The organism is Teichococcus oryzae (assembly GCF_008386565.1).
GTDB classification, from domain to species: domain Bacteria; phylum Pseudomonadota; class Alphaproteobacteria; order Acetobacterales; family Acetobacteraceae; genus Pseudoroseomonas; species Pseudoroseomonas oryzae.
In genome coordinates, this window is record NZ_VUKA01000007.1 from 11369 (window position 1) to 211192 (window position 199824).

The window sequence follows — 199824 nt, forward strand, 5'->3', positions numbered from 1 at the left end:
AAACTGATACCGCCTTTCTCTGATCAGGCCCGCGAGCCTAGCTAGAGGGTGTTACGCACTGGCGGTGAGTTCTGCGGCGCGCCTGAGCAAGAGGATGATGAAGGCGACCAAGTGCGGGCCCGCCAGCGTTTCAGGCAGCCGCTCGTAACCGCGTGCTAGGCGCCGGAAACGGGCGAACCAGCCGAAGGAACGCTCGACGACCTAGCTCCTGGGCAGGAGCACGAAGCCACGCTTGGCCTTGGGCGATTTGGCCCCTTCAAGGGTGATGCGGTGGTCGGCCGTAGCCTGGGCGCCGCTCTACCTGCGGGGCCTGCCCGGACCCGGCGAGCGCAAGAGCCTGCAGCCAATGGTAGCCTGCCTGGGGCTGGGTGGCCATGACCAGCTGCAGCACTTCATCGCCAGCCTCGCTTGGGACGATGCGCCGCTCTGGCCGGCGGTCCGCAGGCCAGGCTGGTGATCGATGACACGACGCTGCCCAAGAAGGGCACGATGCCGGTCGGCGTGTTGCCGCAGTAATGTGATTAACTCGGCAAAAAGGCCAACTACCAATCGCTGGTGTCGCTCACCCTGGCGCAGGGCGAGGTGCCCGTCCCGGTCGGCCTGCGGCTTTTCCTGCCGGACAAGTGGACCAGCGCTCCGTTGTGCTGTGCCAAGGTAGGCGTACCGGAGACAACCATGGCACCACGAGCAAAGGGCGAGATCGCGCTTGGCGAGCTAGATCGGCTGACAGTGGCAGGCGTACGGTTCGGCACGGTGCTGGCGGACGTGGGCTATGGCGCGAATGCCGCGTTCTGCCAGGGCCTGAATGCCTGGGGGCTGCGCGGGGTGGTCGGCATTCTGCGCAACCAGAAGGTCTACAGCGCCGCCGTGCAGCTGGTGCCGCCGGCGGGGCAGGCCTGCAAGCTGGTGTCGAACGAGGCGCCCGCGAAAGCGGAGAAGATCCTGGCCGGGCTACCGTGGCGCCGCATCACTTGGCGGCAGGGTACCAGGGGTGCACTCGCTGCCCGGTTCGCCGCGGCACACATCCAGGCGGGCGATGGCGCTGTCTGGGGCAACAACCGGCACCTGCCGGGCGACGAGGCCTGGCTGGCGGGCGAGTGGCTCGCAGGCGGTGAGCGGAAGTATTATCTAAGCAACCTGCCTGCGGACACGCCGCTCCGCTTTGTCAGGCGATGCTGAATGTCATGCTCGTCGCAGACCCGATCGAAGATGTGCTGGATGTCCCAGGCATCCTGCTTGAGCGCGATGAACTGGACGCCGTTGTCGATCAGCACGGTGTGGCTGCGGTAGGGAACGGCCTTGACGAGGTCGCGCAGGACGTCCGCCGCCTCCATCTCTTCAGCGCTCTCGACGAGACGGACGGAGGCGAACTTGCTGATGCGGTCGATAGCGGCGAAAAAGCGCAGTTTGTCTTACTCGATGCTGCCCTCGGCCAGGTCAATGTGGAAGTAGCCGATCGCATAGGTGACGAAGCGCTACTTGGGCGGCTTGCCGCCTCCCACCTGGGGCAAGCGGCTGATTCCGTGTCGCTCTAGGCAACGATGGAGCGTTGAGCGGGTCAGATGCGGGTTAGGGCTATAGAGGAAGTTATCCAGCGGCAGCAGCGTGTGCCGGCGGAAGGCAACAATGATGGCCTCCTCCTCCGGCGCCAGGATGGTCGAGCAGCCTCCTTCAGCCCCATACAAGCGGCCGTTATGGTAGGCCACCTGCGCCACTCTTCGATGGTGGTGGGGCTGACGCCGAAGCACTGGGCCAGGCCCCTTAAGCTCTTGCTGTAGCTGGATCGTGCGACGAACTACCTTCGCCGTACTGGCGCAGCTGTGGAGAACCTGGCCCATAGCGCATCCTTCGCAACATGGGCGGTCAAGCGTACCACCACCCCTTAGGACTAAACACTCAGCCGATCCGGAGCGCCCAGCGCCATTGCTGATACTAAGCAAGACCCAACATCAAAAACCAGTCATATTCGCCGCCAGCAGTGTAGCTCCGCGATTAGCAGAGCAGTCCTGAAGCCATGCTCAATCAATCAGATGACTGGTCACACCTGACCCCATTCCAGCTTGATCAATAGATTCCTGGGGACAGTTTCCACCACGGATAGCAGATCCCTGCGGATCTGGCGATCTACCCGCCCCCAACCACACAAGCACAAATGCCGCTAAGAACGCACAAGATGGTGCCAGATCTTCAAGCCCCCGCCCTATAGTTGAACCTTCCCTATCTCTGATGGGCGTGCCTGGAGAAGCCCTAGCCGTCATCAACAGCCTCTTGGCCTTCTAACTTCAGCTTTAATGGTTCCCCCACCGCCTCGTTGACAGCTGTCAATGATCCTCATTCAATCCTCTGGCCAGCGAAGTGGTTATATACTAACGCTTAAAGTCCTCATTGCTGGAGAAATCCGTCGATCATGCCGAACCTTTCAGCTACGGATCTGCCCCGTTTCCATACCATTGATGCCATGATTGGAGCGGATGCCAAAGCTCTGAGTGCCCAGCTCGCACTCCTCCGAAACCGTGTTTTCCCACCAGCCGCTCAAAAGACCCTGCGGCGCTTCTCCAGCGGTGAAACTGCCTCCCTGGTTCAGATCAGCGATTCCTATCTCAGGCAATTGGCTCTGGCTGGAGAAGGCCCCACCCCCGAAAAGGGAAGCGGAGGGCGCCGCTCCTATACCCTTGAACAAATCCATGAACTGCGAGCATATCTAGGAACAAAGAAGAAGTCGGGGCCACCCCATCGCCGGACTGGAGAGCATCTTCAGGTCCTTGCCGTTGCCAATTTCAAAGGGGGCTCGGGAAAAACAACAACAACCGTCCACTTAGCCCAATACCTCGCTTTCCGAGGCTTCCGGGTGCTGGCACTGGACCTGGACCCTCAGGCCAGCCTTTCAGCCATGTTTGGCTATCAGCCGGAGTTGGATATCGGAGAGAATGAAACACTCTACGCGGCATTGCGCTATGACAGCCAAAGGCGTGCCCTACGAGAGGTTATCCGACCAAGCTATATCTCGGGGCTCGATGTGGTTCCGGCCAATCTGGAACTCCATGAGTTCGAGCACGATACGCCGCGCTTGCTCGCACAAGCGGACCGTCGCAAGGAAGCATTGTTCTTCACCCGCCTGAGCGAAGCTCTTGCCACAGTCCAGGCCGATTACGACGTCGTTGTGATCGATTGCCCGCCACAACTTGGCTTCCTGACCTTGGCGGCCCTTTGTGCAGCGACGGGCGTGTTGATCACAGTGCATCCCCAGATGCTCGATATCGCCAGCATGTGCCAATTCCTGCTCATGACCTCCGATCTGTTGTCGGTGGTTCGTGAGGCCGGCGGCACCTTGGATTACGACTTCCTGCGCTATCTCGTTACACGCTACGAGCCGCAAGACGGGCCGCAAACACAGGTTGTCGGCTTCCTGCGGAGTCTTTTCGGCGATCGTGTCTTGACCAATCCGATGGTCAAATCCACCGCCATCTCCGATGCCGGTCTGACGAAGCAGACCCTTTATGAGGTCGGGCCACAGAATTTCAGTCGTGAAACCTACAACCGTGCCAGCGAAGCGCTTGATGCCGTGAATGGCGAAGTCGCGCAGCTGATGGCCGCAGCCTGGGGACGAACCAGCCGATGAAACGCAAGGACACCCTCCGCAACCTCCTCGGCGGCGGCGCAACAACAGAACCGGCACCCTCCAGCCCGACGGCACGTGTACCTTCAGGGGCCGTACGGGCCATGGGCCTCAATCTGGGCCATCTTCGTGACGAAGCGGAGAGCCTTCGGGCGCAGCTAGAGGCCGGGGCCGCCGTTGTTGACCTGGACCCAGCCGATATCGACAGCTCCTTTATTCAGGATCGTATTGCCGCCGACAATGATGTCGAACTCCAGGCCCTGGTGCAGAGCATCCAGGAGGCCGGGCAACAAGTTCCGGTTCTGGTGCGCCCGCACCCTGACATTCCCGGGCGGTACCAGATGGCCTACGGCCATCGCCGGCTGATCGCGGTCCGGCGGCTTGGTTTCAAGCTCAAGGCGGTTATCCGACCCCTGACCGATGCTGAGTTGGTGGTGGCTCAGGGCAAGGAGAACATCGAACGCCGCAACCTCACCTTCATCGAACGCGCGCTTTTCGCAGCCCATCTGGAACAGCACGGTTTTGATCGTCCAACTTTGCACGCTGCTCTGGCAGTTCAATCTGCGGAAATGACCCGCTATTTGCAGGTGGTCCGGGCAATTCCGCGAACGGTGATCCTGGCCATTGGCGCCGCGCCTCGCACCGGCCGGCCACGCTGGCTGGAATTGCAGCGGCTCTTCACCCATCCTCAGGCCGAAAGCTTGGCGCGCCGCGCCATGGACGCGCCAGGCTTTCGGGCCTTGAACAGCGATGCCCGCTTTCAACGCATCCATGATGCTTTGCGCCAAAGCACTTCGGAAGAAGATGCCGAACGGTACTGGCGCAACCCCAAAGGCGACCCGGTGGTGCGGATCGAGGCCAGTGGACTTACCACCCGGCTGACCATCAATGAGAAGCTGGAGCCCCATTTCGCGCGCTTCCTTGTGAACCGCCTGGATGCGTTGCACCGGGAATTCCAGGCAGACCAGGAAGGTTAGGTGTGGACTTTGGCGACCATGCCCCACAGCACAGCCGCGTTGCGCTTCTTTCCAGCCCTGTGGACTTTCGCGACCAGGCATCGGGATCGGAAGAGGCTGCCGGAACCCGTTGGAGAAAAAGGCATCTTCCGCCGCTGGATCGGCTCCGGAGTCGCGATGCAAGCAGGATCCAGGATCCCCAGGCGGCTTCGTGGACCTTGCCGGCCATACCGTGGACTCTGCCGTCCTGCCTCTGCGGAGAATCAATACCTTAGAGAGGTTTTCCCGTGGACTTTGGCGTCCCAGAGCAAATAGTAGTTCCAATTAGTCTCAATTGGCTTTGGTCGGCAAAGTCCACGGCGACAGCGGCGGCGACCTCGGTCAGGTTGCCACACCAGCAGCAGCCAGGAGCGGAACGGCCATGGCGACGGTCCACAGCCTCATTGAAGCCTTTGGGCGGCAGGCAAGTCGCGACTTGGTGGAAGGGCGGCGTGGCCCCCGCATTGTGGAGGCAGCAGCGTCCTGGGCTGCGGATGAGGATATCGGCACCGGTTACATTCATTCGGGCTGGTGCCAAACGGCGTTGCCGCATCGCCGCCCTGAGGATGACGCGGCGATCTGGAAGCTGGAAACTGACAGCCTCACCCTCCTGGTGGAACCAGGCATCCGCTTGAGGCCCGACGGCAGCACGGCCCATGTGGGCGTGCCATTCGGCTCCATTGCCCGGCTGATCCTGATTTATCTTCAGTCAGAGGCGCTTCGCACCGGCTCCCGAGACGTGGCCCTGGGACGTTCGCTTCGGGACTTCCTGGGCCGCCTGGGCATTTCCGTTGGCGGCAAAACCACAAAGCTGGTCCGGGAACAGGCCGACAGGATCAGCCGCTGCCGCCTGTCTTTCCACTTCACCCGCAATGGCACGTCGATCCTGGTCAACCAGAACATCGTCGATATCGCAATGTTCGTGGATGACCCGGCAACGGGCAGAGACCGCCGCCAAACTGATCTGTTCGTCGAAACGGCGCGGCTATCCGAGAGCTTCTTCCAGCAATTGCGTCAGCACGCCGTGCCCTTGGACGAAGCCGCAATCCGCCATATCCGCAATTCCTCCATGGCCCTCGACGTGTATTGCTGGCTTGCCTACAGGCTCCATGCCCTGCCTGACATCAAGCTGATCAGCTGGACGGCGCTTGCCACGCAATTCGGGGCCGGCATCAAGCTGCGGAAGCATTTCAAGGCCGCCTTCACCGAGAATCTTCAGCTCGCCCAGGCCGTCTATCGTGACGCGAAGGTGGAGCTGACACCCGATGGTTTGATTCTGCACCCATCCCCGCCGCCAGTGCGGAAACTGCCTTCACTGAGGGCGGAAAGATAGCCGGCAGAGTCCACAGCCAAGCTGTCGGCCAGTGGCTTCTCAGGACCAGGAAGGCAAGATCGAGCGAGGGCAGGACCCTCGCTCGGGTGTTCTCAGCCGAGGCGTTCCTTCAGGTCCTTGGCGGGCTTGAACTTCACCGACTTGCTGGCCGCGATCTGCACCACTTCGCCAGTCGCCGGGTTGCGGCCCTGACGCGCGGCACGCTCACTGATCGCGAAGCTGCCGAAACCAGCCAGCCGAACTTCGCGGCCGGCACCCAGGGCATCGCCGAGCGACGTCAGGATAGCCTTCAGCACGGCGTCAGCCTGATTCTTCGGCAGGCTGGTGGCGGCCGCGGCAGCGTCGACCAGTTCCTGGCGGCTCATCGGGCGGGTTTGGTCAGACAAAGGCGTACTCCGGATTTGATGTAGAGACCTGATAGGAGGAACACGCCCACCATTCCACGGTCAAGCCGTAGGCTGTAGAGACGGCAGTCAGAGCGGAGTTTTTCCACCGCAAAGCGACTGAAGCCCTGAGAGCGTGCTCCCCAGGCCACAGAAATGCTTATCTCCAGGCTTTAAGAACCTCGGGGGTCCGGACGGCTTCGACCTGCTGCCCGAAACGCTCCCGGTACAGGGCCAGCAAAGCATCGTGGGTGTGGTCGGAGGACGAGCAGATCGCGTCCACCGGCACCACGACCCGGTAGCCTAGATCCACCGCGCCCAGCACCGCCGCCAGTACGCAGACATCGGTTTCCGCCCCGGTGATGATCAAGGTATCGATGCTTCGCTGTTGCAGGCGCCGGTGCAGATCCGGCTCCGTCCAGGGGGAATAAACCGCCTTGTCCAGCACCTCTGCCGGGGGCACCAGCCGGGCCAGCTCGGGAAGCAGATCGGTCTGGCCGGGAGGTAGGGCTTCCAACGTCATCTGCGACCAGTGCTGATAATACTGGCGCCAGGCTCCTCGCATTTCCTCGGGCCGGGCAGGGGGGATGAAGCGGGTGAACAAGGTTCGGTCCAGCCTGGCACAGGCCAGTTCCTCCACCACCGGGAGGACCCGTTTCAGCCAGGGTGTTTCCCAGGGTCCTTCCGCGAAGAGCCGCTGCATGTCGATACAAAGATGCAGCACATTCGGGCCGAGTGGCCCATGACGCAGCCCTTCACGATCCGCCATGATCGGAATTCTCCCTTGCTAACGCCCGGGAGAACGAGTTCCGCCGCCAATGGGATGCAGCGTCAGGCCATTATTCCATTGGCACGTTGCGGCGGAGTTCCTCGATCCAGGCTGTCGCATTGCCATCCGACGGCGCCCGCCAGTCACCCCGTGGCGACAGGGAGCCACCGGCCGCAACCTTTGGCCCGTTCGGCATGGCGGAGCGCTTGAACTGCGCGAAGCCGAAGAAGCGCCACAGGAACACCTCCAGCCATTTGTGGATGACAGGCAGGTCGTAATGGCCACGCTTGCCTTCAGGAAAACCCGGCGGCCAGGAGCCGCGCGCCGCATCTTCCCAGGCCTGCAAAGCGAGAAAAGCGATCTTCGATGGGCGGAACCCGTAGCGCAGCGTGTAGAACAGGTTGAAATCCTGCAGCGCGTAAGGGCCGATCTTGGCCTCGGTGCTCTGAAGCTGCTGGGTTTGCGCATCCGCGGGGATCAGTTCCGGAGAAATCTCCGTGTCGAGGATGGATTGCAGGGTGGCACCCACCTCGTCGGAAAAGTCGCCCGAGGCGATGGCGAAACGGATGAGGTGCTGGATCAGCGTCTTCGGCACGCCGGCATTGACATTGTAATGCGACATCTGGTCGCCGACACCATAGGTGCACCAGCCCAGCGCCAGCTCGGACAGGTCGCCCGTGCCCAGAACCATGCCGCCTTCATGATTGGCCGCGCGGAACAGGTAGTCCGTGCGCAGCCCCGCCTGAACATTCTCGAAGGTGACGTCATAGACCGGCTCGCCACGGCCGAAGGGATGGCCGAGGTCGCTCAGCATCTGCTTCGCGGCGGGGCGGATATCCAGTTCCCGCGCGGTGATTCCCAGCGCTTCCATCAGGGCATGCGCATTGGTCTTGGTGCCGGTCGAGGTGCCGAAGCCGGGCAGGGTGTAGCCGATGATGTCGGTGCGCGGGCGGCCCATCCGGTCCATCGCCTTGGCGGCAACGATCAGCGCCTGGGTGGAATCGAGGCCACCCGAAACGCCGATCACCAGCTTGCCGCTGGTGGAGCCAAGACGTTGCACCAGTCCCGAGATCTGGATGTTGTAGGCCTCGTAGCAATCCTGCCGCAGCCGCGCCGCATCGGCCGGCACGAAGGGGAAGCGTTCAATAGCCCGTTCGAAGCCGATATCGCCATCCGGAGGGTCCACCCGGAAGGCGATCCGCCGGAACGGTGCCGAATGCAGGCGGCGGTTGTCGTCGAACGTACCTTGCCGCGCCCGTTCCTGCCGCAGCAAATCGAGATCGGTGTCGGCGATGACGATCTGGTCCTCATCCGGGAAGCGGTCACTTTCGCGAAGAATGGCGCCGTTCTCGAAGATCGAGACCTGTCCATCCCAGGCCAGGTCGGTGGTGGATTCGCCCACGCCCGCCGCGGCGTAAAGATAGGCGGCCAGGCATCGCGCGGACTGGCCCTGTGCCAGGAGGCGGCGCGTGTCCGCCTTGCCCACGGTGATGTTGCTGGCCGACAGATTGGCCAGAACCAGGGCGCCATTGGCCGCCGCGATGGAGGAGGGCGGGACCGGCACCCAAACATCCTCGCAGATCTCGGCATGGATGATCAGGTCTGGCACATCTTCCGCGGCGAAGAGCAGGTCCGGGCCGAAAGGCGCGTCCATTCCAGCGATCCGGGCCGTGCTGCCTTCTGTGCCGGCGCCGGAGGCGAACCAGCGCCGCTCGTAGAATTCACGGTAGTTCGGCAGGTGAACCTTGGGCACGATGCCGAGCAACCTGCCGCCCTGGATCGCCAGGGCGGTGTTGTAGACCCGGCCAGCATGGCGCACCGGCGCGCCGACCAGCATGAGCACCCGCATGTCACGGGAAGCCGTCACCAGCGAGAAAACGGCGTCTTCCACCGCATCCAGCAAGGTGTCCTGCAGGTGCAGATCATCGATCGCATAGCCGGACAGACCCAGTTCCGGGAACACCGCCAAGGCCGCGCCTTCGGCGTCGCAGCGGCGGGCGGCGGCCAGAACAGCCTCGGCATTGCGGGCAGGGTCGGCCAGGGTGCACCGTGTGGTGCAGGCGGCGATACGGGCGAAGCCGTGACGGTAAACCGAGCGAAAATCCATGTCAGGAGATTGGGGGCTCATGCGCGCATCGTCCAGAGACGGGATGGGGTGTTGACGTCGGCTTGTAGCCTTGGCACCCCCATGTCCTCCCTTGCAGTGACGGAGGCGTAGCCATGCTGGGCCTGATCTCGGCCGCGCGGGGCGGCCGCCTGTTTGTCGCCGATGCGGCACCGCTTGTGCTTGTTGGCAATCGTTGCAGCGTCCCAGCGCGTGATATCGCCAATCCTCAGCCGGGGCGGTTCAACCGCTGGCGGCAGAATTCCTGGCACCGCATCACCGAGCCTTGCAGCGAGTTGGAGATCCGCTGGAACAACATCACCGGCGGCCGCACCCTGCGCCCGGGTGCATCGGAGATCACATTGCGCGCGGCGGCGCCGAAGCCGCGCTTCGATCAACCGTCCAGAGCCCTGGCCTTTTCCGGAGGGCGGGGGCTTCTGGCCCCGGACGGGCAGGCGCGTGCCTTCGTGCCGATGGCTTACCCGGCGGGCGACATGCAACTAGCAGTGGAGATTGTCTGGGCGGAGCCGCCCGGACGCTTCCCGGGCTCCGATTTTCCGGCCTTCGGGCCGGACGAGGTCAGCGCCTGCGACGAGGCGGGGCAGGGGGGAAGCGCGGTCACCGCGCAGGGCTTCGCCCCCTATGGCCGGGCAGCCAATTATCTTGTCCTGCCGCCCACAGCGATCCTCGGGCGGCCTTTGCCGGGCGCCGCGCCGCGGGCACGCATCGCCGTTCTGGGGGACAGCATCTCCTCCACCGGAGCGGCCGGCGCATCGGCGCGCATCGGGGCCTGTCTTCATCCCGGCTTCCTGTTGTCGGCGCTGGCCGATGCCGACCTTCCCTACATCAATCTTGGCGCGGCGGGCCTGTCCCTGGCCGAGGTGATGGCGGCGCCGGCCGAACAGCGCATACGGCGATTCGGGATGCTGTGCGACATCGGCATCACCCACATGGTGTGTCTGCTGGGCCAGAACGACCAGGCGGCGCGACGCAACGCTGAACAATTCCTGGGGGATCTGGAGCGTTTGAAGCGGCAGCTTGATCCACTCGGGATCCGGCTCATTCCCGGCACGTCCTGGCCCCGCACCGATCCAGGAAATTCAGCGCCGTCGCAACAGGCTCCGGAGGATTCCTGGCTTCAGTTGGACAGGATCACGCGCGCGCTGCGCGAGCGGAACGGCGTCGGCTACGGGTTCTTCGACGTGGAGGCGGTCTTCGGCGATCCGGACCGGCCAAGACTGTGGCGGAGCGACAAGGGTGGAGTACCGAAAGACGGCATCCATCCTGGCGATGGGCTGCACCAATGGGCACGGAAGCGGTTCGGGGAGGTGCTGCCGGTGCTGCTGGCCCCGCCCACCCTGCCATAGGCAGGAGGGCGGGGCCGATACGGCGCCTCAGCGTGCCGGCCGGGCTTCGGCAGAAGAAAGCCCCGTCTCCGCCGCATGCTGCGGCGCAGGGCGATGGCCACGGCGCAGCATGTTGCGGCCGGGGATCTCAATCAGGTGGTAAAGCGCCGCAGCCGCCAGCAGCGACAGGATGGTCCCCGCCAGCACCGGGAGATGGGCCGTCGGCTCGATGCCGGGAGCGACAATGCGCAGCAGGTTCTTGAAGGCCGACCAGACCACGGCATGCACCATGTAGAGCGCGAAGCTGATCTCGCCCAGGTAGACAAGCGGCTTCCGTGCGGCGAGGCCGGCCAGCCAGTCACCCGGATTGCAGAGTGCCAGGATCAGGATTGCGAAGCCCAGCGTGTAGGGTAGCAGCGATTCTTCCGGCAGCAGCCAGCATCCGGCGAGCAGAAGGGCCAGGACCCCCACCCCCGTGAAGCGGCCCAGATGCCGGGCAAGGCCAAGCCGGCCCTCGCATTCCCGCAACACCATGCCGATCACGAAGCCTGTGGCGATGCGCCCGAGCGGGTGGGTGGTGAACTCCGTTCCCGTCAGCAGCAGGGCGGCAATACCGAGGACAATCCATCCGAGCAAAGGCAGCCGCATCAGCAGCCAGCACAGGAAGGGAAAGGCCAGATAGGCGGCCCATTCCGCGGAGATCGACCAGGCCGGCACGTTCGGCGATCCAATTCCGAACCATGACTGAACCATCAGCGTGTTGGCCAGGATGCTCAGCGGGGAATAGGAATCCACATCCCCGGGCACCCGGTTGAACACCAGCACAGCCACAGCATAGAGCAGAAGAGCGCCAACCATGGTGACGATATGCAGCGGCCATATGCGCGCGAAGCGATAGAGCACAAACCGCTTGACGTCATTGCTGTTCAGCGACGAAGCGAAGACGTTGCGGTACACATGATGGATGATGAAGCCACTGAGGATGAAGAAAAAGGCCACTCCCAGATGGCCGCGCATGAAAATAGGCTCCAGGCCAAACCACGATGTTGTTCCTGGTGTTGTGGGATCTACCGGAAGGTGATATGCCACAACAGCGAGAGCAGCCGGCCCGCGTGCTCCAGTCAAAGCTGGGATATCTTGGCGTGGGCGCAGAGCCATATCAGGCGAACTGGGCAAGAAGGTTTCTCCTTCTGGGGCAGGACTGCTCCATGCGCTGCAAGCACATAATCTGCGGCCCCTTAGGGTTGTAACTCGATGTTACAAAAGCGGTCGTGGCAAGCCAGGAACCTGGCGTCTTGTTCCGCCACTCACATCATCGGCACCGGCCGTTGCACGAAAGCCGTGTAGCACCACTCAGGGTGAAAGCAAAAGAGCGTCATCCTTTCAGATGACGCTTGTTTCAGGCTAAGGCGCAGTTCTCAGACAAAGGTGTAGTCGGCGCTTGTCAGAGAGGTGATTCCGATCAAGGTCACGTACTGGCTTGTTCCGTCAGCAGTCCGGATCTCCCAGACTTCGCCATTATTTGTCAAGCTCGCGCCTGAGCCGAAACCTTGCAGCTTCAAAAGGTCTCCGCTGGGGGAACTGGCGGACCGAGCCTCGAAGTCGGTGATCGTGTCGTTCCCTTCGCCCTTCACGATCAAGAAGGTATCGTTGCCCTTGCCGCCAGTCAGGATGTCGTTGCCACCGCCGCCATTGAGCGTGTTCGGGCTGTCATTGCCGGTGATGATGTTGGCCAATGCGTTGCCGGTGCCGTTCGACCAGCCCGTGCCGGTGAAGGTCAGGTTCTCCACATGGTCGGGCAGGGTGTAGTTGCCGATCCAGGTGGACACCGTGTCGATGCCGCCGCCCGCGAACTCGACCACCTTGTCGTTGACCTCGAAGACGATGTAGGTGTCGTCGCCGAGGCCACCTGCCATGACGTCGCCGCCGCCATTTGACTGGCGCCAGTCATTGCCATCGGTGCCGGTCCAGTTTTCCTTGGCGCTGGTGCCCCAGGACTTGGTGACCCAGGTGCCGCTGGCCATGGCCGTGCTGGTTGTCACAGGTGGCGGCTGGGGCGTGGCGATGGAAGGCTTGAAGGCCACATCGTCCGCGGTCAGTGCGTCGAGCCTGACATTCTCCAGCGTCAGCACCTGGCCGTTGCCGAGCTTGAAAACGGTGTTGGCGCCCGACTGCGTGCCCGCCGCCTTCAGCGCGCTGAAGCTGTTGATCCCGCTGAGATCCTCGAAGCTCAGCATGTCCTCGCCGGCTGTGAAGTCGGTGATGATGTCGCTGCCTTCGCCGCGGGCGATGACAAAGGTGTCGCGGCCCTTGCCGCCGGTCAGGATGTCGTTGCCACCCTTGCCGTTCAGGATGTTGTTGCCGTCATTGCCGGTGATGATGTTGGCCAATGCGTTGCCGGTGCCGTTCGACCAGCCATAGCCGAAGAAGCTCAGATTCTCGACATTGTCGGGCAGGGTGTAGCTGCCAATCCAGGTGGACACGGTGTCCACTCCCTCGCCGGCGGCCTCAACGACCTTGTCGGTCGCGCTGGAGATGACATAGGTGTCGTCACCCCTTCCGCCTTTCATGACATCGGCACCGGCGCCGCCAGATTGATGCCAGTCATTTCCTTCGCTGCCCACCCAATTCGTGCCGCCCCAGGACTGGGTTGTCCACAGCGCGCTCGTCATCGGCTTGGTGGTGCTGTTGCCGCTATAGACAGGAAGGTAATTGGTCGAGATGGCACTGGCGGTCAGATCGGCCAAGGCGAAGCCTTCCAGCGTCAGGATCTGGCCACCGCCCAGGTTGAGAACGGTGCTGGCGCCTTGCTGGACCGCACCAGCCTTCAGCGCGGTGAAGCTGGCGAAGGTAAACCCTTCAAGCCTGATGAGATCCTGACCAGCCGTGAAATCGGTGATGACGTCATTGCCGTCGCCCTTGGCCACAACGAAGGTGTCCTTGCCGCCGCCACCCGTCAGCACATCGTTGCCGGACTTCCCGTTCAGGACGTTGTTGCTGTTGTTCCCGATGATGATGTTGGCCAGTGCGTTCCCGGTCCCGTTCGACCAGCTATTGCCGGTGAAGGTCAGGTTTTCCACATGGTCGGGCAGGGTGTAGCTGGCGAGCCAGGTCGAAACGGTATCGGTGCCTTCTCCGGCGGCCTCTACGATCCGGTCGTTGAGGTTCATCACCACATAGGTGTCGTCGCCGAGCCCTCCCTTCATGATGTCGTCGCCCTTGCCACTGGACTGGTGCCAGTCATTGGCGGCTGTGCCGTTCCAGTTAGTGCCGCCCCAGGTCTGGAACATCCAGGCACCGCTTGCCTTCGCCACGTTGCTGTCCGCAGGCGCGGTAGAGGAGGGGGGGGAAAGATCCCCGGGCAGTTCGACAACGGTCGGGCCGGAGAAATTCTCCCGGTAGGCGTCACCCGTCAGCGGATCGCTGTTGTCAGAAAGCTTGCCAGGATACTGGGCATTCGAATCCCACAGGGATTGCAGCACGACATCATGGCTATCGAACCACTCCTTCACGAGCCTGACGTATTCTGCCGAATAGTCGCCCTGAACGCCCCATTCGGAATAGGAGGTCGGCTTGTTGTGAGCGGCCGCGAAATCCTCCAGCCACTTCAGGCCGTAGGTATCGTCACGGATGAAGTTGAAGGCCTTGACGGGATCATGGCCGTGGAATTCGGGCTTGTAGTAGAAGTCCATCCCGATGATGTCGACATAGTCATCACCCGGATAGATGGAGGCGGGATCAAGACCGCCACTGGTTTGGGAGATGTTCCATTCGAAGATGAAGCGATCGGAAACCTCGCGAAAGGTCTCGACGAACTGCCGGAAGGCGCCCTTGAAGGCTTCTTCTTTTCCGACGGCGCTCCAGAAGAACCAGCTGCCATTCGCCTCCCAGCCGGTCCGGACATAGATCTTGTCGCTGCCAGGGGTGCCAGCCAGAATGACTTCGGCGACCTGCTTGTAATACTCGTTGTAGGCGCCAGTCGCGGCGCTGCCGAGATTGCCTTCCCTGGAAATGATCGGAACGGACCAGAAGATGTCCCGGTCCAGTCCATTCCAAAGCGTGCTGATGCTCCATTTGGCGCTGCTGAGGTAATCTGCCCAGTTGCCGTAGCCGACAACCGCATGGACGAAGTCGACTTCGCGCCCCAGCCAGGCCTCGAAGTCATAGACGAGCTGCTTGCTGTTATCGATGTAAACGCCAAGAGCGGTCATCGGCCTTCTATCCCGTCGGTCATGTCAGACCTCACGGTTTTATGAAGGCTATCACCAAAATTTGGTTAAGGACGCTCTTGCAAATTTAGATTCTAGCGAGGAGCCAAACCTAAAGAATTCTCATAATGTTAATTATGTAAAGCCACGCTGAGTTTGACCCTCAACGTGGCTTCCTGTTTCTATTTCAGATGTTGGGCAAGATGCTTGTTCATCTCGAACATCGTCACCTTGTCCTTGCCAAAGACCTTGCGCAGCTTGTCGTCGGCAATGATCTCGCGCCTGTTCTCGGCGTTCTGCAGGTTATGCTCCTTGATATAGGCCCAAACCTTGCTGACCACTTCGCCGCGCGGCAGCGGCGCTTCGCCCACCACGCTGGCCAACTCGGCCGATGGCTTCAGGGGCTGCTGCAACGCATTGGGCTTCTTTCCCTCGGGGGCCTTGGTGGCGCTGCTCTTTGCCTTGGTGGCCATCCCATCACTCCTTTGCTTTCGGTTCAGCCTCGCTGAAACGCCTCCGGGCGGCAGGGGATGCAGTATAATGCGGCTTGCCGGCCCAGGAGCGACCCCCGAGAATGGGAACATCTTACCCCTTCCCGCAGGCGCCATGCCAATCCGCCCTGAACTGCGCTGGTTTTATCCTATTGATTGGGCACAACTCAGCCGGGCGATCCGCTTCGGCCGTGCCGCCGGGCGCTGTGAAACCTGCGGCAGGTCCCATGGCGCTGAAATTCTGTGCCTTCCGGATGGGCGGTGGTATGACGAAAGCCTCCCTGGCTGGCGTGACGGGCGCGGCCGGCGAATCGCGCCGCCAAAGGCCGAGGAAACCGCCAGGGCCCGCCACACCCGAGTGGTCCTGGCGGCAGCGCATCTTGACCATAACCCGGCCAACAATCATCCGCGGAATCTGCGCAGCCTTTGCCAGCGCTGCCATATGTTGCACGACCGGCCGCACCACTTGGCGCAGCGCCGCCTGACCTATCGCCGCCGCTGGGCGCTGGGGGACCTGTTCACTGGGCCTTACTGGCCTTGATGCGATCTTGGCTCTGGACGCGAATGCGAATGAGTGTCATTTGAACAGGATTGCCTGCCCGTTCTAGGAGCCGCCTCCATGATTTCGGAGTTCGCCCCTGCCTTCCAGGGGCCGCTCGCCTTTGCCGGCGATAGCCTTGTGCTGGGCCAAGAAGCGCGGCCCACCGTCGCGGTAAAGGACCTGTTGCAGCCGGGCATGATCGGCGAGTTGGTGGAGGCTTTCTCCCGCCGATATCCAGGCGGCGACCACCCAGCAGTGTTGTCCATGTGGAGCCAGTACTACATGTCGGTGCTGGTTTATCCCGTGCTCAGCGTCGCGCTCGCATTGCGGCGCGAACTGCCCGTGGCGCCAGAGGATGTGTCGCTGGTGATCGGTGACGATGGCGCGCCGACGGCGCTGTTGCTGCCTCATGCCGGCCGGCCTCTCCCGGATGGGCCGATCGGCGCCGCATCCTTGAACCGCCTGGTGCGCGGCCATCTGGAGCCGGTGGTGCAGGCCCTGGCCTCTGCCGGCCGGGTTTCCGCCCGTGTCTTCTGGTGCAATGCCGGCGTGCGGATCGGGGATGTGCTGCGCCTGCTGGGCGATATGGCCGGAAGCCACGAGGTCAGGGACCGCCTTCTTCACCAGGATTGCTGGGAAGATGGATGGACCAACCCTCTGGCGCGCAGCTTCCATCCTTCTGCATGCCTGACGCAGCCTTCGCCGCAGCGCCGCGTCTGCTGCATGCGCTATCGCCTTCCGGGTCTGGAGCGCGGTTGCGGCACCTGCCCCCTCCCCGAGATCCGCCAGCGGCACCTTCACTGACCTACCGGCTTGCCGTCTCCTGATCCGTCAGGATCATCGTTCGGCGCTGGTTGTGGCGGCCTGTTGAATATGGCGGGGGGGGGCGGTGTTCGATACCTGCCTCGCCGGAAATGCCTGAGCACAAGCCGATAAAGCCGCGGCCGAATAAGCTGGACCAGGGCGGTGGATTTGGTTGCCGCCCTCGCGCCTGCCATCGGCGGGAATAATGCGGTGCCGACATGCGGCATCACAGATCAGGATGTGGCGCGCATCGTGCTGATTGCCGGGAGCCCCTTCGTGGGCCGCATGAAGGAGAGTGTTGCGGAGCAAGGCAAGAAATGCCTAGGCTTGCGTTCTGCGGCGCCCCGGCGCCGCCAAAGCAGGCCGCCGCAAGGCGAAGCCGGGACAGGGAGAGAATATCCATGCGGCATGGCGCCTCCACGCCTTGCTGGCCTGTGGCGTGCGACTGAGCCATGGCCAATGTCCATATCGATAATGTACGCAAATCCTTCGGCCAGACTGCCATTCTGCATGGCGTGAGCGTCGACATCGCCGATGGTGAGTTCGTGGTGCTGGTCGGCCCTTCCGGTTGTGGCAAATCCACCTTGCTGCGCATGATCGCGGGGCTGGAGAACATCACCGCCGGCGAGATCTCGATCGGCGGGCGGGTGGTGAACAACGTGCCGCCCAAGGACCGGGACATCGCCATGGTGTTCCAGAACTACGCGCTTTATCCGCACATGACGGTGCGCGACAACATGGCCTTCTCCATGAAGCTGGCCAAGGCGCCGGCCGAGGTGATCGAAGCCGAGGTCAGCCGCGCCGCCCGCATCCTCGGCCTCGGTGCGTTGCTGGACCGCTATCCCCGGCAGCTGTCGGGCGGCCAGCGCCAGCGCGTCGCCATGGGCCGCGCCATCGTGCGCAACCCGCAGGTCTTCCTGTTCGACGAGCCGCTTTCCAACCTGGACGCCAAGCTGCGCGTTCAGGTTCGGGCCGAGATCAAGGAACTCCATCAGCGCCTCCGCACCACGACGATCTATGTCACGCATGATCAGATCGAGGCGATGACCATGGCCGACCGGATCGTGGTGATGCAGGGCGGCCATGTGGAGCAGATCGGCGCGCCGCTGGAACTGTATGACCGGCCGGCCAACATCTTTGTTGCCGGCTTTATCGGCTCCCCGGCCATGAACCTGCTGCCTGGCCGCTTGCACAACGGTGCCTTCCATGCCGACCCGGACACAGGCGCCGTGCCCGAGGGGGCGGCGCCCGCCGGGGGGGATGGCGTGCTGTGGCCGTTGCCGCCCGGCGGCCGGCCGGCCGAGGGGCAGAAGGTCACCTATGGCTTCCGCCCCGAGCATCTGCGCCTGGTCTCCGATGGCATTCCGGCCACGATCCAGCTGATCGAGCCCACCGGCTCGGAAACGCAGGTCGTTGCGCAGGCGGGAGGAAGGGTGATCAGCGGCGCCTTCCGCGAACGCATCGCCGCCAAGGTGGGCGAAACCATCCATGTGCTGCCGGATCCATCCCTGGCGCACCTCTTTGATGGCGGCAGCGGCCAGCGGATCAGCGCATAATCAACACAACGGCGCAACCAAGCGCCGAGCAGGGAGCAATCGACCATGACACGCATCACCCGCCGCGACGCGCTGGCTCTCGGTGCCGGAGGTCTGCTGGCCGCAGGCCTGCCCCGTCCCGCCGGCGCCGCCATTCCGATGGGCAATGCCACGCCGCCCCCCGCCAGGATCGAGAGTGGCGCGACGCTGCGCGTGCTCCGGCCCACCAAGTTCGTCGATGCCGATGAAACGGTGTTCCGCGCCAACACCCAGAAATTCACCGCCGAAACCGGCGTGCAGGTGCGCGTCGATTTTGCGGGATGGGAGGATCTGCGGCCGCAAACGGCGGTTGCGGCGCAGACCGGCGCCGGCCCGGACGTGGTCGTGGCCTGGGCGGATGATCCCCATATCTATGCCGACAAGGTGCTCGACCTGTCCGAACTGGCCGGGTATCTCGGCCAGAAATATGGCGGCTGGCTCGCCCTGCCGCAGCGCTTCGGCAAGAAGTGGGGCACGGAGCAGTGGGTCGCGCTGCCGATGGGCGGCTCTGGCGGGCCCTGCGTTTATCGCATCTCCTGGGCCAAGGAGGCGGGCTTCGAAACCTTTCCCACCGACCATGCGGGCTTCCTGAAGCTTTGCCAGCAACTCAAGGCGAATGGACACCCCGCCGGCTTTGCCCTGGGCAATGCGGTCGGTGACGGCAATGCCTATTGCAACTGGCTGTTGTGGTCGCATGGCGGCATGGTGGTGGACGAAGCCGGCAAGGTCGCGATCAACAGCCCGGAAACGATCAATGCGCTGAAATATGCGCGGGAGCTGTATCAAACCTTTATTCCGGGAACGCTGTCCTGGGGCGACGTCAACAACAACCGTGCCTTTGCCGCCGGCGAGATCGGCCTGACGCAGAATGGCGTGTCCATGTATTTCGCGCTCAAGAACGATCCGCGCACCGCGGCCATCGCCGAGGACACCGGGATGGCCCGGATGCCCTTCGCGCCTGGCGGCAAGATGGCCGAAAACGTGCTGCTGCTGAACGCCATGGTGTTCAAGCACACGCGCTATCCCAACGCCGCCAAGGAATATCTGCGTTTCATGATGGAGGCGGAGCAATACGACACCTGGTTGACCGGCTGCGGAGGTTACTGGTCGCATCCGCTCGGCGCCTATGCGCAAAGCGCCGTCTGGACCGGGGATCCGAAGATCGCCGTGTACCGCGATACCAATACGGTTGAGTTCTGGTCCGGCTACAAGGGGCCGATCAGCGCCGCCTCCGGCTCCGTCGCCGCGGATTACGTGGTGGTGCAGATGTTCGCCGCCGCCTCCTCCGGGCAATCGACGCCGGAAGAAGCGGTGCGGGAGGCCGAGCGCCGCGCCCGCCGTTATTATCGCTGACCGGCTGACGCTGTCCGTTCAACCTTGCGAGCCTGGCCTGTCCACCACGCCGGACAGGCCAGGCTCCAGGCTTCATCCGCGGGGCATTGCCGCCCCGCCCGCCGGAGGAGGCGCAGACCGCCATGTCCGTCAGCACCGAGCGTCACGTGACATGGAGGCGCCCAGAGGTGGCACCCTCTCTGCTCGCGCGGCTGTTCGATTCCAAGCCTTTCCTGATCGCCATCTGCCTGCTGCCGGCGGTGGGCCTGCTGCTGGTGTTTCTCACCTACCCTCTCGGGTTAGGCATCTGGCTCGCCTTTACTGACACCCATGTGGGACGCGGAGGCTATTTCGTCGGCTTCGAGAATTTCGAATCCCTCTGGTATGATCGGGTGTTCTGGGGCGCGGTGTTCTACACCGTATTCTACACCGGTGTCGCGACAGTGCTGAAATTCGGCCTGGGCCTATGGCTGGCCCTGTTGCTGAACGAGAATCTGCCGTTCAAGTCGCTGCTGCGCGCCATCATCCTGTTGCCCTGGATCGTGCCGACCGTGCTGTCCGCCATCGCCTTCTGGTGGATGTACGATGCGCAGTTCTCCATCATCTCCTATGTGCTTGTGGACGTCCTGGGCTGGCGTGAAACCTATATCGACTTCCTCGGCACGCCCTGGCATGCGCGGTGGTCGCTAATCGCCGCCAATGTGTGGCGCGGCATTCCCTTTGTCGCGATCAGCCTCCTGGCAGGGCTGCAGACCATTTCTCCCTCGCTCTACGAAGCGGCGCTGCTGGATGGCGCATCGTCATGGCAGCGCTTCACCCGCATCACGGCGCCGCTGCTGATGCCGATCCTGGCGGTGGTGCTGACCTTTTCCGTGCTGTTCACCTTTACGGACTTCCAGCTTGTTTATGCCATCACGCGCGGCGGGCCGATCAACTCCACCCATCTCATGGCGACGCTGGCCTTCCAGCGCGGCATTCCGGGCGGCCAGCTGGGCGAAGGCGCGGCCATCGCGGTATCGATGATCCCGTTCCTGATCCTGGCCACGATGTTCAGCTATTTCGCCCTGGCCCGGCGGAAGTGGCAGCAGGGAGGCGACGATGAGTGAGGCCGTGGCGCAACGCCCCCGCAAGGTGAAGGCCGACCTGCCGGAGCGCCTGTCCTGGCAGTCCAACCGCCGCCGCCTGGTGACGGTTTACCTGCCGCTGCTCTGCTTCGTCTTCGTGCTGTTATTTCCGTTCTACTGGATGACGGTGACGACGTTCAAGCCGAACGCAGAGCTGTACAACTACGCCGAGAATAACCCCTTCTGGGTGCGGTCCCCAACCCTCGCCAACATCAACAAGCTGCTGTTCGAAACAAGCTATCCAAGCTGGCTGTGGAACACGATGCTGGTGGCTGTCTGCTCAACCGTGCTGTCCCTCGTGGCCTCGGTACTGGCGGCCTATGCCATTCAGCGCTTGCGCTTCCGGGGGTCGACCTATGTCGGCCTTGCGATCTACATCGCCTATCTGGTGCCGCCCTCGATCCTGTTTATTCCGCTGGCCACGATGGTGTTCCAGCTGGGCCTGTTCGACAGCCCGCTGGCCCTGATCCTGACCTACCCGACCTTTCTGATCCCGTTCTGCACCTGGCTGCTGATCGGCTACTTCAAGTCGATTCCCTATGAGCTGGAGGAATGCGCGCTGATGGACGGCGCGAGCCGGTTGCAGATCCTTTGGCGGATCACCCTTCCGCTGGCGGTGCCAGGCCTGATCAGCGCCGGGATCTTTTCGTTCACCTTGTCCTGGAACGAATTCATCTACGCCCTCGCCTTTATCAGCAGCAGCGAGAACAAGACCGTTCCGGTCGCCATCCTGACCGAGCTGGTGCAGGGCGACGTCTATCAATGGGGCGCGCTGATGGCGGGGTCGCTGCTGGGTTCGCTTCCCGTCGCCATCTTCTATTCCTTCTTCGTGGATTATTATGTGTCTTCCCTCACGGGGGCGGTGAAGGAATGATCCCCAGCTTCAGCTGAGGAAATCCAGGAGCAGCCGGAGCGTATTCTCCGGCCGCTCCTCCTGCGGACTGTGGCCGCAATCCACCGCTTCGCCACGCACATCCACCGCTTTGTCACGCCAGGTTTGCAGCACGTCATAAAGCTGGCCGACCACGCCACGTCCGCCCCACAGGGCGAGCAAGGGCGCGGCGATTCGTTTCTCCGCATCCTCCGCGTCATGGTCGAGGTCGATGCTCGCCGCCGCGCGGTAATCCTCGCAGATGGCATGGTGCGTCGCCGGATCGCGGTAGCACCGGAGATACTCGGCGAACACAGCGTCACTGGTGGAGCCCGGGACCTTGATCTGGTTGGCGATGTGCTGGCGCAGAAAGAATTCAGGATCGGCGCCGATCATCCGTTCCGGTAGCGGTGCGGGCTGGATCAGGAAGAACCACCAGAAATAGCGAGTGGCGAATTCCTTGTTCGTCTGGGCGTACATGGTCGCCGTCGGAGCGATATCCATGACGACGATCCGTTCCACGGCTTCTGGATGGTCCAGGGCCATGCGATGGGCCACGCGGCCACCGCGGTCATGCCCGACGACGGCGAAGCGCTTAAAGCTCAGGGAGCGCATCACCTTCACCTGGTCCAGTGCCATGGCGCGCTTGCTGTAGTTGACGTGGCCGGGGCCGCCTTCCGGCTTGGAGGAATCGCCATAGCCGCGCAGATCGGCAGCCACCACGGTGAAGCTGCGGGCCAGGGCGGGGGCGATCTTTCCCCAGGTCAGATGGGTCTGAGGATGGCCATGCAGCAGCAGCAGGGGTGGCCCCTTGCCGCCCCGCGCGATCCGGATGCGGGCCTCCCCGGTCTCGATGTCGGCAAGCTCGAAGCCTGGGATGTGGCATGGGGGCAAGGCCATGATGCCGTTCCTTTCCCGCTGCGGCGAGAGGGTCCAAAAAAAAGGCGGTGCCGAAGCACCGCCGAGTTTAGGGAGGAAACGTCCAAGAAAGGCAACATAGCGGCCGAACCGCATATGCTACATGCAGGAAACTAGCCTAATCATGACCGATTGCAAGTATTTTTTTGCAACGCAACATGACCGAACAGGCAGATCGATCCAAGGAACCCCATCACCATGATGGCCTATGTTCCCTGAACCTCTGCGGATCAGAACGCATCGCCAGAACATCCGGTTGCTTCTTTTAATCGCGAATGGTGCTCATCATGGCCGGACTGACACCCTTGGCAGAACCGGCCACTGGAGATGGTTGTTAATCACTCCGGATGCGCGTCACTTCATCCCGGGACGCCGAAATTGGCAGGCTCAAGCTCTGAAGTTCAGACGGGTTCCCTGGAGCCTTCCGCGGGGCGGCCAAGCCCCTTCAACCATGAAAAGCTTCCAGCGTTATCGGAAGCGCGCCCTAGCCCGCTCGTGGCGCGTCCCAGATGGCTTCCGTGCCTATCCGCATATTCCACGAACAAGAATGGACAGGAGGACGGACATGAAGACCCTGACCAAAGGTGTGGCTTTGCTTGCCTTGCTCCTTGCCGCTCCGGCCATTGGCGTGGCCCAGGCGGCCCAGCAGGGTGGCTCCGGGCGCGGAGCCGAAGGCAATCTGCAATCCGGCGCGGCAATGGATGATGCCCAGAAGCGGTCATCCGGAACATCGGACACCGGCACCCCCGCCCAGCCAGAACAACGGACCCAGAGCCCCCGCCCGCCCGGGACAGCGGACAGCCCGGCGCGGCAGCGGCCCGAGGGCAATCTTGGTTCAGGTGCGGCCATGACCGGCTCTCAAAGGGAGTCAACCGGCGCCGGCACGACAGGCGGAGCATCGCCGCCGACGGCGTCTCCGCAATCCCCGGGGGCAGCCACGCCCGCGCGGTAGCGTGATCGGGCGGGATGGCCGCCTTGCAGGGTGAAGGCTGGGCGCGCCTCGGGGGTGTTGCCGGGTTGCGCCCGCCCTTCACCTCAAGGGTGGATCTAAGAACGTCAAAGTCCGGCGTCCCGGAGCCGGTGCGGCGGGCAGCCGCCGCACCGCAGATCGATTTTGTCCGATCATGATCCCTGATGGCGCTCAGGAGTCACGCCGCCACCACCGCCGCGTCAGCCAAAGCACAAGCAAGCCCTCACATCCCGAAAGGGCCACTGCGTAATGGGAGCCGATCAGCTCCGCCATCAGGCCAAGATGCAGGAAGCCGATCGGTCCTGCGCCAATACAGACCGACAGCAGGCCCAGCACACGGCTCCGCATTTCCGGGGGGGTGGCCAGGAACACCAGCGTGGTCTGCATGATGCTGAACCCGGAACCACCCCACCCGGCCAGCATCAGCGCCAGTCCGGCGAGAAGAGGATGCGGGGCGAGCGCGAACAGCGCCATCAGCCCGCAATAGGAAATCACCCCGCCGATATAGAAAGGCCAGTAGCGATCGGCCCTCGCGCATAATGCGATGGAGAACGCGCCGAGCAGGGCACCGATCCCATCCATGCTGGCGAGCAGTCCAACGCCTTCGGGTCCCAGCAGCAGGCGGTCCAATCCGATCACCGGGACCATGCTCGTGGCCGGCCAGGCGAAGATGTTGTAGATCAGGGTGATGATCATGATGCCGGAAAGCCGCCGGTCGCTGATCACCAGCGATATGCTTGCGGCGACGCGGCTCAGGACGCTTTCCCCGGTTGTTGCCTGAGCCTCGTTCCGGTAGGTCAGGCGAAGCGACGTGGCGATCGCCACCAAGTAAAGCAGGGCGGTGAACAGGAACACGCCCTCGATCCCGGCTGAAGCCAACAACATCCCGCCGAGTATGGGGCCGAGCATGCGGCTGGCATTGTTGGTGCCGACATCGATGGACATGGCGGTGCTCATCCGGTCCGCGCCGACCACCTGCCCCATCATCATGCGCCTTACCGGATTGTCGGCCGCCCATCCAAGGCCGTTGATGAAGCACGCGACGGCCAGATGCCAGATCTCGAGCGCGCCGGCCAGGGCCAGCAGGCCCAGCGCCAACGAGGTGGCGAAGGAACTAGACAGCACCAGTACCAAGGCGGTGCGACGCTCGATCCGTTCGGCCCAGACCCCGAGAAACGCGCCAAGCAGCGCCATGGGCAGGAGGCGCAATAGCATCATGCTGGCGACAAGAAACGCGGAGCCTTGCTGCTGATACACGAAGACGCCGATGGCGATGGTTTCGATCCAACGCACGCCGAATGTCACGAGGCCGGCTATCCAAAGGTTCAGGAAATCGGAATTGGTGAACAAGGCACGCAACGGCGCGCCGGCCGACTGCGCGACTCTGGCATCTGGCAACTTCATTTCCTTCCCTATTCCAGCCTTCTGCATCGCTGTGACCGCTTGCTCAGGCAAAATCCCAGGTGGAATCTAAGGCAGGTTGTGCGACCCTCATCAACCCGGCATCAGGCACCGCTCCTGCCGGAGCGCCTCGACACTCCGCTCCTCCTTTGGAAGGTGGTCCTGCTGCCGGGCTGAACAGCGGCCATTTCATCACCAGCTTTGTCGCGGGAATTCGCGCCGGCTTCCTTGCGGGACGCAACGCCGGTGACCATCACGGCTACCCGGAGCAAGCGGAGACATGCGGCATCTGCCTGATGGAAGCAGCGTGAAAGCGCCCACCGCTTAGCCGCTCCCTTGACCCTGTGCGGTGGCTCGCCGGTCAATGGAAGCAAACGCCGTTCGCCATGCAGTATGAGGCACCGGCCGCCGGGAGCGAAGCGCCGGATATGCTATCCGTTCCACGGAAACGCAGAAATGCCAGGGCGCCTGCCTTCCGGCATGACGGCCCGGATCGTCCCGAACTGGTTTTCCGCGCCCGAAGGGAGGGATGGAAGCATCATGGCTGATGTCGCCTATGTCCAGACCACGATGTCGGGCAGCAGCCGGCAATGGCTGCTGCATCCCTTCACATGTGTCATGACGTCCTATGGCACGGTCTTCGCGCCATCCGTCATTGCCGCGACGTTACTGGTGACGCTGTTGGCCCTCGCTCTGCCGACAGCCCTTTTGCAGGTTTATGACCGCATCCTGCCGAACGGGGCGACGGGAACATTGGCCGCCCTGGCCTGCGCGGTGGTGGTGGCGATCATCCTCGAAGCTCTGCTTCGCCATGTCCGCAGCCGCATCCTGGCCCGCATCGCCGCGGCGGCGGAAGCGCAGGCCCATCGTGCGGCCATGCAGAGCTTGCTGAACGCGCCGGTCGAGGCCCTTGAGGCGCACGGAAACGGATACTACGCCGAACGGCTCGCCGCCATCGGCACATTGCGGGAGGCATGGTCGGGCCCGGCACTGCAGGCGATGCTCGATCTGCCCTTTGCCCTGCTTTACCTGCTGGGGATCTGGTACCTGGCGGGACCGTTGGTGCTGGTGCCGCTGGCCCTTCTGGCTGCCGTTGGGCTTCTGGCCTTTGTGACCGGCGCCTGGGTGCGCCGTGCCGCGCAGAAACTGGCCCTTGCCGAGGAACGGCGTTTCAATTTCCTGTTCGATACCCTGCATGGCATCCAGGCCATGAAGCTTCTTGGTGCCGAGCCGCTTCTTGAACGCCGCTACGAGCGCTTGCAGGCCGGATCGGCGCAGGGCCGGCGCATGCTGGGCCAGATCATGGCCACCGGACAGGAGGGCGGCCTTCTGCTGACGGAGGCGGCCACCGTCGCGGTGCCCGCCCTTGGCTGCATCATGGTGCTGGAAGGCCGGCTCACGGTGGGAGGGCTTGGCGCCTGCACCATGCTGGCCGGACGGGCGATGCAGCCACTCCTTGGCGGCATCGCGGTTTGGGCAAGATTGCAGTCGCTCGCGGAAAGCCGCCAGCGCGTGGCCGAGATCGGTGCCCTTCCCGATGAGCGGCCGCGGGCGCGACCTGCCCTGGATGTGTCCCATGGGCATGTGCTGTTGAGCAATGTCGGCCTTCGGCTGAATGGCCAGCAGGACTGGCTCTTCAATGGCCTGTCGCTTGAATGCCGGCCGGGGGAGCTGATCGGCATTACCGGGGCGAATGGATCGGGCCGTTCAACGCTTCTGCGCATCATGGCGGGCGAAGTGGCGCCGGATGCCGGGCAGGTGCGGATCGACGGCCAGGATCTCGCCACAATCGATGCCGCCGGGGCGCGACGCCGGGTTGCCCTTGTGCCAGCGGACCCCGCCCTCATCCGTGGCACCTTTCTGCAGAACCTGACACTGCATCAGCCGCATCTGGAAGCGGCCGCCCTTCGTCTGGCCGGGGAACTGGGTCTGGACCAGGTGGCAGGCGGCTTGCCAGGCGGCTGGCATACATCGGTCGGCATGGCGGGAATGCCCTTGCCGCGCGGTGTCGCGCAACGGATCGGGGTGGTGCGGGCGCTGGTCGAGGGCCCCCGGATCCTGCTGTTGGACGATATCTCCGCGCAGATCGATGCGGAGGGTGACCTGCGGCTCGCGCGGCTCCTGACCGGGTTGCGCGGCAATGTCAGCGTGATCATCGTGACCCACCGGCGCTCGACCCTGAACATCGCGGACCGGGTGCTGGCCATCCGGGATGGCCGCCTGGAACCGCAAGGACGCGGCCAGCCATGAGCATGCTGGATGACGTCCGCCCTGGCGCGCCGGTGAGCATGCCACATGGCCTGCTGGCGCCCTCGGATCTCGCGCAGTGCCTTTGCGCATTCCTTTGGCTGCTGGACTGGCGCGGAGGCCCGGATGATCTTCTGACGGCCTTGCCGCATGCCAGGCCGGAGATCGATGTGACCGATTTCCGGAACACGCTGGCGATCCTTGGCTACCCGACGCAGGTGGAGCCGCTCGCCCGCGGGCATCTGGATGCGCGGCGGCTTCCAGCCGTGCTTCTGGCGCCAGGCCGGGCAGCGGCGGTTCTATACTGCAACGAATACGGCCAGCTGCTTCGCCTTGATGGCTCCACCGGCGAGGTGCGGCAATGCGGCGCCGCTGATCTGCACGGCACCCTTCTGTTGTTGTGCGACAGGCTGGCGTTGCCCGCCCGGCAGAACTGGCTCGCTTCGGTGATCAAGCGGTTTCGCGGCCATCTTCCGGGACTTCTCGGCGCCAGTGGCCTGATGGCGCTGGCCGGGCTCGGGGTGCCTGCCTTCACCATGGTGGTGTTCGACACGGTGATTGCCGGGCGCAGCCCGGACACGCTGGTGATGCTCACCATAGGTGCGGCCGGCGCAGTGCTCGCCGAGGCAGCCTTCCGCGCCATGCGGCAGCGGGCGTTGCTGTCGCTGGGGGAAAGGCTGGACCGTCTGGTGTCCGGCACCGTCTTCAGCCAGTTGATGTCACTGCCGACGGCGCTGGTGGAGCGGGCGGGCACCGCGGCGCAGGTGTCCCGCCTGCGGGACTTCGCCGCGATCCGCGAGTTCCTGACGGACAGCTTTGCCGTGGCCGTGCTGGATCTTCCCTTCACCCTTGTGGTCATGGCGCTGATGCTGGTGCTGGGGGGCTGGATCGCGATCATCCCGCTTGGCACCGCGCTGGGCCTTGCCATGCTCTACATGATTTCCCGTGCGCCGCTGCGCGATGCGATCTCCGAGGCCGCCCGCGCCGCCCAGGGACGGGAAGTGCTGGCCGTGGAGGCGCTTGAAGCGGCGCGGACCCTGAAGCTGGCCAGCGCGCAAGGGCGCTGGATCGAGCGCTACGCCGCCGCCGCCGCCGCCTCGGCTGCGGCCTCGGCCCGTGTCGGCATCCTGTCGGGCGCGGTCACGGCGGCAAGCCAGGCCTTGGTGACGCTGTCCGGCCTCGCCGCGGTGGTGGTGGGCGTGCTTTCGGTGCTGGCGGGCAGCATGACGGCAGGGGCGCTGATCGCGGGCATGATGCTGATCTGGCGCGTGCTCGGCCCCTTGCAGACCGGCTTCATGATGTTGTCCCGTTGGGAGCAGACCCAGGCTTCCATCCGCCAGGTCGACTCCCTGATGGCGCTGGAAACGGAACGCCCCCCGCCGCTGGAGGCCCGCATGGCGCCGCCGGAGAAAGGCGGCATCGTGTTCCACCGCGTCACGCTGCGTTATCTGCAGCAGGCGGAAGCCGTCATTGTCGGCGCCAGCTTTGCGATCAACCCGGGTGAAGTGGTGGCTGTGGTCGGTGCTGAAGGCTCCGGAAAATCCAGCCTCCTGAAACTCGTGGCGGGACTGTACCAGCCTCAGGGCGGCGTGGTGCGCATCGACGGGCACGACGTGCGCGCCTTTGATCCAGCCGTGCTCCGGCGCAACATCGGCTGGGTTCCGCAGGCGCCGGAGCTGCTTTACGGCACCGTGGGGCAAAATCTCCGATTGGCGCGCCCCACGGCGTCCGACGAGGATCTGCGTGTCGCGGCGGCGGAGGCCGGCGTGCTCGATGCGATCGAAGCCCTGCCGAATGGCTTCCACACCCGGGTCGGCGACAACCGAAGTGGCCGCCTGCCGCGCAGCATCCTGCTGCGCATCGCCCTGGCCGGCGCCCTGCTGCGGAATGCGCCGATCCTGTTGCTGGACGAGCCTGTCGCCGGGCTGGACGATGCCTGTGCCGAGGCCTTCACGCGCGCGATCGTGGCCCGCCGCGGACGATGCACGGTTGTCATGGCCACGCACCGCCCGAGCCATATGCGGCTGGCAGACCGTGTGCTGCGGCTGCGGGACGGGATGGTGGAGGAAGCCGCCCCCCACGCGGCGCAAGCCGCTGCGCGCATGCCCGTGTTCACCCAGAGAACGCCATGAAATCCCTGACGACGCAGCCGCAGCCCATCCCTGGCGCCATGATCCCCCTGCCCCGCGCGAGCCGCCAGCCCCGTCCCGACAGCCATGTGCTGGCCCTGGAGGAGGTTCGGGTGCATGGGCTGGAGCATCTGGTGGTGATCGGCGCCGGCCTGCTGGTGGCGGGATTGCTGGGCTGGGCATCGTTGACGCATCTGCCGGAGGTGGCCGTGGGCCTGGGAGAGGTTGTTCCTTCAACGGCGGCCGCTCCGGTGCAGCACCTCGAAGGCGGCATCGTCAGCGCCGTGATGGTGGAGGAAGGCGAGCTGGTGGTTCCGGGCCAGCCAATCCTGCAATTGAACGGCGCCACGGCCGACACGGAAATGCGACAGGCGCGCTTGAAGCTGGAATCGCTGCAACTCCAGGCCAGGCGCCTGATTGCGGCGGCGGACGGCAACATGGCCGGACTGGCGGCGCCGGTTCCGGGCCTGTTCGTCGCTCCGCAGCAGGCCGCCCTGGATGCGCGCCTGCGCCTGCTGGCAGACAAGCGCACCATCCTGGTGGAGCAGGCCGCGCAGCGGCGCAACGAACTGACGGTGCTCGCGGGCCAGATCTCGGCTCTGGAAGGGCAGATCGCCCTGTATGCGGGGGAACTGGCGACGCGGGAGGAACTGGCCCGCAGCGGCCTCGCCACACGGGTCGCGGTGCTGGAAGCCACGCGCCTGCTGCTGAGCGCGAGGGCGGAGCGGGAGCGCCTGGCGGGGCAGCGCGGCTCCACCCGGAGCGCGCTGGCCGAGGCGGAAGCGCGCATCGCCGAGCTGCAATCCACCGCCGTGGACGAGGCACGCCAGGAGGCGGCGCGGGTGGCGCTGGACATCGCCGAAACCGCCGAGGCCTTGCGCCGCCTGGAGGACCGCGCCGACCGCGTCGTGCTGCGCGCGCCGATTGGTGGCGTCCTACGGGGTCTCGCGGTGCATCGGCCGGGCGCGGTGCTGCCGCCGGGCGGCCTTGTTGCGGAGATCATGCCGCAGGACATGGCTTTGGTGGCCGATGTGCGGCTCTCCCCCCGGGATATCGGCTTCATCGCCGTGGGCCAGCCGGTGAACCTCAAGGTGCAGGCATTCGATTATGCCCGCTTCGGCACGATCGGGGGGCAGGTGGAGCGGATATCGCCAGGCACCTTCCTGGATGAGCACAAGCAGCCGCATTACCGCGCGCGCATCCGGCTCAGCCAGCAGCATGTGGGGCACGATCCGCGCCTTGCGCGCCTGACGGCCGGCATGACCCTGCAGGCGGACATCACCACGGGCGCCAAGACGGTGCTGCAATACCTGCTGAAGCCAATTTATTCGGCCATGGCAGCATCCTTCCACGAGCGGTGAGACCTTGCATGAGCGAACCAACCGGATCGGGCTCCATTCCCCTGGAAACCTCCGCCGTGGACGAGGATGCCCTGCGCGCCTTGCGGGCCGTGCAGCGGATGGTGATGCAGGCCGCGGATGGGGGAGCCAGCGCGCTGGCCGGCGGCACCGTGGCGGCGGGTGGCCTCGCGGGCGTGAAGGAGCCGGCCCGGAACATCCGGGGCGAAGCTCCCGGTGCCGAAGCGGCGGCGGAGGATGAAACAGGCCGGCGACATCCGGCGCCGATGGAGTCCGGTGCCGCCGCCGGATCTGCCGCCATGGGCTCCCGCAGCGAGCCGGATGCGATGGCTGAGCCGGCCGCCGCAGCGATGCCGCCGCCGCAGCAGAGCCCCACCGGCGGAAAGGCGGCTTTGTTTCCGGAAGATGGGCTCCCTTCCCCTGCGCCCGCCTCGCCGCCTGCCTTGCCAGGCCAGGGAGCCGGGGAAGGATCTGGCGTCCCGGCGCCTCGCCACGATGCCCTCCCGCGGAGGGCGGGCGAAGCTGAGCCTTCAGATGCCCCGCCTGCACCTCCGGCCACCCAGCCCGTTGCCCGTGCGAGGCCGAATACGCCGGCGGCTGAAGCGGATGTCCCCCCAAGCCTTCCTGCGGCCAGGGAGCCGGCGCGACCGGGGCCAGTCGTATCCCTGCCCGCAAGCGATGACCCCGAAGCGCCGCCGGTGCCAGGGTCCCCTCCTCCGGCTGAGCCGCGGCCCCCTGCCCTGGTGGAACCGGGAGATGCGGCGGAAAAGCCCGCTCCCGGCCCGCAAACGCCCCCGGGGCCGGTGGGGGAGTCGGAACGTCCTGATCCAGCTGATCCGGACGAACCGACGCCGCCGATTGAGGAACCGCCAGCCCCCGAGCCAGTCTGTCCCCCCGAAATTGCCGCCCGTTCCGTGTCGGGGAGCGAAGACACGGAGATTGCTCTCGCCCTTTCCGCGGCCCTGGCTGCCGGTCAGCAAGATGCGGGCCTTTCGGTCATCATCCTGGGCGTTCCGGCGGGTGCCAGCCTGTCCTCCGGCAGCCGGCAGGGGGATGGTTCCTGGCTTGTGGCATCGGAGAATCTGGCGGGCCTGAGCATCACGCCGTCACGGGATTTCGCCGGCACCCTGGAACTGGTGCTGCGGGCCACGGCGCAAGACTCCAGCGGCAGCGCCGCCACGGAGGAAACGCGCTTCTCCGTGCAGGTCGTCCCCGTTGTTGACGGGGCGGTGCTGGTAGGCATGGCAGCGGGCCGGGAAGACCAGTGGATCACGCTGGAAACGACCTTCGGCAGCCTTGCCGATGATTCCGAGCAATGGGGCGAGTTTGTGCTGGTGCATGGTGTCCCGCAACATGCCGCCCTGTCGCAGGGCGAGGTGCTGGAGGATGGCAACTGGGCCGTGAGGCGGGAGGAACTCGCCGCAGGGCGCGTGGCCATCCGTCCGCCCGCGGATAGCGACGCCACGATCATGCTCCGGCTTGAGGCCACCATATGGGACGGGGCTTATGCCTCAGCGGGAATATCGGCTCCGCTGAAGGTGGAGGTGGCAGCGATGGCCGATGCGCCCTTCGCCTTGGCGGCTTCCGTCATCGGCGTGGAGGATCGGCCGGTGGCCCTGGATCTGTCGGCGGCGCTGTCGGATGTCGATGGGTCCGAGAGCCTGGTGATCCGGCTCCTGGGCCTGCCGGCCGGCGCGAGCCTGTCAGCCGGCAGGCGGGGGGATGATGGTTCCTGGCTGCTCGATGGCAGCGAACTGTCCGGCCTGAGCCTGCTGGCTCCGCCCGATTATGCCGGGACGCTGGTCCTCACGCTGCATGTCCTGGCGCGGGAAGCGAATGGCGACACGGCTGTCACCAGAAGGGACTTTTCCGTGCTGGTCCAGGCGGTGGCCGATCCCGTCACGCTGCAGGCCGCGGGGGAAGGACAGGAAGATGGCTGGATCCCCCTGCGTGGCTCCCTGGCGTTGAACGACACGGATGGATCGGAGCATTTCGGGCCGACGCTGGTGGTGCGTGGCGTGCCCATGGGCGCGATGCTGTCGCATGGGCTGGAATCCGCGCCCGGGGTATGGGAAGTGCCGCTGGAGGCATTCCGCTCCGGGTTGCTCGCCGTCCTGCCGCCTGCCGACAGCGATGCCGATTTCCAGTTGGTGTTCTCGGTGGCCAGCCATGACGGCACCGACAGCAGCCGGACCAGCCAGGCCGATGTGACGGTGGTGGTGCGCGCGGGCGCAGATGCACCGACGGTCACGGTGCAGGATTTTCATGGCAGGGAGGATACGCTGCTCAGGCTTTCAGGGCTGGGCGGCGCGCTGCAGGACAGGGATGGCTCCGAAGCCCTCAGCTTCGTGCTGAGTGGTGTGCCGCAGGGCAGCAATTTCAGCTCCGGCACGCGCCAGCCGGATGGGAGCTGGCTGTTTACCTCCGCGCAACTGGCCAGCCTTTCCATGGCGCCGCCGGGCCATCTTTCAGGCAGCTTCACCATGACGCTGACAGCCCGTGCGACCGAGGCCCGCGATGACCAGCCCACCGCCTCCACCTCCGCCAGCTTCACCGTCAGGCTCGATCCGGTGCTGGATGCCGGCACCATCAAGGGAAATGCCAGCGGATCGGAAGACAACCTCGTTGTTCTCCGGCCCAGCTTCGCCACGCCTGACAATGACGGGTCCGAGCAATGGTCCGCCCTGACGCGAGTCGCGGGCCTGCCCGATGGTGCGTCGCTGACGGCGGGAACGGAGGTCTCGCCCGGTGTGTGGGACGTGTCCACAAGCGACCTTCGTACCGGCCTCATCAGCATCATCCCGCCCTACAACAGCGATGTTGACTTCAAGCTGACCCTGACCGCGACCCTGTCGGATACCGGCAACGGCATCACCGTCAGCCGCGAGGTCACCGGCACCAGCACCGTGACGATCGCCGCACGCGCCGACAAGCCGCTTATCGATGCCGCCGATGCGGCTGGGGCCGAGGACGGGACGATCCCGCTCTCCCTCGCCGCCGGGCTGACGGATCTGGACGGCTCTGAAAGGCTTTCGGTCAAGATCCTCGGCGTGCCGGCGGGCGGCCATCTGTCCCATGGCACGCGCGGAGCGGATGGCGGCTGGAGCGTGGACCCGGCCGATCTGCCGGCCCTTACCCTCATCCCGCCGAAGGATTTCTCCGGAAACCTGAAGCTGACCTTGCAGGCGACATCCCACGATAACAACAGCAGCACGGCGACGGTGAGCCGCAGTTTCACCGTGCAGGTGGCGGCGGTGGCCGATGAAGCCCTGGTCAGAACTTTCCCGGCTCTCGGAAGGGAAGATGCCGGCATCGCCCTGAGGATCTCGGCGCTCCCCACCGATATTGACGGCTCCGAGACGATCGTGGCACTGCGCCTCGCGGATGTTCCGGAAGGTGCCATTGTCAGGGCAGGCGGCGTGGCGCTGGCGCGGCAGGCCGACGGAAGCATCCTGGTGCAGCCGGGGCAGATTTCCGGCCTGACCATCACGCCGCCGCCGCACTCGGACCAGCGGTTCACCTTGCGGGTGTCGGCCATCAGCGCGGAAGCGAATGGAAGCCAGGCCGAAAGCGCGCCTGTGCCGCTCATTGTCACCGTGCAGGGTGTCGCGGATGCGCCTGTTCTGGCCAATGCCACCCTGTCCGGGCTGGAAGATCATGCCATCCCGCTGAATCTCGGCGCGATCATGCCGGATGCGGATGGGTCGGAAGCATTGAGCTTCGTGGTTTCCGGTCTGCCGGATGGCGCGGTGCTTTCGGCCGGCACCTACCGTGGGCCGGGGGTCTGGTCCCTGACCGCGGCGGAAGCCGCGGCGGCCGTGCTGCATCCGCCCGCGGATTATGCCGGCACGCTGGTCCTCACCGTCACCGCCGTGACGCAGGAGGCCGGAAGCGGGAGCCAGGCGCGCAGCACCGCCACGCTCACCGTGCGACTCGGCGCCGTGGTGGACCAGCCGGGCGTCGGCGGCATGGACGGTATCTCCGGCGATTGGGGCCGCATGCGCGGCACCGAGGACCAGCCCATCACGCTCCGGCTCGATCCTGGGCTGGCGGATCGCGACGGATCCGAGCGTCTGGTGGGCGAGATCCTCATTCATGACGTTCCGGCCGGCGCGGTTCTGCGGCTTGCCGACGGCAGTGTCGTTGCGGCGGATGCCGATGGTGTCCACCGCATCGGCGTGGCGCGGATGGAAGGCGTTTTCCTTCAGCTGCCCGCCAACAGCGATGCGGAAGCGACCTTGCGCATCGGCATGATGGTGGAGGACACCGGCGGAGTGCGCCGGGCGATCGGCGGAGTGATCGTCATTGATCCTGCCGGCGATGCCGACATCCCCCTGCTCGTGGTCCTGGATGCCACCGGGACCGGGCGCGGCGTCGCCGATCTGGGGCCTGTGGCGATTCCGCTGCATATTTCCACGAGCCTTGCCGACACGGATGGCTCCGAAACGCTGCATGTCTGGGTGCGGGATGTGCCGCAGGGTGCGGTGTTGTCAGCGGGCGTGCCCGCGGGCGGCGGCGTCTGGCGCGTGCCTGCCTCGGCGCTTGCGGATCTCGCCCTCCTGCCTCCGGCCGGCTATGGCGGCAGCTTCAGCTTGCGTGTCACCAGCCAGGCCATCGAGCGCGATGGCGATGAAGCGACCGTGACCCGAACCGTGAGGGTGACGGTTGCGCCGCCCTCCGGCAGTGGCGGCGCCTGCACGGACCCGGACCATCCGGCTACGGGCCCTGTTGCCAGCCTTCCCGCTGCGCAGGCACCGCTGCTGCGGATCTCCGATGCGGCCACGGATGAGGACAATGCCGTGACGCTGGCCATCAGCCTCGCCAATGCCGACAATGACGAAGGACGTGAAACCCTCGGGCTTCGCATTGAAGGGGTCCCGGCGGGCGCTTTCCTTTCAGCGGGGGGGCGGGATCCGCTCACCGGGCATTGGGTGCTGTCGCCGGCCGAGCTGGCGGGCCTCCGCTTCCTGCCCCCTGCCGATTTCGCGGGTACGATCATGCTCGCCGTCTATGGCATCGCCACAGAGGCCACCGGGGACCTCGCCGAGGCACGGGCCGATCTCCGCATCGAGGTAGCGGATGTCGTGGACGGGGCGGTGATCTCGGCCGCACCCATTGCCGCGGCGGAGGATCGCGCGGTTCCGCTGAATCTCCGCGTCACACCGCGCGATGCGGATCACAGCGAAACGGTGGTCAGCATCGTCGTGACCGCTTCTCCGGGCGCGAGCATCAATGGACCGGGGGTGACGGCGCTCGGCGGCATGCGCTGGGCGATTGACCCGGAGCAAATGGGCGGCATCACCGCGACGCCACCCCTGCATTCAAATGCACCCCTGCACATCACGGTGGAAGCGGTGACAAGGGAAGCGGTCAGCGGCGACACCCATCTTGCCACTCATATCCTGGTGCTGCCCGTTGCGGCCCGTGCGGATGCGCCATTGGTCAGCGTGGCGGATGCCATGGGAATGGAGGACAGGCCGGTTCCGCTGCAACTCGCGGCCGCCCTGCGCGACATGGATGGATCGGAGATCCTGTCCGTGGTGCTCCAGGGCCTGCCATCCGGCTCCCGCCTTTCCGCCGGGCTTAACAACGGCGATGGCAGCTGGACTCTGACCGGGGAACAGCTTGCCGGCCTGACCTTGATTCCGCCTGCCGACTGGGATGGCGACATGGCGCTGAAGCTGGTTGCGCATGCGCGTGAGATCTCCAACGGTTCCGTGGCGACGACCGAAGCGGAGTTCCACGTCATCATCGCCGGCGTGGCGGACATGCCGGTGCTGACCGTGTCCGATCGGTCGGGCATGGAGGACACCCGCTTGCCCCTCAACCTGCAGGCCGCCCTGCTGGACCATGACGGGTCGGAACAACTGACGGTCACGATCAGCGGGCTGCCGGAAGGCTTCACCCTGTCGCGCGGCGTTTCCCTGAGCGGGGGCCAATGGCGAGTGTCCGGCCACGAGCTGGCCGGGCTGGAACTGCTGCCCGCCGCCAACTGGAACGGCAACGTCACCCTCGTTGCCGAAGCGGTCAGCCGGGAAGCGGGTTCGGGAAGCAGCGCCAGTGTCATGGAATCCTTCAGGATCGTTCTTTCAGCGGTCAATGACGCGCCCGTGCTGGAGCTCGCAGCCGCCGTCCGTGCCGAGGCCGGAGGCACCGCTGTCCCGGCGCTGGGTGGCGCCAATGCCGCAGATGTGGACAGCGCCTATCTGTCCGGTGCCGTGGTCAGCCTGTCGGGTGCCCTCGTCGGGGACATGTTGAACATCGGCGGCTTCGAACTGACGGCACAAGGCGGGCGCCTCATGATCGGGGGCACCGGCATCGAGGTTCTGGGCGGGGGATACAATCCCGGCACGGGCATGCTGCGGCTGGGTGGCCGTGCCTCCCCCGGCATCTATGCCGCCGTGCTGCAATCCCTTGTGCTGGAAAACGCCGAGGGGGAGCTTGCCGCCGGCACGCGCACCATCGCGGTGAAGTTGACGGACCAGTCCGGCGCGGCATCGGCGCAGCAGAGCGTGGCGCTGGCGGTCGGCCCCGGCGGACCGGATGAGGCAGCGGGCCAGACCTTCACGGGCAGCGCGGCGTCGGAAGCCATGACCGGTGGTGCCGGCGCGGACCTGTTCCTGATATCCGCGAATGGCGGACATGACGTCATCGATGGCGGCTCCGGCGCCTGGACCGACCAGATCACTGTGACGGGCGCCGGTGAACCGGGGCTGGGCGGCTGGACCATTGTGGTGGAAACGCCCGGCGCCACGATGCTCAGGCAAACCAACGGCTTCGCCTTCGACCAGGCCGTATCGGGGCATATTTCCTTTTCGGACGGGACCCAGGCGGATTTCCTCCATGTGGAGCGCATCGGCTGGACATGAAGGCCGTGCCGCCGCCCGACCGGAGGCCGGAAGAACGGGGCTGATCCAGCCAGTGGGCCCGGCGTTGCCACCGCGGTCAGGCGCCGGCCAGGCTGTTCCGCAGGGCTTCGACCAGTGCCTCGGCGGCGGGAGGCAAGGAACGGTCGCTGCGGCGGATCAGGCTGACGACGCGGTGAATGCCGGGGCGGCTCACGGGACGCGCCGCCAGCTCCGGCGCCATGGTGATCTCGGCAGCCGAGGACGGGATCATGGCGATCCCAAGCCCGGTGCGGGCCATGCCGACCAGGGTTCCCATATGCACCGCCTCCTGCGCGGGCGCGACGATGTGCCCGGCGCTGGCGAAGGCATCATCCACCAGGCGGCGGATGGAACTGTCGGATTCCAGGAGCAGGAGCCGCTCCGTTGCCAGCTTCTGCAGCGGAATGGACTGCATCCGCGCCAGGGCGTGGCTTGGCGGCAGCAGGGCCAGGATCTGGTCGCGGAACAGGGGCTCCAACGACAACGCGCCACCCGGCCGGAGATCGGTGGCGATGCCGAAATCCACCTCCTCCGAGCGGACCATCTCGTAAACCTGGCCGGTCACCGCCTCATGCACGCGGACGCCCAGCTCCGGATGGCTGGCCCGCATCCGGGCAATCGCACCGGGCAGGAGGCTTGCCGCGACGGAAGGGAGGACCGCCAGCCGAACCAGCCCGCGCCTGCGCGCCGCCAGGTCCCGCAGGCTGGCGATGGCGTGATCCAGATCCTGGAGCAGAGGTTCCAGCGACCGGGCGAGTTCGCGTCCGGCGGCCGTCGGTTCCGCGCCACGCGGCGTCCGCTCCAGGAGCCGCAGCCCCACTCCGGCCTCCAGCTGGCGGATCTGCACCGTCAGGGCGGGCTGGGTGATGTTCAGCAGCGCGGCGGCCCGGGTGAAGCTGCCATAGCGTTGCACCATGGCGAAGGCGCGCAGCCCCTTCAGGGTGATTGACATAAAGAAAGCTTATGGAACACCGATATCTTTTCAATTGATTTATTGCCTGATCGCCTTTCGAATCCTTCTCAACAAAGGCGCGTGCCAGACGCGGCGGAAAGGGAGGGATCGATGTCCTCAGCGACAGCGAAACGCTATTTTGTGCGGCCGGAGGATGTTCCCGGCTACAGCCCGGCCAATCACACCGGCACGGTCAACCGCCGCCTGATCAGCCCCGAAACGGTTGGCGCGACCTCGATGGAGGTCCTGCTCGGCACCATCGAGGCCGGCCAGGGCGCCCTTCCCCACGCGCATCCGGGCATGGAGCAGGCCTGCTACATCCTGTCCGGCCGCGCCCGCGCGGAAGTCGGCGGCCAGAGCCGCGAGATCGGTCCGGGAGAGATGTGCTTCTTTCCCAAGGGCGAGGAGCATGTCTTCACCGTGATCGGCCCGGAGCCTGTCCAGGTGCTGGTGATCTATTCCCCGCCCTATGGAGAGGACCCGGCCAAGGTCGTGCGCCGCGTCGCGGAGGCCCACCCATGATCCGGCGCCGCAGCCTGCTTGGCGCCGCATCGCTGCTCGCCCTTCCGGTCGCGCGTCCCGTGGCCGCGCAACCGGGCGGGTGGAAGCCGGAACGTCCCGTCACCCTGATCGTGCCCTTCGCCGGCGGCAGCGGCACCGATGCCGTGGCCCGTATCCTCGCGGATCTGCTTGGCCAGCAACTCGGCGTGCCGGTGGTGGTGGACAACCGCGCCGGCGCCAACGGTGCCATCGCCGCCGTGCAGGCCGCGCGCTCTGCACCGGATGGAACGACGCTGTTTGTCACCACAAACACCACGCATTCCGCCAATCCCTCGCTGCTCAAGCGCATCGACTACGATCCGGTGGCCGATTTCACGCCCGTCGCGCGGGTCGGCAACCTGCCTTTCATGCTGGTGGTCGGCGAAGGGGTGAAGGCCCGCAGCCTCGGCGAATTGCTGGACATGGCGCGGCAGAAGCCCGGCAGCGTGACCTATGCCAGCGGCAACAGCACCGGCATCGTGGCCGGCGCCACCATGGCGCGCATGGGCAAGGCCGAGATGCTGCATGTTCCCTATCGCAGCACGCCGCCCGCCATGACGGACGTGATCGCCGGGCGCGTGACCTGCATGTTCGTCGACATCGCGGCGGGCCTCGCCAATGTGCAGGCCGGCAAGCTGCATGTGCTGGCGATGAGCACCAAGGAACGCTCGGCGCTGATGCCCGGCGCACCGTCCATGGCCGAGGCCGGGCTGCCGGGTTTCGACATCACCTCCTGGAATGGCGTGTTCGGCCCCGCGAAGATGCCGCCGGAGATCGTGGCGACGCTGAACGCCGCGATCCAGGGCGCCCTGGTCCGGCCGGAGGTGAAGCAGCGCTTTGCTTCCATCGGCTTCGAGGCGTTTTCCGGCCCGCCGGAAGCATTGGATGCCTTTGTTCGCGCCGAGCTGGTGAAATGGCGCGACCTGATCGAGGCCGCGGGGATCGAGAAGGAATGACCGCGCTCGCCGGTCTGCGCGTCCTTGATGCCAGCACGGTGGTGATGGGTCCCTATGCCACGCGGCTGCTGGCCGATCTCGGCGCCGATGTGCTGAAGGTCGAGCCGCCGGAAGGCGACGTGATGCGCCGCGCCGGCCAGGGCGGCGCCATTTTCGCGCATCTCAACCGCAGCAAGCGGAGCGTGGCGCTGGACCTGAAGTCGGAAGCCGGCCGCGCGGCATTCCGGGACCTCGCCGCGGGTGCCGACGTGCTGGTGCACAACATGCGCCCCGAGGCCGCGGCGCGGCTCGGGCTGCGGCAGGCGGATCTGGCGGACCTCAATCCACGTCTCATCACCGCCTGCGCTTATGGCTATGGCGAAGGAGGGCCTTATGCGGCGCGGCCGGCCTATGACGACCTGATCCAGGCCGCCAGCGGCCTTGCCGACACCATTGGCCGGGCCGGCGGCGACATGCCGCGCTATGTGCCGCTCACCCTGGCCGACCGTGTGGTGGGCGCACATCTGGCCTTCGCCATCATGGCCGCCCTTGCCTGCCGGGAGCGCACCGGCATCGCGCAGGAAGTGGCGGTGCCGATGTTCGAGACCTTCGCCGACCTGGTGGCCGGCGACCATCTCGGCGGCCTGAGCTTCGATCCGCCGGAAGGCGGCCCCTATTACGGGCGGCTGATGTCGCCCCAGCGCCGGCCCTACCGGACGCGAGATGGATGGATCGCCGTGCTGCTCTACACGGACGCGCATTGGCAGCGTTTCTTCGCGCTGATCGGGGAGCCGGAGGCGCTGCAGGATCCGCGCCTCGCCACGCATGCCGCACGGCAGGCCGGGATCGACCACGCTTATGGAAAGGTCGCCGAGGCTCTTGCCGGCCGGGGCACCGCCGAATGGATGGACCTGCTGTCCCGCGCCGACATCCCGGCTGCGCCCGTTCATGACGTCATCGGCCTGCGCCAGGACCCGCATCTCGCAGCCACCGGCTTCTGGCGCGATGTGGCCTTGCCGGATGGACGTATCCTGCACACCACGGCACCCTTCGGACGCTGGTCGGAAACCCCCCCGGAGGCACCTGGCGCGCCTCCGCCATGGCCAGCGCCCGCCGAAGCCGACTGGGAGACGCGTTGATGGATTTCGCCCTCAAACCCGAGCAGGAAGCGGTGCGCGAGGCCGTGGCCCGCATCTGCGCCGCCTTCGGCGACGAATACTGGCTGGCGCGCGACAAGGATGGGGTCTTCCCGCGCGAGTTCTGTGCCGCCCTGGCCAAGGATGGCTGGCTCGGCATCTGCATGCCGGAGGAATATGGCGGCGCCGGGCTCGGCATCACCGAGGCGGCGATCATGATGCAGGCCATTGCGCAGTCCGGCGCCGGCATGACCGGCGCTTCGGCCGTGCACATGAACATCTTCGGCCTCAATCCCGTGGTCGTGTTCGGCACGGATGCGCAGAAGCGGCGCATGCTGCCGCCGCTGATCGAAGGGCGCGAGCGCGCCTGCTTCGCCGTGACGGAGCCAAATGCTGGCCTCGACACCACCCAGCTCCGCACCCGCGCGGAGAAGCGCGGCGACCGCTACGTCGTGAACGGCCAGAAGATCTGGATCTCCACCGCCCAGGTGGCCGAGAAGGTGCTGATCCTGGCGCGGACCATGCCGCTCGATCAGGTGAAGCGCCGCACCGACGGGCTGAGCCTGTTCTACACCGATCTCGACCGCAGCCGCGTCGATGTGCGCGAGATCGAGAAGATGGGCCGCAAGGCGGTCGATTCCAACGAGGTGTTCTTCGACAACCTCGAAGTGCCGGAGGAGGACCGCATCGGCGAGGAAGGGCGTGGCTTCGAATACATCCTGCACGGGCTGAACCCGGAGCGCATCCTGATCGCCGCCGAGGCCGTGGGGCTCGGCCTCGTGGCGCTGGAACGGGCCACCAACTACGCCAAGGAGCGCCGGGTCTTCGGCCGCGCCATCGGGCAGAACCAGGCCATCCAGCATCCGCTGGCCGCCAACTGGATGGAGCTTCAGGCCGCCAGGCTGATGATCCTGCAGGCCGCCTGGCGCTATGACCAGGGCCTGTCTTGCGGCGCCGAGGCCAATGCCGCGAAGTATCTGGCCGCCGAGGCCGGCTTCAAGGCCTGCCAGCAGGCGGTGATGACACATGGCGGCTTCGGCTACGCCAAGGAATACCATGTCGAGCGCTTCCTGCGCGAGGTCATGATCCCGCGCATCGCACCGGTCAGCCCGCAGCTCATTCTCTGCTTCATCGCGGAGAAGGTGCTGGGCCTGCCCAAATCCTATTGATCGGAAAAGCCCCAATGGCCGGATTGTGGTTCGAGGAACTGAGCGAAGGGCTGGTGATCGACGCCGAATGGCGCCGCACCGTGACCGAGGCGGACAATGTCGCCTTCTGCGGTATGACAATGAATGTCGCGCGGCTGCATCTCGACGCCGACTACATGAAGAACAGCGAGTTCGGGAAGCCTTTGGTGAATTCGCTGTTCACCCTCGGCCTGATGATCGGCATGAGCGTGCACAACACCACCAATGGCACGGCCATCGCCAATCTGGGCATGAATGACGTGCGCTTCCCGGTTCCCGTCTTCGCCGGGGACACCCTCGGCGTCCGCACGACGGTGCTTTCCGCGCGCCCCAGCAAGTCGCGCTCCGATGCGGGGATTGTGACCCTGCTGCACGAGGCCTACAATCAGGCAGGCCAGGTGGTGGCGCGCTGCGAGCGGGCGGCGCTGATGCACCGGCGCCCGACGGAGGTCGCGTGATGAAACTGCGGAACCTGCTTTTCGCCCCCGCCGATTCTGAACGAAAGCGCGAGAAGGCGCTGGAAAGCGGTGCCGATGCGGTGGTCCTCGACCTGGAGGACGCGGTGGGGCCGGACAGCAAGGATGTGGCGCGCAAGGCCGTTGCCGACCTTCTTCCCGGCCGTGCCCGCCATGAGGTCATCGTGCGCATCAATGCCAGGGGCTCCCAATGGTATCTGCGCGACCTCGCGGCCGTTGTGCCCGGCGCGCCGATGGCGGTGATGCTGCCGAAATGCACCGGCCTCCCCGATATTGTCGCGCTGGACCACCATCTTGAGGTTCTGGAGGTCGCGGCCGGAATCGAGGTCGGGCGCATCGAGGTGCTGGCGCTGGTCACCGAAACCGCGGCCGCGCTGCATGGCCTTGATTATCGCGGGGCGCCGACGCGGCTGCGGGCGCTTTGCTTCGGAGCGGAGGATTTGTCCTCCGATCTCGGCATCACGCCGCGCGGGCCGGATGGGCATTACGGGGCGCCGGTGCAGCAGGCGCGAAGCGCCCTTCTCCTGGCGGCCGCCGCCGCGGGCCTGCCGGCGCTCGACACCCCCTTTCCCGATCCGCGCCAGCCCGATGCGCTTGCCCGTGAAGCGGCCGAGGCGGCGCGCGATGGCTTTGCCGGCAAGCTGTGCATCCATCCCGCGCAGATCGGCCCTGTCGCCGCCGCTTTCACCCCCGGTGCGGAGCGTGTGGCCTGGGCGCAAAGGGTGGTGAATGCCTTCAAGGCCCAGCCGGATGCCGGCGTGGTCTCGCTGGAAGGGCAGATGGTCGAGCGGCTCCATCTCCGCATCGCGCAGCGCATCATCAACGCGGCGGGGCCATCCTGATCCCGAGGCCGGCCTGATGATCGTCCCGCCTGCTCCGGATGGGCAGCTTCACGAAAAGCCGCGATGAGCGCTGACACCGTTATCCATCGCATCGTGCGCCCCGTGGTGAGGCTGATGGCGCCCACCCGCGTCACGCCGAACCACATCACGACCTTGCGGCTGCTCACCGGCATCGCCGCGGCGGTGGCACTCGGCGCCGGGAACACGGTCTGGCTGATGACCGGCGCGGCGATCTTCCTGTTGTCGATGCTGCTGGACCGCGCCGATGGCGAATTGGCGCGACAGACAGGGCAGTCCAGCGTGGGCGGCCATCGTTATGATCTCGCCAGCGACTGCTTTTCCAACATCATCGCCTTTATCGGTATCGGCATCGGCCAGATGGAGCGGCTTGGCCTGCTGGCCCTGATGCTGGGCTTCGCCGCGGGCATCGCCATTGGCGTGCTGTTCTGGCAGTTGCACGTTCTGCGCATCGGGCAGGTGCGCGGCTATCGCCTGGCGCCAGACATTCTGATTGATCCTGATGACCTCCTGGTCTTCGTCCCGTTGCTGATCTGGGCCGGCGCGACGGTGCCTATGTTGTTCGCGGCGGCGATCGTCACGCCGGTTGCCGCGCTTTGGCTCAGCTTCACCGGGCTGCGCCGGAAGGACGACGCGCCGGGCCTGTGAAACCGGGGGGTTCTCAAGGACGCAAGAAACGGAGGCTGTCCTCCATGGCGTCCAGCAGCCGCCGGAAGACGGTTTCGTCGATGGCGCCGATGCAGCCGATGCGGAAGGTGTCCGCCTCGGTGAGCTTGCCCGGATAGATCAGGAACCCGCGCGCCGCCAGCGCATCGTAAAGATCCTGGAATTTCGGGGCCGCCTTCGGCAGGTGGAAGGTGGCGATGATGGGTGCCTGCACGGCTCGATCGAGGAACAAGGGAAAGCCGAGCCGCTTCATGCCGGAGGCCAGGATTTCAAGATTGCGGCAATAGCGCCGCAACCGGGCTTCCGGGCCGCCCTCTTCTTCAAGCCTGCGCAGCGCCACGACAAGGGCGGCGACAACCTGAACAGGTGGCGTGAAGCGCCATTGCCCGTCCCGCTCGAAGCCGCGCCATTGCGCGTGCAGGTCAAGGCTGAGGGAGGAACTGTTTCCTTCCGCTGCGGCCAGGGCCGCGCGGTCGATCAAGGCGAACCCGATCCCGGGCACGCCTTCCAGGCATTTGTTGGAGGACGCCATCAAGGCCGTGATCGGGACGGAAGCCAGATCCACCGGCAGGGCCCCGAAGCTGCTCATGGCATCCAGCAGGAAGTGGCGCCCCGCGCGCGCAACAACAGCCGCGACCTCGGCCAAGGGATTCAGGATGCCGGTGGTGGTCTCGCAATGCACCATGGCGATGTGGGTCGCGGCGGCATCCGCCCGCAGCGCCTCGGCAAGCTGCGCGGGGTCCACCGGGTGGTCCTCCGGCCAGCGCAGCACGGCCACCTCGCGCCCCATGCGCCGGGCGATCGTCGCCATGCGCTCCCCATAGGCGCCATTGACCAGCACCAGGAGGCGATCAGAAGGCTTCAGCAACGTGGCGATCGCGGCCTCGACCACGAAGGTGCCGGAGCCTTGCAGCGGCACGGCGGCATGCGACGCGCCACCCTTCGCGATCCCCAGCAGGCGTGCCCGCATTTCCGCCGTCAGCGCGATGAAGCCGGCATCGCGCGAGCCCCAGTCGCGCAGCATCGCCTGGCGGGTCGCCGGGTGGGTGGTCAATGGGCCCGGGGTCAGAAGTATCTGCGGGTCGGTCATCATTGGCTCCTGGGCAGGCCTTCCACGGCCGGCTTATCCTGCCCTGCCGCAATGCTCCACCGCCAAGCGAACAACCCGGGCAGGCCCGCCAGGATGTCCCGCAGGCGCCGGACCAGTGCAAGGGCGATGGCCTGGTCGGGGGGTATGCCGAACAAGGCGCAGATCAGGACATATCCGCCTTCGTGGATGCCCAGCGCTGCTGGAACAAAGAAGCCGGCGCTGCGGATCGCCTGGCCGAGGCTTTCAATGACCAGCGCCTCGGCCAGGCTGGCCTCGATGCCCAGGGCGTGCAGTGTGGCCCAGCTTTCCAGAACGCCGATCAGCCAGGACAGGAAATGCCAGGAGCCACTGCGCCAAAGGCGCGATGGCTGGCGGTACAGGCTGACCACCGCCTCATGAAGCCCGGACAGATCGGCAAGCGATGTCCAGCCAAGCCGCTGCGCGAGCTTCGGCAGGAAGCGCTCGATCAGCCGGAACAGGCCCAGATACTGGGCGGCGACGAACAGGGCCGCGATCCCGGCGCCGAGCGCGGTGCCCAGCATCGCCCAGTGGACGGTGGCATTGCCCTGCTCATGCGGAATGGAAAGCAGCACCGCCAGCCCCAGCAGGGAGAACAGGATCTGCGACACCATCTCGGAGCCGAGATCGGCGGCGATGCTTGCCACCACACGCCGCTTGGCGACCCCCTGCCTGGCCAGAAGCTGTGCGCGCACCAGTTCCCCCGCCGCCTGCACCACCGGCAGCAGCGTGTTCACCGCATTCCGGATCCAGCGCATCGAGATCAGCCTGAGGGCCGACGGGCGGCGCTCATCGACGATCAGCGGCGCCCAGCCGAAGGCGGAGGCCGCGACCTGCATCAGATACAGGGCCACGATGAGGGGCATCCACCAGCCGGCCGCCAGCAGAAGCTGAACGACATGGCCGGGATCGTTCATTCCGATCAAGACGGCGGCGACCGAAAGCCCGATCAGGAGGCTGAGGATGGTTGACCCTGCCACCCGATCAGGCCGGGCCGGCCAGGAATTCGCGGAAGCGGCGTGCAACCTCCTCCGGCCGGATGGTGGGTCGCCCGAGCCGCGCCATGGAACCCGGCGCAATCCGCAGGTGGATCAGTGCCGGCCCTTCGCGCAGGCCTTCCCGAAAGGCCTGCGCGAACCCCTCCAGGCTGTCGCAGGTCGCCGCGTAGCAATATCCGCAGGCCAGTGCGACGGCCGCGAAGTCGACCGAGGCGGAAACGGTCGGCTGCCCGCCGGTCGAATCATGCACGCCATTGTCCAGTACGACATGCACGAGGTTCCGTGGCGCCTGCGCCCCGATGGTGGCGAAGCTGCCCAGCTTCATCAGGGCGGCGCCATCGCCATCCAGCACGATCACGGGCCTGCTGGTGTTCAGGGCGACACCCAGCGCCATGCCGCTGGCGCCACCCATGGAGCCGACCTGATAGAGATGCTGGGGCCGGTCGGCCAGGGTGAACAATTCCCTCCCGCATTTGCCGGTGGTGGCGATGACCGCCGCCTGCGGCGGAACGATCTCCAGCAGGCGCTGAAGGGCGGCCGCGCGGGACGGGCGCCCGGAAGCGGCGGCCGCGAAATCGGCGCGCCGCCCCGGGGCCGGCAAGGTGTGGCCGGCGGGCTGCAATGCCGCCTCCGCCACATCCCCCTGCCGCATCACTAGGGCGAAGGAGGAGCCGGTGGACTCCATGTGGGCCGCGGCGTGCACCAGCGTCACGCCCAACGCTTCCGCCGAGGACGGAAACGGTTCCTGCCGCAATCCGATCAGCGTCAGCAAGGACTGGGTGATCCTGCCCATGACCTCATGCTGCGGCTCGTCGGGACGGGTCGGCTCGCCGCGCCAGGTGGTGATGAGAAGGGTGGGAATCCGGAACGGGGCATTGAGGGAGGTCAGGGGATTGACCGCGTTGCCGAGGCCGGAATTCTGGCACATCACGACGGTCCGCCGCCCAGCCAGCCATGCGCCGGACGCGATGGCCACGGCCTCCCCCTCGCTCGCGGCGCCGATATAGGTGAGAGCGGGCGCCGACAGGACGCCGTTGATCAGCGGCGTCAGGTAGCTGCAGGGCACGCCGGTGTAGAAATCGAAGCCGGCCTTGTCGGCTTCGGCAATGAATGCATCCGCGGTGATCATGTCCGCCTCAGGTGAAGTTGCGCGCTTCGGCCAGATCGGCGAGCGTGTCGATATCCAGCCAATGGCCGGTGAAGTATTCAACGCGCACCGGATGCCGGCCGGCCAGCCGCGTGAGCAGGAGCGGCATGTCGCCGTGATCCAGCACGCCTTCCGCGCGCATCGCCGCCAGTTCCTCCCGCACCCAGGCCGCGCCCCGTGCGCTGAGGCGGATCAGGCCCATCCATTCACCGCAGAGTTCCTGCAGGGCCACGTCCTGCGCCACCTTTTCAAGATAAGCGGGCCGGTCATCCAGGTAGCTGCCGGAAAACGGCCGGTCGGCGCGCACCAGGTCCCGCGGGCCGGCTTTCTGCTGCGGAGCCGCCAACGCATCCACCGCGATGACGACGTCCTCCTTGCTGCCGAGCAGGTTGTCCAGGATGTAGCGCCGGAAAAGAATGTCGCCATAGGCGATCAACGTCTCGCCCTTGATCGCGTGTTCCGCGCAACTCAGGGACCAGGCCTCCCCCGTCTCGGCGTAGCGGTCATTGTCGATCATGCGCGCGCCTTGCAGGATGACCGCATCCTTCCGGTAGCCACGGACAACGTGGATGTCGTGCACGCCGCTTTCGCGCAGCGTGCCGGCAAGCCGCCGCAGGAGCGACTGGCCGCGGATGTCGACCATGCATCCCGGCTGTTCCGGCTCGCCGGCGGCACCGCCCGAGGCGGCGAGGATGATGGCTCCGACCGCCCGCTTCGCCGGCAGGTAGCGGCGCTCCGCTTCCTCCAGCTCGGCATTGCCGACCAGCCGGAAGATGTCCTGGACCGTGGCGACGCTGCCTTCGATGCGGATCAGGGATTCATCGCCGCGAATCCTGGCGGCGGTTTCGCGCATCGCGGTGATGGAGCTGCGCAGCAGGTGGTTGGCCCAGATCACCGTCGAGATGCCGGCCTGGCGGAACAGGTCGGTGGGCGTCGCGTGATACATGGTGGGCACGATGACCAGGGGCGCGCGATCGCCCCAGCGTTCCGCGAAGGCGAAGATTTCCTCGGCTGTCGATTTCTTGGAATGGATCAGGATCGCGTCCGCGCCCGCCTCGCGGTAAGCCTCCGCCCGCTGTAGCGCCTCGTCCATGCTCCGGCCGGAGATCAATGCCTCCACCCGCGCGATCAGCATGAAGTCGGAGTCGGTCTGGCTGTCCTTGCCGGCCTTGATGCGGCCGCAGAACTCCTCCAGATCGGCCAGGGGCTGTGCATCGCCGATAAAGGAGTTGGTTTTCGGAAAGACCTTGTCCTCGATGCAGACGCCGGCGATGCCGCGCTCGCACAGCTTGCGGACCAGACGGCGCACATTGTTGAAGTTGCCGTGGCCGGTATCGCCATCCACCAGGATCGGCAATGTCGTGGCGTCCGCCATGTATTCCAGGACATCCAGGACCTGGGTCCAGGAAGCCTCGTTGCTGTCCCGCAATCCGAGCGATGCGGAGATGGTGAGGCCCGAGGCCCAGATGCCGCGAAAGCCCGCTTCCTCGACGATCTTGGCCGACAGGCCGTCATGGGCTTCCATCAGAAACGAAAGCGCGGAGTTCTCGATCTCGCGCCGCAGGGCGGCAAATCTTGTTGGCGCGGGTTCAGCCCTGAAAGGGGCGGCGGCATCAGGCGAAAGGGGCGTGTCCTTCAAGGCGCGCTTCCTGCCGGATCGAAAGGGTTTCGCGGCTGCCCTGGCTTCGCTTGCCAGACCATGAGGCGTCATATTACCTTCATCTCGAATCAAGAACCAAGGCCGGAATAACCAGCTTGTCGGTTGCCCCGCAGACCACCGCCATCATTCTCGCAGCCGGCAGAGGCCGGCGCCTTGGCCGCGAGCACGAGGCGCCGAAGGTTCTGCTGGAATTCGCGGGAATGAGCCTGCTAGGGCGGCACCTCGCCGCCTTGCAGCGGCACGGCATCGACCGCATCAGCATCACTGTGGGCTACCAGGAGGCGGCGATCATCGCCGAGCTGCGGAGACTCGGCCAACTGGAACGTGTGCACCTGGTGCGCAACCCCGATTTCACCCGGGGAAGCCTGCTGTCGCTGGCCGTCCAGAACGCGGATCTGCGGAGCGGGCGGCGCATCCTGCTGATGGATGGCGATGTTCTTTATGATGACCGCATGATCACCGCCCTGCTGGAAGCGCCGGGCGAGAACATCCTGTTGCTTGACCGTGAGATCGAACCGGGCGACGAGCCCGTGAAGATCTGCTTTCGCGGCGGCGCCATCGTGGATTTCCGCAAGCTGCCCGAGCGTCCGCATGACTGGTATGGCGAGTCGGTCGGCTTTTTCCGCCTTTCGGCGGAAATGGCCGGAAGCCTCGCCGCATGCTGCGGAAAGCATGTGGGGCTGGGGCATGTGGACCTGGAATATGAGGAAGCGCTGCGCGACCTCATCCTTGCCGAGCCAGGCCGCTTCGCGGCGCAGGATGTCACTGGCCTTCCCTGGATCGAGATCGACTTCCCCGCGGATGTCGCGCGCGCCCGCGATGACGTCTTGCGGAAGCTCCTGCCGCAGGCCCATATCGGAGGGGCTGCGGCTGCGTCCTAGCGGGCATCCATCCTCCATCGCGGGCATCCGGGAGCATGAGGCGGCGCGGCGATTCTCCCCATCTCGTTCCACGATGAGGCCGGCGGGGAATGTCGCTTCCGGGGCCGCGTGGCGGAATTGGCGCCGGGTTGTGCCGATCGCCGCGCTGGCCCTGCTGCTTGGCGCCTGCGGAACCCGCCAGCCCGCCGGCCCGCCCGTTGCCGGGGACCCGCTGGAAAGCTTCAACCGCGATGTGCTTGACTTCAACATGGCGGTCGACGACGCGGCGATCCGGCCGGTCGCGATGGGCTATCGGAAGGTGGTGCCGGCAGCGGGGCGGCGGCGGGTCCGCGCCTTCCTGGACAATCTGGATGAGCCGCGGATCTTCGCCAACCAGTTGCTGCAGTTCCGGCCGCTCGACGCGGGCGAGACGGTGCTGCGCTTTGTCTTCAACTCGACCATTGGCCTTGTCGGGCTCTACGACGTCGCCGGCGAATGGGGCCTTTCCAGGCATCGCGGCGATCTGGGCCAGACCTTCCATGAATGGGGCGTCGGCGACGGCCCCTATCTGATGCTGCCAATCCTCGGCCCATCCAATGCGCGGGATCTTGTCGGGTGGATCGGCGATGGCTTCCTGAATCCGGTGAACTGGCTGTTGCCGATCGAGGCCACCCTGGCCCGTGGCACGGTAGATGGAATCGATGTGCGCGAGCAGAACATCGAGGGGCTGGATGATTTGCGATACGGCTCCCTCGATTTCTATGCCCGGCTGCGCAGCGTATGGCAGCAGCGCCGCGATGCCGAGCTTGGCCGTGGCGGCAGCTCCCCCGAGGGCTTCGATGTGTTGGAAGACCCTGGCGCGACGCCGTGAGGCGGTGAACCTGCCCGGGCGGCTGCGTTCCGCGGCCGGGTGGCTGCCGCATTCGCCGGCGGGCTTGCAAAGAAAAGGGCGGGACCGCCCAGCGGCCCCGCCCCTCCCCGCGCAACATTGGCGGCCGATTCAGCCGGCGGGCTGCATGGCCGCTTCCTGCAGCGGCTGCGGCTCGCCCCGCATGGCCGCGTTCAGCTTCTCGCGGTCCAGCTCGCCTTCCCAGCGCGCCACAACAATGGTGGCCACCGCGTTGCCGACCAGGTTGGTCAGCGCACGGCATTCGGACATGAAGCGGTCGATGCCCAGGATCAGCGCCATGCCGGCCACCGGCACCGCCGGCACCACGGACAGCGTCGCCGCCAGGGTGATAAAGCCGGCACCGGTGATGCCCGCCGCGCCCTTGGAGGACAGCATCGCCACCAGCAGCAGCAGCACCTGGTCCCACAGGCTGAGCTCGATGCCGCAGGCCTGCGCGATGAACAGCGCAGCCATGGTCATGTAGATGTTTGTGCCGTCCAGGTTGAAGGAATAGCCTGTCGGCACCACCAGACCGACCACGGACTTCTTGCAGCCGGCACGCTCCATCTTTTCCATCAGGGTTGGCAAGGCCGCCTCGGAGGAGGAGGTGCCGAGCACCAGCAGCAGCTCCTCCTTGATGTAGCGGATCAGGCTGAAGATCGAGAACCCGTTGTAGCGGGCCACGGCGCCTAGCACGACCACCACGAACAGCAGCGAGGTCAGGTAGAAGGTCCCGATCAGCAGCGCCAGCGAGGCGATGGAGCCGATGCCGTAGCGCCCGATGGTGAAGGCCATGGCGCCGAAGGCCCCGATCGGCGCCGCCTTCATCAGGATTTCCACCAGCTTGAACATGCCGGCCGAAAGCGAGTGCAGCACCGTCATGACCGGATCGGCTTTCGACCCCACCGAGGCGAGGGCAATGCCCAGCAGCACCGAGAAGAACAACACCTGCAGGATGTCGCCCGAGGCGAAGGCGCTGACCGGCGAGGTCGGGATGATGTTGAACAGGAAGCCGGTGATGGTGGTTTCGTGCGCCTTGGCGGCGTAGCCCGAGACGGCGCCGGCATCCAGCGTGGCGGGATCGATGTCAAGGTCGGCGCCGGGCTGGATGATGTTTCCCGTGATCAGCCCGACAACCAGCGCCAGGCTTGAGAAGGTGAAGAAGTACAGCATGGCCTTGGCGGCGACACGGCCCACCTTGCCGAGGTCCCGCACACCGGCGATTCCGGTGACCACCGTCAGAAAGATCACGGGGGCGATGATCATCTTCACCAGCTTGATGAAGGCGTCGCCCAGCGGCTTCATGCTGGCGCCGGTCTCGGGATAGAAGTGGCCGAGCAGGATGCCGACGGTGATCGCGATCAGCACCTGGACATACAGGTGCTGGTAGAATTTCTTGCGCTTCAGCGGCGGCCCGTTGGCCGCCACGGCCTGGTCCACGAATGCCATGGAACGTTTCTCCGAGGGGGCCGGCGGCGCTTGCAGCCGCCGGCGTCAATCTGCACGGCCGCCGGCGCGGGGTGCGGCGGCGTGCTCGGGAGTTCGCAAGGCCCGTGCCAGCCGGGATCCCTCGGGGCCGGGCGGCATTAACTCTTTGGTCTTATACAGGTTTGCGATGCAGCAAAATGATGGGCCCAGGATGGCCTGTGCGGAAAAGCGCACAAATTTCGCCGGATCGGTGCGGGTTTCCGCCAGGGCCATGGCATGAGGAGTTGGCGCCTCCCACGTCGCGCCGCGCCCATCCTGCTGGCGGTGCTCGCACTGGTGTTGCTGGACCGGGTCACGGACCGCGTGGTGGTCAGGGTGGTGCTGGCTGATCTGGATGCCACCTCCCGCTCCGCCGCGATGTTGCGCGTCGCGGTGCTGCGCGCCGAGGTGGAGAAGCAGCGCAGCCTCCCGGTCATCCTGGCGCAGGATCCGGACCTGCAACGGGCGCTTGAAACCCTGGAAGACGGAAGGCTGCGCGCCCTCGACCGGAAGCTGGAGCGCCTGGCCACGGGCACCCGGACCGCCGTGATCTATGCCCTGGACCTGTCCGGCATGGCGGTGGCCGCCAGCAACTGGCGGGAGCCGACCTCCTTTGTCGGCATCGACTATGCCTTCCGCCCTTATTTCCGGGATGCCCTGGCGGCCGGAATGGCCGAGCACTTCGCCCTGGGCACGGTGAGCAACCGGCCGGGGCTTTATCTCAGCCGCCGGCTCGATGGCCCGGCGGGGCCCGTCGGCGTGATCGTCATCAAGGCCGAGTTCGCCGAGGTGGAGGAAGCCTGGGCCCGGCTGCCGGAGCCCGTGCTGACCACGGACGCCCAGGGCATCGTCACCGTCACCAGCGTGCCGGACTGGCATTTCCGCGTGACCCGGCCCCTCCCGCCGGAAAGCCGGCGGAGCATCCGCGAAAGCCTGCAATTCGGTGACACGCCCTTGGCCGAGCTGTCGCTGGAACAGGCTTCTTCCGTGGGAGGCCGGACTGTCACCCGCATCGGCGGCGTGCCCGCTGCCCTGGCCGGGCCTTTCCTGGCGGTGACCGAGAAGGTGCCCGACATGGCGTGGCACCTCACGCTGCTTGCGCCGTTGCGCCCGGCGCTGGAACCCGTGCGGATAACGGCGCGCTTGGCCGTTCTCGCGCTGGGGGCCGCCGGCATCGGCCTCCTGGCCTGGCTTCGCGGCCGCCGCCGCCGCGCCCGGGCGGAGCGCGCGCGGGAGCAGGCCCTGCGCCTGGAGCTGGAGGCCCGCGTCGGCGCCCGCACCGCCGAGCTTCGCGCTGCCAATGAAAGCCTGCGCGCCGAGGCGGAGGAACGCCTGCGGGCCGAGGCCACGGTGCACCGCATGCGCGATGAACTGGGGCAGGCCAATCGCCTCGCCGTTCTGGGCCAGATCACCGCCAGCGTGGCGCATGAGATCAACCAGCCGCTGGCCGCGATCCGGACCTTTGCCGACAATGCCGCCGTTCTGGCCGGACGGGGCGACGTGGCGGCGGCGCGCAAGGGCCTCGAAACCATTGCCGCCCTGACCGAGCGGATCGGTGCCATCACGGGGGAGCTGCGCGGCTTCGCCCGCAAGGCCAGCGCCGGCGAAGGGCCGGTCGGGCTGCGCACCGCTATTGACGGGGCCTTGCTGCTGCTCGGCCACCGCCTGCGGCAGCAGGGCATCGCCGTGGAGGTCCTGGTGGCAGGCGATCCGCTGGTGCGGGCCGAGCGGGTGCGGCTGGAACAGGTGCTGGTGAACCTGCTCGGCAACGCCATCGAGGCGTTGCAGGACCGGCCGGATGGCCGGATCCGGCTGGAGGCTGGCGCTTCCGGCAACCGGCTGCGCCTCGCCGTCGCGGATAACGGGCCGGGCCTGGCGGAAACGGTGCGGGCCGCGTTGTTCATGCCCTTCACCACCACCAAATCGGCGGGGCTGGGGCTGGGGCTGGTGATCTCGCGCGAGATCCTGGCCGGCTTTGGCGGCACACTGGAGGCGCCGCCCTGCGAGAGCGGCGCCTGCTTCGTGCTGGAACTGGAGAAGGCGGGCTGATGGCGGACGGGCTGGACGTGCTGTTCGTGGATGACGACGCGATGCTGCGGGAGGCCAATCTGCAAAGCTTCTCGCTGGCGGGGCTGCACGGCATGGCGGTGCCTTCCGCCGAGCGCGCGCTGGAGGTGGTGGATGACAGCTTCCCCGGCGTCGTGGTCACCGATATCCGCATGCCGGGCATGGATGGCCTCGCGCTGTTCCGCCGGTTGCGGGAGATCGACGCCGACCTGCCGGTGATCCTGATCACCGGCCATGGCGACATCCCCATGGCGGTCGGCGCCATCCGCGAAGGGGCCTATGACTTCCTGCCCAAGCCCTTCCCCGCCGAAACGCTGATGGCGGCGTTGCGCCGCGCGCTGGAGAAGCGGCGCCTGGTGCTGGAGAACCGCCGCCTCGCGCAGGCGGTAGCCGAGGCCGCGGGGGACACTACGCTGCTGGGCGAAAGCCCATCCATGGAGCGCCTTCGGCAAACCCTGAAATCCATTGCCGGCACCGATGTGGACGTGCTGATCGAGGGGGAAACCGGCAGCGGCAAGGACATGGTCGCCTCCGCCCTGCATCGCTGGAGCCACCGCGCCAACCGGCCCTTCGTGGCGCTGAATTGCGGCGCGTTGCCGGAAACGGTGATCGAAAGCGAGTTGTTCGGCCACGAGGCGGGCGCCTTCACCGGCGCGCAGAAGCGCCGCGTCGGGCGGATCGAGCACGCCGATGGCGGCACCCTGTTCCTGGACGAGATCGATGCCATGTCGCCCGCCGTGCAGGTCAAGCTGCTGCGGGTGCTGGAAAGCCGGGAGGTGGCGCCGCTCGGCACCAATGAGGTGCGCCGGCTCGACCTGCGCATCGCCGCCGCCACCAAGGTGCCGCTGCTGGATCTGGTCCAGCGGGGCGTCTTCCGCGAGGACCTTTATTACCGCCTGCATGTGGTCACCCTGCGGGTGCCGCCCCTCCGCGAACGGCGCGCCGACATCCCCCTCCTGTTCGCGCATTTCCTGGAGCGGGCGGCGAAGCGCTTCGGCCGCCCGGTGCCCCAACCGAGCGAGGCGGTGCGCCAGCGCCTCGCCAGCCATGACTGGCCCGGCAATGTCCGGGAACTGACCCATTACGCCGAGCGCGTCGCGCTGGCGCTGGCGGAAGAGGACCAGGCGCCGCCCGCGCCGCAGCCTGCTGTTCCCCTGCCCGAGCGGGTGGATGCCTATGAGGCGTCGCTGATCGCCGGCGCGCTGGCGGCGCATGGAGGCGATGTGCGGGCGGCGCTGGAGGTACTGCGCATCCCCCGCAAGACCTTCTATGACAAGCTGCGCCGGCACAACATCGACCAGACGGCCTTCCGCCCGCCGCGGGGGGGCTGACGGCGCGGCGTCAGGGAACAGCCACGGGCACGGCGGTGACGCTGTTGAAGGGCGAGCCGTCGACCAGCTTGGTGCTGGTGATCAGGTAAACCAGCACCTGCTTCTCGGCATCCACGATGCGCGTCACCGTCAGGGCCTTGAACAAGGGCGAGCTGGACTGGCGGAACACCGATTCCGTTTGCGGCAGGCCGGGCGGCAGGCTCACCGCCCCGGTCGCGCGGCAGGCAATGGAAAAGCGGGACGGGTCCTCGGCCAGCCCCACCCAGCCGGACACGCCGCCCGTGTCGGCGCGGCTGACATAGCAGGACACGTTGCCCACACGGGGATCGTCATAGCGCTCCACCACCACCTTGTCGTTCGGGCCGATCATCCGGAAGGTCGTGCTGACCTCCCCGACGCGGGTCTGGGCCGCCGCCGGCAGGGCGAGGCCAGCCACCAGACCCGCCGCAAGGAATGCCGCCCGCCGCGCCGCCCGCTTTGCCGCCTTGTCCGATGCCATGTTCTGTTTTCCTGCGCTGTGTCCGGCCCATCTTGGCCCGCCCGGAGGGCGCCGCAAGTCCGCGTGAAAGGCCGTCGGAGCCACCGGGTGGCGCAAGCCCGGGCCTGGGCTTTGCGATAGGCTGGGGGAATGCAGTTCCTCAGCGATCTCGCGGATCTGGCCGTGATCCTGCCCGCCTTCCTGGCGCTGTCCCTGACCTTGCTGGCATCCGGCTGGCGGCGGGGCGCCGTTTCCTGGACCCTGGTGGTGGGGGGCACGCTGGGTGTGGTGTTCCTGGCGCAGCTGGCGGCCCGGCTCATGCCGGATGGTCCCGGAGGCGGGGGGGCGGGCAGCCCCAGCGGGCATGTCGCCTCGGCCGCGATCCTGTATGGCGGGCTCGCGGTGCTGTTGATGCGGCGGCGCCTGCTGGCGCTCGTCCTCGCCCTGGCCTGCGCGGCCGCGATGGCGACGAGCCAGCTGGTTCTGCATGTCCATTCCCTGCCTGCGGTGCTGGCGGGCGGCGCGCTGGGCCTGGCGGGGGTGGTCGCCCTGGCGCGGCTGGCGCCGGCCGCCCCGGTGCCGCCGGGCGGCCTTCGCATGGTGCTGCCCGCGGTGCTGGCCTCGGTGGTGCTGCCGATGCATGGCACGCGCCTGACAGCCGAAGGCCTGATCCTGCGCATCGCCTCGGAACTCTCGCGGCTCCTGGAAGGCTGAGCGGGAACCGGGCGCAGGACAGGGGGCATCCGGCGCGGAAGGGCGCGAAGCGCCGCCGGTTGCCACCCGGCAGGGCGGGGCGCAGGATGGGCGGCTCCGTTGACGCTCCCATGAGGCCCGCTTGCCGATGTATGACGTGATTGTTGTGGGTGCCGGGTCGGCCGGCGCGCCATTGGCGGCACGGTTGTCCGAGAACCCTTCCCGCCGCGTGCTGCTGCTGGAGGCCGGGCGCGACTGGCGCGCGGCGGAGGCGCCCCCGGCGCTGCGCTCCGCCAACATCATTCCCTTCATGCGCGATCCGGCCCATCAGGCGGAATGGCAATGGCCGGGCCTGCAAAGCCGCCGCACCCGCGTCCAGGAGCCGCGCTTCTACTGGCGGGGCAAGACCATGGGCGGTTCCTCGACGGTGAACGCGCAGATCGCCATCCGCGGCGTTCCGGCCGCCTTCGATGCCTGGGCCGAGCAGGGCTGCGAAGGCTGGTCGGCCGATGACGTGCTGCCGGTTTTCGACGCGATCGAGGATGACGCGGAAACTGGAACCGGGCCCGGGCACCGGCTTGGCGGTCCCCTGCCGGTGTTCCGGACGCCGGAGCCGGAATGGGGCGCGGTGGACCGTGCCCTGAAGGCGGCGGCCCTCGGCCTCGGCTATCCCTGGAAGCCCGACCTGAACGCGCCGCGGGGCGAAGGCGTCTCCCCTTACCCCATCAACAGCCGCGACGGCCGGCGCGTCACCACCAATGACGGCTATCTGGAGCCGGCGCGGGGCCGGCCGAACCTGGAGATCCGCGGCGGCGCCCATGTTGACCGCGTGCTGTTCGATGGCCGGCGCGCCAGCGGGGTCCGGGTCCGCTTCGAGGGCGGCGGATGGCAGGACCTTGCCGCACGGGAAGTGGTGCTCTGCGCCGGCGCCATCCACAGCCCGGCCATCCTGATGCGCTCCGGCATCGGCGCCGCGGCGCGGCTCGGCATGCTGGGCATTCCCGTGCTGCACGACCTGCCGGCGGTGGGGCGGGGATTGATGGACCATCCCATCCTGCGGGCAACGCTGCACCTGGCGGAAGGGGCCCGTGCCCGCCATCCCGATGCCCGCCACACCAATTGCTGCCTGACCTATTCGTCCCGCCTGGCCGGCGGCGGCGAGCGTGACATGATCATGATCGCCTTCAACCACAGCGGCCTGGCGCCGGAAGGGGAGATCTCGCCCCTCGGCTCCATCGGCGTGTCGGTTTATGACGCCTTCTCGCGCGGGGAGGTGCTGCTCGCCTCCGCCGATCCGGACGCCAATCCGGTGGTCGAGGAGAACATGCTGGACGACCCGCGCGACCGGGAAAGGCTGCGGGACGGGGTGCGCCGCCTGGCGGCCCTGGTGGCGCAGCCCGCCATCGCCGCCATCGCTCCCCGCATCACCTTCAACGAGGCGGCGCTGCCCTTCGCCGCCGCCGCCGCCCTGCCGGATGCCGAACTGGACGCGCTGATGCTGGCCGAGGCCGGCGACATCCAGCACGCGGCCGGCACCTGCGCGATGAGCGCGCATGAGGACCCGCGCGGCGTGGTGGACCCCGATCTGCGGGTGCGCGGCGTGGACGGGCTGCGCGTGGCCGATGCGTCCATCATGCCGAGCGATTGCCGCGCCAACCTCCACTTCACCTGCGTCATGATCGGCGAGATGCTGGCACGCCGCATGTGAAGGGCGGCCTTTCCGCGCTGGCGGCGCTGCGGCGCCGCCCGGCTACCCAAAACTGGCCACCCGGAACTGGTCACGGGGAACTGGCCTTCAGGGACCGGGTCTCAACCCTCCGGCCAACCACGCGTTTCCCCCGCGATCTCGCGCAAAAGGAACGCCGCATGAAGCTGCACGGCAAAACGGCCCTTGTCACGGGCGCCGATTCCGGAATTGGCCAGGCCATCGCCACCCTGTTCGCGGCCGAGGGGGCGGATCTTTGCGTCACCTATCGCAGCGACCGCGACGGGGCGGAGGAAACCGCCCGCCGCATCCGCTCGGCCGGGCGGCGCGCGCTTGTGGCGCAATGCGACATCGGTGACCCGGGGGCGGTGTCGGCCTTGTTCGCGAAGCTCGAGGCCGAGCTCGGCGCGCCCGACATCCTGGTCAACAATGCCGGCCGATCCATGGAGAACATGCCGGTCGCCGAGATGGATGACGCGGTGCTGGACAGCGTGCTCCGGGTCAATCTGATGGGGCCGCTGTTCTGCTGCCGCGCCTTTCTCCGACAGCGGCTGAAGCAGGGCGGCGGCGGCCGCATCGTCACCATCTCCTCCGTGGCGCAGCATCTGCCGACGCCGGAAAGCGCGCCCTATGGCATGTCCAAGGCCGGGCTGGGCTCGCTTTGCCGGTCCCTTTCGCGGGAGGTGGCGGAACACGGCATCACGGTGAACAATGTCGCCCCCGGCATGATCGAGACCGCCATGACCCAGGAGCGCATCGACGACCCTGAAGCGCGCGAGAAATCCTTCGCGGCCATCCCGCTGCACCGCGCCGGGCAGCCGGAGGAGGTGGCGAAGGTGGCGCTGTTCCTGGCATCCGACGACGCGGCCTATGTCACGGGCCAGACCTGGGTGATCGATGGCGGGCTGACCATGAACTGGGGCGGCGCCTGAACGCCCCGGCTCCTGACAGGCGCGCTTCGGGGCGCTAGTGGTTGAAGCGCGCAGCGGCGGTCGCCCTGCGCAGCCTGGTCTGCAATGTTCGCCCGCCGCCGGCGTTCTGGTCCGTGCCCTGCCGGCAGCCGGCATGGCCGCCAGGGCCGGCCGGACGCCGCCTGTCCGCCTGGAGCCCTCGCCATGCCGCCCAACCCGCCCCCGCACCGCCGGCTCGCCGCCGCCATCGCCGATCTGCACCGGGCCCTGTTGAACGCCCAGGCCTCCGGCACGCCTTTGGCCAGCAATCCCTATGCGCTGTTGCAGGCGGTGATGCATGATCCGGCCTTCACCTGGCTGCGCGCCTTCAGCACCCTTCTGCTGCATATCGACGAAGCCGCCGCCAAGGGAGCCACCCCCTCGCCCGAGGCGATGGAGGGCTTCCTGACCCGCGCCTCGCAACTGGTGGATGGCGGCGATCCCGAAACGGCGACCAGCCATGCCATGTTGCAGATGCACCAGCTGCGCCCGGAGATCGCCGGCAAGGCGGCAACCCTCCGGCAGGTGGTGGCCGAGCTGCGGCTGGGCCGCGCCTCCTGAGCCCTGCTTGAGGATATCCCCAGTTTGCGTGGAAAGCCCCGTGGGCAAGCCTGTGGAAAACCCCGCAGGATCATGCGGAGCACATCAGCGGCTGCGTTCCGCCGCCCTGCCGCTCCGGCTGAGGGGAAAAGCATGGCCATGAGGCGGAACGGAACAGGACGGCGATGCGGCTGAATGCGCGGCGGGACAGGATCATGGAACTGCTGCTGGAACAGCAGCGCATCAGCGTGGAGGAGCTGGCGCAGCGCCTGGGCGCATCGCAGGAAACCATCCGGCGGGACCTGACCGAGCTTGCGGCGCGCAACCGGCTGCGCAAGTTCCATGGCGGGGCCGCCTTGCCGGACCTGGCCGGGGACGGCGCCTTCCGCCCCCGCATGGTGGAGAACCTGGAAGCCAAGCGGGCCATCGCCCGCCGCGCCGCGTCGCTGTTCGGGCCGGCGGAGTCGCTGTTCGTCAATGGCGGCTCGACCACGATGACGCTGGCCGCCGAGCTGGCGCAGCGGGAAGGCCTGACGGTGATCACCAACTCGGTCGCCGTCGCCCAGCTTTGTTCGCGCGGCAAGTCCGGCGCCACCTTCCTGCTGGGCGGCGAGCACCGCCACGAGGCGGGCGAGAATCTGGGCTCCATGGTGCTGCAGCAGGTCGCCGGCTTCGCGCCGCGGCACGCGGTGCTCACCGTTGACGGCGTCGGCGCGGGCGGGATCGCCCTGTCCGACCTGGCAAGGGCCGAGATCGCCCGCGCCATGATGGCCCGCGCCACGCGGCTGACCGTGCTGGCCGATGCCACGAAATTCGGCCGCGAGCCGCTGTTCCACCTGGGGCCCCTGTCCCGGATCGCGCGGCTGGTGACCGACCGGCCGCCGCCGCCGAAGCTGGCGGAGGCGCTGCGGGAGGCCGGGGTGGAGGTGACCCTGGCCCCTGCCGCCCAGGCCGCGCCTGGCGCGGCCTTTGCCGCCTGGCATGGCGGAGATCCGCCCCACGCCCTACAACCCGCCCCCGACACCGACCCTGATCCCTTGCCGCATGGAAGTCCGAAGCGTTGAACTCTGCCCCTACCCCGCTCCTGGTCACGCATAGCGGCGGCTTCCATTGCGACGACGCCCTGGCCTATGCCGTGCTGCGGCTGGCCCTGGGCCTTGGCGAAGCCGGCATCGACCACACCCTGATCCGGACCCGCGACGCGGACATCATCGCCCGGGCCGACATCGCCTTCGATGTCGGGCTGGTGCATGACGCCGAGGCCGGGCGGTTCGATCACCACCAGCGCGGGGCGCCCGTGCGGGAGGATGGCCTGCCCTTTTCCGCCGCCGGGCTGGTCTGGCAGCGCTACGGCGTGGACGCGACGCGCGCCCTGCTGCGGCCGCTGGGCGAGGCGGCGGAGGCACTGGCGCCGCAGGTCGCCGCGTCGATCGACGATTCCATCATCCGCCGGGTCGATGCCATCGACAATGGCGTCGGCCCGCGCGATGACACGCTGGGCCTCGGCGCTTTGGTGGGGGATTTCAACCCGCCCTGGGACTCCCCCGCGCTGGGCGACATGGCGGCGGAGGACGCGCTGTTCCGCGAAGCCTCGGCGCTGTGCGAGGCCGTGCTGCGCCGGCGCGTCAACATGGTGCGGGCCAAGCTGGCGGGCGAGGTGGAGGTGCTGGCCGCCCATGCAGCCGGGGACGACCCGCGCCTGCTGGTGATGGACCGCAAGCTGCCCTGGCGCTCCCTGGCCTTCCGCCAGGGCTGGCCGATCCTTTACGCCATCTATCCGGTGCCCAACGGCAACTGGATGGTGGACGCCATGCCGCCCGAGCCCGGCTCCTTCGCGCAGCGCCTGCCGCTGCCGGAAGCCTGGGCGGGCCTGCAGGGGCCGCCCCTGGTGGCGGCCAGCGGAATTCCGGATGCCGTTTTCGTGCATGTGAAACGCTTCATCGGCAGCGCCGGCTCCCGCCAGGGCGCGCTGGCCATGGCGCGGGCGGCGATGGCTCTGGGCGGTGCCTGAAGCCGACGGCGGGGAGTTCCTTTCGGGGACTTTCTTCCCCTGCCGCTTCGCGTCAGCATGGGGCGGCAGCGGGTCCGCCCGCCGGCAGACGGCCTGGCCGCCCGCCGGCGGGCGGATCAAGTGACGGAGAATGATGATGAGCGTGACCCAGCAGGCCTTCCGCGCGGCGATGTCGCATCTGGCGGCGGCGGTGAACGTCATCACCACCGATGGCGAGGCCGGGCGCGGCGGCATGACCGCCTCCGCCGTGTGCAGCGTCACCGACACGCCGCCCACGCTGCTGACCTGCATCAACCATTCGGCGCGGCTGAACGGCATGATCAAGCGCAATGGCGTGTTCTGCGTCAATGTGCTGGCGGCCGCGCATCAGGACATCTCCAGCCTGTTCGCCAACAGCCGGGAAAACATGGCCGCCCGCTTCGCCCGTGGTTCCTGGTCGCGGCTGGCCACCGGCTCCCCCGTGCTGGAGGAAGCGCCGGTGTCGTTCGACTGCCGCGTCGTCCAGGCGGTGGAGGCAGGCACCCACACCGTGTTCCTGGGCGAGGTGGCCGGCCTGCGCGTCACGGAGGGCGAGCCCGATGGGCTGGTGTATTTCCGCCGCGGCTATCGCCAGATCGTGACCCTGCCGGTCGCGGTGCTTCCCGGCGCCTGATCATCGCCCCCTGTTGTTGTGGCTTCCCATGACGCCCGAAGCGCCGGGCGAACCTTGCAACGGGGCAGGGCCGCCACCATTCTTCCCTCCAGTCCGCAACAACCGAAAGGAGGTGATCCAGTGTCTCATTGTTTGAAGTCGGTGCCTGCTGCCTCCTGGATCGCCCTGACGACCAAGACCGTCTAGGCCTGAGGCTGCGGGTTCACCCGCAAGCAATGCTGGAGGCCCCGGGGCATGATCCCCGGGGCCTTTTTTCATGTTCGGCGCCATCTTGCCGCCATGGCGCCCCGTCGATATAGCCAAGCGGGAACAACGCCCGGAGCCGTGGGCCGCATGCACCGCCGTTTCATCCTGGCCGGTCTGGCTGCGGCCGGCCTGCTCGCCGGCCGTTCCGGCCCCTCGCGGGCGCAGGACACGCTTCTCGTATTCGCCGCCGCCAGCCTGGCCGATGCCATGCGGGCCTTGGGCGAAAGCTGGGCCGCCAAGGGCCATGGCGCCCCGCGCTTCTCCTTCGCCGCGTCTTCCGCGCTGGCGCGGCAGATCGAGCAGGGTGCGCCGGCCGACCTGTTCGCCTCCGCCGACGAGCCCTGGATGGATTACGTCCAGCAGCGGCAGCTGATCGTGAACGAAACCAGGACAAGCCCGCTCGCCAATGCCCTGGTGCTGGTGGCGCCGGCGGATTCGCCGCTGCCGCCGCTGCGCCTGGGGCGCGACACCGACCTGCTCGCCCTCGCGGGCCCGGATGGCCGCATCGCGACCGGCGATCCGTCCAACGTGCCGGCCGGCAGATATGCCCGGGCGGCACTGGAATGGATGCGGCAATGGGAGCGCGTCTCGCCACGCCTGGCACGGGCCGACAATGTGCGATCCGCCCTGCTGCTGGTGGAGCGGGGGGAGGCCCCCCTCGGAATCGTGTATGCGACGGATGCGGCGGCTTCCAGGGCGGTGAAGCTGGTCGGGACGTTTCCGGCCGAAAGCCATCCGCCGGTGACCTATCCTTTCGCGCTGACCCGCCGGGCCGCCGCGAACCCCGCCGCGCGCGGCTTCCTGGCTTTCGCCGCGGGCGCCGAGGCCGCAGCCATCTTCCGCCGCTTCGGCTTTGCCGTGCGGGAGCCCTGACCCTTCCGATGGGCTGGCTGTCCCTTGAGGAATGGCAGGCCGTCCGCCTGAGCCTTTCCGTGGCGTTGCGCGCGGTGCTGTTCGGCCTGCCGCCGGGCATCCTGGTGGCCTGGCTGCTGGCGCGTGGCCGCTTCCCTGGGCGCGGCGTGCTCGACGCCCTTGTTCACCTGCCCCTGGTCATGCCACCGGTGGTGATCGGCTGGCTGCTGCTCGTCACCTTCGGCGTGCGCGGCCCGGTCGGCGCTTGGCTGAATGACTGGTTCGGCATCCGGCTGGTGTTCACCACCGGCGGCGCCGCGCTGGCTACCGCGGTGATGTCCTTTCCGCTGATCGTCCGCTCAGTGCGGCTGAGCCTGGATGCGGTGGACCCTGGGCTGGAGGAGGCGGCGCGCACCCTCGGCGCCGGGCCGGTTGACCGGTTCCTCACCATCACCCTGCCGCTGATGGCGCCGGGCGTCCTGTCCGGCGCCATCATCGCCTTCGCGGCAGGCCTGGGCGAGTTCGGGGCGGTCATCACCTTCGCCTCCAACATCCCCGGTGAAACCCAGACCCTGCCCCTGGCCATCTATGCCGCCACGCAGACGCCCGGCGGCGAGGCCATGGCGGCCCGGCTGGCGGCGATCTCCTTCGCCATGGCGGTGGCCGGGTTGGTTCTGGCCGATTTCGCCGGCCGCCGCCTGCGGGCGTTGCTGGGCCGGGGCGGCCGCTGATGCTGGAGGTTTCCTTGCGGCACCGCTTCCCGGGCTTCGCCCTGGATGCCGCCTTCGCCGCGCCGACACCCGGCGTGACGGCCTTGTTCGGCCCCTCGGGCTGCGGCAAGTCAACGGTTCTGGCAGCGGTGGCCGGGCTGCTGCGGCCGGAAGCGGGCCGGGTGGCGCTCGGCGGCCAGGTCCTGCTCGACACCGGGCGGGGGATCATGCTGCCGCCGGAGCGCCGCCGCTGCGGCGTCGTGTTCCAGGATGCGCGGCTGTTTCCGCATCTCTCGGTGGAAACCAATCTCCGCTACGGCCAGCGCCGGGCGCCGCCCGGGACCGCTGGCCTGCCCTTCGCGGAGGTCGTGGACCTGCTGGGCATCGGGCATCTGCTGGGCCGCCGCCCGGCGGCGCTGTCGGGCGGCGAGAAGCAGCGCGTGGCGCTGGGCCGCGCCCTGCTGTCGCGGCCGGCCCTGCTGCTGATGGATGAGCCGCTGGCGGCGCTGGACGCCGCGCGCAAGCTGGAATTGCTGCCCTTCCTGGCGCGGCTGCGGGACCGGCTGAGCATCCCCATGCTCTACGTCACCCATGCCCTGGACGAGGTTGACCAGCTGGCCGACACGCTGGTCCTGATGCAGCAGGGCCGCGTCCTGGCCTGCGACACGCTGGAAGCGCTGTCGGCCCGCACCGACCTGTCATTGCTGGCCGGCCGGCGCGATGCGGGGGTGGTGCTGCACTGCACCGTTCTGGCGCATGCGCCGGAGCGTGGGCTGACGCGGCTCGGCTTCCCCGGCGGCGAGCTTCTGGTGCCGCTCGATCCGGCGCCGCCAGGGATGCGGCTGCGCGTGCGGGTGCGGGCGCGGGACGTTTCGGTGGCCATGGCCGCGCCGCCCGCCCTGTCGATGCAGAACGTGCTGCCCGCCATTGTCGAGGCCGTCGATCCCGGCGCTCCGCATGAGGCATTGCTGCGGCTGCGGGTGGGTGGCGCCGTGTTGTTGTCGCGGGTGACGCTGGATGCGGTGCGCCGCCTCGGGCTCGCACCGGGCCAGGCCGTCTGGGCAATGGTGAAGTCGGTGGCTTTCAGCCGGGGCGGCGAGGTGCCGGTTGCGCCCCCGCCGCCGGCGTGATGGCCTGCGCCATGCCGCGCGCCAGACCCTCCTCCCCCGCCGCACCGGAGCCGAGCCCCGCGGGTGCGGCACCCAGCCTCAGCATCCGGCTGGACCTCGGCGGCGGCTGCCGCATTGGGCCCGGCAAGGTGCGGCTGCTGGAGGAGATCGGCCGCGTCGGCTCCATTTCCGCCGCGGGCCGCTCCCTGGGCATGAGCTATCGCCGCGCCTGGGAGCTGGTGGAGGCGGTGAACCGGGGGCTCGGCCGCCCGGTGGTGGAGGCCGTGGCCGGCGGGGCCGGCGGCGGCGGCGCCCGGCTGACCGAGGTGGGGCATGCGGTGATTGCGACCTATCGCGGCATCGAGGCGGAGGCCAACCTCCTGGCCGCGGGGCGGCTCGTGGCGCTGCTTGGGCCGGAGCCCCGCTGAGCCGGCCGAATTGCCCCGGCGATGGAGTTGCCATAAGGTTCGCTGTCCGCCCGACCAGCCTCCCGGGTATTCCGGAGGAGCGGGCAACCGGGTGCATGGCCTGATCGCCCGCGCGGACGGGCCGGCATCGGACCGGAGCGGCGGAGGGCACCATTCTCGACACGGGCAGGATCGGCCGCCACGGGGCCATGGAACGGCCGCGATGACGGGCTTCGCGCTTTCTCCGGGCGATCCGGTGCTGGTGACGGGCGCCTCCGGCTTCCTGGGCTCGGCCGTGGCGCGGGCATTGCTGGCACGGGGCGTCGCGCTGCGCGTCCTGGTGCGGCCGGCCAGCCCGCCCGGCAATCTGCAGGGTCTCGGCGCCGAGCCGGTGCGGGGCGACCTGACCGATCCCACCTCCCTCGTGGCGGCGATGCGGGGCATCCGGTACCTGTTCCATGTTGCCGCCGATTACCGGCTCTGGGCGCCCGATCCTTCGGTGATCCTGCGCGTCAATGTGGATGGCACCCGGGCATTGATGCGGGCGGCGCTGGAGGCCGGGGTGGAGCGTGTCGTCCATACCAGCAGCGTCGCCACGCTGAAGGTGGCCGGTGCCACGGCCCCGGTGGACGAAACCGCGCCGCTTGGTCCGGATGAGGCGATCGGCACCTACAAGCGCAGCAAGACCCTGGCCGAGCGGGCGATCGAGGAGATGGCGGCACGGGACGCTCTGCCGGCGGTGATCGTCAACCCTTCCACCCCGATCGGCCCGCGCGACATCCGCCCGACGCCGACGGGCCGCGTGATCCTGGACGCGGCGCTGGGCCGGATCCCTGCCTTTGTCGACACCGGGCTGAACTTCGCCCATGTGGACGACATCGCGGAAGGCCACATCCTGGCCTTCGAGCGGGGCCGCATCGGGGAGCGCTACATCCTCGGCGGCGAGAACCTGTCGCTGCAAACCCTGCTGGCCGAGATCGCGCGACGCAGCGACCGGCGCCCGCCGCGCGTGAAGCTGCCGCGCGCGCCATTGTTCCCCCTCGCGGCTGGGGCGGAGCTTTACGCGCGCCTTTCCGGCAAGGAACCCCTGCTGACCCTCGATGGGCTGCGCATGTCGCGCTACCGCATGTATTTCTCCTCGGCCAGGGCGGAACGCGAGCTGGGCTACCGCGCGCGCCCCTGGCAGGAGGGGGTGGCGGATGCGCTGGCCTGGTTCCGCGCCGAGGGGCGCCTGCCGTGACGGCGGTGGCCCTCGCGTCGCTGGCCATCTGGCTCGTGCTGGTGTTTGGGCGCGGCTTCTTCTGGCTGATGCGGGAGCGCGACGACCGCGGCCCCGCGCCGCCCGAGCCCGCGGAATGGCCCGCCGTGGTCGCCGTGGTGCCGGCGCGGGACGAGGCGGATGTGATCGCCCGCTCGGTCGGCAGCCTGTTGCAGCAGGATTATCCCGGGCCGTTCCGCGTGGTGCTGGTGGATGACAACAGCGCCGACGGCACCGCCGACCGCGCCCGGCAGGCCGCCGCCGGTGCCCGCATCCCGCTCGAGATTCTCTCCGGCTCGGCCCTGCCCCCCGGCTGGACCGGCAAGCTCTGGGCGCTGCACCAAGGGGTGGCACGCGCCAGCGAGACGGCGCCGGACTTCATCCTCCTGACCGATGCCGATATCGGCCACGCGCCGGACAACCTGCGCGCCCTGGTGCGCCGGGCGCAGGCGGGGCGCCACGCGCTGGTGTCGCTGATGGCGGAACTGTCCTGCGCCACCCGGGCGGAGCGGTTCCTGATCCCCGCCTTCGTGTTCTTCTTCGCCATGCTCTATCCCTTCGCCGCCGTGGCCCGACCCGGCAGCCGCGTCGCCGCCGGGGCGGGCGGCTGCATGCTGGTGCGCCGCGCGGCGCTGGAACGGGCCGGCGGCATCGCCTCCATCCGCGCCGCGATCATCGATGACTGCGCCCTGGCGCAGCGGCTGAAGGGGGAAGGGCCGATCTGGCTGGGCCTGACGCGACGGGCCCGCAGCCTGCGCCCCTATGGCAGCGTGGCGGAGATCGGCCGGATGGTGTCGCGTTCGGCCTATGCGCAGCTGGGATATTCGCCGCTGTTGCTGGCGGGCACGGTGCTGGGGATGGTGGTGACCTATCTGGCGCCGCCCGTGCTGGCGCTGTTCGGGACGGGGGCGGGCCGGATGGCGGGCGCCGCCGCCTGGCTGTTGATGGCGGTCGCTTTCCAGCCGATGCTGCGCTTTTATCGCGTTTCGCCGCTCTGGGGCGTGGCGCTGCCGGTGATCGCCGCCGCCTATGCTTGGTTCACTCTGCGATCCGCATGGCAGGTCTGGCGCGGCAGGGGCGGGCAATGGAAAGGCCGGTCGCAGGCCATGGCGGAGGGTGCATGAGCGGCGCGGCGGAACTGGCTTCCGGCAAGGGGCACAAGGACGAGAATTTTCCTGTCGCTTCCCGCCTGGTGCGGCCGGAACTGCGCCCGGCCATCCTGGCCTTCTACCGCTTCGCCCGCGCCGCCGATGATGTGGCGGATCACGCCACGGCTGCGCCCGAAAGAAAGCTGGCGCAGCTCGATGGCCTGGAAGCCGGCCTGCGTGGGGAGCGCGGCGCCAGCCCGGAAGCCGAGGCGCTGCACGCGGTGCTGCGCGCGCGGGGCCTTCCGGACCGGCACCCGCTGGACCTGCTGGAAGCGTTCCGCCGCGACGTCACGCAGCGCCGCTACGCCGACTGGGCGGAACTGATGGATTATTGCCGCTATTCCGCCGCGCCGGTGGGACGCTTCGTGCTGGACCTGCATGGCGAGGACCGGCATTGCTGGCCCGCCAATGACGCACTCTGCGCCGCGCTGCAGGTGATCAACCATCTGCAGGATTGCGGCAAGGACCGGCGCGCGCTGGATCGCGTCTACCTGCCGCTCGACGCGCTGGCGGCGGAGGGCATCGGGGTGGAGGCGCTGGATGCGCCGCGCGCCGAGCCGCCCTTGCGGAAGGCGATCGCCGGCCTCGCCGGCCGCACGGAAGAACTGCTGGCGCGGTCCCGCCCCCTGGCCGGGCAGATCGCCGACCGGCGCCTGTCGCTGGAGGTGGGCGTCATCCAGTCCCTGGCGGAAAGCCTGGTGGTGCGGCTGCAACGGCGCGACCCTCTCTCGGAGCGCGTCCATCACCGCGCGCCGGAAGCGCTGGCTCTGGCCCTGCGTGGCGGCGCGGCGGCGCTGCTGGCCCGGCTGCGCCCGGCGCGGAGCCTGGAGGCATGAGCACGACAACCCTCGCGGCCGACCCCGCGGCGCTGCGGGCCCAGCTTTCCGGCAGTTCCTTCTACGCCGCCATGCGTCTGATGCCGCCGGCCGAGCGCGCCGCCATGTTCGCGGTCTATGCCTTCTGCCGCGCCGTGGACGACATCGCCGATGACGGCACCCGCCCCCGTCCCGCCCGCGCGGCGGAGCTGGAGGCATGGCGTGCCGATCTGGCCGCCCTTTACGCGGGCGGGCCGCCGGGCCGCGCCGCCTTTCTGGCCGGCCCGCTGCGCGATTTCGGCCTCCGGCAAGCGGATTTCCAGGCGGTGGTCGATGGCATGGCGATGGATGTTGCGGCGGACATCCGGGGGCCGGACCTCGCCACGCTGGACCTTTACTGCGACCGCGTGGCCAGCGCGGTGGGCCGCCTGTCCACCCGGATCTTCGGCATGCAGGAGGCGCCCGGCCTCGCCCTGGCGCATGAGCTGGGCCGGGCGTTGCAACTCACCAATATCCTGCGCGACCTCGACGAGGATGCCGCCATTGGCCGGCTGTACCTGCCGCGCGAGCTGCTGCGCGCGGCCGGCATCGAAGCGCATGACCCCGCCGCGGTGCTGGCCGATCCGCGCATCGACGCCGCCTGCCGGGCCTTGGCGGAACGCGCCCTGGGCCATTTCGCCGCCGCGAACCGCATCCTGCGCGCCCGGCCGCGCGGCCGGTTGCTGGCGCCGCGGCTGATGGAGGCGGTGTACCGCGCCATCCTGCGCGACATGCAGGCCGAGGGCTGGGCGCCGCCGCGCCGCCGCATCCGCATCGGCAAGGCGCGGCTGCTTTGGATCATCGCGTGCTGCAGCCTGCGGCGATGAGCGCCGCCATGGTTCATGTGGTCGGCGCCGGGCTGGCCGGGCTGTCGGCGGCGGTGTCGCTGGCCGGGCGGGGGATGGCGGTCACGCTGTGGGAAGCGGCGCCGCAAGCGGGGGGACGATGCCGCTCCTACCACGATCCGCAGCTCGGCATGGTGATCGACAATGGCAACCATCTGGTGCTGTCGGGCAACCAGGCCGTGGCGCGCTATCTTTCGGCCATTGGCGCGGAGGAGCGGCTGGAAGGGCCGGACGAGGCCGCCTTTCCCTTTCTGGACCTGCGCGACGGCACGCGCTGGGTGCTGCGGCCCAACAATGGCCGCCTGCCCTGGTGGGTGTTGCAGTCCGGGCGGCGCGTGCCGGGCACCCGGCCGCAGGATTACCTGGCGCTCGCCCGGCTGCTGCGGCGGCAGCCCGGCCGCCGCATCGATGCCCTGCTGCCCTGCCGGGGCGCGCTGTGGGAGCGGTTGCTGCGTCCCGTGCTGCTGTCGGCGCTGAACACGGCGCCGGAGGAAGGCGCGGCCGATCTGGCCGGGGCGGTGCTGCGGGAAAGCCTTGGCCGGGGCGGACGGGCGGCCTGGCCGCGTATCGCCAGCCCAACCCTGGCGGCGGCCTTTGTCGATCCGGCGATCGCCTTCCTGAGCCGGCGGGGCGCCGCCATCCGGTTCGGGCAGCGGCTGCGTGGCCTGTCGCTGGAGGATGGGCGGGTGTCCGGCCTCGCCTTTGGCGGGCCCATGGTGACGCTGGGCCCGCGGGACCGGGTGGTGCTGGCCGTGCCACCATGGACCGCGGCGGAGCTGCTGCCCGGCCTTTCCGTGCCGGAGGATTTTCGCCCGATCCTCAACGCGCATTTCCGCGCCACTCCGCCGCCAGGGGCGCCGGCCCTGGCCGGGCTTGTGGGCGGGCTGGTGGATTGGGTGTTCGCCTTTCCCGACCGGCTTTCTGTCACGATCAGCGATGCGCGCCACCTGATGGAGGAACCGTCCGACGCGCTGGCGGCGCGGCTATGGGCGGAGGTGGCGCGGCTGCACGGCCTTTCCGCCGAGGCGCCGCAGAACGGCATTCCACCCTGGCGCATCGTCAAGGAACGCCGCGCCACCTTCGCCGCGACACCCGAGCAGGAGGCGCGCCGCCCCTCCCCGCGCACCGGATGGACCAATCTGGTCCTGGCCGGCGACTGGGTGCGCACCGGCCTGCCCGCCACGATCGAGGGCGCCTTGCGTTCGGGGGAGGCCGCCGCGGCGCTCTCCCTCTCCCCAAGCGAGGCCAAGTCTGAGATGGTCGCCCCATGAACATGATGCAGGGCAACATCCGTCAGGCGCCCGCGGCATCCCCGCTGGAGGAGGTCGAGGCCGCGCTGCGGCGGGCCGCGGAGGCGCTGCGCCGCCAGCAACGCCCCGATGGCCACTGGGTGTTCGAGCTGGAGGCCGATGCCACCATTCCCGCCGAATACGTGCTGCTGCGCCATTACCTAGCCGAGCCGGAGGATTCGGCGCTGGAGGCGAAGATCGGCGCCTATCTGCGCCGCATCCAGGGCGCGCATGGCGGCTGGCCGCTGTTTCATGGCGGCGCCTTCGACCTCAGCGCGTCGGTGAAGGCTTACTTCTGCCTGAAGATGATCGGCGACGATCCGCAGGCGCCGCACATGGCGCGCGCCCGGGCGGCGATCCTGGCGGCGGGCGGCGCGCGGCGGGCCAATGTGTTCACCCGCATCCTGCTGGCGCAGTTCGGCGAGTTGTCCTGGCGGTATGTGCCCACCATTCCGGTGGAGATGATCCTGGCGCCGCGCTGGCTGCCGGTCCACCTGTCGAAGATGTCCTATTGGGCGCGCACTGTGCTGGTGCCGCTGCTGGTGTTGCAGGCCCTGCGGGTGCGGGCACGCAATCCGCGCGGCGTGCGCATCCCCGAATTGTTCTGTGCCGCCGCCAGGCCGCCGCGCCGCCATGGCCACCAGCATCCCGGCTGGGCGATGTTCTTCAACGGTCTGGACCGCGTGCTGAAGCTGGGCGAGCCTTTCTGGCCCCGCGCCCTGCGCCGCCGGGCCATCGCGCGCTGCGTCGATTTCGTGACGGAACGGCTGAACGGGGAGGATGGCCTCGGCGCCATCTATCCCGCCATGGCCAACAGCGTGATGATGTTCGACGCGCTGGGCTACCCGCCGGACCACCCCGACCGCGCCATCGCCCGCCGCTCGATCGAGAAGCTGCTGGTGGTGGCGGATGACGAGGCTTATTGCCAGCCCTGTGTCTCCCCGGTCTGGGACACGGCGCTGGTCAGCCATGCCCTGATGGAAGCCGGCGGCCAGGCCGACATGGCGGCGGCGCGGCGTGGCCTGGAATGGCTGAGGCCCCTCCAGGAACTGGAGGTGAAGGGCGACTGGGCGGAATGGCGCCCGGATGTGCGCCCCGGCGGCTGGGCCTTTCAGTACCGCAACGCGCATTATCCCGACCTCGACGACACCGCGGTGGTGGTGATGGCGATGGACCGCGCCCGCGACGCCTGCGATGCCGGCTATGACGCCGCCATCGACCGCGCGGTGGAATGGACAACAGGGCTGCAAAGCCGCGATGGCGGCTGGGGCGCCTTCGATGCGGACAACCACCACCAATACCTGAACAACATCCCGTTCGCCGATCACGGCGCGCTGCTCGACCCACCCACCGCCGATGTCAGCGCCCGCTGCATCAGCATGCTGGCGCAACTGGGAGAGGCGCCGGACAGTTCCCGCATGCGCGCCGCCCTCGGCTTCCTGCTGCGGGAACAGCTGGCTGACGGCAGCTGGTTCGGCCGGTGGGGCGTCAACTACATCTATGGCACCTGGTCGGCGCTATGCGCGCTCAACGCCGTCGGCACCGAGGAGGTGGCGCCGGCGATCCGCCGTGGCGCCGAATGGCTGCTGGCCATCCAGAACGCCGATGGCGGCTGGGGCGAGGCATGCGACAGCTACAAGCTCGATTACCGTAGCTATGAGGCGGCGGCGTCCACCGCATCGCAGACCGCCTGGGCGTTGCTGGGGTTGATGGCGGCCGGGGAGGTGGACCATCCGGCGGTCGCACGCGGCATCGCCTGGCTGCAGGCGCAGCAGGACGATGATGGATTGTGGTCGCAGGAGGCGCATACCGGCGGCGGCTTTCCGCGGGTCTTCTATCTGCGCTACCACGGCTATCCCAAATTCTTCCCGCTCTGGGCGCTGGCGCGCTACCGCAACCTGAAGCGCAGCAACGCGCGGCGGGTGCCGCATGGGATGTAGGCCCGCCGCATGACGGTGCTGGCCGTCACCGGGCTGCGGCGGGAAGCGCGCATCCTCGCCTCGCCCGGCGTCACGGTGCTGCCCGGGGGCGGGGATGCCGCCCGGCTCGCCACCCTGCTGGAGCAGGCCGCCGCCGATGTGTCGGGCATCATCAGCATCGGCATCGCCGGCGCGCTGGCGCCCGGCCTGCATCCCGGGGAGTGGGTGGTGGCGGACGCCATCCATGACGATGGCGGCGCTGTTCTGGCGACGGATGCCGGATGGTCCGCGCGGCTGCTCGCGAAACTGCCCGGCGCGCGGTTCGGGCCGATGCTCGGGCGGGACGGCATGGTGGCCGAAGCCGCCGAGAAGGGCGCCTTGCATCGCCGCACGGCAGCGCTGACGGTGGACATGGAATCGCATCTCGCCGCCCGGGTGGCAGCACGGAAGGGCCTGGCCTTCGCCGCGGCGCGCGTGGTGTCGGATGGCGCGGCGCGCAGCCTGCCTCCCGCCGCGCGGGTCGGCATGCGGCCCGATGGCGGCATGGACCTGCGCGCCGTGCTGCGCGCCCTGTGCGTCCGGCCCGGCCAGCTTCCCGCCCTGGTCCGCACAGGGTGGGAAGCGGAGCGGGCCTTTCGGGCCTTATTCCGCGGCCAGCGTTTCCTCGGCGCCGGGCTTGCCGGCCCCTGCCTTGCGCCCGCGGATCTCGGCCAGCTTCCGCGAAACATGGCTTGAAAACACGTATTCGGCCGGGCGCTGGTTGTCGAGCGGGATGTCGGCGGCCATCGGCCCTTCCGTGCGGATGCCACGGACCGAGACGGCCAGCGCCTTCAGCGGGTTCTGCACCATGTGCCTGACGGCCGAGGCCTCGAAGCCGGAATGCACCATGCAGTCGGCGCATTTCTCATAATTGCCGACGCCGTACTTGTCCCATTCGGTGTCGTCCATCAGCTCCCGGAAGGTTTTGGCATAGCCTTCGCCCAGCAGGTAGCAGGGCTTCTGCCAGCCGAACACGGTGCGCGTCGGGTTGCCCCAGGGGGTGCACTTGTAGGCCTCGTTGCCGGCCAGGAAGTTCAGGAACATGCGCGACTGGGTGAAGGGCCAGGCCCGCCCGCCGCGCCCGCGCGCCAGGATGCCGCGGAACAGCTCCTTGGTCTTGGTGCGGTTCAGGAAGTGCTGCTGGTCCGGCGCCCGCTCATAGGCATAGCCGGGGGAAACAGTGATGCCATCCAGCCCCAGCGCCTTCATGTCGTCGAAGAAGGCGGCCGTCTCGGCCGGGTCGGCGTCGTTGAACAGGGTGCAGTTGATGCTGACCTGGAAGCCCCTGGACTTGGCGAGCTTGATGGCCTCCACCGCCTTGTCATAGACCCCGCGCTGGCAGACCGACTTGTCGTGCATCGCCTGGTTGCCATCCAGGTGGATGGACCAGGTGAAGGACGGATCGGGCTTGTAGTCGTCGATCTTCTTGGCCAGCAGCAGCGCGTTGGTGCACAGGATGACGAACTTCTTCTTCGCCAGGAAGCCGCGCACGATCTGCGGCATCTCCTTGTGCAGCAACGGCTCGCCGCCGGCGATCGAGACGACGGGGGCGCCGCATTCCTCGATCGCCTCCATGCACTCGTCATAGGACAGGCGCTGGTTCAGGATCTCGTTCGGGTAGTCGATCTTGCCGCAGCCGGCGCAGGCCAGGTTGCAGCGGAACAGCGGCTCCAGCATCAGCACCAGCGGATAGCGTTCGCGGCCGCTGAGGTGCTGCTTCAGCAGGTAGGCGCCGATTCGGGCGGTCTGCAGCAGGGGAATGCCCAAGGCTGCGCTCCTCATCCTGGGTGCCGGGCGCCCGGCCCGGCCGAACCGGGCCGATGGCTGGGCGTGGAGCGCCGTTCTTCGCGGATTTCACGCCGCGGCGCCAGCCCGGTGGGCTGGCGCCGCATCACATCATCAGCGATGCGGACGCGCCGTCAAGGGCGAGGCTGTGGCGGTAGCCAGCATCGCCGGCGCGCCCTAGAAATCCGCACCATTCCGCAAGCATGCCCGAGGCGCCGCATTGGCCAGACCTTCTTCGTTGACCGGCCGCATGGTCGCCTTCAGCACACGGCGCCCGTGGCTGGTCTGCCTGCTCGGCCTGCTGCTGAGCCTGCTGGCCGGCGTCTACGCGGCGCGGAATTTCGCCATGACCACCGACACGGCGGAGCTGATCTCCCCCGACCAGCCCTGGCGGCAGCGCGAACTGGCCAGCAGCCGCGACTTCCCGCAGCGGCAGGGACTGATCGTGACGGTGATCGACGGCGCCACGCCGGAACTGGCGGAGGCCGGCGCCAGCCGGCTGGCCGCGGCGCTGTCCCGGCGGCCCGAACTGTTTCGCAGCGTGCGCCGTCCGGATGGCGGCGAATTCTTCGATCGCAATGGATTGCTGCTGCTGCCGCTGGAACAGGTCCGGGCCACCACCGAAAGGCTGGTGCAGGCGCAGCCCCTTCTCGGCCCGCTGGCGGCCGATCCCAGCCTGCGGGGCATCTTCACGACCTTCACCACCGCGTTACAGGGCGTCATCCAGGGCCGCGCGGAACTGGCTGATCTGCGCCCCGCGCTGGAAGCGTTGGCCGCGCCGCTGGAGGCGGCCGCCGCCGGCCGCGCCGCCTTCTTCTCCTGGCAGGCCCTGATGGGCGCCGGGCCGGCGGAACTGCAACAAACCCGGCGCATCGTGCTGGTGCAGCCGGTGCTGGATTACTCCGCCCTGCAACCCGGCGCCGCGGCCAGCGCCGCCCTGCGCGCCACGGCCCGCGAATTGGGGCTGACGCCCGGGCACGGCGTCACCGTCCGGCTGACCGGCCCCGTTCCGCTGGCCGATGAGGAGTTCGCCACCCTAGCCGAGGATGCGGGGCTGGTGACGGGGGCCATGCTGCTGGCGCTGGTGGGCATCCTGTGGCTCGCGGTGCGCTCCGGCCGCTTCATGCTGGCGATCCTGGCCACCACTCTGCTGGGGCTGGTGATGACGGCCGGGCTCGGCCTGCTGGCGATCGGGCGCTTCAACCTGATCTCCGTGGCCTTCATCCCGCTGTTCGTGGGCCTCGGGATCGATTTCGGCATCCAGTTCAGTGTCCGGGCCCGCGCCGAGCGGCTGCGCCATCCGCCGATCGAGGAGGCGCTGGTGGCGGCCGGGCGCAGCGTCGGCCGTTCCCTGGCGCTGGCCGCCGCCGCCATCGCCGCCGGCTTCTTCGCCTTCCTGCCGACCCATTTCATCGGCGTGGCGGAGCTGGGGGCGATCGCCGGCCTCGGCATGGTGATCGCCTTCCTGCTCAGCGTCACCCTGCTGCCGGCGATGCTGGTTCTGGTCCGGCCGCCGGCGCGCGGCCAGGCGGAGATCGGCTTCCCCCTCCTGGCCCCGGTGGAAGCGATGCTGGCGCGCCGTCGCCGCCCGGTGCTGGCGACGGCGGCGCTGGCGTCCCTCGCCTGCCTGGCGCTGCTGCCGCTGCTGCGCTTCGACTTCAACCCGTTGCACCTGCGCAGCCCGGATGTCGAATCCATGGCCACGCTGCGGGACCTGATGGATGATCCCGCCCGTTCGCCCAATGGCGTCAGCGTCCTGGCCCCGTCCCTCGCCGAGGCGCCGGCCCTGGCGCGCCGGCTGGAAGCCCTGCCCGAGGTGTGGCGCACCTTGTCGCTGCAAAGCTTCATCCCGGCCGACCAGGAGGAGAAGCTGGCGCTGATCGCCGATGCCGCCATGTTCCTCGGCCCGGCGCTGGAGGGGGTGCAGCCCGCTCCTTCTCCTGCCGATGCGGAGGTGCTGGCGGCCATGGCGCCGCTCGCGGCGGCGCTGCGGCAGGCCCCTGGGGATGGCGAGGCCGCCGCACGACGCCTCGCCGCCGCGCTGGACCGGCTGGCCAAGGCACCCGAGGCAGCAAGGGCCGCGGCGGCGGCGATGCTGGTGCCGCCGTTGCGGCTGCTGCTGTTCCAGGTGGAGGCGCTGCTGGGCGCGGAGCCGGTGACGCGCGACTCCCTGCCCCCGGAACTTGTCGCCGACTGGGTGACCGCCGATGGGCGCGCGCGGGTGGAGGCACTGCCACGGCCGGACGCGCAGGACGACGCGGCCCTGACCCGTTTCGCCGCCGCCATCCAGGCCATCGAGCCGGAAGCCACGGGCGTGCCGATCTCGGTGCGGGCGGCCGGCGGTTCCATCGTCACCGCCTTCATTCAGGCCGGCCTGCTGTCGGGCCTGGCCATCACAGCGCTGCTGGCGCTGGTGCTGCGGCGCGCGCGGGACGTGGCGCTGACCATGCAGCCGGTGCTGCTGAGCGGCCTGCTGACCCTGGCCAGCTGCGCTGCGCTGGACCTGCCGCTGAACTTCGCCAACATCATCGCCCTGCCGCTGCTGTTCGGCATCGGCGTCGCCTTCAACATCTACTTCGTCATGGCCTGGCGTGCGGGCGAGCAGGACCTGCTGCAATCCAGCCTGACCCGCGCCGTGGTGTTCAGCGCCCTGACCACGGCCACCGCCTTCGGCGCGCTCTGGCTGTCCAGCCATCCCGGCACGGCCAGCATGGGGCGGCTGCTGATGATCTCGCTGGGCTGGGAATTGCTGGTGACGCTGCTGGTCCGCCCGGCGCTGCTGGCCCGCCTGGCCGATGCGTGACGCGGGCCGTTCTTCTAGCCGGCCAGCAACCGAGCCGTGCGCTGCCGCAACTCCGCGATCAGCCGGTCCGCGCCGCCTTCCGCCAGCACCCTGGCGAAATCGGCGCGGCGCGAGGCCAGTTCGCTGATGGAGCCTGTCAGGTAGATGTCCACGATGCGCCACGCGCCACCGGACTGCCGCAGCAGGTAGTTCAGCTGCACCGGGTCGTTCCCCGGCCGGTCGAGCGCGGTCTGCACCATCCGGTCGTTGTTGCGGAGGGTGGATTGCCCGGTGGTGCGGAAGCTTTCGCCGCTGAAGCCGTCGAAGCGGCTGGCATAGGTCGCGACCGACCAGTCGGAGAAGGCCTGCACCAGCGCCTGCTGTTGAGCCGCCTCCATGCGGCTCCAGGGCGGGCCGATGGCGATGCGGGTCATGGCGGGCAGGTCGAAGGCAGCCTGCATCGCCGGCTGCAGCCGCTCGAACCGGCCGCGCGGGCCGAGCTGGCGGGCCTGCCGCATGATGCCGAGCAGCGCCTCGTGGAAGCGTTCCACCACCGCCTCGGGGCTGGCCTGGGCGGGAGCGGGCTGCGCCGTGGCGGCCAGGATGGCGCCAGCCAGCAGCAGGCGGCGCGTGGGGCGGGGATGGGTCCGGAAACGATGCATGGCGGTTCAACCTAGCACCGCCGCATCTGTTGCGCGAAAGCCGGCAGGAGGCCGCCCGCCTTCGGCTCATCCGGCCGGCGGCACCGCCATCATGCCTTGCCGCCCGCCTCATGCTCTGGTCTCCTGCGGGGCCGACATGCCGGGCGGCCTGCGCCCGTCGAAACTGGAATGGGCTGCGACATGAAACGACGCGATGCTTTCACCCTTTCAGCGGCCATGGGCATGGCCGCCGCCCTGCCGCGCTTCGCCATCGGTCAGCCGGCGTCGAGCCGCGTGCTGCGCTTTGTGCCGCAATCCAACCTGGGTTCGCTGGACCCGATCTGGACCACGGCCAACGTCACCCGCAACCACGCCTTCATGATCTACGACACGCTGTACGGGCTCGACGAGCAGTTCCGCCCGCAGCCGCAGATGGCCGAGGGCCACACGGTCGAGGATGACGGCAAGCTGTGGACCATCACCCTGCGCTCCGGGCTGAAGTTCCACGATGGCGAGCCGGTGCGGGCGCTGGACTGCGTCGCCAGCATCGACCGCTGGATGAAGCGCAGCCCGTCCGGCCAAGCCCTCGCCGCGGCGCTGGAGGAGATGACGGCCGCCGACGACCGGCGCATCCGCTTCCGCCTGAAGCGCCCCTTCCCGCGCCTGGTGCAGTCGCTCGCGGCGGCCACCAACCCGATCGCCTTCATCATGCCGGAGCGGGTGGCGCGCACCGACCCCTTCAAGCAGATCACCGAGAACATCGGCAGCGGCCCGTTCCGCTTCAAAGCCGACGAATACAATTCCGGCAGCCGCGTGGTGTATGAGCGCAACCCGGATTACAGCCCGACGCCGGTGGCCGCGAAGGGCCTGACAGCCGGGCCGAAGCAGGTGTTCTTCGACCGGGTCGAGTGGAACATCATCAGCGACGCCGCCACCTCCGCCGCCGCGCTGCAATCGGGCGAGATCGACTGGTTCGAGCAGCCGCCGCCGGAAATCCAGATGCTGTTCGCGCGGGACCGCAACATCAGCGTCACCGGCATGGACCCGCTGCCCATGCCGGCGCTGATGCGGCTGAACCACCTGCACCCGCCCTTCAACAACAAGAAGCTGCGGCAGGCGCTGCTGCCGGCGATCAACCAGGGCGACTTCATGGCCTCGGTGGTGGGCGACAACCCCGATCACTTCGTCACCAATGTCGGGGTGTTCACCCCCGGCACGCCGCTCGCCAGCCAGGCCGGGCTGGAGCCGCTGATGGGCGAGCGCAGCATCGACCGCGCCAAGGCCCTGATGAAGGAGGCCGGCTACACCGACCAGCCGATGCGGCTGATCGGCCCGACCGACATCCTGGCGCCCGCCGCCATCACCCAGGTGGGTGCCGACCTGTGCCGCCGCCTCGGCTTCAACATGGACCTGGTGATCACCGACTGGGGGACCGTGGTGCAGCGCCGCGCCAGCCGCGAGCCGCTGGAGAAGGGCGGCTGGAGCGCCTTCCTGACCAGCTTCTCCTCCTTCGACTGGGTTGATCCGGCGGCGCATGCGGCGCTGCGCGCCAACGGGGCCGGCGCCTGGCCCGGCTGGCCCGAGGTGCCGCGCATCGAGGAGTTGCGCATGCAATGGTTCGACGCGCCGGACCTCGCCTCGCAGAAGGCCATCGCCGAGCAGATCCAGCGCGTCGCCATCGAGGAGGTGCTGTTCATCCCGGTCGGCGCCTACAGGTCGATCACCGCCCTGCGCTCCAACCTGCGCGACCGGGTGCCCGGCTTCGCCATCTTCTGGAACATGCGGCGGGTCTAACAGCTCACTCAGTCCGAGATGCGGTCGCGCAGCCGCATCTCGGGCAGCCCGAGCACCAGGAGGAAGGCCGCCGTCATCACCAGGCCGCTGAGGCTGAAGCAGCCGGTGAGCGCGGTGCGGTACGCGTCGGCGACGGCGGCCTGCTGCGCCGCCGTGAAGCCCGACAGGGCCTCCACGCCGCGCTCGGCCAGGGCGCCCACATCGACGCTGCCGCCCAGCGCGGCATAGGCGGCGTTGAGCCGGGCCGACAGGATGGCGCCGGAGGCGGCGACGCCCACGGCGCCGCCCAGGGAACGGGCAAAGGTCATGGCGCCGGTGGCCGCGCCCAGTTCGCCATGCGCCACGGCATTCTGCACGGCCACGGTGAGGTTCGGCATGCCCATCCCCATGCCGAGGCCGAGAAGCCCCATGGACAGCAGGAACACCAGCGGCGACGCGCCAAGCCAGGCGAAGGCGGCGAGGCTGGCGAGGGCCACGGCCTCCAGCCCCAGCCCGGCCAGCAGGAAGGGCTTGTTGCGCCCGAGCCTGGCCACGATGCGGCCGCCAATGACCGAGCTCAGCACCATGCCGCAGACCTGCGGCAGCAGCATCGCGCCCGCCAGGGCCGGGCTCATCCCCAGCACGAGCTGGAAATACAGCGGCAGGAACACGGTGGAGCCCATCATGGCGAACACCATCATGCCGCCCACCGCGACGCCGCGGGCGAAGATGGCGTTGCGGAACAGCGATAGCCGGATCAGCGGCTCGGGGGCGCGCAGCTCGCGCCAGATGAACAGCCCGTACAGCGCGACGCAGGAGGCGGCGAGGCCCGCCGCCCGCCCGGAGATCCAGGGGAACTCGGTGCCGCCCCAGGCCAGCAACAGCAGCAGGGCCGCGGTGGCTGAGGCCAACAGGGCTGCGCCGGCATAGTCGATCGGCCGGCGCCGCCCGGCGGGCGGGGTGCGCAGCCCGAGCGCGATCATGGCCAGCGCCAGGATGCCGATCGGCAGATTGACATAGAACACCCAGCGCCAGCCCAGGGTCGAGGTGATCACGCCACCCAGCAGCGGCCCCGCCACGCTCGCCAGGGCGAAGGTGCCGGTGAACAGCCCCTGGTATTTCGGCCGCTGCCGCGGCGACACCACATCCCCGACGGCGGCCTGCGACAATACCAGCAGCCCGCCCGCGCCAACCCCCTGCACGGCGCGGAAGGCGATCAGCTGCTCCATGGATCGCGCGGCGCCGCAAAGCAGGGAGCCGGCGAGGAACAGCAGGATGGCGACAAAGAACAGCCGCCGCCGCCCGAACAGGTCCGACAGCTTGCCGTAAAGCGGCGTCGTGGTGGTGGAGGTCAGCATGAAGGCTGTGACCACCCAGGACAGGTGGGCCATGCCGCCGAGCTCCCCCACCATGCGTGGCAGGGCCGTGTTGACGATGTTCTGGTCCAGCGCCGCCAGGATCATGGTCAGCAGCGCGCCCGCCATCACCGTGCGGACGGGTGGGCGCTGCGGCGGCGTGGAGGGTTGCGGGGCGGGGTCGGCGGGAACCGGCCGGGCAAGACGACCGGGGTCCGGAATGGGTGAATGGGGCACCTGACCTCAACACATGATGGGGCGAAGGGTTCGGCGAAATGCAGCCTTTGGGCCTCGATCCGGAACCCGGCGCCGGCCCGTGGCGTTCCGGTGATACCCGATCCGATCCTGAAGGTTGGTCATGTCCCCACCTACCGCTCCTCGCCCGCAGCATTCGCGCCTGGCGCATTCCCGCTTGCCACGGATCATCGCCATTGTTCTGGCACTGGCCGGCCTGGGCACCGCGGCCGGAGGAGCCTGGCTGATCGCCCTGGGAGGGTCATGGTATTACCTGCCGGCCGGGCTGGCGATGCTGGGCACCGCCTTCCTGCTCTGGCGGCAGCGCCCGGCCGCGCTCTGGCTGTTCGCCCTGCTCGTCGCCGCCACCCTGCTCTGGGCGCTGTGGGAGGCGGGGCTGGATTGGTGGCCCCTGGCGGCGCGTGGCGACGTGCTGTTCGTGATCGGCATCCTGCTGCTGACCCCCTGGGTCACGCGGGGGCTGCGGGGGCCGGGCGACGCGCATCCGGCCAGCGCCCTGCGCGGCGGCGGCCTCGCCCTGTCGCTGGTGCTGCTGGCCGCGCTGGGCGTGGCGGTGGCCGCCATGCTGAACGATCCGCACCGCGTCGCCGGCACCCTGCCGGGGCCGCGCGCGCCGCAGCAGGCGGCGGGGCTGACGCAGCCGCCCGGAACGCCCCTGGTGCCGCCGGGGGAATGGCACGCCTATGGCCGCACCGGCTTCGGCCAGCGCTATTCGCCGCTGGCGCAGATCACGCCGGAGAATGTGGGGCGGCTGGAAGTGGCCTGGCAGTACAACACGGGCGATCTCCGCGGCCAGCCCGGCGACCCGGAGGAAACCACCTTCCAGGTCACGCCGCTCAAGATCGGCAACCGCCTTTACCTCTGCACGCCGCATCAAAGCGTGATCGCGCTGGAGGCCGATACCGGGCGGGAGGTGTGGCGCTACAACCCGCGCATCCAGGGCGATCTCGCCTTGCAGCACCTGACCTGCCGTGGCCTGTCCTATCATGACGGGCCGGGCTACGGCACCGCCGCCGCGGCACAGCCTGCCGGCACCGGGGAGCCTTCGCAGGCGGCATCGGCGCAGCCGCCGGCGCAGGTGCGGAGCAGCGACCAGCGATCGCCCCCGCCCCTGCGCCTGCCCGCAGCCACGGATGGCGCGCGCGGCATCGCCGATTGCCCGCGCAAGCTGTTCATGCCGACCGCCGATGGCCGGCTGATCGCGCTGGACCCGGAAACCGGCGCGGTCTGCACAGGCTTCGGCGAAGGCGGCCAGGTCAATCTCTGGGCCAACATGCCCCATGTGAAGCCCGGCGGCTATTATTCCACCTCGCCCGTGGTGGTGACGCGGGACCGGGTCATCGTCGGCGGCACGGTGCTCGACAATGTTTCCACCGCCGAGCCCTCGGGCGTCATCCGTGCCTTCGACGTCAACACCGGCGCGCTGCTGTGGAACTGGGATTCCGGCAACCCCGGGCAGACCGCGCCGCTGCCGCCGGACCAGACCTATACGCCGAACTCACCCAATAGCTGGTCGATCTCGGCCGTGGATGAGGCGCGGGGCATGGTCTATGTGCCGCTCGGCAACCAGCCGCCCGACCAGTGGGGCGCCGATCGCGGCCCGAACACGGAGCGTTTCTCCTCCTCCGTGGTGGCGCTCGACCTCGGCACCGGGCAGGTGCGCTGGGTGTTCCAGACGGTTCGTCACGACCTGTGGGATTACGACGTGCCCTCGCAGCCCAGCCTGATTGACCTGACGGTGAATGGCCAGACGGTGCCGGCGCTGGTGCAGCCGACCAAGCAGGGCGAGTTGTTCGTGCTGAACCGGGAAACCGGCCAGCCTGTCCTGCCGGTGACCGAGATCCCCGCGCCCCAGGGCGCCGTGGCGCCGGACCGCACCGCCGCCACCCAGCCAAAATCCCGCCTTTCCTTCGATCCGCCGCCTCTGACCGGGGCGCAGATGTGGGGCGCTACCCTGTTCGATCAGCTCGCCTGCCGCATCGCGCTGAAGCAGCTCCGCTATGAAGGGCGCTACACACCCCCGTCCCTGGAAGGGTCGCTGGTTTATCCGGGCAATTTCGGCGTGTTCAACTGGGGCTCCATCGCCGTCGATCCGCAGCGCCAAGTGGCTTTCACCACGCCCACCTACCTGGCCTTCGTGTCGCAGCTCGTGCCGCGGCCGGACAACACCAGCATGGTCGTGCAGGGCGGGAACCGGCCGGAAGGCAGCCTGCCGGCGCTGAACGAGAATTTCGGCGCGCCCTATGCGGTGAAGCTGGCGCCCTTCGTCTCGGTGCTCGGCCTGCCCTGCCAGCAGCCGCCCTGGGGCTATGTGGCCGGGGCGGACCTGACGACCGGCAACGTCCTCTGGCGGCACAGGAACGGCACCACGCGCGATGCGGCGCCCGTGCCGCTGCCTTTCCGCATGGGCGTGCCCAATCTCGGCGGCCCGATCATGACGGCGGGCGGGGTCGCCTTCCTGTCCGGCACCATCGATTATTACGTGCGCGCCTATGACGTCACGGATGGGCGGGAATTGTGGAAGGCCCGGCTGCCGGCGGGCGGCCAGGCCACGCCGATGACCTATCAGGGCCAGGATGGCCGGCAGTTCCTGCTGGTGGTGGCGGGCGGGCATGGCTCGCTGGGAACCAAGGCCGGCGATGCGGTGATCGCCTACGCCCTGCCGCGCTGAATGGTTCGCCCACCGCCTGGCATCGCTCAGGCGGCGTCCATTTCCAGCCGCGCCGTCAGCGGCAGGTGGTCCGAGGCCCGGCGCGCCAGCCGGGTGTCATGCACCGCCACCTGGCGCAGCATGGCGGCCGGATCAGCGAGGATGTGGTCCAGTGCCCAGATCGGCCGGAAGGCGGGAAAGCTTCGCAGCGGGGGCGGCATGGCGAAGCGCCTGGCCAGCACGCCGAGCGCCGAGGCCCCTTCCCGCCATTCGTTCAGGTCGCCCATCAGCAGAACGGGCAGGGAGGAGCCATCCCCCCGCGCCGCCTGCAGCAGCATCTCCGCCTGGCGCCGCCGCCGTTCCGGCCCCAGGCTCAGATGCGCCGCGATGACCCGCAAGGGGCCGGAGCCGAGATCCAGCTCCGCCAGGATGGCCCCGCGCGGTTCCCACCCGCCCAGCTTCAGGCCGATGGGGCCGCGCAACAGCCTTGCCCCACGCCGCGCGAGCAGCAGGTTGCTGCGCCAGCCCTGGTGGTCCGGGCGTTGCACCACAGGCAGGGGGCGCAGGCCGGTTTCATCCTCTATGCGGGCCGCATCCAGCATGGGCGTGCCGCGGCGCAGGTAATGCTGCGCTTCCTGCAACGCGATGAGGTCGGGCCGGATCTCGGCGATCACCTCGGCGATGCGGTTGGGGCGGAACGGGCCGGCGGTGCCGCGCCCGCGATGGATGTTCCAGGTGGCGACCTTCACCGTGGCGCGCGGGCCGGGCGGGTAAAAACCGAGAAGCGCCAGCCGGCCAGGACGGCGCCGAGCACCGCGCCCCCGGTGGTGAGCACCACATCGGTCCAGGTGTCGGTCCAGTCGCCGATCAGGCCGGTCAGCGCCTCGAAAACCTCCCAGCCGACGCCAAGCGCCAGGCCGAAGATGCCGCCGAGCCAAGCCAGGCGCCGCGGTCCCCTGGTTTCGCCATCCACTTGCAGCAGCGCCGCGAAAACCAGTCCGGCCAGGATGCCGTTCACCAGGTGAACCACCTCGTCATAGGGTCCTGGCTGGTAGAACCAGCCCAGCCCGTAGCCAGGGGTGGAGGTCAGCGTGGCCAGAACGGGGGTGGCGTCCAGGATGCGTGGCAGGGCGCGGAGCCGCGCGGGCAGCGCCGCCATCCGCTCGCGTGGCGGCAGCACCAGCCCGAGGCAACCCGCCAGCGCCGCCACGGTGCCCAGCGCGGCGCCGTCCTGTCCCAGCCACCACAGCCAGCCCGCCATGCCTGCCAGCGCCGCCAGGCAGATCCAGGTCAGGCCATGGTGGCGCCCGATGTCGCGCCGCGTCAGCAGGGGCATGCGGCCTGTTCCTTTTCTGAGCCGGCAAACCAGGAGATGGCCCACGCCAGAGCCCTGGCAAGATCATCCGCCCCCTGGACGCCGCCCTATCCCGGACGTGAAATGCCGGCAGCGCCGCCTGCGAGGCCGTGCAAGAAGCAGAAGGAACGTTCCATGGATCTGAATCTGGCTGGCAAGAAGGTGCTGATCACCGGCGGCACGCGCGGCATCGGCCGCGCCTGCGCGGAGGCCTTCCGCGCGGAAGGGGCGACAATCGCGATCTGCGGCCGCTCGCGCGAGGCGCTGGATGCGGCGGTGACGGCCCTTCCCGGCACGCTCGGCATCCAGGCCGACCTGATCGACGCGGACCAGGCGGCGCGGGCGGTGGAGGAAGCCGAGGCCGGCCTGGGCGGCATCGACATACTGGTCAACGCCGCCGGCGCCGCCCGCCGCACCCCGCCGGCCGAGCTGACGCCCGCCGCCTGGCGCGCGGCAATGGACGCGAAATACTTCACCTACATCAACGTCATCGATCCGCTGGTGAAGCGCATGGCAGGGCGCGGGCGTGGCGTGATCGTCAACGTCATCGGCGCCGGCGGCAAGGTCGCCTCCCCGACCCATCTGGCCGGCGGGTCGGCCAACGCGGCCCTGATGCTGGCGACGGCCGGACTGGCCACAACCTATGCCGCCCAGGGCCTGCGCATCCTGGGCGTCAATCCCGGCGCCACGGAAACCGGCCGCGTGGCGGAAGGCCTCGCGGCCGAAGCGCGGCTCGCCGGGATCGACGAGGCGGAGGCGCGGCGGCGCAGCGTTGCCAGCATCCCCCTCGGCCGCATGGCGCGGCCGGAGGAGATCGCCGACGCCGTGCTGTTCCTGGCCTCCGACCGCGCCAGCTACATCACCGGCGTCACGGTGGGCATGGATGGCGCCCGCTTCCCGATCGTGGTGTAGCCCGCCAGCCCTGGCGCCTCAGCCGGAAACCCAGTGGCCGAGCACCGCCGGCAGGCGCGACATCAGGCCGAGGCGCTCCACATCCGCTCCGGCCAGCAACGGCACCGTCATCGGCGGCACGCCCTCGCCGCCGATCTCGATCCGGCCGACCGCTTGCCCCTTGGCGATGGGCGCCGGCAGGGGCGCGGCGTAGTGCAGCTTCACCTCCAGGTTGCGGCGCCAGGAATGCGGCAGGGTCAGCACCACCTCCCGCTCCGCGACCAGCGGCAGGCTGGGCTGCTGACCCAGCCAGACCGGCGCCTCCTCAAGCGTCTCGGCGGCCCGGAACAGGGAAACATTGGTGAAGTTGGCGAAGCCCCATTCCAGCAGCCGTGCGCATTCATCCCCGCGCATCTTCATGGAGGTCATGCCATTGGCCACCAGGATCAGCCGCCGGTCGCCGCGCTTGGCGGTGCCGACCAGGCCGTAGCCGGCCGCGTCGGTATGGCCGGTCTTCATGCCGTCGGCGCCGGAAACGCGGCCCAGCAGTGGATCACGGTTCTGCTGGCTGATGCCGTTCCATTGGAAGGAGGGGATGGCGAACAGGCCGTAATAATCGGGGAAGTCGCTGATCAGCCGGCGCGCCAGGATCGCCAGGTCATGGCAGGTGGTCAGGTGTTCCGGGTCTGGCCAGCCGGTCGCGTTGCGGAAGGTGCTGTTCGTCATGCCCAGGCGCCGGGCATATTCGTTCAGCAGCACGGCGAATTGTTCCTCGGTGCCGCTGATGCCTTCCGCCAGCACGATGCAGGCATCGTTGCCGGATTGCACCACGATCCCGCGCAGCAGATCCTCCACCGCGACCTGGCTGCCCAGCTCCACGAACATCTTGGAGCCGCCCTTGCGCCATGCATTCTCGCTGACCGGCAGGGTCTGGTCGCGGCGCAGCCGGCCCTGCTTCATCAGGTCGAACGCCACGTAGACGGTCATCAGCTTCGACATGGAGGACGGGCGCATCCGCTCCTCCGCCGCCTTGTCGAGCAGCACGGCGCCGGTGGTGGCGTCCACCAGCAACACCTGCTTCGCCACGGTGTCGAGCGGCCCGATCGGGCTGCTGGCGGGGGTGGAGGGCTCGACGTCCGCGCCGGTCGTCCGGGCCGCGGGGCGGGTGCGCGCCAGGGCGGGGACCGCCAGCGCGGTTGAGGCCAGCAATGCCCCGGCTCCACCCAGCAGGTCGCGGCGTTGCAGCATCACGGCGTCTCCATCGGTCCAACGATGGCGCCGGATACGCCCTTTCCGTTTTCAACTCAAGCGCTTGTGACCGCTTGCTGAACGGATATGCGAGGCTCGCAGCGGCGTGGTCACACCTAACTCAGGAACTCGTCAGGGGCCCGACCCAACACGGCGAGGCTGTTGTCATCGGCTAGCGACGCCACAACCGGCCCCGGCCGCGCGGCCGGCACCGTGGCAAGATCGAAGAGGTCAAGCACCACCGCCTGGCCCTGCACGATGAAGCGGGGCGCAAGGGAATGCTCCTCGACGGCGATGGCGCGGCGGCTGATCAGTGCCGCCACCAATCGTGCCGGTTCGCGTTCGAAGCGGGTGTTCTGCAGGGAAACAACAAAGGAAATGGTGTCGCGCTGCCGCCCTGGATTGGCGAAAACATCGAATTGCGGCATCGGCCACCCCGCTCGACGCTGCTGGAGCGGCGGCCTGCTGGACCAGTGCTTCATCGAGGCTCAGATTGATGGCCCGCTTGCGGCGCCTGGTGTCCGGCGCGCGAAGAGGGCGGGGTGTCCCATCAAGGTTGTCCCTGCTGTCTTCATGCGCATCGTATGCGCAGGCCTGCGATGATCACAAGCCTGCCGGCACTGGGTGCCGGCGCGGCTTCTCCGCCAGAAAGGGACCAGCTTCCATGGGTTGGATGACGGGAGCCGTGGCTCTTTTGCATCACGGCATCCTGATCGCCAGCCGCAACCGGGCGTGGCTTGGAAAGGTCAGAACAATGCACCTATGGTGCGTAACCCTTAACGGATGCCGGAGTTCGGAATGGCTCTTTCCAGCAAAGACTGGACCCCGAGTTGGCTAGGCCAGTTCAAGGCCTTTGTGACGCGCGGCAACGTCATTGATCTGGCGGTCGGCATCATCATCGGCGCGGCCTTCACCTCCATCGTCAACTCGCTGGTCGAGGACATCTTCAACCCGATCATCGGCCTCCTGATCGGCGGGGTCGATTTCTCCAATATCTTTGTGGTTATCCGTGGCGAGCGCCTGCCGACGCTGGAAGCCACCAAGGCCGCGGGCGGCGTGGCGCTGGGCATCGGTGTGTTTCTCAACGCCATCATCAAGTTCCTGATCGTTGCCTTCGCGGTGTTCTGGGTGGTGCGCATTCTCACCAAGATCAGCCTGCGGCAGGAGGCGGCGAAGCCGGGCCCGACTCAAACCGAGATCCTGCTCGCGGAAATCCGCGACGAGTTGAAGCGCCGGCCTTCCTGAGGCCCATCCCGTGACGGAGCGGCCGCTTGAGAGGCCGCTGTGCCGGGCAGGCCGCATCCTTCCAACCGGGATGGCATCCCGCATGCCGTTCCGCCCCCCCTCCCCGCGCCGCGCTCCTGCCGCCCCCTTGTCATGAGGAGGGGCGGCAACGGCCGGAGGTGAAGGGACGTTGTTCGTCCTTCTCCCTCGACCCGGGCTACAACGATCCACAATGACCAGAATATTCATGAAGGCGACGATCGTGGCAGCGCTGGCCCTGCTCGCCACGGCCTGCGACGAGAAGGAAGGCGGTGCCGATGAGACGGCGCTGAAGGCTGCACACAGCGCTGCCGAGGCCGAGTTGCGCCGTTCCGGCGGGCCGCAAACCACCTTGCGGGGCGTGCAACTGTATCGTCAGGCGCAGGGCGGGATCGCCGTGTGCGGCCAGGCCAGCCTGCCCAACAGCGGCGGCGCCTTCACCCTGTTCGTGTCCCTGGTGACGCCGCGCGAGGGCGAGACGCCATTGGTGGAGCAGCATGTCGCGACCTCCGGCTCCACCGCATCCCGCGTTTTCGTGGAAACCGTGTCCCGCTGCTATGAGGATGGCGGGCCGCCGGCGCAGCAACGGGCCGGCGCGCCGCCCCCCATGCCCCCTGTGCCGGACCGGTTGCCGGAGGTGGCGCGCCCCGAGGTGCCGGCGCCGCAGCCACGCGCCGCGCTGCCCTTGGCGACGCCACCCTCCGATCCCACTCCTGCCTTGATCACTGAGCCGCCCCGCTTCCAGGGCCGGGTCGTGACCATGCGCCAGAATGGCAACCTTCGTGCCCATCCGGGCGGCGGCGGCCAGGTGGTGCGCGTGGTGCCGGGCGGCACGGCCTTGAAGGTGTTCGGCGATGCGCCGGGCGGCTGGCTTGAGGTCGGCGCCGAGGCGCCGGAAGGCTGGATGCATGGCAGCATGACACGCTGATGAGGCCGGTTCCGGGCCGGAAAGGCGGATCATATGCGGGGCATCATTCTGGGCGACGCGGCCGCAAAGCCATGCCAGAGTTGCCGTCAATCCGCTTTCACTGACGGAGCTTCTTTCATGGATCTTCCCCATAACAGCCTTTGGGCCGACCGCGCCCTAGGAGTGCTGCGGATCGTCAGCGCCCTGCTTTTCCTGGAGCATGGCACGACCAAGTTCCTCGGCTTCCCGCCGGGCGCCTCACCGGCCGCCTTCAGCCTGTCCTGGTTCGCCGGCCTCATCGAACTGGTCGGCGGCGCGCTGCTGGTGGTCGGTCTCTGGGTCCGTCCCGCCGCCTTCATCATGTCCGGCACCATGGCCGTGGCCTATTGGGTCGCGCATGCCCCACGCAGCTTCTTTCCCGTCAACAATGGCGGCGATGCGGCCATCCTGTTCTGCTTTGTGTTCCTGTATTTCGTCTTCGCGGGCGGCGGCGCGTGGAGCCTGGATGCCGTTCGCGGCGCCGCGGGCCGGCGCGCGCGCTGAGAACAGGCGGCAGGCAGCCGGGAAGCCTGCGCGGCTTCCGGCCTGATATCGCCGTTCCCACGGCGGGCGCAGGTGCCAGGGCAATCGGCGGCCGGCCGCAAAAAGCGGCTTGCCCGATCCGCTCGCGAAACCGGATAGTATTTGTTCCGGAGGTCGAACGCGGGGGAGCGCACGGCATGACGCGTTGGCGCGTGGGCGTGGATTCGGGCGGCACCTTCACCGATATCTGCCTCTTCGATGAGGAGGAAGGCCGGGTCGAGGTTTGGAAGGTGTCCTCCACGCCCGACGATCCCTCGCGCGGCATCGCGCAAGGCGTCGAGGAAGGCATGCGCCGCGTGACGCCTGTGGCGGATGGCCGGCCAGCCGCCGCCGTCGCCTATTTCGGCCATGGCACCACCGTGGCGACCAATGCGCTGATCCAGCATCGTGGCGTGCGCACCGGCCTTGTCACCACCGATGGCTTCCGCGACCTGCTGGAGATCGGCCGCCAGAAGCGCCCCGACCTGTATGACATGCAGGCCGACAAGCCGCCCGTCCTGGTGCCGCGCGACCTGCGCCTGGAGGTGCCGGAACGCCTGCGCCATGATGGCCGCGTTGAAATTCCCCTGGACGAGGCCCGCATGCGCAGGGCGGCGCGCGCGCTGCGCGAGGCGGGGGTGCAGGCCATCGCCGTTTCCTTTCTGTATGGCTTCATCCGCCCGGAGCATGAGCAACGCGCCGTCGCCATCCTGCGCGAGGAGATGCCGGACGCCTTTATCAGCGCCGGCCACGAGATCGCGCCGGAATTCCGCGAATATGAGCGGCTGTCGACGGTGGTGCTGAACGCCTATCTGGGCCCGGTGATGCGTGGCTACATCGAGCGCCTGGCGCCACGGCTGCGCGAACTGGGAATGACGGCGACGCCGCATCTGACGCAATCCAATGGCGGCGTCATCGGCTTCGCCGCGGCGGCGAACATGCCGGTGCGGGCCGTGCTGTCCGGCCCCTCCACCGGCGTCGTCGGCGCGCAGGCGATCGGCGCCCTGGCCGGGTTCGGCAACATCATCACCTTCGACATGGGCGGCACCTCGACCGATGTGGCGCTGCTGCAGGATGGCGTCTGCAAGCTGACCTCGGAAGCGGTGGTGCATGGCTATCCGATCAAGGCGCCGATGCTCGACATCCACACGGTGGGCGCGGGCGGCGGTTCCATTGCCCATGTGGATGCGGGCGGCCTGCTGAAGGTCGGGCCGCGTTCCTGTGGTGCCGACCCTGGGCCGGTCTGCTACAACAAGGGCAACCTGGAACCGGCCACCACGGATGCCAATGTGGTGCTGCAAACGCTCAACCCGACCCATCTGCTGGGTGGCCGCATGGCGATCCGCCAGGATCTCGCCCGGGAGGCCATCGGGCGGCTGGCGGAAAAGCTTGGCCTCGGCCTTATGGAAACCGCGCAGGGCATCCTGTCGGTGGTGACGGCCAACATGGCGCGGGCGATCCGGGTCATTTCCGTCCAGCGCGGCCATGACCCGCGGGACTTCACCCTGATGGCCTTCGGCGGCGGCGGGCCGCTGCACGCCGCGAGGCTCGCCAGGGAACTGGAAATGAAGCGTGTGCTGGTGCCACGCAATCCCGGTATCCTGTGTGCCATGGGCCTGCTGCTGACCGATCTGCGTGCCGATTTCGCCGCCACGCGCCTGTTGCCGGCCACGGAGGATGCGGTGCCGGAGGTGGCGGAAGCCTTCCGGTCCCTCGCCGCCCGGGCGGAAGAGTGGTTCGCGGGCGAAGGCATCGCGCCCGGGGCACGCCGCCTGAACCGCACGGCCGACATGCGCTACGAGGGGCAGAATTACGAGCTGCCGGTGCCGCTGCCGGATGGAGCCATCACCGCTGCCACCCTACGGGCGCTGAGCGCCGGTTTCGCCGAGGCGCACCGCCAGCGCTACGGCTTCGTGGCGGAAGGTGAAACGGTGCAGGTGGTCACCTTGCGCCTGGAAGCCACCGGCCTTGTGAAGAAGGCGCAGTTGAAGGCGTATCCTGAAGCGGGGCCGGATGCCGGCATGGCCATCACCGGTGAGCGGCAGGTCTGGTTCCCCGAGGCGGGAGGCTTCGTCGTGACGCCAATCTATAGCCGCGACGCCTTGCAACCCGGAAACAGCTTCGCCGGCCCTGCCATCGTCGAGCAGATGGACACCACGACTGTGGTGCCGCCCGGCATGGCGGCGCGGGTGGACCGCTGCCTGAACCTGATCCTGGAGGTGGCGGCATGAGCGAAGCCCTCCGGCGGGATGCGCGCATGCCGCTCGATCCCATAACCGTGGAGGTCATCGGCGCAGCCCTGGCCTCCATTGTCGAGGAAACCGGCGAGGCGCTGATCCGCGCCAGTTATTCCACCAACATCAAGGAGCGGCGGGATTGCTCCACCGCATTGTTCAACACCCAGGGTGAGACGCTCTGCCAGGCCGAGCACATCCCGATCCATCTCGGCAGCTTCATCGGCATCGTGCCGGCGATCATGCGGCACCACCGGGTGGAGGACATGCGGCCGGGCGATGTGTTCGTCGGCAATGACGCCTATGCGGGGGGCGGCACGCACCTCCCCGACATCGTGCTGGCGGAGCCGATCTTCGTCGAGGGGCGCATCGCCGCCTGGACCGTCAACCTGGCGCATCATTCCGATTTCGCCGACCGTGGCCACGCGCATATCTATCAGGAAGGCCTGCGCATCCCCCCGGTGCGGCTGTACCGCGCCGGCGAGTTGCAGGCCGACATCCAGAACCTCATCCTGCTCAACTGCCAGGTGCCGCGGGAGCGCTTGTCGGACCTGCGCGCGCAGATGGCGGCGAACCGCGTCGGCGTGCAGCGCTTCCAGGCGCTGTGCGGGAAGTATGGCACCGACACCGTCCTGGCGGCGGGCGAGGCGCTGCTTGACTATGCCGAGCGCAAGATGCGGGCCGGCATCGCCGCCATGCCCGACGGCAAGTGGCGCTTCGATGACGTGTTCGATTGCCCCGAGGTCGAGGGCAGCCTGCCCTTCTCGGTCGAGATCACCGTGAAGGGCGACGGCATGGCGCTGCATTTCGATGCGCCGGACCAGATGCGCGCCGGCATCAACATGACCTACACCGCCCTGCTGGCCACGGCCTATTATGCGGTGAAGTCGGTGGTGGACCCGACCATCCTGCCCAATGCCGGGCTGGCGCGGCCGCTCACCGTTACCGGGCGGGAAGGCAGCATCGTCAATTGCCGGCATCCGGCGGCGGTGAACGGTCGGCTGCAGGCCTGCCAGCGGGTCGCGGACCTGATCCTCGGCGCGCTGGCCCAGGCGGTGCCCGAACGCGTGACCGCATGTTCCAACTCGACCTGCACCGTCGCCAGCTTCATCGGCAGCCGGAAATCGGATGGCGCGCTTTGGGTCTATCTGGAAACAATGGGCGGCGGCTCCGGCGCGCGCTTCAACAAGGACGGGCTGGATGGCGTGCATGTGCATGGCACCAACACCTCGAACCTGCCGGCCGAGGCACTGGAGATCGAATACCCTCTGACCCTGCTGCGATACGAGCTGGTGCAGGATTCCGGGGGCGTCGGCCGGCATCGGGGCGGCATGGCGCTGCGCCGTGTTTACCGCGCCGATGAGGATGTGCGGGTGCGGATCGACCTGTCGCGGCTGCATTCACGGAGCTGGGGGCTGTTTGGCGGTGGGGCCGGTGCCAAGGGCCGCGTCGAATGCGGCCCCGGTGTCACCTTCGATGGCCCGAATGCCGAGCTGAAGGCGGGACAATGGTTCGCCATCGTCAGTCCCGGGGCCGGCGGATACGGCCCCCCGGCCGAACGTGGCGCCGACGCGGTGCGCCGCGACCTGGCCGAGGGCAGCATCAGTGTCGCGACGGCGCGGGAGTTCTATCCGCAGAGCATCTGATTGCATCGTCGCCTTTGCAGCGAAGGAGAGTTCGCATGGCCATCATCGCCACTCGACGGTCCGTCCTGGCCGGGGCCGCGGCCACCGGATTGCTGCCCTTCCTGCGACGCCGGGGCGCGCAGGCCCAGCCGGCGGGCCTGCTGCGCTTCGGCCTGTCCAGCTATCCGCCCAACATCCAGCCCTGGGCCAATAGCGGCACGGCGGCGGCGACGATCAAGCTGATGATCTATCGTGGCCTCGCCTCCTACGGGACGGATGGCCAGTTGCATCCGGAGCTTGCGGAATCCTGGTCGCGCGAGAACGATCTGACCTGGATCTTCAGGCTGCGGGACGCGCGCTTCCAGAATGGCGAGCCCGTCACCGCCGCGGATGTGAAGTGGACGCTGGAGCAGGTGGCGTCGGAAAAGTCCACCGCCCATCTGCGGACCGAGATCCGCAACATCGAGCGGATCGAGACGCCGGATGACCGCACCGTCCGGCTGGTGACCAAGGTTCCCCTGGTGACGCTGCCCAACTGGATGGCCAGCTATCACCTGCCCATCATTTCCCGCCAGTCTTCCGGCCGCGACTTCATCGGCGCCGGGCCCTTTGTGCTGAAGTCGCAGGAACGTGGCTCCTCCCTGGAGCTGGAGGCGTTCGAGGGCTTCTACAAGCCTGGGCTGCCGAAGCTGAAGGCGATCCGCGTTGTCGCCTATGCCGACGAGAATCTCCGCGTCGCCGCCCTGCAATCCGGGGATGTCGACCTGATCGAATACGTGCCCTGGCAATCCATGGGCGCCATCGGCGACAATCCGGAATTGAAGCTCGACGCGGTTGACGGCCCTTTCATGTATCTGGTGTTCAACGGCAGCAAGCCGCCCTTCAGCGATGCGCGGGTGCGCCGGGCGGTCGCGCATGCGATCCGCCGCGAGGATCTGGTGAAGGCGGCGTTCTTCGGCCGTGGCTCGCCCATGGCGCATCTGCCCATCTCGGAAGACAGCGCCTACTACAATCCTGAGTTCAAGAATGGCTGGAACTACGATCCGGCCCTGGCGAGGAAGCTGTTGGCGGAGGCGGGGCTGGCGAACGGATTCAGCTGCAACTTCCTGTCCACGGCGCAATACGGCATGCACAAGGACTCCGCCGAGGTGGTGCAGCAGCATCTGGCGGCGATCGGCATTCAGGCGACGCTGAACCTGCCGGATTGGGCCACCCGCGTCGCCATCGGCAACCGGGGCCAGTATGACCTCGCCATGATGGGTACGGCGGCGGACAGCAACGATCCCGATGGCTTGTCCAACATCCTCGATGGCAGCCTGTCGGCGGCCTATGTCCGCAGCCATGGCCTGCGGACGCCCCGCATCTCGGAATTGTTCAGCGCCGGCCGCGCCGAGTTCGACGAGGCGAAGCGCAAGGCCATCTACCGGGAACTGGAAAAGGTGGCGATCGAGGAGGCGCCGCTTGTGGGCCTGACCTGGCGCAGCCAGGGCTATGCGATGCGGCGGGCCGTGACCGGATTCCAGAACCTGCCGGGCGCTCTGACCTTCTATTCAGGGCTGACCTTCGAAACAACGGCGCTGGGCTGAGGGAAGTCGACGATGCTGATGCCGCAGGGCCGCGTGGTGATGGTGTCGGGCGCCACCCGCGGCATTGGCCGCGCCATTCTGGACCGGCTGCTGGAAGCGGGCTGCGTGGTCAGCGCCGGGGTGCGGAGCACCGCCAGCCTCCCCGCGCACCCGCGATTGTCGCATCATTCCTTCGATGCCGCGCGAGCCGGGGCGGCGGAGGGCTGGGTGGCGGCGACCGTGGCGCGGCATGGCCGCATCGACGCGGTGGTGAATGCCGCCGGGATCAACACCCGCGGCACGCTGCTGGACCCCGATGAAACCGCCATGGATGCCGCCTGGACTGTGAACACCAAGGGGCCGCTGCGCGTCATCCGCGCTGCCTGGCCACATCTGGCGGCCAGCGGCAGCGGGCGCGTTCTCAACATCGCGTCGCTGTCCGGAAAGCGCGTCCGCAACGACAATCTTGCCTACGCCATGAGCAAGTTCGCGGTGATGGCGCTGACGCAGGAAGTGCGCCGCCTGGGCCATGACCATGGCATCCGCGCCAGCGCGCTTTGCCCCGGCTTCGTCGATACCGACATGACGTCCCACGTCACCAACTGGCCGCGCGAGAAGATGACACGCCCCGAGGACATCGCGGTGCTGGCGGAGGTGCTGCTGCACCTGCCCAACACCGCGAGTGTCGCGGAACTTCTCGTCAATTGCCGGCACGAGGACATGCTCTAGCGCCGGCCCGGATCTTCAGCGGCGGCGCGTCGCTGCCCAGGCTTCGGCCATCTGGTCGATCCGCATCTCGGCGGCCGACTTGCGGGGCGCCTGGGGCGCCGCCCTGGCCATCACCGCGCGGCCATCGCCGCCCCATTGGCGCGCCGGTCCGGAATCGAGATGGATGAAGCCCTGATCGGGATAAAGCCCGACGCCGCCACGGGCGAACTTGACCGCAGTGGTGGCGAAGGCCTCGAACTTCGCGGCGGGGATCATCAGGTCCATGGCCGCGGCGCGCAGATGCTGGCTGTCGCCCGCGCCATGCACGGCCCGGTTGGTTTCCGGCGTCCGGTAGCCGGAAAGCACGACCAGCTCGGCGAAGCGCTGCCGCCGGCCCATGTCCCACACGATGTCAACCGCGTTCAGGTCGAAGCTGCGCACCTTGCCCGTGCGGGTATCGGCCAGCACCTCGGAAAGCTCGGCCAGGGCGACGGGATCGGCTTCCCGGCCGTTGTGATAGATGCCGGAGAAGGTGGCTCCATTGGCGGCGTGGCGCAGCGTCAGGCGACGCGCACCCGGCGGATCGGGCAACCGCCGGGCTGCTCTGCCCAATGCCGGGCCAGCGATGGCGAAGGTTGCAGCAGCGGTCAGAAAAAGAACTCGGCGGCGCATGCCGATCCTGTAAACGGCAGCTTCGGGGGGCGGAACCCATCCTCGCGCGAATGCGATCAAGTTTGGCGCATAAAACGCAAAATTCGCGAAAATGAGAAAGTGAAAGAACCAAGAAGAAGCATTGTCGCAAGGTGAATCCTTCTCTGGTTTTGCTTCCATGAGGCAGGGTCGATCGCTGGAATCACATGGGGCCAAGCTTCCACGCCGCTGTTTCCATGAATGATGCTCCCGCCACAGGATGGCCGGCCACGCGACGTCATTCCGTGATGCCTCGGTCGGCTGGCGGAGCGCCGCGCTGCCGGGCTTGCGTCGGAAAGCTTGCGACCATGCTGCTTTCGCCACAGGCTGCACGGCGGCGCCAGGCATTGGGCGCACCTTTGTTTCAGCGTTGGCAACCAGGATCTGGCGACGGATGACCCGCAAGATTGTTGTGCTCGACCCCATCACCCCGCAGACGGCCGACCGCATGCGTGAATTGCTGCCCGCCGGCCTGGCCCTGGAACACGCCACCAGCCGCGACGCAGGCCATCTCCGGCAGATCGTTGCCGACGCCGATTACCTTGTTTCGGGCCAGGTCGCGGTGGACAAGGAACTTCTGGCGGCCGCGCGGCAGGCGAAGCTGCTGCACAAATGGGGCGTGGGGGTCGACAATTTCGACCTGGAAGCGGCCAGGGCCCAGGGCATCACCGTGGCCCGCACCACCGGCAGCAATGCCCGCCCGGTGGCCGAGGCGGCGCTGGGACTGACCATCGCGCTGCTGCGCAACCTGGCCTGGGGTCATTCCTCCCTGCGCAGCGGCGAATGGCGGCCGATGAGCCTGCCCAAGGCCAGCTACAGCCTGTTCGGCAAGACGGTGGGCATTATCGGCTTTGGCGCGATCGGGCAGAACCTCGCCAGGCTGCTGCGCCCCTTCGGGGGGCGCATCCTGTACAACAAGACCCGTCCGCTCAGCCCGGAGGAGGAAGCGGAACAGGGTGTTGCCTTCGCCTCCGTCGCCGAGATCCTGCGGGAGGCCGATGTGGTGTCGCTGCATTGCCCCCTGACGCCGCAGACCAGGGGCATGATCGACCGCGCGGCCCTCCGCACCATGAAGCCGACGGCGGTGCTCATCAACGTGGCGCGCGGCGGCGTGGTCATCGAGAGCGATCTGGCCGAGGCGCTGAAGGCGAAGGAAATCCTCGGCGCCGCCATGGATGTCTATGAGGAGGAGCCGACGCCCCCCTCCAACCCGCTGCTGGCGCTGGAGAACGTGGTCTGCACGCCGCACATCGCCGCCATGGCCGCGGACAGTTTCGTGCCCACCATCAGCCAGATGTTCGGCAACATCGACCGCTTCAACCGGGGTGAGCCGGTTGCGGAAGCCGATTTCGTTTGCTGACCGCAGCGGGCGCCAGATGGAGCGGCGCAAAGGGCGCGGCCTGATCCAGCGCCGCCTCCCCTTCCCGCGCGAGTTCCAGCCCTGCCAGGAAGGTGCTGGCGAGCGCGGCGCGCCGCTGCACCGGCAAGGCACCTGGCGGCGGCAGGAAGGCGGTGATGGGCGCGCCGCCCGGATGCTCGGGCAGCAGCCGCCGCAACCGCAGCATCGCATCGGGCAGGCGCCAGAGCGGCGGCGGCGCCGGGCGCCAGGCCTCGCCGCGCTGCGGCTGCTGCAACAGCTTCAGGCAGGCGCGCAGCAATTCCACGATGTCCGCCCGGGGGCCGACACGTTCCTCCAGCACTTCCGGCATGCCGCGCGGCCAGTGGTCGTGGCGGAGCTGCGGGCGGCGCAGCAGCCAATGCCGCGCCGCCTCGGTGAAGGCGCGGTTCTGCAGCCGGCGGCGGAAGGCCTCGGCCTCGTTTTCCGCTTCCCGTGCCTCGGGGCTGTCCTGCGGCAGCAGAAGACGGGATTTCAGCAGGGTCAGCCAGGCCGCCATCACCAGCCAGTCGCCGAGCCGGCTCAGGGGAATGCGGCGGTCCAGCGCGGCGGCATCCAGCGCATCGGCGAACTGCTCGGCCAGGGCGAGGATCGACAGCCGCGCCAGATCCACCTTCTGCCCCCGCGCCAGTTCCAGAAGATGGTCCAGCGGGCCTTCATAAGCGCCGAGGCGGAGATCCGGGGTCGCCTCGCTCATCCGCCCTCCTCATAAACAGGGCGCAGGGTGAAGCGCAGGGTGGGAAAACGCTGCCGAAGCCGCAGCAGGGCCTGCCAGGGGCTCCAATCGGCCGACCAGAAGCGCAGCCGCAGCGCGCCGCCTGTGCTGCGAGCTTCCCGCACATGGCGCAGGGGGCGGGGCGTGCCCCATTCGCGCCAAAGCCAACTCCGCGCCTCCGGATGGTCCGGCCCCAGCGCCAGGATCTCCGGCGGCACGGGGAACAAGGCGTGCAGGTCGAGTGGGCAGGCGGTGCTTTGGCCGATGAGGGATCTGGCCCGCTCCTGCTGCGCGGCCACGGCCTCGCGCAGCTGCTCCGCCAGAATGCGCGCCCCTTCCAGGCTGATGCCACGGGTCTGCGGCGGCGCCGACAGCATCAGGTGCAGCCAGTCCTCCTGCAGCCGCGGCAGGTCGAGCTGCCAGGGCACCAGCCCGGAGCCGGCGGCGGCGGCGCGGAACCGGGCGAGTTCGGCCTCGGCGCCCGCAGCCTCGAAATGATGGTAAAGCCAGTCGGGGTCCGGCGCGGGCGTCACAGGTCCAGCAGCTTCACCGGGCTTTCCGTGACCAGCTTGGCGCGGCGCACATAGCCGCGCATGGTCTTCAGGTCACGATGGCGGGTGTGGTCCATGATCTGCTCGTCCCGGGCGCCGGCCATGTAGGCCTCCGTGACGAAGCCGGCGCGCAGGCCGTGCGGCGACAGCCGCTCGCCGGCTGCGACGGTCAGGCCCGCCTGGGCGGCGCGGCGGCGCAGGATCTGCCACACCGCCTCGGGCACCAGCCGGCCATGGTCGATATTGCCCCACTGGTCCACCCGGCGGAACACCGGGCCGTAGCGCGTGTCGGAAGCCGTGAGCCAGGCTTCCAGCGCGCGGATCGGGCAGGTCTGGGGGCGCCGCCCGCGGGTGATGCCAAGCTCCACCCCCTCCCCCGCCGCATCGGTCTTGGAGCGCGGCAGGGTCAGGCGCAGCCCGCTATCGGTGAAGCGCAGATGCTCGCGGTCGATGCCGACCAGTTCGCTGCGGCGGAGCGCGCCGGCGAAGCCCAGCAGCAGCAGCGCCCGGTCGCGCAGCCCGGCCAGGTCGCCCTGGCAGGCGGCCACCAGCTTGCGCAGCTCAACCGAGGTGAGCGCCGCCGCCTGCCGCTTGCGGCTGCCATGGCTGCGGCGGATGCCTTGCAGGGTGGTGCGGATCGCCGGATGCGCCGCCGACCATGGGTGGCCATGCAGCTTGTGCTGGCGCCCGATCGCGGCCAGCCGGCGCTCCAGCGCCGAGCGGCTGTGGGTTTGCGCCATGCCGGCCAGATAGGCGGCCACCGCCGCCGGCTCGGCGGGCAGCGGGACGCAGCCGGCCAGGGCGCACCATTCGGTGAAGCTTCGCCAGTCGGTCGCATAGGCGCGGCGGGTTTCCGGCGCCAGGGATTGCCGCGCATAGGCTTCCGCCGCAGCCAGCGCGGCCTCGCCGGCATCGGTGAGGATCGTGGGGGCGGGCGGCGCCGGCTCCGCCGCGGCCAGGGCGCCGGAAGCCTGTTCCGGCAGCTTCGCTGGTGTCGTCATGCGCATGCCGGGAGTGTAGTCCGGCGGGGCACGCGCCGCCACCCGGGAGTAACCACGGTCCGATGTTGTGATTTCGTGGACTGGCGATTGTTTTTGGTTATTCTGGCTTCCGGCCTCGTTCGGTCATCGTATCGGACATCCGGTGCCAGGTTCATGCCGACAGGAGATCGCCATGCCTCGCCTGCTTGTGCCCCGCCGTTCCGTTTTGACCGCTCCGCTCGCCCTTCCCTTCCTCGGAACCGCCGCCGGGGCGCAGCCGCGCTCCGTGCAGCTGCTCAACGTGTCCTACGACCCGACGCGCGAATTCTACCGGGACTTCAACGCGGCCTTCACCACGCGCTGGAAGGAGCGGAGCGGCGAAACCCTGCGCGCCAATGTTTCCCATGGCGGATCGGGGCGCCAGGCCCGCTCGGTAATCGACGGCCTGCCCGCGGATGTGGTGACGCTGGCCCTGGCCTATGACATCGACGCCATTGCCGAGCGCGGCCTGATCGCGCCCGACTGGCAATCCCGCCTGCCCGCCAACAGCGCGCCCTACACCAGCACCATCGTGTTCCTGGTACGCAAGGGCAATCCGAAGAACATCCGCGACTGGGGCGACCTCATCAGGCCGGGGGTGGGCGTCATCACGCCCAATCCCAAGACCTCGGGCGGGGCGCGCTGGAACTACCTGGCCGGGTGGGCCTGGGCGCTGCGCCAGCCCGGCGGCGACGAAAAAGCGGCGGAAGCCTTCCTGATGGCGCTGTTCCGCAACGTGCCCGTGCTGGATACCGGTGCGCGGGGCTCCACCACCTCCTTTGTCCAGCGTGGCCAGGGCGACGTGCTGCTGGCCTGGGAAAACGAGGCGCATCTGGCCTTCGCCGAATTCGGCGCAGGGCAGTTCGACATCGTGTACCCATCCTTGTCGATCCTGGCGGAGCCGCCGGTCGCGCTGGTGGACCGCAATGTGGACCGGCGCGGCACGCGCGCCGTGGCCGAGGCTTATCTCAGGGCGCTGTATGAGCCGGACGCGCAGGCCCTCGCCGCACGCCACTTCTATCGCCCGCGCGATGCCGCCGCGCTGGCCGCCGCCGGGAGCCGTTTCCCGGCGCTGGAGATGGTGACCATCGACGACGCGGCCTTTGGTGGCTGGAAACAGGCCCAGGCGCGGCATTTCGATGATGGCGGCGTGTTCGACCGCCTTTACCAGCCGGGCCGCTGACGCCATGGCGGCACCGCCCTCTGCCGCATTGCGCACCCGCCCGGGGAGCCTGGCCTCCCGCCGGGGCCCCTTGCCGGGCTTCGGGCTGAGCCTCGGCGTGGCGCTGTTCTGGCTGTCGGCCCTGGTGCTGATCCCGCTCGGGGCGCTGCTGCTGCGTCCTTGGGAACTGGGAGTGTCGGGCCTGTGGCGGTCGCTTTCGGAGCCGCGCGTCCTGGCGGCGCTGCGCCTGTCCTTTCTCGGCGCGCTCACCGCCTCGGCGGTGACATTGCCCTTTGGGCTGCTGCTGGCCTGGGTGCTGGTGCGGGACCGCTTTCCGGGCCGCCGGTTGCTCGATGCCATGGTGGATCTGCCCTTCGCCCTGCCCACCGCCGTGGCGGGGCTGGCGCTGACTGCGCTTTACGCGCCGAATGGCTGGCTCGGCGCGCCGCTCGCGGCGTTGGGGGTGAAGGTGGCCTACACGCCGCTGGGCGTCATTCTCGCCATGGCCTTTGTTGGGCTGCCCTTCATCGTGCGGACGGTGGAGCCTGTGCTGCGCGATCTGCCGCGCGAGGCCGAGGAAGCCGCCGCGACCCTGGGTGCCAGCCGGCCGCAGATCCTGTGGCGGGTGGTGCTTCCAGCCCTGGCGCCGGCCCTTCTGGCGGGTTTCGCCATGGCATCGGCGCGGGCCATCGGCGAATATGGCAGCGTGATCTTCATCGCGGGCAACATGCCGATGGTCAGCGAGATCGCGCCGCTGGTGATCGTGACGCGGCTGGAGCAGTTCGACTACGCCGGCGCCGCCGCTGTCGGGCTGGCGATGCTGGCCTTGTCCTTCCTGTTGCTGCTGGCCCTGAACCTGGCCACCCGATTCTGGCGCCCGGTGTGACGGCGATGCACGGGGGCCGCTCCTCCCTCGCCGGAACCCTGCTGCTGCGTGGCCTCGCGGTTCTGGTGCTGGTTCTGTTCCTTGGCCTGCCCCTTCTGGCCGTCCTGGCCGAGGCGTTGCGCCGTGGCGCGGGTCCGGCGCTGGCGGCGCTGGCCGACCCGGACGCGCTGGCCTCGATCCGGCTGACCCTTCTGGTGGCGGCCATCACCGTGCCGGTGAACACCGTGGGCGGCCTGGCCGCCGCCTGGTGCATCACCCGCTTCCGGTTTCCCGGCCGGGCGCTGCTGCTGGCGCTGATCGAGCTGCCCTTTTCCGTGTCGCCGGTGATCTCGGGCCTGGTCTGGGTGTTGTTGTTCGGCTCGGCCGGCTGGTTCGGCCCCTGGCTGGAAGAGCGGGGGCTGCAGATCGTCTTCGCCTTGCCGGGGCTGGTGCTGGCGACGCTGTTCGTCACCTTCCCCTTTGTTGCCCGCACGCTGATCCCGCTGATGCAGGAGCAGGGCGCCACGGCGGAGGAAGCGGCGGCCACCCTGGGCGCGTCGGGCTGGCAGAGCTTCTTTCGCGTCACCCTGCCCCAGATACGCTGGGCGCTGCTGTCAGGCGTGCTGCTGTGCAACGCCCGCGCGATGGGCGAGTTTGGGGCTGTGTCGGTGGTGTCCGGTCATATCCGGGGCGAAACCAACACCATGCCGCTGCATATCGAGATCCTGTACAATGAATATCAGTTTGTCGGGGCGTTCGCGGTGGCCGCGCTGCTGGCGCTGCTGGCCCTGGTGACATTGGCTGCGAAAATGGTTCTGGAACGCCGCGGCGGGGGCGCATGAGCGTCATCATCCGGGGGCTTTCCCGGCGCTTCGGCAGCGCCCAGGCGCTGCAGGACATCGAGCTTTCGGTGCGGGCGGGGGAGTTCGTCGCGCTGCTCGGTCCTTCAGGCTCGGGCAAGACCACGCTGCTGCGCATCCTGGCCGGGCTGGACTTCGCCGATGGCGGCACCGTGCAGATCGGCGGGGTGCCCATGGAAGGCGTGCCGGCGCGGCGGCGCGGCATCGGCTTCGTGTTCCAGAACTACGCCCTGTTCCGGCACATGACCGTGTTCGAGAACGTCGCCTTCGGATTGCGGGTGCGGCCGCGCGCCAGCCGCCCGCCGGAGGCGGAGATCGCGGCCCGCGTCCGCCGTCTGCTGGAGCGGATGGGCATTCCCGAACTGGAGCGCCGCCTGCCGGAACAGATTTCCGGCGGCCAGCGCCAGCGCGTCGCCCTGGCGCGCGCCCTGGCGATCGAGCCCCCGCTGCTGCTGCTGGATGAGCCCTTCGGCGCGCTGGACGCGGCGGTGCGGCACGGGCTGCGCCGCTGGCTGCGCGAGCTGCACAACGAGATGAGCCTGACCAGCCTGTTCGTGACCCACGACCAGGAGGAGGCGATGGCTCTGGCCGACCGGGTCGCCGTGCTGCAGGCCGGCCGGATCGCGCAGATCGACACGCCCGAGATGGTGCTGGAACGGCCCGCCAATGCCTTTGTCGCTGGCTTCCTGGGGCAGGCGGCGCGGTTGCCGGCGATGCTGCGCGACGGCGCGGTGGATTTCGCGCCCCTGCCCCTTCCGCCCCTGCCGCGCGAGGCGCTGGTTTCGGCGCCCGATCGGGACGGGCCGGTGCAGGCCTTTATCCGCGCCCATGAATGGCGGGCCGAGCCAGCGGCGCCGGGCCAGGCCAATGCCGTGCTGCGCAGCGCCCGCCCTTCCGGCGGAATGCTGCAGGCCGATATCGCCCTGGGCGAGCTGACGGTGGAGGCATTGCTGCCGGCCGGCCCGTTGCGGGCCGGCTCGCCCTGCCTGCTGCGTCCGCTGACGGCGCGGCTGTTTCCCGCCTGATCAGCGCGCCGGCTGCACCTCCGCGGCCAGGGTCATCTGGTCCACCCGCCCGGCAAAGGCGAGTTCCTTGCGGAAGGCCCAGGTCGAGCTTTCGAAGTAAAGCGGGATCGCCGCCAGGTCGCGGACCGTCAGGGAAACCACCTGCCGCAGCAGGGCTTCCCGCTTCCCGTCATCCATGGTGTGCAGCGCTTCCTTCAGCACCGCATCCAGCTCCGGGTTCGAGTAGCCGCCATAGTTGCGGGTGCCGAGCCCTTCTTCCCGGCTTGCTGTCGCCACCCAGTGGCGCAGGAAGGAGGAGGCCTCCCCGGTGGAGGAGCCCCAGCCGCTCAGGTTCAGGCTGAACTCGTTCTCGCGGCGGCGGGTGAAGAACACCGAGACCGGCATGGTTTCCACCGTGGTGCGGATGCCGATCCGGCTGAGATACTGGGCCAGGGTCTGCGCCATCTTGGCGTCGTTGACGTAGCGGTTGTTGCTGGCATGCAGCACCAGCGAAAAGCCGTCGGGATAGCCCGCCTCCGCCAGGAGGCGGCGGGCCAGGGCCGGATCGAAGGGCAATTCAGGCGCCGGGTCCAACGCACCGCCCATGCCATCCGGCAGGAACTGATGGGCCACCGTGGCCGCGCCCTCCATCACCCGCTCAACAAGGGCCTTGCGGTCAATCGCCGCGGAGATCGCCTGCCGCACCCGAAGGTCGCGGAACGGGTTGGGCCCGCCTTCATTGACCATCGGACTCCGGGCGCGGCCGGTGTCGGGCTGCAGAAACATGATGCGCGTCGATGGCGTGATCTGCTCGGAAAAGCGGCCATCGCGGCGAATGCGTTCCAGGTCCCGCGAGGCGGGGTTCTCGATCAGGTCGAAATCGCCCGCCAGCAGGCCAGCGACGCGCGGCCCGGCGGCCGTGACCGGCCGCAACTCCACCGTGGCCCAGTGCGGCTTCGGCCCCCAGTAACCTTCATTGCGCTGCACCACCAGCCGCTGGCCCGGCAGGTACTCCTTCAGCGCGAAGGGCCCCGTGCCGATCACCGCCTTGCCGCTGTTGAAGTCGCTGATGGAAGGAAAGCTTCCGGCCACGCCGCAGCCATCCTCGGGCGTGAAGCGCATCGGGCGGTCCCCCGCCGCGCGGGCGGACAGGATGGCGGTGTTGGCGAGGTTCACCGGAAGCAGCGGATCGGGGGAGCGCGTGGTCACCACCACGCGGTGCTCCCCTTCCAGCTCCACATTCTCCATGTTCCGCACCGGCTCGGCGAAGGCGCCGGGAGCGGCGGTCGGGTTGTTCAGGATGCGGCAGAAGGTGAACAGCACGTCGCGGCCAGTAAAAGGCGAGCCATCGGTGAAGCGCACATCCTGCCGCAGGTCGAACACCCATTGCCGCTCCCCCCGGGCGCCCCAGCGCACCGCCAGGCCGGGCCCTGGACGCTGCTGCGCGTCGGTCTGCACCAGCGTGTCGAAGATGTGGCGGGTCGCCGTGTAGTTGGAGGTGATCTCGTTGCTCAACGGGTCCATCGCGGTGGTTTCGGCCGCGAGCCCGATCCTCAGCGTCTGCGCCCGGCCGTCCGCCGCGCCCCCGGCCAGCAATGCCGTGGCCAATGCCAGCTGCGTCAATCGCCCTGCCTTCATGCCTGTTCCCCTGCGCCGGCGCTTCCGCGAAGCGTGCCATGATGACCGCAACGTTAAAACCAATTTGCACGATCAGGAACCGTCGAAATGCTGGCGCCGGGCAGCCATGCCGCCGCCATGAAAGCCTTGCCTTGCCCATCGCGCTGGCGGATCATGCCCGCAACAAACCGCATAGCTTCAAGGCCCAAGCGGCGCGTGAGGAAAGCGTATCAGGAGGAATCCCGCTTCATGTGGATCTCCGCGGCCAGCTTATTGCTGGCGCACGGGCTCCGCCCCGCCGCCCGCTTGGCGGAGCCTGACGGTCATGCCACCCACGGCGTGGCCATGATGCACCGGTGCCGGATGGCGTTCCGGCCCCGCTGCTTCGCCGCGAACGACCTGCGGCCGGAACAGGCCGCCGGCCTTCCGGGGAAAAGAGGGCCTCAACGGCATCCGGCATCATCGGCCAACAGGGATGGGCCACGGGCCGGCCCCTGAGTGGCGGGGCAGGGAATGGCAGGGCAGGGAGAAGCCGGGTGGATGTTCCCAACGCCTTGATGTTGACGCAGGACGGCATCATCAACGGCGCCATCTACGGGTTGCTGGCATTGGCCCTGGTGATTGTTTTCACCGTGACCCGGATTGTTCTTGTGCCCCTTGGAGCGTTCGTTTCCTTCGGTGCGCTGACCCTGGCGGTCCTGGAAACGGGCGAACGGCCCGCCACGCTGTGGCTCCTGGCGGCGCTGGCGGTGGGTGCCGCGGTGGCGCGGCTTTGGCGTGCCCGGCGCCCGGCGGAGCGGTGCGGCCTGCGGCAGGACCTGCTCGTCATGCTGTTGCCGGTCCTGCTGGCGGTGGCCCTCACCGAGCTGGTTCATGCCTTTGGTGGGCCGCAGATCCTGCGCGCCCTGCTCGCCCTGCTGATTGTGCTGCCCATGGGGCCGCATCTGTACGACCTTGCCTACCGTCCCCTGGCGCAGGCGGGACCGCTGGCGCTGCTGCTGGCCTCGGTCGCGCTGCATGCCCTGCTGACAGGGGCGGGCCTCGTGATGTTCGGCGCGGGGTCGCATCGCACCACCAGCCTGGCTGAAAGCGGATTGTCGCTCGGCCCGGTTTCGCTGGGCGGCCAGGCGCTGGTGGTGCTGGCGACGACGCTGATGCTGGGCCTCGCCCTGTTCCTGTTCTTCCAGCGCAGCCTGGCCGGCAAGGCCTTGCGGGCCTCGGCGGTGAGCCGGTTGGGCGCGCGGCTGGTGGCGATCTCCCCCGTGCAATGCGCGCATGTGGCCTTCGCCATGGCGGCGGCGATCGGCGCCCTTGCGGGCATTCTGGCCTCGGCGGACACGCCGCTCGCCCATGACACGGGCTTCGGCATCGCGCTGAAGGGCTTCCTCGCCGGCCTCGTCGGCGGCCTCACCTCCTATCCGCTGGCGATCCTCGGCGCCCTCTGCATCGGCCTGGCGGAAGGCTATGCCGCGCTGGCGGGCGGAATGGGCGAGGTGCTGGTTCTTGCCCTGCTGCTGCCGGTGCTGCTGTGCCGCTCCTGGCAGAACAGCCGGGTGGCCGGGGAGAGTGAGGAATGAGCATCGCCCTTTCCCGCGGCGGTGCCCTGCCGCGGGAGCTTCCGCGCGACGATCCGCCGCCGCCGCGCCAGCCATCGCCGGCCGAGCCGGTTCCGACTTCCCTTCGCTGGCTCCTGCCCTGGTCGCTGCTGCCCCTGGCCATCCTGGTGCCGATGCTGCCCGGATTGCCGGCCGCCTGGATGGTGCTGCTGTGCCAGGCCGGCATCGCGGCGCTGGTGGCGCTCGGGCTGGTGGTGCTGACCGGTGTCGCGGGACTGGCTTCGTTCGGACAGGCCATGTTTGTCGGCATTGGCGCCTGTGGCACGGCCCTGGCGACGACGCGCTGGGGATTGTCGCCATGGCTCGGGCTCGGCGTGGCGCTGCTGGGCTCGGGCACGGCGGCGGCGCTGCTCGGCATGGCGACGCTGCGGCTCGGGCGGCATCACCTCGCCCTTGTCACCCTGGCAGCCAACCTGGCCTTCATGACGCTGCTGGAGCGGCAGGACGGGCTGGAAGCGGCCGGGGCCCTGCCTCCCGTGGTGCTGCTGACCCTCGATTTCGCCAATCCCTGGCGCTTCTACATCCTGGTGCTGGCGGTGCTGACGGCCGCCGTGGCGATGACATCCGGCCTGCTGCGCGGGCGCATGGGGCGCGCCCTGCACGCCCTGCGCGGCGGCACCCTCGCGGCCGGGGCGCTGGGCATCAACAGCTTCCACGCGCGCATGCTCGCCCTTGTGTACGCGGCCATGCTGGCGGGGCTGGCCGGCTGGTTGCAGGCGCATCTGGACCGGCTGGTCACCCCGGCGGGCTTTGGCGTGAATGCCAGCATCGACTACCTCCTGATAACGGTGCTGGGTGGTTCCTCCCATATCGGGGGGGCATTGCTGGGTGCCACGCTGTGGACGGCGCTGCGCGAGCCGCTTCTGGCAGCCCTGCCGCCCCTGCTGGGGCTGCAGAGCCATCTGCACCTCGTGGTGTCGGGCGGGCTTTTGCTGTTGTTGCTGCAATGCGCGCCTGGCGGGCTGTGGCCGTTGCTGCTGCGCCCGTTCCGCCGGTGGCTGCCGCCGGTGCCAGCCCCGCAGCCGGCTCGGGAAGCTCCTGCCCTGCCGGCGCGCGCCCGGCCCGGAGCCGGGGCCGAGCTGCTGCGCGCCGTCGCCCTGCGCAAGAGCTTTGGCGGCGTTGCCGCCGTGGACGGGGTGAGCCTCACCCTCAAATCCGGCGAGATCGTCGGGCTGATCGGGCCCAACGGCGCCGGCAAGACCACCACCTTCCACCTGCTCAGCGGCGTGCTGCGGCCCGGAAGCGGGGAAGCCAGCTTCCTCGGGCGCCCCGTGCGCGGCAGGGCGCCGCACGATCTGGCGGCGCTGGGCCTCGCGCGCTCCTTCCAGAAGGTGCATCTGGTTCCGGGCATGACGGTGTTCGAGACCGTGCTGCTCGGCACCCATGCCCGTGGCCGTGCCGGCGTGCTGCGGGCCATGCTCGGGCTGGACGGGGCGGAGGAGGAGGCGCTGCGGGCCGAGGCCTGGCGGCAGATCGAGCGCGTCGGCCTGACGCCCTATGCGCACCGTATCGCCTGCGACTTGCCGCTGGGCCGGCAGCGTCTGGTGGAGATCGCCCGCGCCCTGTGCCTCGACCCCCTGGTGCTGCTGCTGGACGAGCCGGCGGCGGGGCTGCGGCCGCGCGACAAGGCGGAACTGCTGGACCTGCTCGACGATCTGCGCCGCGACGGGCTGGGCCTGGCGCTGGTGGAGCACGACATGGATTTCGTCATGCGCCTCACCGACCATCTGGTTGTGATGAATTTCGGCACCGAGCTGGCGCAGGGCACGCCACGCGAGATCCGCCGCAATCCGGCGGTGATCGAGGCCTATCTGGGAGGGGTCGCCTGATGCCGGCTCTGCTGGTTCTGGACCATCTGGAGGTGGCGCGGGGCGGCCTTCGGATCCTCCATGGCGTCAGCCTGAGCGTGCCGCAGCGGCGGATCGTGGCCATCCTCGGCCAGAACGGAGCGGGCAAGAGCACATTGCTGAACGCGGCGATCGGCGCCCTGCCCTCCCGCGGCGGCATCGCCTTCGATGGCCGTCCGGTCGAGGCGCTGGATCTGGAAAGCCGAGTGCGGCTGGGGCTTTCCCTGGTGCCGGAGAGGCGGGAGCTGTTCGGCAGCATGAGCGTGGAGGACAATCTCCGCCTTGGCCGGTTCCGGCTGCGCGGCGGCGGGCAGGCCATGCTGCGGGAGGTCTTCGCCCTGTTCCCGGCCTTGCAGGAAAGGCGGCGCGACCCGGCCGGCGCGCTTTCGGGCGGTGAGCAGCAGATGCTGGCGATCGGCCGCGCCCTGATGGGCGAGCCGCGCCTGCTGATGCTGGACGAGCCGAGCCTCGGCCTGGCCCCGCAGGCCGTCGGCCAGATCCTCCGCGCGGTGGTGGCACTGCGCGACAACGGATTGTCCGTGCTGCTGGTGGAGCAGAATGCCCGCGCCGCCCTGCGCATCGCGGATCATGGCTATGTGCTGGAGCATGGAAGGGTCGCGCTGGAAGGGCCATCCGGGGACATCGCCGCCGATGGGCGGATCGTGGACGCCTATCTCGGACTGCGCGGCGCCACGGCCTGATCATCGGCGCCCAGGGCCACCTTCGCCCGTGGCTCCGCGAGCCCGTCGCGCAGCGCCGTGGCGAAGGCCTGCACCAGCCCTTCCCGCACCCCGCCCGCCGAGATCATCCCCAGCGACCGCGCATAGCGGGGCCCGCCAGCCGGCAATTTGCGGATCGCCCCCTGTGCCGGCGCCGCGATGCCCCAATCCGGCAGCAGCGCGACGCCCAGCCCCTGCGCCACCAGGATGACGATCGCTTCCTGCGCGTCCAGCTCGAACAATTCGCGCGGCGCCAGCCGGTGGTCCCGCAGGAAGCCATCGACGATGCGGCCGGTCCAGGATGCGCGGTCCATCCGGATGAAGGGCGCCGCTTCCAGCAATCCGGCCACCGTTTCGCCCGCCAGCGCGGCGGGCGCCACCAGCACCAGCGGCTCGTCGCGCAGCCCGCTCCAGCGGAAGCGCTTGGGCAGGGCGAAATGCGGCCGCGGCGCCAGGGCACAGTCGATCTCGCCCCGTTCCAGCATGCGGAGCAACTGCGCCGAGGTGCCGGGCACCACCCTCAGCTCGATGCCGGGATGCCGCTCCGCCATGTGGCGCAGCGCCGGCGGCACCACGCTGATCAGCGCCGTGGAGATGGCGCCGACCCGCAACGGGCCGCTCAACTTCCCCGGCCGGGCGAGAAGGTGCAGCGCCTCGACCCGGCCGAGCAGGTCGCGGGCGGCGGCGAAGACCGCATGGCCGGCTTCGGTCAGCACCACGCCGCGGCCATGGCGGGCCAGCAGCCTGGTCTGCAACTCGGCTTCCAGGGCGCGGATCTGCTCGCCCACCGAGGCGCTGGCGAGATTGAGCTGCCGCGCCGCGCCCACCAGGGATCCCTGCTCGGCGACGGCGCAGAAGGTGGCCAGGAAGCGGGTGTTCATGGTCACCGGATACACCGGAAATTCCGCTGGCTGAATTCGGAAAGCCTGGGTTTTCCGGTGTAATTGCAGCCGCTAGAATGCCCGGCGCATTCCATGCCGGAGAGAACCATGCCCCTTACGCCGGACGCCAAGGGCGTCTACCCGATCGCGCCCACGCCCTTCCATGCCGATGGCCGCATCGACTACGCCTCGATCGACAGCATGATCGATTTCTACCGTTCTGTCGGCAGCACCGGCATGACGGTCCTGGGCGTGATGGGCGAGGCGCCCAAGCTCGACGGGGCCGAGGCGCTGGAAATCGCCACCCGCTTCATCAACCGCGCCGAGGGCCTGCCGGTGATCATCGGCGTGTCCGCACCGGGCTTCGCCGCCATGGCCAGCCTGACGCGTGCGGTGATGGACAAGGGCGCGGCCGGCGTGATGATCGCGCCGCCCAACACGCTCCGCACCGACGACCAGATCACCATCTATTACCGCCAGGCCTCGGAGGCGATCGGCACCGACGTGCCCTTCGTCATCCAGGATTTCCCGCAAACCTTCAGCGTGATGATGACGCCGGTGGTGATCCGCAAGATCGTGCAGGAAAACCCGTCCTGCGTGATGCTGAAGCATGAGGACTGGCCGGGCCTGGAGAAGATCTCCACCCTGCGCGGCTTCCAGGCCGATGGCTCCATGCGGCCGATCTCCATCCTGTGCGGCAATGGCGGGCTGTTCCTCGATTTCGAGGTGGAGCGCGGCGCCGATGGCGCGATGACCGGCTATGCCTTCCCCGACATGCTGTGCGACGTGGTGCGGCTGCAGGCGGAGGGCCAGCGGGACGCCGCGCATGACCTGTTCGACGCCCATCTGCCGCTGCTCCGCTACGAGCAGCAACAGGGCGCGCTGGGCCTCGCGGTGCGCAAATACGTCATGGCCAAGCGCGGCATCATCGCCTCCGACGCGCAGCGCAAGCCCGGGGCGAGCCTGACCGCCAAGGCGAAGGCAGAGGTCGAGTATCTGCTGGCCCGCCTGGCCAAGCACGATCCGCGCGCCGGCCGCACGGCGCGCTGAGACAAGTGCTTCCGCTCCCTCGATCGGGGCGGAAGCGCCTGGAGGGTGTGGAGGCGGACGGTACCGGCTCCACAACCCTCTTGGATCACCGCTGGCGCGGATGGCGTGGCGGCGGTGCGGGATAGCCGTTGCCGCCGACGTTAGCGATTGTCTCTCAGGAGTTACTTTGTCTCGCCTTGCGAGACCAATTAACCCCCGGGTAGGTTTTGCCCGAGATGAGAGAGGAACCCGCCATGACGCTGCCAGCCAACCTCGTGGAGTTCCCCCAATCCGAAGGGGATCGCCTGCGCCTCGCCCTTCGGCGGCTGGAAGCTGCCTTGCAGGAGCAGAAGCAGGCGGTCGCCGCCTTCCGCAACAGCCTTTCGGAGATGCGCGAGGCCACGGCCAGCCTGTCCGGGGGGATGCAGCATTACAACGCGGTGCTGGGGGAAACCGCCGGCAAGGTGGCGGCGGCTGGCGACGCGGCGAGGGCGCTGCAAGGCCGGGCCGACACGATGACGGGGATCAGCTGAGCGAGGCCGCCGTCAGGCTGCTTCCCAGGGGGCTTCCGGAAACGCCTCCAACGGCAGCTTCAGGTAACGGCGGCCATTCGCTTCGGGCGGTGGCAGGCGGCCACCACACAGATTGACTTGCAAGGCCGCGAGCATGAGGCGTGGAATGGGCAGGCTGCGGTCCCGTTCCTGCCGCAGCCGGACAAAGGCGGCTTCGTCCCGCGCCGCCTGCAGATGGATGTTTTCGGCGCGCTGCTGCGCCACGCGGCTTTCCCAGGCGGGCGGGCGGCCATTCGGGCAATAATCATGGCCGGTGAACAACCGGGTCGAGTCCGGCAGGGCCAGGATGCGCCCGATCGAGTGCCACAGCGCCGCCGCGTCCCCACCCGGGAAATCGGCCCGCGCCGTGCCGGAATCCGGCATGAACAGCGTATCATGGACAAAGGCGGCATCCCCGGCGACGAAGGTGACGGAGGCCAGGGTGTGGCCTGGCGTCAGCATCACCCGGACGGGCATCTCGCCGATCTGGAAGCAGTCGCCATCCTCGAACAGGCGGGACCACGGCGCTTCCTCGCCCAGCGCCGGCAGGTTGTAGAGGTCGCGCCACAAGGACCGGACCTCGGTGGTCCGGGCGCCGGTCGCCGTGGCGGCTCCGCTGCGCCGCCGCAGGTAGTCCGCGGCCGAGAAGTGATCGGCATGCGGATGGGTGTCGAGGATCCATTGCAGGCTGAGGCCGGCCATCTCGATGTGCCGCAGCAGCGCATCGGCCGAATCCGTCCCGATGCTGCCCGAGGCCGGATCGAAATCCAGCACCGGATCGATGATGGCGCAGCGGTGGGTGGCGGGATCGCTGACCACATACTGGACGCTGCCGGTGCGCGGGTCATGGAAGGCGGCGACCTCGGGCGAGGCGGGATGTGGGGGATGGCTGCTCATGACGCTCCACTCGACGCGGGCGCAGTGAAAAGCTTGAACATGGCCGGGTCAACCCGGCGTCATGCCGGAGCCATGAAACGGTCATGAACGGAGCCCTGCGCCTCTGATAAGCCCTGCCGGCTCCCGGAGATCCGCCATGCCCGCCAATGCGCCGAAAATCGCCGAAACCCGCATTCATCCTTCCGCCAAACTGCGCGAAGCGGCGATCGGCCGCTGCTGCGAGGTGCCGGAAGGCGTCATGATCGAATACGCCGAACTCGGGGATTACAGCTATCTCGGTCCCGGCAGCATGGTGGCGGATGCCAGCATCGGCCGCTTCTGCGCCATCGCGGCAATGGTGCGGATCGGCGCGCCGAACCATCCCATGGACCGGCCTTCCCTGCACCGCTTCACCTATTGCCCCGAATACTACGACGCGGAAGCGGAGCGGGACGAAGCCTTCTTCGCCGCGCGCCGCGCCGCCCGGGTGACCATCGGCCATGACGTCTGGATCGGCCATGGCGTCACCGTGCTGCCGGGCGTCAAGGTGGGCAATGGCGCGGTGCTGGCGGCGGGGGCGGTGGTCACCCGTGACGTGGCGCCCTACACCATTGTCGGCGGCGTGCCGGCGCGGCTGCTGCGGGAACGCTTCGCGCCGCCTTTGGCCGAGCGCCTGGAGCGCCTCGCCTGGTGGGACTGGCCGCTCGAGATCATCATGCGGCGCCTGCCATCCTTCCAATCCGGGGATGTTGCGGGATTCTGCGACCTTTGGGACCCGCAGCCCGCCGCACCGGGCTGACGATTGCCCCGGTAACGACGGCGCGGGCCCGGCGTTTGTCTGCCAGCAATGGCAGAGGGATGAGCGTGGGGATGAGCATGGCGCAGCACTGGCCCGACCGTCTCTGGATCGTCCGGCATGGGGAAAGCGCCGGCAATGTGGCGCGCGCCGCGGCGCAGGCCGCGCGGCAGGCGCGGATCGACATCGCCGAGCGGGATGTCGATGTGCCATTGAGCCCGCTGGGCGAGGCGCAATCGAGCAGCCTCGGCCGCTGGTTCGCCGGATTGCCGGCGGAGGAGCGGCCGGAGGTGCTGATCACCTCGCCCTATCGGCGGGCGCGGCAGACCGCTGAGCGGATCCGTGCCGCGGGCGCACTGGCGCCTAGCGCCGGGCGGCTCGTGGTGGATGAGCGGCTGCGCGAAAAGGAATTCGGCGTGCTCGACCGCCTGACCCATCATGGCATTGCCGAGCATTACCCGGACCAGCTGGAGTTCCGCCGCTTCCTCGGCAAGTTCTACCACCGCCCACCCGGCGGCGAGAGCTGGTGCGACGTGATCCTGCGGCTGCGCAGCGCCCTCAACACCATCAGCCTGCATCATGGCGGACGGCGGGTGATGATCGTCGGCCATCAGGTGGTGGTGCTTTGCCTGCGATACCTGCTGGAAGGGCTGACGGAGGAAGAGATCCTGGCCATCGACCGCGAGGCCGACGTGGCGAATTGCGGACTGACCGAATACGCCTTCGATCCGGGCCTGGAGGAGGATGGCGGGCTTGTTCTGCGCCGCTACAACTTCACCGTGCCGCTGGAACGGGAAGGCACGCCCACGACCCGTGAGCCGCCTGGTGGAGCGCCGCGATGAGCAGCGGCGCGATGCTCGATGCCGCCTTGCTGCGCGGCCTCCCGCTGCCCCGGCATGGGGAGGGCGACGACAAGAACGCCCGTGGGGCGGTGCTCGTGGCCGGTGGCTGCCGCGAGGTGCCGGGGGCCGTCCTGCTGGCCGGGACCGCGGCGCTGCGGGCGGGTGCCGGGCGGCTGCAACTGGCCAGCGCCGCCTCCGTCGCCGTGCCAATGGCTCTGGCCATGCCGGAGGCGCGGGTGATCGCCCTGCCGGAAACGCCGGACGGCGCCATCGACGGATCGGCGGCGGATCTGCTGGCGGAGCGCGCGGCGCGTGCCGGCGCGCTGGTTCTGGGGCCGGGGATGATGGGCGGCGGGCACAGCGCCGACCTTGTGGCCGGCCTGCTGCCGAAGCTGGAAGGGCCGGCGCTGGTGCTGGACGGCGCCGTGCTGGAAGCCTTGCCGGACCAGCGGGAGGTGCTGCGGCGTCATGCGGGCCGCGCCGTGATCACGCCGCATGACGGGGAAATGGCGCGGCTGCTGGGCACCTCCCGCCAAGCGGTGCTGGCCGATCCGCTTTCCGCCGCCCGCGAGGCCGCGGCGCGGCTCCAGGTGGTGACGGTGATGAAGGGCGGCTGCACCCATGTGGTGACGCCGGAAGGCCGGTCCTGGCGCCATGATGCCGGCAATGCCGGGCTCGCCACATCCGGCTCCGGCGACGTGCTGGCGGGCGTGATCGCGGGGCTCCTGGCGCGCGGCGCGGCGCCGCTGAAGGCGGCCCTTTGGGGCGTTTTCCTGCATGGGGAGGCCGGGCGCCGGCTGGCGCGCGACCAGGGGCCGGTCGGCTTTCTGGCGCGTGAGCTGCCGGCCGGGCTGCCGCGCATCCTGGCGGAGATGGCCGGGTGATGCCGCCCCCATGGCGGAACCCTGGCCTGCCCCCATGTTCCGCGGGCGGCGCCCTTGCCGCATCCAGAAGCGTGGGAAATGTTGATGCCGGAACCGTTTCGCTTCCTGGTCGCCGAAAGCGAGAGCCCCGAGGATCGTGAAGCACGGCGCGCCAGCGCCGGCCGCAGTTCCGGCGAAACCTATGCGGACACGCTGCGGGCGCTGGCGCCCGGCGCGATCTGTGACCAGGTGAAGCCGGCGGAGGAAAGCGCCCCTGCGCCGGACGCGGCCATGATCGCGCGCTACGACGCGGTGTTCCTGTGCGGCTCGCCCCTGCATGTCTACAGCGACACGCCGGAAACGCGCCGCCTCCTGGGCTTCATGCGCGCCGTCTTCGCCGCCGGCGCGCCGGCCTTCGGTTCCTGCGCCGGCCTGCAGGTGGCGGCGGCAGCGGCCGGAGGCCAGGTCGGCGCACGGAAGCAGGGCCAGGAGGCAGGCTTCGCCCGGCGCATCACCGCCACGGCGGAAGGCCGCGCGCACCCCCTGCTGGCGGGCCGCCCCGCCGCCTTCGACGCGCCCGCCATCCATTCCGACGAGGTGACGCGGCTGCCGCCGGGCGCCACGCTGCTCGCCACCAGCGACGGCACGCCGATCCAGGCCGCGGAGATCCGGCACGGCGCCGGCGTGTTCTGGGGCGTCCAGTACCATCCGGAATTGTCGCTGCGGGAAGTGGCCGAAGCCTTGCGACGGCAATCGGAAGGGCTGGTCCGGGGCGGGCTGGCGCGGGATGGGGACGCGGTGGAACGCCATGCCGCGAAGATCGAGGCCCTGGCCGCCGATCCGGGCCGCCGCGACCTTGCCTGGCAGCTTGGTCTGGACCGGCAGGTGACGGAGGCCGCCTTGCGCCGGACGGAGCTGCGCAACTTCATCCGGCATCTGGCCGAGCCCCGGCGCGCGCGCCGCTGCGCGGCCAGGCCGGGCGGCTTCCCCTAGGCCGGCGAGGCGTTCCGCCCGCTCCGCTGCCTGGATCAGGGGCGTTCCATGAGAAGGGTGTCGCGGCGGCCATGCCGCGTGCCAGGATGGGCTGCCTCGCCCCGTCCGGCGAAGGCCATGACGCGCCGGCACGGAACCGGCCGCGCCAGCAACAGGGGGGAGGAGCGCGCATGATCACGGGCCTGCATTTCGACCTTGGTGAAATGGCCGACGCGCTGCGGGAGCAGGTTTCGGCCTTTGCCGCCGACGAGATCGCGCCGCGTGCCGCCGGGATCGACGCGAGCAACAGCTTTCCGATGGAGCTGTGGAGCCGGTTCGGCGCCATGGGCCTGCTCGGCGTCACCGTCGAGGAGGAATATGGCGGCGCCGGCATGGGCTATCTGGAGCATGTGGTGGCGATGGAGGAGATCAGCCGCGCTTCCGCCTCCGTCGGCCTGTCCTATGGCGCGCATTCCAATCTGTGCGTCAACCAGATCCGTCGCAATGGCAGCGAGGAGCAGAAGCGCCGCTACCTGCCGCGCCTGATCTCGGGGGAGCATGTCGGCGCGCTGGCGATGAGCGAGCCCGGCGCGGGCTCGGACGTGGTCAGCATGCGGCTGCGTGCCGACCGGCGCGGCGACCGCTTCGTGCTGAACGGCACCAAGATGTGGATCACCAACGGGCCGGACGCCGATGTGCTGGTGGTCTACGCCAAGACCGATCCGGAGGCCGGGCCGCGCGGCATCACCGCCTTCCTGATCGAGAAGAGCTTTCCCGGCTTCCGCACGGCGCAGAAGCTCGACAAGCTCGGCATGCGGGGCTCCAACACCTGCGAGCTGGTTTTCGAGGATTGCGAAGTGCCGGCCGACAACGTCATGGGCGGTGTCGGCCAGGGGGTCAGGGTGCTGATGAGCGGCCTCGACTACGAGCGGGCGGTGCTGGCGGCGGGGCCTCTCGGCATCATGCAGGCCTGCCTCGACGTGGTGCTGCCCTATGTGCATGAGCGCCGCCAGTTCGGCCGGGCGATCGGCGAGTTCCAGCTGATGCAGGGCAAGATCGCCGACATGTACACGGTGACGAGCGCCGCCAGATCCTATGTCTATGCCGTGGCCCGCGCCTGCGACCAGGGCCGGGTCACGCGCAAGGACGCGGCGGGAGCCATTCTCTACGCCGCGGAAAAGGCCACCTGGATGGCGCTGGAAGCGATCCAGGCGCTGGGCGGCAATGGCTACATCAACGATTATCCGACAGGCCGGCTGTTGCGCGACGCCAAGCTGTACGAGATCGGCGCGGGCACCTCCGAGATCCGGCGGATGCTGATCGGCCGGGAACTGTTCAACGAGACCGCGTGAAAACCCTGACGGCGGCAACGGCCCGCGCCGTGCCGCCGCCCGTCAATCCACCGTGGCGCCGGATGCGCGGACGATCGGCACCCACAGATCGACCTCCTCCTTCACATACCGGGCAAAACGCTCCGGCGTGTAGCCGCGCATGGCAGGCGTGCCCATCTCATCCAGGCGCTGGCGGATCGCCGGGTCTTCCAGGGCTTCGTTGATCGCTGCGTTCATCCGCGTGACGCTGTCCGCCGGCAGGCCCGCCGGGCCGAAGATTCCGTACCAGGAATAGGCTTTGTAATCCCCCAGGCCGGCTTCCGCCGCCGTGGGCACGTCCGGCATCAGGCTGGAGCGCTCCTCGGTCGCCACGAACAGCGTCCTCACCTGGCCAGCCCGGTTGTAGGGCAGCATCAGGCTGGGGATGTCGCTGTTGAAATGCACCTCGCCGGCCAGCATGGCGGTGAAGACCTGGCCGGCGCCGCGATAGGGAACATGCACCGCCGACGCCCCGATGCGCTGCAGGAAGCTGGCCGAGGCAAGATGGCCCGTCGAGCCGATGCCGCTGCTGCCATAGGAATACCTGCCGGGATTGGCCCGCAGCCGGGCCACCCATTCCGCGGTGTCGCGAACCGCCACGCCCTTGGTGATCACGCTGTGGCAGATGGGAATGAAGTTGGTGGGCGCGATGGCGGTCAGGTCCCTGACCGGATCATAGGGCAGCTTGCTGTACAGGCCGGCCGCGACACCCGTCGAGGACAAGGTCGCGAGCACCAGCGTGTAGCCATCGGGCGGGGATTTCGCGACGAAATCTACCCCCAGCGTGCTGCCGGCGCCGGGGCGGTTCTCCACCACGATGCTTTGCCCGAGCAGTTCCGACAGCTTCGGCGCCAGCAGCCGCACGGTGATGTCGGTGCCGCCGCCCGGGCCAAAGGGAACCACCAGGCGGATGGGGTGGCTCGGCCAGGAGCGATCCTGGGCGCGCAGCAGCGCGGGCCGCACCAAGGCCGCCCCCGCGAGGCCGAGGCCCAGCATTCCACGGCGCGTGGCAATGACGCGGGAGGGATGATGATTCCTGTCCGTCATGGTCGGATCACTCCTGTGGCTGGTGGCGGTGTTCCCGCTGTGGCCCCGCTTTCACGATGGCAGCCCTGCATCGGGATGGCCCGCGCTTGTTCAGCAGGATCGGCACGCCGGCGGATATGACAAGGCCGGCTGCCATGAAGGATGCGCCTTTCCCGTCCGCCTGCGCCACATCCGCCCGGCCTGACCCACCAGATCGCCGCCAGGCGCCGTGAGGATGCCGCCCGAGGAATGATCCGTTTGCGGGCCTGCTGCGTTGTGCTGGGTGAAACGAGGGAGGAAGCCGAATGGCCGAACCGGTGGTGATCTGGGGCGCGGGCGCGATCGGCGGCACGATCGGCGCCTTTCTGCGGCGGGCCGGGCATGAGGTGATGTTTGTCGATGTGGTGCCGGAGCATGTGGCCGCCATTGCCGCGGGCCGCCTGCGGATCGAAGGGCCGGCGGCCAGTTTCACGACCGGCGGCCCGGCCTTCCTGCCAGGGAAGGTGCAGGGCCGGTACCGGCTGATCATCCTGGCCGTGAAGGCGCATCACACCACGGCGGCGACCCGCGCCCTTTTGCCGCATCTGGCCGAGGATGGCGCCGTGGTTTCCTGCCAGAACGGTTTGAACGAGCTCACCATCGCCGACATTGTCGGCCGTTCCCGCACCATCGGCGCCTTCGTGAACTTTTATGCCGATTACCTGGAGCCGGGGCGGATCAGCTACGCCAAGCGCGGCGCCGTGGTGGTGGGCGAGCTGGACGGCGCGCGGACGCCGCGCCTGGCGGCGCTGCACGGCCTGCTAAGGGATTTCGAACCCGATGCCATCCTGAGCGGCAATGTTTTCGGCTATCTATGGGGCAAGGCCGGCTATGGCGCGATCCTGAAGGCTTCGGCGCTGACCGATGACACCATCGCGGATTTCATCGCTTCCCCCGCCCGGCGGCCGATGATCGTGGCTCTGGTGCGGGAGATCCTCGCCGTCGCCGCGGCCGAGGGTGTGACGCCGCTGGGCTTCGATGGCTTCGACCCCCAGGCCTTCCTCAAGGGTGACGCCGCCGCGATCGAGCTGTCCATGGGAAGGATGGAAAGCTTCAACCGCGGCTCCGCCAAGCCGCGCAGCGGCATCTGGCGCGATCTCGCGGTGCGGAAGCGCCCAACGGATGTCGCGGCGCAGCTTGCTCCCGTCCGGGCGGCGGCGCGCCGGCACGGATTGCGCATGCCGCTGGCGGATGAGCTGGTGGCGCTGGTCGGGGAGATCGAGCGCGGCACGCGCGTCATTGGCGACGAAGCCGCCGACGCGCTCTGCGCCGTGGCGGCGAGGGGATGAACCGGGCCGCCCGCCCCCCGTCAGGCGGGCAGGCGTGCCGAGTGGCGGCGGATCAGCGTGCCCCGCAGCAGCACGACCTCCTGCGGAAGTGCGGCACCGCCGATCCGCGCCATCAGCAGGTCGAGCCCACGCCCGATCATCGCCTGCAATGGCTGGGCCACGGTGGTGAGGCGGTAGGGCGGGCCGGCGGCGAGGGCGATGCCATCGGCGCCCACCACGGAAATATCGCCCGGCACGGACAGCCCCGCTTCCCGCAGCGCATCCATGACGCCCATGGCCAGCACATCGCTGACACCGAACACGGCATCCGGCCGTTGCGGCGCAGGTAGCGCGGCGATGGCCTGCCCGGCGGCATAGCCTGCCGCGTGGCTGGCGCCGCCGTTGAAGCAGGCCGGCGCCGCGAGCCCCGCGGCGGCGATGCCGCGGGCGAAGCCTTCAGCCCGCCGGGTGCTGGTGGAGGTGTCGGCATTGCCCGTGACCACCGCCAGCCGCCGGTGCCCCGCCGCCGCCAGCAATCCGGCGAGGGCCTCGCCGGCGGCATGGTTGTCGCAGGCCACCGCGCTTTCGAACTGGCGCGGGACGCGGTTCACCATCACCACGGGAACGCCATTGGCGGCGCAGATGGCGGCGGCGCGCGATGACAGCTCGGCCGAGGTGATGAGACAGCCATCCACGCGGTATTGCGTCAGCGCCTCGGCCGTCGCGTCCTCGATCGGGCCATGACCGGCATGCAGCAGCAGCAGGCGGGAGCCCCTGGCTGCCGCCTGGGTCACCGCCTCCTGCATCATCTCGGCGTAAACCGGGTTCTCCATCGGCCCCAGGACCAGGCCGATCAGGCCGCTGCGGCCGCTCACCAGGGTGCGGGCCAGGGCATTGGGGGTGTAGCCGGTTTCGGCGGCCAGGGCCGCGATGCGGGCGCGGACCTCGGCGGAGATGCGGGGATCCCCCCGCAAGGCCCGCGACACGGTGGAAGCAGCCACGCCTGCCCGGCGGGCGAGACTGCCCACCGTGGGGCGGCGGGCCGGCCCACCCTGGCCGGGGGGAAGCGGGGCATCATCCATGGGGAATGGTTACCAGTCCTTGGAACGCAGCGCAAAGCGTTGCACTCAAGGATCAACCGAATTCCAGGTTCACCCTGTTCGAACACTGTGCTATCGATTGCGCAGAAAATGCCGGCGAGCCGGTCCGCAAGGGAGTTGAAGACATGGAACCGTCCGGGACGACGCGATGACGCCTGGCACCATCACCCAGAAGATCCTGGCGGCGCATGCCGAGGAAGGCGCGGCGCGGCCCGGAGAGATCATCACGGTGCGCCCCGATGTGGTGCTGCTGAATGATGTGTCCGGCCCCCTTTCCTTTGAACAGTTCGAGGCCATGGGCGTCGCCGGACCTTTCGATCCGGACCGCATCGTGCTTGTCGCCGACCATTTCGCGCCGGCCCCCAACGTCACCGCGGCCGGCGCCATCGCCATGACGCGCGATTTCGCCCGCCGGCATGGCATCTCCCACTACTACGATCCGGGCCGGGGCGGCATCGAGCACGCGCTGCTGGCGGAGCTGGGGCTGATCGGACATGGCGGCATCGTCTTCGGCGCCGACAGCCACACCTGCACCGCAGGCGCGTTCAACGGGCTGGGCATCGGCTTCGGCTCCACCGACCTGGCGGCCGCCATGGCCACGGGCCGGCTCTGGATGCGAGTGCCGGACAGCATCCGGGTGGAGCTGATTGGGGCGCCCGGTTCCTTCGTGACCGGCAAGGACGTGATCCTGGAGCTGATCCGCCGCATCGGCTCCGACGGCGCGGCCGAGGCCTCGCTGGAATTCGGCGGCTCTGGCCTCGCCGCCCTGTCGATGGATGAGCGCATGGCGGTGGCCAACATGGCGGTGGAAGCCGGCGCTGACATGTGCGTCTTCGAGGGGGATGCCCATTCCGCCGCCGACATGGAGCGGCGCGGCATGGCGCCCGCCCCGGCGGTGATGCCGGATTCCGGCGCCGCCTACCGGGATCGCATCGTCATCGACCTGGCATCCCTGTCGCCCATGGTGGCGAAGCCGCCCTCTCCGGCGGCGGGCGTGCCGGTCGGCGCGCTGCGCGGGCAGCGGGTGGACCAGGTCTATGTCGGCAATTGCGCCAACGGCACCATGACCGACCTGCGGCAGGTGGCGGAGATGCTGCGCGGCCGGCGCGTTGCCGATGGCGTTCGCATGGTGGTGGTGCCAGCCACCCAGGCCATCTGGCGCCAGGCCATGGCGGAAGGCCTGCTGGAGGTGATCGCCGCCGCCGGCGCCGCCGTGTCCACCCCCACCTGCGGCGCCTGCTTCGGCGGCCATATGGGCATTCTCGCGGCCGGCGAGACGGCGATCGCCACCACCAACCGCAATTATCGCGGCCGCATGGGCCATCCGGACAGCCAGGTCTTCCTGGCCAATGCCTGGGTCGCCGCCGCGGCGGCGGTGCGGGGCGAGATCGTGCCGCCGGAGGAGATCGCCGCCCTGATGCCGGAGCCCATCGCATGAGCCTGCAATACGAGGGTCTCGTCCACCGCCTGGGCGACGAGATCAACACCGACGTGATCCTGCCCGGCCGCTACCTGGCCCTGCGCCGGCCCGAGGAACTGGGGCGGCACTGCCTGGAAGGCCTGGACCCCGGCTTTGCCGGACGCGTGCGGCCGGGCGACATCCTGGCGGTGGGGCGCAATTTCGGCTGCGGCTCCTCCCGCGAGCATGCGGTGATCGCGCTGAAGGCCGCCGGCATCGCCGCCATCGTGGCGCACAGCGCGGCGCGCATCTTCTTCCGCAACGCCATCAATCTTGGCCTGCCGGTGATCCTCTGCCCGGAGGCCGCGGCGGCGCTTCGCGAAGGCGCCCTCGCCCGCGTGTCCCTTCCCGGCTCCCTGACCGCCCCCCTGGTGGTGCAGGATGGCCGCGAATGGCAGGGTGCGCCGCTGGGGAGCGAGGTGGAGGCGATCCTCGCCGCCGGCGGGCTGGTGCCGCGCGTGCGCCAGACCCTCGCCGCCTGAGACAAGCAATCCGCAAAGGACGTATCCGCACATGGCTGATCCCCGCCTGAAGGCCGCGCTGGCCGCCAAGCAGTTCATCGTCGCCCCCGGCATCTTCGACATGATCTCCGCCCGCGTGGCGGACCGCATGGGCTTCAACGCGCTCTATGCCACAGGCTATGGCACGGTGGCCTCGCATCTGGGCGTGCCCGATGCCGGCATCGCCACCTTCACCGACATGGTCAGCCGCATGGGCCGCTTCGCCCAGGGTTGCAGCACCCCGGTGATCTGCGATGCCGACACCGGCTATGGCGGGCTGCTGAACGTGCGCCACACCGTGATGGGCTACGAGGCCGCCGGCGTCACGGCCATCCAGCTCGAGGACCAGGAAGTGCCGAAGAAGTGCGGCCACACCCCGGGCCGCCGCGTCATCCCAGCCGAGGAGATGGCGCTGAAGATCGAGGTGGCCGTCGAGGCTCGCAAGAGCGAGGATTTCCTGATCATCGCCCGCACCGATGCCCGCACTTCCCTGGGCCTGGACGAGGCGATCCGCCGCGGCAAGCTGTACCAGAAGGCCGGTGCCGACATCGTCTTCATCGAGAGCCCCGAGAGCGAGGACGAGATGAAGCGCATCGGCCAGGAGATCGACGCGCCGCTGCTGGCCAACAACGTCGATGGCGGCGGCCGCACGCCGATCCTGTCGGCCGAGAAGCTGGCCTCCTTCGGCTACAACATCGCGATCTATCCGGCGCTGGGCTTCCTCACCATGGCGGCGGCGCTGGAGCGTTCCTACGCCCATCTGCTGCGGAACGGCGACAGCAACGGCCTGCCCGAAGGCGTGCTCTACGATTTCGGCAAGATGAACGAGCTGATGGGCTTCCCGGAAGTGTGGGATTTCGACAAGCGCTGGGCGCGGCCCGAGCCGCAGCGCGCGGCCGAGTGAGCCAGCCGTCGACAGGCAAGCGGGCGGGCGCGGCGGAGACCGCGCCGCCAAACATGAACGGGAAGAAAGGAAGCTCCATGACAACGACCTTCAGCCTGACCCGCCGGAGCCTCGGCGGGCTGGCGGCCGGGCTGCTCGCGACCCCTGCCCTGGCCTCGGGTGCCGCCGCCTGGCCGGACCGGCCGGTGCGCATGATCGTGCCCTTCGGCGCCGGCGGCGCGGTGGACACGCTGGCGCGGCTGTTCTCCCAGCGCTTCTCCGAATTCGCCAACGGCCAGACACTTGTTGTTGAGAACCGGTCAGGCGCGGGCGGCATGGTGGCGGGCACCTACACCAACACCCAGCCGGCCGATGGCTACACACTGATGATGGCCGATGTCGGCGCCAATGTGGTGGGCAAGGAGCTGAACCCGAAGCTCCCCTACGATCCCATGACCGGCTTCACGCCGATCATGCAGGGCGCCATCCTGCATGCCGTGCTGGTCGCCAATCCTTCGGTGAAGGAGAAGACCCTCGCCGAGATCATCGAGGCGGCCCGCGCCAAGCCGGGCGGCCTGATCTATTCCTCCGCCGGCGTCGGCAACATCAGCCACCTGGCCATGGCGCTGATCGAGCAGCGGACCAAGATCTCGATGATCCATGTGCCCTATCGCAGCGGGTCGGAAAGCGTGACCGCGGCGGTGCGGGGGGATTCACATTTCACCTTCCCCAGCCTTTCCTCCGCCATGGCGATGATCAAGGGCGGGCAGGTGCGCCCGGTCGCGATGGGCGGCGACACCACCAGCCTGCTGCCCGGCGTGCCCCCGGCCCGGGAGGCGATCCCCGGCTTCGAGGCCGCCGTGTGGTACGGCGTCGTTGCGCCGCCGGGCATGGACCCCGTGTTGGCCGATCGCATCAACGCGGTGTTCAACCAGGTCGCGGCGGTGCCGCAGATCCGCAAGGCGGTGGAGGAAACGCAGGCCGGCCGCGTGGTCGGCGGCACGCGCGCCGAGTTCGGCGACTTCCTGCGCCGCGAACATGATCGCTGGTCCCAGGTGATCCGCGCCGGCGGCATCAGCGTGGAATAAGAGGGTGGGCGGCGCCGGCCCAGGGCCGCGCGCCGCCTGACACCATGGGCACCCTGGCTGCGTTGTGCGTCTGCATCTGGCATCATCCGGCATCGGTGCATGAAGCGAGGGAGCAAGCCCATGACGCAGCCTGGCGACGACGAAGCGGTTCCCGCCTCCCTGCGGCCGCAACCCGGCGACTATGCGTATGATCTGGACCGGGCGCTCCGGGCGGTGGTGTCGCTGCGGGCGCGCATGCCCGGCGACGCCTTCACGGCGGAGGCGCTCGGCACCGAACGGTCCGGCCATGCGGTGCTGATCCGGGAGGATGGCCTGCTTCTCACCATCGGCTACCTGATCACCGAGGCGGAGGAGATCTGGCTGACCACGGCGGAAGGCCGCGTCGTTCCGGGCTTCGTGGTTGGGTATGACCAGGCCACCGGCTTCGGCCTGGTGCGCGCCCTGGGGAAGCTTGGCGTCCCCGCCATGGCCCTGGGCGAATCCGCCGGGGCGCGGGTGGGCGACCCGGTCGTGTTCGCCGGGGCTGGCGGCCGGCCGGCGGCGCTGGCCGCCCGCATCGTGTCGCGGCAGGAATTTGTCGGCTATTGGGAATACATCCTGGACGACGCCATCTACACCGCGCCGGCCCATCCGGTCTGGGGCGGCGCGGCGGTGATCGGGCCGAAGGGCGACCTGGTCGGCATCGGCTCCATCCAGCTTGGCCATGATCCCGGCGACGGGCGCGTCCGGGTCCTCAACATGAGCGTGCCGACAGATCTCCTGAAGCCGATCCTGGACGATCTCCTGACGCTCGGACAGCCGAACCGGCCGCCCCGCCCCTGGCTTGGGGTGTCCGCCGGTGCCGATGATGGGCGGGTCGTGCTGGCCGGGGTCAGCCGCAAGGGGCCGGCGGCGCGGGCCGGGCTGCGGGCGGGCGATGTGGTGCTGGCCGTCGGGCGGCAGGTGGTATCGGACGAGGCCAATTTCTTTCGCGCCATCTGGTCGCTGGGCGAGGCCGGGGTCGATGTTCCGCTGGTGCTGGAACGCGATGGCGACCGCTTCGGAGTCAACGTCACCTCCGGGGACCGCCAGCGCTTCCTGAAGGCGGGCCGGATGCACTGAGCGGGCGGATCACCCCGCATCGGGCGAGGAAGCCCGGTCGGAGGATGCCGCGTCGAGGGGCGACATCTGCCGCAGAAAGGCGGCCAGGGCCGTGAAGCTGTTCCGGCGTGGATCGGTGTTGCGCCAGACCAGCCCGATGCGGCGCCCCACCTCCGGCTGGTCGAGGCCGCGGATGGCGATCAGCCCCCCGGGATCCGCCCTGCCCTGCACCGCGAGTTGCGGCAGCAGGGAAAAGCCCTCGCCGGCCGCGATCATGTGGCGCAGCATCTCCAGGCTGGTGGCGAAGCGTTCCTCCCGTTCGCCGCGCGGCATGGGGCACAAGGAAAGCGCCTGGTCCCGCAGGCAATGCCCTTCCTCCAGCAGCAGCAACTCGCCGGATTGAAGCTCCTCCAGCGACACCCGCGGCAGGTCCTGCAGGCGGTGGCCCCGCGGGCAGGCCAGGAGGAAGGGTTCGAAGAACAACTCGGCGCTTCCCAGCAGGGCGGAGGGCGCCGGCAAGGCAACCAGGGCCGCATCCAGCTCCCCCTGCTCCAGGGCCTCCACCAGCGCGGCGGTGCGGCCTTCCTGCAACCGCAGCACCAGTTGCGGAAAGCGCTCCCGCACATCCCGCAGCAGGGCGGGCAGGTAGTACGGGCCAAGGGTGGAGATGACGCCGAGCCGCAACCGCCCGGCCAGCGGCTCGGCCTGGTGCTGCGCCAGATCGAGCAGGCCGCGCGCCTGGCGCAGAACGAGGCGGGCCTGCTCGATCAGCGGCCCCCCCTGCTGCGTCACCTCCACGCGCCGCGGCAGCCTTTCGAACAGCGTGACGCCGAGAAGCGCCTCAAGCTTGCGGATCTGCTCGCTGAGGGTGGGCTGGCTGACATGGCAGCGCTCGGCGGCGCGGCCGAAATGCCGCAGCTCGGCGAGGGCGACCGCATATTCGAGGTCGCGCAGGGAAAGACCGGAAAGCGGAGCTAGCGGCATGGATATCCAATAGGAAGGGTCTATTCATGCAACATAAAAGATCGATTTAACCAATCAATGGCCTCCCGGTAGAAGGAGATGCGATTTGCCGAGAGGAGCTCCAGAATGTCCGACCCGAATGCCCGCCCGGTGCTGACAACCACCGCCGGCGCCCCTGTCGCCGACAACCAGAACAGCATCTCGGCCGGCCCGCGCGGCCCCTTGCTGCTGCAGGACTACCAGCTGATCGAGAAGCTGGCGCATCAGAACCGCGAGCGCATCCCCGAGCGCGTGGTGCATGCCAAGGGCTCCGGTGCCTATGGCACGCTGACGGTCACGCATGACATCACCCGCTACACCCGGGCCAAGGTGTTCACCCCCGGCAGCCAGACGGAGGTGCTGCTGCGCTTCTCCACCGTGGCGGGCGAGCGCGGCGCCGCCGATGCCGAGCGGGACGTGCGCGGCTTCGCGCTGAAGTTCTACACCAGCGAAGGCAACTGGGATCTGGTGGGCAACAACACGCCGGTCTTCTTCGTGCGCGACCCGCTGAAGTTTCCCGATTTCATCCGCACGCAGAAGCGCCATCCCGCCACCAACATGCGCTCCCCCACGGCAATGTGGGATTTCTGGTCCCTTTCGCCCGAAAGCCTGCACCAGGTGACCATCCTGTTCAGCGATCGCGGCCTGCCCCAGGGCTACCGCTTCATGAACGGCTATGGCAGCCACACCTATTCCCTGTGGAACGACGCCGGCGAGCGCTATTGGGTGAAGTTCCACTTCAAGTCCATGCAGGGCATCCGCACCTGGACCAACAAGGAAGCGAACGAGGTCATCGCCGAGGACCGCGAAAGCGCCCAGCGCGACCTGTATGAGGCGATCGAGCGCGGCGACTATCCACGCTGGCGCGTCTGCGTGCAGATCATGCCGGAGGCCGGGGCGGAGAAGACGCCCTACAACCCGTTCGACATCACCAAGGTCTGGCCGCATGGCGACTATCCGCTGATCGATGTCGGCGTGCTGGAGCTGAACCGCAACGCCGCCCATTACTTCGCGGAAATCGAGCAGGCTTCCTTCTCGCCTTCCAACATCGTGCCGGGCATCGGCTTTTCGCCGGACAAGCTGCTGCAGGGCCGGCTGTTCGCCTATGCCGATGCGCATCGCTACCGCGTCGGCACGCATTACGAGGCGCTGCCGGTGAACCGCCCGCGCTGCCCGGTGCATCATCACCACGCCGATGGCGCGATGCGCTTCGACGCGCCGCGGGGCACCGACCATTACTATGAGCCGAACTCCTTCGGCGGGCCGGTCGAGGCGCCTTCCGTCAAGGAGCCGCCGCTGCGCATCGATGGCGATGCGGACCGCTACAACCACCGCGAGGGCAATGACGACTACACCCAGCCCGGCAATCTGTTCCGGCTGATGACGCCCGAGCAGCAGCAGCACCTGTTCAACAATATCGCCGCCGCCATGCAGGGCGTGCCGCGCTTCATCATCGACCGCCAGATCGAGCATTTCCGGCGCGCCGACCCGGCCTATGCCGCAGGGGTGGCGGCGGCGATCGGGCGCATCCACACCGCGCCCGCCTCGGCCCCGACCACGGCCGCGGATGTGGGCCAACAGGCCGCCGACTGAGTTGCTTCCGCTGTGCCACCCCGCCGCCTCCGGCGGCGGTGGCCTGCGGGGCCTTCTCCGATCCGATTCCGCTATGGGGTTTCCGCTGATGCCCGGCGTCCGCTGGATTGTTCCGCCGCTTTCGCGCCTGTTCATGCCATGGCCGCCAGGTGGCGGAAGGGCCGTTCCGGCGGGTCCTGTGCCATGACGCATCTTTCCCCTTCCCTTGAACGGATGGCGGCGGGGCGCTCGCATGCCGCCGGGCGGGTGGGCGTGTTGCTGGTCAATCTCGGCACGCCGGAGTCCACCGGCTATGGGGATATCCGGCGCTACCTGTCGGAGTTCCTGTCGGACCGGCGGGTGATCGAGGTGAATCCCTGGTTGTGGCAGCCGCTGCTGCAGGGTGTGATCCTGACCACGCGGCCATTCCGCAGCGGCGCCGCCTATCGCCGCATCTGGAATGCGGCGGCGGATGAATCGCCGCTGCGCACCCACACCCGTGCCCAGGCCGGGTTGTTGGGCCAGGCCCTGCCGCCGGATGACCTGCTGGTGGACTGGGCGATGCGCTATGGCAGGCCCTCCATCGCCGACCGGCTGGCGGCCCTGCAGGACCAGGGCTGCGACCGCATCCTGGTGGTGCCGCTTTATCCGCAATACAGTGCCACCACGACGGCCACGGTGAATGACGAGGTGTTCCGCGCCCTGATGCGGATGCGGCGTCAGCCGGCGATCCGCATCGCGCCCTCCTTTCCCGACCATCCGCTATATATCGAGGGACTGGCACGCTCGGTCGAAACGACCCTGGCAGGATTGCCGCGGGCGCCGGATCTGCTGCTGGCCTCCTTTCACGGCCTGCCGCGCCGCTATGTCAAGGCGGGCGATCCTTATCCGGCGGAATGCAACCGCACCATGCGGGCCCTGCGCCACCGCTTGGGCCTCGGCCCGCGGGACTTTCCGATGACGTACCAGTCCCGTTTCGGGCGGGAGCGCTGGCTGGAGCCCTACACCGATGAGCGCGTCACCGCCCTACCCCGGCGCGGCATCCGCCGCATCGCCGTGATCACGCCCGGCTTCCTGTCGGACTGCATCGAGACCCTGGACGAGATCGGCCATGAGCTGCGGGAGGAATTCCTGGCGGCGGGCGGCGAAGCCCTCACGCTGATCCCCTGCCTGAACAGCGGCAGCGACGCCATTGCCCTGCTGCGCGCCCTGGTGGAGCAGGAAAGCTCCGGCTGGCGGTGATCGTGACGGCCGCCCGGGCGGTCATCCGTCCCCCGTCGGGGTCAGGTGAACTGGCCGCGCAGAAAGCCGAGCGCTGGCAGGGGCCGCCAGCTGCGCGGCAGATCGGAGCGGCGGATCGTCGTGACGTTGTAGCTGGGGACCGGCATGCTGGAACTGCGCAGAAAGCCGGCATAGGCCTGGACCTGCTGTTCCCGCCAATGGCGGTCGGCCTCGGCCGCAGCCCGGCTGGCATAGATGTCCGCCACCCGCGCCTTGCGGCCGACCATGGCGACCACCGCCCACATCTTGTCGTCCCGGGCCCTGCTCAGGCTGACAACAGGCGCTGGGGAGGAGTTGCCGAGCAACTCCGTCATGAGGCCGGCGCGACGCGGCGGCGGCCAGGATGCTGGCGCCAGGATTGAGCGTGCATCATCCCGATCTGTGCCTGGAACATCCGACTTGCAAGGAAAAAATCGCCCTTCCGGCGCCTGATGGCGGTTCGGGAATGCGGCGGCCGCGTCCCACGGGGCCCGGCGCGAGGGGCGATCCCGCCGGGTGGCGTCGTCAATGAGGGCCGGCCAGGGTTTCGAGCCTGCGCATCACGGCGGCCAGCCGGGGGCCGATGTCCTGGAGGATGCGCTCCCCCGACAGCATGAAGGCCGGCGCGCCGCAATTCATCGCCATGATGCCCCCGCCATTCGGCAGGGCGAAGGCCGCGCCGGCCGCGTGAACCGTGCGGTTCCATTCGCCGATCGACACGGTGAAGCCCAGGGCCGCATGCATCTCGGCGGCCTGTTGCAACCCCTGCCGGATTTCCGGCCAGCGTTCCGGATCGGCCGCCGCCAGCTGGACATCGATTTCCGCCCGCTCCGCCGCCGTCGCGGCCGCGTAGCAGGCACGGCCCATGGCGGTCAGACCCAGGGGGACGCGCGACCCGACGCCGAGCTGCAGCGCCACGGCCATGCGTGGCGAGAAATGCTCGATATACAGCATCGCCAGCCCGTCGCGGGTGCCGAGCGACACGGATGCGTCGGTTTCCTCCCCCAGATGGTGCATCAGCGGCGCGGCCAGCTGCCGGATCGTCATGTTCGCCAGGGCGAGTTGCCCGAGGGGCACCAGGCCGACTGAAAGCTGGTACTTGCCGAAGCGGGGCAGGTAGCTGAGGCAGCCCAGCCGCGTCAGCGTGTAGGTCAGGCGGGACACCGTGGCCTTGGGCAGCCCGGTGCGGCCCGCGAGCTCCTGGTTTCCCAGCATCCGCTCCTCCGGGGTGAAGGCGCGCAGGATATCCATGGCACGCGCCAGAACGGCGACGAATTGCCGGTCCTGCGGACCTTCAGTCTGGTCGGTGGTCACGCGGCTTTGGCGCTTGCGCACGACATGCTCCGGCGGGGGACGGATGCGACGCTTGACGGCATCGCCGGCCGCCCGATACGACTTGCATAAGCAGCAAAACTATTTTCCGCATCGCGGAATTACAAGCAAGATTGCAGAAAGGGCGAGGAATGGAAGAACGCGCATTGCTCAGCGTGACGGTCGAGGATCGGGTGGCCGTGCTGCGCATCGCCAATCCACCGGTCAACGCTCTCAGCGCCGCGCTGCGCGCCGCCCTGCGGGATGCCGTGGCGCAAGCTGTGGCCGATCAGGGCATCCAGGCCATCGTGCTGGCCGCGTCCGGCCGGACCTTTGTCGCCGGCGCCGACATCTCGGAATTCGGCAAGCCCCCGATCTCGCCTTCCTTGCCCGATGTTCTGGTGGCGATGGATGAATGCCCGAAGCCCCTGGTCGCGGCGATCAGCGGCGCCGCCCTGGGCGGTGGGCTGGAGCTCGCCCTGGGCTGCGATGCCCGTGTCGCGTCCTCGGGCGTGAAGCTCGGCCTGCCGGAGGTGAAGCTGGGCATCCTTCCCGGCGCGGGCGGGACGCAGCGCCTGCCCCGGCTGATCGGTGCCGCCGCCGCGCTGGAGATGGCCGCCAGCGGCGAGCCGGTCACCGCCGAGACCGCCCTTTCCCTCGGCATCGTGGATGAGGTGGTGGCCGGAGACCCGCTGCCGGCGGCGTTGCGACGCGCGCGGGCGCTGGCGGAAGGTGGCCAGCGGCCGCAGCGGCTCCGCGACGGGCGGGAACGGCTCGGCCCGCGGGATGCGTTCGAGGCGGCGGCCGCCAAGGTGCTGCGCCGCGCGCCGGACAACCCGGCCGTGGCGTCCATCGTGGAAAGCGTGCGCTCCGCCTACGACCTCCCCTTCGACGAGGCGATGAGCCAGACGCGGGCCATGTTCCTGCGGCTGGTGCAGGATGACCGTTCTAAGGCGTTGCGCCACGTCTTCTTCGCCGAGCGCGCGGCGCAGCAGCCGGCCGGCCTGTCGCGGGAGGTCCGTGGCCGCGCCGTGTCCCATGTCGCGGTGATCGGCGCCGGCACGATGGGCGGCGGCATTGCCATGAGCTTCGCCAATGCCGGCATTCCGGTCACCCTGATCGAGGCCGAGCCGGAGGCGCTTGAGCGCGGCCTGCAGCGCATCGCCCAGAACTATGCCACCTCGGTGCAGCGCGGCAGCCTGGCGGCCGAGGAGCGGGATCGCCGTCTGGCACGGATCGGGGGCGGCGTTGGCCTGGAGAACGCCGCCGGCGCCGACCTTGTGGTGGAGGCGGTGTTCGAGGATCTGGCGCTGAAGCAGAAGCTTTTCGCCCAGCTGGACGGCATTGCCCGCCCTGGGGCCGTGCTGGCCACCAACACCTCCTATCTCGATGTCGATGCCATCGCCGGCGCCACGCGCCGGCCGGACGACGTGCTCGGGATGCACTTCTTCTCCCCCGCCAATGTCATGAAGCTGCTGGAGGTGGTGCGGGGCGCCGGAACCAGTCCCGAAACGCTGGCCACCGCCGTGGAGCTGGGCCGCCGGCTGGGCAAGGTTCCGGTGGTGGTCGGCGTGTGCCACGGCTTTGTCGGCAACCGCATGCTGGCCCGCCGCACCGCCCAGGCCGAGCGCCTGCTGCTGGAAGGCGCCCTGCCCGAGCAGGTGGATGCCGCCCTGGTGGCGTTCGGCTTCCGCATGGGGCCCTTTGCCATGGCCGACCTCGCGGGGCTGGATATCGGCTGGCGCATCCGCAAGGCCACCGGCAAGACCGCGCCCGTGGCCGATGCGTTGTGCGAGGCCGGGCGGCTCGGCCAGAAGACCGGCAAGGGCTATTACGATTACGGCGGCGGCGGCCGGCAGGGCGTGCCCGACCCGGCCGTGCGGGACCTGATCGAGGCCACCTCCGCCAGGCTCGGCATCGCGCGGCGGGCGATCGGGCAGGAGGAGGTCACGGAACGGCTGATCCTGCCGATGATCGACGAGGGTGCCCGAATCCTGGAGGAGGGCATCGCCGCCCGCCCCGGCGATGTCGATGTGGTCTGGCTGCATGGCTATAACTGGCCGGCTTGGCGGGGTGGCCCGATGTATCATGGCAGCCGGCTCGGCCCCGCCTATGTCGCGCAGCGGCTGGAAGCCTATGCCGGCCAGTCCGGCGATCCCTCCCTGCATCCTTCCGCGGCGCTGCGGCGGCTGGCACGGGAAGGGCGGGATTTCGACGCCCTTTCAGGGACGGCTAGGTGACGCGCCGGGCGCCGCATCCCTGGGAGGCGGCCTATCCCCCGGGTTGCCGCTGGGATGCGCCGATCACGGTGGGCACGCTGCCGGACCTGTTCACGCGGAGTGTGGTCCGCAACGGCAACCGCCCCGCCCTGCATTACCGCGCCATGCGCATCTCCTATGCCGAGCTGGGCCGGCTCGTGGAACAGGCGGCGGCGGCGTTCCGCCATCTCGGCGTGGGGCCGGGCCATTCCGTGGCCCTGTACCTGCCCAACACGCCCTGGCACCCGGTCTGCTTCTTCGCCCTGCTCCGCCTGGGCGCGCGGGTGGTGCATCTGAGCGCGCTCGATGCCCGGCGGGAACTGGCGCACAAGCTGTCGGACAGCGGCGCCAGGCTGGTGGTCACCACGGATTTTCCGAACCTGATGCCCCAGGCCGCTTGGCTGCTGGAAACCGGCGCCGCCGCGCGGGTTCTTGTGGGCGAGGATGCGATCTGGGGCGGCGACGCAGCGACCGCGTCGCCGCCCGGCTGCGTGTCGCTCTCATCCGCCATGGCCGAGGCGCCGGCGGTGACGGAATGGCCCCGCGTCGCGCCCGACGACGTCGCTCTGCTGCAATATACCGGCGGCACCACCGGAATGCCGGCGGGCGCCCTGCTGACACATGGCAACCTGACCGCCGCCGTCAGCATCTACCAGCAATGGGAGGATGGGGAGCGGCTGGTGCCGGGGGAGCAGCGCGTGCTGGGCGTGTTGCCGTTGTTCCATATCTACGCGCTGACCAGCGTGCTGCTGCGCCACCTGGCCGATGGCAACGAGATCCTGCTGCGGCCGCGCTTCGACGCCGAGGCCGTGCTGCGCGACATCGCGGAACATCGCGTCACGCTGTTTCCCGGCGTGCCGACCATGTGGATCGCGCTGCTGAACCATCCGGCGTCGCGCGGCGCGGATTTCTCCTCCCTTCATGCCTGCGTCTCGGGTGGCGCGCCGCTACCCTTCGAGGTGGCGCAGCAGGTGGAGCGGCTGCTGGGCCAGCGCCTCCGCAATGGCTGGGGGATGACCGAAACCGCGCCCGCCGGCACCCGCGTGCCCATGGCGGCGGAGCCCCGGCCCGGCCTGATCGGCGTGCCACTGCCGGGCATCCGGCTTCGCATCGTTTCCCTCGACGATCCGGGCCGCGAGCTACCCGCCGGCGAGATCGGGGAGATCGCCATCCGCGGCCCGAACCTGTTTCGCGGCTATTGGAACAAGCCGGCGGAAACGGAGGCCGCCTTTCGCGATGGCTGGTTCCTGACCGGCGACCTGGGCCGGCTGGAACAGGATGGGCTGTTCACCCTGCTTGACCGCCGCAAGAACCTGATCATTTCCGGCGGCTTCAATGTTTATCCCGCGGCCGTCGAAGCTGCCCTGTACGAGCATCCCGCCATCCGGGAGGCGATCGTCATCGGCATTCCCGACGCCTATCGGGGGCAATCCGCCAAGGCCTTCGTCACGCTGCGCGAGGGTGCGCCGGAACTGACGCTCGACGGCCTCAAGGAATTCCTGCGCGACCGCGTCGGCCGGCATGAGATCCCCGCCGCGCTTGAAATCCGCCCGGCCCTGCCGCGCAGCCCCGCCGGCAAGCTCCTCGCCAGTGCCCTGGTGGCCGAGGAGCGGGCGCGCGCGGCCGGCGCGCAAGGCGCCGCCGCACCCAACGAACCGGCCTGACGAGGAGGACCGCCCCATGGATCTGCGCTTCACGCCGGAGGAGATCGCGTTTCGCGATGAGCTCCGCCGCTTCTTCCGCACCGAGATTCCCGCCGAGATCCGGCGCAAGGTGAGCGAAGGCCGACACCTGTCGAAGGATGAGATCGTCACCTCCCATCGCATCCTGAACGCGCATGGCCTGGCCACGCCCAACTGGCCGGTGGCCTGGGGCGGCAAGGACTGGTCGCCGGTCCAGCGCTACATCTTCACGGAGGAATTGCAGCGCGCCGCCGTGCCCCTGCCCCTGCAGTTCAACGTCTACATGGTGGGCCCGGTGATCGCCGCCTTCGGCTCGGAGGAACAGAAGCGGCGCTTCCTGCCGGCCACCGCCAATCTCGACATCTGGTGGTGCCAGGGCTTTTCCGAGCCGGGCGCGGGCTCCGACCTCGCCTCCCTCAAGACCCGGGCTGAGAAGCGGGACGGCAAGTATGTCGTGTCCGGCCAGAAGGCCTGGACCACACTGGGCCAGCATGCCGACTGGATCTTCTGCCTGGTGCGCACGGACCGCGAGGCGAAGAAGCAGCGCGGCATCTCCTTCCTGCTGATCGACATGAAGTCGCCCGGCATCACCGTCCGTCCCGTGCTGACCATCGATGGCGGCCACGAGGTGAACGAGGTGTTCTTCGACGAGGTCGAGGTGCCGGCCGAGAACCTGGTCGGCGAGGAAAACAAGGGCTGGGACTACGCCAAGTTCCTGCTCGCCAATGAGCGGACCGGCATCGCGCGGATCGGCATGTCCAAGCAGCGCATCGCCCGCGCCAAGCGGCTGGCGCGCGAGGTCCAGGCGGGCGGCGGCAGCCTTTGGGACGACGTCGACCTTCGCCGGCGCGTCGCCGCGATCGAGGTGGAGCTGAAGGCGCTGGAGATCACGCAGATGCGCGTGGTCGCCGCGCAGCGCCATCGCGACGCCGACAAGCCGGACCCGGCTTCCTCCATCCTGAAGATCAAGGGCTCGGAGCTGCAGCAGGCGACAACGGAGCTGCTGCTCGACATCGCCGGCCCCTATGCCCAGCCGGCGCAGGAGGATGGCCGCAACGCCGCCGCGGAGCACGGGATGGACGCGATCGCGCCGCTGTATTTCAACGCGCGCAAGGTCTCCATCTATGGTGGCTCCAACGAGATCCAGCGCAACATCATCGCCAAGGCCTTTCTGGGCCTCTGAGGACATTCCATGGATTTCGACCTGACGGATGAGCAGCGCCTGCTCAAGGACAGCATCGATCGCTTCGTGGACGATGCCTATGGCGATTTCGAGAAGCGCCGCCGCTACCAGGCGGAGCCTGCGGGCTATGACCCACGGCTCTGGGCCGGGCTGGCCGAGCTTGGCATGCTGGCCCTGCCCTTCGCGGAGGAGGAAGGCGGCTTCGGCGGCGGGCCGGTGGAAACCATGATCGCCATGGAGGCGATCGGGCGCGGCCTCGCGGTGGAGCCCTTCCTGTCCACCGTTGTGCTGGGCGGCGGTTTCCTGCGCTTCGGGGCGGATGCGTCCATGCGGGCGGCGCTGGTGCCGCGCATCGCGGACGGATCCCTGACGCTCGCCTTCGCGCAGCTTGAGCCGGCCTCGCGCTATGCGTTGCACGATGTTTCCACCACGGCGCGGCGCGACGGCGACGGCTTCGTGCTGGATGGCCGGAAGGTCGCGGTTCTGCATGGCGACAGCGCCGGGAAGCTGGTGGTCAGCGCCCGCACCGCCGGGGCGCGGCGGGACCGGGACGGCATCACCGTGTTCCTGGTGGATGCCGATGCGCCGGGCCTCACCCGTCGCGGCATGCCGACGCAGGACGGGCTGCGCGCGGCCGATGTGACGCTGGACGCCGTCCGGGTCGGGCCGGAGGCGGTGCTGGGCAAGGTGGATCAGGGGCTGCCCCTGATCGAGAAGGTGGTCGATATCGGCATCGCTGCCCTGTGCGCGGAAGCAGTGGGCGCGATGGAGGACCTGCAGCGCAACACGGTGGACTACCTCAAGACGCGGCAGCAATTCGGCGTGGCGATCGGCTCCTTCCAGGCGCTCCAGCACCGCGCCGCGGACATGCTGGTGGCGGTGGAACAGGCGCGCTCCATGGCGATGTACGCCGCCATGATGGCGGAGGAGGCGGACCCCGCCCTGCGCCGCCCGGCGGTCTCGGCCGCCAAGGTGCAGATCAACCAGTCCGGCCGGAAGGTGGGCCAGGAGGCCGTGCAACTCCAGGGCGGCATCGCCATGACCCTGGAATACAAGGCCGGCCACAGCTTCAAGCGGCTCGCCATGATCGAGAAATCGTTCGGCGACACGGATCATCACCTTCGCATCGTCAGTGAGGCGGACAGCCTGATCGAAGCGGAGTGATGCACCGCACCCGGAACACCGGGGCGGAACAGGGAGGACATCGCGATGAAGCACTCAATTCCGGTTGGGCGGCGTACCCTGCTGGGCGTGGCGGGAGGCGCCGCGGCGGGCGCGCTCCTCCGCCCTGCCCTGGCGCAGGAGCGCTTTCCCAGCAAGCCGATCCGCATGCTGGTGCCCTGGGCTCCGGGTGGCGCGACCGATGTGCAGATGCGCGCCCTGTGCGACGCGGCCACGCGCGTCCTGAAGCAGCCGGTGGTGGTCGAGAACAGGTCCGGCGCGGGCGGCATCCTGGGGGCGCAGGCGCTGGCCGCGGGCACGCGCCCCGATGGCTACACGCTGTCGCAGATGCCCGTCTCGGTGTTCCGCTATCCGCAGATGGTGGAAAAGCCGCCCTTCAATCCCATGGCGGATTTCACCTGGATCGCGCAGCTGACGGGATACCTGTTCGGCGTCGTCGTGCGCGCCGATGCGCCATGGAAAACCTTTGCCGAGTTCCTGGACGACGCGAAGCGCACCCCGGGAAAGATGTCGTATGGCTCGCCCGGCGCGGGAACATCCCTGCACATCACCATGGAGCAGATCGCCCAGGGCCGGGGAATCGAGTGGACCCATGTTCCCTTCCGCGGCGCGGCCGAGAACATCCAGGCGCTGCTGGGCGGGCAGATCAACGCTTCCGCCGATTCCAGCACCTGGGCCGAGCTGGTGAAGGACGGCCGCCTGCGCCTGCTGTGCACCTGGGGCGCGACGCGGGCCAGGCGCTTCCCGGATGCGCCGACCCTGCGGGAGGCCGGCATCGACATCGTGTCGGAATCGCCCTACGGCATCGCGGCGCCCGCCGGGCTGCCGCCCGAGGTGACGCGCATCCTCCAGGATGCCTTCCGCGATGCCCTGGTCGACCCCGCCCACCAGGCTGTGCTGGAGCGCTACGACATGGCGGCGGCCTATTTGGACAGCCAGAGCTACACCGCGGCGGCGCGGCGCCAGTATGAGGAGGACGGCCAGATGATCCGCCGCCTCGGCCTGAAGGCGGGCTGAGCCGGCCGGGGCGGCAGGAACTTTATCCCGGGATGAAGGCCTCGTGGGTGGAGGTCTGGATGCCGCCGCCCACCACCGGCCCGCCGCCCGCGACATGGATGCGCCCCGCCAGCGCCGCGGCGCCCAGACCATGCCGGGGCGTGGGCATCGGCGCATGGCTCTGCCAGCGATCCGTTGCGGGGTCGTAGCTTTCCATCTGGCCATGCACGGTGCCGGTCAGGGTGCCGTTCTCGAAGCGGCCGGTTTCGCCGCCCATGGCCCAGAAGCGCCCGCCCAGCAGCACCAGCCCATGGCCGGAGCGCGCCGTCGGCATCGCCGCCCGCTCCACCCAAATGTCGCGCTCGGGCAGGTAGAGGTGATGCATCGCCGTGTTGTATTCGAAGGTGTTGAAGCGGCCGCCGATCACATGGATGCCGCCGCCATGCGCGACGATGCCGGCATGGTCGCGCGCGCCCGGCAAGGGCTTGCGCCGTTCCCAGCGATCCGCCTGGGGATCGTAAACCTCGTGCCAGGCAATGCTGGCCCGCTCCCCGGCCGGGTCCGTGGCGCCGCCGATCAGATGCACCCGCCCTTCCAGCACCGCGATGGCGGCCGCGCCGCGCGCGCGCGGCAACGGCGCGACGGACTGCCAGCGATCCGCCGCCACGTCATAAACATAGGCGCCGTCATGCGCCGCGCGGTTCTGCTCGGTGAAGCCGCCCAGGGCGTAGATCCGGCCGGCATCGGCCGCCACGGCCACATGGTTGGCGCCGCGCGGCAGGGGCGCGGCGGTGTCCCAGCGGTCGGCGCCGGGGTCATAGACATGGTGATAAGGGCGGTCGACCCGCTGCTCGGCATAGCCGCCGATGACGTGAAGGCGGTCCCGCCAGAGCGGCAATGTCGCGCGCGGTTCCCAGCGGCCCGGCGGGCCGGCGGGCGCCGGGCTTTCGACCGAGCGCTGCGCCAATTGTTCCGGCGTCAGGCTGACCGGGCCACCGCCCCGCAGCGGGCTCATCTGTTCCGGCGCGATGGACAGGCCATGATGCGGCATCTGCCCCAGGGCCGGGGCTGCGAGCAGGGCGGCGGAGCCAGCCAGCAGGGAGCGGCGACGCATCGGCGTGTTTCCTTGACGGTTCCTGGTCCGGATCATGCGCCAGGCGGCCGCCCTCCTCCAGCCCCGCCGTGAAAGGCGGGCCTGCGGCATGGCGCCTTTCCTGGCCGCGGGCTAAGGATGGCCCCTCACGGCCATCCCCGGAGGTCCGCCATGACAGCCCCCAACGCGCCCGATCAGGAAGCCGTGGACCAGGCCGAGGCCCTGGCGCGCGAGATGGCCCCGGAACTCCGCTCGGTCGTGCTGACGCATTACCCGGATGCCGATACCCTGGACCTGATGCGTCCGGCGGGGCCCTCCCTGGACACGATGCGGGCTGTGAACCGCGCCGTGGCGGCCGAGATGCTGCGCCAGGGCGTGGAAGTCATGGTCCAGGTGGCGGACCGCGCCGCGTTCCGCCGCTGGATGGATGGCCGCTCCGACACCGAGGGAAGCCGCCTGGGCTGGCGCGACCAGAACCCTGTCCTGCGGGGCACGGAGGCGCTGCGGGCTTTGGGCATATCCGCCCCGCCGCCTGACGCGCGGCGGCCGGACAAGGCGGCCGGCACGCCGGCCGACAGGCTCGTGCGGTTGTTCGCGGGTGAGGATGGCGCGGCCTTCGACGCCTGTGCCGAAGCCCTGATCGCGGCCGGGCGGGACGGCGTGCTGGAGCAGGCGGTGCGCAGGGCGGAAGAGCGCCATGGCGAGGAAGCCGGGCAGGATCTCGCCCACGAACTTCTGGCGATCGCCGGCGTGGCCAATGCCGGGCCTTCCGGATGGGTGGAACTGGTGGCCCTGCCCGTTGCCCTGCCGCTGGGACCCTTGCCGGATGCCGCGGCCCTGTGCGCCAGCCTCCAGGCCGCCGGCACGTTCCGCAAGGGGCTGGAACTGCACCTGCTGCCGCATTGGCGGTCGCCGGATACGCTGGGCGAACTGACCCCGGGCCAGGTGCGGCAGGCCTTGCTGGACCTTGTGGCCAACCGGCAGCCGGCCTCGTTGCCCCCTGCCGAGGAAGCGGCGCTGGCCGAAGGCGGCTTTGGCGTGCTGGTGGGCATCCAGCTTGACTGGACCGTGCCGCTTTGGGACGAAATCGCTGTCACGGGCCTGCCGGATCTGCCGGACGAGGACGAGCCCACGCCGGAGGAAGCCGCCGAGGCGGAAGCCTTTGATCGCTGGCGCGGCGCTGCCTTCCAGGATTTCAATGGCTGCGTGCCCCTGGCGCTGGTGCCCTTCTCCGGGGTGGATGCGGAGATCGCCAGCTTCCTGGAGGAAGCCGCGGACCAGACCAACGGGCTGCAGGAGATCCGCGACTTCATCGACATGGCCCGCCGCGAGGCGCCCGGCGAGGAACTGGTTTGCGTTCCGCGGGTCGAGGGCGAGAGCCTGCATCTCGCGCTCTACACCCGGTCCGGCCGGCTGATGGACCAGATCAGCCTGGATGCCGAACAGCTTCCCATGGCGGCGGCCGAGATGCCGGCGCTGCTCGAAAGCCTCATCCCGGTGATGCCCCGCCCGCCCGCATGAGAAGCGGCGTCGCGCGACAAGGCCGGCCTGGAAAGGCCACGCCCGGGCAGCGTGCGTGTGGGCGGGCGTGGCCGCCCCATCAACCAGGCCCCGCCTGCTGACGGGCCAAAGCGGAAAGGCCGTGGCGCCATGAAAGTGTTCCTGTCCCACACCGAGGCGAGCTTTCCTCTTTACTTTGGCGACCGCGCCCTGGCGGCGCTGAGCCGGCATGCCGAAGTGGTGCGGAACACCACCGGACGCGATCTGCGGGGCGCCGAACTGGCGGAAGCGGCGGCGGGTTGCCAGGCCATCATCGCCTTCCGGGGCAGTCCCGGGCAGGCCGCGACCTTTGAGGCGGCGCCCGATCTGGTGGCCTTTCTGCGCTGCGCCGTGGATATCAGCACCATCGATGTTCCCGCCGCCTCGGCCCAGGGCATTCTTGTGACCCGCGCCACCCCGGGCTTCGTCAATTCGGTCGCGGAACTCGGCCTCGGGATGATCCTGGGGCTGGCGCGCAATATCGCCAGCGCCACGTCGCAATACCATCGGGGCCAAAACCCCGAGCCGCGCCCCGGGATCGAGCTTTCCGCGGCTTCCCTGGGCCTGATCGGTTATGGCCGCATCGCGCGCCGCCTCGCGGAAATGGCGCGCGGCCTGGGCATGCGGGTGATGGCGCATGATCCGGCCAACCCGCCATCCGGAGATGGCATCGGGCCCGTTGGTTTCGCCGAGGTTCTGCAGGCCGATTTCGTGGTCTGTCTCGCCGCCTCGACACGGGAAACCGCCCGCATGATGGATGCGGATGCCTTTGCCGCGATGCGGCGGGGCGCCTTCTTCATCAACCTCGCGCGGGGCGAGGTGGTGGACGAGGCGGCGCTGGAGGCCGCGCTGGATGCGGGGCATCTGGCCGGCGCGGCCATGGATGTCGGAATGGCGCCGGACCAGAAGCCATCGCCGCGGCTGGCGGGCCGGCCCGATGTGATCGCCACTCCCCATATCGGCGGCCTCACGCCGCAGGCCGCCGAGCACCAGGCCATGGACACCGTGCGGCAGGTGGCGGATCTGGCACGGGGGCGGCTGCCCGAAGGAGCGGTGAACGCGCGCGAGGCGCACCGCCTGTCGCGCCTCGGCCTGCGCACGGAGGACGCGGGCTGACGTCACGCCCTTCGCCCTGGAGTGGCGATGTGACGAAAGGCAGGGTGCGGCGTTCTCCCGGGCATGGAAAAGCCCGACATGAACAAGGCAACCGGTTCCGCCAAATCCCGAACAGACCAGCCCGAAAGCCTGGAGGAGCGCGCCGCCCGGCTGGAGCAGCAGCGGGTCGGGCCGGAAGACGAGGTGCGGAAATCATCCGGCGGCCCGGAAACGCAGGTCTCGCCGGATATCGAGCCCGCCGGCAGCTGATCGCGGCGGCCCTTCCGGGCTGGCAGGAGAAGGATCTTGATCATCTTTCTCGATTTCGAGGCCAGCAGCCTCGGCAAGCGCGGCTTTCCGGTTGAGGTGGGCTGGGTGACGGAGGATGGAGGCGAGGAAGGCCACCTGATCCGCCCCGCCCCCGACTGGGATGAATGGGACGCCGAGGCAGAAAGCATCCATGGCATCCCGCGGGAGCGGCTTCTGCGCGAAGGCTCTCCGCATGATGTTGTGGCCCACCGGATGGTGGAAGCGCTGTCTGGCCATGACCTTTTCGCTTCCGCCCCCTCCTGGGACGGGCAGTGGCTCAGCAGGCTGCTGCGTGCCGCCGGGTTGCCGCGCCATGCGCTGCGGCTGCGCGACACGGAGGAAGCGCAGATGGCCACCGCCCTGGCCATCCTGCGGCCCGTGATGCCCGATGGCGCGGCGCTGGAGCGGCAGGCCGAGGCCATCCTGCGGGCGGCGCGGGACGCGCAGGCGGGCGGCGAGCCCGCCGCCCACCGTGCCGTCGCCGATGCTTGGCGGGAAATGCGGCTTTGGCAGGAGGTGCGCCGACGGGCCGAGAAGGCGACGCTGGCCGCGACCTGACCGCCACGCCCCCCAAGTGCCGTTTTCCAGTCATCCCCGGCCCTGAACCACCTGTCCACGGGCCTATCCACAGCTCTGTCCCCGCTTTCTGGGGATAAGCGATCCCGCGTGCCCGAGTTCCCCCGATGTTCCCGCGAGACCGCCCCGGATGCGGGCCGAGGGGTGGTTCATCATCCCCGCGATCCCCAGCAATCCCCGTTTTGCCCTGCTGGCCAGCGGCCAGGCCCCGGATGACATTGGGCCGCCGAAGCAGGAGTTTTCAACCATGCAGACCTATGGAGCCGGCGTCAGGATCACCTTGTCCGGGCCGGATGAGGCGGCCGTGGAGATGGCGGCGGATGAGCTCAAGCAGCGCCTGGGCGCCCGCTTCGCGGTGATGCGGCGGCGGCGCGGCCGGAACTGCCTTCGCCTGATGGCTGTTATGCTGACGGGGTCGGCGGCGCATGTGGATGCCGGCGCCAGCGACCTGATCGACCGGCTTTACGCCGGGCAACCGGCGGGCCCGGGCCGCGCGGCCAACCCGCCCGCTGAACTGCGCCAGCTGGCCTGAAGGCCGGCAACAGGCGGCGCGCGATGGGAGGCACCCGCCAGCGGGGCGGCGTCAGGAGGTTGCGGTCTTGCCCGCCTTGCCGCCACCTTTCCGCCTGGGCGGTGCTTCGCCGGGCGGCGCATCTTGTTGCTTGGCGGGGACCTTCGCTTTCCTGGCGGGGCCGTTCCCCTTGCCGGCGGCCTTCTTTGTTTCGGCGGATGCCGAAGCCTTTCTGGCACTGTTCTTCCGGGGTGCCTCCACTGCTGACGAAGGGGTGGGCGCCGGACTGGACACCGCATCTCCCGCTGCTGGGCGCTCTGGAGAGGCTTCGGCTTGCAGGGCGGCTTTCTCCTCCGCCTGGGCCTGTTCCCAGAATTCAGCGGCCTGGCCCTCGGGCTGGCCCGCCTGCAGCCAAAGGTAATAAGCCCGCTCCCGGAGCTGCTTCTCCTGGTCTTCTTCCGTCATGCTGTCTCCGAGGTTCCGACGTAACGGCTGGGCAGTAACATGACGGCTTCCGATGGGGCCAGCTATTCCGCCCGTGGAGATAGGCTTGGCTGAAGGCTCCGCTTCTTTCGGGTGAATATCCCCGATGGATCTTCTTCCGGGCGGCCCTGTCGTAGCCGGGCGAGGACGATGCGGCGGCGGAGGGCATGGCCGGAATGGCCCCCTTCGCCGCCGCAACTCCGTCGGGTGTCGCGCCGCCAGGATCCGGGCCGATCCTGCAGCGCGATCGCCGCGCGTCGTCAGTTCGCCTGGAACGTGCCGATCATGTAGCTTTCATTGCCAATCTCGGTGACCCGGCCTTTCACCTCATGGCTCGCAAGATCGACGATCCAGACAACGCTGGAATTGGATTTGCCCTTTGGAGCCCCAGTGATCGCGGCGTAGCGGCCATCGGGCGTGATCGCGATGCCGCGCGGCCGGGAGGGCTCGCCAGTGGGGGTTTTCAGCTCGATCCGCCGGATGGTCGATGGCTGGCCGGCGATCGCCTTGTCGACATCGATGATGTCGATGTTGTTGCTGCGGAACTGGGTGGACAGAATGCGCTTGCCGTCCGGCGTGAAGGCGGCGACGAAGGGGCGCGTCGCCGTGCCGCTGTCATCGGTGCCAACCAGCACGCGCGCCACCTCCGCCTTGGCTGGGTCGCTCAAGGCCTTTTCGACATCGATGATCGAGATCGTGTTGGCTTCCTTGCCGTCGCGCGCATTCTCGCGTGAGGCATGGGCCACCAGGCGGCCATCGAGACTGGTCGAGATGCCGAAGCCGCCGGCCTGCACGGGGATGCGAGCACGCTCGGCATCGGCCGCGCCGGCCACGGCCTTCTTCAGGTCGATGACGGAAATGTCGTCGGTGCCGCCATTGGCCGTGAAGATGGTGCCGCCGCCCAGGGGGCTGATGGTGACGCCGTTCGTGTCGGGAAAGCAGCCGAAGCTCGGATGCGGCGCGGAATGCGGCACCGGGTCCGGCGGGCAGGGAAAGCCCGGCTTGCCATAGGCCTGCTCGATCTTGTGGATGACCTTGTTGGCGGCGAGATCGACGATGTTGATGTGGCGGCCGCCATCCTCGTCGCCTTCCCGCTCGGCATGGGCGAGGGCTGCATATTTGCCATCGGGCGAGATCGCGAAGCCGGTTGCGCCGAAGCCTTCTGAATCGATATGGGCCTCCACGGCGGCCAGCGTGCCGTTCGCCTGCGGATCGAGCGCCTTCCTCAGGTCCACCACGGTGACCGAGCCGGCATGGCCGTGCTGAAAGGCGCCGGCCGCCTGCGGCGTCGCCTTGCCGGAATGGTTCACGACATAGGCGCGCCTTTGGTCGGGCGCGATGGTGACGATGATGGGCTGGCCGCTGGCGACGGTATCCTTCCTGTCCGACCCGTCGAGGCTGATATCCGGCGTGACGCGAAGGCGGTTGACGACCGCCTTCGCCGTGCCGTCATTGGCGGGATCGAGTGCCTTGTCCAGGTCGATCACCAGAACAACATTGTCCCAGCGCCCGCTGGCCAGGAAATAATCCTTGGCCATGGCCGGCATGGTGATGCTCATGAGCGCCAGCGCGCAGGCGCCAGCCGGTAAGCCTGTTCTTGCCACGTATTGTCCTCCCTGCGCCCGTTGACCGGGCTTGGTGTGGTGACCTTCTAAGCCTTCTCCTCCAGGGCCATGGCCAGCACGCGGGCGACATGAAGCGCCTCGCGCTTTGCTCCATCATGGATCTGGTGGCGGCAGCTTGTTCCATCGGCGACGATCAGGTCGGCCGGGGCGGCATTGCGCACCGCCGGCAACAGTGACAGCTCGCCCATTGCCAGCGAAACATCGATCGTCGCCGCGCCATAGCCGAAGGCGCCGGACATGCCGCAACAACTCGACTCGATCGGGCGCACATCGAGGCCCGGCACGGCGCGCAGCGTCGCTTCAACCGCCCCCATCGCATCGAAGGCCTTCTGGTGGCAATGGCCGTGCAGATGGGCGACCTTGCCGCCCTGATGGGCCAGCGGCAGCCTGGTCCTGCCGGCCTTGATGTCGGCGGCGAGCAATTCCTCGAACAACAGCGCCGCCTTGGCGAGAGGCGCCGCCTGCTCCTTCGGCAGCAGCGCCGCGAACTCGTCGCGGAAGCTCATCACGCAGGATGGTTCGAGGCCAATGATGCGCGCGCCCTTCTCGACGAAGGGCAGAAGCGTTTCCGTGGTGCGCCGCGCTTCCTGCCGGGCTTCCTCGACACGCCCGGCCGAAAGAAAGGTGCGCCCGCAGCAAAGCGGCCGGGAACCGCCGCCCGCCGGCGCCACGCGGTGCAGCCTGTAGCCGGCGGCAGTCAGCACGCGCTCCGCGGCTTCGAGATTCTCGCGCTCGAAGTAGCGGTTGAAGGTGTCGCCGAACAGGATGATGTCCCGCCCGTCTCCCTGCATGTCTGCCGGGCTGGCGGAACGGCCGGCTTCGCGCCAGGGCTTCCGCCAGACCGGCAGGGAGCGGCGCGCGCTGAAGCCCAGCCAGCGCTCGCTCAGCCGCGCAAGGGCGGGAAGGCGGTCGCGCAGGTTCATCAGGGGCGCCATCCTCGCCGCGATGGGCGCGTAGCGTGGCAGCCAGGCGATGAGCCGGTCCTTCAGCGGCAGGCCATGGCGGGCATGATAATGGTGCAGGAACTCGATCTTCATGCGGGCCATGTCGACGCCGGTCGGGCAATCCCGCTTGCAGCCCTTGCAGGACACGCAAAGATCCAGCGTTTCCTTCATCTCCGCGGATGTGAAGGCATCCGGCCCGAGTTGCCCGGAAATGGCGAGCCGCAGGGAATTGGCCCGCCCGCGCGTCACATGCTGCTCCTCGCGCGTCGCCCGGTAGGAGGGGCACATCGTGCCGTCCGCCAGCTTGCGGCATGTGCCATTGTTGTTGCACATCTCGACGGCGCCACCGAAGCTGCCCCATTCCGACCAGTCCAGCGCCGGTGCCGCCGGCAGAGCCGTCGCGTAGTCGGGTGGGAACCGCATCAGGTCGCGGTCATCCATCCGGTAGGGCCGCACGACCTTGCCGGGATTGAGCTGGTTGCCCGGGTCGAAGCCGTCCTTGACTTCCTCGAAGGCGCGGGTCAGGGAGCTGCCGAACATCGGCTCGACGAATTCGGAGCGGGAGATGCCGTCGCCATGCTCGCCGGAGAAGGAGCCCTTGAACCGGCGCACCAGGTCGCAGGCCTCCTCGGCGATGCCGCGCATCGCCTTCGCCCCGGCCTCGGTCTTCATGTTCAGGATCGGGCGCACATGGAGGCAGCCGACCGAGGCATGCGCATACCAGGTGCCGCGCGTGCCATGCCTTTCGAACAGGGCGGTGATCGAATCCGTGTAATCCGCCAGATGTTCCAGCGGCACGGCGCAATCCTCGATAAAGGAGATCGGCTTCCCGTCGCCCTTCATGGACATCATGATGTTGAGGCAGGCCTCGCGCACCTCCCAGACCGGCTTCTGCCGGGCCGGCTCGATCACCTCGACCACCGCCTCCGGGAAGCCGTGATCGGCCATGCACTGATCGAGGCGCTTCAGGTCCCGCTTCAGCATGTCGAGGTCGTCGCCGGCGAATTCCACCAGCAGAAGGCAGTTCGGCTGGCCCCTGGTGATATCGGCGAGCGTGCGGACAAAGAGCGGAATGTCGGCGCCCAGGACCAGCACGTTGTTGTCCACCAGCTCGACCGCGACAGGGCCGAGCGCGACGAGGTGCTGGGTGGTTGTCATCGCGTCGCGGAAGCTGGGGAAGTGGCAGACCCCCATCACCCGGTGCCGCGGCAGCGGCGAAAGCTTGAGCGTCGCCTGCGTGGTAAGGGCCAGCGTGCCTTCCGATCCCACCAGCAGATGGGAAAGATTGGGCTGTGCCGGAAGCAGCTCGTCCAAGTTGTAGCCACCGACCCGCCGCTGCACCTTTGGGAAGATGGCCTCGATCTCGTCCCGGTGTTGCCCGGCCAGCGCCACCATCCGCGTCATCAGCTCGCGCGCGCGGACGGAGGCATTGTCGCCCACCGGCCCCTCGCCGAGGGTGAAGGCTTCGCCATCGTGAAACATCGCGCTCAGGCCGAGCACGTTGTCGACCATCTTGCCATAGCGCAGCGAGCGGGCGCCCGAGGAATTGTTGCCGGCCATTCCGCCGATCGTGCAGCGGCTGGCCGTGGAAGGCTCCACCGGGAAGAACAGGCCGTCCTTGCGCAGGCGGGTGTTGAGCGTTTCCAGCACCATGCCGGGCTGGACGGCAATGGTGCGCGCGGCGGGGTCGTAGTCGCAGATGGCGTTGAAGTGGCGGCTGAGATCGAGCACGAGGCCATCGCCGATGGGCTGGCCGTTTTGGGAGGTGCCGCCACCCCGGGCGATGACCGGCACGCCATGCTCGGCCGCGATCGCCAGGGTTGCCGCGATATCGCTTTCGGTTTGTGGCAGGACAACGCCCTGGGGCATGATCTGGTAGATCGATGCGTCGGTGGAATAGCGGCCGCGCGTGAAGGCGTCGAAGCGGACCTCGCCCTGGATTTCCCTGGAAAGGCGGCGCTCAAGGCCGAGATTGCGGGTATAGCTGCGCGGCGCAGTGATCTTGTTCATCGTCGTCCTACTCTGCGGCCTTGGCCGCTTTCGCCGATTCGTTGCGCCGTCCCAGGGCGGCGATGGCGTCCGTGATCGGCCCCCACAGCAGCAGAACCAGCGCGACGATGACCAGCCCGGAAACCAGGCCGTTCGCCCAGAAGACATCGAGCGAGCCCGCCGAGCCAAGCAATGCTTGGCGGAAGGCGTCTTCGGCCCTGTCACCCAGGACCAGGGCCAATACCAGCGGAGCAAGCGGGTAGTCGAGCTTCTTGAAGATGTAGCCAAGGATGCCGAAGCCCAGCATCACCCAGATATCGAAGACCGAATTGGAGATCGTGTAGGCGCCGATGGCGCAGACGATCAGGATCACGGGCGCGACAAAGGAAAACGGGATCCGCATCACGGCGGCGAACAGCGGCACCGTCGCAAGCACGATGATGAGGCCGGCCAGGTTGCCCAGATACATCGAGGCGATCAGGCCCCAGACGAAATCCTTCTGCTCCACAAAGAGCATCGGTCCCGGCTGCAGGCCCCAGACCAGCAGGCCGCCCAGCAGAACCGCGGCCGTGGCGGAGCCCGGAATGCCGAGGGCAAGCATCGGCAGCAGGGCGCTGGTGCCCGCGGCATGCGCCGCCGTTTCCGGCGCGAGCACACCCTCGATCTCGCCCTTGCCGAAATGGGCGCCGCGCTTGGAAAAGCGCTTGGCGAGGCCGTAGCCCATGAAGGAGGCGGCGATGGCGCCGCCCGGTGTCACGCCCATCCACATGCCGACGACGCAGGACCGCACCAGCGTCAGCCAATAGCGGGGCAGGCTGGCCCAGGTCTTGAGGACGACCTTGAGGTCGATCTTGGCGTGCTTGCCCTTGAAGACGAGGCCTTCCTCCGCGGTGAGAAGGATCTCGCCGATGCCGAACAGGCCGATCACGACCACAAGAAAGTCGAAGCCGCGCATCAGCTCCGTTGAGCCGAAGGTCATGCGCAGGTCGCCCGAGATGGAATCAAGGCCCACCGCCGCCAGCAGAAAGCCGATGCAGAGCGAGGTGATGATCTTGGCGCGGTTGTCCCGGCCCATGCCGACAAAGGAACAGAAGGTCAGCAGGAACACCGCGAAGAATTCCGCGGGCCCGAACCGGAGCGCGAAGGAGGCGACAAGCGGCGCGACAAAGGTGATCAGCACCACGCCGGAAAGCGCGCCGATGAAGGATGCTGTGAAGGCAGCGGTCAGCGCCTCGGCCGCATGGCCCCTGATGGCCATGGGGTAGCCGTCAAAGGTGGTCGCGACCGACCAGGCTTCCCCGGGGATGTTGAACAGGATCGAGGTGATCGCACCGCCGAACAGCGCCCCCCAATAGATCGAGGACAGCAGGATGATGGCCGATGTCGGGTCCATGCCGAAGGTCAGGGGCAACAGGATGGCGACGCCATTCGGGCCGCCAAGGCCGGGCAGCACGCCGACCACGATGCCCAGGATGACGCCAAGCGCCATGAAGCCGATATTGTGCCAGGACAGCGCGATCTGGAAGCCGGCGAGAAGGGAGGAGAAATCGTCCATCGGTCGCTCTCAGTAGCCGAGTGCCGCCTCGAGCGGACCCTTCGGCAGTGGCACGCGGAACTGGAGCTCGAAGATCCAGAAGCAGGCGATGGGAACAATGACGGCGGTGAGCAGGATCGACCACCAGCGCGATCCGCCGACGACGCCCATGAAAGCGACAATGAAGATCGCTGCGGCGACATAAAGGCCGAGCGGTCCGATCAGTGCCACGAACAGCACCAGCGGCCCCAGCACGCGGGCGACCTGGCCGAGCTGTCCATAGGTCACGAAGATGCCGCTTTCCGTCCGGAAGGACTGCCAGAGCACGAACACCGCCGCCGCCAGGAAGATCCAGCCGACGCGCGCCGGGAAGAACCCGTTCTGCGGTCCCCCGTCCCAGCCGGCGCCGCGGCCATGAGAATCGTACAGAACGACGCCGGCGAGGGCGATCAGCGTCAGGGCCACCAGGATCTCGACCGATCGTCGCGGCAAGCCGCGCGGCTCATCTGTGGTGTTGGTCGGCTGCGACATCGGTTACCTCTTGTCCGTCCAGCGGGACGGCGTTGCTGGCGGAACGTTCTGCAATGATCTCGCGCGCGTGCCGGCCTACTTGGCCATGAAGCCGGCCTCGCTCATCAGCCTGGCGTGCTTCTCCTCGTCAGCCTTGAGAAAGGAAACAAAGGCCTCGCCATCGCGGTAATCCCCGACAAGCGCGTTGCGGGCGAGGTAGTCCTTCCATTCCTGCGTTTCGGAAACCTTCTTGAACATGTTGACGTAGAAGGCCTGCTGGTCCTTGGTGACCTTGCCGGGCATGAACATGCCGCGCAGCATCTGGTAGCTGACATTCAGCCCCTGGGAGGTGCAGGTGGGAATGTCCGCCCAGGAGGCATTCTCGGTCACCTTGTCGCGGTAGACCATGGGCTGGTCCGCGAAGACGCAGATCGGGCGGGTGGCCCCGCCGCGCCAATTGGCCAGATCCTCGGCCGGGTTGTTGGTGTTGGCCTCCACATGGCCACCCGAAAGCTGGGTCGAGGCCTGGCCGCCCGAGGTGTAGGGAATATAGGCGAACTTCGCGCCGATCTGCTTCTCCATCGCGAAGACGATGAGGTTGTCTTCCCGCTTCGACGAGGTGCCGCCGATCTTCAAGGGCGGGCTTGCCTTCTTCGCCGCCTCCATGAAGTCTCCGGCGGTCTTGTGCGGGGACTTGGCATTGACCCACAGCACGAAGGAATCCTGAGCCATCATCGCGACGGGTGTGTAATCGGTCCAGTTGAGCGGCAGCTTCGTCGCCATCGGCGTCATGAAGATGCCGCTCGATGTGGTGATCAGCTTGTGCGGGTCGCCGGCCGATTTCTGGATGTCGAGCATGCCTTCGGCACCACCGGCCGCCGGCTTGTTGATAACAATGATGGGCTGGGTGGTGAGCTGGTGCTTCTGGATGATGCCCTGGATCGTCCGCGCCATCTGGTCTGACGCGCCGCCGGCCGAGAACGGCACCACGATCTCGATCGGCTTTGTCGGTTCCCAGGCCAGGGCCGGGGCCGCGCTGGCGAGAGCGGCGGTGACGAAGGGAACGGCGAGCCAATGCATTTTCATCGATGATCTCCCTGGCCGGCGCTCTGTCGGCGCTGTCGGAAAACCGTAGAAGCAAAGCTTTTTGCATTCAATCGGGAAAATGGGAGGCGCCGAAGTGAGGACGAAGCGTCCACCCATGCCCTCTCCTTCCCCCGGAAGGAGATGAACCGGCTCGGTCCGGAGGGCGGCTCAGGGGTTCGCCTGGGCTGCCTTGCGCTTGTTGCGAAGGTGCAGGAACAGCAGGTCCGACAGTTCGCTGCCGGCCCGCCGGCGCAAGGCGTCGAGAATGGCCTCGTGCTCCCGCATCGCCTCCCCCCACCGGTCCCGGTCCTTGGCCATGTTCGCCGAATAGCGGACGCGGCGGATCCGCCCCGAGAGGCTGGCATAGGTCGAGCTGAGCACCGCGTTGCCGGCCGCGGTGACGATCATCTGGTGGATCGCCTGGTTGGCATGGAAATAGCCATGCATGTCCCGGCGGAGATAGAAGCGGTACATCTCATGGTGCATCTGCTCGATCCGCGCGATCTCGGCTTCAGAGATGCGTTCGCAGGCGAGCCGCCCGGCCAGCGCCTCCAGCCCGCCCATCACGTCGAAAAGATCGCGGACATCATTGTCGCTCATCTCCCGGACGCGGGCGCCGCGATTGGGCAGCAGCTCGATCAGCCCCTCGGCGGCGAGGACCTTCAGGGCCTCCCGCAGGGGTGTCCGGGAAATCTGGAAGCGCTCGCAAAGCAGGCGTTCGGGGATGCGGGCGCCATCCGCGAGGTTTCCTTCAACAATGAAGTCCCGCAGCGCCGCCAGCAACTCGTCATGCAGGGAGGTGCCGGCCTTCACGCAGCCGGCCGGGACGGTGGCCTGCTCGCCTGCCATGTCCAACAAAGCGTCCGTCATGCATCCTCGCTACGCCTGAAGCAGCCCGGTGTCGAGCCAATCCGTCAATTTTTGCACGCCATTTGCTGGTTGAACTTATCAGAAATGAATGCAAAATGCCAGTTCAAGGAACTCGCAGGGGCGAGGCTTTCGGGAGGAGAATCGTTCATCATGCAGGGTCGTCATTTTCTGCAGATCCCAGGTCCGAGCCCGGTTCCGGATCGCATCCTCCGTGCCATCTCGATGCCGGTCATCGATCACCGCAGCGCCGAGTTCGGCGCCCTCGGGCGCCATGTGCTGGAAGCCTCCAAGACGGTCTTCAAGACCGAGCAGCCCGTGGTGATCTATCCTTCCTCGGGCACCGGCGCCTGGGAGGCGGCGATCGTCAACACCCTGTCCCCCGGCGACACGGTGCTGATGGCCGAAACCGGCCATTTCGCCACCCTCTGGCACCAGATCGCGGTGAAGTTCGGCATCGAGGTCGAGTTCATTCCCGGCGACTGGCGCCGCGGCGCCGATCCGGCCACGATCGAGGCCAGGCTGACGGAGGACAAGGCGCGCCGCATCAAGGCGGTGATGGTTGTGCATAACGAAACCTCGACCGGTGCCACCAGCCGCATCGCGGAAATCCGCAAGGCCATCGACGCGGCCGGGCATCCGGCGCTGTTCATGGTGGACACCATTTCCTCCCTCGGCTCGGTCGACTACCGGCACGACGAATGGCGCGTCGATGTCACGGTGTCCGGCTCGCAGAAGGGGCTGATGCTGCCGCCGGGGCTGAGCTTCAACGCGATCTCCGAGAAGGCCTTCGCCGCCTCGAAGGGGAACAAGCTGCCGCGCTCCTACTGGGACTGGCAGGACATGGTGAAGATCAACGCCACGGGCTTCTTCCCCTACACCCCGGCCACGAACCTGCTTTACGGCCTCAAGGAAGCCATCGCCATGCTGCATGAGGAGGGGCTGGACAATGTGTTCGCCCGCCACAAGCGGCTGGCCGCGGCCTGCCGCGCGGCGGTGAAGGCCTGGGGGCTTGAGGTGCTGTGCGAGAACCCGGCCGAGCAATCCCCGGTGCTGACGGGCGTGCTGATGCCGCAGGGCCATGACGCCGACCGCTTCCGCAAGATCACGCTGGAGAAATACAACATCTCGCTGGGGTCGGGCCTGGGCAAGGTGGCGGGCAAGGTCTTCCGCATCGGCCATCTCGGCGAATGCAACGAGCTCACCCTGCTCGGGGCGCTGTCCGGCGTGGAGATGGGACTGGCGGCAGCCGGCGTGCCGCACCGGAGCGGCGGCGTCGATGCGGCGATGGCGCTTCTGCGGGATGGAGCGGCGCAGGGCCAGGCGCCGGTGGCCGCGGTCGCCTGATCCCCGGTCCGCTTCGCGCCGGGTGCCTGTGCGCCCGATACCTGTGCGGGGTGGCTGGACGCGCAGGCCCGGCACCCGCACCATGTTGATGGAATCGGGAGCCCGGGCGGTGATGTTTTCCAACCTGGACCCCGGCCATTTGCTGTAGGATGGCATTGGCAGCGTTGGCCGCCTGAGACAAAGGGCTTCAAGACCCCTCGGGCGGGCGGGCGCGGATTTCCGCATCCCCGGCCGCCGCGGCCGACTCAAATGAGAACAGGGAGGGTTCATTGTCCGCCATTGATCGACGCAGGATGCTGCAACTTGCCGCCGGGCTCGGTGCCCTTGGCTCGGCCCGGGCCGCATCCGCATCCACATGGCCAAGCCAGCCGGTTCGCTTCATCTGCCCCTTTGCCGCCGGTGGTCCGACCGACGTCGCGGCGCGCCTGGTGGCCGAGCAGCTGTCCGGCACGCTGCCGCAGCGGGTGCTGGTGGAGAACCGCACCGGCTCGGGCGTCGTTGTCGGCACGGAGGCGGTCGCGAAATCCACGGCCGATGGCCATACCCTGCTCTACAGCACCATCGCCCATTCGGTTCTGCGGCCGCTTTTCCCGAGTCTCAGCTTCGACCCCGTGGCGGATTTCCAGCCCGTCGTCCTTGTTGGCGTGGTGCCGATGCTGCTGATGATCAACAAGGACGTCCCCGCGCGCGACCTGCAGCAGTTGATCGCCATGTATCGCGAGAAGCCGAACCACTACACCTATGGCAGTTCCGGCGCGGGCGGCGCGGTTCACCTCGCGACGGAGTTGTTCCTGCAGCAGGCCGGCAATCTCAAGGTGAACCACATCCCCTATCGTGGTTCCGCCCCCGCCATGCCGGACCTGCTGAACGGCAATCTGAGCATGTTCCTCAATGTGGCCTCGGATGGCATCACCAGCGTGCAGCGGGGCACGACCCGCGCGCTGGCGGTGAGCTCGACCCAGCGCCTGCCGCAACTGCCGGATGTTCCCACCTTCGCGGAGGCGGGGCTTCCATCCTACGAGGCCTATACCTGGCACATGCTGTTCGCACCCGCCGGCACGCCGAAGGAGGTGGTCAACCAGCTCAACCAGGCCGTCAACCAGGTCACCCGCCAGCCCGAGCTGCTGCGGCGCTTCACCGACCTGTCGATCCAGGCGCGCTCCGACAGCACGCCGGCCTCCGCTGCCGCCTGGCTGCAGGCGGAAATGGCCAAGTGGGAGCCGATGGTGCGGGCGGCCGGGATTACCGCGCAATAGCTCCCGGAGGGCGCGGCCGGGCAGGATGGCGGGCCGCCCGCCGCCTGCCCTCCGCTCGGCGCCGCCTCATTCGCGTGGCGGCACGTCCAGGCGGGCGATGATGCCTTCCAGTTCGGCCGACGGGGCCGGATAGCGCTGCATCACCAGGGGGTCGTGTCCCGGAACGATATGCGCCGGGCTTTCGGCCACGGCCCGCAGGCGGTCGAAGCCTTCCAGCATCTCGCCGACATGGAAGGCGGTGCTGAAGGGGCGGCCCAGTTCCATGTTGTCGTAGAAATGGGTGACGTCCGAGGCCAGCACCACCCGCCCCCGCGCCGTGTCCACCGATACGAATTGCAGCCCGGCCGAATGCCCCCCGCAAGGGTGCAGCCGGAAACCCGGCCACGGTTCCTGCAAGCCGTCATGGAAGACCACGCGGCCCGCATAGTTCATCCTGACAATGCCGACCACATCCTCCACCTCGAAGGAATGGGACAGGTGGCGGTGCCGCATGTAGCGCCCGCAGGCATAATGGATCTCCTCTTCCCGCAGGTGGAAGCGTGCCTTGGGAAAGCGGTCGAAATTGCCCACATGGTCGTAATGGAGATGCGTCAGGACGACGTCCTCCACCGCCTCGGGCTCGACGCCGACCAGGCGCAGAGCGTCCACCGGGCAGCGGAGGAATTCGCGGCCCCGCTTCCGTGCCACCGCGGCGGTGAAGCCGGTGTCGATGACAACCGCGCGCCCATCCCGGACGGCGACCCAGGAGAAGTAGTCCATGGGCATCGGCCCGTCATGCGGATCGCCGCCGATGAAGTGCTGCGCCCGCTGCGCGTCCCGCCGCGCATAACGGATGGCGTGAAGGGACCAGGTCATGGGCGCTGCGCTCCGTCAGCGTCGAGCACCGCCTGCATCGCCTCGCGGTCGACGGCGATCTCGACGCCCGACCGTTCCAGTTCAAGCAGCATGGCGGAACGGGAATCGCGGTGGCCCCAGCCGCGGTTCAGCGCCTCGGTCATCTCCTCCAGCGTGAGGGCCGCCATGCGCATCGGCACGCCGACCTCGCGCCCGAGCGCGCAGGCAAGGGAAACGTCCTTGTGGGCGAGGCGCAGCTGGAAGGCCGGCGGATCATAGGCGTTGGGCAGGAACTGCTCGGTCACGCCATCATAGGTGCGGCGCCTGCCATGCACACCCTGCCGGATGGCGGCGAACAGCGCCAGCGGCTCCAGGCCGGCCTTGGCGCCCATGGCGAAGACCTCCGCCATGATGGTGTTCAGCGCGTAGCCGGAAAGGTTGTGCGCCAGCTTGGCGATGCTGCCGGCGCCGATGTCGCCCACCAGGATGGCCCGGTCGCCCATGGCGTCGAAAAGCGGCCGGCAGCGCCCGAACACCGCCGCGTCGCCGCCGACAAAGAAGGCGAGCTTCCGGCTGGCCGCGCCGCGCGGCCCGCCGCTGATCGGCGCGTCGAGGACGTGGATGCCGCGCGCCGCGCCGGCGGCATGGATCTCCCGCACCGTGGACACGGCATTGGTCGAGATGTCCACCAGGATGGAGTCCGGGCGCATGCCCCCCATCAGCTGGGCAGCGACCGCCTTCACCTCCGCCGGGCCCGGCAGGGAGGTGAAGACCACATCGCAGGAGGCGCCCATCTCCGCCGGAGAGGACGCCCATTCCGCTCCGCCCGAAAGCAGCGCCTCCGCCGCCTCCCGCCGCATGTCGTGCACCACCAGCCCGACCTCCGGCGCCCTGGACAGGTTCGCGGCCATGCTGGCACCCATGGTGCCAAGACCAATGAAGCCCACGCGCATGGCGATCAGGCCTCCCGCTTCTCAAGGATCTCGGTCAGCACCTGGGCGGCGGACATGGCCGCGGGCCAGCCGGCATAGAAGGCCAGATGGGTGATGAGGCCAGCGAGCTCCTCCTTGGTCACGCCATTGTCGAGGGCGCGCCCGATATGCACGGCAAGCTGCTCAGGCCGGTAGGTGGCGACAAGCGCAGCCACTGTCACGAGGCTCCGGTCGCGCTTGTTGAGGTCGGTCCGTTCCCACAGGTCGCTGTACACCACGCCTTCCGTGTAGGCGACGAGGGCCGGAACCGTTTTGCGGACGCGGTCGCGCTGGGCGGATTGCGGAATAGGCTTGCCGGTCATGGCGCTTCCCCATTGTTCATTGGCCGCCAAGCCTAGACCCCGCCCACCGCCACCATCAAGGCATCAGCAGATTGTCCGACAAAAATCTTGAGGCTCTGGATGGCCCGTGGTTACCTGCCCCGCAACAAGGATTTTCGGGAGGAACCATGATGCGCCGCGCGAAACTGCGTCCGGCCCTTCTGCTCGGGCTCGCCTGCCTTTTCGGCGCCCCGGCCGCCACGGGCGCCGAGGAATTTCCCTCGCGCCCCGTCACCCTGATCGTGCCTTCCGCGCCCGGCGGGACGCTGGACGCCCTTGCCCGCCTGATGGCGCAGGGCATGTCGGCCGATCTGGGGCGCAACGTCGTCGTGGAGAATGTCAGCGGCGCGGGCAGCGTCGTCGGAACCCAGCGGCTGGTGCGCTCGGAGCCCGATGGCTACACGATCGGCTTCGGCAACATGGGCTCGATGGCGGCCGCCGCGGCCCTGGGCACCGACCCGACCTTTGATCCACGCCGCGACCTCGCCCCGATCAGCATTGTCGCCAATGTGCCGATGGTGCTGGCGGTCAGTCCGAAATCGACGGTGCGGAACCTGGGCGGACTGGTTGATCGGATTCGCGCGCAGGGCGATACGGTGACCTTCGGCACGCCTGGCACCAACACCACGGGCCATCTGGCACCGGCCTATCTGTTCTCCCTGCTGGGGGCCAAGGCGATGCTGGTGCCCTATCGCGGCGCGGGGCCCGCCATGAGCGACCTGGCGGCCGGAACCGTCGAGGCGGTGATCGACCAGACGGTGACCATGATCCCCGCCCATCTGGGCGGCACGGCGAAGGCGCTGGCCGTGACCGGCAAGGCCCGCATCCCGCAATTGCCGGACGTCCCGACCTTCGCGGAGGGCGGCGTCCCCGCCTTCGACATGGTGATCTGGAACGCCATTGCCGGGCCGCGCGGCCTGCCGGAGGAACGGGTGGGGCGCCTGCGCGCGGCGATCGAGGCGGCGCTCGCCAACCCTGCCGTGGCCGAGCGCCTCGCCGGGCTCGCCGCGCAGGTGCCGCCGCCCGCCGAGCGCGGGCCGGCGGCGATGCGGGAGCGGATCGCCGCCGATGTCGCGCACTGGACCAGGGTGGTGGAGCAGGCCGGCCTGGCCCAGCGCTAGCATGTGAGAAAGGGGCGCCCACCCCTTCTTCAGGCGGGCGCTCAGTGCATGACCATGCCGCCATCGGCGACCAGCGTGGCGCCATGCACATAGGCGGCCTCGGGCGAAGGCAGCCAGGCGATGGCGGCGGCGATCTCCTCGGCGGTGCCAAGGCGGTTCATGGTCGTCATCCCCTCGATCCGGGCGCGGAAGCCCTGGTCCGCCAGGGGCTGGGCGGCGAAGGGCGTGTCGATCATGCCGGGGGCCACCGTGTTCACCGCGATGCCCCGCAGGCCCAGCATGCGGGCGGCGTTCTTGGTCATCGCCAGGACGGCACCCTTGCTGGTGGCATAGGCGACTGTTCCGGCGAGGCCGCCGCCGCGCAGCCCGGCGACGCTGGCCACGGTGCAGATCCGCGCGCCCCGCTCCATCATGGCGGCGGCCTCGCGCATGCAAGGAAAGGTGCCGATGACGTTCACCTCATGCACGCGCCGGAAGGTGTCCGCACTCGCCTCCTCGAAGGGGGTGGTGTCGAAGATGCCGGCGCAGGTGGCGAGGGCATCCAGCCCGCCCAGCACCTCCCGCACCACGGCGAAGGCACGGGGCACCGCCGCCTCATCCGCCACATCCACCGCGATGGCGGGGTTGTCCAGTCCCGCCACGGCGGCGGCCGCGTCCAGGTTGCGGTCGAGGCAGGCGACGCGATAGCCGCGGTGAATGAGAAGCCGCGCGGTGGCGGCGCCGATGCCGCTGCCGGCGCCGGTGATGGCGATGCGCGTGTGCATTCTCCAGACTGGATACCTGGGACTAGGATACCTGCCCGGCCCGGAGGCCGGGCGCGCCTTATCGCTTCAGCCAGGCGATCTCGGACACCGCGGAATCCTGCGGGTAAACGGTGAGCGGCTTGTTGTTCTGCCACTGCACCACCACCGGCCCGGCCGTTTCGCGCAGGCCATTGGCGTCGAACTTCACCCGGCAGCCCGGATAATACAGGGCGGCGCCTTCCGTGATGTCGATGCCGCGCAGCGCCTCGCCCACCGCGCGCCGGCCGGCCTTGCCGGCCTTTTCCAGGGCGTCCCGCATGATCCACATGTCGCCATAGGTCGCGATGCCGTTCTGCCCTATCCAGGGCTCGCCGGTAGCCGCCTTGAACTCCTCGATGATCTTTTCCTGGCCCCTGGAATCCCGGTTGCCGACCACGGTGATGAAGCCTTCCATCTGCGCCGGCCGGATGTTCTGCAGGAGGTCGGATTGCGCCATGGCGATGCCGCTGCCGATGGTCGGTACCCGCCCGCGCCCGAGGCCGAACTCGTTCATCTTCTCGATCAGCAGCTTCACGTCCGAGATCACGGTGATCGACGCTGTCGAACAGGATCTGCCCGCCGCTTTGCAGGATCAGGGACAGCCCGAGGGTCAGGATCAGCTGGGCGTAATGGCCCTCCCCCTCCAGATTGCCGACGCGGGTTCCAGTGACCCGCGACACCAGGAAGCGCTGCGCGAGGTAGCCAAGGACAAACAGCAGCGGCGCGGCTCCAGCGCCGCCTGCGCCGCGCGGGGCGCCAGTGGTGGGTTGGTGCCAGGCGCGACCCTGGCTGCCTTTGTGGCGAGGCTCCGCGGCAACGGGGAAACCAGGGTGTTCTGTGGCAATGAAGCCTCCCCATCCACCCTGTTTCCGGGCGGTGCAACACCGTCGGTCGCGGATGCCAAGCTTGCCAACGATTCACAGATTGTCGGGCAATTTCCTGCGTGATGAACCGTTCGGCCGTGTGGCGGAAGGCGCAGGGGAATGCGAAAGGATGCGCGGCGGGGGCAGGCCCGCCGCGCCGGGGGTGTTCAGGCCCGCTTGTCGCCCAGGGTCTCGCCCACCAGGCGTTCGGAAAACTGCGCCATGGCGGTGTGATCCTGCCCGGGGCCGAGCAGGCCCTGGGCACTCGCCCACATCTCCCGGCACAAGGCCGCGAAGGGCGTGGGGGTGTTGGTTTCGCGGCCGACCTCAAGCGCCACGGACACGTCCTTGGCCATCAGGTCCAGGCCGAAGCCCGCATCGAAGCTGCGCGACAGGACGTACTGCTTGAACTTCTTCTGGGTGCTGTTGTTCATTCCGGTCGAGCTGTTCAGCACGTCCACCATGACGGCGGGGTCCAGGCCGAAGCGCTGGCCGATCAGCAAGGCCTCGACACCGATCAGGAAGCCCGCTGCCCCCATCAGGTTGTTCAGCGCCTTCATCGCCTGCCCGGCGCCGATGCCGCCCACATGGGTCAGCGCTGTGCCCATGGCCTGCAGAAGCGGTTTCGCGCGCTCCACCTGGTCCGCCTCGCCGCCCAGCATGATGGCGAGTTCGCCGGATCTGGCGCGCGGAACGCCGCCCGAGACGGGGGCGTCGATCATGGCGACGCCGCGCGCCGCGAGCGTGGCCGCGAAGCCCTTTGTCGCCGTTGGCACGCCGGAGCTCATCTCGATCACCAGCGCGCCCGGCGCGATGGCGTCGCCCATCGCTTCCAGGGCCTGCCCGACATGCTTGGACGTCGGCAGGATGGTGATCACGGCATCTGCCCCGCGGGCGGCGGCGGCCGCGTCCGGCGCCGCCCGCCCGCCGGCTTCCGCCGCGAAGGCCTGCGCCCTGCCGGGCGCCGCGTCGTAGGCCACAACCTCGAAGCCGGCCCCGGCCAGCCTCGCGGCCATGGGCCAGCCCATGTTGCCGACCCCGATGAAGGCGACCCGGCGCAGTTCCCGGTTGCTCATTCCGCCGGACGCGCAGGCTCGCCGCTGAGCGCGCCTTCCTTCACCAGCACCTCATGCGCCGCCTTGAAGGCGTCGAGGCCCGCCGGGATGCCGCAATACACCGTGGCGTGGAGCAGGATCTCCTTGATCTCCTCCACGGTGAGGCCGTTGTTCAGCGCGCCCTTGACATGCAGCTTGATCTCGGGCGTGCGGCCAAGGGCGGTGAGCATGGCCAGGTTCATGATGCTGCGCGTCTTGCGGTCGAGGCCGGGGCGGCCCCAGGCATAGCCCCAGCACCACTCGGTGGTGATATGCTGGAACGCCATCATGAAGTCGTCGGCCTTGGCGATGCTGTTGTCCACGTATTCGGCGCCCAGCACGGCCCTCCGGATTTCAAGGCCCTTGTCGAACCAGGTATCATCGGACATGCCGTTTCTCTCCATGTGGTTGCCGCAGCAGCGTAGGTTTTTGACCGATTGTCAGTCAATGTGATTGATGAAGGTCTTTTGCGGCTTTCGTCTGGACGCGGCCGGGCCCAGCAACCAGATTGCAGTGCATCATGGCGCGACATGCGCGGCGGCAAGGAGGAGAGATGCCCAACGACGGAACCCTGCGCGTCACGCCGCAGCCCGTGCGCCGGCAGGTCGAGGAACGGCTCCGGGAGGCGATCGTCAATGGCCGCTTCGCACCCGGGGAGCACCTGTCCGACCGGATGCTGTGCGACCTGTTCGGCGTCAGCCGCAGCGTCATCCGCGAGGCCGTCCGCCTGATGGAGGCCGAGGGACTGGTGGAAGTGGTTCCGAATCGCGGGCCCTTCGTTTCCTATCTTTCCCCCGCCGACGCCATGCAGGTCTATGAGGTCCGCGGCGTGCTGGAGGCGCTCGCGGGACAGGGCTTCGCCGAGCGGGCTTCGGACGCCGAGATGGCGGAACTGCGCGCCGTGTTCGAGGAAATCGCGGCATCGCGCGCCGGAGCCGACAGGGTCGGGTTGCTGGGGCTGAAGCGGCGCTTCTACGACGTGCTGCTCCGGGGCTGCCGCAACGCCTATGTGGCCCGCATGCTGGACCAGCTGCTGAACCGCAACACCCAGCTCCGCGCCACCACCCTGGCCGACCCGGATCGCCTGCCCCATACGATCGAGGAAATCCGCCGCATCGTCGAGGCGATCGAGCGCCGCGACGGCGAAGGCGCCTGGGAAGCCTGCCGCGAGCATGTTCGCCAGGCCGCCCGTGTCGCCCTGCGCATCCTGAATCAGCAGGCCCGGGAAAAGGCGGAAGCCGGCCGGGCCCAGGCCGCCGAGTAGCCAATCCCGGCGGAATGCCCGTTCCGGCCTTTGCGCCGGAGCGGGCATGGTGCCGAGAGCATTTTGTTGTGTCGCGCATCTTCACCCGATCAGGCGATCCCGCCCGATCGGGATCTGCTCTAGCGGACCGAGGAGAATGCGGTCGGCTGCAGGATCAGGTTGCTGACGCTGGCGACGATGGCGCCATTCGCCTCGGTCTCGGCGCGGCGCTTGATCCATTCGGGATCGGCCTGGAAGGCGTTCCATTTCGCCTCCCGCTCGCCCAGCGAATCCCATTCCAGCAGGTAATACAGATCCTGGTTCGAATCGCCGACGGCGACGGTCCAGAAACCGGCCTGCCGGATGCCGTGCTTCTGCCAGATCCCCAGCGTGATGGTTTCGAAACGCTTCAGCAGGTCCGGCAGCCGCCCGGACACACAATGATAGATGCGCAGCTCGTGGATCACCCTTGGTCCTCCCTTGCCGCCTCGCGGGCGGGCATGTTTTGACGTGCAATTTGCCGAGGCGAGGCCCCGACATGCACTGACGGGGCAGCCAAGCATCAAATAGATTGTCAGGCAATCAGCGAATCCTTGACAGATGAAGGGCGCGCGCGGAACGCTTCCGTTCAGGACCCGGAACAAGGGTCCAGGCGGGCACGGGCGGCATGTCGCCAGGAGGGGCCTGCCGGATGGAGGAACGCCCATGCGCGCACCCGGCCGGCACCGGTGGCTTTCGCCATCAGGCGGGAGGGCGGGGCCGCGTGACGGGAAGGCACAGGAAAGAGCAGTTATGGTCCAGCTGACACGGCGCGGCCTTTTCGGGGCGGCCGCAGCCCTTCCACTCGCAGCCCCCGCGCTGGCCGCCTATCCAGACCAGCCGGTGCGGGTCATCGTGCCGTGGAATGCGGGCGGCCTCGCGGATGTGGTGATCCGCGCCATGGCGCCGGCCATGTCGTCCCGCCTCGGCCAGGCGGTGGTGATCGAGAACAGGCCCGGGGCCAATGGCGCGGTCGGCACCCAGGCGGTGGCACGCGCGGCGCCGGACGGCCACACGCTGATCCTGGCGAATGCCGAGACGCACGCCATCAACCCGCTGATCTACCCGAAGCTGCCTTACAACCCGGCGACCGACTTCATGCCGGTGACGCTGTTCGCGCGCGGCCCCTTCGTGCTGCTGACGCGGCCAGGCTTCGGAGCGGCGAACCTGGAAGCGTTCCTGGCGCGGGTGCGGGCCGAGCCGGGCAAGGTGACCTTTGGCTCCTGGGGGATCGGCAGCACCTCCCACCTCGCCATGGAGGCGCTTGCCAAGCAAGCCGGGCTGCGGATGCTGCACGTGCCCTATACCGGCGCGGCCCCGGCCAGCACGGCGCTTATCGCGGGTCAGGTGGATGCCATGTTCCTCAATGCCGGGCCCGCCGAGGCGGTGGGGCGCGACGGCAAGGTGCGGATCCTGGGTGTTGGCGCCGCGGAACGCATCCCGCTGCTGCCGGACACACCGACCCTGGCTGAGCTTGGCATGCCAGTGAATGCGGGCAACTGGTTCGGCCTGCTCGGCCCGGCCCGCATGCCGGCGGCGGCGGCCGAGCGCCTCGCCGCCGTGGCGGCCGAAAGCGTCGGCGATGCCGCCGTGCGGGAGGTGTTCCGCGCCCAGGCCGCGCTGCCCGTGACCACCTCCCCCGCGGCCATGGGCTCCTTCATCGCCGAGGACCGGGCCTCCTGGGCCGCCGTGGTGCGCGACCTCAACATCCAGCTGGAATGAGGCGGCGGCCGGCGGGGCGGCTAAGCCCCGCGCACCTCCACCCCCGCCCATTGCTCCACCACCTTCACGATGGAGGTGAAATCGCTTCCGGGACCAAAGGCCGCGCTGGTGACGCCCAGCATCTGCCGCACGGCGCTGCCCACCACCATCGGCACGCCCATCGCCTCGGCCTCATCCACGCAAAGGCGCACATCCTTGTGCGATAGGCCGGTGGTGAAGCCGAAATCGAAGCCGCGCGGGATCACGGCGCGCGGGAACTTGTCCTGCGTCGCGCTGTTGCGGCCGCTGCTGTTGTTGATGACCTCGCACATCAGGGACGGATCGAGGCCCGCCTTGACGCCCATGACGATGGCTTCGGAGGAAATCGCGAGCGCCGTGGCAGCGAGCAGGTTGTTGCAAAGCTTCAGCACCTGCGCCTGGCCCGCGCCTTCCCCGCAGAAGAACGGGTTGCCCATGAGCCGCAGCACCGGCTCCAGCTCCTCGCACGCCGCCTTCGGTCCTGACACCATGATGGCGAGCGAACCCTTCTCGGCGCCCGTGATGCCGCCGCTGACCGGCGCGTCCACCGACACCTTGCCCCGTTCGGCGAGCGCCGCGGAAACCTCCCGCGCGACGCGGGGGCCGGTGGTGGAGAAATCGACGAAGCGCGCCATCCGGCCGCCCTGGATGGCGCCATCCGCGCCGAGCGCCACGCTCCGCACCACATCCGGCGTCGGCAGGCTGGCCATCACCGTGTCGGCCAGGTCGGCCACTTCCGCCGGGTTGGAGGCCGCCCGCGCGCCGCGCGCCACCAGGGGCCGCATGGCCGCGTCGGACGGGTCATACACCACCAGTTCCCGCCCGGCATCGAGCAGGCGCGCCGCCATGCGGCTGCCCATCTGCCCAAGCCCGACAAACCCGATCACCTCTTGCGCCATCGCTTCCCTCCCCAGGCCGTTCAGGCCCTTTCCCCGGGTCTATGCAGGGCAGGCAGGCGGCACAAGGCGAAACGTGGTACCGGTAACAAAAATGCGCTGTTCAGGTGCTGCCGCGCTGGATGATCTCGAAGCCGAGATCGACCGCCACCCTTCCCGTGGCGCGTCCCTCGATCCGGTCGAGCAGCACCTCCGCGCCGCGCCGCCCGATCTCGGCGCGGGGCAGGCGCAGCGTGGTCACGGGGGGAACGGTGTGGCGGAGGATGTCGATGTCATCGAAGGCGGCCACCGCCACCTGGCCGGGAATGTCCCAGCCACGGCGCTGGCATTCGAACAGCGCCCCCGCCGCCAGCACATCCCCGGCGAAGAAGATGGCGTCCGGCGGCGCCGCCGATTGCAGCAGGCGGACCACCGCCTCGGCGCCCGAGGCGAGGCCCGGCGGCATTTCCAGCACCAGGGCCGGGTCCAGCGCGAGCCCGGCCACGGCCAGCGCCGCGCGGTAGCCCTTCTGGCGCTCCCGGCTGCGCTCATTGCCGGCGGAAGGCAGGGTGACGCAGGCGATGCGGCGATAGCCCAGGCGGTGCAGGTGCAGCGTCATGGCCTGCGCCGCCGCCTCATTGGAATAGCTCACCACCATGTCGAGCGGATCGAGGGCCAGCGTTCCGGTTTCCACCACGGGAACGCCGGCGCGGCGCAGCATGGCCAGGGCTTCCGCCGTGTGGCGGGTGTCGTGCAGCATCAGCCCGGCCACGCGCTGCGCCAGGAAGGCCGCGATCAGGCCTTCCTCGCCTTCCACGCGGTGGCCGCATTCGCCGATCATCAACTGGTACCCGCTGGCATGCAGCACCGCGGAAACCCCCTGGATCGTCGGCGAATACAGGGAGTTGTCGAGGCTTGGGACGATCATGCCGACCACGTTGGTCCGCATCGAGGACAGGCCGCCGGCCAGGCGGTTCGGCACATAGCCGACGGCGCGCACGGCTTCCTCCACGCGCCGCAGCACGGCGGGGGATACCTTGGACGGGTCGCGCAGGGCGCGGGACACGGTCATGGGCGAAACGCCGGCCCGCTGCGCCACGTCGCGCATGCGCGCCCCCGCGCCCGGCGCACCGGCATCATCCGGCATGGCGGCGGCCGGGCACATGGAAAACACGCGAAAGGAAACAACCATGGCGGCTGACGAGGCGACCTACGAGATCCATGCGGTGCGCTATGCCCGGCACGACCGGCCGGCCCATGAGAACTTCATTGGCGGCGACCCGCATGACAACGCGCCGATGCCGCTCGATTATTTCGTCTGGGCCATTGTGGGGGGCGGCCGGACCTTTGTGCTCGACACGGGCTTCGATGCCGAGGTCGGGCGGCGGCGCGGCCGGCAGATGCTCCGCAGCCCGGCCGAGGGCCTCGCCGCGATCGGCATCGACGCCGCCGCCGTTCCGGACGTCATCCTTTCCCACATGCATTACGACCATGCCGGCAACCACTCCATGTTCCCCGCGGCCTGCTACCACGTCCAGGACCGGGAGATGGCATATTGCACCGGGCGCTGCATGTGCCACGGGACGCTGCGCCAGCCCTTCGAGGTGTCCGACGTCCAGGCCATGGTGGGCCGCGTCTTCGCCGGCCGCGCCCGCTTCCATGACGGCAGCTCCGAGCTGGCGCCCGGCCTGAGCCTGCATCATGTCGGCGGCCATTCCCTGGGGTTGCAGGTGGCGCGGGTCAGGACGCGGCGCGGCTGGGTGGTGCTGGCCTCCGACGCCACGCATTTCTACGCCAATGTCCAGCAGCGGCGGCCATTTCCAATCGTCGCCGACGTGGCCCAGATGCTGGAGGGCTATGACACCCTCCACCGGCTGGCGAGCTCGCCTGACCACATCATCCCCGGCCATGACCCGCTGGTGATGGAGCGCTATCCGGTTTCGGCCCCGGGGCTGGAGGGGATCTCCGTCCGCCTCGATGCCGATCCCCGGCCGGGCTGAGGTGCCTGGGCTGGGGTGCAGGGGGGCGGGAGCCTCCCGCCCCTGCCGTTTCAGCCCGCCGACCAGCCGCCATCCACCGGAAAGGCGGCGCCAGTGATGTCGCGCCCCGAAGGGCCGCAAAGAAAGGCCACCAGATCGGCGACTGCCCCGGCCTCCACGAAGCGCCCGGTCGGCTGCTTGCCCTTCAGGACGGCTTCCGTTGCCTCCCCGTGGTCCAGCCCGCCGGCGATCAGCCCGCCGATCCGTTCCTCGATCCCGGGCGTCAGGGTGGTGCCGGGGCAAAGGGCGTTGCAGGTGATGCCCTGCCGCACGGTTTCCAGGGCCACGGCGCGGGTCATGCCGATCAGCCCCGTCTTTGTGACCACATAGCCGACGCGGTCTGCCGCCCCGACAAGGCCGTAGATCGAGGACATGTTGACGATCCGCCCCCAGCCACGCGCCCGCATGCCGGGCAGCGCCAGGCGGATGGCGTGGAAGGCCGCCGAAAGGTTCACGGCGATGTCCAGATCCCAGTGTTCCGGCGGCATGGCATCCACCGGCGCGAAATGCCGGACGCTGGCGGCATTGTTGACCAGAATATCCACCGTGCCGGCGGCGGCCAGCAGATCGGCAATCTCGTCCGGGCGGGACAGGTCAGCGCGCAGATACCGGGCGTCGGAGCCGGTTTCCTGGTTGATCTCCCTGGCCGCCGCGTCGCCCTCGGCTTCTCCGGCCAGCCCGTGCAGCAGAACGGCGCATCCATCCGCCGCCAGGCGCCGGGCGACGGCCAGCCCGATCCCGCCGGTGGACCCGGTAACCAGGGCGCGGCGGTTCCGCAGGGCGCCGCTCACGCCACCCGCCTGTCCGAAAGTCTGTGCATCACTGGATTGACCCTCCGTATTTTCTGGTTCATTCGTGGTATCGATAACAGCAAGGCCCCGCAAGCGCGATCCAATCACGGGGGCCAGGAGGGAACCAGATGGCCGCAATCCCGCGCCGCGCGGCGCTGGCCGCCCTTTCCGCCGCCCTTGCGGCGCCCCGGCCGGTCCGGGCGCAGGCCTGGCCCACGCGGCCTGTGCGCCTGCTGGTGCCCTACGCCCCCGGCGGCGGCACGGACATCTTCGTGCGGGCGCTTTCGGAGGGCTTGGCGCAGGCCTTGGGGCAAACGGTGCTGGTGGAGAACCGACCCGGCGCGAACGGATCGATCGGTTCGGAGGCCGTGGCCCGCGCCGCGCCCGATGGCTACCTCCTGCTGGTCGATACGGGCAGCCACGTCATGAACAGCTACGTCATGCCGAACCTGCCTTATCAGCCGTTGCGGGATTTCTCGCCCGTGGCGCTGCTGTCGCGCTATCCGCTGTTGCTGACGGCTTCCGGCAGCGCGCCCTTCCGGGATGTCCGGGAATTGGTGGCGGCGGCGAAGGCCGCGCCCCGGACCATCGGCTTCGGGACGTCCGACGCGGCGATTTCCTATGCCGGCAACCTTTTCACACGGCTGGCCGGGATCGAGATGGTGGAGGTCCCCTACCGGGGCGCCGCGCCGATCCTGAACGACCTTGTGGCGGGCCATCTGCCCACCGGATGGAACAGCACGGTCGCCGCCGCGCAGCACCTGGCCGCCGGCCGCATCCGCGCGCTTGGGGTCACGACCACCGCCAGGACCTCCCTGCTGCCGGATGTTCCCACCCTGCAGGAGGCCGGCGTGGCCGGATACGACTTCGCCGGCTGGTATGCGATGGCCGGCCCCGCCGGGTTGCCCCCCGTTGTGGCGGAGCGCATGCACGCCGCTGTGGTGCAAACGCTGCGGAACCCGCAGGTCCGCGAGCGGCTCGCGGGCATCGGCGCCGATCTCGGGGTGCTTGCCCCCGGCGAGCTGGCCTCCTTTCTGCGCGAGGACGATGCGCGCTGGGCCCAGGCCTCGCGCGATGGCCTGATCACCCGGGCGCAGTGATGGCCATGCCGGCTTCCCAGGGCAGCACCGCCAGCTCGGCGCTCGGCGCCTTTGTCGCGAACTCCCGGTGGGAGGGCATCCCCCCTTCCCTGCGGCATGAGGCCAGGCGCTCCCTCCTGAACTTTCTCGGCTGCGCGCTGGGCGCGTCCTCGGACCCGGCCGTGGCGTCCGCCGCGCGGGTGATGGCGCGCTTCTCCGCGGCTGGCAGGGCCACGGTCATCGGACGTCCGGAGCGGCTGGACGAGATGGGAGCCGCCTTCGTCAATGCCATCGCCGGAAACCTGTTCGATTATGACGACACGCATCTGGAGACGGTGATCCACCCCACCGCCCCGGTTGCCCCGCCGCTGCTGGCCCTGGCCGAGATGAACGGCCATACGGGCGCGGCGCTGCTCCACGCCTTCGTGCTGGGCGCGGAGGTGGAGTGCCGCATCGGCACCGCCGTTTCCCCCGGCCATTACGACCGTGGCTGGCATATCACCTCCACGGCCGGGGTATTCGGGGCGGCCGCGGGTTGCGCGAAGCTCCTTGGCCTGGATGCCGCGCAGACCGCCCATGCCCTGGGCATCGCGGCCAGCCAGTCGGCGGGCATCGTGGAAAATCTGCCCACCGCCGCCAAGAATGTCGGCATGGGCAATGCCGCGCGGAACGGGCTGCTCGCGGCGCTGCTGGCCAGGGAAGGATACCTGGCCGCGCCCACGGCCATCGAGGGCCCGCTGGGCTGGGCCAGGGCCATGGGCGATATGCCGGACCTCGCGCGGATCACGGACGGGCTCGGGAGCCAATGGGAGTTTTCCCGGAACACCTACAAGCCTTATCCGGCCGGCATCGTCTTCCATTCGGTGATCGATGCCTGCCTGGAACTGCGGGCGCGGGTCGCGCCGGGGGACATCGCCTCGGTGACGGTGGAAGGCGACCAGTTGTTGCTGGACCGGGGCGACAGGCCGATCCGCACCGAGCGTGATTGCCGCGTGAGCATCCACCATGCCGCGGCGGTGGCCCTGACAAAGGGAAGCGCCGGGCTGGAAGCCTTCTCGGCAGAAGCGCTGCACGACCCCGAGGTGGAGGCCTTGCGGCGGAAGGTCCGGCCCGGCCTGGATGCGGGCCTGCCCCGTGGCGCCGCGCGTGTCACCCTGCGCCTTGCCGATGGGCGCGAACTCACCAGCCTTGTCGCGGATGCCCGCGGCAGCGCCGCGCGGCCGCTCGCCGACAGCGAGCTGGAAGCCAAGTTCCGCAAAAACTGCGCCCGGGTCGGCCGGGGCGCGGAGGCGGAGCGGTGGATCGCGGAAATCTGGAACCTTGAAGCGGAGATGGAGCCGGCGGGCCTGATCCGGTCCCTCGGGATGGATGGTTGGAAGGTGGAAGGCTGACCTTCATCGCACCGGGGCAGGAAAGCCTTCCATGTGCTGCGCGCAGGGTTGGGCACCCTGCGCGCCACGATGGGTGGCCCGGCCACCACCCTGGCACCCGATCCGGTCAGATGCCGTGATAGCCCTTGTACCAGCCGACAAAGGCACTCAGCCCTTCCTCGATGGTGGTGCGCGGCGTGAATCCGACGGCCTGCCGCAGCGCCTCCACATCGGCATAGGTGCGTTCCACGTCGCCTGGCTGCATCGGCTTCAGGTGACGCTCGGCCTTGCGTCCGATGATATCCTCCAGAACGGAAACGAAGCGCTCCAGCCGGACGGGCGTGTGGTTGCCGATGTTGAAGATGCGATGGGGCGTGGCGGGATCGATGCGTCCCGGCTCCGCGCCGCTGGCCTTGTCCGCCGGGGGCTGCACGACCAGCCGCCGGATCGCCTCCACCACCTCGTCGATATAGGTGAAATCCCGCTCCATCCGGCCGTGATTGTAGATGTCGATTGGGCGCCCGGCATGGATGGCGTCCGTGAACTTGTAATAGGCCATGTCCGGTCGCCCCCAGGGCCCGTAGACCGTGAAGAAGCGCAGCCCCGAGGCGGGAATGCGGAACAGGTGGCTGTAGGTCTGCGCCATCAGCTCATTCGCCCGCTTGGTGGCGGCGTAGAGCGAGACGGGCAGGTTCACCGCATCGGCCTCGGCGAAGGGAACCTTGGTGTTGCCGCCATAAACCGAGGAGGAGGACGCATAAACAAGGTGCCGGACCTCATGGAAGCGGCAGGCTTCGAGGACCGAAAGAAAGCCATCCACATTGGACGAGGTGTAGGCCGATGGATTTTCGAGCGAGTAGCGCACGCCGGCCTGCGCGGCGAGGTGGATCACCCCATCCGGCTTGAAGTCCGCGAAGGCCTCGCGTGTCGCCGCCGCGTCCGCGAGGTCGAGGCGGAGGAACGAAAAGCCGGGCCGCCCCTCAAGGTCCTTCAACCGGGCTTCCTTGAGCCGGATGTCGTAATAGGAGGTGAAGTTGTCCACCCCGCGCACTTCAAGGCCATCCTCCGCCAGCCGGGCGCTCACCGCGCGGCCGATGAAGCCCGCGGCACCCGTGACCAGAATTCTCCGCATGTCGCCTGCTCCCTACAATCGGCCGCTGGAGAAAGGATCGGGCCCGCATCCAGGCGCGGGGGCCGGGCACCGCACATCGCGCGGGTCGCCGGTGACGCGGAACCCCGTTCCTCCGCCAGGCGGTGCCTTGGCGCCAATGCCACGCGGCGCCCGCGTCAGCCGGGTGGAAAAGCCCCGCCGGCCCTTGAGCCGCGCCTTGCCGGCGCGGATGCGGGCCATGGGGCCATCAACACCGGGTTCCGCGAGGCAGGTAGCCGGGACAAGGCCAGCGCGGGCCGCCCCGATCCGGGCGATCTTCATCGGATGTCCTGTATCCCTTCGGCTGATCGGCAACACTGAAGACAATGGAAAAGACTGCGAACAGGCCAAGCCGGTGTTGCGACGCAACACCGGCTTGGCCCGCGATTTAACCTTGATCCGTTCCCCGCCGCAACGCGGCCCCCGCGCCGCAAGGCCGGCCTCCGGCGGCATGGAAGCCGGGTGAACTATTCGCCCAGCCCATGCATCACGACGGCGCGGTTCCTGCCGGCGGCCTTGGCGTGGTACAGGGCCCGGTCGGCGGCCTCGACAAGCAGCAGGGGCGAATTGCCCTCGGCCGGATAGGCCAGCGCGCAGCCGACGCTGATGGTGACATGCCCGCTCACCCGGGAGGCGCGATGGGCGATCTTCAGCTCCTCGATGCTGCGGCACAGCGTTTCGCCAAGCTGCTTGACGCGCTCGATGGGGGCATCCGAGAGAACAACCACGAATTCCTCGCCGCCGAAGCGGGCCGCCAGATCCGCCGAGTGCCGGCAATGGGCCTGCAGCGCCCCGGCCACAGCTCTCAGCACCTCATCGCCCGCCAGATGGCCATAGCTGTCATTGTAACGCTTGAACTCGTCCACATCGATCATCAGCACGGCGACGGGATTGCCCTTGCGGGCGGCCGTCGACCACTCGGCGGCCAGGTATTCATCGAAATAGCGCCGGTTGCTGAGGCCGGTGAGTCCGTCCACCTTGGTCAGGCGCTGAAGTTCCAGATTGGCTTCCAGCAGGTTCTGCTGGCTTTCGCGCAGGGCGGCATAGGCTTCGTCGCGCTGGATCTGGTTCAGGTAGGCCTGGGAATGATAGCGGATGCGCGCGATCAGTTCGAGCCGGTCGGGCAGCTTCACCAGGTAGTCATTGGCACCCGCCGCGAAGGCCTCGCTCTTTGTCGCCGGCTCCTCCCGGGTGGACAGCACGATAACCGGGATGCCGCGGGTGGAAGCGTCATCCCGGTAGTCCCGCACCAGGTCGAGCCCGTTGACGCCGGGCATGACGAGGTCCTGCAGGATCACCGTCGGGCGGATCTCCTTGGCCACCGCCACGGCCCTGGTCGGGTCCGAGCAATAATGGAAGTCCATGTTCGGCTGGCCGGCCAGAAGGCGGCGCACGGCCTCGCCGACCATGATCTGGTCGTCAACCAGCAGCACCATCATGGCATAGTCGTCCTGCCTCGGAACATTCGGCATGGTGCGCAGGCCTGCGACTTTCATGGGCGGAATCCTTCCTGGCTTCCACGGGCGGTGGCACCGATCAGCCGGGGTGCAATGCTGGGCAATGGCAGGATGTCCACGGCCGCATCAAGTTCGGCGGCAGCCTTGGGCATCCCGTAGACGGCGCTGCTCGCGCGGTCCTGAGCAATGGTATAGCAACCTTTGGCGCGCAAGGCCTTCAATCCCTGCGCCCCGTCCCGCCCCATCCCCGACAACAGCACGCCTACCGCATCGCCCCGCCAAAGCCGGGCGACGCTGCGGAAGAACACGTCCACCGATGGCCGGTAGGCATAATCCCGCGGTTCCGGGACATAGCCGAGATGGGAGGCGGTTTTCAGTGTCAGGTGGTTGTCGCTGCCCGCCAGGAGAACGGTTCCGGGCATGGGCGTGTCACCCTCCTGGGCCAGCAGCACCGGCATGGCGGAATGATCGCCAAGCCATGCGGCCATGCCGGCCGCGAACCGCTCGTCCACATGCTGGACGATCACCACCGCCGCCGGGAAGTCCTGCGGCAGGCCGGCCAGCAACGCCGCCAGGGCGGCCGGTCCGCCGGCGGAAGCGCCGATGGCCACGAGGGGATGGCTGCTGCCCGGCAACCGGCCGGCCGCCTGCCGCGGGCGCCGGCCGGGATGATGGCCGGCGAGCCGCCCGATGGCCGCGATCTTGCGGAGCAGCGGCACGGTGTCGCCCACGGTTCTTCCGTCCTCCGAAGGCGTGTTCACCGCATCGAGGGCGCCATGCCCCATCGCCTCGAACACGCGGGCGGCATTCGCATCCACGCTGGGCGTGACCAGGAGGATGGCGCAGGGCGTCTCGGTCATGATGCGGCGCGTGGCCTCCACGCCATCCATGCCCGGCATCATGAGATCCATCAGCACCAGGTCGGGGCGGTCATGGCGGCAGAACTGCACCGCCTCGTCACCGGTGGACGCGGTCCAGGCCACGCGATGCTCGGGCGCCGCGGCGACCACCTGCCGCAATATCTCGGCCACCGGGGGCATGTCGTTCACGATCCCTATCCGCATCGCGCGCTTTCCGCCTCCTTGCACAGTGTCGCCAGGATCGTCAGGCCTCCGCCGGGCCGATCAGGTCGGAAACGGCCTGAACCAGCACCTGGTCGTGGAAGCTGCCTTTGGTCAGGTAATAGTCGGCGCCCGCCTCAAGGCCACGGCGGCGGTCCTCCTCCCGGTCCTTGTAGGAAACGATCATCACCGGAATGCCGCGCAGATGGGGGTCCTTCCGGATCAGGGTGACGAGGTCGATGCCGTCCATCCGCGGCATGTCAACATCGGTCACGATCAGGTCGAACTGCCCGGCCCGCGCCGCGTTCCAGCCATCCAGCCCATCCACCGCGACCTCGACCTCATAGCCCTGCTGGCTGAGCAGCTTGCGCTCCAGCTCCCGGATCGTCAGGGAATCATCCACCACCAGCACCCGCCGCCGCCGGCGCTTGCTGTCTTCCGCGCCGGCGGCGGCAGCGGGCCCGAGGCGCCCGGCGGTGGTGAATTTCTCCACCCCCCGCAACAGGTCGTCCACGTCGAGGATCAGCACCGGGGAGCCGTCTTCCATCAGCGCGGCGGCGCTGATGCCGGCCACCTTGCCCAGCCGGGCATCCAGGGGCTGCACAACCAGTTCGCGCTGCGCCAGGAGCCGGTCCACGGTCAATCCATAGCTGTTCCGCTGATCGCCGATGATGACAACGAAAACCTCCTCCCCCGCGGCGGCTCCCGCGGCGGCGCCAAGAAGCTCATGCGCGCCGACCAGCCCGATCTGGCGGTCCCCGAAGCTGAAATGCTGCTGGCCTTCCAATGTTTCGATGGATCGCCGGGGAAGCTTCAGCGCCCGCTCGATGCTGGCCAGCGGCAGGGCGTAAGGCTCGCCGCCGATCTCCACCACCAGGGTGCGGACCACGGACAAGGTCAGCGGCAGCTCGAACTGGAAGCGCGCGCCCCGCCCCGCCTCGGTGGAGGCGCGCACAATGCCGCGCACCAGCCTGGCCGCCGCCTGCACCGCGTCCAGCCCCACCCCCCGGCCGGAAATTTCCGTGACCTCGGCCTTCATGGTGAAGCCCGGCAGGAACAGGAATTCCAGCAGCTCGGCCTCGCTCAGCTGGCCAACCGTTTCCGGGCGGGCCAGCCCGCGCGCGAGAATGGTGGCGCGCAGCCTTCCGAGGTCGATGCCCTGCCCGTCATCGGCGACCAGGATCTGCAGCATCCCGGCATGGTGCCGCGCTTCCAGCCGGATCGTGCCCTCCGCCGGCTTGCCTGCGGCCAGGCGCTCCGCCGGCAATTCGATGCCATGGTCGATGGCGTTGCGCAGAAGATGCCCCAGCGGAGCGTCAAGATGCTCCAGGATGTCACGATCCACCGGGGTGCCGCCGCCCAGGATCTCCAGCCGGACCTGCTTTCCCAGCTTGTGCCCGAGGTCGCGCACCTTCCGCGCATAGCGCCGGGCGCCATCCTCGAAGGGGCGCATGCGGCTCGCCAGGGCTTCGTCGTAGAGCCGGTGCGCCAGGCGCACGGCGCGCCGGTCGAAGGCGTCCAGTTCCGCCAGCCGCTCGCCCAGATAATCCTGGCAGTCCATCAGCCGCTGGCGCGCATCGGCAAGGGCGAGCTGCACCTGGTCGCTGGCCGCATGGGACGCTGGCAAGGCGTCCCGCAGGCCGTCGAAGGCGCGAAGCGCGTCGTAATGCAGCCGTCGCAGCCGCATCAGCCGGTCGTTGAAGGGGCGGAGGCGGCGCGCCTCGACCAGCGCCTCGCCCGACAGGCCGAGCAGCCTGCTGAGGCTTTCGGCGGTGATCCTCAGGATGCGCTCCGCGGCGTCACCGCCTTCCGGCGCGGGCGGAGGCGGCGCGGCTGGCGTTGGGGGTGGCGGAGGTGGAGGCTCCGGTGCGGCCGGCGCCGCTTGCGGCGGGGCCACCGCCACGGGAGGCGGCGAAGGCGCGGCCTGGCCGGGGGCGGTGACGGCCTGGTGCAGGGCCGCGAGTAGGGCATCCACCTCCGCCCGCGCCGCCTCGCCGCCTCCGCCGGGCTCCGCCGTGGCCCGCGCGATCGAGGCCAGCATGTCCACGCCCCGGAGGAGCAGGTCGATCTGCTCCCGACCCAGGGCGAGCCGGCCATTCTGCGCCGCCACGAAGATGTCTTCCATGGCATGGGCAAGATCGACGGCGGGGGTCAGGTCGATGAGCCGGGCCGCGCCCTTGAGGGAATGCGCCGCCCGCATGCAGGCTTCCAGATGCTGCGCGGCGGCCGCATCCCGCTCCAGCGCCAGGAGGCCATCCGTCAGGGCCTGGACATGGGTCTCGCTTTCGAGCCGGAACAGGTCGGCCAGCGAGAACTGGCTGTAATCCTCCTTGCCCCCGCTCATGCGACGCTGCGATTCAGGCCATCGAGCAGAAGATCCGCATCGAGATAGCCGATATTGCGATCCTGCCAGGACAGAACATGGCGCGTGTAGCTGGACGCGGCGCGGACAACGGTGGCCGGAGCGGGGCGCAGGCTGTCCGGCCGGTAGCGCTGGATGCCCTGGACCTCGTCGGCCGGGAAAACGAAGCGGCCGGCCTCGTGGCCGATCACCAGCATCCGCCGCTTCGCCTCCATGCGTCTTTCGCGCTGCTGCGCCTCCGGCGCCAGGCCGAGCAGCACCGCCAGGGAAACGCAGATCAGCAGCCCGCCATGGATGTTGGCCACGCCCAGCACGACGCCACTCCGCCGATGCGGCAGGGAATGCACCGGGCGCATTTCCGCCACCTCCTCCAGAAGGTGGGTCGGCAGGGCCAGCCATTCTCCGGCGATGCGGAAGATCATGACGGACAGGGTGGCCGCCGCACCGGCTGCCCGCGCCTCGGCGGCGCCGGGCGCGCGGTCGGAGGCCGCTTTGCCCTGGGCGACATGCCGGGTCCATTCCTCCAGGTAATGGGCCGGTGGGGCGCGGTTGAGCAGGAGCGAGGCCGCGCCTGCATGGGTGGGGCAGTTCCGGCAGTGGATATGCTTCTGAAGTTCCGGGCATGACGCGTCGCCGCCGATGCCGGTCTTCTGCCAGCAGGACTCGATCGCGAAGCCTGCGTCAGGGGCCATGGTCAGCTTCCGCTCCGCCGCGCCATGCGTTGCAGCCGGTCACGCAGCATCTTCGCGCCGGCGCGGTCGCCCTGCTGGTCCAGCAGCAGGGCGAGATGGGCCAGCGTTTCCTGGTGATGCGGGTCGAGATAGAGCGCCTTGCGGTGGTTCGCGATGGCCTCCGGCCGGCTGCCCGCCGCTTCCCGCAGGAGGCCCAGCAGGTGGAAGGCATCGGCGGAAGGGCCGTTCTCCCGGATATGCGCCTCGCAATGCAGCACGGCTTCCGGAAGATGCCCCTCATCGGCGAGGCGCTGCGCTTCGCCCAGGCTGGCGCGGCGAATCGGCCTTTCGACCTCCGCCGGGTGCGGCGCCTCGGTGGGGCGAAGCGGTTGCGGCACGCCCGCCGGGGCCGGCACCGGCCGGAACGGGCGCGGCTTGGGAACCGGTGGGGGAAAGGCCTTGGCCTGCGGCAGGGCCGCCGCCCCGGCCGCCTTGCAGAAGGCGAAGGCCATGGGCAGCTTCGCCCAGGTGAAGTCCTGGCGCGGCGGCAGGGCGGTCTCGGACGGGCCAAGAAAAAGAAAGCCGCCGGGCAGCAGGAGCCGGTGCAGCACCTGCAACGCCGCGCCCTGTGTGGGGCGGTCGAAATAGATCAGCAGGTTGCGGCAAAAGATGACGTCCTGGCTGAGGCCACCCGGCAGGGAGCCCGCGTCGAACATGTTGCCGCGGCTGAAACGGACGGAGCGGCGCACCGCCTCCACTGGGCGGAAGCCCCCTTCCACCGCCTCGAAATGCCGGTCGCGGAAGTGGAGATCGGCCCCGCGGAAGGCATTCCGCCCATAGATCGCGCGCTGCGCCAGGGCGACGGAGCGGCTGCTCACATCGATCGCGTCGATGATGAAGTGATCCGGCGCGTAGCCCGCATCCAGCAGCGCCATGGCCATGGAATAAGGCTCCTCCCCCGTGGAGCAGGGCAGGCTCAGAAGGCGGAGCTTCCGGCCGCCCGCGCCCTGCGCCCGGCTGCGAAGGATCTGGACCATGGCATCCAGGGCGCCGCGGTCCCGGAAGAACCAGGTTTCCGGCACCACGACGGCATCCACCAGTTCCTGCAACTCGGCGGGCGATTCCCGGGCAAGGGCAGCATAGGCGGCGGGATCATCCAGGCGGCAGGCGGCCTGCCGCGCACGAACCGCGCGGGCGATCGCGGCACTGCCGATGGTCGCGGCGTCCAGCCCGATCGCCTCCTTCAGGAGCGACTCGATCCCGGCGGTCATCACGCGCTGCCCACCGGTTCCGGCATCGCCGCGAGGCCTGCCGCGCAGGAGAACAGCTTCGCCGGATGGATCCACTGGATCAGCCCGCGCTGGTCGGCCAGCACGGGGCCAAGATAAGAGGCGGCGCCATCGGTGAAGCCGGGCGAGGCGAATCTTCCGGGATCGAGGCGCAAGGCCTCGGTCGCCTGTTCCAGAACCAACCCGAGCCATTGCGGCTGCCCGCCCGCCACCTCGTTGCGGATCAGCGCGATGCGCGTGCTGAGTTGCGTCCGGGACGGGCGGCCGAGGATCAGCTCGCTGAGGTCGATCACAGGCACCGGCGTTCCGTGATGGTTGATGACGCCGATGCGGCCCGAAGGTCCAGGGCGGGCCTTGATCCTGACAAGCGGCAGCACCTCGGTGATGCAGCCGGCTTCCAGCACATACGGATCGTCGCCGATATGGAACAGCAGGAACAGCATGGCGCCGCCTTTGAACCTTTGCTCAGGTCCGGTTACGCGTGCAGCTTGAAGCGGGAGATGCTGCCGCGCAGACCGGTGGAGACCTGGTTGAGCTCGTCGATGGCAAGGCTCGACTGCTGGAGCGATTCAACGGTCTGGGTGACGGCGTCGCTGAGCTGCGCGAGGGCGTCACTGATCTGCCCCGCGCCCACCGCCTGGGCCTGCATTCCCTCGTTCACCGTTTCGAAGCGCGGCGCCAGGCCCTGCACCTGCTCGATGATGATCGAAAGCTGGTTGCCGACCTGCTGGATCTCCGTCATGCCACGCCGCACTTCCTCGGCGAACTTGTCCATGCCCATGACGCCGGCCGAGACGGCGGACTGGATGTCCTTCACCATCTGCTCGATGTCATAGGTCGCAACCGCCGTCTGGTCGGCCAGGCGGCGGATCTCGGTGGCCACGACGCCGAAGCCGCGGCCATATTCGCCGGCCTTCTCCGCCTCGATCGCGGCGTTGAGCGACAGGAGGTTGGTCTGGTCGGCCACCTTGGTGATGGTGGTCACCACCTGGTTGATGTTGCCGGCCTTCTCGTTCAGCACGCCGAGCTTGGCGTTGATGGAGCCCGCGGCGGCGGCGACCTGCCGCATCATCTCCTCCATGCGCACCAGGCCGGACTTGCCTTCGCCGGCCAGGCCGGCGGTCTGGTCGGCAACGGCCGATACCTCCTCCATGGTGCGGACCAGCTCCCTCGACGTGGCCGAGATCTCGCGCGAGGTCGCGCCGATCTCGCTGGTCGTCGCGGCGATCTCGCTCGCCGTCGCCTGCTGCTCCCGGGCGGTCGCGGCGGTTTCCGTCACCGATGTGCTCACCTGGATGCTGGAGCGCTGGACCTGACCGATCAGCGCCGTCAGATCCTCGACCATCCGGTTGATGGCCGCCGCCACGACGGCGAACTCGTCCCGGCGCGCCAACTCGATCCGGCCGCTGAAATCGCCCATCCGCATCGCTTCGGCGGCGGCGGTCATGCGGTTGAGCGGCTCCGTGATGGAGCGCAGCAGGACATAGCCGCAACCAAGCGCCAGAAGCACCGCCACGGCGAGGGCGAGCAGCATCTCGATCTGTGCCGTGGTTCCCGCATCGGCGATCTGGCGGGTCGCCTCGTCGGCCTGCTGCTTGTTGTAGCTCACCCACTGGAGAAGGGTGTTCTGCAACTGTTCATAGATGGGATTGAGGCGGGTATGGAGCAGGAGGCGGGCCTCGTCATCCCGGTCAACCCGGCTCATGGCCAGGATTTCGGCCTCCGCGGCACGGTAAGCCTCCTCGGCCGCCGCCAACCTGCTGAAATGGCTTCTGTCCGCCGCGTCGCGGGTGCCGTCCTTCTGCAGCTGCGCGAGGCCCTGAAGCACAGACAGGCTGGCTTGCAGACGTTCCTCGATAGCGCGGGCGTCCGCGGCTTCGGTCGTCAGTACATGGGACTGGAGCAAGGAGTATCTTTGCGCCCAGGCGATGGAAAACTCGGCGGCCGAGTGAAGATCGACGGTGGTATCACTCTCCACAACGGAAGCCTGGTACTTGATGTGGGAAATTGTCAAGAATCCCACGATTCCCATCGCCGCCATGCTGGCAAGTACTACGGAAAAGCTTCCGAAAATAAGACGACGGATTGAGATGTTCTTCATGTCGCCGACTGCCGCGCCTTGTTTTCCGCAATGACACCCGGTTTTTCTTCGCCGGTTATCTTCCTGTCCGGTTTCCTGGACATGAAAAGGCCGCTCAACCGGAAGGAGCCCCGCTGACGATCTGGTTTTTTGCAAGTCATCCAAACGCCGCCCCTGGTTGCGCTGATAACAGATAGGCAACCCACAGGGGAGGTCCAGAAGATTCTTTACTTGCTGGTTTCGTACTGGAACTCCGCAATCTTGCCGACTGCGAGGGCATGAACCGTGCCTGTGACCTTCATGGCGTCCAGGTAGCCATGGCCGAGCCTTCCAGCCCGGCCAGCTCAGCCCAGGGCGGAGCGGCGTTACTCCGCCCGGGCACGGGACACGATCTCGCCGAATCTCTGCTTCACGCGTGGGGGCAGGCCGTCCGGAATGACCAGGGCATCGGCTGCGCCCTCCCCCACTTGCACCAGCATGACCATGCCCATGGCATAATGCGGGATGCATTTGATGCCGTAGAAGCCGGGGGTGGTGAAGGTCAGCTCGATCTCCTCATTGATGCGGCCTTTAAAGGGCTCGGCCCCGGGCGGCAGCATTTCGGGCATGGAGGCGGCATTGTGCGTCACATGGGTGGCGATGAACTTGACGCGGTCCCCGGGCTTCAGGCGGAGGTGGTCCGGCTCATAGACCATGCCGCCCGTGTTGTTGCGGTTCAGCATCCGGACCTCAAAGGTCTCGGCCTGGGCAGCGGTGGCAAGCAGCAGAAAGGCGGGCAGGAGCAGCCGCATCCTATGTTTCCCTCAGGATACCGCGTGGAAGCGGATGATCCGCGCGCCATCGGCGGGATCGGTCAGAAAGGAGGCCCGGACGCCGAAAACGTCACGCAGCAGCGCCGGGGACAGCACCTCCTGCGGCTTTCCCAGCGCCACCAGGCGGCCATGTTGGAGGACGCCCAGCCGGTCGCAGCTCATCGCCTGGTTCAGGTCGTGCAGCGCCACCACCGTGGTGACCGGAAGGGTGGCGACCAGTTGCAGGATGGAGAGCTGGTGGTGGATGTCGAGATGGTTGGTCGGCTCATCCAGCAGCAGGATGCGCGGCCGCTGGGCCAGCGCGCGGGCGATATGAGCACGCTGGCGCTCCCCGCCCGAAAGCGTGGCCCAGTCCCGCGCGGCAAGGCCCGACATCTCCACCACCGCCAATGCTTCCGCCACAATGGCGTCGTCCTCCGCCGACCATGGCCGCAGGGGCGAGAGCCATGGCGTTCGCCCAAGCTCCACCGCGTCCCGCACGGTGATCCGGTCGGCGGTTTCGGCCTGCTGTTCCACCATCGCCAGCCATTGGGCGGCCCGCCGCCGGCTCATCCGCGCCAATGGCTCGCCGGCCAGCCGCACCTCGCCCGCCTCCGGCTTCAGCACGCCGCAAAGCAGCCGCATCAGGGTCGACTTGCCCGAGCCATTGGGCCCGATCAGGCCCAGCGTCTCGCCTTCCGGCACCTCCAGGCTGACGCCGCGCAGGATCGGTGCGCCGCGCGCCGACCAGCCGAGGTCGTGAGCGGCCAGCATCATCGGGCCGGCCGCCGGCGCACCAGGATCAGGGCGAAGACCGGCGCGCCGACCAGGGCGGTGATGACCCCGATCGGCAGCACCTGACCCTTCACCACGATGCGCGACAGAACATCCGCCGCGATCAGGAACATCGCGCCCATCAGCGCCGCCGCCGGGATCAGGCGGACATGCCGCACCCCGACGATGAACCGCGCCGCATGCGGCACCACCAGCCCGACGAAGCCGATGGAACCGACGATGCTGACCATCACGGCGGTCGCCAGGGAGGCGCAGCCGATCAGCAGGGCCTGCACCCGCCGCACCGGCACCCCGAGCGCCGTGGCGGAATCGGTGCCGAAGGTGAAGGCGTCCAGCGCCCGGGCATGCCAAAGGCAGACCGACGTGACGGCCACGGCCACCGGCACCGCCATGCCCACATTGTCCCAGCGCGCGCCGCTGAGATTGCCGAGCAGCCAGAACATGATGCCGCGCGCCTGCTCGGCGCTGGCCGAGCGGGTGATCATGAAGGCGGTCAGGGCGTTGAACAGCTGCGACCCGGCGATCCCAGCCAGCACGATCTGCCCCGCGGCGCGCGGCCCCACCCCGCCGCCCGAGGCGCGGGCCAGCAACGCCACCAGCAGGAAGGCGGCGAGCGCGCCGCCAAAGGCGCCGAGGGAAAGCGACACCGCCCCCGCCCCCACCCCGGCCACGGTGACCAGCACCGCGCCGGTGGAGGCGCCGGCGGAAATGCCGAGCAGATAGGGGTCGGCCAGGGCATTGCGCAGCAGGGATTGCAGGATCACGCCGGAGACCGCCAGCCCCGCGCCGCAGCAGGCCGCCACGATGGCGCGCGTCAGGCGGTAGTTCCAGACGATGCCCTGGTCGATGCGGTCCAGCGCATGGCCGGCATCGAACAGCTTGTTGGCCAGCGTCCGCCAAACGGTGCCCACCGGGATCGCCGTTTCGCCGATGCACACGCCGGCCAGGATCGCGGCGGCCAGCGCCAGCGCGATCCAGGCCCCATGCAGCACGATCCGGCCGAGCAAGCGGGCGAGTGGCCGCCCTGGAGGCAGGATCACCGAGGCAGCTTGGCCATGGCGTCGGTCAGCGCTTCCAGCCCGTCCACCAGGCGGATGGTGGCCTGCATCGCATGGGCGTCGATGATGACGATGCGGTTCCGCTTCACCGCTTCCATTTCCCGTGTCACCGGGTCGGAGCGGAGAAAGGCCAGCTTTCTTTCAAAATCATCGGCCGGGAAGCGGCGCCGGTCCATGCGGGCGATGACGATCACCGAGGGATTGGAGCGGGCAACCGTTTCCCATCCGACGGTGGGCCATTCCTCGTCCGACTGCACGACGTTGCGCAGGCCGAGGGTGCGCATCATGTAGCCCGGGATGCCCTTCTGCCCGGCGACATAGGGATCGAGATCAAGGTCGGCGGAGGAGAACCAGAACACCGCCGAAGCGTCGGGCAGGTTGAGCGCCTTGGCGCGCGCGACCGCCGCTTCCTCGCGCCCGCGCAGCCTGGCGACCAGGGCGGCGCCCTGATCCTGTTGATCGAAGATCTGCGCAAGCTGCGTAATGCCCTTGTACAGCGCTTCCGTGCTGAAGGGGGCGGTGCGGGTGCCGTCGGCGCCCACCAGGTTGTTCTTGCCCTCGCAATCGGCGGGCATGACATAGGTGGGCACGCCCAGCTCGTGGAACTGTTCCCGTGTGCCGACCACGCCCTGCGGGCCGATCATCCACTCGAACTGCGTGGCCACCAGGCCGGGGCGCTTGCCGACGACGGATTCGAAGCTGGGCGCGTTGTTGTCCAGCCGCGGGACCCGGTCGTTCTGCGCCTTGAACTCCGGCAGGACATCATTGAACCACAGCGCCGTGCCGGCCATGCGGTTCCCCAGGCCGAGGGCGTAGAGGATCTCGGTGGCGGACTGGCCGATGGTGACGGCATCGCCGGGCGCGGCCTCGAAGGTCAGGCGGTGGCCACAATTCTCCACCACCAGGGGATAGCGTGTGGGCCCGGCCCAGGCGCCCGGCAGCGACAGGCCCATCCAGGCCGCGGCGAAGGCAAGCCCTGGCCGCATCATGGCGCCGCATCCCCCGTCAGGCGGCGGAAGGCTGCCCGCTCATGCGGCTGCGTGACGGTGCCGGCACGCGGCACCACGGATCGCCCCACCGGGCGAGACAAACAGATCATCGACATCCTCCCCGGACACCCCGCCGGCTGGTTCATTGCACATGCCGGCAGGTCTCCTGACTGGCGGGTCGCCGCCCGGTCCGGCCTTCCCGGGATTGCTCCCAGTGGCGTGTTCGGATCGGGCTCGCCGCCTACAGTTGCGGGGGCAGTTCCGTTTCACGGCCCTTGTGGGCCATGGGCGGATTCCCTGTTAGTTCCTTTCGGAAACCGGCGGCCCTTTCGTAAAGGAGCCGGGCGGGGGTGGCAAGAACCCGGTGGAGGCCGATGGGCTGAGCATCCCCCGGCCCGGCTTGCGACTGACCGGTTGGTCGGTAGAATGGCGCGTCTCGGATCGGAGCAGGCCATGGCCCGTGCGGCGGCGAGGATACCGTTGGGAAAGGAAACCGAATCCTCCGACCGGGTGCTGCAGATCCTGTCGGAATCAGCGCGGCTTTTCGCCGCATCGGGCTATGACGGCACCTCGATGCGCGACATCGCCCTCGCCTGCGGCATCTCCAAGTCGCTGCTGTATCACCACTTCGCCGACAAGGACGAGATCTTCGCCCGGATCGCGCTCGGCGCGACCCGGGAATTGTACCACTTCGTCCATGAACGCCTGCCGGAAGGGGCGCCGCCCTCCGCACGCATCCGCGCCTTCATGACCGCCACGGGCGATTATTTCCAGCGCTACCGATGGGCCTGGCTCGCCTCCACCGCGTCCTTCTGGAACGACCCGGAAGCGCGGCGCCAGAAGGAGCGGATGATGTGGCGGGACCGCTATGAGGGCCTGATCCGGACGCTGATCAGCGAGGCCATCGAGGCCGGCGAGATCCGGCCGGTCGATGTGGCCCTTGCCGTCCGCCTCGTGCTGTCATCGCTGAACTGGATGCATCGCTGGCACAAGCCCGACAAGAGCATGAACCCGGTGCAGATCGCCGACAGCTATTTCGAGATGATCTTCAACGGGCTGAAGCAGAACTGAGGGCCGCGCGGCGCTTCCGGAAGCCGGTGCGCTTCCCATGCCTCATGGCCGCCACGGGACCGGGGAAATTTCGGCCATCATCTCCTCCTCCCCGAGCCCTGCGCCCTGCGCCGCCAGCCGCTCCAGCTCGCCCGGTTCCAGATGCTGGCGCAGCATCTCCGCCAGCCGGTCATGCACGGCCTGGTGCCCCACGCCGCGCAGGGTTCCCCTGCGCGCGTGGCAGGACCGGACATGGCCGAACAGCCGCCCCGCCATGGCGAGGTTGCCTTCGATCGCGGCGATCAGTCCCAGGCTTTCGAGGTTGGTGGCCACCTCGTGCCGCAGCCCCATGATGCGGGCGGCGGCCAGCCGTTCCGCGACGATCGGGCGCGCACCGGCGATGTCGCCCCTCGCGAGGAGATAGGAGGCCAGGGCGCCGCCGATATGCTGCACCCAGGCGGACCGGGCCCGCACCGGCGGGAGCGAGGCCAAAGCCTCCTGCGCGACCGTGATCGCTTCCGCGGTCCGGCCCGCCGCGAAATGCAGCTCGGCGATGTTGCCCAGGGTCAGGGCCACATCCCGCGGGCTGCGGAGGCGCTGCGCGATGGACAGCGCTTCCTCCAGGTCGGCGCGGGCCGCCCCGGCCTGGCCGTCCCGCAACCGCGCCATGGCCCGGACCCGCAGCCAGGACACCAGGGCCTTGTTCCCCCTGCTCCCCCGCAACAGTTCCTCCGCCTCCTGGAGGAACGGGGCCGCGGCGGCGAGGTTCCCCGTCGCGACATGCTGCCAGGCCTGCCGCCACAGCGCGCGCCCGAGTTCGATCGGGCCGCCGGCGGCGCGGAACAGCGCGGCCGCCCGGCGCGAGGCGTCGAGTGCCTGGGAGCCGCCGGGCGCCAGCCACCCGCAGCGGCCGAGCCACAGCCGGCCTGCGACCTCGGGCGGGGTCGCCCCGTCGATGCGGGAAATCGCCAGGTCGAACCATTCGCGCAGCTCGCCGGCCAGCGAAAGTTCCCCCCAGACATGCTCGGTGAAGCTCACCAGCTCGACGCCAAGTCGCTCGTCGCCATCCGGGCCGAAGGCCCAGGCCAGGCCCGCTCGCAGATTCTCGATCTCGGGCGCGTAAAGCGCGAACCAGTCGTCATCGGCCATGAAAGGCCAATCCGCCTCGGCCCGTTCATAGGCCCGGGCCAGCCACCGCACGAGGTTACCGCGCGCTTCCGCCAGCTCCGATGCCGATAAGCGCTCGGCGGCGTAGTACCGCGTTGAATCCAGCAGGCGGTAGCGGGCCTGCACCCCCGTCAGGTCGGCCTGCACCAGGGACTTCTCCACCAGCGCGGCGATCAGGCCGCAGACCTCGTCCTCCTCCGGCGCGCCGCCTGCCACGAAGGCGGCCGATTCCGAGGTCCAGCCACCGGCGAAAACGGAAAGCCGCAGAAGAAGCGCGCGCTCCACCGGTTCGAGCAGGTCGAGGCTCCAGCCAATCGTCGCCCTGAGCGTCTGCTGCCGCGCCAGCGCCGTCCGCCGGCCGGCCGTGAGCAATCCGAAGCGCCGCTCCAGCCTTTCCCGAAGCTCGGCCAGGGTCAGGGCCTGCAAGGCGGGGGCGGCGATCTCGATGGCGAGCGGGATGCCGTCCAGCCGCCGGCAGATCTCCATGATCTCCCGCGCATCGGCATCGCCTGGCGCGAACTCGCCCAGCACGGCGCGGGCGCGTTCAACAAAAAGCTCGCTGGCCGGATAGTCCGGGAGCCGCGTGGCGGTGATGGCGACATCAGGTGCCGCCGCGCCCAGGGGCTGCAGCCGGTGCAGTTCCTCGCCCTCCGCGCGGAGGGGCTCGCGGCTGGTTGCCAGCACCGCGATGCCGGGGCAGCTTCGCAGGATCGCCTCGGCCGCCCCGGCGGCCGCGCGCAGCAGGTGCTCGCACCCGTCGAGCACCAGGACCCCGCGCCTGCCGGCCAGCCAGGCGACTACCGCGCCCATCACCTCCCCGCCATGAATGTCGATGCCAAGGGCGGAAGCGATCATCGCTGCAACCAGGCGCGGGTCTTCCACCGGCCCAAGATCGGCGAGCCAGGCGCCATCCGGATAACAGCGCCGGGCGCGGTCGGCGGCCGCGAGGGCGAGCCTGGTCTTGCCCACGCCCCCGGCCCCCACCACAGTGACGAGCCGTGCTTCCCGGAGCCTTGCCGCCACCCGGTCAAGGTCGCCATCCCGGCCGATCAGCTTCGTCAGCGGGCGTGGCAGATCCCCCGACCAAGGTGGGCTGCCGGGCTCCATTGGCGCCTGCGCCAAAGGTTGCGGCAGAAGGGAGGGAGCGGGCATGGGCCGCCGCGCCCCGTCATCCGCGATCTCGGCCGCCTGCGCCACGAACCGGTAGCCCCGCCCGGACAGGGTCGCGATGATGCCGCTGCCGAGAAGCTTGCGCAGGCTCGCCACATGGACGGTGAGGTTGCCTTCCTCCACGACGCGGTCCGGCCATACCAACTCCATCAGCTCGTCCTTGGAAACCACGCGGTCCCGCCGCTCCACCAGCGCGAGGAGCAGATCGAAGGCACGCCCGCGGATCGGCACCTCCCTGCCCTCCGCGGCCAGGATGCGGCGTTCCGGCACAAGGCAGAAGGGCCCGAAGGCGAAGGCTTTCGCGGCATCGGCCATGGCATCCCTCCCTTAGGGAAATTTTGCATTTCTTTGTTCGCCGCCGCTCCGCGGCAGCGGCCATCATCCCACAGGGAGGAAAGACTACACTCGGCAGGCCGGCCAACCCATCCCCAAGCGCGGACACAGCGGCGAGGTGCGAATTGGAAATCCTCTACACCGCCGCAGCCGAGGTCGAAGGAGGCCGGGCCGGACAGGCAAGCGGGATCGGCGGCATGCCGCGTTGCGCGCTTGCCTTCCCCCCGGAACTCGGCGGCTGCGGCGCGGGCGCCAATCCCGAGCAACTCCTGGCCGCTGCCTTTGGCGCGAGCTTCGGCAGCGCCCTCGACCTGGAGGCGCGGCAAAGCGGCCGCGTGATCGAGCCACCGCGCGTCACGGCGCTTGTCAGCCTCTGCCATGGCGATGATGGCTGCCACGCCGTCATGATCGAGCTGCGCTGCCACCTTCCCGCCCTTTCCCGCGAGGCCGCCGAGCGTCTGCTGCGCGCGGCGCGCGATTCCTGTTCCTGCTGCAGAATGGTCGGCGGCAATGCGGAACTCCGCATCGTGCTGGCCTGCCCGGATGCGGAGCAAGCCTGAGGCCAGCCGGCGCCCCCTGCGTCCCTGCGCGCGCCCCGTATCCCGCGCGGGGAAATTTGGAATTTTTTGGTCGGCGCAACCACGACCGGGCGGCGCCGGGGCGCAACTCTCCTTCCGTTCGTCGCCTGGCGGCAGGCGGCCCGGCCGGGAAAGCCCGGCCATCAACCCTCCTGGAGGATCAAAGACGATGAGCATGGTCACCACGCAGGACGGCACGCAGATCTTCTACAAGGATTGGGGGCCGAAGGATGCCCAGCCCCTTGTCTTCCATCATGGCTGGCCGCTGAGCGCCGATGATTGGGATGCGCAGCTGCTCCACTTCCTGGGCAAGGGCTACCGCGTCATCGCCCATGACCGGCGCGGCCATGGCCGCTCCGCGCAGGTCGGCGAGGGGCACGACATGGACCATTACGCCGCGGACATCGCCGCGGTCGTGGCCCATCTCGGCCTCCGCAACGCGGTTCATGTCGGCCATTCCACCGGCGGCGGCGAGGCGGCCCGCTATGTCGCCCGTCACGGCCAGGAACAGGGCCGCGTGGCGAAGCTGGTCCTGATTGGCGCCGTGCCGCCGATCATGGTGCGGACCGACGCGAACCCGGGCGGCCTTCCGTTGGAGGTGTTCGACGGCTTCCGCCAGCAGCTCGCCGCCAATCGCGCGCAATTCTACCTCGATGTCGCCAGCGGCCCCTTCTACGGCTTCAACCGGCCGGGGGCGCGGGCCTCGCAGGGCGTGATCCAGAACTGGTGGCGGCAGGGCATGATGGGCGGCGCCAAGGCGCATTACGAGGGGATCAAGGCCTTCTCGGAAACCGACTTCACCGAGGATCTGAAGGCGATCGGCGTGCCGACACTGGTGATGCATGGCGATGATGACCAGATCGTGCCGATCGCCGCCTCCGCGCTGCTTTCCGCGAAGCTCCTGAAGCAGGGCACCCTCAAGGTCTATGAGGCGCTTTCGCACGGCATGTGCACAACAGACGCGGATGTGGTGAACGCGGACCTCCTCGCCTTCATCCGGGCCTGACCGCTTTTCCCGTTCCAGAAAGGAATCCAGAGATGGCCACCATGCGACGTGACCTGATCATGGCCGGTGCCGCGGCGGGCGTTGCCGGAACCGCCCAGGCGCAATCCGCCAGCCAGGCATCCTCCCCGCCCGCAAGGAACGTGGTTCTGGTGCATGGCGCCTTTGCCGATGGTTCCGGCTGGCGCGGCGTCCATGACGAGCTGACCGGCCGCGGCTTCCGGGTCAGCATCGTTCAGAACCCGCTCACATCCCTCGGCGACGATGTCGCGGCAACGCGGCGGGTGCTGGATCGGCAGGAGGGGTCCGTCATCCTTGTCGGCCACAGCTGGGGCGGCACCGTCATTACAGAAGCGGGCGTCGATCCAAAGGTCGTGGGCCTTGTTTATGTCTCTGCCCTATCGCCCGAGGCGGGTGAAACAACCGCGCAGCAATATGAAGGATTCGCCGCCACGCCCGATTTCGTCATCGACACGCATGATGACGGGTTTGGCTTCATCAGGGCGGAGAATTTCAAGGCCGGCTTCGCCGCCGACACCAGCGATGCCGACGCCGCCTTCCTGCGCGACTCCCAGGTGCCGATCGCCATGTCGGCCTTCGGCACCCGACTGACCCACGCCGCCTGGCGAACCAAGGCAAGCTGGGCGGTGATCGCGACGGATGACAAGGCGTTCGACCTGCGCATGCTGCGCCATATGGCGAACCGCATCGGCGCCAGGATCACCGAGGTTCCGGCCAGCCACGCGGTTTTCATGACGCGGCCGAAGGTGGTGGCCGATGTGATCGACCAGGCCGCACAGGCGGCTCAGCGCAGGATGCCCTGATGCCCGCATGAGCCGCGGCCAACCGGCGCCTGCCATGCACCGGAACCCGGAACGTTCCGGTGCGTGGCCTATCAAGAACCTGGCGGCTACCCCGCTCCTATCCGTGGCTGTCAGGCCGCCATGGGAACGGTGATCCAGACGATGCGGGTCGGCGCGCCGCCGGGATTGTCGAACATGTGGGGAACCGCGCTGGGAAAGCGGAAGGTATCGCCTTCCTCCAGCAGATGCGCCTCATGATCCAGCCACAGGCGCAGCGTGCCGGCCAGGACATAGCCCGCCTTCTCTCCCTGGTGCTTCACGAAATCCGCGCCGGACGAGCCACCGGGGCTGAGGGTGAGTTCGTACATCTCCATCGTGCCGGGCGCGTCGGGCGCCAGGGATTCCTTCAGCACACCGCTGGAGGTGAGCCTGAGCAGGCGGCGCTGCGGCCGCCGCACGACGTAGGGCGATCCAGCGCCATCGCCAGGCGGCCGCTCCTCGAAGAAAAAGGAAACCGGCACCTGCAGCGCCAGGCTCAGCAACCGCAATGTGCGGATCGAGGGCGTGGACAGGCCGCGTTCCAGCTGGCTGATCATGCCGATCGACAGGCCGGTGCGACGGCCCAGTTCCTGGATCGACAACCGCATCCTCTGCCGCAGCAGCCGCACGCATTCCCCGAGGCGCTGGTCGCTGGCGCTGTCATCGGCGCGCAGTGGTTCGGAGGCGGTGGGTGTGGCCAGGATCGTGCCGCCAGTCTTGGCCTTCAAATGCTTTCTCCCCCGCGACGCTTTCGGCGCCCCGGGAATGAAGCGCGCCGCCGTGCCAGCCTCCCCGAGGCGAAGCAAGATGATTGACAGAAACATTTCACCAGAGTGAACATAATCGCAACAATTTCGATCGGGGCGAAAGAGCCCCGGCGGGGAAGCTTCACAACCAGTCCGGCCCTGCCTTTCCCGGCGGGTGCTGGACGGCCGAGTGGGAGATGGAAACCATGATCCGTGATGACGCCTCATCGCGCTGGCACCGCATCCTGGCGCCCACCCGGCGAGGATTGTTCGCCATTGGCGGCGCGGCGGCGTTGGCCATCGGCCCGGCACGCGCCCAGGGAACGCACCGGCCGCCGGAAAAGCCGAAAGGCCAGGTGATTGTCGGGCTTTCGCAGGAGCCAACCGTTTTTCACCCGCTGATGCCGGGCATCGAGGTCGATCAGGGCGTCTGGTGGAACCTGTTCAGCACGCTCTGGCACATTGATCCAGACGGGCAGTTCGTGCCCGATCTGGCGGCGGAAGTGCCAACCCAGGCGAATGGCGGCATTTCCGAGGATGGCCTGTTGTGGAAAGTGAAGCTGCGGCGCGACGCCAAATGGCATGACGGCACGCCCTTCACCGCCGAGGACGTGAAGTTCAGCCTGGAGTTGATCAACAATCCGGATTTTCGGGTCCGGAACCGCGTCGGCCACAGCTTCGTCAAGGACATCGCCGTCACCGCACCGGACGAGATCCAGTGGCGGATGGAAACGGCCTACGCGCCCTATCTTTCCATCCTTTCCCTGACCTTCATGGTGCCGAAGCATCTGCTGTCCGGCGCCGCCGATCCGAACAACACGCCATTCCAGAACGCGCCGGTGGGCACCGGGCCGTTCCGCTGGGGCAGCCGCACGCCGGGCGACAACATCCAGCTGACCGCCAACACCGCCTATCACGGCAAGGGTCCCTATCTGGAGCGGGTGGTCTTCAAGTACATCCCGGACCTTACCGTGATGTACACGCAGTTCCGCACCGGCCAGATCGACTACACCGGCCTCTCCGGCATCAGCCCGAACTTCGCGCGGGAGGCGCAGGCGCTGCGCGGGCGCAAGGTGCATGTGAACCCGACCGCCTCCGTTGAAAGCATCGCGCCGAATCTTGAAGCCGGGGCCCTGGCGGACAAGGCGGTGCGGGAGGCGCTCTACATGGGCATGAACAAGAAGGCGCTGATCGACGCCCTCTACTACGGCCTTCCCACTCCCACGGAATCCTTCCTGCCCCGCCAGTCCTGGGCGATCAACCCGGACCTTCCGAAGCACGAATACAATCCCGCCAAGGCGAACGAGATGCTGGATGCCGCGGGCTGGAAGCGCGGGTCCGGCGGCATCCGCGAGAAGGGCGGGGTTCGGCTGGAGTTCACCAATTCCACCACCGTGGGCAACCCGATCCGCGAGCAGGCGCAGCAATTGCTGATGCAGGACTGGCGCGCGATCGGTGCGGGCATGCGCATCCAGAACATGCCCGCGGCGGTGATCTGGGGCGAGTTCTGGCAGCAATCCAAGTTCAACTCCGTCATGGTGGCCGTGAACTACATGCTGGGCAGCGATCCCGACGTGACGCCGCGCTTCAGCAGCAAGGCCATCCCCGCGAAGGGCGGCCGCGGCCAGAACACCTTCCAGTTCCAGAATGCCGAGGTGGACGAGCTGCTGCTGAAGGGCGCCACCACCTTCGACCAGGAGAAGCGGAAGGAGATCTATGCCCGGATCCAGCAGATCATCCGGGAAGAGATGACGATCCTGCCGATCTTCCAGCAGGCCCTGGTTGAAGGCACGAAGGACAACCTGATCGGCTTCCGGTCCAACATCAACACATCCTCCAATTGCTGGAACATCCGCGAGTGGTACTGGGCCTGATGCCATGATGGCCTATCTTGGCCGTCGTCTGGGGCAGGCGGCGCTGCTGCTGGTCGTGGTTTCGATGATCGGCTTCGCCATCCTGCACCTGGCGCCGGGCGGGCCCATGGCGCAATACGCCATGGGCTCCAACATGTCCCAGGAGGACCTGGACCGCATCGCGGCGCAGCTCGGCCTCGACCGGCCGCTGCCGGTGCAATACGCGGAATGGTTCTGGCGGATGCTGGGCGGCAACTGGGGCACCTCCTATCGCGGCGGGCAGCCGGTGCTGCATGTCATCGGCTCGCATCTCGGCGCCACGCTGGAACTGATGCTGACGGCGACGCTGATCGCGGTGGTGCTGGGGTGCTGGATCGGCATCCTGGGCGCCATCCGGCGCTACTCGGTGTTCGACTACCTGGCCACGATCGGCGCCATGGTGGCGCTCTCCATCCCCACCTTCTGGTTCGGCCTTGTCGCCATCTTCATCTTCTCTGTGGAACTGGGATGGATGCCGGCCGGAAACCGGCAGACCATCGGGGATGGCTCCCTGCTGGACATGCTGCACCACCTCATCATGCCAGCCCTGGTGCTGGCGCTGGTGGAAACCGCGATCTGGAGCCGCTTCATGCGCTCCTCCATGCTCGACGTGGTGAACCAGGACTATATCCGGACCGCCCGCGCCAAGGGCCTGCCGGAATGGCGCGTGCTTTCCGACCATGCGTTCCGCAACGCGCTGCTGCCGATGATCACCGTGGCCGGCCTGCAACTGCCGACGCTGCTGGGCGGCGCGCTGGTGACGGAAACGGTTTTCACCTGGCCGGGGATGGGCCGTTTGTTTCTCGATTCCATTGAATACCGCGACTACCCGGTGGTGATGGGCATCCTGATGTTCTCGGCGAGCCTCGTGCTGATCGGCAACCTCCTGGCCGACATGCTGTATGCGGTGGCCGACCCCCGCATCCGGCTGGGCTGAGGATGGCAGCATGAGCACCACCACCCAGCTCCTGCCCGCCACCCCGGCCGATGAGGCGCTGCCGCCGCGCAACACGGCATGGCGGCGCTTCCGGCGGCACCGCCTGGCCATGCTGGGTGCGGCCATCATCCTGATCCTGGTGCTGGGCAGCTATGCCGGGCCCTATCTGATCCCTTACAACGACACCTATATCGACATCATGCAGCGCTTCGCGCCGCCCTTCTCCGGTGCCCATGTGCTGGGCACGGACGAACTGGGGCGGGACATGCTGGCGCGACTGATGATGGGGGGGCGCATCTCCCTGGCTGTCGGCTTCACCGCCATGCTGATCAGCATGGTGATCGGCATTTCGGTCGGCGCCATTGCTGGCTATTACGGCGGCGTGGTCGGCTCGGCGCTGATGCGCTTCGTCGATGCGGTGCTTTGCTTCCCTACCATCTTCCTGCTGCTGGCGCTGGCCGCGCTGATCGATCCCGGTGTCACATCCATCACGCTGCTGATCGCCGCGACGGCATGGATGGATGTGGCGCGCATCGTCGAAGGCCAGATCCGCGCCCTGCGGGAGCGCGATTTCGCCGTGGCGGCGGAGGCGCTTGGCGCATCCGACCGCTACATCGTGTTCCGGGAGCTGGTGCCGAACGCCGTGGCGCCCATTGTTGTGGCCGCGACGCTGAATGTGGCCAAGGCCATTCTGCTGGAAAGCTATGTCAGCTTCCTCGGCTACGGCATCCAGCCGCCGGTGCCGAGCTGGGGCAACATGTTGAACAACGCGCAGATCTACCTGACCAGCGCGCCCTGGCTGGCCATCCTGCCGGGCCTGCTGATCACCCTCGCTGTCACCAGCTTCAACTTCCTGGGCGATGGCCTGCGCGATGCCCTTGATCCCCGGATGGAGTCTCATTGATGGAAGCCGGTTCCGGAGACATCCTCCTGGAGGTGGAGAAGCTCGCCATCCGCTTCCGCACCCATGGCGGGGAATCGGCGGCGGTCAGCGATGTTTCCTTTTGCCTGAAGCGCGGCGAGACGCTGGCCATGGTGGGGGAAAGCGGCTCCGGCAAGAGCGTCACCTCCCTGGCATTGATGCGGCTGCTGCCGAAGGCACCGCTTTGCACCGTGTCCGGTTCCGTCCGGCTGCGCGGCAAGGATGGCGGCATGCTCGATGTGCTTTCGCTGCCGGAAAGCCGGATGCGCGCCGTGCGGGGCGACAATGTTTCCATGGTGTTCCAGGAGCCGATGACCTCGCTGAATCCCGTGCAAACCATCGGGGCGCAGATCACCGAGACCATCCGCCTGCACCGCCCGATGGGACGCCGCGCCGCGGATGAGGAGGCGGTTCGCCTGCTGGACCTGGTCGGCATTCCGGCCGCCCGGCAGCGCCTCACGGCCTATCCGCACCAGCTTTCGGGCGGCATGCGGCAGCGCGCCATGATCGCCATGGCGCTGTCCTGCGAGCCTTCCGTGCTGATCGCCGATGAGCCGACCACGGCGCTCGACGTGACAATCCAGGCGCAGATCCTCGACCTGCTGCGGCGGTTGCAGGAACAGACCGGCATGGCGGTGATCTTCATCACCCACAATCTCGGCGTGGTTGCCGAGATCGCGGACCGGGTGATGGTGATGTATGCCGGCCGGGTGGTGGAGCAGGCCGATGTTGTGCCGCTTTTTCGGCAGCCGCTGATGCCCTACACGCAGGGGCTGCTGCGCTCCGTGCCGCGGCTCGATCTCGCCGGCCGGCGCACCGGCGCGCTGTCCGCCATCCGCGGCAATGTGCCGGACCCGCGCCGCCCCCCGCCGGGCTGTGCCTTCCATCCGCGCTGCGACTTCTTTGTCGGCGGGCGCTGCGACGTGCAGGCCCCTGCCCTTGATGTCACCTCGGATGACCGGCAGGTGCGCTGCCTGCGCTGGAGCGAGATCGCCGCATGAGCGCCATTCTGGAGGTCGAGAACCTGCGCAAATGGTTCCCGGTCGGGGGCGGGCTGTTCGGGCGCGGGCAGAAGCAGGTCAAGGCGCTGGATGGCGTCTCCTTCACGGTGAAGCCTGGTGAGATCCTTTCGGTCGTGGGCGAATCGGGTTCCGGCAAGACCACGCTCGGCCGCACCGTGCTGCGGCTGGCCGAGCCCACGGGCGGCGCCATCCGCTTCGAGGGGCAGGACATCACCACCCTGTCGCGCCGCGCATTGCGCCCCTTGCGGCGGCGGATGCAATTGGTGTTCCAGGACCCCTTCGCATCCCTCAATCCACGCATGAGCGTGGAGCGTATCGTGGCGGCGCCGCTGATCATCCAGGGCGGCATCAGCCGCGCGGGGCGTCAGGAAAGGGTGGCGGAAATGCTGCAACTGGTGGGGCTGCAGCCCCACCATGCCGAGCGGCACCCGCATGAGCTGTCGGGTGGGCAGCGGCAGCGCGTCGGCATCGCGCGCGCGCTGATCATGAACCCTTCCTTCCTGGTGGCGGACGAGCCGGTTTCCGCGCTCGACGTCTCGATCCAGGCGCAGGTGGTGAACCTGCTGCTGGAGCTGAAGGAAAGGCTTGGCCTCACCATCCTTTTCATCGCGCATGACCTGGCGGTGGTGGGTCATATCTCCGACCGGATCGCGGTGATGTATCTTGGCCGCGTGGTGGAACTGGCCGAGGCGGGCACGCTGTTCCGCGATCCGCGCCATCCCTATACGGAGGCGCTGTTCTCCGCGGCGCCAATCCCCGACCCGACCTTGCGGCGGGAGCGCGTCATCCTGCAGGGCGACATTCCAAGCCCCATCGATCCCCCCTCCGGCTGTGCCTTCCGCACACGCTGCCGCCATGCCCTGCCCGCCTGCGCCGCCGCCGTGCCGCCGCTGCGCGAGGTGGGGCCCGGCCATTTCTCAGCCTGCATCCGCGACGACATCACGTTGCAGGCTTCCGTTTCCACGCCGTGATTTCCATGGCCACCAGCAGGAATGCTTCATGTCGCCACCTGTCGACCGCATCGCCAGCGATGAGACCCTGCCCGAGGCGGTGGATGTTGTTGTTATCGGCGCCGGCATCATCGGCGTCGCCGCCGCCTATCATCTCGCGAAAAAGGGCCATTCGGTCGCGCTGATCGAGAAGGGGCATGTCGGCGCCGAGCAATCCAGCCGCAACTGGGGCTGGTGCCGCCAGCAGGGGCGGGACCGGCACGAGATCCCCCTGGCCCGCGTCAGCCTGGAGATGTGGGGCAACCTGCGCGAGGAGATCGGCGCCGATCTCGGCTTCCGCCGCCATGGCGTGCTCTGGGTGACAAGGGACCCGCGGGAACTGGCTGGCTGGGAGCGCTGGGCGAATGACGCGCGGGAGATGCAGGTGCACAGCCGCATGCTGAGCGCCGCCGAGGTCGCCGCCCGCCTGCCCGGCAACACGGAAGGGTGGATCGGCGGCATGGAAACGCCGAATGATGGCCGCGCCGAGCCTTCGATGGCCGCGCCCGCCCTGGCGGCGGCGGCACGCCGGCTGGGCGTGGCGCTGTTCCAGAACTGCGCCGCGCGCGGCATGGAAACCAAGGGCGGCGCGATCGATTCCGTGGTGACGGAGCGGGGGCGCATCCGCACCCAGGCCGTTCTGCTGGCGGGCGGCGCATGGTCCACGCTGTTCTGCCGGCGCCATGGCATCGAGCTGCCGCAGGCCATGGTGAACGGAACCGCCTTCCGCACCACGGCGGCGCCCGCCATCACGGAAGGCGCGCTGGGCACGCCGGGCTATTGCATGCGGCGTCGGGAGGATGGCGGCTATACCGTCGCGCTGCGCGGCCGTGGCACGCTGCACCTGACCCCGGACGGGTTGCGCTATGCCCGGCAGTTCTGGCCAACCTTCCGCCAGCGCGCCGGGAAGCTGAAGATCCGCATCGGCAAGCCCTTTCTGGATGGCCTGATGGCGGGCGCCAGCTGGTCCTTCGACCAGCAAACGCCCTTCGAGCGCACCCGTGTGCTGGACCCCAGCCCCGACATGGAACTGGTCGAGGAAGCATTGGAAACCCTGGCCGGGGCTTATCCCGGCCTGGCGGGCATCGGCTGCGCGGAGGCCTGGGGCGGCACCATCGATTCGACGCCGGATGCCGTGCCGGTCATCTCGGCGGTGAACAAGCTGCGGGGCTTCCATCTCGCCACTGGCTTCAGCGGGCATGGGTTCGGCATCGGCCCCGGTGCTGGACGTCTGGCGGCGGATATTGTTTCCGGTGACGCGCCGGTGGTCGATCCGCATTCCTATCGCTATGAGCGTCTGGTCGATGGCACTTACCTGGCCCCCGCCGGCGCGCTCTAGGCCTCGTGGACAAACCGGCGATTTGGGGCTTCCCAGCCGGACACTGGCGTGATTCTACGCTGATCTCTGTCAT

172 protein-coding genes, 3 pseudogenes and 1 riboswitch are annotated in these 199824 nt (G+C 68.6%); of the genes and pseudogenes, 106 read left to right on the forward strand and 69 right to left on the reverse strand.

Annotated elements, in window-relative coordinates; all coding sequences use genetic code 11:
* Positions 1-51: 51 nt before the first annotated feature.
* Positions 52-267, reverse strand: a pseudogene (locus F0Q34_RS14040) (transposase); the annotation flags it as partial.
* Between the two features lie 19 nt (positions 268-286).
* Between F0Q34_RS14040 and F0Q34_RS14045 the strand changes: the two are divergent.
* A pseudogene (locus F0Q34_RS14045) lies at positions 287-1161 on the forward strand (IS701 family transposase); the annotation flags it as partial.
* Here F0Q34_RS14045 and F0Q34_RS22360 read toward each other — a convergent pair.
* A pseudogene (locus tag F0Q34_RS22360) lies at positions 1161-1838 on the reverse strand (IS481 family transposase); the annotation flags it as partial. The pseudogenes F0Q34_RS14045 and F0Q34_RS22360 sit on opposite strands and share 1 nt — an antisense overlap.
* A gap of 569 nt (positions 1839-2407) precedes the next feature.
* Between F0Q34_RS22360 and repA the strand changes: the two are divergent.
* The 3 genes from repA to F0Q34_RS14065 all read left to right on the forward strand — a co-directional run bounded on the left by repA (position 2408) and on the right by F0Q34_RS14065 (position 5944).
* Entirely contained in the window at positions 2408-3619 is a 1212-nt protein-coding gene (gene repA, locus F0Q34_RS14055; RefSeq protein WP_149812857.1) for a plasmid partitioning protein RepA, read from the forward strand.
* The gene (gene repB / locus F0Q34_RS14060; RefSeq protein WP_149812858.1) at positions 3616-4593 is read left to right on the forward strand and encodes a plasmid partitioning protein RepB; all 978 of its coding nucleotides are present in this window, start codon (positions 3616-3618) and stop codon (positions 4591-4593) included. The genes repA and repB overlap by 4 nt, the downstream gene beginning before the upstream one ends.
* Positions 4594-4993: 400 nt before the next feature.
* Complete coding sequence (locus tag F0Q34_RS14065) at positions 4994-5944, forward strand: replication protein RepA (RefSeq protein WP_149812859.1); 951 nt, start codon at positions 4994-4996, stop codon at positions 5942-5944.
* Between the two features lie 92 nt (positions 5945-6036).
* Here the strand turns inward: F0Q34_RS14065 and F0Q34_RS14070 are convergent, their stop codons facing one another.
* The 3 genes from F0Q34_RS14070 to F0Q34_RS14080 form a co-directional block, all read right to left on the reverse strand.
* On the reverse strand, positions 6037-6330 hold the full coding sequence (locus F0Q34_RS14070; RefSeq protein WP_277755282.1) for an HU family DNA-binding protein: 294 nt from the start codon (positions 6328-6330) through the stop codon (positions 6037-6039).
* A 157-nt stretch (positions 6331-6487) separates the two neighbouring features.
* Positions 6488-7096, reverse strand: coding sequence for a cysteine hydrolase family protein (locus tag F0Q34_RS14075; RefSeq protein WP_149812861.1), 609 nt, complete (start codon positions 7094-7096; stop codon positions 6488-6490).
* A gap of 70 nt (positions 7097-7166) precedes the next feature.
* Entirely contained in the window at positions 7167-9224 is a 2058-nt protein-coding gene (locus F0Q34_RS14080; RefSeq protein ID WP_456316243.1) for an NAD(+) synthase, read from the reverse strand.
* 92 nt (positions 9225-9316) lie between these two features.
* On the opposite strand from F0Q34_RS14080, the gene F0Q34_RS14085 reads away from it, so the two are divergent.
* Positions 9317-10567: an SGNH/GDSL hydrolase family protein gene (locus F0Q34_RS14085; RefSeq protein ID WP_149812862.1), complete on the forward strand. Its 1251-nt coding sequence runs from the start codon at positions 9317-9319 to the stop codon at positions 10565-10567.
* A 27-nt stretch (positions 10568-10594) separates the two neighbouring features.
* Here F0Q34_RS14085 and F0Q34_RS14090 read toward each other — a convergent pair whose 3' ends face one another.
* The 3 genes from F0Q34_RS14090 to F0Q34_RS14100 form a co-directional block, all read right to left on the reverse strand.
* A complete protein-coding gene (locus F0Q34_RS14090) occupies positions 10595-11704 on the reverse strand; it encodes an acyltransferase family protein (protein WP_241665503.1) in 1110 nt (369 codons plus the stop codon).
* 260 nt (positions 11705-11964) lie between these two features.
* Positions 11965-14757: a glycosyl hydrolase gene (locus tag F0Q34_RS14095; RefSeq protein WP_149812864.1), complete on the reverse strand. Its 2793-nt coding sequence runs from the start codon at positions 14755-14757 to the stop codon at positions 11965-11967.
* Between the two features lie 179 nt (positions 14758-14936).
* Positions 14937-15227, reverse strand: a complete 291-nt coding sequence (locus tag F0Q34_RS14100) for an SWIB/MDM2 domain-containing protein (protein WP_149812865.1) — start codon at positions 15225-15227, stop codon at positions 14937-14939.
* Between the two features lie 637 nt (positions 15228-15864).
* Here F0Q34_RS14100 and fhuF point away from each other — a divergent pair.
* The 5 genes from fhuF to F0Q34_RS14130 all read left to right on the forward strand — a co-directional run bounded on the left by fhuF (position 15865) and on the right by F0Q34_RS14130 (position 21494).
* A complete protein-coding gene (fhuF, locus tag F0Q34_RS14110; RefSeq protein WP_149812866.1) occupies positions 15865-16590 on the forward strand; it encodes a siderophore-iron reductase FhuF in 726 nt (241 codons plus the stop codon).
* Between the two features lie 452 nt (positions 16591-17042).
* Positions 17043-18146: an ABC transporter ATP-binding protein gene (locus F0Q34_RS14115; protein ID WP_149812867.1), complete on the forward strand. Its 1104-nt coding sequence runs from the start codon at positions 17043-17045 to the stop codon at positions 18144-18146.
* Positions 18147-18191: 45 nt separating this feature from the next.
* Positions 18192-19517 (forward strand): ABC transporter substrate-binding protein, encoded by a 1326-nt coding sequence (locus tag F0Q34_RS14120; RefSeq protein ID WP_149812868.1) that lies wholly within the window; start codon positions 18192-18194, stop codon positions 19515-19517.
* A 167-nt stretch (positions 19518-19684) separates the two neighbouring features.
* Complete coding sequence (locus tag F0Q34_RS14125; RefSeq protein ID WP_241665491.1) at positions 19685-20602, forward strand: carbohydrate ABC transporter permease; 918 nt, start codon at positions 19685-19687, stop codon at positions 20600-20602.
* Positions 20595-21494, forward strand: coding sequence for a carbohydrate ABC transporter permease (locus F0Q34_RS14130; RefSeq protein WP_149812870.1), 900 nt, complete (start codon positions 20595-20597; stop codon positions 21492-21494). Before F0Q34_RS14125 ends, F0Q34_RS14130 begins: the two co-directional genes overlap by 8 nt.
* 9 nt (positions 21495-21503) lie before the next feature.
* Here the strand turns inward: F0Q34_RS14130 and F0Q34_RS14135 are convergent, their stop codons facing one another.
* Entirely contained in the window at positions 21504-22391 is an 888-nt protein-coding gene (locus F0Q34_RS14135) for an alpha/beta fold hydrolase (RefSeq protein ID WP_174242053.1), read from the reverse strand.
* Positions 22392-23550: 1159 nt separating this feature from the next.
* Positions 23551-24783, reverse strand: a complete 1233-nt coding sequence (locus F0Q34_RS14140; RefSeq protein ID WP_161600881.1) for an MFS transporter — start codon at positions 24781-24783, stop codon at positions 23551-23553.
* 537 nt (positions 24784-25320) lie between these two features.
* Between F0Q34_RS14140 and F0Q34_RS14145 the strand changes: the two genes are divergently transcribed.
* The 4 genes from F0Q34_RS14145 (at position 25321) to F0Q34_RS14160 (ending at position 37383) form a co-directional block, all read left to right on the forward strand.
* Entirely contained in the window at positions 25321-27030 is a 1710-nt protein-coding gene (locus tag F0Q34_RS14145) for an ATP-binding cassette domain-containing protein (RefSeq protein WP_161600882.1), read from the forward strand.
* On the forward strand, positions 27027-29159 hold the full coding sequence (locus F0Q34_RS14150) for a peptidase domain-containing ABC transporter (RefSeq protein WP_149812873.1): 2133 nt from the start codon (positions 27027-27029) through the stop codon (positions 29157-29159). Before F0Q34_RS14145 ends, F0Q34_RS14150 begins: the two co-directional genes overlap by 4 nt.
* Positions 29156-30517 (forward strand): HlyD family type I secretion periplasmic adaptor subunit, encoded by a 1362-nt coding sequence (locus F0Q34_RS14155; RefSeq protein WP_161600883.1) that lies wholly within the window; start codon positions 29156-29158, stop codon positions 30515-30517. The genes F0Q34_RS14150 and F0Q34_RS14155 overlap by 4 nt, the downstream gene beginning before the upstream one ends.
* Positions 30518-31428: 911 nt before the next feature.
* Positions 31429-37383 (forward strand): hypothetical protein, encoded by a 5955-nt coding sequence (locus F0Q34_RS14160; RefSeq protein ID WP_149812875.1) that lies wholly within the window; start codon positions 31429-31431, stop codon positions 37381-37383.
* A gap of 76 nt (positions 37384-37459) precedes the next feature.
* Here the strand turns inward: F0Q34_RS14160 and F0Q34_RS14165 are convergent, their stop codons facing one another.
* Complete coding sequence (locus F0Q34_RS14165; protein WP_149812876.1) at positions 37460-38353, reverse strand: LysR family transcriptional regulator; 894 nt, start codon at positions 38351-38353, stop codon at positions 37460-37462.
* Between the two features lie 111 nt (positions 38354-38464).
* On the opposite strand from F0Q34_RS14165, the gene F0Q34_RS14170 reads away from it, so the two are divergent.
* The 7 genes from F0Q34_RS14170 (at position 38465) to F0Q34_RS14200 (ending at position 44135) form a co-directional block, all read left to right on the forward strand.
* Positions 38465-38875, forward strand: coding sequence for a cupin domain-containing protein (locus F0Q34_RS14170; protein WP_149812877.1), 411 nt, complete (start codon positions 38465-38467; stop codon positions 38873-38875).
* Positions 38872-39849: a Bug family tripartite tricarboxylate transporter substrate binding protein gene (locus F0Q34_RS14175; protein ID WP_149812878.1), complete on the forward strand. Its 978-nt coding sequence runs from the start codon at positions 38872-38874 to the stop codon at positions 39847-39849. The genes F0Q34_RS14170 and F0Q34_RS14175 overlap by 4 nt, the downstream gene beginning before the upstream one ends.
* Positions 39846-40967, forward strand: a complete 1122-nt coding sequence (locus tag F0Q34_RS14180) for a CaiB/BaiF CoA transferase family protein (protein ID WP_149812879.1) — start codon at positions 39846-39848, stop codon at positions 40965-40967. The genes F0Q34_RS14175 and F0Q34_RS14180 overlap by 4 nt, the downstream gene beginning before the upstream one ends.
* Positions 40967-42133: an acyl-CoA dehydrogenase family protein gene (locus tag F0Q34_RS14185; RefSeq protein ID WP_149812880.1), complete on the forward strand. Its 1167-nt coding sequence runs from the start codon at positions 40967-40969 to the stop codon at positions 42131-42133. The genes F0Q34_RS14180 and F0Q34_RS14185 overlap by 1 nt, the downstream gene beginning before the upstream one ends.
* A 14-nt stretch (positions 42134-42147) precedes the next feature.
* Positions 42148-42609, forward strand: coding sequence for a MaoC family dehydratase (locus F0Q34_RS14190; protein ID WP_149812881.1), 462 nt, complete (start codon positions 42148-42150; stop codon positions 42607-42609).
* Entirely contained in the window at positions 42609-43469 is an 861-nt protein-coding gene (locus tag F0Q34_RS14195; RefSeq protein WP_149812882.1) for an HpcH/HpaI aldolase/citrate lyase family protein, read from the forward strand. Before F0Q34_RS14190 ends, F0Q34_RS14195 begins: the two co-directional genes overlap by 1 nt.
* Positions 43470-43532: 63 nt before the next feature.
* Complete coding sequence (locus F0Q34_RS14200; RefSeq protein ID WP_149812883.1) at positions 43533-44135, forward strand: CDP-alcohol phosphatidyltransferase family protein; 603 nt, start codon at positions 43533-43535, stop codon at positions 44133-44135.
* Between the two features lie 13 nt (positions 44136-44148).
* Here F0Q34_RS14200 and F0Q34_RS14205 read toward each other — a convergent pair whose 3' ends face one another.
* The 4 genes from F0Q34_RS14205 to aepX are packed head-to-tail and all read right to left on the reverse strand — an operon-like array spanning position 44149 to position 49045.
* Positions 44149-45243, reverse strand: coding sequence for a 2-aminoethylphosphonate--pyruvate transaminase (locus tag F0Q34_RS14205; protein WP_206668028.1), 1095 nt, complete (start codon positions 45241-45243; stop codon positions 44149-44151).
* On the reverse strand, positions 45243-46241 hold the full coding sequence (locus F0Q34_RS14210) for a lysylphosphatidylglycerol synthase domain-containing protein (RefSeq protein ID WP_149812885.1): 999 nt from the start codon (positions 46239-46241) through the stop codon (positions 45243-45245). Before F0Q34_RS14210 ends, F0Q34_RS14205 begins: the two co-directional genes overlap by 1 nt.
* Before the next feature lie 4 nt (positions 46242-46245).
* A complete protein-coding gene (aepY, locus tag F0Q34_RS14215; RefSeq protein ID WP_149812886.1) occupies positions 46246-47388 on the reverse strand; it encodes a phosphonopyruvate decarboxylase in 1143 nt (380 codons plus the stop codon).
* 7 nt (positions 47389-47395) lie between these two features.
* Positions 47396-49045: a phosphoenolpyruvate mutase gene (gene aepX / locus F0Q34_RS14220; protein WP_241665492.1), complete on the reverse strand. Its 1650-nt coding sequence runs from the start codon at positions 49043-49045 to the stop codon at positions 47396-47398.
* 116 nt (positions 49046-49161) lie between these two features.
* Between aepX and F0Q34_RS14225 the strand changes: the two genes are divergently transcribed.
* Together F0Q34_RS14225 and F0Q34_RS14230 are read left to right on the forward strand one after the other, a co-directional pair.
* Positions 49162-49947 carry a phosphocholine cytidylyltransferase family protein gene (locus tag F0Q34_RS14225; RefSeq protein WP_149812888.1) on the forward strand — a complete coding sequence of 262 codons (786 nt, stop codon included), beginning with the start codon at positions 49162-49164 and terminating at the stop codon, positions 49945-49947.
* Between the two features lie 130 nt (positions 49948-50077).
* Positions 50078-50797 carry an MlaA family lipoprotein gene (locus F0Q34_RS14230; RefSeq protein WP_161600884.1) on the forward strand — a complete coding sequence of 240 codons (720 nt, stop codon included), beginning with the start codon at positions 50078-50080 and terminating at the stop codon, positions 50795-50797.
* A gap of 129 nt (positions 50798-50926) precedes the next feature.
* Here the strand turns inward: F0Q34_RS14230 and F0Q34_RS14235 are convergent, their stop codons facing one another.
* Positions 50927-52264, reverse strand: coding sequence for a dicarboxylate/amino acid:cation symporter (locus F0Q34_RS14235; RefSeq protein ID WP_149812890.1), 1338 nt, complete (start codon positions 52262-52264; stop codon positions 50927-50929).
* Positions 52265-52519: 255 nt separating this feature from the next.
* Between F0Q34_RS14235 and F0Q34_RS14240 the strand changes: the two genes are divergently transcribed.
* Positions 52520-54331, forward strand: coding sequence for a sensor histidine kinase (locus F0Q34_RS14240; protein ID WP_149812891.1), 1812 nt, complete (start codon positions 52520-52522; stop codon positions 54329-54331).
* Positions 54331-55680, forward strand: coding sequence for a sigma-54-dependent transcriptional regulator (locus tag F0Q34_RS14245; protein ID WP_149812892.1), 1350 nt, complete (start codon positions 54331-54333; stop codon positions 55678-55680). Before F0Q34_RS14240 ends, F0Q34_RS14245 begins: the two co-directional genes overlap by 1 nt.
* 10 nt (positions 55681-55690) lie before the next feature.
* Here the strand turns inward: F0Q34_RS14245 and F0Q34_RS14250 are convergent, their stop codons facing one another.
* A complete protein-coding gene (locus F0Q34_RS14250) occupies positions 55691-56179 on the reverse strand; it encodes a CreA family protein (protein ID WP_149812893.1) in 489 nt (162 codons plus the stop codon).
* Between the two features lie 129 nt (positions 56180-56308).
* Here F0Q34_RS14250 and F0Q34_RS14255 point away from each other — a divergent pair, with 129 nt between their 5' ends.
* The 18 genes from F0Q34_RS14255 to F0Q34_RS14340 all read left to right on the forward strand — a co-directional run bounded on the left by F0Q34_RS14255 (position 56309) and on the right by F0Q34_RS14340 (position 74081).
* Positions 56309-56872 carry a phosphatase PAP2 family protein gene (locus F0Q34_RS14255; protein WP_149812894.1) on the forward strand — a complete coding sequence of 188 codons (564 nt, stop codon included), beginning with the start codon at positions 56309-56311 and terminating at the stop codon, positions 56870-56872.
* A gap of 127 nt (positions 56873-56999) precedes the next feature.
* Entirely contained in the window at positions 57000-58559 is a 1560-nt protein-coding gene (locus F0Q34_RS14260; protein WP_149813017.1) for a GMC family oxidoreductase, read from the forward strand.
* A 158-nt stretch (positions 58560-58717) separates the two neighbouring features.
* Positions 58718-59488 (forward strand): SDR family NAD(P)-dependent oxidoreductase, encoded by a 771-nt coding sequence (locus F0Q34_RS14265; protein WP_149812895.1) that lies wholly within the window; start codon positions 58718-58720, stop codon positions 59486-59488.
* A 183-nt stretch (positions 59489-59671) separates the two neighbouring features.
* Positions 59672-60067: a hypothetical protein gene (locus tag F0Q34_RS14270; protein WP_149812896.1), complete on the forward strand. Its 396-nt coding sequence runs from the start codon at positions 59672-59674 to the stop codon at positions 60065-60067.
* A 164-nt stretch (positions 60068-60231) separates the two neighbouring features.
* Complete coding sequence (locus F0Q34_RS14275) at positions 60232-61110, forward strand: DeoR/GlpR family DNA-binding transcription regulator (protein WP_149812897.1); 879 nt, start codon at positions 60232-60234, stop codon at positions 61108-61110.
* Positions 61107-62057, forward strand: a complete 951-nt coding sequence (locus tag F0Q34_RS14280) for an MYG1 family protein (RefSeq protein WP_149812898.1) — start codon at positions 61107-61109, stop codon at positions 62055-62057. The genes F0Q34_RS14275 and F0Q34_RS14280 overlap by 4 nt, the downstream gene beginning before the upstream one ends.
* Positions 62058-62193: 136 nt before the next feature.
* Positions 62194-62709 (forward strand): flavin reductase, encoded by a 516-nt coding sequence (locus tag F0Q34_RS14285; protein ID WP_206668029.1) that lies wholly within the window; start codon positions 62194-62196, stop codon positions 62707-62709.
* Between the two features lie 333 nt (positions 62710-63042).
* Positions 63043-63828: a molybdate ABC transporter substrate-binding protein gene (gene modA / locus F0Q34_RS14290; RefSeq protein ID WP_149812900.1), complete on the forward strand. Its 786-nt coding sequence runs from the start codon at positions 63043-63045 to the stop codon at positions 63826-63828.
* 8 nt (positions 63829-63836) lie between these two features.
* A complete protein-coding gene (modB, locus tag F0Q34_RS14295) occupies positions 63837-64538 on the forward strand; it encodes a molybdate ABC transporter permease subunit (RefSeq protein ID WP_149812901.1) in 702 nt (233 codons plus the stop codon).
* Positions 64538-65647 carry a molybdenum ABC transporter ATP-binding protein gene (gene modC, locus F0Q34_RS14300; RefSeq protein WP_149812902.1) on the forward strand — a complete coding sequence of 370 codons (1110 nt, stop codon included), beginning with the start codon at positions 64538-64540 and terminating at the stop codon, positions 65645-65647. The genes modB and modC overlap by 1 nt, the downstream gene beginning before the upstream one ends.
* 11 nt (positions 65648-65658) lie before the next feature.
* Positions 65659-66054 (forward strand): winged helix-turn-helix domain-containing protein, encoded by a 396-nt coding sequence (locus F0Q34_RS14305; RefSeq protein WP_149812903.1) that lies wholly within the window; start codon positions 65659-65661, stop codon positions 66052-66054.
* A 202-nt stretch (positions 66055-66256) separates the two neighbouring features.
* Positions 66257-67273 carry a hopanoid-associated sugar epimerase gene (gene hpnA / locus F0Q34_RS14310; protein WP_149812904.1) on the forward strand — a complete coding sequence of 339 codons (1017 nt, stop codon included), beginning with the start codon at positions 66257-66259 and terminating at the stop codon, positions 67271-67273.
* Positions 67270-68415, forward strand: coding sequence for a glycosyltransferase (locus tag F0Q34_RS14315; RefSeq protein ID WP_149812905.1), 1146 nt, complete (start codon positions 67270-67272; stop codon positions 68413-68415). Before hpnA ends, F0Q34_RS14315 begins: the two co-directional genes overlap by 4 nt.
* Positions 68412-69275, forward strand: coding sequence for a squalene synthase HpnC (gene hpnC / locus F0Q34_RS14320; protein ID WP_149812906.1), 864 nt, complete (start codon positions 68412-68414; stop codon positions 69273-69275). Before F0Q34_RS14315 ends, hpnC begins: the two co-directional genes overlap by 4 nt.
* On the forward strand, positions 69272-70120 hold the full coding sequence (gene hpnD / locus F0Q34_RS14325) for a presqualene diphosphate synthase HpnD (protein WP_149812907.1): 849 nt from the start codon (positions 69272-69274) through the stop codon (positions 70118-70120). Before hpnC ends, hpnD begins: the two co-directional genes overlap by 4 nt.
* Entirely contained in the window at positions 70117-71409 is a 1293-nt protein-coding gene (gene hpnE, locus F0Q34_RS14330; RefSeq protein ID WP_206668037.1) for a hydroxysqualene dehydroxylase HpnE, read from the forward strand. Before hpnD ends, hpnE begins: the two co-directional genes overlap by 4 nt.
* A gap of 2 nt (positions 71410-71411) precedes the next feature.
* Positions 71412-73367: a squalene--hopene cyclase gene (shc, locus tag F0Q34_RS14335; RefSeq protein WP_194163323.1), complete on the forward strand. Its 1956-nt coding sequence runs from the start codon at positions 71412-71414 to the stop codon at positions 73365-73367.
* A gap of 9 nt (positions 73368-73376) precedes the next feature.
* Complete coding sequence (locus tag F0Q34_RS14340) at positions 73377-74081, forward strand: phosphorylase family protein (protein ID WP_149812908.1); 705 nt, start codon at positions 73377-73379, stop codon at positions 74079-74081.
* Here the strand turns inward: F0Q34_RS14340 and hpnH are convergent.
* The gene (hpnH, locus tag F0Q34_RS14345) at positions 73989-75152 is read right to left on the reverse strand and encodes an adenosyl-hopene transferase HpnH (RefSeq protein ID WP_149812909.1); all 1164 of its coding nucleotides are present in this window, start codon (positions 75150-75152) and stop codon (positions 73989-73991) included. The genes F0Q34_RS14340 and hpnH overlap by 93 nt on opposite strands.
* 268 nt (positions 75153-75420) lie before the next feature.
* Between hpnH and F0Q34_RS14350 the strand changes: the two genes are divergently transcribed.
* Positions 75421-77973 carry an MMPL family transporter gene (locus F0Q34_RS14350; RefSeq protein ID WP_149812910.1) on the forward strand — a complete coding sequence of 851 codons (2553 nt, stop codon included), beginning with the start codon at positions 75421-75423 and terminating at the stop codon, positions 77971-77973.
* A gap of 14 nt (positions 77974-77987) precedes the next feature.
* On the opposite strand, the gene F0Q34_RS14355 is transcribed toward F0Q34_RS14350, so the two are convergent.
* On the reverse strand, positions 77988-78614 hold the full coding sequence (locus F0Q34_RS14355; protein ID WP_149812911.1) for an ABC transporter substrate-binding protein: 627 nt from the start codon (positions 78612-78614) through the stop codon (positions 77988-77990).
* A 180-nt stretch (positions 78615-78794) separates the two neighbouring features.
* On the opposite strand from F0Q34_RS14355, the gene F0Q34_RS14360 reads away from it, so the two are divergent.
* Positions 78795-80387, forward strand: coding sequence for an ABC transporter substrate-binding protein (locus F0Q34_RS14360; protein WP_149812912.1), 1593 nt, complete (start codon positions 78795-78797; stop codon positions 80385-80387).
* A gap of 8 nt (positions 80388-80395) precedes the next feature.
* Here F0Q34_RS14360 and F0Q34_RS14365 read toward each other — a convergent pair whose 3' ends face one another.
* Entirely contained in the window at positions 80396-81850 is a 1455-nt protein-coding gene (locus F0Q34_RS14365; protein ID WP_149813020.1) for an MDR family MFS transporter, read from the reverse strand.
* Positions 81851-82079: 229 nt separating this feature from the next.
* Between F0Q34_RS14365 and F0Q34_RS14370 the strand changes: the two genes are divergently transcribed.
* Complete coding sequence (locus F0Q34_RS14370) at positions 82080-84647, forward strand: glucose/quinate/shikimate family membrane-bound PQQ-dependent dehydrogenase (RefSeq protein WP_149812913.1); 2568 nt, start codon at positions 82080-82082, stop codon at positions 84645-84647.
* Between the two features lie 26 nt (positions 84648-84673).
* Here the strand turns inward: F0Q34_RS14370 and F0Q34_RS14375 are convergent, their stop codons facing one another.
* Positions 84674-85375 carry an endonuclease/exonuclease/phosphatase family protein gene (locus F0Q34_RS14375; protein ID WP_161600885.1) on the reverse strand — a complete coding sequence of 234 codons (702 nt, stop codon included), beginning with the start codon at positions 85373-85375 and terminating at the stop codon, positions 84674-84676.
* Positions 85372-85962: a hypothetical protein gene (locus tag F0Q34_RS21830; protein ID WP_161600886.1), complete on the reverse strand. Its 591-nt coding sequence runs from the start codon at positions 85960-85962 to the stop codon at positions 85372-85374. The genes F0Q34_RS14375 and F0Q34_RS21830 overlap by 4 nt, the downstream gene beginning before the upstream one ends.
* 153 nt (positions 85963-86115) lie before the next feature.
* Here F0Q34_RS21830 and F0Q34_RS14380 point away from each other — a divergent pair, with 153 nt between their 5' ends.
* Positions 86116-86892, forward strand: coding sequence for an SDR family oxidoreductase (locus F0Q34_RS14380; protein ID WP_149812915.1), 777 nt, complete (start codon positions 86116-86118; stop codon positions 86890-86892).
* A gap of 18 nt (positions 86893-86910) precedes the next feature.
* Here F0Q34_RS14380 and F0Q34_RS14385 read toward each other — a convergent pair whose 3' ends face one another.
* Entirely contained in the window at positions 86911-88119 is a 1209-nt protein-coding gene (locus F0Q34_RS14385) for a D-alanyl-D-alanine carboxypeptidase family protein (protein ID WP_149812916.1), read from the reverse strand.
* A 116-nt stretch (positions 88120-88235) separates the two neighbouring features.
* The gene (locus F0Q34_RS14390) at positions 88236-88547 is read right to left on the reverse strand and encodes a CcdB family protein (RefSeq protein WP_161600887.1); all 312 of its coding nucleotides are present in this window, start codon (positions 88545-88547) and stop codon (positions 88236-88238) included.
* 370 nt (positions 88548-88917) lie between these two features.
* On the opposite strand from F0Q34_RS14390, the gene mscL reads away from it, so the two are divergent.
* From mscL to F0Q34_RS14425, 7 genes are all read left to right on the forward strand, one after another.
* A complete protein-coding gene (gene mscL, locus F0Q34_RS14395) occupies positions 88918-89364 on the forward strand; it encodes a large-conductance mechanosensitive channel protein MscL (RefSeq protein ID WP_149812918.1) in 447 nt (148 codons plus the stop codon).
* A gap of 226 nt (positions 89365-89590) precedes the next feature.
* Positions 89591-90310, forward strand: a complete 720-nt coding sequence (locus F0Q34_RS14400) for an SH3 domain-containing protein (protein WP_149812919.1) — start codon at positions 89591-89593, stop codon at positions 90308-90310.
* A 117-nt stretch (positions 90311-90427) separates the two neighbouring features.
* Entirely contained in the window at positions 90428-90832 is a 405-nt protein-coding gene (locus F0Q34_RS14405; protein WP_149812920.1) for a DoxX family protein, read from the forward strand.
* Between the two features lie 176 nt (positions 90833-91008).
* On the forward strand, positions 91009-93081 hold the full coding sequence (locus tag F0Q34_RS14410) for a hydantoinase/oxoprolinase family protein (protein WP_149812921.1): 2073 nt from the start codon (positions 91009-91011) through the stop codon (positions 93079-93081).
* The gene (locus tag F0Q34_RS14415) at positions 93078-94730 is read left to right on the forward strand and encodes a hydantoinase B/oxoprolinase family protein (RefSeq protein WP_149812922.1); all 1653 of its coding nucleotides are present in this window, start codon (positions 93078-93080) and stop codon (positions 94728-94730) included. Before F0Q34_RS14410 ends, F0Q34_RS14415 begins: the two co-directional genes overlap by 4 nt.
* A gap of 35 nt (positions 94731-94765) precedes the next feature.
* Positions 94766-96295 (forward strand): ABC transporter substrate-binding protein, encoded by a 1530-nt coding sequence (locus F0Q34_RS14420; protein WP_149812923.1) that lies wholly within the window; start codon positions 94766-94768, stop codon positions 96293-96295.
* A gap of 12 nt (positions 96296-96307) precedes the next feature.
* A complete protein-coding gene (locus F0Q34_RS14425) occupies positions 96308-97003 on the forward strand; it encodes an SDR family NAD(P)-dependent oxidoreductase (protein ID WP_149812924.1) in 696 nt (231 codons plus the stop codon).
* Between the two features lie 15 nt (positions 97004-97018).
* Here the strand turns inward: F0Q34_RS14425 and F0Q34_RS21835 are convergent, their stop codons facing one another.
* The gene (locus F0Q34_RS21835) at positions 97019-97573 is read right to left on the reverse strand and encodes a YcbK family protein (RefSeq protein ID WP_161600888.1); all 555 of its coding nucleotides are present in this window, start codon (positions 97571-97573) and stop codon (positions 97019-97021) included.
* A 493-nt stretch (positions 97574-98066) separates the two neighbouring features.
* Between F0Q34_RS21835 and F0Q34_RS14435 the strand changes: the two genes are divergently transcribed.
* The gene (locus F0Q34_RS14435; protein WP_149812926.1) at positions 98067-99032 is read left to right on the forward strand and encodes a 2-hydroxyacid dehydrogenase; all 966 of its coding nucleotides are present in this window, start codon (positions 98067-98069) and stop codon (positions 99030-99032) included.
* Here the strand turns inward: F0Q34_RS14435 and F0Q34_RS14440 are convergent.
* The 3 genes from F0Q34_RS14440 to F0Q34_RS14450 are packed head-to-tail and all read right to left on the reverse strand — an operon-like array spanning position 98989 to position 101335.
* Complete coding sequence (locus F0Q34_RS14440; protein ID WP_149812927.1) at positions 98989-99765, reverse strand: segregation and condensation protein A; 777 nt, start codon at positions 99763-99765, stop codon at positions 98989-98991. The genes F0Q34_RS14435 and F0Q34_RS14440 overlap by 44 nt on opposite strands.
* The gene (locus tag F0Q34_RS14445) at positions 99762-100316 is read right to left on the reverse strand and encodes a hypothetical protein (RefSeq protein ID WP_149812928.1); all 555 of its coding nucleotides are present in this window, start codon (positions 100314-100316) and stop codon (positions 99762-99764) included. Before F0Q34_RS14445 ends, F0Q34_RS14440 begins: the two co-directional genes overlap by 4 nt.
* Positions 100313-101335, reverse strand: coding sequence for a site-specific integrase (locus F0Q34_RS14450; RefSeq protein WP_149812929.1), 1023 nt, complete (start codon positions 101333-101335; stop codon positions 100313-100315). Before F0Q34_RS14450 ends, F0Q34_RS14445 begins: the two co-directional genes overlap by 4 nt.
* 172 nt (positions 101336-101507) lie before the next feature.
* Between F0Q34_RS14450 and F0Q34_RS14455 the strand changes: the two genes are divergently transcribed.
* The 4 genes from F0Q34_RS14455 to F0Q34_RS14470 are packed head-to-tail and all read left to right on the forward strand — an operon-like array spanning position 101508 to position 105265.
* Positions 101508-102536: a sulfate ABC transporter substrate-binding protein gene (locus F0Q34_RS14455; protein ID WP_149812930.1), complete on the forward strand. Its 1029-nt coding sequence runs from the start codon at positions 101508-101510 to the stop codon at positions 102534-102536.
* A 4-nt stretch (positions 102537-102540) separates the two neighbouring features.
* Positions 102541-103401 carry a sulfate ABC transporter permease subunit CysT gene (cysT, locus tag F0Q34_RS14460; RefSeq protein WP_149812931.1) on the forward strand — a complete coding sequence of 287 codons (861 nt, stop codon included), beginning with the start codon at positions 102541-102543 and terminating at the stop codon, positions 103399-103401.
* Between the two features lie 5 nt (positions 103402-103406).
* Entirely contained in the window at positions 103407-104222 is an 816-nt protein-coding gene (gene cysW, locus F0Q34_RS14465) for a sulfate ABC transporter permease subunit CysW (protein ID WP_149812932.1), read from the forward strand.
* On the forward strand, positions 104219-105265 hold the full coding sequence (locus F0Q34_RS14470) for a sulfate/molybdate ABC transporter ATP-binding protein (RefSeq protein WP_149812933.1): 1047 nt from the start codon (positions 104219-104221) through the stop codon (positions 105263-105265). The genes cysW and F0Q34_RS14470 overlap by 4 nt, the downstream gene beginning before the upstream one ends.
* Here the strand turns inward: F0Q34_RS14470 and F0Q34_RS14475 are convergent, their stop codons facing one another.
* A complete protein-coding gene (locus tag F0Q34_RS14475) occupies positions 105266-106867 on the reverse strand; it encodes an ABC transporter substrate-binding protein (protein WP_206668031.1) in 1602 nt (533 codons plus the stop codon).
* Between the two features lie 530 nt (positions 106868-107397).
* On the opposite strand from F0Q34_RS14475, the gene F0Q34_RS14480 reads away from it, so the two are divergent.
* From F0Q34_RS14480 to F0Q34_RS14490, 3 genes are read left to right on the forward strand one after another with little or no spacing between them, the layout of a single operon-like run.
* Complete coding sequence (locus tag F0Q34_RS14480) at positions 107398-108438, forward strand: ABC transporter permease subunit (RefSeq protein ID WP_149812935.1); 1041 nt, start codon at positions 107398-107400, stop codon at positions 108436-108438.
* Complete coding sequence (locus tag F0Q34_RS14485) at positions 108435-110306, forward strand: branched-chain amino acid ABC transporter ATP-binding protein/permease (protein WP_149812936.1); 1872 nt, start codon at positions 108435-108437, stop codon at positions 110304-110306. Before F0Q34_RS14480 ends, F0Q34_RS14485 begins: the two co-directional genes overlap by 4 nt.
* A complete protein-coding gene (locus tag F0Q34_RS14490; RefSeq protein WP_149812937.1) occupies positions 110306-111025 on the forward strand; it encodes an ABC transporter ATP-binding protein in 720 nt (239 codons plus the stop codon). Before F0Q34_RS14485 ends, F0Q34_RS14490 begins: the two co-directional genes overlap by 1 nt.
* Here the strand turns inward: F0Q34_RS14490 and F0Q34_RS14495 are convergent.
* On the reverse strand, positions 110995-111924 hold the full coding sequence (locus tag F0Q34_RS14495) for a LysR substrate-binding domain-containing protein (protein WP_149813021.1): 930 nt from the start codon (positions 111922-111924) through the stop codon (positions 110995-110997). The two genes, F0Q34_RS14490 and F0Q34_RS14495, sit on opposite strands and share 31 nt — an antisense overlap.
* A gap of 108 nt (positions 111925-112032) precedes the next feature.
* On the opposite strand from F0Q34_RS14495, the gene F0Q34_RS14500 reads away from it, so the two are divergent.
* Entirely contained in the window at positions 112033-112974 is a 942-nt protein-coding gene (locus tag F0Q34_RS14500; protein ID WP_149812938.1) for a dihydrodipicolinate synthase family protein, read from the forward strand.
* Positions 112975-113207: 233 nt separating this feature from the next.
* On the forward strand, positions 113208-113486 hold the full coding sequence (locus F0Q34_RS14505) for a hypothetical protein (protein WP_149812939.1): 279 nt from the start codon (positions 113208-113210) through the stop codon (positions 113484-113486).
* A gap of 12 nt (positions 113487-113498) precedes the next feature.
* Here the strand turns inward: F0Q34_RS14505 and F0Q34_RS14510 are convergent, their stop codons facing one another.
* Positions 113499-114401 (reverse strand): MBL fold metallo-hydrolase, encoded by a 903-nt coding sequence (locus tag F0Q34_RS14510; RefSeq protein ID WP_149812940.1) that lies wholly within the window; start codon positions 114399-114401, stop codon positions 113499-113501.
* Between the two features lie 136 nt (positions 114402-114537).
* Between F0Q34_RS14510 and F0Q34_RS14515 the strand changes: the two genes are divergently transcribed.
* The 5 genes from F0Q34_RS14515 to F0Q34_RS14535 all read left to right on the forward strand — a co-directional run bounded on the left by F0Q34_RS14515 (position 114538) and on the right by F0Q34_RS14535 (position 119205).
* Positions 114538-115179 carry a DapH/DapD/GlmU-related protein gene (locus F0Q34_RS14515; protein WP_149812941.1) on the forward strand — a complete coding sequence of 214 codons (642 nt, stop codon included), beginning with the start codon at positions 114538-114540 and terminating at the stop codon, positions 115177-115179.
* 59 nt (positions 115180-115238) lie between these two features.
* On the forward strand, positions 115239-116018 hold the full coding sequence (locus tag F0Q34_RS14520) for a histidine phosphatase family protein (protein WP_241665494.1): 780 nt from the start codon (positions 115239-115241) through the stop codon (positions 116016-116018).
* Positions 116015-116902 (forward strand): NAD(P)H-hydrate dehydratase, encoded by an 888-nt coding sequence (locus F0Q34_RS14525; protein ID WP_206668032.1) that lies wholly within the window; start codon positions 116015-116017, stop codon positions 116900-116902. The genes F0Q34_RS14520 and F0Q34_RS14525 overlap by 4 nt, the downstream gene beginning before the upstream one ends.
* A gap of 84 nt (positions 116903-116986) precedes the next feature.
* Positions 116987-117874: a glutamine amidotransferase-related protein gene (locus tag F0Q34_RS14530; protein ID WP_149812942.1), complete on the forward strand. Its 888-nt coding sequence runs from the start codon at positions 116987-116989 to the stop codon at positions 117872-117874.
* Between the two features lie 170 nt (positions 117875-118044).
* Positions 118045-119205, forward strand: coding sequence for an isovaleryl-CoA dehydrogenase (locus F0Q34_RS14535; protein WP_149812943.1), 1161 nt, complete (start codon positions 118045-118047; stop codon positions 119203-119205).
* Positions 119206-119247: 42 nt separating this feature from the next.
* Here the strand turns inward: F0Q34_RS14535 and F0Q34_RS14540 are convergent, their stop codons facing one another.
* Positions 119248-120270: a Bug family tripartite tricarboxylate transporter substrate binding protein gene (locus F0Q34_RS14540; protein WP_149812944.1), complete on the reverse strand. Its 1023-nt coding sequence runs from the start codon at positions 120268-120270 to the stop codon at positions 119248-119250.
* A 284-nt stretch (positions 120271-120554) separates the two neighbouring features.
* On the opposite strand from F0Q34_RS14540, the gene F0Q34_RS14545 reads away from it, so the two are divergent.
* A complete protein-coding gene (locus F0Q34_RS14545; RefSeq protein WP_149812945.1) occupies positions 120555-121577 on the forward strand; it encodes a ketopantoate reductase family protein in 1023 nt (340 codons plus the stop codon).
* A gap of 20 nt (positions 121578-121597) precedes the next feature.
* Here the strand turns inward: F0Q34_RS14545 and F0Q34_RS14550 are convergent, their stop codons facing one another.
* Positions 121598-122638, reverse strand: coding sequence for a LacI family DNA-binding transcriptional regulator (locus F0Q34_RS14550; protein ID WP_149812946.1), 1041 nt, complete (start codon positions 122636-122638; stop codon positions 121598-121600).
* Positions 122639-122804: 166 nt separating this feature from the next.
* Here F0Q34_RS14550 and F0Q34_RS14555 point away from each other — a divergent pair, with 166 nt between their 5' ends.
* The 5 genes from F0Q34_RS14555 to F0Q34_RS14575 all read left to right on the forward strand — a co-directional run bounded on the left by F0Q34_RS14555 (position 122805) and on the right by F0Q34_RS14575 (position 127687).
* Complete coding sequence (locus F0Q34_RS14555) at positions 122805-124094, forward strand: 3-isopropylmalate dehydratase large subunit (RefSeq protein WP_149812947.1); 1290 nt, start codon at positions 122805-122807, stop codon at positions 124092-124094.
* Complete coding sequence (locus F0Q34_RS14560) at positions 124091-124597, forward strand: LeuD/DmdB family oxidoreductase small subunit (RefSeq protein ID WP_149812948.1); 507 nt, start codon at positions 124091-124093, stop codon at positions 124595-124597. Before F0Q34_RS14555 ends, F0Q34_RS14560 begins: the two co-directional genes overlap by 4 nt.
* Before the next feature lie 31 nt (positions 124598-124628).
* Positions 124629-125519 carry an isocitrate lyase/PEP mutase family protein gene (locus F0Q34_RS14565; RefSeq protein ID WP_149812949.1) on the forward strand — a complete coding sequence of 297 codons (891 nt, stop codon included), beginning with the start codon at positions 124629-124631 and terminating at the stop codon, positions 125517-125519.
* Between the two features lie 77 nt (positions 125520-125596).
* Positions 125597-126586: a Bug family tripartite tricarboxylate transporter substrate binding protein gene (locus F0Q34_RS14570; RefSeq protein ID WP_149812950.1), complete on the forward strand. Its 990-nt coding sequence runs from the start codon at positions 125597-125599 to the stop codon at positions 126584-126586.
* Positions 126587-126706: 120 nt separating this feature from the next.
* Entirely contained in the window at positions 126707-127687 is a 981-nt protein-coding gene (locus tag F0Q34_RS14575; RefSeq protein ID WP_149812951.1) for a S1C family serine protease, read from the forward strand.
* A 9-nt stretch (positions 127688-127696) separates the two neighbouring features.
* Here the strand turns inward: F0Q34_RS14575 and F0Q34_RS14580 are convergent, their stop codons facing one another.
* The gene (locus tag F0Q34_RS14580; RefSeq protein WP_149812952.1) at positions 127697-128650 is read right to left on the reverse strand and encodes a LysR substrate-binding domain-containing protein; all 954 of its coding nucleotides are present in this window, start codon (positions 128648-128650) and stop codon (positions 127697-127699) included.
* 105 nt (positions 128651-128755) lie between these two features.
* Between F0Q34_RS14580 and F0Q34_RS14585 the strand changes: the two genes are divergently transcribed.
* On the forward strand, positions 128756-130261 hold the full coding sequence (locus tag F0Q34_RS14585; RefSeq protein ID WP_149812953.1) for a catalase: 1506 nt from the start codon (positions 128756-128758) through the stop codon (positions 130259-130261).
* Between the two features lie 183 nt (positions 130262-130444).
* Positions 130445-131482 (forward strand): ferrochelatase, encoded by a 1038-nt coding sequence (hemH, locus tag F0Q34_RS14590; protein ID WP_149812954.1) that lies wholly within the window; start codon positions 130445-130447, stop codon positions 131480-131482.
* Between the two features lie 41 nt (positions 131483-131523).
* Here the strand turns inward: hemH and F0Q34_RS14595 are convergent, their stop codons facing one another.
* Both F0Q34_RS14595 and F0Q34_RS14600 read right to left on the reverse strand, forming a co-directional pair.
* Positions 131524-131835 (reverse strand): hypothetical protein, encoded by a 312-nt coding sequence (locus tag F0Q34_RS14595; RefSeq protein ID WP_149812955.1) that lies wholly within the window; start codon positions 131833-131835, stop codon positions 131524-131526.
* Positions 131836-132025: 190 nt separating this feature from the next.
* Positions 132026-132835 carry an IclR family transcriptional regulator gene (locus tag F0Q34_RS14600; RefSeq protein WP_241665495.1) on the reverse strand — a complete coding sequence of 270 codons (810 nt, stop codon included), beginning with the start codon at positions 132833-132835 and terminating at the stop codon, positions 132026-132028.
* 128 nt (positions 132836-132963) lie between these two features.
* On the opposite strand from F0Q34_RS14600, the gene F0Q34_RS14605 reads away from it, so the two are divergent.
* Genes F0Q34_RS14605 through F0Q34_RS14625 form a run of 5 tightly spaced genes read left to right on the forward strand, consistent with a single transcriptional unit; the run spans position 132964 to position 140133 of the window.
* The gene (locus tag F0Q34_RS14605; RefSeq protein ID WP_149812956.1) at positions 132964-135051 is read left to right on the forward strand and encodes a 3-hydroxyacyl-CoA dehydrogenase NAD-binding domain-containing protein; all 2088 of its coding nucleotides are present in this window, start codon (positions 132964-132966) and stop codon (positions 135049-135051) included.
* Positions 135048-136733, forward strand: coding sequence for an AMP-binding protein (locus tag F0Q34_RS14610; RefSeq protein WP_149812957.1), 1686 nt, complete (start codon positions 135048-135050; stop codon positions 136731-136733). Before F0Q34_RS14605 ends, F0Q34_RS14610 begins: the two co-directional genes overlap by 4 nt.
* 16 nt (positions 136734-136749) lie before the next feature.
* Positions 136750-137934 carry an acyl-CoA dehydrogenase family protein gene (locus tag F0Q34_RS14615; RefSeq protein ID WP_149812958.1) on the forward strand — a complete coding sequence of 395 codons (1185 nt, stop codon included), beginning with the start codon at positions 136750-136752 and terminating at the stop codon, positions 137932-137934.
* A gap of 9 nt (positions 137935-137943) precedes the next feature.
* A complete protein-coding gene (locus tag F0Q34_RS14620; RefSeq protein WP_149812959.1) occupies positions 137944-139098 on the forward strand; it encodes an acyl-CoA dehydrogenase family protein in 1155 nt (384 codons plus the stop codon).
* Between the two features lie 45 nt (positions 139099-139143).
* Positions 139144-140133 carry a tripartite tricarboxylate transporter substrate binding protein gene (locus F0Q34_RS14625; protein ID WP_149812960.1) on the forward strand — a complete coding sequence of 330 codons (990 nt, stop codon included), beginning with the start codon at positions 139144-139146 and terminating at the stop codon, positions 140131-140133.
* A 22-nt stretch (positions 140134-140155) separates the two neighbouring features.
* On the opposite strand, the gene F0Q34_RS14630 is transcribed toward F0Q34_RS14625, so the two are convergent.
* Positions 140156-141226, reverse strand: a complete 1071-nt coding sequence (locus tag F0Q34_RS14630; RefSeq protein ID WP_149812961.1) for a Kelch repeat-containing protein — start codon at positions 141224-141226, stop codon at positions 140156-140158.
* Positions 141227-141376: 150 nt separating this feature from the next.
* Here F0Q34_RS14630 and F0Q34_RS14635 point away from each other — a divergent pair, with 150 nt between their 5' ends.
* From F0Q34_RS14635 to F0Q34_RS14650, 5 genes are all read left to right on the forward strand, one after another.
* Positions 141377-142726, forward strand: a complete 1350-nt coding sequence (locus F0Q34_RS14635) for a hypothetical protein (RefSeq protein ID WP_149812962.1) — start codon at positions 141377-141379, stop codon at positions 142724-142726.
* Between the two features lie 129 nt (positions 142727-142855).
* On the forward strand, positions 142856-143860 hold the full coding sequence (locus tag F0Q34_RS14640) for an NAD(P)-dependent oxidoreductase (RefSeq protein WP_149812963.1): 1005 nt from the start codon (positions 142856-142858) through the stop codon (positions 143858-143860).
* Between the two features lie 78 nt (positions 143861-143938).
* Positions 143939-144109 carry a hypothetical protein gene (locus F0Q34_RS21840; RefSeq protein WP_161600889.1) on the forward strand — a complete coding sequence of 57 codons (171 nt, stop codon included), beginning with the start codon at positions 143939-143941 and terminating at the stop codon, positions 144107-144109.
* Positions 144110-144145: 36 nt separating this feature from the next.
* Positions 144146-144706 carry a 3'-5' exonuclease gene (locus F0Q34_RS14645; protein WP_149812964.1) on the forward strand — a complete coding sequence of 187 codons (561 nt, stop codon included), beginning with the start codon at positions 144146-144148 and terminating at the stop codon, positions 144704-144706.
* 265 nt (positions 144707-144971) lie between these two features.
* Complete coding sequence (locus tag F0Q34_RS14650; RefSeq protein WP_149812965.1) at positions 144972-145256, forward strand: hypothetical protein; 285 nt, start codon at positions 144972-144974, stop codon at positions 145254-145256.
* Between the two features lie 51 nt (positions 145257-145307).
* Here the strand turns inward: F0Q34_RS14650 and F0Q34_RS14655 are convergent, their stop codons facing one another.
* From F0Q34_RS14655 to F0Q34_RS14685, 7 genes are all read right to left on the reverse strand, one after another.
* Complete coding sequence (locus F0Q34_RS14655) at positions 145308-145700, reverse strand: DUF2934 domain-containing protein (protein WP_149812966.1); 393 nt, start codon at positions 145698-145700, stop codon at positions 145308-145310.
* Between the two features lie 278 nt (positions 145701-145978).
* On the reverse strand, positions 145979-147277 hold the full coding sequence (locus tag F0Q34_RS14660) for a beta-propeller fold lactonase family protein (RefSeq protein WP_149812967.1): 1299 nt from the start codon (positions 147275-147277) through the stop codon (positions 145979-145981).
* A gap of 92 nt (positions 147278-147369) precedes the next feature.
* Positions 147370-150297, reverse strand: coding sequence for an FAD-binding and (Fe-S)-binding domain-containing protein (locus F0Q34_RS14665; RefSeq protein ID WP_149812968.1), 2928 nt, complete (start codon positions 150295-150297; stop codon positions 147370-147372).
* A gap of 7 nt (positions 150298-150304) precedes the next feature.
* Complete coding sequence (locus F0Q34_RS14670) at positions 150305-151831, reverse strand: tripartite tricarboxylate transporter permease (protein WP_149812969.1); 1527 nt, start codon at positions 151829-151831, stop codon at positions 150305-150307.
* A 9-nt stretch (positions 151832-151840) separates the two neighbouring features.
* Positions 151841-152341, reverse strand: a complete 501-nt coding sequence (locus tag F0Q34_RS14675) for a tripartite tricarboxylate transporter TctB family protein (protein WP_149812970.1) — start codon at positions 152339-152341, stop codon at positions 151841-151843.
* 75 nt (positions 152342-152416) lie between these two features.
* On the reverse strand, positions 152417-153406 hold the full coding sequence (locus F0Q34_RS14680; RefSeq protein WP_206668033.1) for a Bug family tripartite tricarboxylate transporter substrate binding protein: 990 nt from the start codon (positions 153404-153406) through the stop codon (positions 152417-152419).
* Between the two features lie 168 nt (positions 153407-153574).
* Positions 153575-154276 carry a GntR family transcriptional regulator gene (locus tag F0Q34_RS14685; RefSeq protein ID WP_149812971.1) on the reverse strand — a complete coding sequence of 234 codons (702 nt, stop codon included), beginning with the start codon at positions 154274-154276 and terminating at the stop codon, positions 153575-153577.
* A 150-nt stretch (positions 154277-154426) separates the two neighbouring features.
* On the opposite strand from F0Q34_RS14685, the gene F0Q34_RS14690 reads away from it, so the two are divergent.
* On the forward strand, positions 154427-155620 hold the full coding sequence (locus tag F0Q34_RS14690) for a pyridoxal-phosphate-dependent aminotransferase family protein (RefSeq protein ID WP_174242055.1): 1194 nt from the start codon (positions 154427-154429) through the stop codon (positions 155618-155620).
* A 293-nt stretch (positions 155621-155913) separates the two neighbouring features.
* Positions 155914-156876, forward strand: a complete 963-nt coding sequence (locus tag F0Q34_RS14695; RefSeq protein WP_149812973.1) for a Bug family tripartite tricarboxylate transporter substrate binding protein — start codon at positions 155914-155916, stop codon at positions 156874-156876.
* A 66-nt stretch (positions 156877-156942) separates the two neighbouring features.
* On the opposite strand, the gene F0Q34_RS14700 is transcribed toward F0Q34_RS14695, so the two are convergent.
* Genes F0Q34_RS14700 through F0Q34_RS14710 form a run of 3 tightly spaced genes read right to left on the reverse strand, consistent with a single transcriptional unit; the run spans position 156943 to position 159004 of the window.
* Positions 156943-157731 (reverse strand): N-acyl homoserine lactonase family protein, encoded by a 789-nt coding sequence (locus F0Q34_RS14700; RefSeq protein ID WP_149812974.1) that lies wholly within the window; start codon positions 157729-157731, stop codon positions 156943-156945.
* Positions 157728-158663, reverse strand: coding sequence for an NAD(P)-dependent oxidoreductase (locus F0Q34_RS14705; RefSeq protein ID WP_149812975.1), 936 nt, complete (start codon positions 158661-158663; stop codon positions 157728-157730). The genes F0Q34_RS14700 and F0Q34_RS14705 overlap by 4 nt, the downstream gene beginning before the upstream one ends.
* A gap of 5 nt (positions 158664-158668) precedes the next feature.
* Positions 158669-159004: a carboxymuconolactone decarboxylase family protein gene (locus tag F0Q34_RS14710; RefSeq protein ID WP_149812976.1), complete on the reverse strand. Its 336-nt coding sequence runs from the start codon at positions 159002-159004 to the stop codon at positions 158669-158671.
* Positions 159005-159153: 149 nt separating this feature from the next.
* Between F0Q34_RS14710 and F0Q34_RS14715 the strand changes: the two genes are divergently transcribed.
* The gene (locus F0Q34_RS14715; protein WP_149812977.1) at positions 159154-160143 is read left to right on the forward strand and encodes a Bug family tripartite tricarboxylate transporter substrate binding protein; all 990 of its coding nucleotides are present in this window, start codon (positions 159154-159156) and stop codon (positions 160141-160143) included.
* Positions 160144-160184: 41 nt separating this feature from the next.
* On the opposite strand, the gene F0Q34_RS14720 is transcribed toward F0Q34_RS14715, so the two are convergent.
* Both F0Q34_RS14720 and F0Q34_RS14725 read right to left on the reverse strand, forming a co-directional pair.
* Positions 160185-160907: an SDR family NAD(P)-dependent oxidoreductase gene (locus F0Q34_RS14720; RefSeq protein ID WP_149812978.1), complete on the reverse strand. Its 723-nt coding sequence runs from the start codon at positions 160905-160907 to the stop codon at positions 160185-160187.
* 58 nt (positions 160908-160965) lie between these two features.
* A complete protein-coding gene (locus tag F0Q34_RS14725) occupies positions 160966-161460 on the reverse strand; it encodes an ABC transporter substrate-binding protein (protein WP_149812979.1) in 495 nt (164 codons plus the stop codon).
* Between the two features lie 13 nt (positions 161461-161473).
* On the opposite strand from F0Q34_RS14725, the gene F0Q34_RS14730 reads away from it, so the two are divergent.
* Positions 161474-161872: a hypothetical protein gene (locus F0Q34_RS14730; RefSeq protein WP_149812980.1), complete on the forward strand. Its 399-nt coding sequence runs from the start codon at positions 161474-161476 to the stop codon at positions 161870-161872.
* An 83-nt stretch (positions 161873-161955) separates the two neighbouring features.
* On the opposite strand, the gene F0Q34_RS14735 is transcribed toward F0Q34_RS14730, so the two are convergent.
* Together F0Q34_RS14735 and F0Q34_RS14740 are read right to left on the reverse strand one after the other, a co-directional pair.
* Positions 161956-162864 (reverse strand): NAD(P)-dependent oxidoreductase, encoded by a 909-nt coding sequence (locus tag F0Q34_RS14735; RefSeq protein WP_149812981.1) that lies wholly within the window; start codon positions 162862-162864, stop codon positions 161956-161958.
* On the reverse strand, positions 162861-163271 hold the full coding sequence (locus F0Q34_RS14740) for a carboxymuconolactone decarboxylase family protein (protein WP_149812982.1): 411 nt from the start codon (positions 163269-163271) through the stop codon (positions 162861-162863). Before F0Q34_RS14740 ends, F0Q34_RS14735 begins: the two co-directional genes overlap by 4 nt.
* A gap of 164 nt (positions 163272-163435) precedes the next feature.
* Between F0Q34_RS14740 and F0Q34_RS14745 the strand changes: the two genes are divergently transcribed.
* Positions 163436-164146: a GntR family transcriptional regulator gene (locus F0Q34_RS14745; RefSeq protein ID WP_149812983.1), complete on the forward strand. Its 711-nt coding sequence runs from the start codon at positions 163436-163438 to the stop codon at positions 164144-164146.
* A gap of 119 nt (positions 164147-164265) precedes the next feature.
* Here F0Q34_RS14745 and F0Q34_RS14750 read toward each other — a convergent pair whose 3' ends face one another.
* The gene (locus F0Q34_RS14750; protein ID WP_149812984.1) at positions 164266-164592 is read right to left on the reverse strand and encodes an NIPSNAP family protein; all 327 of its coding nucleotides are present in this window, start codon (positions 164590-164592) and stop codon (positions 164266-164268) included.
* Between the two features lie 325 nt (positions 164593-164917).
* Between F0Q34_RS14750 and F0Q34_RS14755 the strand changes: the two genes are divergently transcribed.
* Positions 164918-165886 carry a Bug family tripartite tricarboxylate transporter substrate binding protein gene (locus tag F0Q34_RS14755; RefSeq protein WP_161600890.1) on the forward strand — a complete coding sequence of 323 codons (969 nt, stop codon included), beginning with the start codon at positions 164918-164920 and terminating at the stop codon, positions 165884-165886.
* 20 nt (positions 165887-165906) lie between these two features.
* Here F0Q34_RS14755 and F0Q34_RS14760 read toward each other — a convergent pair whose 3' ends face one another.
* Both F0Q34_RS14760 and F0Q34_RS14765 read right to left on the reverse strand, forming a co-directional pair.
* Complete coding sequence (locus F0Q34_RS14760; protein ID WP_149812986.1) at positions 165907-166803, reverse strand: NAD(P)-dependent oxidoreductase; 897 nt, start codon at positions 166801-166803, stop codon at positions 165907-165909.
* A gap of 100 nt (positions 166804-166903) precedes the next feature.
* On the reverse strand, positions 166904-167926 hold the full coding sequence (locus tag F0Q34_RS14765; protein ID WP_149812987.1) for a LacI family DNA-binding transcriptional regulator: 1023 nt from the start codon (positions 167924-167926) through the stop codon (positions 166904-166906).
* 43 nt (positions 167927-167969) lie between these two features.
* Between F0Q34_RS14765 and F0Q34_RS14770 the strand changes: the two genes are divergently transcribed.
* The gene (locus F0Q34_RS14770; protein ID WP_149812988.1) at positions 167970-168779 is read left to right on the forward strand and encodes an N-acyl homoserine lactonase family protein; all 810 of its coding nucleotides are present in this window, start codon (positions 167970-167972) and stop codon (positions 168777-168779) included.
* 50 nt (positions 168780-168829) lie between these two features.
* Here the strand turns inward: F0Q34_RS14770 and F0Q34_RS14775 are convergent, their stop codons facing one another.
* Positions 168830-169609: an SDR family oxidoreductase gene (locus F0Q34_RS14775; protein ID WP_241665496.1), complete on the reverse strand. Its 780-nt coding sequence runs from the start codon at positions 169607-169609 to the stop codon at positions 168830-168832.
* A gap of 128 nt (positions 169610-169737) precedes the next feature.
* Between F0Q34_RS14775 and F0Q34_RS14780 the strand changes: the two genes are divergently transcribed.
* Together F0Q34_RS14780 and F0Q34_RS14785 are read left to right on the forward strand one after the other, a co-directional pair.
* Positions 169738-170709: a tripartite tricarboxylate transporter substrate-binding protein gene (locus F0Q34_RS14780; RefSeq protein ID WP_149812989.1), complete on the forward strand. Its 972-nt coding sequence runs from the start codon at positions 169738-169740 to the stop codon at positions 170707-170709.
* Positions 170710-170714: 5 nt separating this feature from the next.
* A complete protein-coding gene (locus tag F0Q34_RS14785) occupies positions 170715-172079 on the forward strand; it encodes an MmgE/PrpD family protein (RefSeq protein WP_149812990.1) in 1365 nt (454 codons plus the stop codon).
* Between the two features lie 106 nt (positions 172080-172185).
* On the opposite strand, the gene F0Q34_RS14790 is transcribed toward F0Q34_RS14785, so the two are convergent.
* The 12 genes from F0Q34_RS14790 to F0Q34_RS14845 form a co-directional block, all read right to left on the reverse strand.
* Positions 172186-173190 carry an NAD-dependent epimerase/dehydratase family protein gene (locus F0Q34_RS14790; protein ID WP_149812991.1) on the reverse strand — a complete coding sequence of 335 codons (1005 nt, stop codon included), beginning with the start codon at positions 173188-173190 and terminating at the stop codon, positions 172186-172188.
* Positions 173191-173675: 485 nt separating this feature from the next.
* Positions 173676-174704 carry a diguanylate cyclase domain-containing protein gene (locus tag F0Q34_RS14795; protein WP_149812992.1) on the reverse strand — a complete coding sequence of 343 codons (1029 nt, stop codon included), beginning with the start codon at positions 174702-174704 and terminating at the stop codon, positions 173676-173678.
* Positions 174701-175729 (reverse strand): chemotaxis response regulator protein-glutamate methylesterase, encoded by a 1029-nt coding sequence (gene cheB, locus F0Q34_RS14800; RefSeq protein ID WP_149812993.1) that lies wholly within the window; start codon positions 175727-175729, stop codon positions 174701-174703. The genes F0Q34_RS14795 and cheB overlap by 4 nt, the downstream gene beginning before the upstream one ends.
* A 40-nt stretch (positions 175730-175769) precedes the next feature.
* Entirely contained in the window at positions 175770-178070 is a 2301-nt protein-coding gene (locus F0Q34_RS14805) for a hybrid sensor histidine kinase/response regulator (protein ID WP_149812994.1), read from the reverse strand.
* Complete coding sequence (locus F0Q34_RS14810) at positions 178067-178780, reverse strand: chemotaxis protein CheW (RefSeq protein WP_149812995.1); 714 nt, start codon at positions 178778-178780, stop codon at positions 178067-178069. Before F0Q34_RS14810 ends, F0Q34_RS14805 begins: the two co-directional genes overlap by 4 nt.
* Positions 178781-178782: 2 nt before the next feature.
* Positions 178783-180030, reverse strand: a complete 1248-nt coding sequence (locus F0Q34_RS14815; RefSeq protein WP_149812996.1) for a CheR family methyltransferase — start codon at positions 180028-180030, stop codon at positions 178783-178785.
* Positions 180030-180491: a chemotaxis protein CheW gene (locus F0Q34_RS14820; protein WP_149812997.1), complete on the reverse strand. Its 462-nt coding sequence runs from the start codon at positions 180489-180491 to the stop codon at positions 180030-180032. Before F0Q34_RS14820 ends, F0Q34_RS14815 begins: the two co-directional genes overlap by 1 nt.
* Positions 180492-180523: 32 nt before the next feature.
* Positions 180524-182293 (reverse strand): methyl-accepting chemotaxis protein, encoded by a 1770-nt coding sequence (locus tag F0Q34_RS14825; protein WP_241665497.1) that lies wholly within the window; start codon positions 182291-182293, stop codon positions 180524-180526.
* A 200-nt stretch (positions 182294-182493) separates the two neighbouring features.
* On the reverse strand, positions 182494-182919 hold the full coding sequence (locus F0Q34_RS14830) for a pseudoazurin (RefSeq protein WP_149812998.1): 426 nt from the start codon (positions 182917-182919) through the stop codon (positions 182494-182496).
* A 12-nt stretch (positions 182920-182931) separates the two neighbouring features.
* The gene (locus F0Q34_RS14835; protein WP_149812999.1) at positions 182932-183696 is read right to left on the reverse strand and encodes an ABC transporter ATP-binding protein; all 765 of its coding nucleotides are present in this window, start codon (positions 183694-183696) and stop codon (positions 182932-182934) included.
* The gene (locus F0Q34_RS14840; RefSeq protein WP_149813000.1) at positions 183693-184754 is read right to left on the reverse strand and encodes a FecCD family ABC transporter permease; all 1062 of its coding nucleotides are present in this window, start codon (positions 184752-184754) and stop codon (positions 183693-183695) included. Before F0Q34_RS14840 ends, F0Q34_RS14835 begins: the two co-directional genes overlap by 4 nt.
* The gene (locus F0Q34_RS14845; RefSeq protein ID WP_149813001.1) at positions 184751-185761 is read right to left on the reverse strand and encodes an ABC transporter substrate-binding protein; all 1011 of its coding nucleotides are present in this window, start codon (positions 185759-185761) and stop codon (positions 184751-184753) included. The genes F0Q34_RS14840 and F0Q34_RS14845 overlap by 4 nt, the downstream gene beginning before the upstream one ends.
* Positions 185762-185900: 139 nt before the next feature.
* Positions 185901-186098: riboswitch (cobalamin riboswitch) on the reverse strand.
* A gap of 143 nt (positions 186099-186241) precedes the next feature.
* Here F0Q34_RS14845 and F0Q34_RS14850 point away from each other — a divergent pair.
* Entirely contained in the window at positions 186242-186832 is a 591-nt protein-coding gene (locus F0Q34_RS14850) for a TetR/AcrR family transcriptional regulator (RefSeq protein ID WP_206668034.1), read from the forward strand.
* A 42-nt stretch (positions 186833-186874) separates the two neighbouring features.
* On the opposite strand, the gene F0Q34_RS14855 is transcribed toward F0Q34_RS14850, so the two are convergent.
* A complete protein-coding gene (locus F0Q34_RS14855; protein ID WP_149813003.1) occupies positions 186875-189463 on the reverse strand; it encodes an ATP-binding protein in 2589 nt (862 codons plus the stop codon).
* A gap of 215 nt (positions 189464-189678) precedes the next feature.
* Here F0Q34_RS14855 and F0Q34_RS14860 point away from each other — a divergent pair, with 215 nt between their 5' ends.
* From F0Q34_RS14860 to F0Q34_RS14870, 3 genes are all read left to right on the forward strand, one after another.
* A complete protein-coding gene (locus F0Q34_RS14860) occupies positions 189679-190041 on the forward strand; it encodes an OsmC family protein (protein WP_149813004.1) in 363 nt (120 codons plus the stop codon).
* Between the two features lie 187 nt (positions 190042-190228).
* Positions 190229-191065 carry an alpha/beta fold hydrolase gene (locus F0Q34_RS14865; protein ID WP_149813005.1) on the forward strand — a complete coding sequence of 279 codons (837 nt, stop codon included), beginning with the start codon at positions 190229-190231 and terminating at the stop codon, positions 191063-191065.
* Positions 191066-191097: 32 nt separating this feature from the next.
* Positions 191098-191886, forward strand: a complete 789-nt coding sequence (locus F0Q34_RS14870) for an alpha/beta fold hydrolase (RefSeq protein ID WP_149813006.1) — start codon at positions 191098-191100, stop codon at positions 191884-191886.
* A gap of 110 nt (positions 191887-191996) precedes the next feature.
* Here F0Q34_RS14870 and F0Q34_RS14875 read toward each other — a convergent pair whose 3' ends face one another.
* A complete protein-coding gene (locus F0Q34_RS14875) occupies positions 191997-192632 on the reverse strand; it encodes a cupin domain-containing protein (RefSeq protein WP_241665498.1) in 636 nt (211 codons plus the stop codon).
* Positions 192633-192856: 224 nt separating this feature from the next.
* On the opposite strand from F0Q34_RS14875, the gene F0Q34_RS14880 reads away from it, so the two are divergent.
* The 6 genes from F0Q34_RS14880 to F0Q34_RS14905 are packed head-to-tail and all read left to right on the forward strand — an operon-like array spanning position 192857 to position 199751.
* On the forward strand, positions 192857-194524 hold the full coding sequence (locus tag F0Q34_RS14880) for a peptide ABC transporter substrate-binding protein (protein ID WP_149813008.1): 1668 nt from the start codon (positions 192857-192859) through the stop codon (positions 194522-194524).
* Positions 194525-194531: 7 nt separating this feature from the next.
* On the forward strand, positions 194532-195479 hold the full coding sequence (locus tag F0Q34_RS14885) for an ABC transporter permease (RefSeq protein ID WP_241665501.1): 948 nt from the start codon (positions 194532-194534) through the stop codon (positions 195477-195479).
* Between the two features lie 10 nt (positions 195480-195489).
* Positions 195490-196383 carry an ABC transporter permease gene (locus F0Q34_RS14890; protein ID WP_206668035.1) on the forward strand — a complete coding sequence of 298 codons (894 nt, stop codon included), beginning with the start codon at positions 195490-195492 and terminating at the stop codon, positions 196381-196383.
* Positions 196383-197402 carry an ABC transporter ATP-binding protein gene (locus tag F0Q34_RS14895; RefSeq protein WP_149813010.1) on the forward strand — a complete coding sequence of 340 codons (1020 nt, stop codon included), beginning with the start codon at positions 196383-196385 and terminating at the stop codon, positions 197400-197402. Before F0Q34_RS14890 ends, F0Q34_RS14895 begins: the two co-directional genes overlap by 1 nt.
* Positions 197399-198394, forward strand: coding sequence for an ABC transporter ATP-binding protein (locus F0Q34_RS14900; RefSeq protein WP_149813011.1), 996 nt, complete (start codon positions 197399-197401; stop codon positions 198392-198394). The genes F0Q34_RS14895 and F0Q34_RS14900 overlap by 4 nt, the downstream gene beginning before the upstream one ends.
* 28 nt (positions 198395-198422) lie before the next feature.
* On the forward strand, positions 198423-199751 hold the full coding sequence (locus F0Q34_RS14905) for an NAD(P)/FAD-dependent oxidoreductase (RefSeq protein ID WP_149813012.1): 1329 nt from the start codon (positions 198423-198425) through the stop codon (positions 199749-199751).
* Positions 199752-199824 lie beyond the last annotated feature (73 nt).

Coding starts and splice junctions, on each gene's coding strand:
- fhuF (WP_149812866.1), top strand. CDS start 15,865: ATGATTTCGGAGTTCGCCCCTGCCTTCCAGGGGCCGCTCGCCTTTGCC.
- F0Q34_RS14695 (WP_149812973.1), top strand. CDS start 155,914: ATGCTGCAACTTGCCGCCGGGCTCGGTGCCCTTGGCTCGGCCCGGGCC.
- F0Q34_RS14885 (WP_241665501.1), top strand. CDS start 194,532: ATGGCCTATCTTGGCCGTCGTCTGGGGCAGGCGGCGCTGCTGCTGGTC.
- F0Q34_RS14615 (WP_149812958.1), top strand. CDS start 136,750: ATGGATCTGCGCTTCACGCCGGAGGAGATCGCGTTTCGCGATGAGCTC.
- F0Q34_RS14065 (WP_149812859.1), top strand. CDS start 4,994: ATGGCGACGGTCCACAGCCTCATTGAAGCCTTTGGGCGGCAGGCAAGT.
- F0Q34_RS14195 (WP_149812882.1), top strand. CDS start 42,609: ATGAAACTGCGGAACCTGCTTTTCGCCCCCGCCGATTCTGAACGAAAG.
- F0Q34_RS14870 (WP_149813006.1), top strand. CDS start 191,098: ATGGCCACCATGCGACGTGACCTGATCATGGCCGGTGCCGCGGCGGGC.
- hpnD (WP_149812907.1), top strand. CDS start 69,272: ATGAGCACGACAACCCTCGCGGCCGACCCCGCGGCGCTGCGGGCCCAG.
- F0Q34_RS14595 (WP_149812955.1), bottom strand. CDS start 131,835: ATGACGGAGTTGCTCGGCAACTCCTCCCCAGCGCCTGTTGTCAGCCTG.
- mscL (WP_149812918.1), top strand. CDS start 88,918: ATGGCTCTTTCCAGCAAAGACTGGACCCCGAGTTGGCTAGGCCAGTTC.
- F0Q34_RS14625 (WP_149812960.1), top strand. CDS start 139,144: ATGAAGCACTCAATTCCGGTTGGGCGGCGTACCCTGCTGGGCGTGGCG.
- F0Q34_RS14835 (WP_149812999.1), bottom strand. CDS start 183,696: ATGATGCTGGCCGCTCACGACCTCGGCTGGTCGGCGCGCGGCGCACCG.
- F0Q34_RS14190 (WP_149812881.1), top strand. CDS start 42,148: ATGGCCGGATTGTGGTTCGAGGAACTGAGCGAAGGGCTGGTGATCGAC.
- F0Q34_RS14715 (WP_149812977.1), top strand. CDS start 159,154: ATGCGCCGCGCGAAACTGCGTCCGGCCCTTCTGCTCGGGCTCGCCTGC.
- F0Q34_RS14550 (WP_149812946.1), bottom strand. CDS start 122,638: ATGGATGATGCCCCGCTTCCCCCCGGCCAGGGTGGGCCGGCCCGCCGC.
- F0Q34_RS14500 (WP_149812938.1), top strand. CDS start 112,033: ATGCCCCTTACGCCGGACGCCAAGGGCGTCTACCCGATCGCGCCCACG.
- F0Q34_RS14080 (WP_456316243.1), bottom strand. CDS start 9,224: ATGAGCCCCCAATCTCCTGACATGGATTTTCGCTCGGTTTACCGTCAC.
- F0Q34_RS14130 (WP_149812870.1), top strand. CDS start 20,595: ATGAGTGAGGCCGTGGCGCAACGCCCCCGCAAGGTGAAGGCCGACCTG.
- cysT (WP_149812931.1), top strand. CDS start 102,541: ATGGCGGCACCGCCCTCTGCCGCATTGCGCACCCGCCCGGGGAGCCTG.
- F0Q34_RS14135 (WP_174242053.1), bottom strand. CDS start 22,391: ATGGCCTTGCCCCCATGCCACATCCCAGGCTTCGAGCTTGCCGACATC.
- F0Q34_RS14435 (WP_149812926.1), top strand. CDS start 98,067: ATGACCCGCAAGATTGTTGTGCTCGACCCCATCACCCCGCAGACGGCC.
- F0Q34_RS14085 (WP_149812862.1), top strand. CDS start 9,317: ATGCTGGGCCTGATCTCGGCCGCGCGGGGCGGCCGCCTGTTTGTCGCC.
- F0Q34_RS14520 (WP_241665494.1), top strand. CDS start 115,239: ATGAGCGTGGGGATGAGCATGGCGCAGCACTGGCCCGACCGTCTCTGG.
- F0Q34_RS14740 (WP_149812982.1), bottom strand. CDS start 163,271: ATGTCCGATGATACCTGGTTCGACAAGGGCCTTGAAATCCGGAGGGCC.
- F0Q34_RS14420 (WP_149812923.1), top strand. CDS start 94,766: ATGGCCATCATCGCCACTCGACGGTCCGTCCTGGCCGGGGCCGCGGCC.
- F0Q34_RS14425 (WP_149812924.1), top strand. CDS start 96,308: ATGCTGATGCCGCAGGGCCGCGTGGTGATGGTGTCGGGCGCCACCCGC.
- F0Q34_RS14385 (WP_149812916.1), bottom strand. CDS start 88,119: ATGCTGCAACGCCGCGACCTGCTGGGTGGAGCCGGGGCATTGCTGGCC.
- F0Q34_RS14410 (WP_149812921.1), top strand. CDS start 91,009: ATGACGCGTTGGCGCGTGGGCGTGGATTCGGGCGGCACCTTCACCGAT.
- F0Q34_RS14555 (WP_149812947.1), top strand. CDS start 122,805: ATGACGCCTGGCACCATCACCCAGAAGATCCTGGCGGCGCATGCCGAG.
- F0Q34_RS14535 (WP_149812943.1), top strand. CDS start 118,045: ATGATCACGGGCCTGCATTTCGACCTTGGTGAAATGGCCGACGCGCTG.
- F0Q34_RS14340 (WP_149812908.1), top strand. CDS start 73,377: ATGACGGTGCTGGCCGTCACCGGGCTGCGGCGGGAAGCGCGCATCCTC.
- modC (WP_149812902.1), top strand. CDS start 64,538: ATGCTGGAGGTTTCCTTGCGGCACCGCTTCCCGGGCTTCGCCCTGGAT.
- F0Q34_RS14205 (WP_206668028.1), bottom strand. CDS start 45,243: ATGACCGACCCGCAGATACTTCTGACCCCGGGCCCATTGACCACCCAC.
- F0Q34_RS14370 (WP_149812913.1), top strand. CDS start 82,080: ATGTCCCCACCTACCGCTCCTCGCCCGCAGCATTCGCGCCTGGCGCAT.
- F0Q34_RS14100 (WP_149812865.1), bottom strand. CDS start 15,227: ATGGCCACCAAGGCAAAGAGCAGCGCCACCAAGGCCCCCGAGGGAAAG.
- F0Q34_RS14455 (WP_149812930.1), top strand. CDS start 101,508: ATGCCTCGCCTGCTTGTGCCCCGCCGTTCCGTTTTGACCGCTCCGCTC.
- F0Q34_RS14785 (WP_149812990.1), top strand. CDS start 170,715: ATGCCGGCTTCCCAGGGCAGCACCGCCAGCTCGGCGCTCGGCGCCTTT.
- F0Q34_RS14255 (WP_149812894.1), top strand. CDS start 56,309: ATGCAGTTCCTCAGCGATCTCGCGGATCTGGCCGTGATCCTGCCCGCC.
- F0Q34_RS14680 (WP_206668033.1), bottom strand. CDS start 153,406: ATGAAAATGCATTGGCTCGCCGTTCCCTTCGTCACCGCCGCTCTCGCC.
- cysW (WP_149812932.1), top strand. CDS start 103,407: ATGCACGGGGGCCGCTCCTCCCTCGCCGGAACCCTGCTGCTGCGTGGC.
- modB (WP_149812901.1), top strand. CDS start 63,837: ATGGGCTGGCTGTCCCTTGAGGAATGGCAGGCCGTCCGCCTGAGCCTT.
- F0Q34_RS14575 (WP_149812951.1), top strand. CDS start 126,707: ATGACGCAGCCTGGCGACGACGAAGCGGTTCCCGCCTCCCTGCGGCCG.
- F0Q34_RS14260 (WP_149813017.1), top strand. CDS start 57,000: ATGTATGACGTGATTGTTGTGGGTGCCGGGTCGGCCGGCGCGCCATTG.
- F0Q34_RS14405 (WP_149812920.1), top strand. CDS start 90,428: ATGGATCTTCCCCATAACAGCCTTTGGGCCGACCGCGCCCTAGGAGTG.
- F0Q34_RS14270 (WP_149812896.1), top strand. CDS start 59,672: ATGCCGCCCAACCCGCCCCCGCACCGCCGGCTCGCCGCCGCCATCGCC.
- F0Q34_RS14510 (WP_149812940.1), bottom strand. CDS start 114,401: ATGAGCAGCCATCCCCCACATCCCGCCTCGCCCGAGGTCGCCGCCTTC.
- F0Q34_RS14285 (WP_206668029.1), top strand. CDS start 62,194: ATGAGCGTGACCCAGCAGGCCTTCCGCGCGGCGATGTCGCATCTGGCG.
- F0Q34_RS14115 (WP_149812867.1), top strand. CDS start 17,043: ATGGCCAATGTCCATATCGATAATGTACGCAAATCCTTCGGCCAGACT.
- F0Q34_RS14820 (WP_149812997.1), bottom strand. CDS start 180,491: ATGCTGTTCCTGCTGTTCCATATCGGCGACGATCCGTATGTGCTGGAA.
- F0Q34_RS14485 (WP_149812936.1), top strand. CDS start 108,435: ATGAGCATCGCCCTTTCCCGCGGCGGTGCCCTGCCGCGGGAGCTTCCG.
- modA (WP_149812900.1), top strand. CDS start 63,043: ATGCACCGCCGTTTCATCCTGGCCGGTCTGGCTGCGGCCGGCCTGCTC.
- F0Q34_RS14400 (WP_149812919.1), top strand. CDS start 89,591: ATGAAGGCGACGATCGTGGCAGCGCTGGCCCTGCTCGCCACGGCCTGC.
- F0Q34_RS14250 (WP_149812893.1), bottom strand. CDS start 56,179: ATGGCATCGGACAAGGCGGCAAAGCGGGCGGCGCGGCGGGCGGCATTC.
- hpnE (WP_206668037.1), top strand. CDS start 70,117: ATGAGCGCCGCCATGGTTCATGTGGTCGGCGCCGGGCTGGCCGGGCTG.
- F0Q34_RS14275 (WP_149812897.1), top strand. CDS start 60,232: ATGCGGCTGAATGCGCGGCGGGACAGGATCATGGAACTGCTGCTGGAA.
- F0Q34_RS14830 (WP_149812998.1), bottom strand. CDS start 182,919: ATGCGGCTGCTCCTGCCCGCCTTTCTGCTGCTTGCCACCGCTGCCCAG.
- F0Q34_RS14545 (WP_149812945.1), top strand. CDS start 120,555: ATGGCCGAACCGGTGGTGATCTGGGGCGCGGGCGCGATCGGCGGCACG.
- F0Q34_RS14780 (WP_149812989.1), top strand. CDS start 169,738: ATGGCCGCAATCCCGCGCCGCGCGGCGCTGGCCGCCCTTTCCGCCGCC.
- F0Q34_RS14675 (WP_149812970.1), bottom strand. CDS start 152,341: ATGTCGCAGCCGACCAACACCACAGATGAGCCGCGCGGCTTGCCGCGA.
- F0Q34_RS14685 (WP_149812971.1), bottom strand. CDS start 154,276: ATGACGGACGCTTTGTTGGACATGGCAGGCGAGCAGGCCACCGTCCCG.
- F0Q34_RS14815 (WP_149812996.1), bottom strand. CDS start 180,030: ATGACCGCCGGGATCGAGTCGCTCCTGAAGGAGGCGATCGGGCTGGAC.
- F0Q34_RS14235 (WP_149812890.1), bottom strand. CDS start 52,264: ATGGCATTCGTGGACCAGGCCGTGGCGGCCAACGGGCCGCCGCTGAAG.
- F0Q34_RS14170 (WP_149812877.1), top strand. CDS start 38,465: ATGTCCTCAGCGACAGCGAAACGCTATTTTGTGCGGCCGGAGGATGTT.
- cheB (WP_149812993.1), bottom strand. CDS start 175,729: ATGCGGATAGGGATCGTGAACGACATGCCCCCGGTGGCCGAGATATTG.
- F0Q34_RS14605 (WP_149812956.1), top strand. CDS start 132,964: ATGGAAGAACGCGCATTGCTCAGCGTGACGGTCGAGGATCGGGTGGCC.
- F0Q34_RS14630 (WP_149812961.1), bottom strand. CDS start 141,226: ATGCGTCGCCGCTCCCTGCTGGCTGGCTCCGCCGCCCTGCTCGCAGCC.
- F0Q34_RS14145 (WP_161600882.1), top strand. CDS start 25,321: ATGGCTGATGTCGCCTATGTCCAGACCACGATGTCGGGCAGCAGCCGG.
- F0Q34_RS14580 (WP_149812952.1), bottom strand. CDS start 128,650: ATGCCGCTAGCTCCGCTTTCCGGTCTTTCCCTGCGCGACCTCGAATAT.
- F0Q34_RS14180 (WP_149812879.1), top strand. CDS start 39,846: ATGACCGCGCTCGCCGGTCTGCGCGTCCTTGATGCCAGCACGGTGGTG.
- F0Q34_RS14380 (WP_149812915.1), top strand. CDS start 86,116: ATGGATCTGAATCTGGCTGGCAAGAAGGTGCTGATCACCGGCGGCACG.
- repB (WP_149812858.1), top strand. CDS start 3,616: ATGAAACGCAAGGACACCCTCCGCAACCTCCTCGGCGGCGGCGCAACA.
- F0Q34_RS14495 (WP_149813021.1), bottom strand. CDS start 111,924: ATGAACACCCGCTTCCTGGCCACCTTCTGCGCCGTCGCCGAGCAGGGA.
- F0Q34_RS14305 (WP_149812903.1), top strand. CDS start 65,659: ATGCCGCGCGCCAGACCCTCCTCCCCCGCCGCACCGGAGCCGAGCCCC.
- F0Q34_RS14140 (WP_161600881.1), bottom strand. CDS start 24,783: ATGAAGTTGCCAGATGCCAGAGTCGCGCAGTCGGCCGGCGCGCCGTTG.
- F0Q34_RS14745 (WP_149812983.1), top strand. CDS start 163,436: ATGCCCAACGACGGAACCCTGCGCGTCACGCCGCAGCCCGTGCGCCGG.
- F0Q34_RS14760 (WP_149812986.1), bottom strand. CDS start 166,803: ATGGCGCAAGAGGTGATCGGGTTTGTCGGGCTTGGGCAGATGGGCAGC.
- F0Q34_RS14360 (WP_149812912.1), top strand. CDS start 78,795: ATGAAACGACGCGATGCTTTCACCCTTTCAGCGGCCATGGGCATGGCC.
- F0Q34_RS14560 (WP_149812948.1), top strand. CDS start 124,091: ATGAGCCTGCAATACGAGGGTCTCGTCCACCGCCTGGGCGACGAGATC.
- F0Q34_RS14665 (WP_149812968.1), bottom strand. CDS start 150,297: ATGAACAAGATCACTGCGCCGCGCAGCTATACCCGCAATCTCGGCCTT.
- F0Q34_RS14640 (WP_149812963.1), top strand. CDS start 142,856: ATGAAAGTGTTCCTGTCCCACACCGAGGCGAGCTTTCCTCTTTACTTT.
- F0Q34_RS14700 (WP_149812974.1), bottom strand. CDS start 157,731: ATGACCTGGTCCCTTCACGCCATCCGTTATGCGCGGCGGGACGCGCAG.
- F0Q34_RS14705 (WP_149812975.1), bottom strand. CDS start 158,663: ATGCGCGTGGGCTTCATTGGTCTTGGCACCATGGGTGCCAGCATGGCC.
- F0Q34_RS14165 (WP_149812876.1), bottom strand. CDS start 38,353: ATGTCAATCACCCTGAAGGGGCTGCGCGCCTTCGCCATGGTGCAACGC.
- F0Q34_RS14150 (WP_149812873.1), top strand. CDS start 27,027: ATGAGCATGCTGGATGACGTCCGCCCTGGCGCGCCGGTGAGCATGCCA.
- F0Q34_RS14095 (WP_149812864.1), bottom strand. CDS start 14,757: ATGACCGCTCTTGGCGTTTACATCGATAACAGCAAGCAGCTCGTCTAT.
- hpnA (WP_149812904.1), top strand. CDS start 66,257: ATGACGGGCTTCGCGCTTTCTCCGGGCGATCCGGTGCTGGTGACGGGC.
- F0Q34_RS14845 (WP_149813001.1), bottom strand. CDS start 185,761: ATGATGCGGCCAGGGCTTGCCTTCGCCGCGGCCTGGATGGGCCTGTCG.
- F0Q34_RS14690 (WP_174242055.1), top strand. CDS start 154,427: ATGCAGGGTCGTCATTTTCTGCAGATCCCAGGTCCGAGCCCGGTTCCG.
- F0Q34_RS14890 (WP_206668035.1), top strand. CDS start 195,490: ATGAGCACCACCACCCAGCTCCTGCCCGCCACCCCGGCCGATGAGGCG.
- F0Q34_RS14200 (WP_149812883.1), top strand. CDS start 43,533: ATGAGCGCTGACACCGTTATCCATCGCATCGTGCGCCCCGTGGTGAGG.
- F0Q34_RS21840 (WP_161600889.1), top strand. CDS start 143,939: ATGAACAAGGCAACCGGTTCCGCCAAATCCCGAACAGACCAGCCCGAA.
- F0Q34_RS14565 (WP_149812949.1), top strand. CDS start 124,629: ATGGCTGATCCCCGCCTGAAGGCCGCGCTGGCCGCCAAGCAGTTCATC.
- F0Q34_RS14790 (WP_149812991.1), bottom strand. CDS start 173,190: ATGCGGAGAATTCTGGTCACGGGTGCCGCGGGCTTCATCGGCCGCGCG.
- F0Q34_RS14670 (WP_149812969.1), bottom strand. CDS start 151,831: ATGGACGATTTCTCCTCCCTTCTCGCCGGCTTCCAGATCGCGCTGTCC.
- F0Q34_RS14765 (WP_149812987.1), bottom strand. CDS start 167,926: ATGCCGGATGATGCCGGTGCGCCGGGCGCGGGGGCGCGCATGCGCGAC.
- F0Q34_RS14120 (WP_149812868.1), top strand. CDS start 18,192: ATGACACGCATCACCCGCCGCGACGCGCTGGCTCTCGGTGCCGGAGGT.
- repA (WP_149812857.1), top strand. CDS start 2,408: ATGCCGAACCTTTCAGCTACGGATCTGCCCCGTTTCCATACCATTGAT.
- F0Q34_RS14810 (WP_149812995.1), bottom strand. CDS start 178,780: ATGGCCCCTGACGCAGGCTTCGCGATCGAGTCCTGCTGGCAGAAGACC.
- F0Q34_RS14570 (WP_149812950.1), top strand. CDS start 125,597: ATGACAACGACCTTCAGCCTGACCCGCCGGAGCCTCGGCGGGCTGGCG.
- F0Q34_RS14795 (WP_149812992.1), bottom strand. CDS start 174,704: ATGAAAGTCGCAGGCCTGCGCACCATGCCGAATGTTCCGAGGCAGGAC.
- F0Q34_RS14245 (WP_149812892.1), top strand. CDS start 54,331: ATGGCGGACGGGCTGGACGTGCTGTTCGTGGATGACGACGCGATGCTG.
- F0Q34_RS14720 (WP_149812978.1), bottom strand. CDS start 160,907: ATGCACACGCGCATCGCCATCACCGGCGCCGGCAGCGGCATCGGCGCC.
- shc (WP_194163323.1), top strand. CDS start 71,412: ATGATGCAGGGCAACATCCGTCAGGCGCCCGCGGCATCCCCGCTGGAG.
- hemH (WP_149812954.1), top strand. CDS start 130,445: ATGACGCATCTTTCCCCTTCCCTTGAACGGATGGCGGCGGGGCGCTCG.
- hpnC (WP_149812906.1), top strand. CDS start 68,412: ATGAGCGGCGCGGCGGAACTGGCTTCCGGCAAGGGGCACAAGGACGAG.
- F0Q34_RS14905 (WP_149813012.1), top strand. CDS start 198,423: ATGTCGCCACCTGTCGACCGCATCGCCAGCGATGAGACCCTGCCCGAG.
- F0Q34_RS14855 (WP_149813003.1), bottom strand. CDS start 189,463: ATGGCCGATGCCGCGAAAGCCTTCGCCTTCGGGCCCTTCTGCCTTGTG.
- F0Q34_RS14390 (WP_161600887.1), bottom strand. CDS start 88,547: ATGCCGCAATTCGATGTTTTCGCCAATCCAGGGCGGCAGCGCGACACC.
- F0Q34_RS14090 (WP_241665503.1), bottom strand. CDS start 11,704: ATGGCTCTGCGCCCACGCCAAGATATCCCAGCTTTGACTGGAGCACGC.
- F0Q34_RS14075 (WP_149812861.1), bottom strand. CDS start 7,096: ATGGCGGATCGTGAAGGGCTGCGTCATGGGCCACTCGGCCCGAATGTG.
- F0Q34_RS14470 (WP_149812933.1), top strand. CDS start 104,219: ATGAGCGTCATCATCCGGGGGCTTTCCCGGCGCTTCGGCAGCGCCCAG.
- F0Q34_RS14735 (WP_149812981.1), bottom strand. CDS start 162,864: ATGAGCAACCGGGAACTGCGCCGGGTCGCCTTCATCGGGGTCGGCAAC.
- F0Q34_RS14530 (WP_149812942.1), top strand. CDS start 116,987: ATGCCGGAACCGTTTCGCTTCCTGGTCGCCGAAAGCGAGAGCCCCGAG.
- F0Q34_RS14265 (WP_149812895.1), top strand. CDS start 58,718: ATGAAGCTGCACGGCAAAACGGCCCTTGTCACGGGCGCCGATTCCGGA.
- aepY (WP_149812886.1), bottom strand. CDS start 47,388: ATGATCACCGCGGATGCATTCATTGCCGAAGCCGACAAGGCCGGCTTC.
- F0Q34_RS14355 (WP_149812911.1), bottom strand. CDS start 78,614: ATGCATCGTTTCCGGACCCATCCCCGCCCCACGCGCCGCCTGCTGCTG.
- F0Q34_RS14175 (WP_149812878.1), top strand. CDS start 38,872: ATGATCCGGCGCCGCAGCCTGCTTGGCGCCGCATCGCTGCTCGCCCTT.
- F0Q34_RS14710 (WP_149812976.1), bottom strand. CDS start 159,004: ATGACCGGCAAGCCTATTCCGCAATCCGCCCAGCGCGACCGCGTCCGC.
- F0Q34_RS14505 (WP_149812939.1), top strand. CDS start 113,208: ATGACGCTGCCAGCCAACCTCGTGGAGTTCCCCCAATCCGAAGGGGAT.
- F0Q34_RS14450 (WP_149812929.1), bottom strand. CDS start 101,335: ATGACGACACCAGCGAAGCTGCCGGAACAGGCTTCCGGCGCCCTGGCC.
- F0Q34_RS14660 (WP_149812967.1), bottom strand. CDS start 147,277: ATGAGCATCACCATGCCGGCCATGGCCAAGGATTATTTCCTGGCCAGC.
- F0Q34_RS14805 (WP_149812994.1), bottom strand. CDS start 178,070: ATGAGCGGGGGCAAGGAGGATTACAGCCAGTTCTCGCTGGCCGACCTG.
- F0Q34_RS14880 (WP_149813008.1), top strand. CDS start 192,857: ATGATCCGTGATGACGCCTCATCGCGCTGGCACCGCATCCTGGCGCCC.
- F0Q34_RS14540 (WP_149812944.1), bottom strand. CDS start 120,270: ATGACGGACAGGAATCATCATCCCTCCCGCGTCATTGCCACGCGCCGT.
- F0Q34_RS14655 (WP_149812966.1), bottom strand. CDS start 145,700: ATGACGGAAGAAGACCAGGAGAAGCAGCTCCGGGAGCGGGCTTATTAC.
- F0Q34_RS14185 (WP_149812880.1), top strand. CDS start 40,967: ATGGATTTCGCCCTCAAACCCGAGCAGGAAGCGGTGCGCGAGGCCGTG.
- F0Q34_RS14515 (WP_149812941.1), top strand. CDS start 114,538: ATGCCCGCCAATGCGCCGAAAATCGCCGAAACCCGCATTCATCCTTCC.
- F0Q34_RS14770 (WP_149812988.1), top strand. CDS start 167,970: ATGGCGGCTGACGAGGCGACCTACGAGATCCATGCGGTGCGCTATGCC.
- F0Q34_RS14620 (WP_149812959.1), top strand. CDS start 137,944: ATGGATTTCGACCTGACGGATGAGCAGCGCCTGCTCAAGGACAGCATC.
- F0Q34_RS14865 (WP_149813005.1), top strand. CDS start 190,229: ATGAGCATGGTCACCACGCAGGACGGCACGCAGATCTTCTACAAGGAT.
- F0Q34_RS14585 (WP_149812953.1), top strand. CDS start 128,756: ATGTCCGACCCGAATGCCCGCCCGGTGCTGACAACCACCGCCGGCGCC.
- F0Q34_RS14860 (WP_149813004.1), top strand. CDS start 189,679: ATGCCGCGTTGCGCGCTTGCCTTCCCCCCGGAACTCGGCGGCTGCGGC.
- F0Q34_RS14240 (WP_149812891.1), top strand. CDS start 52,520: ATGAGGAGTTGGCGCCTCCCACGTCGCGCCGCGCCCATCCTGCTGGCG.
- F0Q34_RS14440 (WP_149812927.1), bottom strand. CDS start 99,765: ATGAGCGAGGCGACCCCGGATCTCCGCCTCGGCGCTTATGAAGGCCCG.
- F0Q34_RS14525 (WP_206668032.1), top strand. CDS start 116,015: ATGAGCAGCGGCGCGATGCTCGATGCCGCCTTGCTGCGCGGCCTCCCG.
- F0Q34_RS21830 (WP_161600886.1), bottom strand. CDS start 85,962: ATGCCCCTGCTGACGCGGCGCGACATCGGGCGCCACCATGGCCTGACC.
- F0Q34_RS14900 (WP_149813011.1), top strand. CDS start 197,399: ATGAGCGCCATTCTGGAGGTCGAGAACCTGCGCAAATGGTTCCCGGTC.
- F0Q34_RS14350 (WP_149812910.1), top strand. CDS start 75,421: ATGGTCGCCTTCAGCACACGGCGCCCGTGGCTGGTCTGCCTGCTCGGC.
- F0Q34_RS14490 (WP_149812937.1), top strand. CDS start 110,306: ATGCCGGCTCTGCTGGTTCTGGACCATCTGGAGGTGGCGCGGGGCGGC.
- F0Q34_RS14365 (WP_149813020.1), bottom strand. CDS start 81,850: ATGGCGGGCGCGCTGCTGACCATGATCCTGGCGGCGCTGGACCAGAAC.
- F0Q34_RS14415 (WP_149812922.1), top strand. CDS start 93,078: ATGAGCGAAGCCCTCCGGCGGGATGCGCGCATGCCGCTCGATCCCATA.
- F0Q34_RS14755 (WP_161600890.1), top strand. CDS start 164,918: ATGGTCCAGCTGACACGGCGCGGCCTTTTCGGGGCGGCCGCAGCCCTT.
- F0Q34_RS14650 (WP_149812965.1), top strand. CDS start 144,972: ATGCAGACCTATGGAGCCGGCGTCAGGATCACCTTGTCCGGGCCGGAT.
- F0Q34_RS14155 (WP_161600883.1), top strand. CDS start 29,156: ATGAAATCCCTGACGACGCAGCCGCAGCCCATCCCTGGCGCCATGATC.
- F0Q34_RS14635 (WP_149812962.1), top strand. CDS start 141,377: ATGACAGCCCCCAACGCGCCCGATCAGGAAGCCGTGGACCAGGCCGAG.
- F0Q34_RS14895 (WP_149813010.1), top strand. CDS start 196,383: ATGGAAGCCGGTTCCGGAGACATCCTCCTGGAGGTGGAGAAGCTCGCC.